General features: G+C 38.3%; 202 protein-coding genes and 2 pseudogenes (1 of these 204 cut by a window edge). 95 read left to right on the forward strand and 109 right to left on the reverse strand.

What is annotated here, in order from left to right:
- Window positions 1-198: 198 nt before the first annotated feature.
- The 3 genes from C7H19_RS01970 to C7H19_RS01980 all read right to left on the reverse strand — a co-directional run bounded on the left by C7H19_RS01970 (window position 199) and on the right by C7H19_RS01980 (window position 1,328).
- Window positions 199-495, reverse strand: coding sequence for a hypothetical protein (locus C7H19_RS01970; protein WP_181280506.1), 297 nt, complete (start codon window positions 493-495; stop codon window positions 199-201).
- A gap of 43 nt (window positions 496-538) precedes the next feature.
- The gene (gene msrB, locus C7H19_RS01975; protein WP_219907566.1) at window positions 539-949 is read right to left on the reverse strand and encodes a peptide-methionine (R)-S-oxide reductase MsrB; all 411 of its coding nucleotides are present in this window, start codon (window positions 947-949) and stop codon (window positions 539-541) included.
- Window positions 950-1,034: 85 nt separating this feature from the next.
- Entirely contained in the window at window positions 1,035-1,328 is a 294-nt protein-coding gene (locus C7H19_RS01980) for a YggT family protein (RefSeq protein WP_106455215.1), read from the reverse strand.
- A gap of 63 nt (window positions 1,329-1,391) precedes the next feature.
- Here C7H19_RS01980 and C7H19_RS01985 point away from each other — a divergent pair, with 63 nt between their 5' ends.
- The 6 genes from C7H19_RS01985 (at window position 1,392) to fmt (ending at window position 7,673) form a co-directional block, all read left to right on the forward strand.
- Window positions 1,392-2,426: a metallophosphoesterase family protein gene (locus C7H19_RS01985; protein ID WP_106455216.1), complete on the forward strand. Its 1,035-nt coding sequence runs from the start codon at window positions 1,392-1,394 to the stop codon at window positions 2,424-2,426.
- Window positions 2,427-2,435: 9 nt separating this feature from the next.
- On the forward strand, window positions 2,436-3,335 hold the full coding sequence (locus tag C7H19_RS01990) for a ParA family protein (protein WP_106455217.1): 900 nt from the start codon (window positions 2,436-2,438) through the stop codon (window positions 3,333-3,335).
- A gap of 12 nt (window positions 3,336-3,347) precedes the next feature.
- Entirely contained in the window at window positions 3,348-3,650 is a 303-nt protein-coding gene (locus tag C7H19_RS01995) for a TIGR03792 family protein (RefSeq protein ID WP_106455218.1), read from the forward strand.
- 218 nt (window positions 3,651-3,868) lie between these two features.
- The gene (locus tag C7H19_RS02000; protein WP_106455219.1) at window positions 3,869-4,420 is read left to right on the forward strand and encodes a phycobiliprotein lyase; all 552 of its coding nucleotides are present in this window, start codon (window positions 3,869-3,871) and stop codon (window positions 4,418-4,420) included.
- 269 nt (window positions 4,421-4,689) lie between these two features.
- Entirely contained in the window at window positions 4,690-6,603 is a 1,914-nt protein-coding gene (dnaK, locus tag C7H19_RS02005; RefSeq protein WP_106455220.1) for a molecular chaperone DnaK, read from the forward strand.
- An 80-nt stretch (window positions 6,604-6,683) separates the two neighbouring features.
- A complete protein-coding gene (gene fmt / locus C7H19_RS02010; RefSeq protein WP_106455221.1) occupies window positions 6,684-7,673 on the forward strand; it encodes a methionyl-tRNA formyltransferase in 990 nt (329 codons plus the stop codon).
- 10 nt (window positions 7,674-7,683) lie between these two features.
- Here fmt and C7H19_RS02015 read toward each other — a convergent pair whose 3' ends face one another.
- Entirely contained in the window at window positions 7,684-8,040 is a 357-nt protein-coding gene (locus C7H19_RS02015; RefSeq protein ID WP_106455222.1) for a DUF6464 family protein, read from the reverse strand.
- A 179-nt stretch (window positions 8,041-8,219) separates the two neighbouring features.
- Entirely contained in the window at window positions 8,220-8,999 is a 780-nt protein-coding gene (locus tag C7H19_RS02020) for a PEP-CTERM sorting domain-containing protein (RefSeq protein ID WP_106455223.1), read from the reverse strand.
- Between the two features lie 273 nt (window positions 9,000-9,272).
- On the opposite strand from C7H19_RS02020, the gene C7H19_RS02025 reads away from it, so the two are divergent.
- Window positions 9,273-9,806, forward strand: coding sequence for an RDD family protein (locus C7H19_RS02025; RefSeq protein ID WP_106455224.1), 534 nt, complete (start codon window positions 9,273-9,275; stop codon window positions 9,804-9,806).
- 173 nt (window positions 9,807-9,979) lie between these two features.
- Here C7H19_RS02025 and C7H19_RS02030 read toward each other — a convergent pair whose 3' ends face one another.
- The 6 genes from C7H19_RS02030 to pruA all read right to left on the reverse strand — a co-directional run bounded on the left by C7H19_RS02030 (window position 9,980) and on the right by pruA (window position 18,602).
- A complete protein-coding gene (locus C7H19_RS02030) occupies window positions 9,980-11,059 on the reverse strand; it encodes a Gfo/Idh/MocA family protein (RefSeq protein WP_106455225.1) in 1,080 nt (359 codons plus the stop codon).
- Window positions 11,060-11,209: 150 nt separating this feature from the next.
- The gene (locus tag C7H19_RS02035) at window positions 11,210-11,749 is read right to left on the reverse strand and encodes a chemotaxis protein CheW (protein WP_106455226.1); all 540 of its coding nucleotides are present in this window, start codon (window positions 11,747-11,749) and stop codon (window positions 11,210-11,212) included.
- Window positions 11,750-11,769: 20 nt separating this feature from the next.
- Window positions 11,770-12,135 carry a response regulator transcription factor gene (locus C7H19_RS02040; protein ID WP_106455227.1) on the reverse strand — a complete coding sequence of 122 codons (366 nt, stop codon included), beginning with the start codon at window positions 12,133-12,135 and terminating at the stop codon, window positions 11,770-11,772.
- A 79-nt stretch (window positions 12,136-12,214) separates the two neighbouring features.
- Window positions 12,215-13,417, reverse strand: a complete 1,203-nt coding sequence (locus C7H19_RS02045) for a response regulator (protein WP_106455471.1) — start codon at window positions 13,415-13,417, stop codon at window positions 12,215-12,217.
- A gap of 224 nt (window positions 13,418-13,641) precedes the next feature.
- Window positions 13,642-15,345 (reverse strand): peroxidase family protein, encoded by a 1,704-nt coding sequence (locus tag C7H19_RS02050; protein ID WP_106455228.1) that lies wholly within the window; start codon window positions 15,343-15,345, stop codon window positions 13,642-13,644.
- A 287-nt stretch (window positions 15,346-15,632) separates the two neighbouring features.
- Window positions 15,633-18,602, reverse strand: coding sequence for an L-glutamate gamma-semialdehyde dehydrogenase (pruA, locus tag C7H19_RS02055; protein WP_106455229.1), 2,970 nt, complete (start codon window positions 18,600-18,602; stop codon window positions 15,633-15,635).
- A 151-nt stretch (window positions 18,603-18,753) separates the two neighbouring features.
- On the opposite strand from pruA, the gene C7H19_RS02060 reads away from it, so the two are divergent.
- A complete protein-coding gene (locus C7H19_RS02060) occupies window positions 18,754-19,329 on the forward strand; it encodes a Uma2 family endonuclease (RefSeq protein ID WP_106455230.1) in 576 nt (191 codons plus the stop codon).
- Window positions 19,330-19,423: 94 nt separating this feature from the next.
- Here C7H19_RS02060 and C7H19_RS02065 read toward each other — a convergent pair whose 3' ends face one another.
- Window positions 19,424-19,771, reverse strand: a complete 348-nt coding sequence (locus C7H19_RS02065) for a type II toxin-antitoxin system PemK/MazF family toxin (protein ID WP_106455231.1) — start codon at window positions 19,769-19,771, stop codon at window positions 19,424-19,426.
- Between the two features lie 3 nt (window positions 19,772-19,774).
- Entirely contained in the window at window positions 19,775-19,960 is a 186-nt protein-coding gene (locus C7H19_RS26645; protein WP_245927262.1) for a hypothetical protein, read from the reverse strand.
- Here C7H19_RS26645 and C7H19_RS26980 point away from each other — a divergent pair.
- On the forward strand, window positions 19,911-20,042 hold the full coding sequence (locus tag C7H19_RS26980; RefSeq protein ID WP_281261713.1) for a hypothetical protein: 132 nt from the start codon (window positions 19,911-19,913) through the stop codon (window positions 20,040-20,042). The two genes, C7H19_RS26645 and C7H19_RS26980, sit on opposite strands and share 50 nt — an antisense overlap.
- A gap of 68 nt (window positions 20,043-20,110) precedes the next feature.
- On the opposite strand, the gene C7H19_RS02075 is transcribed toward C7H19_RS26980, so the two are convergent.
- Both C7H19_RS02075 and C7H19_RS02080 read right to left on the reverse strand, forming a co-directional pair.
- Entirely contained in the window at window positions 20,111-20,512 is a 402-nt protein-coding gene (locus tag C7H19_RS02075; protein ID WP_106455233.1) for a fasciclin domain-containing protein, read from the reverse strand.
- A gap of 65 nt (window positions 20,513-20,577) precedes the next feature.
- Window positions 20,578-22,215 carry an MFS transporter gene (locus tag C7H19_RS02080; protein ID WP_106455234.1) on the reverse strand — a complete coding sequence of 546 codons (1,638 nt, stop codon included), beginning with the start codon at window positions 22,213-22,215 and terminating at the stop codon, window positions 20,578-20,580.
- A gap of 106 nt (window positions 22,216-22,321) precedes the next feature.
- Between C7H19_RS02080 and C7H19_RS02085 the strand changes: the two genes are divergently transcribed.
- On the forward strand, window positions 22,322-22,816 hold the full coding sequence (locus C7H19_RS02085; RefSeq protein WP_106455235.1) for a phosphoribosyltransferase: 495 nt from the start codon (window positions 22,322-22,324) through the stop codon (window positions 22,814-22,816).
- 11 nt (window positions 22,817-22,827) lie between these two features.
- Here the strand turns inward: C7H19_RS02085 and C7H19_RS02090 are convergent, their stop codons facing one another.
- A complete protein-coding gene (locus C7H19_RS02090; protein WP_106455236.1) occupies window positions 22,828-23,010 on the reverse strand; it encodes a hypothetical protein in 183 nt (60 codons plus the stop codon).
- Window positions 23,011-23,160: 150 nt separating this feature from the next.
- Here C7H19_RS02090 and C7H19_RS02095 point away from each other — a divergent pair, with 150 nt between their 5' ends.
- Together C7H19_RS02095 and C7H19_RS02100 are read left to right on the forward strand one after the other, a co-directional pair.
- Complete coding sequence (locus C7H19_RS02095; protein WP_106455472.1) at window positions 23,161-23,727, forward strand: DUF2854 domain-containing protein; 567 nt, start codon at window positions 23,161-23,163, stop codon at window positions 23,725-23,727.
- A 44-nt stretch (window positions 23,728-23,771) separates the two neighbouring features.
- Complete coding sequence (locus tag C7H19_RS02100; RefSeq protein ID WP_106455237.1) at window positions 23,772-23,966, forward strand: hypothetical protein; 195 nt, start codon at window positions 23,772-23,774, stop codon at window positions 23,964-23,966.
- An 11-nt stretch (window positions 23,967-23,977) separates the two neighbouring features.
- Here the strand turns inward: C7H19_RS02100 and C7H19_RS02105 are convergent, their stop codons facing one another.
- A complete protein-coding gene (locus C7H19_RS02105) occupies window positions 23,978-24,235 on the reverse strand; it encodes a CRR7 family NDH-1 assembly protein (protein WP_106455238.1) in 258 nt (85 codons plus the stop codon).
- Window positions 24,236-24,546: 311 nt separating this feature from the next.
- Here C7H19_RS02105 and C7H19_RS02110 point away from each other — a divergent pair, with 311 nt between their 5' ends.
- Together C7H19_RS02110 and C7H19_RS02115 are read left to right on the forward strand one after the other, a co-directional pair.
- Window positions 24,547-24,915, forward strand: a complete 369-nt coding sequence (locus C7H19_RS02110) for a hypothetical protein (protein WP_106455239.1) — start codon at window positions 24,547-24,549, stop codon at window positions 24,913-24,915.
- Between the two features lie 135 nt (window positions 24,916-25,050).
- Window positions 25,051-26,469 (forward strand): protein adenylyltransferase SelO, encoded by a 1,419-nt coding sequence (locus tag C7H19_RS02115; RefSeq protein WP_106455240.1) that lies wholly within the window; start codon window positions 25,051-25,053, stop codon window positions 26,467-26,469.
- A 70-nt stretch (window positions 26,470-26,539) separates the two neighbouring features.
- On the opposite strand, the gene lipA is transcribed toward C7H19_RS02115, so the two are convergent.
- From lipA to C7H19_RS02130, 4 genes and pseudogenes are all read right to left on the reverse strand, one after another.
- Window positions 26,540-27,445: a lipoyl synthase gene (gene lipA / locus C7H19_RS02120; protein ID WP_106455241.1), complete on the reverse strand. Its 906-nt coding sequence runs from the start codon at window positions 27,443-27,445 to the stop codon at window positions 26,540-26,542.
- Between the two features lie 414 nt (window positions 27,446-27,859).
- The gene (locus C7H19_RS02125) at window positions 27,860-29,353 is read right to left on the reverse strand and encodes a glycosyl hydrolase family 57 (protein WP_219907567.1); all 1,494 of its coding nucleotides are present in this window, start codon (window positions 29,351-29,353) and stop codon (window positions 27,860-27,862) included.
- 45 nt (window positions 29,354-29,398) lie between these two features.
- Window positions 29,399-30,073 (reverse strand): annotated as a pseudogene (queC, locus tag C7H19_RS26120) (7-cyano-7-deazaguanine synthase QueC); the annotation flags it as partial.
- Window positions 30,074-30,688 carry a 7-carboxy-7-deazaguanine synthase QueE gene (locus tag C7H19_RS02130; protein WP_106455243.1) on the reverse strand — a complete coding sequence of 205 codons (615 nt, stop codon included), beginning with the start codon at window positions 30,686-30,688 and terminating at the stop codon, window positions 30,074-30,076.
- A gap of 25 nt (window positions 30,689-30,713) precedes the next feature.
- Between C7H19_RS02130 and C7H19_RS02135 the strand changes: the two genes are divergently transcribed.
- The 4 genes from C7H19_RS02135 (at window position 30,714) to C7H19_RS02150 (ending at window position 34,463) form a co-directional block, all read left to right on the forward strand.
- Window positions 30,714-31,238, forward strand: a complete 525-nt coding sequence (locus C7H19_RS02135; RefSeq protein ID WP_106455244.1) for a Ycf51 family protein — start codon at window positions 30,714-30,716, stop codon at window positions 31,236-31,238.
- A gap of 23 nt (window positions 31,239-31,261) precedes the next feature.
- The gene (locus tag C7H19_RS02140) at window positions 31,262-32,407 is read left to right on the forward strand and encodes an iron-containing alcohol dehydrogenase family protein (protein ID WP_106455245.1); all 1,146 of its coding nucleotides are present in this window, start codon (window positions 31,262-31,264) and stop codon (window positions 32,405-32,407) included.
- Between the two features lie 106 nt (window positions 32,408-32,513).
- On the forward strand, window positions 32,514-33,224 hold the full coding sequence (locus C7H19_RS02145) for a lysophospholipid acyltransferase family protein (RefSeq protein ID WP_106455246.1): 711 nt from the start codon (window positions 32,514-32,516) through the stop codon (window positions 33,222-33,224).
- Window positions 33,225-33,539: 315 nt separating this feature from the next.
- Window positions 33,540-34,463, forward strand: coding sequence for a choice-of-anchor L family PEP-CTERM protein (locus C7H19_RS02150; RefSeq protein WP_106455247.1), 924 nt, complete (start codon window positions 33,540-33,542; stop codon window positions 34,461-34,463).
- A gap of 108 nt (window positions 34,464-34,571) precedes the next feature.
- On the opposite strand, the gene C7H19_RS02155 is transcribed toward C7H19_RS02150, so the two are convergent.
- From C7H19_RS02155 to C7H19_RS02175, 5 genes are all read right to left on the reverse strand, one after another.
- On the reverse strand, window positions 34,572-35,510 hold the full coding sequence (locus C7H19_RS02155) for a GDP-L-fucose synthase family protein (protein WP_106455248.1): 939 nt from the start codon (window positions 35,508-35,510) through the stop codon (window positions 34,572-34,574).
- A gap of 43 nt (window positions 35,511-35,553) precedes the next feature.
- Entirely contained in the window at window positions 35,554-36,636 is a 1,083-nt protein-coding gene (gmd, locus tag C7H19_RS02160) for a GDP-mannose 4,6-dehydratase (RefSeq protein WP_106455249.1), read from the reverse strand.
- A 261-nt stretch (window positions 36,637-36,897) separates the two neighbouring features.
- Window positions 36,898-37,629 carry an undecaprenyl-phosphate galactose phosphotransferase family protein gene (locus tag C7H19_RS02165; RefSeq protein WP_106455250.1) on the reverse strand — a complete coding sequence of 244 codons (732 nt, stop codon included), beginning with the start codon at window positions 37,627-37,629 and terminating at the stop codon, window positions 36,898-36,900.
- Between the two features lie 75 nt (window positions 37,630-37,704).
- Window positions 37,705-38,865 carry a glycosyltransferase gene (locus C7H19_RS02170; RefSeq protein WP_106455251.1) on the reverse strand — a complete coding sequence of 387 codons (1,161 nt, stop codon included), beginning with the start codon at window positions 38,863-38,865 and terminating at the stop codon, window positions 37,705-37,707.
- 27 nt (window positions 38,866-38,892) lie between these two features.
- Complete coding sequence (locus C7H19_RS02175; RefSeq protein ID WP_106455252.1) at window positions 38,893-39,255, reverse strand: single-stranded DNA-binding protein; 363 nt, start codon at window positions 39,253-39,255, stop codon at window positions 38,893-38,895.
- 436 nt (window positions 39,256-39,691) lie between these two features.
- Between C7H19_RS02175 and urtA the strand changes: the two genes are divergently transcribed.
- The 5 genes and pseudogenes from urtA to urtE all read left to right on the forward strand — a co-directional run bounded on the left by urtA (window position 39,692) and on the right by urtE (window position 45,356).
- A complete protein-coding gene (urtA, locus tag C7H19_RS02180; RefSeq protein WP_106455253.1) occupies window positions 39,692-41,011 on the forward strand; it encodes an urea ABC transporter substrate-binding protein in 1,320 nt (439 codons plus the stop codon).
- A 166-nt stretch (window positions 41,012-41,177) separates the two neighbouring features.
- Window positions 41,178-42,338: an ABC transporter permease gene (locus C7H19_RS02185; RefSeq protein ID WP_106455254.1), complete on the forward strand. Its 1,161-nt coding sequence runs from the start codon at window positions 41,178-41,180 to the stop codon at window positions 42,336-42,338.
- A gap of 20 nt (window positions 42,339-42,358) precedes the next feature.
- Window positions 42,359-43,510, forward strand: a complete 1,152-nt coding sequence (urtC, locus tag C7H19_RS02190; protein WP_106455473.1) for an urea ABC transporter permease subunit UrtC — start codon at window positions 42,359-42,361, stop codon at window positions 43,508-43,510.
- Window positions 43,507-44,238: pseudogene (gene urtD / locus C7H19_RS27080) on the forward strand (urea ABC transporter ATP-binding protein UrtD); the annotation flags it as partial. The gene urtC and the pseudogene urtD, both read left to right, overlap by 4 nt.
- A gap of 419 nt (window positions 44,239-44,657) precedes the next feature.
- Window positions 44,658-45,356 carry an urea ABC transporter ATP-binding subunit UrtE gene (urtE, locus tag C7H19_RS02200; protein ID WP_106455256.1) on the forward strand — a complete coding sequence of 233 codons (699 nt, stop codon included), beginning with the start codon at window positions 44,658-44,660 and terminating at the stop codon, window positions 45,354-45,356.
- A 9-nt stretch (window positions 45,357-45,365) separates the two neighbouring features.
- Here urtE and C7H19_RS02205 read toward each other — a convergent pair whose 3' ends face one another.
- Window positions 45,366-45,833: a VOC family protein gene (locus C7H19_RS02205; protein ID WP_106455257.1), complete on the reverse strand. Its 468-nt coding sequence runs from the start codon at window positions 45,831-45,833 to the stop codon at window positions 45,366-45,368.
- A gap of 283 nt (window positions 45,834-46,116) precedes the next feature.
- On the opposite strand from C7H19_RS02205, the gene recA reads away from it, so the two are divergent.
- Window positions 46,117-47,193 (forward strand): recombinase RecA, encoded by a 1,077-nt coding sequence (gene recA, locus C7H19_RS02210; protein ID WP_106455258.1) that lies wholly within the window; start codon window positions 46,117-46,119, stop codon window positions 47,191-47,193.
- A gap of 68 nt (window positions 47,194-47,261) precedes the next feature.
- Here recA and C7H19_RS02215 read toward each other — a convergent pair whose 3' ends face one another.
- The 3 genes from C7H19_RS02215 to C7H19_RS02225 form a co-directional block, all read right to left on the reverse strand.
- On the reverse strand, window positions 47,262-47,555 hold the full coding sequence (locus C7H19_RS02215) for a DUF7734 family protein (protein ID WP_219907568.1): 294 nt from the start codon (window positions 47,553-47,555) through the stop codon (window positions 47,262-47,264).
- Complete coding sequence (locus C7H19_RS02220; RefSeq protein WP_106455260.1) at window positions 47,555-48,148, reverse strand: DUF3177 family protein; 594 nt, start codon at window positions 48,146-48,148, stop codon at window positions 47,555-47,557. The genes C7H19_RS02215 and C7H19_RS02220 overlap by 1 nt, the downstream gene beginning before the upstream one ends.
- A 102-nt stretch (window positions 48,149-48,250) precedes the next feature.
- Window positions 48,251-48,475, reverse strand: coding sequence for a Calvin cycle protein CP12 (locus C7H19_RS02225; protein WP_106455261.1), 225 nt, complete (start codon window positions 48,473-48,475; stop codon window positions 48,251-48,253).
- A gap of 761 nt (window positions 48,476-49,236) precedes the next feature.
- Between C7H19_RS02225 and C7H19_RS02230 the strand changes: the two genes are divergently transcribed.
- A complete protein-coding gene (locus C7H19_RS02230) occupies window positions 49,237-49,581 on the forward strand; it encodes a YbaB/EbfC family nucleoid-associated protein (protein WP_106455262.1) in 345 nt (114 codons plus the stop codon).
- A gap of 411 nt (window positions 49,582-49,992) precedes the next feature.
- On the forward strand, window positions 49,993-51,399 hold the full coding sequence (locus C7H19_RS02235) for an ATP-binding protein (RefSeq protein ID WP_106455263.1): 1,407 nt from the start codon (window positions 49,993-49,995) through the stop codon (window positions 51,397-51,399).
- A gap of 2 nt (window positions 51,400-51,401) precedes the next feature.
- On the opposite strand, the gene C7H19_RS02240 is transcribed toward C7H19_RS02235, so the two are convergent.
- Complete coding sequence (locus C7H19_RS02240) at window positions 51,402-52,850, reverse strand: bifunctional orotidine-5'-phosphate decarboxylase/orotate phosphoribosyltransferase (RefSeq protein ID WP_106455264.1); 1,449 nt, start codon at window positions 52,848-52,850, stop codon at window positions 51,402-51,404.
- A gap of 241 nt (window positions 52,851-53,091) precedes the next feature.
- On the opposite strand from C7H19_RS02240, the gene C7H19_RS02245 reads away from it, so the two are divergent.
- From C7H19_RS02245 to C7H19_RS02285, 9 genes are all read left to right on the forward strand, one after another.
- Complete coding sequence (locus tag C7H19_RS02245) at window positions 53,092-54,036, forward strand: S-layer homology domain-containing protein (RefSeq protein ID WP_106455265.1); 945 nt, start codon at window positions 53,092-53,094, stop codon at window positions 54,034-54,036.
- Window positions 54,037-54,078: 42 nt separating this feature from the next.
- Complete coding sequence (locus C7H19_RS02250; RefSeq protein WP_219907563.1) at window positions 54,079-55,785, forward strand: mechanosensitive ion channel; 1,707 nt, start codon at window positions 54,079-54,081, stop codon at window positions 55,783-55,785.
- A gap of 84 nt (window positions 55,786-55,869) precedes the next feature.
- Window positions 55,870-57,126 carry a cation:proton antiporter gene (locus tag C7H19_RS02255; RefSeq protein ID WP_106455266.1) on the forward strand — a complete coding sequence of 419 codons (1,257 nt, stop codon included), beginning with the start codon at window positions 55,870-55,872 and terminating at the stop codon, window positions 57,124-57,126.
- A gap of 168 nt (window positions 57,127-57,294) precedes the next feature.
- Window positions 57,295-58,467: an RNA-guided endonuclease InsQ/TnpB family protein gene (locus tag C7H19_RS02260; protein ID WP_106455267.1), complete on the forward strand. Its 1,173-nt coding sequence runs from the start codon at window positions 57,295-57,297 to the stop codon at window positions 58,465-58,467.
- 150 nt (window positions 58,468-58,617) lie between these two features.
- Window positions 58,618-59,733 (forward strand): cobalt-precorrin-5B (C(1))-methyltransferase CbiD, encoded by a 1,116-nt coding sequence (cbiD, locus tag C7H19_RS02265; protein ID WP_106455268.1) that lies wholly within the window; start codon window positions 58,618-58,620, stop codon window positions 59,731-59,733.
- Window positions 59,734-59,904: 171 nt separating this feature from the next.
- A complete protein-coding gene (guaA, locus tag C7H19_RS02270) occupies window positions 59,905-61,533 on the forward strand; it encodes a glutamine-hydrolyzing GMP synthase (RefSeq protein WP_181280507.1) in 1,629 nt (542 codons plus the stop codon).
- A gap of 124 nt (window positions 61,534-61,657) precedes the next feature.
- Entirely contained in the window at window positions 61,658-62,554 is an 897-nt protein-coding gene (locus C7H19_RS02275; RefSeq protein WP_106455269.1) for an amino acid ABC transporter substrate-binding protein, read from the forward strand.
- Between the two features lie 76 nt (window positions 62,555-62,630).
- Complete coding sequence (locus tag C7H19_RS02280; RefSeq protein WP_106455270.1) at window positions 62,631-64,058, forward strand: LCP family protein; 1,428 nt, start codon at window positions 62,631-62,633, stop codon at window positions 64,056-64,058.
- Window positions 64,059-64,136: 78 nt separating this feature from the next.
- On the forward strand, window positions 64,137-65,093 hold the full coding sequence (locus tag C7H19_RS02285; RefSeq protein ID WP_106455476.1) for a glycosyltransferase family 2 protein: 957 nt from the start codon (window positions 64,137-64,139) through the stop codon (window positions 65,091-65,093).
- 1 nt (window position 65,094) lies between these two features.
- Here the strand turns inward: C7H19_RS02285 and C7H19_RS02290 are convergent, their stop codons facing one another.
- Together C7H19_RS02290 and acsF are read right to left on the reverse strand one after the other, a co-directional pair.
- Window positions 65,095-65,283, reverse strand: coding sequence for a CPXCG motif-containing cysteine-rich protein (locus C7H19_RS02290; protein ID WP_106455271.1), 189 nt, complete (start codon window positions 65,281-65,283; stop codon window positions 65,095-65,097).
- An 85-nt stretch (window positions 65,284-65,368) separates the two neighbouring features.
- On the reverse strand, window positions 65,369-66,445 hold the full coding sequence (acsF, locus tag C7H19_RS02295) for a magnesium-protoporphyrin IX monomethyl ester (oxidative) cyclase (RefSeq protein ID WP_106455477.1): 1,077 nt from the start codon (window positions 66,443-66,445) through the stop codon (window positions 65,369-65,371).
- A 274-nt stretch (window positions 66,446-66,719) separates the two neighbouring features.
- Here acsF and C7H19_RS02300 point away from each other — a divergent pair, with 274 nt between their 5' ends.
- Both C7H19_RS02300 and C7H19_RS02305 read left to right on the forward strand, forming a co-directional pair.
- Window positions 66,720-66,944, forward strand: coding sequence for a ferredoxin family protein (locus C7H19_RS02300; RefSeq protein WP_106455272.1), 225 nt, complete (start codon window positions 66,720-66,722; stop codon window positions 66,942-66,944).
- Window positions 66,945-66,947: 3 nt separating this feature from the next.
- Window positions 66,948-67,691 (forward strand): ABC transporter ATP-binding protein, encoded by a 744-nt coding sequence (locus C7H19_RS02305; RefSeq protein ID WP_106455273.1) that lies wholly within the window; start codon window positions 66,948-66,950, stop codon window positions 67,689-67,691.
- Between the two features lie 113 nt (window positions 67,692-67,804).
- On the opposite strand, the gene C7H19_RS02310 is transcribed toward C7H19_RS02305, so the two are convergent.
- Together C7H19_RS02310 and C7H19_RS02315 are read right to left on the reverse strand one after the other, a co-directional pair.
- Window positions 67,805-68,623: an amino acid ABC transporter substrate-binding protein gene (locus tag C7H19_RS02310; RefSeq protein ID WP_106455274.1), complete on the reverse strand. Its 819-nt coding sequence runs from the start codon at window positions 68,621-68,623 to the stop codon at window positions 67,805-67,807.
- Window positions 68,624-68,658: 35 nt separating this feature from the next.
- Window positions 68,659-69,207, reverse strand: coding sequence for a hypothetical protein (locus C7H19_RS02315; protein ID WP_106455275.1), 549 nt, complete (start codon window positions 69,205-69,207; stop codon window positions 68,659-68,661).
- Window positions 69,208-69,398: 191 nt separating this feature from the next.
- Here C7H19_RS02315 and C7H19_RS02320 point away from each other — a divergent pair, with 191 nt between their 5' ends.
- The gene (locus C7H19_RS02320) at window positions 69,399-70,409 is read left to right on the forward strand and encodes a LysR family transcriptional regulator (protein ID WP_106455276.1); all 1,011 of its coding nucleotides are present in this window, start codon (window positions 69,399-69,401) and stop codon (window positions 70,407-70,409) included.
- Window positions 70,406-71,452: an anthranilate phosphoribosyltransferase family protein gene (locus C7H19_RS02325; RefSeq protein ID WP_106455277.1), complete on the forward strand. Its 1,047-nt coding sequence runs from the start codon at window positions 70,406-70,408 to the stop codon at window positions 71,450-71,452. The genes C7H19_RS02320 and C7H19_RS02325 overlap by 4 nt, the downstream gene beginning before the upstream one ends.
- Here the strand turns inward: C7H19_RS02325 and C7H19_RS02330 are convergent, their stop codons facing one another.
- Both C7H19_RS02330 and C7H19_RS02335 read right to left on the reverse strand, forming a co-directional pair.
- Window positions 71,453-71,962, reverse strand: a complete 510-nt coding sequence (locus C7H19_RS02330; protein ID WP_106455278.1) for a hypothetical protein — start codon at window positions 71,960-71,962, stop codon at window positions 71,453-71,455.
- Between the two features lie 8 nt (window positions 71,963-71,970).
- Window positions 71,971-73,227, reverse strand: a complete 1,257-nt coding sequence (locus C7H19_RS02335) for an AAA family ATPase (RefSeq protein WP_106455279.1) — start codon at window positions 73,225-73,227, stop codon at window positions 71,971-71,973.
- A 199-nt stretch (window positions 73,228-73,426) separates the two neighbouring features.
- On the opposite strand from C7H19_RS02335, the gene C7H19_RS02340 reads away from it, so the two are divergent.
- From C7H19_RS02340 to C7H19_RS02365, 6 genes are all read left to right on the forward strand, one after another.
- Window positions 73,427-73,624 (forward strand): cyclic di-GMP-binding domain-containing protein, MshE-related, encoded by a 198-nt coding sequence (locus tag C7H19_RS02340; protein ID WP_106455280.1) that lies wholly within the window; start codon window positions 73,427-73,429, stop codon window positions 73,622-73,624.
- 156 nt (window positions 73,625-73,780) lie between these two features.
- Window positions 73,781-75,502, forward strand: a complete 1,722-nt coding sequence (locus tag C7H19_RS02345) for a VWA domain-containing protein (protein WP_106455281.1) — start codon at window positions 73,781-73,783, stop codon at window positions 75,500-75,502.
- Between the two features lie 8 nt (window positions 75,503-75,510).
- Window positions 75,511-76,236 (forward strand): hypothetical protein, encoded by a 726-nt coding sequence (locus tag C7H19_RS02350; protein WP_245927245.1) that lies wholly within the window; start codon window positions 75,511-75,513, stop codon window positions 76,234-76,236.
- Between the two features lie 19 nt (window positions 76,237-76,255).
- Window positions 76,256-77,338 (forward strand): substrate-binding domain-containing protein, encoded by a 1,083-nt coding sequence (locus C7H19_RS02355; protein WP_106455282.1) that lies wholly within the window; start codon window positions 76,256-76,258, stop codon window positions 77,336-77,338.
- A 41-nt stretch (window positions 77,339-77,379) separates the two neighbouring features.
- The gene (locus C7H19_RS02360; RefSeq protein WP_106455283.1) at window positions 77,380-77,883 is read left to right on the forward strand and encodes a serine O-acetyltransferase; all 504 of its coding nucleotides are present in this window, start codon (window positions 77,380-77,382) and stop codon (window positions 77,881-77,883) included.
- Between the two features lie 12 nt (window positions 77,884-77,895).
- Window positions 77,896-79,062, forward strand: coding sequence for a pyridoxal phosphate-dependent aminotransferase (locus C7H19_RS02365; protein WP_106455284.1), 1,167 nt, complete (start codon window positions 77,896-77,898; stop codon window positions 79,060-79,062).
- A 42-nt stretch (window positions 79,063-79,104) separates the two neighbouring features.
- Here the strand turns inward: C7H19_RS02365 and murD are convergent, their stop codons facing one another.
- Window positions 79,105-80,457, reverse strand: coding sequence for a UDP-N-acetylmuramoyl-L-alanine--D-glutamate ligase (gene murD / locus C7H19_RS02370; RefSeq protein WP_106455285.1), 1,353 nt, complete (start codon window positions 80,455-80,457; stop codon window positions 79,105-79,107).
- A 131-nt stretch (window positions 80,458-80,588) separates the two neighbouring features.
- Window positions 80,589-81,944 (reverse strand): bifunctional UDP-N-acetylglucosamine diphosphorylase/glucosamine-1-phosphate N-acetyltransferase GlmU, encoded by a 1,356-nt coding sequence (gene glmU / locus C7H19_RS02375; RefSeq protein ID WP_106455286.1) that lies wholly within the window; start codon window positions 81,942-81,944, stop codon window positions 80,589-80,591.
- Window positions 81,945-82,155: 211 nt separating this feature from the next.
- Here glmU and msrA point away from each other — a divergent pair, with 211 nt between their 5' ends.
- A complete protein-coding gene (msrA, locus tag C7H19_RS02380) occupies window positions 82,156-82,791 on the forward strand; it encodes a peptide-methionine (S)-S-oxide reductase MsrA (RefSeq protein ID WP_245927246.1) in 636 nt (211 codons plus the stop codon).
- Window positions 82,792-82,831: 40 nt separating this feature from the next.
- Here msrA and C7H19_RS02385 read toward each other — a convergent pair whose 3' ends face one another.
- From C7H19_RS02385 to C7H19_RS02415, 7 genes are all read right to left on the reverse strand, one after another.
- Window positions 82,832-83,548, reverse strand: a complete 717-nt coding sequence (locus tag C7H19_RS02385; protein WP_106455288.1) for a molybdopterin-dependent oxidoreductase — start codon at window positions 83,546-83,548, stop codon at window positions 82,832-82,834.
- 9 nt (window positions 83,549-83,557) lie between these two features.
- Window positions 83,558-84,154: a cytochrome b/b6 domain-containing protein gene (locus tag C7H19_RS02390; RefSeq protein WP_106455289.1), complete on the reverse strand. Its 597-nt coding sequence runs from the start codon at window positions 84,152-84,154 to the stop codon at window positions 83,558-83,560.
- A 10-nt stretch (window positions 84,155-84,164) separates the two neighbouring features.
- Window positions 84,165-84,857 (reverse strand): cytochrome c biogenesis CcdA family protein, encoded by a 693-nt coding sequence (locus tag C7H19_RS02395; RefSeq protein WP_106455290.1) that lies wholly within the window; start codon window positions 84,855-84,857, stop codon window positions 84,165-84,167.
- Window positions 84,854-85,438 carry a thioredoxin family protein gene (locus C7H19_RS02400; protein WP_106455291.1) on the reverse strand — a complete coding sequence of 195 codons (585 nt, stop codon included), beginning with the start codon at window positions 85,436-85,438 and terminating at the stop codon, window positions 84,854-84,856. Before C7H19_RS02400 ends, C7H19_RS02395 begins: the two co-directional genes overlap by 4 nt.
- A gap of 12 nt (window positions 85,439-85,450) precedes the next feature.
- Window positions 85,451-85,837: a hypothetical protein gene (locus C7H19_RS02405; protein WP_106455292.1), complete on the reverse strand. Its 387-nt coding sequence runs from the start codon at window positions 85,835-85,837 to the stop codon at window positions 85,451-85,453.
- Window positions 85,838-86,074: 237 nt separating this feature from the next.
- A complete protein-coding gene (locus C7H19_RS02410; protein WP_106455293.1) occupies window positions 86,075-87,418 on the reverse strand; it encodes a dolichyl-phosphate-mannose--protein mannosyltransferase in 1,344 nt (447 codons plus the stop codon).
- Window positions 87,419-87,611: 193 nt separating this feature from the next.
- Window positions 87,612-88,904, reverse strand: coding sequence for a D-alanyl-D-alanine carboxypeptidase (locus tag C7H19_RS02415; protein WP_106455294.1), 1,293 nt, complete (start codon window positions 88,902-88,904; stop codon window positions 87,612-87,614).
- Between the two features lie 132 nt (window positions 88,905-89,036).
- Between C7H19_RS02415 and plsX the strand changes: the two genes are divergently transcribed.
- The 3 genes from plsX (at window position 89,037) to fabD (ending at window position 92,107) form a co-directional block, all read left to right on the forward strand.
- Window positions 89,037-90,092 carry a phosphate acyltransferase PlsX gene (gene plsX / locus C7H19_RS02420; RefSeq protein ID WP_106455295.1) on the forward strand — a complete coding sequence of 352 codons (1,056 nt, stop codon included), beginning with the start codon at window positions 89,037-89,039 and terminating at the stop codon, window positions 90,090-90,092.
- A 50-nt stretch (window positions 90,093-90,142) separates the two neighbouring features.
- Window positions 90,143-91,144, forward strand: a complete 1,002-nt coding sequence (locus C7H19_RS02425; protein ID WP_106455296.1) for a beta-ketoacyl-ACP synthase 3 — start codon at window positions 90,143-90,145, stop codon at window positions 91,142-91,144.
- Window positions 91,145-91,225: 81 nt separating this feature from the next.
- Window positions 91,226-92,107 carry an ACP S-malonyltransferase gene (fabD, locus tag C7H19_RS02430; protein ID WP_106455297.1) on the forward strand — a complete coding sequence of 294 codons (882 nt, stop codon included), beginning with the start codon at window positions 91,226-91,228 and terminating at the stop codon, window positions 92,105-92,107.
- A gap of 35 nt (window positions 92,108-92,142) precedes the next feature.
- Here the strand turns inward: fabD and C7H19_RS02435 are convergent, their stop codons facing one another.
- The 4 genes from C7H19_RS02435 to C7H19_RS02450 all read right to left on the reverse strand — a co-directional run bounded on the left by C7H19_RS02435 (window position 92,143) and on the right by C7H19_RS02450 (window position 102,818).
- Window positions 92,143-92,715 carry a hypothetical protein gene (locus C7H19_RS02435; protein WP_106455298.1) on the reverse strand — a complete coding sequence of 191 codons (573 nt, stop codon included), beginning with the start codon at window positions 92,713-92,715 and terminating at the stop codon, window positions 92,143-92,145.
- Window positions 92,716-92,821: 106 nt separating this feature from the next.
- Window positions 92,822-96,028, reverse strand: coding sequence for a glycosyltransferase (locus tag C7H19_RS02440; RefSeq protein ID WP_106455299.1), 3,207 nt, complete (start codon window positions 96,026-96,028; stop codon window positions 92,822-92,824).
- A 17-nt stretch (window positions 96,029-96,045) separates the two neighbouring features.
- Complete coding sequence (locus C7H19_RS02445) at window positions 96,046-101,361, reverse strand: glycosyltransferase (RefSeq protein WP_106455300.1); 5,316 nt, start codon at window positions 101,359-101,361, stop codon at window positions 96,046-96,048.
- A 53-nt stretch (window positions 101,362-101,414) separates the two neighbouring features.
- Entirely contained in the window at window positions 101,415-102,818 is a 1,404-nt protein-coding gene (locus C7H19_RS02450; RefSeq protein ID WP_106455301.1) for an ABC transporter ATP-binding protein, read from the reverse strand.
- Between the two features lie 404 nt (window positions 102,819-103,222).
- Between C7H19_RS02450 and C7H19_RS02455 the strand changes: the two genes are divergently transcribed.
- Complete coding sequence (locus C7H19_RS02455; protein ID WP_106455302.1) at window positions 103,223-103,906, forward strand: class I SAM-dependent methyltransferase; 684 nt, start codon at window positions 103,223-103,225, stop codon at window positions 103,904-103,906.
- Window positions 103,907-104,035: 129 nt separating this feature from the next.
- On the opposite strand, the gene C7H19_RS02460 is transcribed toward C7H19_RS02455, so the two are convergent.
- The 3 genes from C7H19_RS02460 to C7H19_RS02470 are packed head-to-tail and all read right to left on the reverse strand — an operon-like array spanning window position 104,036 to window position 106,892.
- Window positions 104,036-104,887 (reverse strand): ABC transporter permease, encoded by an 852-nt coding sequence (locus tag C7H19_RS02460; RefSeq protein ID WP_106455303.1) that lies wholly within the window; start codon window positions 104,885-104,887, stop codon window positions 104,036-104,038.
- 41 nt (window positions 104,888-104,928) lie between these two features.
- Window positions 104,929-106,125 (reverse strand): 1-deoxy-D-xylulose-5-phosphate reductoisomerase, encoded by a 1,197-nt coding sequence (gene dxr / locus C7H19_RS02465; protein WP_106455479.1) that lies wholly within the window; start codon window positions 106,123-106,125, stop codon window positions 104,929-104,931.
- 50 nt (window positions 106,126-106,175) lie between these two features.
- Window positions 106,176-106,892 carry a polysaccharide deacetylase family protein gene (locus C7H19_RS02470; protein ID WP_181280508.1) on the reverse strand — a complete coding sequence of 239 codons (717 nt, stop codon included), beginning with the start codon at window positions 106,890-106,892 and terminating at the stop codon, window positions 106,176-106,178.
- Between the two features lie 176 nt (window positions 106,893-107,068).
- Between C7H19_RS02470 and argC the strand changes: the two genes are divergently transcribed.
- The 4 genes from argC (at window position 107,069) to rimI (ending at window position 111,997) form a co-directional block, all read left to right on the forward strand.
- Window positions 107,069-108,127 carry an N-acetyl-gamma-glutamyl-phosphate reductase gene (gene argC / locus C7H19_RS02475; RefSeq protein ID WP_106455305.1) on the forward strand — a complete coding sequence of 353 codons (1,059 nt, stop codon included), beginning with the start codon at window positions 107,069-107,071 and terminating at the stop codon, window positions 108,125-108,127.
- A 170-nt stretch (window positions 108,128-108,297) separates the two neighbouring features.
- The gene (pcrA, locus tag C7H19_RS02480; RefSeq protein ID WP_106455306.1) at window positions 108,298-110,625 is read left to right on the forward strand and encodes a DNA helicase PcrA; all 2,328 of its coding nucleotides are present in this window, start codon (window positions 108,298-108,300) and stop codon (window positions 110,623-110,625) included.
- Between the two features lie 280 nt (window positions 110,626-110,905).
- Window positions 110,906-111,337 (forward strand): CAAD domain-containing protein, encoded by a 432-nt coding sequence (locus tag C7H19_RS02485; RefSeq protein ID WP_106455307.1) that lies wholly within the window; start codon window positions 110,906-110,908, stop codon window positions 111,335-111,337.
- A gap of 87 nt (window positions 111,338-111,424) precedes the next feature.
- The gene (gene rimI, locus C7H19_RS02490; protein ID WP_106455308.1) at window positions 111,425-111,997 is read left to right on the forward strand and encodes a ribosomal protein S18-alanine N-acetyltransferase; all 573 of its coding nucleotides are present in this window, start codon (window positions 111,425-111,427) and stop codon (window positions 111,995-111,997) included.
- Here rimI and C7H19_RS02495 read toward each other — a convergent pair.
- Together C7H19_RS02495 and C7H19_RS02500 are read right to left on the reverse strand one after the other, a co-directional pair.
- On the reverse strand, window positions 111,971-112,753 hold the full coding sequence (locus C7H19_RS02495; RefSeq protein WP_106455309.1) for a Uma2 family endonuclease: 783 nt from the start codon (window positions 112,751-112,753) through the stop codon (window positions 111,971-111,973). The two genes, rimI and C7H19_RS02495, sit on opposite strands and share 27 nt — an antisense overlap.
- Window positions 112,754-112,809: 56 nt before the next feature.
- On the reverse strand, window positions 112,810-113,493 hold the full coding sequence (locus C7H19_RS02500) for a Uma2 family endonuclease (protein ID WP_106455310.1): 684 nt from the start codon (window positions 113,491-113,493) through the stop codon (window positions 112,810-112,812).
- 481 nt (window positions 113,494-113,974) lie between these two features.
- On the opposite strand from C7H19_RS02500, the gene C7H19_RS26650 reads away from it, so the two are divergent.
- Both C7H19_RS26650 and C7H19_RS02510 read left to right on the forward strand, forming a co-directional pair.
- Window positions 113,975-126,853, forward strand: coding sequence for a Calx-beta domain-containing protein (locus C7H19_RS26650; RefSeq protein WP_146136485.1), 12,879 nt, complete (start codon window positions 113,975-113,977; stop codon window positions 126,851-126,853).
- Window positions 126,854-127,063: 210 nt separating this feature from the next.
- Window positions 127,064-128,950, forward strand: coding sequence for a coiled-coil domain-containing protein (locus tag C7H19_RS02510; RefSeq protein ID WP_106455312.1), 1,887 nt, complete (start codon window positions 127,064-127,066; stop codon window positions 128,948-128,950).
- 74 nt (window positions 128,951-129,024) lie between these two features.
- On the opposite strand, the gene C7H19_RS02515 is transcribed toward C7H19_RS02510, so the two are convergent.
- On the reverse strand, window positions 129,025-129,429 hold the full coding sequence (locus C7H19_RS02515) for a 4a-hydroxytetrahydrobiopterin dehydratase (RefSeq protein ID WP_106455313.1): 405 nt from the start codon (window positions 129,427-129,429) through the stop codon (window positions 129,025-129,027).
- Window positions 129,430-129,646: 217 nt separating this feature from the next.
- On the opposite strand from C7H19_RS02515, the gene C7H19_RS02520 reads away from it, so the two are divergent.
- The 6 genes from C7H19_RS02520 to C7H19_RS02545 all read left to right on the forward strand — a co-directional run bounded on the left by C7H19_RS02520 (window position 129,647) and on the right by C7H19_RS02545 (window position 135,216).
- Complete coding sequence (locus tag C7H19_RS02520; protein ID WP_106455314.1) at window positions 129,647-131,053, forward strand: PP2C family protein-serine/threonine phosphatase; 1,407 nt, start codon at window positions 129,647-129,649, stop codon at window positions 131,051-131,053.
- Between the two features lie 21 nt (window positions 131,054-131,074).
- On the forward strand, window positions 131,075-131,302 hold the full coding sequence (locus tag C7H19_RS02525) for a hypothetical protein (RefSeq protein WP_245927247.1): 228 nt from the start codon (window positions 131,075-131,077) through the stop codon (window positions 131,300-131,302).
- Window positions 131,303-131,333: 31 nt separating this feature from the next.
- Window positions 131,334-132,740 carry an argininosuccinate lyase gene (gene argH / locus C7H19_RS02530; protein ID WP_106455315.1) on the forward strand — a complete coding sequence of 469 codons (1,407 nt, stop codon included), beginning with the start codon at window positions 131,334-131,336 and terminating at the stop codon, window positions 132,738-132,740.
- Between the two features lie 9 nt (window positions 132,741-132,749).
- A complete protein-coding gene (locus tag C7H19_RS02535; RefSeq protein ID WP_106455316.1) occupies window positions 132,750-133,205 on the forward strand; it encodes an NUDIX domain-containing protein in 456 nt (151 codons plus the stop codon).
- 243 nt (window positions 133,206-133,448) lie between these two features.
- Window positions 133,449-133,958, forward strand: coding sequence for a phosphohistidine phosphatase SixA (gene sixA / locus C7H19_RS02540; RefSeq protein WP_106455317.1), 510 nt, complete (start codon window positions 133,449-133,451; stop codon window positions 133,956-133,958).
- A 94-nt stretch (window positions 133,959-134,052) separates the two neighbouring features.
- Window positions 134,053-135,216: a citrate synthase gene (locus tag C7H19_RS02545; RefSeq protein WP_106455318.1), complete on the forward strand. Its 1,164-nt coding sequence runs from the start codon at window positions 134,053-134,055 to the stop codon at window positions 135,214-135,216.
- Window positions 135,217-135,257: 41 nt separating this feature from the next.
- On the opposite strand, the gene C7H19_RS02550 is transcribed toward C7H19_RS02545, so the two are convergent.
- Window positions 135,258-135,596, reverse strand: a complete 339-nt coding sequence (locus C7H19_RS02550; RefSeq protein WP_106455319.1) for a P-II family nitrogen regulator — start codon at window positions 135,594-135,596, stop codon at window positions 135,258-135,260.
- A 121-nt stretch (window positions 135,597-135,717) separates the two neighbouring features.
- Window positions 135,718-136,119, reverse strand: coding sequence for an acyl-CoA thioesterase (locus C7H19_RS02555; RefSeq protein ID WP_106455320.1), 402 nt, complete (start codon window positions 136,117-136,119; stop codon window positions 135,718-135,720).
- A gap of 82 nt (window positions 136,120-136,201) precedes the next feature.
- Between C7H19_RS02555 and C7H19_RS02560 the strand changes: the two genes are divergently transcribed.
- Window positions 136,202-136,858: a lysophospholipid acyltransferase family protein gene (locus C7H19_RS02560; protein WP_106455321.1), complete on the forward strand. Its 657-nt coding sequence runs from the start codon at window positions 136,202-136,204 to the stop codon at window positions 136,856-136,858.
- On the opposite strand, the gene C7H19_RS02565 is transcribed toward C7H19_RS02560, so the two are convergent.
- The 5 genes from C7H19_RS02565 to C7H19_RS02585 form a co-directional block, all read right to left on the reverse strand.
- On the reverse strand, window positions 136,855-137,196 hold the full coding sequence (locus C7H19_RS02565; RefSeq protein WP_106455322.1) for a thioredoxin family protein: 342 nt from the start codon (window positions 137,194-137,196) through the stop codon (window positions 136,855-136,857). The genes C7H19_RS02560 and C7H19_RS02565 overlap by 4 nt on opposite strands.
- A 170-nt stretch (window positions 137,197-137,366) precedes the next feature.
- Window positions 137,367-138,326, reverse strand: coding sequence for a CAF17-like 4Fe-4S cluster assembly/insertion protein YgfZ (gene ygfZ, locus C7H19_RS02570; protein ID WP_245927248.1), 960 nt, complete (start codon window positions 138,324-138,326; stop codon window positions 137,367-137,369).
- 66 nt (window positions 138,327-138,392) lie between these two features.
- A complete protein-coding gene (locus C7H19_RS02575) occupies window positions 138,393-140,474 on the reverse strand; it encodes a M3 family metallopeptidase (RefSeq protein ID WP_106455324.1) in 2,082 nt (693 codons plus the stop codon).
- A 242-nt stretch (window positions 140,475-140,716) separates the two neighbouring features.
- The gene (locus C7H19_RS02580; protein WP_106455325.1) at window positions 140,717-141,010 is read right to left on the reverse strand and encodes a type II toxin-antitoxin system RelE/ParE family toxin; all 294 of its coding nucleotides are present in this window, start codon (window positions 141,008-141,010) and stop codon (window positions 140,717-140,719) included.
- Entirely contained in the window at window positions 140,995-141,183 is a 189-nt protein-coding gene (locus C7H19_RS02585) for a hypothetical protein (RefSeq protein WP_106455326.1), read from the reverse strand. The genes C7H19_RS02580 and C7H19_RS02585 overlap by 16 nt, the downstream gene beginning before the upstream one ends.
- A gap of 509 nt (window positions 141,184-141,692) precedes the next feature.
- Between C7H19_RS02585 and C7H19_RS02590 the strand changes: the two genes are divergently transcribed.
- A complete protein-coding gene (locus tag C7H19_RS02590; RefSeq protein ID WP_106455327.1) occupies window positions 141,693-142,871 on the forward strand; it encodes an HhoA/HhoB/HtrA family serine endopeptidase in 1,179 nt (392 codons plus the stop codon).
- A 123-nt stretch (window positions 142,872-142,994) separates the two neighbouring features.
- Here the strand turns inward: C7H19_RS02590 and psbU are convergent, their stop codons facing one another.
- On the reverse strand, window positions 142,995-143,372 hold the full coding sequence (gene psbU / locus C7H19_RS02595; protein ID WP_106455328.1) for a photosystem II complex extrinsic protein PsbU: 378 nt from the start codon (window positions 143,370-143,372) through the stop codon (window positions 142,995-142,997).
- Window positions 143,373-143,671: 299 nt separating this feature from the next.
- Here psbU and C7H19_RS02600 point away from each other — a divergent pair, with 299 nt between their 5' ends.
- A complete protein-coding gene (locus C7H19_RS02600) occupies window positions 143,672-144,220 on the forward strand; it encodes a Uma2 family endonuclease (RefSeq protein WP_106455329.1) in 549 nt (182 codons plus the stop codon).
- On the opposite strand, the gene C7H19_RS02605 is transcribed toward C7H19_RS02600, so the two are convergent.
- The 4 genes from C7H19_RS02605 to C7H19_RS02620 all read right to left on the reverse strand — a co-directional run bounded on the left by C7H19_RS02605 (window position 144,217) and on the right by C7H19_RS02620 (window position 146,947).
- A complete protein-coding gene (locus C7H19_RS02605) occupies window positions 144,217-144,861 on the reverse strand; it encodes a histidine phosphatase family protein (protein WP_106455330.1) in 645 nt (214 codons plus the stop codon). The genes C7H19_RS02600 and C7H19_RS02605 overlap by 4 nt on opposite strands.
- A 6-nt stretch (window positions 144,862-144,867) precedes the next feature.
- Complete coding sequence (locus C7H19_RS02610) at window positions 144,868-145,506, reverse strand: histidine phosphatase family protein (protein ID WP_106455331.1); 639 nt, start codon at window positions 145,504-145,506, stop codon at window positions 144,868-144,870.
- Window positions 145,507-145,708: 202 nt separating this feature from the next.
- A complete protein-coding gene (locus tag C7H19_RS02615; protein ID WP_106455332.1) occupies window positions 145,709-146,266 on the reverse strand; it encodes a YqeG family HAD IIIA-type phosphatase in 558 nt (185 codons plus the stop codon).
- 57 nt (window positions 146,267-146,323) lie between these two features.
- On the reverse strand, window positions 146,324-146,947 hold the full coding sequence (locus C7H19_RS02620; RefSeq protein ID WP_106455481.1) for a class I SAM-dependent methyltransferase: 624 nt from the start codon (window positions 146,945-146,947) through the stop codon (window positions 146,324-146,326).
- Window positions 146,948-147,061: 114 nt separating this feature from the next.
- Between C7H19_RS02620 and hemH the strand changes: the two genes are divergently transcribed.
- The gene (gene hemH / locus C7H19_RS02625; protein ID WP_106455482.1) at window positions 147,062-148,225 is read left to right on the forward strand and encodes a ferrochelatase; all 1,164 of its coding nucleotides are present in this window, start codon (window positions 147,062-147,064) and stop codon (window positions 148,223-148,225) included.
- Here hemH and C7H19_RS02630 read toward each other — a convergent pair.
- From C7H19_RS02630 to metH, 7 genes are all read right to left on the reverse strand, one after another.
- Window positions 148,192-150,456 (reverse strand): two-partner secretion domain-containing protein, encoded by a 2,265-nt coding sequence (locus C7H19_RS02630; protein WP_106455333.1) that lies wholly within the window; start codon window positions 150,454-150,456, stop codon window positions 148,192-148,194. The two genes, hemH and C7H19_RS02630, sit on opposite strands and share 34 nt — an antisense overlap.
- 174 nt (window positions 150,457-150,630) lie before the next feature.
- Window positions 150,631-150,843, reverse strand: a complete 213-nt coding sequence (locus C7H19_RS02635) for a hypothetical protein (protein WP_106455334.1) — start codon at window positions 150,841-150,843, stop codon at window positions 150,631-150,633.
- Window positions 150,844-151,384: 541 nt separating this feature from the next.
- Entirely contained in the window at window positions 151,385-152,836 is a 1,452-nt protein-coding gene (locus C7H19_RS02640; protein WP_106455335.1) for a sensor histidine kinase, read from the reverse strand.
- A gap of 111 nt (window positions 152,837-152,947) precedes the next feature.
- Window positions 152,948-154,144 carry a DNA double-strand break repair nuclease NurA gene (locus C7H19_RS02645; RefSeq protein ID WP_106455336.1) on the reverse strand — a complete coding sequence of 399 codons (1,197 nt, stop codon included), beginning with the start codon at window positions 154,142-154,144 and terminating at the stop codon, window positions 152,948-152,950.
- Window positions 154,145-154,154: 10 nt separating this feature from the next.
- Window positions 154,155-154,940, reverse strand: a complete 786-nt coding sequence (locus C7H19_RS02650; protein ID WP_106455337.1) for an HAD family hydrolase — start codon at window positions 154,938-154,940, stop codon at window positions 154,155-154,157.
- Window positions 154,941-154,992: 52 nt separating this feature from the next.
- On the reverse strand, window positions 154,993-155,508 hold the full coding sequence (locus C7H19_RS02655; protein WP_106455338.1) for a Uma2 family endonuclease: 516 nt from the start codon (window positions 155,506-155,508) through the stop codon (window positions 154,993-154,995).
- A gap of 3 nt (window positions 155,509-155,511) precedes the next feature.
- Window positions 155,512-159,090, reverse strand: coding sequence for a methionine synthase (gene metH / locus C7H19_RS02660; RefSeq protein ID WP_106455339.1), 3,579 nt, complete (start codon window positions 159,088-159,090; stop codon window positions 155,512-155,514).
- A gap of 815 nt (window positions 159,091-159,905) precedes the next feature.
- On the opposite strand from metH, the gene C7H19_RS02665 reads away from it, so the two are divergent.
- Window positions 159,906-160,586, forward strand: a complete 681-nt coding sequence (locus C7H19_RS02665) for a Uma2 family endonuclease (RefSeq protein ID WP_106455340.1) — start codon at window positions 159,906-159,908, stop codon at window positions 160,584-160,586.
- Between the two features lie 162 nt (window positions 160,587-160,748).
- Complete coding sequence (locus C7H19_RS02670) at window positions 160,749-161,501, forward strand: Uma2 family endonuclease (protein ID WP_106455341.1); 753 nt, start codon at window positions 160,749-160,751, stop codon at window positions 161,499-161,501.
- Here the strand turns inward: C7H19_RS02670 and C7H19_RS02675 are convergent.
- The gene (locus C7H19_RS02675) at window positions 161,498-162,715 is read right to left on the reverse strand and encodes a DUF790 family protein (RefSeq protein ID WP_106455342.1); all 1,218 of its coding nucleotides are present in this window, start codon (window positions 162,713-162,715) and stop codon (window positions 161,498-161,500) included. The genes C7H19_RS02670 and C7H19_RS02675 overlap by 4 nt on opposite strands.
- A gap of 78 nt (window positions 162,716-162,793) precedes the next feature.
- Between C7H19_RS02675 and C7H19_RS02680 the strand changes: the two genes are divergently transcribed.
- Window positions 162,794-163,672, forward strand: coding sequence for a tetratricopeptide repeat protein (locus tag C7H19_RS02680; protein WP_106455343.1), 879 nt, complete (start codon window positions 162,794-162,796; stop codon window positions 163,670-163,672).
- Here the strand turns inward: C7H19_RS02680 and C7H19_RS02685 are convergent.
- A complete protein-coding gene (locus C7H19_RS02685; RefSeq protein WP_106455344.1) occupies window positions 163,669-164,205 on the reverse strand; it encodes a hypothetical protein in 537 nt (178 codons plus the stop codon). The two genes, C7H19_RS02680 and C7H19_RS02685, sit on opposite strands and share 4 nt — an antisense overlap.
- 48 nt (window positions 164,206-164,253) lie before the next feature.
- Between C7H19_RS02685 and C7H19_RS02690 the strand changes: the two genes are divergently transcribed.
- Together C7H19_RS02690 and C7H19_RS02695 are read left to right on the forward strand one after the other, a co-directional pair.
- Window positions 164,254-164,730, forward strand: coding sequence for a GNAT family N-acetyltransferase (locus C7H19_RS02690; RefSeq protein WP_106455345.1), 477 nt, complete (start codon window positions 164,254-164,256; stop codon window positions 164,728-164,730).
- A gap of 92 nt (window positions 164,731-164,822) precedes the next feature.
- Window positions 164,823-166,436 (forward strand): MFS transporter, encoded by a 1,614-nt coding sequence (locus tag C7H19_RS02695; protein ID WP_106455346.1) that lies wholly within the window; start codon window positions 164,823-164,825, stop codon window positions 166,434-166,436.
- Here C7H19_RS02695 and C7H19_RS02700 read toward each other — a convergent pair.
- The 6 genes from C7H19_RS02700 to C7H19_RS02725 form a co-directional block, all read right to left on the reverse strand.
- Complete coding sequence (locus C7H19_RS02700; RefSeq protein WP_106455347.1) at window positions 166,429-167,022, reverse strand: low-complexity tail membrane protein; 594 nt, start codon at window positions 167,020-167,022, stop codon at window positions 166,429-166,431. The genes C7H19_RS02695 and C7H19_RS02700 overlap by 8 nt on opposite strands.
- A 77-nt stretch (window positions 167,023-167,099) precedes the next feature.
- The gene (infB, locus tag C7H19_RS02705) at window positions 167,100-170,387 is read right to left on the reverse strand and encodes a translation initiation factor IF-2 (protein WP_106455348.1); all 3,288 of its coding nucleotides are present in this window, start codon (window positions 170,385-170,387) and stop codon (window positions 167,100-167,102) included.
- Window positions 170,388-170,559: 172 nt separating this feature from the next.
- The gene (locus C7H19_RS02710) at window positions 170,560-170,808 is read right to left on the reverse strand and encodes a YlxR family protein (protein WP_106455349.1); all 249 of its coding nucleotides are present in this window, start codon (window positions 170,806-170,808) and stop codon (window positions 170,560-170,562) included.
- Window positions 170,809-170,848: 40 nt separating this feature from the next.
- A complete protein-coding gene (gene nusA / locus C7H19_RS02715; protein ID WP_106455350.1) occupies window positions 170,849-172,078 on the reverse strand; it encodes a transcription termination factor NusA in 1,230 nt (409 codons plus the stop codon).
- A gap of 28 nt (window positions 172,079-172,106) precedes the next feature.
- Window positions 172,107-172,568 carry a ribosome maturation factor RimP gene (rimP, locus tag C7H19_RS02720; protein ID WP_106455351.1) on the reverse strand — a complete coding sequence of 154 codons (462 nt, stop codon included), beginning with the start codon at window positions 172,566-172,568 and terminating at the stop codon, window positions 172,107-172,109.
- A gap of 194 nt (window positions 172,569-172,762) precedes the next feature.
- On the reverse strand, window positions 172,763-174,328 hold the full coding sequence (locus tag C7H19_RS02725; protein ID WP_106455352.1) for a hypothetical protein: 1,566 nt from the start codon (window positions 174,326-174,328) through the stop codon (window positions 172,763-172,765).
- 1,028 nt (window positions 174,329-175,356) lie between these two features.
- Here C7H19_RS02725 and gap point away from each other — a divergent pair.
- The 6 genes from gap (at window position 175,357) to C7H19_RS02755 (ending at window position 183,317) form a co-directional block, all read left to right on the forward strand.
- Window positions 175,357-176,379 (forward strand): type I glyceraldehyde-3-phosphate dehydrogenase, encoded by a 1,023-nt coding sequence (gene gap, locus C7H19_RS02730; RefSeq protein WP_106455353.1) that lies wholly within the window; start codon window positions 175,357-175,359, stop codon window positions 176,377-176,379.
- A gap of 94 nt (window positions 176,380-176,473) precedes the next feature.
- Window positions 176,474-177,649, forward strand: coding sequence for a transaldolase (locus tag C7H19_RS02735; RefSeq protein ID WP_106455354.1), 1,176 nt, complete (start codon window positions 176,474-176,476; stop codon window positions 177,647-177,649).
- Between the two features lie 290 nt (window positions 177,650-177,939).
- Window positions 177,940-179,037 carry a glycerol dehydrogenase gene (locus C7H19_RS02740; RefSeq protein WP_106455355.1) on the forward strand — a complete coding sequence of 366 codons (1,098 nt, stop codon included), beginning with the start codon at window positions 177,940-177,942 and terminating at the stop codon, window positions 179,035-179,037.
- Between the two features lie 57 nt (window positions 179,038-179,094).
- Entirely contained in the window at window positions 179,095-180,384 is a 1,290-nt protein-coding gene (gene eno, locus C7H19_RS02745; protein ID WP_106455356.1) for a phosphopyruvate hydratase, read from the forward strand.
- Between the two features lie 123 nt (window positions 180,385-180,507).
- The gene (locus C7H19_RS02750; protein WP_106455357.1) at window positions 180,508-181,533 is read left to right on the forward strand and encodes a 2-hydroxyacid dehydrogenase; all 1,026 of its coding nucleotides are present in this window, start codon (window positions 180,508-180,510) and stop codon (window positions 181,531-181,533) included.
- Window positions 181,534-181,643: 110 nt separating this feature from the next.
- Entirely contained in the window at window positions 181,644-183,317 is a 1,674-nt protein-coding gene (locus C7H19_RS02755; RefSeq protein ID WP_106455358.1) for an L-lactate permease, read from the forward strand.
- A 140-nt stretch (window positions 183,318-183,457) separates the two neighbouring features.
- Here the strand turns inward: C7H19_RS02755 and C7H19_RS02760 are convergent, their stop codons facing one another.
- Entirely contained in the window at window positions 183,458-184,213 is a 756-nt protein-coding gene (locus C7H19_RS02760) for a response regulator transcription factor (protein WP_106455359.1), read from the reverse strand.
- Window positions 184,214-184,274: 61 nt separating this feature from the next.
- On the opposite strand from C7H19_RS02760, the gene C7H19_RS02765 reads away from it, so the two are divergent.
- Genes C7H19_RS02765 through C7H19_RS02775 form a run of 3 tightly spaced genes read left to right on the forward strand, consistent with a single transcriptional unit; the run spans window position 184,275 to window position 186,826 of the window.
- On the forward strand, window positions 184,275-185,009 hold the full coding sequence (locus C7H19_RS02765; RefSeq protein WP_106455360.1) for a creatininase family protein: 735 nt from the start codon (window positions 184,275-184,277) through the stop codon (window positions 185,007-185,009).
- 4 nt (window positions 185,010-185,013) lie between these two features.
- A complete protein-coding gene (locus C7H19_RS02770) occupies window positions 185,014-185,724 on the forward strand; it encodes a response regulator (RefSeq protein WP_106455361.1) in 711 nt (236 codons plus the stop codon).
- A 1-nt stretch (window position 185,725) separates the two neighbouring features.
- The gene (locus C7H19_RS02775; RefSeq protein WP_181280517.1) at window positions 185,726-186,826 is read left to right on the forward strand and encodes a HAMP domain-containing sensor histidine kinase; all 1,101 of its coding nucleotides are present in this window, start codon (window positions 185,726-185,728) and stop codon (window positions 186,824-186,826) included.
- Window positions 186,827-186,993: 167 nt separating this feature from the next.
- On the opposite strand, the gene C7H19_RS02780 is transcribed toward C7H19_RS02775, so the two are convergent.
- Window positions 186,994-187,542, reverse strand: a complete 549-nt coding sequence (locus C7H19_RS02780; protein ID WP_106455362.1) for a pentapeptide repeat-containing protein — start codon at window positions 187,540-187,542, stop codon at window positions 186,994-186,996.
- A 199-nt stretch (window positions 187,543-187,741) separates the two neighbouring features.
- Here C7H19_RS02780 and C7H19_RS02785 point away from each other — a divergent pair, with 199 nt between their 5' ends.
- The 7 genes from C7H19_RS02785 to C7H19_RS02815 all read left to right on the forward strand — a co-directional run bounded on the left by C7H19_RS02785 (window position 187,742) and on the right by C7H19_RS02815 (window position 196,958).
- A complete protein-coding gene (locus tag C7H19_RS02785; RefSeq protein ID WP_245927250.1) occupies window positions 187,742-189,484 on the forward strand; it encodes a ShlB/FhaC/HecB family hemolysin secretion/activation protein in 1,743 nt (580 codons plus the stop codon).
- Between the two features lie 45 nt (window positions 189,485-189,529).
- Window positions 189,530-189,835: a hypothetical protein gene (locus C7H19_RS02790; protein WP_106455364.1), complete on the forward strand. Its 306-nt coding sequence runs from the start codon at window positions 189,530-189,532 to the stop codon at window positions 189,833-189,835.
- Window positions 189,836-189,886: 51 nt separating this feature from the next.
- A complete protein-coding gene (locus tag C7H19_RS02795; RefSeq protein ID WP_181280509.1) occupies window positions 189,887-190,216 on the forward strand; it encodes a hypothetical protein in 330 nt (109 codons plus the stop codon).
- A gap of 626 nt (window positions 190,217-190,842) precedes the next feature.
- Window positions 190,843-191,349, forward strand: a complete 507-nt coding sequence (locus C7H19_RS02800) for a hypothetical protein (RefSeq protein ID WP_106455365.1) — start codon at window positions 190,843-190,845, stop codon at window positions 191,347-191,349.
- 21 nt (window positions 191,350-191,370) lie between these two features.
- The gene (locus C7H19_RS02805) at window positions 191,371-193,455 is read left to right on the forward strand and encodes a filamentous hemagglutinin N-terminal domain-containing protein (protein WP_106455366.1); all 2,085 of its coding nucleotides are present in this window, start codon (window positions 191,371-191,373) and stop codon (window positions 193,453-193,455) included.
- Entirely contained in the window at window positions 193,452-196,115 is a 2,664-nt protein-coding gene (locus C7H19_RS02810; RefSeq protein WP_106455367.1) for a CHAT domain-containing protein, read from the forward strand. The genes C7H19_RS02805 and C7H19_RS02810 overlap by 4 nt, the downstream gene beginning before the upstream one ends.
- Before the next feature lie 84 nt (window positions 196,116-196,199).
- A complete protein-coding gene (locus tag C7H19_RS02815; protein WP_106455368.1) occupies window positions 196,200-196,958 on the forward strand; it encodes a DUF928 domain-containing protein in 759 nt (252 codons plus the stop codon).
- On the opposite strand, the gene C7H19_RS02820 is transcribed toward C7H19_RS02815, so the two are convergent.
- From C7H19_RS02820 to petC, 16 genes are all read right to left on the reverse strand, one after another.
- The gene (locus tag C7H19_RS02820; RefSeq protein ID WP_106455369.1) at window positions 196,938-199,622 is read right to left on the reverse strand and encodes a CHASE2 domain-containing protein; all 2,685 of its coding nucleotides are present in this window, start codon (window positions 199,620-199,622) and stop codon (window positions 196,938-196,940) included. The genes C7H19_RS02815 and C7H19_RS02820 overlap by 21 nt on opposite strands.
- 22 nt (window positions 199,623-199,644) lie before the next feature.
- Entirely contained in the window at window positions 199,645-200,982 is a 1,338-nt protein-coding gene (locus C7H19_RS02825) for an AAA-like domain-containing protein (protein ID WP_106455370.1), read from the reverse strand.
- Window positions 200,983-201,011: 29 nt separating this feature from the next.
- Window positions 201,012-201,749, reverse strand: coding sequence for a Uma2 family endonuclease (locus C7H19_RS02830; RefSeq protein WP_106455371.1), 738 nt, complete (start codon window positions 201,747-201,749; stop codon window positions 201,012-201,014).
- Between the two features lie 172 nt (window positions 201,750-201,921).
- The gene (locus tag C7H19_RS02835) at window positions 201,922-202,407 is read right to left on the reverse strand and encodes a hypothetical protein (RefSeq protein WP_106455372.1); all 486 of its coding nucleotides are present in this window, start codon (window positions 202,405-202,407) and stop codon (window positions 201,922-201,924) included.
- A 207-nt stretch (window positions 202,408-202,614) separates the two neighbouring features.
- Window positions 202,615-202,977, reverse strand: a complete 363-nt coding sequence (locus C7H19_RS02840) for a DUF952 domain-containing protein (RefSeq protein ID WP_106455373.1) — start codon at window positions 202,975-202,977, stop codon at window positions 202,615-202,617.
- A complete protein-coding gene (locus C7H19_RS02845) occupies window positions 202,977-203,513 on the reverse strand; it encodes a DUF4330 domain-containing protein (RefSeq protein ID WP_106455374.1) in 537 nt (178 codons plus the stop codon). The genes C7H19_RS02840 and C7H19_RS02845 overlap by 1 nt, the downstream gene beginning before the upstream one ends.
- Window positions 203,514-203,579: 66 nt before the next feature.
- Window positions 203,580-205,097 carry an anthranilate synthase component I gene (trpE, locus tag C7H19_RS02850; RefSeq protein WP_106455375.1) on the reverse strand — a complete coding sequence of 506 codons (1,518 nt, stop codon included), beginning with the start codon at window positions 205,095-205,097 and terminating at the stop codon, window positions 203,580-203,582.
- A gap of 125 nt (window positions 205,098-205,222) precedes the next feature.
- Window positions 205,223-205,651: a photosystem I reaction center subunit II PsaD gene (gene psaD, locus C7H19_RS02855; protein ID WP_106455376.1), complete on the reverse strand. Its 429-nt coding sequence runs from the start codon at window positions 205,649-205,651 to the stop codon at window positions 205,223-205,225.
- A 166-nt stretch (window positions 205,652-205,817) separates the two neighbouring features.
- A complete protein-coding gene (locus tag C7H19_RS02860) occupies window positions 205,818-206,462 on the reverse strand; it encodes a retron system putative HNH endonuclease (protein ID WP_106455377.1) in 645 nt (214 codons plus the stop codon).
- On the reverse strand, window positions 206,459-207,787 hold the full coding sequence (locus tag C7H19_RS02865) for an AAA family ATPase (RefSeq protein WP_106455378.1): 1,329 nt from the start codon (window positions 207,785-207,787) through the stop codon (window positions 206,459-206,461). Before C7H19_RS02865 ends, C7H19_RS02860 begins: the two co-directional genes overlap by 4 nt.
- A gap of 489 nt (window positions 207,788-208,276) precedes the next feature.
- Complete coding sequence (locus C7H19_RS02870) at window positions 208,277-208,900, reverse strand: class I SAM-dependent methyltransferase (protein ID WP_106455379.1); 624 nt, start codon at window positions 208,898-208,900, stop codon at window positions 208,277-208,279.
- Between the two features lie 12 nt (window positions 208,901-208,912).
- Entirely contained in the window at window positions 208,913-210,328 is a 1,416-nt protein-coding gene (locus tag C7H19_RS02875) for a rhomboid family intramembrane serine protease (RefSeq protein ID WP_181280510.1), read from the reverse strand.
- A 177-nt stretch (window positions 210,329-210,505) separates the two neighbouring features.
- Complete coding sequence (locus C7H19_RS02880) at window positions 210,506-210,712, reverse strand: hypothetical protein (RefSeq protein WP_106455381.1); 207 nt, start codon at window positions 210,710-210,712, stop codon at window positions 210,506-210,508.
- Window positions 210,713-210,783: 71 nt separating this feature from the next.
- Window positions 210,784-212,124 (reverse strand): cytochrome P450, encoded by a 1,341-nt coding sequence (locus C7H19_RS02885; protein WP_106455382.1) that lies wholly within the window; start codon window positions 212,122-212,124, stop codon window positions 210,784-210,786.
- 88 nt (window positions 212,125-212,212) lie between these two features.
- Entirely contained in the window at window positions 212,213-213,175 is a 963-nt protein-coding gene (gene petA / locus C7H19_RS02890; protein ID WP_106455383.1) for a cytochrome f, read from the reverse strand.
- 47 nt (window positions 213,176-213,222) lie between these two features.
- Window positions 213,223-213,762, reverse strand: a complete 540-nt coding sequence (gene petC / locus C7H19_RS02895) for a cytochrome b6-f complex iron-sulfur subunit (RefSeq protein WP_106455384.1) — start codon at window positions 213,760-213,762, stop codon at window positions 213,223-213,225.
- Window positions 213,763-214,066: 304 nt separating this feature from the next.
- Here petC and C7H19_RS02900 point away from each other — a divergent pair, with 304 nt between their 5' ends.
- Window positions 214,067-214,336, forward strand: a complete 270-nt coding sequence (locus tag C7H19_RS02900) for a YggT family protein (RefSeq protein ID WP_106455385.1) — start codon at window positions 214,067-214,069, stop codon at window positions 214,334-214,336.
- Window positions 214,337-214,348: 12 nt separating this feature from the next.
- On the opposite strand, the gene C7H19_RS02905 is transcribed toward C7H19_RS02900, so the two are convergent.
- Window positions 214,349-214,786 (reverse strand): hypothetical protein, encoded by a 438-nt coding sequence (locus C7H19_RS02905; RefSeq protein ID WP_106455386.1) that lies wholly within the window; start codon window positions 214,784-214,786, stop codon window positions 214,349-214,351.
- A gap of 87 nt (window positions 214,787-214,873) precedes the next feature.
- On the opposite strand from C7H19_RS02905, the gene C7H19_RS02910 reads away from it, so the two are divergent.
- The 4 genes from C7H19_RS02910 (at window position 214,874) to C7H19_RS02925 (ending at window position 217,574) form a co-directional block, all read left to right on the forward strand.
- Window positions 214,874-215,479 (forward strand): hypothetical protein, encoded by a 606-nt coding sequence (locus C7H19_RS02910; protein WP_245927252.1) that lies wholly within the window; start codon window positions 214,874-214,876, stop codon window positions 215,477-215,479.
- Between the two features lie 25 nt (window positions 215,480-215,504).
- The gene (locus C7H19_RS02915) at window positions 215,505-216,125 is read left to right on the forward strand and encodes a hypothetical protein (RefSeq protein WP_106455387.1); all 621 of its coding nucleotides are present in this window, start codon (window positions 215,505-215,507) and stop codon (window positions 216,123-216,125) included.
- Window positions 216,126-216,225: 100 nt separating this feature from the next.
- Entirely contained in the window at window positions 216,226-216,645 is a 420-nt protein-coding gene (locus tag C7H19_RS02920; protein ID WP_106455388.1) for a fasciclin domain-containing protein, read from the forward strand.
- 191 nt (window positions 216,646-216,836) lie between these two features.
- On the forward strand, window positions 216,837-217,574 hold the full coding sequence (locus tag C7H19_RS02925; RefSeq protein WP_106455389.1) for a DUF3891 family protein: 738 nt from the start codon (window positions 216,837-216,839) through the stop codon (window positions 217,572-217,574).
- A gap of 88 nt (window positions 217,575-217,662) precedes the next feature.
- Here C7H19_RS02925 and C7H19_RS02930 read toward each other — a convergent pair whose 3' ends face one another.
- Both C7H19_RS02930 and C7H19_RS02935 read right to left on the reverse strand, forming a co-directional pair.
- Entirely contained in the window at window positions 217,663-218,139 is a 477-nt protein-coding gene (locus C7H19_RS02930; RefSeq protein ID WP_106455390.1) for a DUF29 domain-containing protein, read from the reverse strand.
- Between the two features lie 23 nt (window positions 218,140-218,162).
- Window positions 218,163-219,080 carry a PhzF family phenazine biosynthesis protein gene (locus tag C7H19_RS02935; protein WP_106455391.1) on the reverse strand — a complete coding sequence of 306 codons (918 nt, stop codon included), beginning with the start codon at window positions 219,078-219,080 and terminating at the stop codon, window positions 218,163-218,165.
- 266 nt (window positions 219,081-219,346) lie between these two features.
- On the opposite strand from C7H19_RS02935, the gene C7H19_RS02940 reads away from it, so the two are divergent.
- The 3 genes from C7H19_RS02940 (at window position 219,347) to C7H19_RS02950 (ending at window position 227,323) form a co-directional block, all read left to right on the forward strand.
- Window positions 219,347-225,754, forward strand: coding sequence for a translocation/assembly module TamB domain-containing protein (locus C7H19_RS02940; RefSeq protein WP_106455392.1), 6,408 nt, complete (start codon window positions 219,347-219,349; stop codon window positions 225,752-225,754).
- A 138-nt stretch (window positions 225,755-225,892) separates the two neighbouring features.
- Entirely contained in the window at window positions 225,893-227,017 is a 1,125-nt protein-coding gene (locus C7H19_RS02945; protein ID WP_106455393.1) for a HetZ-related protein 2, read from the forward strand.
- Window positions 227,018-227,023: 6 nt separating this feature from the next.
- Entirely contained in the window at window positions 227,024-227,323 is a 300-nt protein-coding gene (locus tag C7H19_RS02950; RefSeq protein WP_106455394.1) for a (2Fe-2S) ferredoxin domain-containing protein, read from the forward strand.
- Between the two features lie 55 nt (window positions 227,324-227,378).
- On the opposite strand, the gene aroQ is transcribed toward C7H19_RS02950, so the two are convergent.
- The 5 genes from aroQ to C7H19_RS02970 form a co-directional block, all read right to left on the reverse strand.
- Entirely contained in the window at window positions 227,379-227,828 is a 450-nt protein-coding gene (aroQ, locus tag C7H19_RS02955; RefSeq protein ID WP_106455395.1) for a type II 3-dehydroquinate dehydratase, read from the reverse strand.
- Between the two features lie 44 nt (window positions 227,829-227,872).
- On the reverse strand, window positions 227,873-228,025 hold the full coding sequence (locus tag C7H19_RS25485; RefSeq protein WP_181280512.1) for a hypothetical protein: 153 nt from the start codon (window positions 228,023-228,025) through the stop codon (window positions 227,873-227,875).
- A 174-nt stretch (window positions 228,026-228,199) separates the two neighbouring features.
- Window positions 228,200-229,486, reverse strand: a complete 1,287-nt coding sequence (locus C7H19_RS02960) for a competence/damage-inducible protein A (protein ID WP_106455396.1) — start codon at window positions 229,484-229,486, stop codon at window positions 228,200-228,202.
- Window positions 229,487-229,536: 50 nt separating this feature from the next.
- Window positions 229,537-230,160 (reverse strand): flavin prenyltransferase UbiX, encoded by a 624-nt coding sequence (locus C7H19_RS02965; RefSeq protein ID WP_106455397.1) that lies wholly within the window; start codon window positions 230,158-230,160, stop codon window positions 229,537-229,539.
- Window positions 230,144-230,686, reverse strand: partial view of a HEAT repeat domain-containing protein gene (locus C7H19_RS02970; protein WP_106455398.1) — the 3' portion only. The gene runs 213 nt beyond the window's last position; the window shows 543 of its 756 coding nt (coding positions 214-756); the start codon falls outside the window, past its right edge; its stop codon occupies window positions 230,144-230,146. Before C7H19_RS02970 ends, C7H19_RS02965 begins: the two co-directional genes overlap by 17 nt.

The raw sequence follows: 230,686 nt of genomic DNA on the forward strand, positions 1-230,686 counted from the left end.
GGCAATCAATTTAACGTGAGACGTTTACATAGTAATTATTCTACCCTTATTTCCTCTGGTTTCTCGTTTAAGTCCCATTAGCTGAATAAAGACAAAAAAACAAGCCAATTTTTATTATGTCTTCAAAAGTAGTCCGAGCGCTTCAGTGATTTCCTCAACCCATGAAGATGTTGGGGGGAAATATAACGATCGCATTTACTATGTTTCGTCTTCTGGTAAATCACCTAATCCAGTTATTGATTCAAGCATGACCTCCATCTTACCTTGTAAACGATTAAATTGATGTTCCATACGCTCAAGACGGTTTTCGATGCGATCAAATCTAGAATCCATCTGGTCGAATCTAGAATCCATATGCTCTTCTAATGCACTGAAAGCTTCACTAATACGACCGTCTGGTTCTAAGTCTAATTCTAGTATTTTAATGCGCTCAACTGCATTGGCTAATTGTCGTCTAAGCTGATTGATATATTTATTTTGTTCTTTTTCATTCATTTTTATGATTTTTCTCTAGGTAGGGGATTTCTCCCCATTCTAACTAAGCTTTCGGAACAAATTTCATCGCTACACCATTCATACAATAACGTTTACCGGTTGGTGCAGGTCCATCATTAAAGACGTGTCCTAAATGTCCCCCGCAACGATGACAATGGACTTCGGTACGTGTCATAAACAAGGTGCGATCGACTGATGTTCCAATTGCTCCGGGGATCGGCTCATAAAAGCTTGGCCAGCCTGTCCCACTATCAAACTTTGTTTTTGAGGTAAACAGGGGTAAATCGCACGCAGCACAGGCAAAAACACCATCTGTATAGACTTTATCGAGGGGGCTGGTACCGGCTCTTTCGGTGCCATGTTTCCGCAAGACGTTAAATTGTTCGGGTGTGAGTGTTTCGCGCCATTCTTGCTCAGTTTTGTTGATTTCAAATTGTTCTTTTGAGGTTGCCATAACGTTTGTTCCTAATAAATAATTGGAAAACCAGCTTGTACCAATGATTACTGTACCCATTTCTAAAAGTCTGCGTCTGTTCATTTTAATGAATCCTAGTCGCCATTGTTAAAAGACCCTGCTGACCGATTAAGATTTCTCTTAATAGGGTACATATTCCCACCCAAATGATTGGGGAAATATCGACACCCCCAATAGGTGATATGACTTTACGAACGGGAATTAATAAGGGTTCGGTGGGGAGCGCAATAATGTTAAAGGGAAAACGATTGAGATCGATTTGAGGATACCAAGTTAAAACGATCCGAAAGATAAAAAATAACGTCATTACGCTTAAAATGATTCCCAGTCCCCAAATTGCGAGCGTCATCAGATCCATAAGCTTAATCTTCCTTAACATTCTTCTTATATTTTAACAAATTCGTTCTATTGCTTGAATATCATGATTTATAGCCGTCGCAATTTATTGATTTTAACGGGGAGTTTGTGCGGGTTGGGTCTTGCTATTGCTTCGCGTCAAACTCAAGCATCACTTGGCTTAAAAGCACCCCCTAGAGGTGATGTCCGCATTGTAGTGATTAGCGATCTCAATAGTCAGTACGGTTCAACGACTTATGAAAGCGAAGTGACTCAAGCGATCGCACTTATCCCCAACTTAAAACCCGATCTCGTTTTGTGCGGTGGCGACATGATTGCAGGACAAAAAAAAAGCTTGACAAAAAAGCAAATTAATGATATGTGGAAGGCTTTTGATCATCATATTGCTGCACCACTGAGAAAAGCTAAGATCCCGTTTGGGTTTACCATTGGAAATCATGACGGTTCGGGTAGTTTATCACAAGGAAAATATATCTTTCAAGCAGAACGAGACTTAGCAGCCATCTACTGGAAAAACCCGACACATGATCCTAAGCTAAATTTTATCGATCGCTCAGGCTTTCCTTTTTACTATACTTTTACACAAAACAAGATTTTTTATCTCGTTTGGGATGCTTCAAGTCATATTATTTCAGAAAATCAAATCGCTTGGGTGAAAAAAAGCCTAGGGAGTCGTGACGCACAACGAGCTAAAATGCGAATAGCGATCGGACATCTTCCCTTATATGGGATATCTATTGGACGCGATAAAGTGGGAGAATTTTTAGATAATGCCGAGCAATTACGTTCACTTTTGGAAAAATATAAAGTGCATACTTATATCAGTGGACATGATCACGCTTATTATCCTGGAAAACGTGGTCAATTAGAATTATTACACGCGGGTGCTTTGGGGAGTGGACCAAGACAACTCTTAAATAGTAACTTACCACCCACTAAAACGCTAACCGTAGTAGATATTCATTTGGGTAAACAGGAGACTATTTATACCACATATGATCTTAAAACGCTGAGTGTAATCAATATTCAAAGCTTACCGCGTTTTATTATGGCTCCAAATGGTAAGATATTCCGTCGAGATCTTCAAGCAGAATCATAGGTTAGTTGTATGGGAACAATTATTAGTACTGTAAATATGAAGGGAGGAGTCGGTAAAACGACTTTAACCGTTAATTTAGCCACTTGTCTCGCTAAATATCACCAAAAAAGAGTTTTAGTTTTAGATTTAGATGCTCAGATCAGTGCTACCCTATCATTAATGTCGCCTCATGATTTTGCTAAGATCCGTCGTAAAAAACGAACATTAAGTTATTTACTAGAATCTGTTATTAGACCCAATCCACATAATAAATTAACCATAGAAGATATTATTTATCCGAGTGTGTGTGAAATTTCTGGTTTAGATATTTTACCCGGAGATATCGAACTTTATGACGAATATATTGTCTCGGAAATGTTGCACAAACAAGCAAAGTTATATGAAACTTCGGAGTTTGAAAAAGTCTGGAATAATTTAGAACGAGATTTAATGTCTAAAATTCTTGCGCCAGTTATGGAGCAGTATGACTATATTATTATGGATTGTGCGCCTGGATATAATTTATTAACTCGCAGTGGAATAGCTGCTAGTCAATTTTATATTATTCCGGCACGTCCTGAACCTTTATCGGTTGTGGGAATGCAACTTTTAGAAAGACGAATTGTTAAACTGAAAGCGAGTCATCAAAATGAAGATGGAATTAATCCTAAACTATTAGGAATTGTTTTTATTTTATCAGGTGGCGGATTATTGAGTCGATATTATAATCAGGTGATGCGACGAGTACAACAAGATTTTCAAGCGCAACAATTATTTGAAAATTCGATCCCAATGGATGTTAATGTAGCTAAAGCAGTGGATATGTTTATGCCTGTAGCTGTCGCTTTACCTAATTCTAGCGGAGCTAAAGCATTTATTAAATTAACTGAGGAATTTTTGGTTAAAATACAAAAAGCAAATCAAGAATAGAAATAAAATATTATGGTTATTGAGTGGCTCAAGTTCAAGATTAATCAAGAGCGAGAAAAATTTATTGAGAAAGATGCTGAGATTTGGACAGCAAGTCTGAGTAAATATCCTGGTTTTTTAGGTAAAGAAATCTGGATTAATCCTAATAATGAATCCGAAATTATTTTTATAATTCGCTGGAAAACACGGGAAGAATGGAAAGCTATTCCACAAAGTATTTTAGACGAAACTGAAAAAAAATTTGCTCAAGCATTGGAAAATAGATCTTATGAAATGCTTGAATCTAAGGAATATCAAGTCAGGAAATTTCCTTAAGATTAATAACGATATTCTTTTCGGGTTTGGATACCTTACCTTATAAAGTCATCAGTGACCAGTCAGTGAATTTCCTTTTCTTTTATTGTGTACTGTGTACTGATTACTATTCACTGTATCAAAGGATTGGGCGATTATTTTCCTTACATTTAATCTGTACTTTATTGAATTGATTTATAATTTTATAATTTGAATAAATCTATCAGAAACCGAACAAAATGAATACATCTGCATTTATTGAATTCTTTGATTGCTGTGTTGGGAGTTGGAAAACTGAACGAACCTATCACTATCTAGCTTATCAAGAAGTTGAACGCTCCCGAACCGAATTTACAGTCAAACCCCTAACACCCGAAATCAAAAATAAAGTTCTTAGTGATAATCAGTATAAATCCTTAGAAAATTTAGATGAATTTCCAGGATTTAACTTAGAATTTTATACGATTTCTGAAAAAGGAGACGAAGTATCACAAAATCTAAATTTATTATTTGTTGCCAAAACCGAAAATAATTTAATCTTAGAAGGTGATTACTTAAGAGATCGAGCTTATGAAGAAGCACGACCTATTATATCTCATTTTCAATTTAATTCTCATTCCAAAGAACTTTTAATGACGACAAATTATACACGGACTGTATCAGTAGATTCTATTATTCTAATCAATCCTAACCTACGGCTCAGACGCATCATTAATTATCAACGTCCCCCAGAAGGTGAACCCCCCCAAAATGTGGTTTTAGTCGGGTTTGGTGTTGAACAAAAACAGTAATCAGTAAACAGTAATCAGTAAACAGTAGAGGAAAAATAACGAACTCTGACTGATTACTAATAACTGAAAATACTGATGACTGATGACTGATAACTGACTAAACCCGTCATTATAGGTTCGGGAAACTACACTATCGCATACATACTGATTCCCGTCACTATAGAGATACATCACTGAACTGAAAGCATAGTTGGTGTTGCCGCTAGACTCCCTTACAGTTCAGATTTTAGTCAAGATTATATAGTTACACTGGAGCAGCACTAAAAAATATGGGAAAAGTTGTTGGAATAGATTTAGGGACGACGAACTCTTGCGTAGCAGTTATGGAAGGTGGTAAACCAACTGTTATTGCTAATGCAGAAGGGTTTAGAACTACACCGTCTGTCGTTGCCTATGCGAAAAATGGCGATCGCTTGGTGGGACAAATTGCCAAGCGTCAGTCAGTCATGAACCCGCAAAACACCTTTTACTCAGTTAAACGTTTTATAGGTCGTAAATTTAACGAAGTTACCAACGAAGCAACGGAAGTTTCTTATAAAGTTTTACAAGATAGCAACGGAAACGTTAAGTTAGACTGTACTGCGGCAGGAAAGCAGTTTGCACCCGAAGAAATTTCCGCACAAGTACTGAGAAAATTAGTCGAAGATGCTAGTAAATACTTAGGTGAAACGGTTACACAAGCAGTGATCACCGTTCCCGCTTACTTTAATGACTCCCAACGTCAAGCTACAAAAGACGCGGGTAAAATTGCAGGTATTGAAGTCTTGCGGATCATTAATGAACCAACTGCTGCTTCTTTAGCTTATGGTTTAGATAAGAAAAGCAATGAAACGATCCTTGTTTTTGACTTAGGTGGTGGTACCTTTGACGTATCGATCCTAGAAGTCGGTGATGGTGTATTTGAAGTTCTCGCTACTTCTGGAGATACTCACCTCGGAGGGGATGACTTCGATAAAAAAATCGTCGACTATCTCGCGGGTGAATTTGAAAAAGTAGAAGGAATTGATCTTCGTAAAGATAAACAAGCTTTACAACGTCTCACAGAAGCCGCCGAAAAAGCTAAAATTGAGCTTTCTAGCGTGACTCAGACTGAGATTAATCTCCCCTTCATTACCGCGACTCAAGATGGGCCAAAACACCTCGATACTACCCTCACACGCGCTAAATTTGAGGAACTCTGTTCAGATCTGATCGATCGTTGTCGCATTCCCGTCGAAAATGCGGTTAGAGATGCCAAAGTTAGCAAAGAGCAAATTGATGAAGTCGTTTTAGTCGGTGGTTCTACCCGTATTCCTGCGGTTCAAGAAGTCGTTAGAAAAGTACTCGGTAAAGAACCCAACCAAGGTGTTAACCCTGATGAAGTTGTTGCTGTAGGTGCAGCTATTCAAGGTGGGGTACTCGCAGGTGAAGTCAAAGACATCTTACTTCTCGACGTGACTCCTCTATCCTTTGGGGTAGAAACTCTCGGTGGTGTGATGACTCGCATTATCACCCGCAATACTACCATTCCGACGAAAAAATCCGAAGTTTTCTCGACTGCTGTTGATGGACAAACGAATGTAGAAATTCATGTTCTCCAAGGGGAACGAGAAATGTCCAAAGACAATAAGAGTCTTGGTAACTTCCGTCTAGATGGTATTCCTCCTGCACCTCGTGGTGTTCCTCAAATTGAAGTGACTTTTGATATTGACGCTAACGGTATTCTTAACGTTACCGCAAAAGATAAAGGAACAGGTAAAGAACAGTCGATCAGCATTACTGGTGCTTCTACTCTACCAAAAGACGAAGTAGAACGCATGGTTAGAGAAGCTGAAAGCAATGCGGGTACTGATAAAGAACGTCGTGAGAAAATCGATCGCAAAAACCAAGCAGACTCTCTTGTGTACCAAGCAGAAAAACAACTTAAAGACTTTGGTGACAAGGTATCCTCTGCCGATAAACTGAAAGCAGAAGGTTTGATTACTGAGCTTAAAGATGCGATCGCACAAGATGACGATAACCGCATCAAAACCCTCATCACTGAGTTACAGCAAACCCTCTATAGCATCGGTACAAGTATGTATCAGCAAGCGGGTACAACGACTGAACCTACGGGGACTGATGACGGTGCAACCGGTGGTAATACTCCTCCTTCGGGTGGTGGTGATGATGTCATCGATGCCGAATTCTCCGAAACCAAATAAGTCATTCTTGAATAAACTTGTAGAGACGCACCATGGTGCGTCTTTACGCTTATATATATTGCGTTTTAATTGAAGCAAACATGAAAATCGTTTTTTTTGGTACGCCATTTTTCGCCGTTCCTACCCTAGAAGCCTTATTAAATTCCCCTAATTTTGAAATCATTGCTGTTGTTACCCAACCCGATAAACGGAGAGGCCGAGGTAATCAATTACTCCCCTCACCCATCAAAAAATTAGCCCTAGAACATCAATTACCAGTCTGGCAACCCAAACGAATAAAAAAAGCCAAAGAAACACTTTCTAGACTAAAAGAAACCCAAGCTGATGTCTTTGTTGTGGTGGCATATGGACAAATCTTATCGCCCGAAATTTTAGCGATGCCTCGTCTGGGCTGTATTAATGTTCATGGCTCCCTTTTACCAAAATATCGCGGGGCGGCTCCCATTCAATGGAGTATCTATCACGGAGAAACTGAAACGGGTATTACGACGATGCTGATGGATGAAGGGATGGATACGGGAGCAATGTTATTGACGGCACGAACTCCCATCGGACTTTTAGATAACGCCGAACAAATTAGCTCTCGTCTGAGTCAACAAGGCGCAAATCTTCTGATTGAAACCCTCTCACAACTCGAACAAGAGGAAATTGAAGCGACTCCCCAAAATTCAACAGAAGCAACCTATGCCCCTCTCATTCAAAAAGAAGATTATCAGATAGACTGGACTAAATCGGCAATAGCGATTCATAATCAAGTTAGAGGATTATATCCCGATTGTTTTGCCTTTTTTCGTGACCAAACCCTCAAAATTACGGCGACTGTTCCCCTCATCTCATTTTACTGGAGTGAACTTTCTTCACTACAAAAAATACCTCAGACTTTACCTACTTTTGCTGAAGGAACTAGAGGACAAATTGTTGGTATCCTCAAAAATATTGGCCCCGTCGTGCAGACAGGAGATGGATTACTGGTGTTACTACAAGTTCAATTAGCGGGGAAACGACCCCAGTCAGGCAAAGATTTTATTAATGGAGTGCGTCTAGCTGCTGGAGTAGACCAATTGAGTTAATTTAGTTTAGTTAATTTCTAGCTTCAAAAGAGCGACAACCCTCACAGGGACCTTCTGGATTGACGGCACAGCGTAAAATTTCCGAATGAGCATTAAAACGACACTCAGCATCACCAACAACCCAGCGCCCATTAATTAAGCTTTGTTCGTCTAGTGATTTAGCGGCTTGCACATAAAGAGAAATTTTTTGTAAACAATAGCCACCAACCTTGTATTGATAGTGGTGGTGGCGTTCTAGTACTGCGTAGAATTTGCCCTCTAGGTCTAAATAGTTACCGGGTTGGGGCATCCAGTCAAGTTGAATTTTGCCAAGGCTCTGACGAGGATAAGTCAGAATAACCTCTGTTGGTAATAAATCTGGCTCCATAACACCTTCATGTATTCTAGGTTACTTCTAAGAGCATAGTAACTAATTCCCCTTACTTCATGCCTAGTTGTTTATATTTTCTCTAGAATCATTCCATTTAAGATAAAACGCCAAAACAACCTAGCAACACAAATGAGACCAATCACCGCTAGGTAGCCTTTACAGGATAAAAGCTTAATCTATTTTTCTTCTGTTTTACGTTTAAGAGAAAACGCTCCTGTACTAAATACAGCCAAAAGACCTAATAAAGTAGAAGGTTCTGGAATTTCATAAGTCCCAATTTGATTGATGGATAAGTCAAAGCCGCGATTGCCTGTTATGATAAGCTTCACGTAGTTAACCATGCTCAAATCAACTGGCCCACCCATCAAGATTTCGTCAAAGCTAAATAAGGCTGAATCATCAGTTGCGACACCACCAGGATTAAAGCTTTTTGTGACGGTCGACGCATTCATTCCATCGAAAACAATAAGCTGTAAGTTGAAAGCGATTCCCTCAGAAGAATAGTCAATTTTAATCCCTTTTTCGTCATTGGCTCCACTAAGAACATTAAAGTTTTGCTGACCCGTGGCCATCATATTATTCCACGTCAGTTCAGCCTTTGAATTTGTTTTACTATTGTTGTCGAGATCAAAAAAACCATCATAATTACCACTACCCGTAAAAACACTGGCATTGGATGATAGACCTGGTGCGAGTGAGGTCGTTTGAGTAAATTTAATCTCACGTTGTCCACCGATGACTTGGTTTGTAGGCCCTGTAAAGGTATTAGTTGCCATTTGCCCAGGCCCATTTAAAAAGATTGGGTTAGTACCAGTATCAGGCAGTGGAAAGCCAGGTGGCGAGCTAATAGGAACATCAAAGGTATCTATTAAAAAGGAGGCGGCTATTGCTTGAGAGGAACCTATTGCCAGGCTACTCGCTGTTAAGCCGATGATTAGTAAGTGTTTGGTTTTCATCTCTTTTGTTATGAGTCCTAGATTTTGAGTTAGTATAAGGGGTCTGTCTGTTAGCTAACTAAATGTGTGATGTCTTAATTTGATTTTATTGTTACTATAGCTATTAGTTTTAAAAATGTCTAGTCTTCATAAAAAAATCATCTTAAAATAGTGGATTCAATAACAAAAAGATCGTAAAATCCATAGAACTTGATGATTAGACTGAGGGAAAACGAATGTATAACAAACAACAATTCCTTTTTAATTTATGAACGGTCATGTATCGAGATCAATATGAATGAAGACTCCCAACCTCTAAAGCTTCCTAAAGTTTCTATTGATCGCCGTGCTTATGCGTTTCTCATCGATTTTGTCACTGTTTGGCTCGTCAGTTCATTTGCGGGCACAGTTTGGCTGTTACAATTTTTAGTATTTATTGTTGCGTGGTTTGCTCTAAGAGTTGTTTTGGTCGAAAAAAATAAAGGACAAAGTTTAGGGCGTTGGGCTTTAGATATGAAAGTTATTGATTTACGCTTTAAAAGGATTCCTGGTTTGGTTGAACTAGCCAAGCGTGAAGGAATCGTTGGGCTGTGTGCGGCTTTGACTATGTTAGGACTTAATTATACTTTTCCCAATCCTATATCGATGATTCTCCTCTCTTCATTTCTTTTAGCCGATTGTGGGATGGCTTTAGGAGATGAACAGTATAATCAAGCTTTTCACGATCGCCTCAGTGGAACAGTAATTATACCGAGTAAGCGGGGCTTTTCTCTCGATCTAAGATTGAAGCGGCTCTGGCGCGAAATTAAGCAAAAAATGAGGAAATGAATTTACCGTAAAAACACTGAATAACAATATATAAAAAGTTTAAAAAACTTTATTTTTAGAAATTTTATTGATTAATATTTTTGGAAAATCTATCAAAAGTTAGATTTTTTCCGCTAGTGTAGGGGTTTGGTCTCCAAACCCGTAATTTGGTCCCCAAACCCTTCTACATTAAACTATCGTGAAACCGTTGATAAAGGTGTATTCAAATACTGGTAATTCCAATCAGACTGTTGCCAAATCTGTCCATCGAGCGCCATTTGTTCGATCAAACTAGCTAAACGCAGAGCTTTTAAGGCTTGTTCGCCACCAACAGACGGTTGATCACCACCTCGTACACAATGCACAAAATGTTCTAATTCTGCGTGTAAAGGTTCAATATTGCTCGTATGCACTTTTTCAATTAAGCCATCTTGACGATACAACACCTGACCATGATCAGTAATATAGTTAGCGGTGGTTTGACGATGGATTAAAATTTCGTTGTTTAAGAAATCAGCTTCGGTGAGGGAGTTCTTACAATGTGCGGCTAAACGGCGGATTTTGCAATGAGTGACTTTACTCGCGGTTAAAGTAGCAACAACACCATTACTAAAACCTAAAGTTGCTGTCACATAATCTAAATAATTAGAGTCGGCTGATGCACGATTACCACTCGCCGTTAATTTAACAACGGGTGCGGCCGCTAATTCTAATAAAAGATCGATATCATGGATCATTAAATCTAGAACAACAGACACATCATTCGCCCGTTGCGAATAGGGACTCATGCGATGTGCATCTAGAGCTAAAATTTCTTCGGTTTTGAGAACTTTACTCAATTCTTGAAATGCAGGGTTAAAGCGTTCAATATGTCCGACTTGCAAAATACAATTGTGTTCGGCTGCTGCATTAACTAGAGATTCGGCTTCAGAAATGGTCGCGGCGATCGGTTTTTCGATCAGTGTATGAATTCCTGCCTGTAAACAATCCATACCTACTTTGTAGTGTAAACGAGTCGGGACTGCTAGACAAATCGCATCAACATAAGGCAATAAATCAAGATAGTTTTCAAAAAACTTAACTCGGTATTTAGCCGCCGTATCAATGCCGCGCTCTACATTAACATCAGATATTCCGACTAACTCAACATCCTTTAGTAAACCGAGGACGCGAGTGTGATGTTGTCCCATATTACCAACGCCAATAACACCCACACGAATTGGGCGACGGAGTTGACATCTGGCTCCTACTGTGCTTTGTTCTTGATTGGTCATGAATATTACTCCTTAACACTCCTCCACCGAGAAATTCCTTTTTAGCTCGGTTTCGCTAATTTAGGAATAATTTCTCCTCAAGATACTAACACAGTTATTTATCCTTTTCCTAAGTTTTGTTAAGACTTTCCTAAACCGTGATTGTTGAGGCTATTTGGGCATTGCAGCAAGAATCGCCGCACCATCAAGGACAATTAATAGATCACCGTCGGAATTTAGCCAATAACCCCGTAAAAAAGGAGCCAAACTTAAAGATATTGCCGAAGCAGGTGGCGACTGAATTTCGTCTGGGTTACACAATTCGATATCTTCAACTTGACTCACCACAAGACCTAGCATTTGATTAAGAGAGCGAGTTTGATTCGACTCGTCTTGAGTATTATTAATGACGATCGCACGATAATTAGAAATAATTCTGGTTTGTTGGTGAGTCGGTGTTAAGCCTAAAAGATGACCTAAATCAACCATCCAGAGAACTTCTCCCCGCCAATTATAGACCCCCATCACCCAAGAGGGCATCTGAGGAATTGGTATAATCTGACCAATGGGAATGGTTAACACTTCGATCAGTTGAGTCACCGGCAACATTACGGTTGTCTCTGGAACGAGATAAAACCGTAAAAATTGTTCTTGAATCCCCGGTTTTTGGAAATTTGAAACGGATGATGGGATAAATCCTTCAAATGACATAGTTTTTCACACAATCATGATTAAGTACGGAGCAAATTTTTAACGGTACGCACCAACAAGTCTTGATCGATGGGTTTAGAAATATAAGCATCTGCGCCTTGTTTCATTCCCCAAAATTTATCCATTTCGCTATCTTTTGTCGAACACATAATAATCGGTATTTTCCGTGTTTTTGCTTCGCCTTTGAGTTCTCGACAAATTTCAAAGCCACTGCGTCCGGGTAAAACAACATCTAAAATAATTAAATCAGGGATTGATAAGGTTAGTTTTTCTAAAGCCTCTTCACCGCTCTTGACGGTTAAAACAGTAACTCCGGCTGATTTTAAATAGTAAGTAATAATTTCTCTTTCTGTTAAAGAATCTTCAATAACTAAAGCGATACTCATAATGATTGCCTAATTAATAAAATGGATAAATTACTAAACTGCTTGATAAAAAATGAGGTAACTAGAGGCAGAAAATACCTTAAGTTGCGACATCTTGTCTAAGATGTTTTCGGATGGTATTTAAAACGATTTCAGGATTAACAGGCTTACTAACAAAGTCCGATGAACCAACCATTTTGGCTCGTACTCTGTCAATAAGGCCATCATTGCCCGTCAAAATCACGATCGGCGTATTCCGGAAAAAAGATAATTTACGCAGTTGAGAACAAATTTCATATCCATTAGCATTAGGCATCACCAAATCAAGGAAAATTAATTCGGGTTTGCGGGCTAAAAGAATGGCGATCGCTCTGAGTGGATCATTAATGCCAATAAATTGATAATTAGCTTCTGTGACAATTTTTTCCATAGTTTGACACATCAAAGGACTATCATCAACACAGGCGATTAAAGCTCCAATTGGTGGCGAAGCGGTATCAAGATGACTCGCAGGTGGGGTAGCAACAGGAGAAGGTAAATCAGCGATCGTCGTCAATTCGACTAACCCCATCTGAATGTAGGGTAACAAGGAACTCGTTACCGCTAAAACATCCCGTCTCATCCGTACTGATAAATCTCTCAGGCTTTGGTGTCCATCGAGTAGTTGTTTGAGGGTACCGTAAACTTGGGGTGAGGTTCGTTGTTGAAGTTGTTCGGGTTGTCGGATGACTGGCGCCCAGTTGGGAGAGCGATCGGCAATTTTCGCGCCTTGCCAAGCATTCCAAAGCTGTTGAGCTTCCGCGACTACTTGTTCGGCATCAATGAGAACTAAACGAGCCGAAAGTAAATCATCTTGTTTGAGTTCGCAGGTAATTTCCATACCTTGGGTAATATCAAAAAGAATTTCTACTACAGTACCCCGAATCATTCGTGCTGCCTGTTCACGGTTGATTTTTTGTTGTTCCACCCACAAACACAGTAACCGATATTCCCAACAGATCTGAGGATCTGATGTACTAATACTTTCTAGATTTAGATCTAAAGAAGATTCTTGAGAGAGCATTTGTGGGAAATAGATGGCAAGACTACGCCGCCATCTTCTGACTGGATGTAGCCCGCCCGTAGCATACATAATTCGTCCTAGGTAGAGATAGAAAATCCATTTCTGTCCCTTGGGTCCAGTCAACACCGCTTGACCACTAAACCTAGGTTGTTTGAGGGCTTCAAAAAAACTAGCTTGTTTCGAGGCTGTGAATTCCCGAATTGAAATTGGATTATATGAAGGATATTTAGCCGGTGTCATTGCAACTTGCATTATGCTTGAGCTAATAAGTGTCTCAGTTATAGCGTTCCCTAATTTTCCCCATAAATACACAACTCTCTAAAAATTGTTAGTTACTGGATATGAAACATCGGCTAAGTGCTAAGATCTGGGCTATCTTAAGCATATTTTTTTGATTTTGTCAATTTTTCAGGAAATAATTTTATGAGGGTTTGATGACCAAACCCAAAAAAGGAAAACATCAATTAATTGACTTGAAAGGCGACTTTGACACTGGGATCTGGTTTGATATTGCGATCAACAAAGTCTTGTAAGGAGATCGTTTCCTTGATCAAATCGTACCCATATTCGGTAAAGGTATTCTCATTAAAAATATTTTGTGACAATAATGGATTGGTTAACGCTTGTGTAAAAGCATCGCTGGCTACCATCGTTTGTAAAAGACTTCCAAATAGTCCATTTCCCGTCGGATCTTCAGCAAATAAACCAATCAAAAACTCTACTCTATCGATGTCGTTGTCATAAAGTCTTTTTAGTTCATTTTGAATTTGCACATTTTTAGTGATTTCGCTAAATTTGCTAAACTTAGGAAGTCCAAATTGAGCGCGATATTCATTGTATGGACGTAATCTAAAATCTCTTGACATTTTGATAGTTTGATATTCCGCACCTAGCAGAAAATCAGGATTATTAAATAAACCAATTTTGCCCGCAGCTTGTTGAGAAGCCGCTTTTAATACTGTTCCGATGCCTACATCTTCTAATATCTGATTGTTTGATCTAAATTCATTACCAGAGTAAACGCGATCGTTGACGACAAAAACATCGGGTACTAAACCATGCCACCGATATAAAAGATTAAATTCAATAGCGATCCAGTTGGTTCGATACCATCTTTTATATTCTACCCAATTGCTGAGATACCATCTTTGTAATGCCGTTGCGCTCCAGTGGGTTATAATCGATTTTTGTAATGTATGTAAGATCGCTTCAAGCCAACTATTTCGATACCATTTATCTCGCTCGGCAAACGATGTATCCATCCGAAATACTTTTGCACCAGAAATATGATTAATATAGTCTTGCAGGATAAACTTTAAAAGCAGTGTTATATTAATCAAGCGAGCCGTTTGGAATAGCCGTTCATCATCCCAATTCGGATTATACTTATACAATTCCTTGCAAATCCGATTATGTTCACGCATGAACAATGTACTAATCGCCACATAGCCGATGCTGGCGTTACCGCGTTCTAACCCTGTTGCGTAGAGCTTTTTCTTACGGTCTTCCCGCGTATTTTCGGGAAATATCTCTAAAATACCATCAATCTTGCTGATAAATGGCAAATCAGTGTAACATTTCTTAACAACTAATTTTCCCTCAGCATCCTGCTCATAAAGATAATCTAAATACTCCTCACCGTCAATTATTTGGCTTCTGAGTTTGCCTCCTTGGTGGGAACGCAAGATATTTGTTGTTGTTTCCTCAAGTCCATAAATCTGACATAAATCAATTTCGTGGTTAGAGGTGTTTTTACGTCGATCATCGGAGTCAACCCGTAAAACGCTATCGGTAAACCATTGTGCAAAAAACATAAATAGCACGCTGGATCGATCTTTAATCATTACCCCGTTTTTTCTTTGAAAAAGTGCTGTAATCTCACCGATTTCTTGTGGTTTATAAGGTTTATCGGGCGGGAGAGAATCTGTATAAGATTGAGGGGCAGGAGGCAGATGACGACCGGAAAAATCTCGATCTGTTAGGGAAGGCCAAGCCGTATAATCGGAGATATCTGGTTTTTCTTTAGCCGACCAAAGGCTGTAGGGGCGAGGTCTTGGTGGATTCGAGTTAGCCAAATTATTGACGGCAATTCGGTTAATTAACTGTCCTAAAAGTGGCACACTCCAAGCATATTCAATTAATTTGTTAAGTCTGTTAATCGTGGTCATATTACTTTTTTAAGAGGTCAATTTGATTTTACGTGTAGTAATCTGTTCAATAGATGTTCAATGAATTCCAGAATTTATCTTAATTCTTAATAAAAAGACTTACTTTAGGATTTATTGTAAAAAAAGCTTAAAAAAATAAACAGGTGTTGAAACCCTCTAAAATTCTTTTTAAAAATCTTTATAAAAATATTTTGAAATCAGTAGTGTTTTGAAAAAGAGAAGATAATGATTAGCTACTTAAATCAGTAAAACAAGGTGGGATTTGAAAACCCACCTCTAAAACTGATCTAGTCTACCCCTTCAATGGGTGCAAACCCTTGTCGCTGAATGTTTTCGCTGATATGACGTGGTTCTAGGAATTGTAATAAATAATCTGGCCCACCTGCTTTTGAACCGACACCCGATAGCTTGAAACCGCCAAAGGGTTGACGAGAGACGATCGCCCCTGTAATTCCTCGATTAATATATAAGTTACCGACTTCAAATTCTGCGTTTGCGCGTTCGATGTGTTCTGGAGTACGGGAATACAAACCCCCAGTTAAAGCATAGTCGGTTCCGTTGGCTACCTGTAATGCTTCATCGAAGTTTTTTACTCGTATTACTGCAACCACAGGGCCAAAGATTTCTTCTTGTGCGATCGTTGCATTAGCTGATACATTTTTAAAGATGGTTGGCCCGACAAAATAGCCATTTTCTGGGGCTTCTCTTTCTAAAGCTACTTCTGACTCTGTTTTCCCTTTGGCGATATACTCTTTAATACGGGCTTGGGCAGTAGCATCAATGACGGGGCCGACTTGGGTACTGGGTAGATCCGTTGGGCCGATATTTAATGATTTCGTTGCTTCGACAAATCTTTCAACAAAAGCATCATGAACAGGATCTAGTACAATGACTCTAGAACAAGCAGAACATTTTTGACCACTGTAACCGAATGCAGAATACACGACACCTGCAACCGCTTGATCTAAGTCTGCACTTTCATCGACAATGATGGCATTTTTTCCGCCCATCTCTGCAATAACTCGTTTTAGGTGTTTTTGTCTTGGTTGTAGAATGGCTGCATCGGCATAAATACGACATCCCACTTCACGAGAACCTGTAAAAGCGATCAGATGTACGTCTGGATGTTTTACCATATATGCACCCACTTCTGATCCTTTCCCCGGAACAAACTGAAAGACACCTTTAGGAATACCTGCATCGATTAAGATTTCGGTGATTTTAGCGGCAATAATAGAGGAGGTTTCAGCAGGTTTTAGTAAGGTACAGTTTCCTGTAACCAATGCTGCGACTGTCATTCCTACTGCGATCGCAAACGGGAAATTCCAAGGCGAAATGACTAAGGCAATACCACGCGGTTGATAGATATAACGGTTGGTTTCTCCTGCTACATCTAAAACATACCCTTGATCTAATCTTTCCATTTCATCGGCATAATATCGACAAAAATCGATCGCTTCTGATACTTCTGCGTCTGCTTGTTGGATCACTTTCCCGACTTCTAAACAGATCCAAGCGTTGAGTTCATGTCGCCGTTTTTCCATGATTTCGGCAGCTTTTCGTAAGATTCCTGCGCGTACTCTAACGGGAGTCTTTTTCCACGCGGTAAATGCTTCTTTAGCTGATTTTAGGGCAATTTCGGCTTGTTCTACGGATAGTAAGCCAAGGAGTCCGATCAGTTCACTGGGGTTAGAAGGATTAACGGAATCTACAGTCTGATTAGTATTAATGTACTCTCCATTAATCAGAGGCTTGTAGGTTTTTCCGAGTTCACCGCGAACTTGTACTAAAGCTTTTTCGGCTTGATTTCTGAGATCTGAATTAGCATAATCGGTATCAGGTGCATTGGGATAACCATTAGATATCGGTTGGGAAGCATTACCGACTTTTGGCGGTGCAATCAGTTCATCTATGGGTCTTTCTTCGAGATTTTGCCGTAAAAAAGAACTATTAGCGGTATTTTCCAATAAACGACGAATTAGATAGGCCATTCCGGGTAAGAGATCCCCATAGGGTGAATATACCCTAACTCGATGTCCCCGTTTGACTAATGCTTTAGCGAGTTGATCTCCCATTCCGTACAAAACCTGCATCTCGAAGCGACGACGAGGAATGTTGAGGGTTTCTGCGATCGCACAAGCTAAGGACTGGGATCTAACGTTATGACTGCCGATAGCTGCATATAGATATTGATGATTTTCTAAGAGTAACCGCGTCATCCGTTCAAAATTTAGATCCGTTTCGGCTTTATCGTTATATACGGGTTGAGGCCAATGATTTTGGAGTGATTTAATCGTTTCTTGATCCCAGTATGCCCCTTTGACTAAACGAATGGTGATCGGATAGCCTCGTTTTTTGGCCCATTCGATCCAGTTTTTTAGGTCTTGTTCTGAGTCTTTGAGATAAGCTTGCAGGGTGACACCAATATTAGTACGTGTGCGAAATTCTTCTTCTAGCAGTAAATCTTGTAAGATGCTGATGGTGAGATCTTTGTATTTGTATTGTTCCATATCGAAGTGTACCGCCGACCCTAATTCTTCGGCCCGACGCAGTAAGATACGGATGCGATCGCAAACTTTGGCTTTACTTCCTTCTGGATCAAATGAATCGAACTGAGAATAAAAGGCTGTTAACTTGACAGAAACTTGGATTTGTGGTAATGGTTCTCCATCTGCTTCATCGATTTCGGGAACCTTTGACCATTTTTTCGCTTGTTGACTTAGATGTTGCATGAGATCTAAGTAAGCTTGTAGATAGTCTTTTGCTTCAGTTTCGGTAATCACTGCTTCACCGAGTAAGTCAATGGTAAAAGCCATTTTTAGAGAGCGGAGACGTTCAACGGTTTTAGTGATTTGCCCAATATCTTCACCCGCGATATATTTGAGGGCTAGGGTTTCAACCGCTTTACTGATTGTTGTTGCAGCCAGTTGCGCGGGAGGTGTATTAGGATCTGTAAAGTTAAGAACTCCTTTTAAGGCTGCGGGAAGTTCTACAGATTCATCTCCTAAATATTGTTGCAGATGATTGGCAATTTCTCCCTTACTCCTTAGTGCAGGTAAACAGTCGATGAAGCGAAACATTTGCACCCGTAAGTTTGGATTACTCATCGTCCAAGCTAATAGTTTATCATCCCAGCGCATCTGATCTTGTAGTTGCGCCCACAGGGATCGTTTTTGACGAGTTTCGGCTAAAAGTTGTTTGGCAATTTCTTGAGTTTTTGCTTCATAGGTTTGGTTAGAATCTATTTGTATAACCACAGCGATCGTTTCTCCCTTTCCTTAAAAAAATTCGGCTAATGTTGCGCTTGTTTATGATGCCCCAGATCTACCATTTTAAACCATTTTGCGGGGTATTATAAAGGAGAAAAAGGGAGCGATCGTTATTCATTAAACCCTAGAATAAATACTTATGACTTACTTTACATTAGACTTAGATTCGATTGAATTAAGCGATGAACAATTTTTCCAACTCTGTGCCAATAATAAAGATTATCGTTTTGAACGCAATGCTAAAGGAGATTTGATTATTATGCCACCCACTGGAGGCGAAACGGGTAATAAAAATGCTAGATTGACTGCACGGTTAGTAACTTGGACGGATGAAGATGGAACGGGTATCGCTTTCGATTCTTCCACTTGTTTTAAACTACCAAATGGTGCAAATCGTTCTCCTGATGCGTCTTGGATACCCCTAGAAAAATGGAACACTTTAACTACTGAACAAAAACAGAAATTTTCTCCGATTTGTCCTGATTTTGTGGTCGAATTGCGTTCTAAAACGGATTCTTTAAAATCTCTACAAGAAAAAATGCAAGAATATATCGCTAATGGAACACGTTTAGCTTGGTTAATCGATCCTTTAACTAAAAAAGTCGAGATTTATCGAACTGGAAAAGAAGTAGAAATTTTAGATTGTCCAATGACGCTATCAGGTGAAGATGTCTTACCCAACTTTACCCTAAATCTGAGCAAGATTTGGTCATAGATTATAAGTTTAATTTGGAAAAAAATCAGGATTGATTGTTTCTTATAGGGTAAAAGGAGGGCATTTGAGAGTAAAGGAACGATGACACTTAAACCTATGGTGTTGCATCATCTAAAGTTGTGAGCGATATTTTTACACAAGCCTTAACACCTTGCCAATCGCGCTCCGATAAGTGTCCAAACACAACTAGATTCGCGGATGGTGGCAGGGTCACGATAAAGCAACGAAACACTGAAGCAGCCCGCAACCCTGCTGATGCCCAGTCCTGAAGTGCATAATCAGTAACTCCTAGTACCTTTGTCTGAGTTGTAATGAGTCCAACTATCACATCTGGTCTAAGTGAATGGTAAATTTCAGATGAAAGGACGACGACTGGACGGCGTTTAACTCCTGTTACACCAGGAAAATCAACTGTGGCTAAATCTCCTGGATAGAACGTCACAAATCAGCCCCCCTCCGTATCAGACAAAGTTGTAGCTGCATACTGTAGTGAAAAATTTATAAGATCAATCTGATCCTCCTCAGTCCAAATATCACTGTAATCCACCGATGGTAGCTGTTGCCCAACAAGATCGTTAAGAATGAGCGTTGCCAATCGCAGCCGCTCAGTTGGTGACAAGACGCGAACCACTTGGGCAAAAATTTCTTGGACAGTAGTTTCCATAACAATTCCTCCTGACCTTGATTTTAGTGCAATTTACCCGACTAACTAACGACTCACTTTTAAATCAGAACCTCTACATGGAAAATCGTTCCCTCATGTTTAACACATAACAATAATTTATCCCATCAAAATAACTGTATCAATGACATGAATCACCCCGTTATCGACTTCGATATCACCTTGTAAAACGGTGGCATTTTTGACCTCAAAACCATCTGAACAATCAATGGGAATAGGTGAACCTTCGATCGATGTAACAACTCCCATTTTTTCTAAATCGGCTTTCATGTATTTTCCTGAAGCAACATGAAAAGTTAAAATACGAGTTAACTGGGGAATATTTTGTAATAAAGTATGAATTGTTCCTGGGGGAAGTTTTGCGAATGCGTCGTCAGTGGGTGCAAAAACGGTAAAAGGGCCAGGACTTTTTAAGGTATCGACTAAGTTAGCAGCGACAACAGCAGCAACGAGGGTTTTAAAACTATCTGAACCGACGGCAACATCTACAATATCTGGCATACAATTCGATTGATGTCATTTAATTTAACCGAAATAATCTTACAATGATCTGTCACTTTTGACAATTACTCTTTTTGCTGTCTTCGTTCTTGTAGCTTGTTTACAATATCTGCATGAACTTCACGAGTAATGGGATAAAAATAAGCTAAAATCATACCACAGATTAGAAATACTGCTGGTAATGGCGCGACTGTCAAGCGAATAGCAAATAAAGCACTTTCAGGCTGTAGAGGAATGGGTTTATCGGGAATTCTTTCAATAAATCCGGCTGCTTCTAAGGCTATTCCAACAATAAATAAACCAAAGGCTAAACCAAACTTTTGTAATAAGACCATGAAAGCATAAAAAATACCTTCTCGACGTTGCCCTGTTTGTAATTCATCTAATTCTATAACATCTGGAATCATTGACCAAGGAATGAGATAAGCAACAGCAACTCCAACACCGGCTAAAATCGCTAAGATATACATTAATGTTACTTGTCCTGGTTGTAGTGTAAAAAGTCCAATTTGAGCGATTAACCAAATGATTGAACCCAAAAAATAAACGACTTTTTTATCTAATTTATGGCTAACCCATTGCCAGAAAAATAACATAATTAGTGCTGTACCTTGAACTGCTAAAGCGACAGTTCCTGATTGTTGTTCGGGTAATCTCATCCAACTAACCACAAAATAAACTAGAATTGAGGCGGTTAATTGAACTGCTAACCAAGAAAAAAGATAAATCCCAATTACATACAAAAAAGGTTTATTAGCAAAAGCTATTTTTAATTGTTCTCGAAAAGGAATAGAAGGTGTATCAATCGCTTGCTGTCTTTCTTCTATTGCTTGAGCATCACATAAATGAGTTTCTATTTTTCCTTTAAGAAAAGTATAAGTAAATAATCCCATCAATGCACCTAAAAGAATATAAAACATTGAGTAAGCATCAAACTTACCAGTTAAAGGAATTTTAAGAACGCCGTAAACAGAAAGTAAAATACCAAAAATTAAAGAAATATAGCCAACTCGTTTTTTATTTCTATTATCAAGTATTGGTTTTGCGCCTCTCTCTTGTAAATTTAGACTACAACCAATTGTCGCAATAACAGAAAGAATTGAACAAAATATGCCTAATATAATAAATGTTTTTAAAAGTTGATTCGGATAAGTATTAGCCACAAAAATATATAAAATGAGAGATAAAATACTTCCCCCAATGGAAAAAGCAAAACGAAAACTATTTAAATTCGTTCTTTCTTGATAATCTAAAGTTAATTCTGGGGTTAATGCTTGATAGGGTAAATTAATCATTGTATAAGCCAGATTAAAGACAATTCCAATAAAAACATAATAAGCAAATAATCCCCAACTATTAATATTTTGATCATCGCTAAAACGAGGAACAAGCCACTGTAAATAATAAATTAAACCAAAAGGAATAGCCCCTAATAACATCCAAGGAAGACGACGACCCCATTTAGATTGTGTACGATCGCTTAAGACACCAATAAACGGATCATTAATTGCATCGGCGATTTTTCCAATCATTAACACTAAACCCGCTCGCCCTGGTGATAATCCTGCAACTTCTGTGAGAAAAAACAGGAGATAAAAAACTAAAATATTAGCCGTAATTGCAGGTCCAAAATCACCCGTACCATAAGCGAGTTTAGTTGTTATTTGTAGTTTTTCTGAATGATTATTATTGGCTTGAGTCATGTTATTTACCAAAATATTTTAGATTTTTTTGGTTTTAAATGGTTAAAGTTGGATTATACTAAGAGTCAGTTTACTTGTTTTTCTACCTGAATCAATCATTGTCAATATGTCAGATTTGTATGTGTCGTGGGATGTTTATAACCAAGAGATAGAAAAGTTAGCGGTTTTAGTTTATCAATCACAATGGGAATTCGATCAAATTGTTTGTATTGCTAAAGGAGGATTAAGAGTTGGAGATATTCTCAGTCGTCTTTTTCGTAAACCTTTAGGAATTTTGTCTACATCTTCTTATACTGGAGAAGAAAACAAAACTCGTGGAGAATTAACCTTTTCAAAATATCTTTCCATGACGACAGAAAAAATGGGAAATAGAATTTTATTGGTAGACGATTTAGCCGATTCTGGAATTACTTTATTAGAAACAATTAATTGGCTAAAAAATAAATTCCCCGATGAAGTACAAGAAGTCCGAACGGCGGTACTCTGGTACAAAGATTCATCGGTAATTAAACCAGATTATTATGTCGAGTATTTACCCGATAATCCTTGGATTCATCAACCGTTTGAGCGTTATGAACAGATTACACCAGCCGAGTTATAATCATCAGTGATTTAAGATAATTTTTCGCCAGGAAAGGTTAAATTAAACTCATCGATTAACTCATCTAATTCTTCAATAGCTTGATTAACATCAATGCGTAATGTTCCTAAATCTGGTTTTTCCAGAAGCTGTGCTAAAAATTCTCGTTTTGAAAGGATTGTTTTGATTTTTTCAGTAAGACTAAGTTTATCCATGATTAAGATTTCTCTTTCATACACTAATTCTTGCTATCTCATCCTATCCTAGAACTTTCATAAGAGCAAACTATCGTAGTATAATTTTGATCTGATAGGCTTAAAAATGAGCCGAAGTTCAATAAGGAAAAACCGCAAAGTGCAATGTTCATTTTAAGAAAAATCCGTTTATCGATTCTTGGTTTAGTTCTGGGTTTAATATTGACTCTTGTTGGCTTTGTGGCGTATGCTCAAGGAAATGCTACCCTCAATTTAGCTGGATTTTTCTACGGGCTGCCGCTACTACTGGGAGGTTTAGCCCTCAAAGCATCGGAAATTAAACCTATTCCCTTCAGTGAACCCACTTCGCCCGAAATTTTGGCTTTACGTGAACAGCAAGCAACCGTCACTCAAAATAAAATCCGTGATGATGTGACTCGTTATCGCTATGGACAAAATGCCCATCTTGATGAAGCATTAGAAAAACTTGGAATTAGTCCATCAGATGAAGAATTACCCGAACTCCAAACGATTCAAGAAACGGCAGTCGATGGAAATTATACCCTAATTCTTAACTTTGATTCTCCCTGCGTTCCCCTTGAAGATTGGCAGAAAAAACATGAGAAAATAGAAAAGTTTTTTGGTCCCGATATTCGCGCTGAATTCACTCAACCTGTAGAAAATCAAGTTACTCTGGCTTTAATTAAAGTTAATAAAGATGGTGTTTTATCTAGCTAAATAAATGGCTTGAATTAATTCTTGACTTCATTAGGAAATTTAATATGAGTAATATCAAGAATATTCCATTTGATAAAATTAGAGATTGGATAAAGACTGAAAACGCGGCAGGACGACCGATGAGCGAAATTGTGGCAGAACTAGCGACTCGTGATGATGTGACTATTCTTTCGGGAAAGGATTCTATAGAAAAAAGACATCAACTTTTGGTTAATGCACTTCTTAAAACCACTTCTTAAAAAAGGTAGTTTTATTTTTCTAAACGAACGACATACCATTGTAGATATTGTCCGTCATCGCCATTTAACTCACAATAATTATCTCTAAGATATTTTGCTTGTTCTTCAAGGGTAGGAAACTTTTCTAAATCGCTTGGTAAATCTAGCTGATGAGATTGAATAACGCCCTTTAACTTGTCTAATAATTCTTCAGGAGTTAAAAATTGTTCAGTTTGTTCGGTTTCCAAGACGACAAAATAGTCCTCTTGATACATAATTGAATCTACCATATTTGTTTGATGATCAATAAAGTGAAGATTAGCTCAATATTACTGAGAGTGTTACGATTTAATATAAACGATGAAAGGTAACCTATTCAAGCGTTTTAACTTTTTAAAGAGCATAACTTTCTCGCATTCTGATTTTGTTAATTACTATTGCTTGCCATTAACTGACTTAAGGCTAGATGATAATGAGAAAAAGAAAATTAACGGCAACGGTAGCATTAGAGAACGATAAATAGCTCATAATATAGTTAATCCCCTAGAGGTCTGAACTCCGGGGGGATGACAAATATTTTCATCTAATAGGAGTGTAGCAAATGTCTACTGTAACAGAAAGCGATTTAAAGCGATTAGAAGATTTGATTAACAATCGGTTTAATGAGTTAGACCGAAAAATAGACGGGACTAGAGATTATCTTGATAAAAAGATAGAGTCTCTTGATAAAAAGATAGATTATCTTGATAAAAAAATAGAGTCTCTTGATAAAAAGATAGATTCTGTTGATAAAAAGCTAGATGTTTACGTTGCAAAAACTGATGAACAATTAAAAGGCATTGAGAAACGGCTTGACAGTATTGATAATCGCATTAATACGGTAACTTTTGGCATTTTTAGCGTTGTTGGTGTTTTTGCTGGAGGAATTCTAGCTATCATGGCTAAAATCGTCTTTTTTCCCAATCCGTAACCGCAGTATCAAACCGTAGTAAAATCGATTAGTACAATACCATTAACTAGATATAGGTGTTCTTAAAACATTTCAAACTCAAACACGGCAAGCAATACGGCAAAAACAGTTAAATCAATAATACAGTAGAGTATCATGAGTGACCGTTTCCTAAATCCGTTTTTCAATCTTGAATATGTTCCCGCGATAGAAGATTTAGGAGATGATTATTACGATCAAGTTAGTGCGGCTGATTTTCCTGAATATATTCTACGCTTTAGAAACGATCGCATTCTTCCGCTTTTGGGATTATCTCGCCAGTCGGTAGAGGATGAATATTTTATCGAAGCGTTTGGACATTTCCCCCACAATAAATGTCTTGCTTTACGCTATCACGGTTATCAGTTTGGCGAATATAACCCCTATTTAGGCGATGGTAGAGGGTTTCTGTATGGACAAGTCAGAGGAATCGACGGAAGATTATATGATTTTGGCACAAAGGGTTCAGGACGTACACCCTATTCTAGAACCGCAGATGGAAGACTAACCCTCAAAGGTGGTGTTAGAGAAGTTTTAGCCGCAGAAGCATTACATTATCTGGGAGTGAATACCTCTCGCTGTCTGAGTCTCATCGAAACGGGAGAGGCGTTATGGCGAGGTGATGAACCGTCTCCGACTCGTTCCTCAGTCATGGTTCGCTTTAGTCAATCTCATATACGTTTTGGTACATTTGAACGCCTACGTTATTTCAAGCGATCGGATTTAATTCAAAAATTACTCGATCATGTCATTGACTATTATTATCCAGAAATCCAAATTGGGGAAAATCGTTACGCCGAATTTTATGCGAGTTTAGTCGAAAGAGTAGCGAAATTAACAGCGCAATGGATGGCTGCGGGTTTTTGTCATGGGGTTTTAAACACAGATAATATGTCAATTACGGGTGAAAGTTTTGATTATGGGCCTTATGGGTTTATCCCAACTTATAACCCCAATTTTATCGCCGCATATTTTGATTATGGGGGACGCTATAGCTATGGAAATCAACCATTAATTTGTCGCTTAAATCTGGAGATGTTACAAGTTCCTCTGTCGATGGTGATTAGTTATTTAGACTTAGATGCAGGTTTAGCGAAATTTGAGGAATATTACGATCGCTATTATATACAACTGATGATGAATAAATTAGGCTTTCATCAAGTCCATTTCCCAGAAACTAAAGAATTTGTCTACAAAACCATTGAATTATTGCAAGAAACCCAACTGGGATATCATGACTTTTTTGCGAGTCTAGGTGAAAACTTTAATGATGGATGGCGCAAAGAAAGTAGCTTAATTTTGGAAAATCTTGAATTACCCTTAGCCAATTGGACAACATGGAAACAACTTTATCATCAAATCTTACAACAATTACCAATAGATGAAATGGAGCAAATTCGATATCGTCTCCAACACTATAACCCCAAAACTGCCCTACTTCGTCCTGTAATTGAATCCGTTTGGGAACCGATAACGAATGAAAATAATTGGGAACCTTTTAATCAATTAGTACAAAAAATTCAAGCAAAGGAATAGATATTTTACAAAAAACTGTTTATCGCTTAATCCATTAAAATTTGTACAGTAACAAATTAGCTTAATATTCCTATTCTCCTGCATGATAGGAACTGCGAACCAAAGGGCCCGATCGCACTCTTAGAAATCCTAAAGTTTTAGCAATTTCACCAAGACGATCAAATTCTTCGGGTGTCCAGTATTTTTGTACTGGTAAATGGTCAAGGGAAGGACGCATATATTGACCGAGTGTAAGACGATCGCATTCTACACCCCTTAAATCTCGCATGGTTTCGATAATTTCGTCTTCGGTTTCCCCATGTCCTAACATTAAACCAGACTTAGTGGGAATAGTGGAATCAAATTCTTTGACCCATCGTAGTACATTGAGAGTGCGATCGTATTTCGCGCCACGTCTAACAGGATCTTGCAGTCGTCGGACGGTTTCGATATTGTGGTTATAACAAGCAGGTTTCGCCGTTGTTACGATTTTTACTCGTTCTTTTTGGGTTATTTCGCCTCCTTTTCCTCCCCAAAAATCAGGGGTTAAAACTTCGATCAAGGTTTCGGGGTTTATTTGACGTATTGCTTGCATGGTTTGGACAAAAACACTCGCCCCCCCATCAGAAAGATCATCCCTAGCAACGGATGTTAAAACCACATATCGCAAACCTAATAACTGTACTGCTTCGGCTACTTTTCGCGGTTCATCGGCATCTAAAGGCATTGGGGCATGGCCTTTATCTACTTGACAAAATGCACAAGATCTGGTACATATTGGCCCCATGAGTAAAAATGTAGCGGTTTGATTAGCGTAACATTCGCCTCGGTTCGGACATCTGCCCTCTTCGCAGATAGTATGAATATTACGTTGTTTGATAATACGTTGAACGGTTGAAATATCACTCGCTTTCCCAATAGAACGTTTTAACCAAGGTGGAAGGGCTGTTATTTCATCTCGCCATTCTTGTTTTGATGCGTTAGAAGTATTAACCATTGAAAATAAGAAGCGTTAATTAATATATTGAATTAGGTAATTGATTAGCTAATAAACGCCAGTGAATAAATTCACTGTCTTATAGCTAAAGTCGGTTGAAACCGACTCCAGTCCATTTTAATGGACTTTAGCTTTAAGCCGTGAAATTCATTTCACGATCAACTATAGAACTAACCGACAATAGTGCAAAATGTTCCTTTCAACCGACTCCAGTCCATTTTAATGGACTTACGCTTTAAGCCGTGAAATTGATTTCACGGTGGACTATGGAACTAACATTATCACCGAATTAATTTTTTATCTTTCATAAACCAACTCCAGTCCATTTTAATGGACTTTAGCTTTAAGCCATGAAATTGATTTCACGGTGGAATCGTTCTAATGGATATGAGAGAAAAACAAATTAGATAATAACTATCGCAATAATACCGCACCGCGATCGTATATTCTCCGAGCGTAGTCTGTCCAGATGCCTTGTCCCCAATAACGAAAACAACTGGTTTGCAAGAGTAAATTGTGTAATAATGCTTGATGATAGTCGGGATGCTTGGTAACTGTAGGATCTTTGGCGACCATCGGATCAAATTTTTGATGGAATAATGCACTAAATTGATTCATTGGGCCTAAAACATTTTCGTATCCTTTGACCCAACTTAGATCATTTGTCCATGATGCACCATCCATGTTAAAACTGTGGTCAGTGGATTTTAGTTCTGCGATCGTATTTTCTACGGCTTCTGGAGTTACTGCATCTAGATTAACGCGCTGCCAGATTTTGTGTTGATGAACTGCTTGACACGTGGGATAATCTTCAGGGTTAACACCCGCAGCCTCAATTAATTCTAGATATTCTGTACCATTGACTGCCACCGTTCCTTGATGATTTCCATTTTGGTCGCGGATTTCGTGATATATTCGGAAAAAATCACGGGGAAACTCATTCATCATCACGCCGCCGTTTTCTCCATCAGCAATTTGTGTTACTAATGAAGGAATAGATTTAGAACCGATCGTCTGTTTACCGCGTCCTTTTGCTTCAAAATAAGGCTGCATTTGGGCAACGAGTTTAGTATCCGAGCCTTGTGTTTTAATTAATGCTGTAATACTAATGGTTTCACCGTGAGAATTTTTTGCCACCAAACGGTTAGGGATATATTTTTGATCTTGTGGTATTCCAGAACCGTCTAGGGTTTCGATAGAATGTTCCTGTACCATTAACCAACGATAGCCACATTCTTTGAGTGCTTTGATATATTCATACAAGGTATCTGGATGGTTAGGTAGGTGCATTTCTGGGGGTGAAAAACCTTTAACCCGTTTCAGGGCATCATAACCAAAGATAGACGCGAAATAATGTTGCCACGCTTGGATATGTAATTTAATGTCTGGAATAGGTGTAGAAGGTATCACCGCATGACTCCACATTGTACCCAACCACTCGACATAAGGCTGATATTGAGGATCACAGGTAATGCGTTTAAGATTATTAATGATATCGTCGCGCCCCATCTGACGCAAACCCCATAATAAATTACCTGAATAATCCAACATAATTCGAGGATTACAGCCATAATTAATCAAATCTGGAATAAAATCACCCATTCTTCCATAACACCACGCAAATACGCCCGCATTATGATTATCGCCTTGCGCTGGATGCTCAAACATATACTGTAAATTACTTATTAAAGCCCCTTCAAACCCCGCAGGGAGCGTCGGTTGGTGCATATGAAGGGCGCACGCAAAACCAGCGTTAATGTCTTCTAAACGTAAATTTGTTGAGTGTAAAAAAACTGGATCGCCTTGCTTGACAATTTCGCTAATTTGTGCTTCAAAACCGCAGATATTCGGTAAGCCAGCGCGGGTGTCTTCTAAAACAGGGAACTTGGCGGACGTGAGAGTAGACATAGTAGGGATAGCTTTTGCGCTAGTATTTTGAGTTAAATATAATTCTTTTCCGACAGATGTAGCGTATTCAGGATAACCCGCTTCAATTAAAGCTTTATCTCGAATGCGACAAGAGTCACACAAACCACAGGGATCATCTTCCCCAAGATAGCATGACCAAGTATCTGTAATGGTAATCCCTAATTCAATAGCTCGATGGACGATATCTACTTTAGTATCATGGATTAAAGGTGCAATGAGTTGCGGGGCTTTTCCTTCGACTCCAACTTTAGAGGATAGATTGGCTAAATTTTGATAGGCTGCTAGATAATCTGGACGACAATCAGGATATCCCGAATAGTCTACCGCATTAATGCCTAAGAAAATCGCGTTACACCCTTTTGCTTCGGCTAATGAAAGCGCAAGGGCAATAAATACCGTATTTCTACCAGGAACATAGGTAATAGGAATAATATCTGATTTTACGCCATCTTCGGGAATAGCGATCGCACTATCGGTTAAAGCGGAACCACCCCACCCAGATAGATTAACATCGATCGTATAGTGTTCTTTTATTCCTAATGCTTGGGCTATTTTGACCGATGCTTGTAACTCTTTATTGTGGCGTTGTCCATAATTAAAAGAAAGAGCCATTACATCATAACCATCTTTGAGGGCTATTGCTGCTGTTGTTGCCGAATCTAAACCACCTGAAAGTAAAACAACCGCTTTTTTACTCATCTAGCGTACTCCCAAAAACTTATGACTTTGTAATGAAATGCGCCATTCGGGATGTTTTAGCACATAATCAAAAATGAGTTGCTGACTACTTGGGGTATTCCATTCGCTTTGAAGATACTTTAACGCATGAGACGGAACTAAAAGTGCTTGTTCTTGCGCCCATCTTAAATCATCTTCATTGGCTATAACCACCTTTAATTCTTGTACCTGCGGATAAATACTCTCATCAGGACTTTTGTATTGTTTTGGCGAAAAAGTCACCCAGTCAAACACCCCACTAAACGGATGACTACCAGAGGTTTCTAAATGCGTTCTTAACCCGTATTCCTTTAGCTGTCGAGTTAGTGGAGTTAGATCATGCAACAAAGGCTCACCCCCTGTAATAATAACAATAGCAGGGTTAGCGTTTTTGGCTTGTTGAACTAAATCATTTACAGACTGTTGCGGATGACGTTTAGCATTCCATGACTCTTTTTGATCACACCAAGGACAATAAACATCACAGCCCCCTAAACGGATAAAATAAGCATTTACACCCGTCCAAAACCCTTCACCTTGCACTGAATGAAAGGTTTCTACAATAGGATAGGTTAGTGTTCGGTTAATTGTTTTCATCGATTTATAGGATTAAAATAAAAGAATGAACTTCCCCACTGATTTTTCACCCTACGTTAAATACTCAGCAATAGCTACCCTTGTTTTCTTGGGTTTGACTCTACTCGCATTTGTCCTAAAATGGGGTATTCGTTTTCGTTTAGTTGGAGTCACTAGCTTTATGGCTGTGATCACCCTTAGCATTTTTGGTTTAGGATTAGGATTACTCACTAAAAACGAAATACCTGGGGCTGTACGATACACCCGTGTCTATGATAACGGAGGAACGCAAGTCGTGATTACAGTTCCTACAGAAATTACCGAAACCGAGTTAGATGCAACCCTACGTCAAGCTGCTAGTAATCTATTTTCCTATGGAAGAGTAGGTATTGGTGGAACAAATGAATTTATGATTCGCGCTAGAACTTTACTACATCCCAAAGAAGGGGTTACTATTCCAGTTTATCTCGGACAAGCGACACGTCCTTTAGGGGAAAGAGACGATAATGCTTTAAAAATCGAGATTTTCCCGAAAGCATTAGCCCAATTACCGAAAAAAGCTTCTGTTTAAAAATTAGGAGTGTTTTAAAACTAATGACTCGTAAAATTGCTCAAGCATCGACTCAACAAGTTAATACTATTGTGCCTCTTTTGATGTCTCCTGCTCAAGTCATCAAAGGGGAAGGAATTTTAAAAAATGCAGGAAATACGATCGCTACTTTAGGCACTCGTCCGCTTATCATTGGAGGAGAACAAACTTTAAAAGTAGTCAAACCTAATCTTGAAGATATTTTTGAGCAATATCATCTAACTGCAAGATTCGGAAACTATCACCCCGACTGTTCGGAATCTTCTCTAACTACCCTAAAAAATATCGTAGCAGAACATCAAGCCGATTTAATTATAGGTGTGGGAGGTGGAAAAGCGTTAGATTTATCTAAACTTATTGCGAAAAAGTGTAACTTACCTGTTGTCACTATACCTACTTCTGCTGCAACTTGTGCCGCATGGACAGCCTTATCGAACATATATACTAATGAAGGTGCGTTTCAGTACGATGTACCTTTAAATAAATGTCCTGATTTACTAATTCTAGATTACGAGTTACTAAAAACCTCACCCCAAAGAATGCTAGTTGCAGGAATTGGGGATGCGATCGCAAAATGGTATGAAGCATCGGTTAGTAGTGGTCATTCTACCGCAACTCTGACAATTGCCGCCGTTCAACAAGCAAGAGTCCTAAGAGATATATTATTCCAAAAATCAGCTACCGCATTACAAAACCCAGGAGGGGAAGACTGGAGAGAAGTCGTCGATGCTACCGTCTTACTAGCGGGTGTCATCGGTGGGTTAGGTGGTGCAAATTGTCGTACAGTGGCCGCCCATGCGGTACATAATGGATTAACTCATATTCTAAAGGCTCATGATGCCCTACACGGCGAAAAAGTGGCATATGGTATCTTAGTACAATTACGTCTTGAGGAATTAATTTTAGGAAATCAATTAGCAGTAACGTCTAGACAACAATTACTGAAATTTTATGATGAAATTGGTTTACCAAAAACCTTGGAAGACTTAGGGTTAAAAGATGTCACTTTAGCTGAGTTGCGTCATGCTGCTGAAATAACTTGTCTTCCTAATTCGGATATTCATCGTTTACCCTTTACAGTAACACCCGAACAATTATTAGCTGCAATGGTTTCCACTACCGTTTCACCCAAAGTGAAAGCAGAAGTATAGCAAACGAATCAAGAGACACCTACTAAACTGTCATGGACAAGTCAGACGATCGCAGTCTATATAGCTAGAGTAGAAATAAGGTAAATTTGTTCCTACATTCTAACCAATGACTCATCTAACGTCTGTGACCCCTAACCTGAGCGAAAAGAAAAATACTGCTATTGATTCTCGTGTTTCACCTTGGTTAACGAATCTAGCTTATCCCCTAGGGTGTCAACTGATTCTTCCTAGCTATTTTGGTAAAATAGATGTCGTAGGACGAGAAAATGTTCCTTTAACTGAGCCTGTAATTGTTGCTCCGATACATCGTTCTCGCTGGGATGCACTTGTAGTTCCCTATGCGGTTGGAAGATGGGTTAGTGGCAGAGATTTGCGCTTCATGGTATCTGCTAACGAAATGAAAGGGCTACAAGGTTGGTTTATTCGCCGTTTGGGTGGCTTTCCAGTAAATACAAATCGTCCTGGTGTCGGTAGTCTAATTCATAGCGTCGAACTTCTTTGTCAAGGGGAAATGGTCGTCATTTTTCCTGAAGGTGGGATTTTTCGTGATGACATTGTTCATCCTCTTAAACCAGGCATAGCACGAATAGCCCTAGAAGTCAAGAAATTAGAACCCAACTCAGGCTTAAAGATTTTACCCCTCAGTATTCATTACAGCGATCCTTATCCTAAATGGGGTAGCGATGTTCGAGTTAAAATTGGCTCTGCGCTTCCTGTAGGAGATTATCTAAAAGGAGACATGAAAGATAATGCAGAACAATTAACCAATGATCTTTATGATAGCCTCAAAGCGATTCATGAAGGGCAGAAACCATAAATATTTATGATAAAATGAGCGATTTAATTTATCAATCACGTTAATTTTTCAAAGAAAAAACCGTTAAAAATCCTAATTTTTTAGGATTATTTTAACTTAAAATAAACAGCCACGATCAGCTAATCCACTTGTTTTCGTCTATACATAATGTGTTTATATCTCTAAACGCTCATAAGAATGAAAAAGTTTCCATTATTTCCGTAAATATACTGAAAATTAGTGAAAATTATTAATTATTATCGATCTCATCTTGTCTATTAAATTTTGTCTTGTTATGATGGCGACAAGTCATCTAACCCAAAATTTAACAAGATTATGTTGCAAAATTTAATGCGTCTAAATACCCTAGCGCGTAGCTTTCCCGTATTGGGAGTAGCTGCTATGCTTTTTGGTGCTGGAGTTGAGGCAGCACAAGCGGTTCAAATTGGCGATCCATTCACCTCAACTTCGATGTCTATTTCACCTTCTGATGATGGAATAGCATTAGCATCATCGATCGTTGGATCTGGTGTATCAATTTCTAATGTTAATTTTGTGGGTGGAAGTGGCCCACTTTTTTCGGCTGGTTTCTTCCAAGATCCCTCAGAAGTGATGGGATTAAATGAAGGGATTATTTTAACCAGTGGTGATGTTAACCTGGCTCTTGGCCCTAACAATTCCGACAGTTCAACAGGATTTATTAACACTCCAGGAGATGCCGATCTAGATGCTTTAATTCCAGGTTTCTCGACTTTAGATTCGACTGTTCTGGAATTTGATATTACCTCAGCAACAGGCGATTTATTCATTCAATACTCTTTTGCTTCAGAAGAATACAATGAATTTGTTAATTCAAATTCTAATGATGTATTTGGTTTCTTCTTTGAAGGAACGAACATTGCTTTAATTCCTGGAACCAGTACACCTGTTGCCATTAACAACGTTAATAAGAATCTAAACTCTGGATTCTACAACAATAATGATCCTAGTGATTTGGGTATTCCGACTCCCTTTCACATTGAGTACGATGGTTTCACGGATGTTTTTACTGCGAAAGCCACTGGTTTAACTCCTGGACAAACTTATAATTTAAAGCTTGCTATTGCTGATGCAGGTGATAGAACTTTAGACTCTGCTGTATTCATCAAAGGAATTAGTAGTGTCGATCCAGAACCCCAAGCCACTCCAGAACCTGCCACTGTAGCTGGTTTAGTGGCTCTCGGTTTATTAGGAACTCGTCTAAAGCGCAAAAAAGCCTAGAAAGATCAAGTTAAAAAGAAGGTAGAAAGATCAAAACCTTACAGATAAACTGTAGAGACGATCGTCCTGCCCCTTGTTATGACCGTCTCTATTTTAGAATAATATGGATTATTGGGGATTTTGGCGATACCAATCGATCGTATTTTTTAAGCCATCTCTAAAACTCATAAGAGCGACAAAACCAAACTTTTCTTGAGCACGGGTAGTATCCAAACAGCGACGGGGTTGTCCATTAGGTTGATCGGTTTCCCAAATAATCTCGCCCTCAAACTCCATCAATTCGCAAATGAGTTCAACTAAATCTTTGATGGAAATTTCGTAGTTTGTTCCCAAATTCACGGGTTCAGACTCATTATAGAACTGAGTAGCCATCACAATTCCTCTAGCTGCATCCGTCGAATACAGAAACTCACGAGTTGGGCTACCATCGCCCCAAACTGCCAGAGATTTTTCACCTTTTTCTTGAGCTTCGTAGACTTTGCGAATTAAAGCGGGAATGACATGAGAACTACGAGGATTAAAATTGTCTTGGGGCCCATACAAATTGACTGGTAAAAGATAAATCCCATCAAATCCATATTGCTGACGATAGGATTGTAGTTGAACGAGTAGAGCTTTTTTTGCAATACCGTAAGGTGCGTTAGTTTCTTCGGGATAACCGTCCCAGAGATCGTCTTCTTTAAAGGGAACGGGCGTAAATTTAGGATAAGCACAAATCGTCCCAACACAGACAAACTTTTCGACACCTGAAAGATAGGCGGAATGAATCAATTGTGTTCCCATCATTAGGTTATCGTAAAAAAGTTCGGCGGGTTTTTCTCGATTCAGTCCGATTCCGCCCACATGTGCTGCAAGATGGATGATAATATCTTGCTGATCGGCGAGTTTTTGGCAATTTTCTAAAACCCGCAAATCATACTCATGAGAGCGAGGAATCGTAATTTTATCCGAATTAGCACCCGCTTTGAGCAGTTGATCAACCACTTGACGGCCTAAAAATCCCGCCCCTCCGGTGACAACAATTTTTTTTTCACTTAAATTGAGCATGGTTTGATCAGCATAAAAGCTTTTGACTGGTTTAGCTGTAAATTTAATCTAGAGCGAGACTCATTCGACTACGAATATAAGCCGTATCTTTGAGTAGTTGGTCACTAAGTTTGCCATTAGCGGGTTTTATTCCAACTGCGGCAAGATCAGCATCAACCATCAAGTGAACGAGTTCTTCAAAAGTAACAGAAGGTTCCCATCCTAATTTTTCTTTTGCTTTGGTGGGATCACCAATCAGTAAATCGACTTCAGCAGGACGGATATAACGTTGATCAAATTCTACATAATCTTGCCAATTCAAATTGACATAGCCAAAAGAAATATCAAGGAATTCTCTGACTGAATAGGTTTCCCCTGTAGCAACAACATAATCATCGGGTGCATCTTCTTGTAACATCAGCCACATAGCACGAACATAATCTTTAGCATAACCCCAATCTCTTTTTGAATCGAGATTGCCCATGTAGAGTTTTTTCTGTTGACCTGCGACAATTCGAGCGATCGCCCTTGTTATTTTGCGAGTTACGAAGGTTTCGCCGCGACGAGGTGATTCATGATTAAACAGAATACCATTACATGCAAAAAGATCATAGGATTCACGATAGTTAACCGTTTGCCAATGTCCATAAACTTTTGCACAAGCGTAGGGGCTACGAGGATAAAAAGGTGTTGATTCTTTTTGGGGAACGTCTTGAACTTTGCCAAACATCTCAGACGAACCCGCTTGATAAAAACGAACTTCAATTCCTGTGCGTTGTTGATAGTCCCGAATCGCTTCTAATAAACGTAATACACCCATACCAACCGCATCGACGGTATATTCGGGAGAATCAAAGCTAACCCGGACATGAGATTGTGCGCCTAAATTATAAATTTCGACGGGTTTAACGTCTTCTAGGATGCGTCGTAGGGTTGTTCCGTCGGTTAAATCTCCATAATGTAAAAATAACTTGGCTTCTGTATTATGGGGGTCTATGTACAAATGATCGATGCGATCGGTATTAAATGTAGAGGTACGGCGTATCACTCCATGAACCTCGTAACCTTTTTCGATTAATAATTCGCTAATATAAGACCCGTCTTGACCCGTAATACCTGTAATTAATGCTCGCTTGGTTTGGCTCATGATGAAAAACCTATATTTTTCGACTGTATATAATTTAGCCCGTCACAGCGATCGGTAAAAAAATTAGAACTTTCACTGATCGTGAAGCTTATATCATACTTTAAGCCATGATTACAAGATGTTGAATCAGAATTTTCTCTTAAATCAAAGATGAAGTCTATTATTTTTTCCTTTCGTTTCATAACAAACAGGAAATCAGAGCAGGTTTTTCTAAATAATTTCTGCTCTTTGAATTTCCCTTATGTCTGCCATCTGCTGTTTTTAGTAAGCCCCATTATTGCGGGGAAAAATCACAACCCCAATGGTTTTAAAAATGACCCAAATATCCAATAACCAATTACGAGTATTAACGTAATAAACATCCATTTGAACTCGTAAAGGATAAGGAATATCATTGCGTCCTGAAACCTGCCATAAACCCGTCAAACCTGGACGAATCGTTAAAATCTTATCGATCCGATGACCATATTTATGTAATTCTTCAGGAACCAAAGGACGCGGCCCAACGACACTCATATCACCAATTAAGACATTCCAGAACTGGGGAAATTCATCTAAACTGGTTAAACGAAGAAAGTTACCAATCCAAGTAATTCTAGGATCGTTTTTTAGTTTAAAAGTGCTTTCAAATTCGGCTCGCAATTGCGGAGAACTCGCCATCAAGTTTTCCAATACTTCATCAGCATTTTGCACCATCGTTCGGAACTTAATACAGCCAAAACGCTTGAAATTTTTTCCGACTCTTTCCTGAACATAGAAAATCGGCCCAGGAGAACTTACAGTGATCAGCAATGCCAATATTAAATAAAGCGGCGACAAGAAAAGCAATACCGACAGGGAAAAGATAATGTCAAAAAAACGTTTAGCAAAATTACCATCAAGGGTTTTTGACCAAACATTCTGATCACCTCTAGATACTCCCCAGGGTTGTCTTCCCTTCCTCATCAAAGCACGTAAGGCTCTGACAGAGATCAACGGGCTGTTAGCAGTCATTGTACTCCTTCACATCACATCACACCACACTGTCCCCATCATAAAACCAGAAGACCAAAAATATGGAAAATCTAGTCACAAAAATGAAATTTTATTAGGGGAACTTTTGCCGACTGAAGACAATCTACAGTCATCCAAAAACGCCAAATATGACGATATAAAAATTTTAGGCGTAAATCTCGTTGCCTGCAATCGACAATTGTCTGGTTTAATCTGATGTCCAATCTCGCAGAAAGTTTCAACGGCTTTCACTAAACTTTCAACGGTTTGTTGCTCAAATAGTATCCCTGTTCCATTTTTCGTAAATTTACGGATATCTTTAACTGTTTCTAATGCACCTCCAGTACCTAATGCAATGACCGGTGTTCCGCATGCTTGCGCTTCGACTGGTGCAATCCCAAAATCTTCACAAGCCGCATAAACAAAGGCTTTTGAGCGCGACATATATTGTTCAACGACTGAGTTGGGTTGGCCTCCTAATATGGTGATGTTTGATTTAGCCATTTGACGCACTAATTCTAATTGTGGCCCATCACCGATTAAAACTAAGGGTAGTCCAAGTTGATTAAAGGCTTCAACAATTAGCGGAATTTTCTTATAACTGACGAGACGAGATACGGTTAAATAAAAATCTTCTTTTTGGGTTTGAAAGGAAAAACGATCAATATCCACTGGAGGATAAATAACTTTTGAGGAGCGTCGATAACATCGCCAAATACGACGCGCTGTATGTTGAGAGTTGGCGATAAAATAATCAACTTGGTTTGATGAAATGACATCCCACTGACGCAAGCGATGGAGTAAATAACGAGTTAAAATGCCTAGAACACCCTGACCCGCCCGACTATCTTGGAGATAATCGAAGGTGAGATCCCACGCATAGCGCATCGGTGTATGACAATAGCAAATATGTAGTTGATGAGGTCGAGTGATTACCCCTTTGGCTACCGCATGAGAAGAAGAGAGAATAATATCGTAATCTCTTAAGTCTAACTGTTCGATCGCTAAGGGTAATAAGGGTAAATATTTTTGTACGCCATTTCTCGCCTTGGGAAAATTCTGTAAAAAAGTTGTCCCAATTTGGCGACCATAAAGATAGCTCTGGGGGTTAGTGGATTCAAAATCAATCAAAGCATAAAGATCCGCATTAATATGCCCCAAAATATCTTTAACGACTAATTCTGAACCCCCTGTGGCTTTTGGGGTTAACCACTCATGAACCAGAGCATATTTCATAGAAAAATCGGAAACAAAACTTGTCGCCTAAATTTCATCATTGTAACTCGGAGTTTGACCCCCATCGTTATCGCGTTTTGAGCCTAATAAATCTAGCTTATCGACTTTAATAATCGGTTTAGAGCGATTTGCACCTGATTGTTTATCTGTCCATGTTTCAATCTTTAATGAGCCTTTAACGCCAATTAAACTGCCTTTGCGGACATAATTTGCGGCTATCTCGGCTGTTTTTCCCCATAGTTCTAGATTAAACCAATCGGGGTCATCATTTTGGCTGGTTTGTCGTTTGACAGCAAGATTGATATTACATTTCATACTACCTGTGACAAAATGTTTAACCTCTGGGTCTGTTCCGACACGTCCGACTAAGTGAATAATGTTTAGACTCATAAACCTTTCTCCAATACTTTAGTACTGATGTATGTCTATCTTAAACGATGCTCAGACCATTTGAAAAGCTTGTTTTTAGATTATTAAACTACACCAATTTTTTAAGCTATAGTAGTGTTGCGATATTTTCTTTGTTGGCTGTTTAATTTTTTGGGAAAAGTTACGTTTCTATATCATTAATTGACAAAAAAACATTAAGTTATACATAAAAATATACATTTCTCAGATTGAAAAAAATAAAGTTTAATCATTAAGAAATTTGTATACATAAATACAATTTATCGACATTTCTCGCTATACTATCTCACACAGTCCATACAACCTAGCCTGTAAAATTCAGGTGAGTGTAAATGTGTCTGGACTAAATATTCTCCTCACAAATTTATCAAATTTATTGTGTTAGTGCTTTTAAAGCGAGGTTAATCAACAAAATAAGATGTCTAATCGATTAGGAAGAAGAAAATTTATTGTTTACGGTTCTGCTACTTTAGGAACAAGCTTACTACTCAAAGCCTGTGGCGGAGATAAAACCCCAACGACGACGACTTCGCCGACGACTTCACCGACGACGGGGGCAAGTCCTGCCGCCAGTGGAGATACAGTTAAAGTAGGGATTTTACACTCACTAAGCGGTACAATGGCGATTAGCGAAACGAGTGTTGTCGATGCCGAATTATTAGCGATCGATGAAATCAACAAAGCGGGCGGCGTTTTAGGCAAACAAATCGAATTTATCAAAGAAGATGGGGCATCAGATTGGCCAACATTTGCCGAAAAAGCCACAAAATTAATTGATCAAGATCAAGTGGCTACAGTCTTTGGCTGTTGGACATCGGCTTCTCGCAAAGCGGTTTTACCCGTTTTCGAGTCCAAAAACCATATGTTGTGGTATCCCGTACAATACGAAGGGCAAGAATGTTCTAAAAATATATTCTATACAGGTGCCGCCCCTAACCAACAAATTGAACCCGCAGTGGATTGGTTAATCCAAAATAAAGGTAAAGAATTTTTCCTCGTGGGTTCTGACTACGTTTTCCCCAGAACCGCAAATACCATTATCAAAGAGCAATTAAAAGCAAAAGGGGCTAAAACAGTCGGTGAAGACTATTTACCTCTAGGAAATACCGAAGTAACTCCCATTATCACCAAAATCAAACAAGCTTTACCCAATGGCGGTATTATTTTTAATAGCTTGAACGGAGATAGTAACGTCGCTTTCTTTAAACAAATTCAAGCGGCAGGATTGACCCCAGATAAATATCCCACAATGTCTGTCAGTATTGCCGAAGAAGAAGTCAAACAAATTGGAATAGAATATCTTAAAGATCACTATGCTGTCTGGAACTATTTCCAAACCGTTGAAACTCCAGCAAATGCAAAGTTTGTCGAAGCCTTTAAAGCAAAATATGGGGCTGATAGAGTGGTTAATGACCCAATGGAAGCCGCCTACATCATGGTCTATCTGTGGAAACAAGCCGTCGAAAAAGCAGGAACCGCCGATGATTTAGATAAAATTCGCCTTGCTGCGGTTGGCCAGGAATTTGACGCACCAGAAGGCCCAGTCAAAATGTTCCCTAACCATCATATTTCTAAAACAGTCCGCATCGGCCAAGTTAGAGATGATGGATTATTTAATATCGTTTGGTCAACTCCAGGGCCTGTTGATCCCCAACCTTGGAACCAGTTTGTACCCGATACCAAAGGTTACTCTTGTGACTGGACTGATCCAGCTAAAGGCGGTAAATTCAAGGCTTAAAAGTCATAGAAGATCGGGTTTGGATACCTACCCCTACAAAAATCTATCTTTGTCCAAACTGTAGGGGCATGGTTTCCACGCCCATAGCCCCTATTTGTGACAAAAAATACATCATTTTTCACTCATTTATAGTAGTCTGTACCCTAATTTTGATAAAACTCGCAACATGTTACCTCTATTTGAAGGCTTATTTAATGGGATCAGTATCGGTTCTGTGTTGCTCATTGCAGCATTAGGACTAGCTGTGGTCTTTGGACTCATGGGTGTGATTAATCTCGCGCATGGGGAATTAATGATGCTAGGGGCTTATACAACTTATGTTGTGCAAAATATATTTAAACCTTTGGGTAGTCCTTGGTTTGATGTCTATATTTTGTTTGCTTTGCCGATGGCTTTCCTTGTCGCGGGGATAGTCGGGTTACTCCTAGAACGAGGGGTCATCAGATTTCTCTATGGTCGTCCACTAGAAACCTTACTAGCCACTTGGGGCGTTAGTCTGATTTTGCAACAGTTTGTCCGTAGTGTTAACACGTTGCTTGCAATTAGTCTGATTGTTTTTAGTGTACTCTTTTTTGGTGGTTTGTGGGTGTTGCGCCGTCGTGTGGATTGGGAGAGAATTAAAAATTGGGCGATCGCAGCCATCCTTTTACTATCTTTAGCGATTTCTACAGTACTCGGCAATCTTTTAAGTAAAAATCCCGTTTTAGCGAGACCTTGGTTTAGTGCGAGAAACGTCGATGTTACCGCCCCTGCATGGTTGCGCGGTGGTTTTCCCATTGGCAGTTTCCAAATTCCCTATACTCGCTTATTTATTATCGTTCTGACGGTACTTTGTGTACTCGCCACCTACTGGTTTTTAAACCGTTCTCACTGGGGTTTACGCATTCGTTCAGTAACCCAAAATCGTCAGATGAGTTCCTGTTTAGGCATTCCCACCGCGACAGTCGATGCTTTAACCTTTGCACTCGGTTCGGGACTTGCTGGAATTGCCGGATGTGCTATTAGTTTACTCGGTTCAGTCGGTCCCAATACTGGACAAAACTACATTATCGATACATTCATGGTCGTTGTTGTGGGCGGTGTCGGCAACTTATTAGGAACGATTTTAGCAGCTTTAGCCATTGGCACGATTAATTATTTAATTGGATCAGGGACATTCGCCCTACTTTTAAGTTCAGTAACCGCCTTACAACCGCTAACAGATTTATTTAACTTCTTTGCAACAACCAGTATGGCCAAAGTACTCGTTTTTGCCTTTATTATCGCCTTTCTACAAGTTAAACCGGCTGGAATTTTTGCACCTAAAGGACGGACGGCAGAAATATGAAAACCACAGAATCTCAAAAAGTGGCTGTTGAAACTATAACTCGACATGATGCCGCCCAACGTTCAAAACGAAAGTTCATGATCGAAGCAGCTAGTATTATAGGCGTTGCTTTGATTTTTGGACTGTTATTACCTTTAATTTTGCCAGCTTTTCGCCTACGGTTATTAGGACGTTTTTTATCCTTAGCCATTGTTGCATTAGGAATTGATTTAATTTGGGGATACACTGGACTACTCAGCTTAGGACATGGCATCTTTTTTGCCCTTGGTGGTTACGGGTTAGCGATGTATCTTAACCTACAACTCCCTCAAGGACAATTACCCGAATTTTTCTCCTTGTATGGCGTGAATGAATTGCCGTTATTGTGGAAGCCGTTTTATTCTCTTCCAGTAACGATTTTAGCCATCATGATCGTACCTGCAATAGTCGCGGCATTACTCGGATATCTGATTTTTAGAAATCGCATTCGTGGCGTTTATTTTTCTATCCTAACCCAAGCCGCATTATTAGTCTTTTTTAACTTCTTCAATGGACAGCAAAAAATAATTAACGGAACCAATGGACTGAAAACCGATACACAAACCATTTTTGGGGCTTTAGCGAGTTCGCCACCTGTACAAAGGGGTTTTTATATCACTACCGTTATCTCATTGGTTTTAGTTTATTTATTATGTCGATGGTTAACCAGTGGTCGTTTAGGTCGTTTGTTGGTCGCCATACGAGATGATGAAGTCAGGGTAAGATTTACGGGTTATAACCCAACTTGGTTTAAGGTTTTGGTTTTTGCGATTTCGGGTGCGATCGCTGGAATTGCGGGGGCATTGTATACGGTGCAAACGGGCATTATTACCCCGAATGCGATGGATGTTGCATTCTCAATTGAAATGGTCATTTGGGTGGCTGTCGGAGGACGTGCAACCCTTGTCGGTGCAATTCTTGGAACTCTTTTGGTACGTCTGGCACAAACCACATTAAGTGAGCAACTTCCAGAAATTTGGTTATTTTTCCAAGGTGCATTATTTTTATCCGTAGTAACTATTCTTCCCAACGGCATTTTAGGAGGAATTAAAGACTTACAAACATTCTTAAAAGGTCGTCGTAAACTATCGACCTATCCCAGTTTAGAAGAAGATCCAGATGTCCAAAAAGAACGCGAAGAGTTAGAATCATGACGGGAAAAATTTTAGAAATTGAAGATGTAACGGTTAGTTTTGGTGGTTTTAAAGCGATTAATCACCTTAACTTTAATTTAGATTATGGTGAATTACGGGTAATTATTGGGCCAAATGGTGCAGGAAAAACAACCTTTTTAGACACTATTACCGGTAAAGTTCAGCCCACTGAAGGACGAGTTTTGTTTAAGGGTCGCAATTTAAGAGATATTCCTGAATATGCGATCGCAAGATTGGGTATTGGTCGCAAATTCCAAACCCCCAGAGTTTATCTCAATCTAACCGTCAAAGAAAATTTAGATTTAGCTTGCAATAAAGACAAAAATGTGCTATCAACACTTTTTCGTCGTCCTGAATCATCAGAATATCGCAAAGTTGGCAGTTTATTAGAAACAATTGGATTAGTATCCAGAGCAGATTTACCCGCCGCTTTATTATCTCACGGCGAAAAGCAACGTTTAGAAATTGGAATGCTAGTCGCCCAATCTCCCGATTTATTATTAGTCGATGAACCCGTTGCGGGTTTAACCGATGAAGAAACCGAAAATGTCGGTAATTTATTGCTTGCTTTAGCCGAAAGTCATGCCATTATCGTCATTGAACACGATATGGAATTTGTGCGACAAATCGCCCGAAAAGTGACCGTTTTACATCAAGGTTCGGTATTATGTGAAGGCACGATGGATCAGATCCAAAATGATCCAAAAGTGATCGAAGTTTATTTAGGACAACAACCCTCTATTTCTTCTCATCAACTAAAAATACTCAGAATTATTGGCGCAATGGCTTTAGCCGATGGAACATTAGAACCAGCCGAAATAGATTTAATGTTATCTCGTTTGAGTCAAGTTTTTGCTCATGATGTAGAAGAACAAAACAAACTTAAAGAAGAATTAAAAATTTATCTTTATCAAGATGTTTCGGTCGAGAGTTTTATTGATGAATTAACCGAAAAAGAGAAAGAATTGGTTTTAAGATTAAGCTATGAAATAATTTCAATCAGTTCTCGCCATCCCAATGAACCGAATCTCAATCAAGATGAAAGAGTCGCTTATCGGGAAATGGTAAATTTATTAGATTTACCATTTGGCAAAGTCCAAGAAATTGAAATTGAAGTTAAAGAAAAATTAAATCAACAAAAATTATGATGTTACAACTTTCTGATATTAATGTCTATTACGGTGAAAGCCACATTCTACGCAATGTTGATTTAAGCATCGAAGAAAGTCAAATGGTTTGTCTAATTGGACGTAATGGAGTCGGCAAAACAACATTATTAAAAACGATTATTGGTCTCCTTAAATCCCGGACTGGTAGTGTTGATTATAATGGTCAAGTGATTAGCCAAAAAACACCCGATCAAAGAGCCAGAATGGGTATTGGCTATGTACCACAAGGTAGAGAAGTTATTCCAAGATTGACGGTAAAAGAAAACCTTTTATTAGGTTTAGAAGCCGTCGTTGACAAACGCAAAAAATTAGAAATACCTGAAGAAATTTTTAATTTATTTCCCGTTCTAAAAAAAATGTTATCTCGTATGGGAGGGGACTTAAGCGGTGGTCAACAACAACAATTAGCGATCGCTCGTGCTTTAATGGGAAGACCGAAACTACTCTTATTAGATGAACCGACCGAAGGAATTCAACCCTCAATTATTTTAGAAATAGAAGCAGCCGTCAGACACATTGTAGAAACAACAGGAATTTCAGTTTTATTAGTTGAACAACATTTACATTTTGTTCGTCAAGCTGATAAATATTATGCTATGCAAAAAGGCGGTATTGTTGCTTCTGGCCCTACACATGAATTGAGCCAAGAAGTGATTCAAAAATTCTTAGCGGTGTAAGGTTTAAAATTATTGTTCTGTAGGATCGCAACGAATTTCGAGTAAAAAGCCATCTGGATCATAAAAATAAATCCCTCGTCCTGTGGGGCGAGTAACTGGGCCATGATCAATCCTCACTTTTTGCTCTTTTAAAACTTTTACTGCTTGCTCAAATAAACTAGGATCGATATCAAATGCTAAATGATTCGCTCGTGTAAACTGTTGTTGTGGATTAGGATCAGGCGGTGATAAATCTGGTTCCCAAAATAAATCAATTACCATGCCATCAGGAGTGACAAAATTAGCCACTTTTCCCTGTTGCACTAACTCTTTTAAAGTGGATGGAATTTCATCGCCTGTCAGTTCATGAAGCCCCAAGATTTGACCATAGAAATGACGGGAAGCATCCATATTTTTTACATTAAAAGCGATGTGATGAACACTTTTTAGATGACCTCGTGTTAAACCAATCGTTTGAAGTGGTAGGCTAACTGTCATGGGATTTACTTTATATTTTATAAAGGTTTTGTTGATATTTTATCTTAATTATTATATAATGTTTTTTGTACGTGAAAATACTGATTGTCGGCTGGCACAGAATTACCGCCAAGTTTGTTACAAACCTTAATGTATCACCAGAGTTAAATCGGTTTGTATAATAGAAAAACAATTGACCGATCGAGATATTTAGTCCCTAGCAAGACAAAAAAAAAGCTACAATAAGTTAAATACTCTTGTACTATTTTATTAGCAACTTCCTAAAGACTGGGTGAGACATTAAATGGCAGCAATTACCACCAATAATCCCGATAAAGACAAAGCTTTAAACTTGGTATTAAATCAGATTGAGCGTAGTTTTGGCAAAGGCTCGATCATGCGTCTCGGAGATGCGACGCGAATGCGGGTGGAAACCATTCCCACTGGTGCGCTAACTTTAGATTTAGCGTTAGGCGGTGGATTACCCAAAGGACGAGTTATCGAAATATATGGGCCAGAAAGTTCGGGTAAAACAACATTAGCCCTTCATGCGATCGCCGAAGTTCAAAAAGCGGGCGGTGTAGCGGCGTTTGTAGATGCAGAACACGCATTAGATCCCACCTATTCTGCTGCATTAGGCGTAGATATCGATAATCTACTCGTTGCCCAACCCGATACAGGAGAAGCTGGGCTAGAAATTGTCGATCAATTAGTGCGTTCTGCGGCCGTCGATATCGTCGTGATTGACTCGGTAGCCGCCTTAGTTCCTAGAGCCGAAATTGAAGGCGAAATGGGTGATAATCAGGTTGGGTTACAAGCCCGATTAATGAGTAAAGCCTTAAGAAAAATTGCTGGAAATATCGGTAAGTCTGGATGTGTAGTGATTTTCCTCAACCAGCTACGACAAAAAATCGGTGTCACTTACGGCAACCCAGAAGTAACCACCGGCGGTAATGCTCTAAAATTCTATGCCTCAGTGCGTTTAGATATTCGTCGGGCGCAAACCCTTAAAAAAGGAAGTGAGGGAGAATATGGAATTCAAGCCAAGGTAAAAGTCGCTAAAAATAAAGTCGCGCCACCTTTCCGTATTGCTGAGTTTGACATCATTTTTGGTTCAGGCATTTCTCAAATGGGTTGTACCTTAGATTTGGCGGAACAAACAGGCGTAGTCGTTCGTAAAGGCTCTTGGTATAACTACAAAGGTGATAATATTTCTCAAGGTCGAGATAATGCCGTGAAATATTTAGAAGAACATCCCGAAATCGCTATAGAAATTGAAAAACTGGTGCGGGAAAAATTAGAAATCGGTTCTGTACCCTTTCCGACTGCGAGTGAAGAGGAGGAAATCGATGATTTTAATGAAGCTGATCTAGAAGATTAGAGGTTTGGCGTTGGGAAATTTGGTTCCCAACAACACATTAATGTTTAGGGGCTTGGCAACCTTTGCCCCTACAACCCCAATTCTTGTAACAAGCTTTCCATTTCTTCATCGTTTAAACCTTGTTGAATATAACTCGGTTGATTGGGATGATAAGGACTTTTAAGGCGATCGATATTTTTAATTATTGCAAGCTCACCAATAAGGGGAATATCGGGATCGGGGTTGGTAGGTCGAATTAAAGAACTGGAAAAACCTTTAAAAATCGCAATTTCATCGATTTCCCCCTCGCTTTCAATCGTAACGAGTAAAACCTCTTGAGGGCGTTTAATTGTGTAGGCTTCAAGCCGTTTAGCAATATTAATCATTGTTCTAACGCGGTTCGTCCTTGTTTACTTAGACGGAAAAGGAGGAAATACCCTAAGTAGAAAATATAAAACAATAGACCGACTAATCCAAAAAAGCCTAAAACACTGGGTGCAAAATTAGGGTGCATCCATGATTTATACTGCCAGGGTGCTTCTGACCAAACCTCGCAAAACGGTTGTTTGATCGCGCCTTCAGTAAATACACAAGAGTAAAAGGGGACTAAAGCTAATGCCCCTAGAAGTGTATAAATTGTAACAGCCCATCGCCAAGCAGTAAAAGCTAGTTTGAGTAAGCTTTTGGGTAAATCTTTGATCTCATCATTGAGATCCACCCAAAACCACAATGCGATCGCTATTAAAATTCTTGCAGCGAAACTGGTGATAAAAGCGATCGGCCAAGATGGTATCATCAAGTAAATACTAATCATCAATAAACTGGCGACACGCCAATAAATGATGAGCAAACGCTGAATTGACTCGACTTTTTGTAATAATGCCCAGAGTAAGAAAATAACTGGCAAAATAACGGTAAATATTAAAGCGAGACGATAGTCTGTCCAGACTAAAGGTCTAAACCAAAGTTGTTGCATTGAATCTTCGATATGAGTTCACAAAAAACAGCAAGCCTCTTAGATCAAGACGACTCACTGTTAATTGTAAGTGATAGAGGTTAGCCAAGGTAAGTGACTGAATTAGTCTTCATAGAGACGACATTCAGCCGCTTCCGGGTTATCATCACAGTATTTTTCAAAAGAGTTTTTTACTGGATGCTCTTGCCGTTGATGGGCTGCTTCAGCCTGTAATTCTTCTACAGCGTCGTAAGCGGCGGCACATTCAGCCGAGTCTGTACCTTCTGTTTTACAGACTGTTCTAGCGTTAACTAATTCCTCTTGAATTTTTTCTTGAATATCGCTCATGATTCCTCAAACTAATGAATTATAATGATCTTATCTTAGCGGCACTCTTTGCAAATTAATTCGGTCGTTTTTTCCACTATCGTCTAGATCAAAGTTTTGACTCTTCGTGCGTGGGAGTGACTTGAAATATTATATCAAATCTAGTTTCTCTTCAATGCTTAAGCTTTGGTATTAAGTTACTTTTCAGATCTGTTACTAATATAACAAATTGTTTGATTTAATTATTATATCAATTTTGTTAATCAGTATAATAATTAATTCTGGCTCTTATTTCTTACTTGGGAAGGATGTATAGATATTGTTGTAAAAAAATATTTTCTATTTAAAAAAGCTGTTTTGAGCAAAATAAATTTTTCTTAAAGAATTAGCAAAAAGCTAGAAATGATCTACCTCTGAAAAATACGCTAAAATGTACTATAAAAAATAATACAAATCAAGATACTCAATTTAGTTTAGCCAACTTGATAAAGTAACCTGAGTTTTCCTTTTATAGCCAAAAAAAAGACAAAAAACTCATTATCGGTAAAACGATGAATTTTTAGGCTGGTTAGCGGGTATTTTGAACTGAAAAAGGGAATAATCCGCGGAAAAAGCCGCTCAAACGGTGATAGGCTTCTATATTGATCTACAATTCTTGGTGAAGGAAAAGTTCAAAACGGTTAAAATGGATGAGAAGGTTATTTTACCAACGATGTAAGATTAAACATCCTTCACTCTTTCTTTTTCGTAAAGTTGTATAAACATCGACCTAAATATTACACATGGCAGAAAAACAAGGTTTTGGATTTGGTTTAAATAAAATAAAAGAATTGCAAGCGGCATTTCAAAAAGCCCAACAAATTCAAGCAGGAGCGCAAGAGCTTCAAAAAGAACTCGAACAAATGAGAATTGTCGGAGAAAGTAGCGACGGTTTGGTTAAAGTCTATATGAGTGGCAACCAAGAACCCGTCGGGGTCGAAATTTCTCCCGATGCTGTAGCACAAGGAACCGAGGCGATACAAGCATCTGTAACCGAAGCCATGAAAGCCGCTTATAGCAAGTCTACCGAAATGATGCGCTCAAAAATGGAAGATTTAACCAGTGGGCTAGAATTACCAGGTTTATAAGCCGCGCCCGTACACCCGTGACTTTAGTCATGGGATGAGAGACGGCGAAACTATGGTACAATTATTAAGTACCGCAGGAAGTGCGGAAACTTACGCCCACGGAAGGCACTCGTTAAGTGGTGGCTACTCAAAAAGTAGTTCATCGAGTGTGAATCAGTTCGGTTGCGAATTGAGTCTGGGAAGCCTTTGACTTTAGTCATAGGTGCTTCACAGGTTCTTAATCAATTCAAAAATCTGGGGGCAATTTTTCAAATTGTCCCTATCCTATTTAACTGAGTCAGTTTAACTGCAAAAATTTTTCATTAAAGCGATATAAATTGACAATGATTTGTAACTTTCTTTTCAAAGTTGCTCTCTTTGTTGAGAAAAATAAGTTAATCTGGCTTATTAAATACTCAAACAATCAAATTAATGAATTTACCATCTTCCGCCAAATCCATTCTTTATCAGCTAACTCAAGAGTTTAACCCGCCTTCTCAATCTCTAACTATTAGCAATACTACTTTTAGAAATGTCACTAAAGCTCTCTTTAATTTTCTGATTGAACAACAAATACTAGCCACAGTTTGGTATAAATTTCCTCATTTTGAAGAGTTAGAACAATATTATCAACAAGGAAAAGCGACTCAAATTTATTATTGTACGACTCGTTTAAAAAAATTAGAAGATTTCGCAGCAGCTTTCGAGTTTAAGAGCAATACTCATCATTGTACGTCGATTACTCCTTTAGTGTTAGAGCCAAGTTCTCAGCTAAAAAAAGAATATTATTTTATTGTCCTTTCTCCTCAATTTTGTTGCTTGCTATTAGCCCATAAACAAACTGAACCAAGTTTGAATAATACTAATGAGCATAAACAGCCAATTTCTTGGACATTTATTTCTAGTTTTGAGCCAGTTTTAATTAATAATATTTTAACGGTTATTAAACAGTCAATTATCGTAACTGATCAAACTCCAGAAGAGGTTTTATCCAGTAATCATAGTCTTTTTACTTTGCCAAATAATCTCAATTCAAAGTTAATAAATAGTTTGTTAATGCAGCAAATTAAACAAAGTGAAATGATGCAGAATGAGGAAAAAATAATTAAGGATTCTAGTCAAAAAATTAAATATATAACAGATGAAGTTCAGTTTAAAACTTCGCTTTTAAAAAACTTATCTCAAGAAATTAGTCTGCCCTTGACGAATATGAAAACAGCTTTACTTTTACTCAATTCAAAACAGGCTAAAAAAGAGCAACGACAACGATATTTAGATTTGTTGCAAAGAGAATGCGATCGACAATCTTTAGTCGTAACAGGTTTATTAGAATTAGTTGCTTTTGAGCAATTAACGGGTGAACTAGGAACAACGCTAAAATTAGAAGATTTGATCCCTGGAATTGTCAGTACCTATCAACCTTTGGCGGAAGAAAAAGGAATTTCAATGGGTTATACTGTTCCTCGAAAGTTGCCTGTTGTGTCTTGTCCTGAGAGTTGGTTACGACAAATTTTACAGAACATATTAAATAATAGTTTAAAATATACTCCCTCTGGCGGTCGCATTTTTGTTAGAGCATTTTTCAAATCTAATTGTGTTGAAATAACAATTACAGATACAGGAATTGGAATTGATTCGGGAGAAATTAATAAAATTTTTAATAGTTTTTATCGAGGAAAAAATAATGATGCTAATAGTAGTGCAGGACTAGGCTTGACAATTGTTAAATATCTTTTAAGTCGTTGTGGTGGAGATATTTTAGTAAGCAGTAAGCTTGAGCAAGGAACAACTTTTACTGTTATTTTACCAATTGTTCATTCTAAGTTAGAAGAAGATTAATTTTAATGTTTTTTTATTAAACATTGATATTGCTCATGACTAATTCGACCTGCACTATAAAGGGTTTCTGTAATTTCGGAAATCCCGACTACTGAATAAGCTTGATAACCTTTTGCTCTAATTTTATCCTTAACTCCTTCTTCGTGGTCAATAAATACTACAATATCTTTGACATTTAAGCCAGAAGATGAAATTTTTTCGGCTCCTTCGATCGCACTTTTTCCAGAAATTAAGACATCATCCACAACAACAACAGTCTCGCCTAGTTCAAAATGTCCCTCAATTAAACGACGAGTGCCATGTGCTTTTACTTCTTTTCGCGGATAGATCATGGGACGATTTAATAATAATGATAAACCCGTAGCCGTGGGTAGCGAACCATAAGGAATTCCCGCAATTCTGTCAAATTCTAATGTTTTAAGGATCTCAACATAAGCATAGAGAACTTGTTGGAAAATCTGAGGATTAGAAATAATTTTTCTTAAATCAATATAATAAGAAAAAGTTGCCCCTGATGCTTGGACATATTCGCCAAATAATAAACAGCCAATATCATAAAGTTGTAGAATTAAATCTTGGTGGGGATGCTTATTTAATAAACATACATTTGAAGTCCAGATTTTACAACTGGAACGTTCTTCCCCCAGTGTATTCTTAATGCTAATCACTTCGTCACGCAGTGCTTGAACATTTTTTCTTAAATCTTGGGTACTTAATTGATCTTGGGGAACTGGTATTAATAAGCCGTCTCTGTTATTATTCAATCCTGCCGTAAGAATATCTCTAAGATTGCCGCTTTTTGCCCAAATACTGCGTAAAAGAAGATATCTTTCAGGTGCGATCGCTCTAATTTTTGATAATACTTCACCGTTTGTTGTACCAACTTCTAAAAATAGTTGTTCAGGGGTTCCCCAAGTTTGAACTTCTCGTACCACTTGAAGATAAAAAGGATTATCTGATGTGGGATATTCTTGTAAATTAATAGCACCAGGATTCGAGGTACGACACAGAATAAAAGTACCTTTGTCGGGATACACTAAAAAAGAAGCGGCGTGATCCTGTCCCACATATGGATTAAGCGTTATTGCATCAACTCCCCAATCCTCAAAAACAGTACGAGCGAAAACCGTGCTAGTGTTGAGATCACCGTGTTTAGCATCTAAAATAACAGGGATATTCTGCGGAACCGTTTTAATGACTTGCAAAAGTAACTCTAAACCTGATGTCCCCAGTGCTTCATAAAATCCCAGAGTAGGTTTATAAGCACAAACTAAATCCGATGTTTCGTTAATGATAAAAGATAGCCAATTCCAAAGTTGTTTAATCAGTGTACGGCGATCGTCTCCCATACCGTATTCTAGAGGCATCATCTCAGGATTAGGATCGAGGGCAACAATGAGTAAACTCTGGTTTTGCTCAATCGCGGTGGTTAGTGAGGTAAAAAAATTCATTATTTTATTTTATTTTGCTGTGAATTTTACCATTAAAACGAACTAAAACTCTTACGATAAATCACATTGCTATTACTTTTGGGTTTTGTTGTGAAAAATTCAAATAATGCGATCTTTTAAGGGTAGGTAGGTCAAATAATCCCTCTTAAGAGGAATTGCAAAAAATTGATCCAGTGTTATATCTTCAAGTTAGAATTTTGGCAATTGTGCGATAAGTGCTAAACCCTATAGGATTTCTTTCATGAGTTATTCACCGCCGCCGAATCCACCTCCTAACCGAAGAGAACCTCTTAAATTCGATGACTTCATCGGAATTCTAGTAGCCTTTAGTAGTATTGGCGCGATTTTTTGGTGGTCATTTAGCCAGTTAGAGCAAGGATTTGATTTATCTTTATTGCCAACGTTGACTCCTTCTCCTTCACCCACAGTCGCACCTACTCCACTAGACAGATCTTTTGAGCGCGTTAGTCCAGAGACAGGTATCATAACCCCTAATCGCTCGCAACCCACGATGACCCCTTTACCTCAACCCACAACCTCACCCACAACCTCAGTTATTCCAGTTCCTATTCAACCAAGGGAAACGACGACTGAGACGAGAGGCTTTTCCGATGTTCCGTCGGATTATTGGGCAAGTCCATTTATTGCCGTGATGGTTGAACGTGGAATTATGTCAGGTTTTCCTGATAATACCTTCAAACCCGAACAGCCCGTGACTCGTGCGGAGTTTGCAGATCTGTTGCAGAGAGCTTTTGATCGCTCAAAAACTGAACCATCGATCAACTTTAAGGATCTTTCAGCAGGAGACGAAGCACAACCCGCAGTCGAGCAAGCTGTGGAGATGGCATTCATGAAAGGGTATCCAGGACAAGTATTTCGACCCGATGAACCCATTTCTAAAGCCGAATCTTTGGTGGCACTGAGCAACGGGTTACGACTCACTAATACTTCATCTCCTGAACAAGTCCTTAGCTTCTATCAAGATGCTGAACAAATTCCGCGCTATGCAATCAATGAAATAGCAGCAGCAACCATAGCCGGTTTAGTAGTAAATCATCCTGAACCAAAGATCCTTGCACCCCAACAAAATATCACTCGTGCCGAGGCTGCCGCTTTAGTTTATCAAGCTTTGGTGAAATCAGGCCAAGGGGAGAAGATTGACTCTCCCTACATCGTACAGCCCTAAAAAACTCACTTTTTTATTCATTTTGAGATCAAATCAATGATCATGAACGACACTCTAATTCGCAATTTATGGCTTGAGCCACTTGTTTTACAAGACTTCATAGCACAAACATCCGCACCCACAACCACAACGACAACCACTGATTCTAATCCTGCTTTATCTCCCATTACTCAATTTTTGGCTGCAATGGGATTAAGCGGCTTAGGTGCAACCGTATTAAACTTGATCGGTGCAATTATCATTTTAATCCTTGGTTGGATTATCGCCTCGATCGTTGCAGGGATCGTCAAAAATCTCTTGAAACGCACTGATATTGATAATCGTATAGCGCGTTCTGTATCTGGTTCACGCACTGGCTCTGAGCCGCAAATTGAGAATTTAATCGGTTCCGTCGTCTTTTGGGTACTGATTATCATGACGGTGGTAGCCTTTTTCAATGTCCTACAACTTACCACCGTTGCGACTCCTCTCAATAATTTCCTCAATCAGATTTTTATCTTTTTACCACGACTCGGTGCAGCCGGTTTATTAATAGCGCTGGCCTGGGTTTTAGCCACATTAGCCAAATCTGTTGTGATTCGCTCGGCACGATCTTTCGGACTCGATGAACGACTTGCCGAGCAAACCGATGGCGTACCAGTTGAAAATCGAATGCTTTTGAGCGAAACTCTGGGAAATGCTTTATACTGGTTTGTTTTTCTGTTTTTCTTACCGCTAATTTTAGGCGTTTTGGACTTACAAGGGCCACTTCAACCAGTACAAAACTTACTCAATGATATTCTGGCAGCTTTACCCAGAATCTTGAAAGCGGTTCTCATTGGTACTGTCGGTTGGTTAATTGCTCGTATTGTACGCGGTATTGTCACGAATCTTTTATCGGCGACAGGTGTCGATCGCATTGGTGCTAAATTTGGTCTAAGACGGACTACAGGGGGACAATCTCTGTCTTGGCTACTCGGTACAATTGTCTATGTTTTGATTTTAATTCCAACGGCGATCGCTGCTCTTGATGCTTTGCAAATTGAGGCGATTTCAGTTCCCGCTATTGCGATGCTCAATCAGATTCTTAGTGCAATTCCCCAAATTTTCACGGCGGTAATTATCCTTATTATTGCTTATGTTGTCGGTCGTTTTGTTGGGGAATTAGTCACCAGTATTTTAACGAGTATTGGTTTTAATAATATTTTCGACTGGTTAGGTTTCCCAACAAATGCCACTCGACCTACTATTGATGTGCCATCATTAGGTGATGAAGTTGGCCGAGTTTCGACACCCGATACTGTGTCAGTGACGCGACGGACTCCATCTGAAATTATTGGAATTGTTGTCGTCGTCGGTGTTATGTTATTTGCCACCGTAGCCGCGACGAATATCTTAAATATTCCCGCATTAACGGCATTAGTTAGCGGTTTATTAATCGTTTTTGGTCGTATTCTAGCGGGTTTAATTGTATTTGCTGTGGGTCTTTATTTAGCGAATTTGGCTTTTAGCTTAATTACCAGTTCAGGTAGCTCTCAAGCCCGAATTCTTGGACAAACCGCCAGAATTGCCATTATTGCTTTAGTATCCGCGATGGCATTGCAACAAATGGGTATTGCCAGCAGTATCGTTAATTTAGCGTTTGGTTTATTATTAGGTGCGATCGCTGTAGCAATTGCTTTAGCTTTTGGTTTGGGTGGACGCGAAGTCGCCGGAAATCAGCTACAAGAATGGCTTTCAAGCTTCAAAAATAATCGCCCTCCTCAATAACATCTACCAAAGGGGGTTTTTAGTCAGAATCTTAGTTTTAGTAGATTAGGGTAGCAATTATATTTTGGGTAGCGTGTATCTTCTGTGGATAACTATATTCTGATTCTGTTGGTCATTGGCTCACTTTTATTGTTTGTTACTCTCGGTTCAGGTTGGATTTCCCGTTTACCGCTTTCTTATGCCCTAATCTACTTAATTATTGGAATTATTCTTGGCCCCTATGGCATTCAATTAATTAAAATTAGACCAGATGCAGACTTTTTAGAGCGATTAACTGAGTTTGTGGTCATTGTTTCTCTTTTTAGCTGTGGTTTAAAGATGAATCGTCCTCTGAATGCCCTAGCTTGGAATTCGACGATACGCTTAATTGGTTTTTTGATGCCGATTTCTATTTTTGCACTGGCATTTCTTGATCAATGGCTACTCGGCTTAGAATTTGGTACTGCTGTATTATTAGGAGCGATTCTTGCACCGACCGATCCTGTACTAGCATCAGAAGTACAAATAAAACACCCTGAAGATGGGGATGAATTACGTTTTGGATTGACTTCCGAAGGGGGTTTAAATGATGCTCTCGCCTTTCCTTTCGTCTATTTTGGGTTATATTGGCTTAAAGATAGTAATTGGCAGAATTGGTTTAAAGATTGGGTATTGGTCGATCTAATTTGGGCTTCTGCTGCGGGTATGATAATGGGTATTTTAGTCGCAAAAGCCGTTGTTTGGCTCGATCAACGACTACACCTATCGAATATTGACTCATTAGATGAACTCATGGAAGATTTCATCGCTCTGAGTATTATTTTTTTAACTTACTCTTTAACAGAATTGGTGAATGGCTATGGATTTTTAGCGGTTTTTGTCGCAGGTATTGTGACACAACGCAGTTACCGTACTCCTGAAAAACCCCATAATCAACTAGAATTTATTGAACGTCTCGAAAAGTTATTAGAAGTTGGTACAATATTACTACTTGGTTCGATACTCCGCTTTGAACCGATTTTATTTTATTTGTCACAATCTTTGATGATTGCTGGATTATTATTTTTCGTGATTCGTCCTTTGGGTGCTTGGATTAGTACAATAGGCGATCGCTTTGTGCTTCGACGCTTTCTCTTCGGTTGGTTTGGGATTAGAGGTGTTGGCTCTCTGTACTATTTATTTTATGCTTTTGGTAAAGGATTAAAAGGGGAATTGGGTGAACAAATAGCTTGGATTACCTTGACAACGATCGCACTTTCTGTAATCATACACGGCATCACTACAACGCCTATTATGAATTGGTATGAGCGACAAATGGAAAAAAGACAAGCAAAACTTGCACCGTATATTAAAATCAAATAATCTTTTTTATTTTTGAAATTGCATCAACCATTGTCCTACTTCACTATGATTGCTTTCTCTAGTGCGTCGTAAGGCTTCATTGAAAAATTGGGTCCTTTACCCCGTCCTGAAGGACGGCTTTACTATCAATAATCAAGTATTCACAAAATAGATGCTATGATGTGAGATATGGAAAAAGCTTTTAGTTACCGATTTTACCCAACACCCGAACAAGAGTCGCTTTTGCGACGTACATTGGGTTGCGTGAGGTTGGTCTATAACAAAGCTCTCCATGAAAGAACTCAGGCTTGGTACGAAAAACAAGAAAGAGTCGGATACAATCAAACGTCTTCGATGTTGACCAACTGGAAAAAACAAGAAGAATTAAGCTTCTTAAATGAAGTTAGCTGTGTCCCTTTGCAACAAGGGTTGAGGCATTTACAAACTGCTTTTACTAATTTCTTTGTTGGTCGTGCTAAGTACCCTAATTTCAAGAAAAAACATACTGGAGGAAGTGCAGAATTTACCAAATCAGCCTTCAAATGGAAAGACAGACAAATCACGATCGCTAAATGCTCAGAACCATTGCCTATTAGATGGTCTAGACAAATGCCTCTTGGTTGTGAACCGAGTACTGTTACTGTTAGGCTACATCCTTCAGGACGTTGGCATATATCAATTAGATTTGATAATTTGACTGTAAAACCGTTACCCGCTACAAACAAAGTGATAGGGATTGACTTAGGGATTAGTAGCTTACTTGTAACCAGTGATGGAAATAAAATTTCTAATCCCAAGCATCTTAAAAAACACTATCGCCGTTTGAGGAGAGCGCAAAAAAGTCTTATCCGAAAACAGAAAGGTTCTAAAAATAGAGATAAAGCGAGAATCAAAGTAGCTAACATTCACGTAAAAATTACCGATACGAGAAAAGACCATTTACATAAACTAACAACTCAACTGGTACGCGAAAACCAAACGATAGTAGTTGAGAATTTAGCGGTGAAAAACATGGTTAAAAACCACAAGTTAGCTCAAGCTATATCTGACGCTAGTTGGGGTGAAATTACTCGTCAATTAAGCTATAAGTGTCGTTGGTACGGGAGAAACTATATCGAAATCGATAGATGGTTTCCTAGTTCAAAGCGGTGTAGTAGTTGTGGTCACATCACACTTACAATGCCGTTAAGAGTCCGAGAGTGGGATTGCCCTAATTGTGGAATTCACCACGACAGAGATATTAACGCAAGTAAAAATATTTTGGCCGCAGGGCTTGCGGTGTCAGTCTGTGGAGCGAGTGTAAGACCCGAACAGAGTAAATCTGTCAAGGCAACTGCTATGAAGCAGAAACCTAAATCGTGAGGTTTGGGAATCTCCGCCGCAAATCGGCGTGAGAGGATGTCAACCCAAGTTGCTTTAACCCAAGTATCACTAAGAATAGGTGTTTTTAGTTGGTTCATATTTAGCTTATTTAAGATAGTAGTTTAAGATAATTATGCCTTTTATTTAATTATGACTGCTCGTTCAGGATATACTTTACCTGTTTTTGCTTGTGCTTCTGCGATCGCTGCTGTACGTCATCTTCATGGAGAAATATTAGGTAATACAGTATTATTTAATTTAATCGAACCTCCTCAAATTGTCGAGATTCCCATTGAACAAGTTGCTAAAATAAGTTCTAATCAAGCTTTAGCAATTACTCGTAGTGATCCTGGTGATAATTTAGACATCACTAAAAATACACCCATTTGGGCATTAGTCGAAATTACGGAAAATACTGAATCTCAGATTATCCTTAAAGGTGGTGAAGGAATTGGAATACAGATCAATAATGAAGGTAAAGCAGCAATATATAGTTATGCCCAACGTCTATTATATGAAAACTTAAGACCGTTTCTCAAAGCCGATGAAAGTATTACCGTAACAATTATTTTACCTGAAGGAAAAAATCTAGCCGAACGAACTTCTAATGCTGCGTTTGGTGTGGTTGAAGGATTATCTTTATTGGGTACTAGAGGAATATCGGAACCTTTGAGCGCACCCGAACAACTTGACGCATATCAAGAAGAATTATCGCAAAAAGCCAGCCAGTTTGAAACATTAGTTTTTTGTGTTGGGGAAAATGGACGAGATTTAGCGCAAAAAATGGGCATTAATCCCGCAAAAATCGTTAAAACGGCGAATTGGATCGGTCCGATGTTGGTGACGGCTGCGCTATCGGGTGTCAAGGAAATATTATTATTTGGTTATCATGGAAAACTCATCAAGCTTGCGGGTGGAATTTTTCATACTCATCATCATTTAGCAGATGGACGGTTAGAAATTCTGACGGCTCACTGTGCTAATGTGGGTTTACCGACTCCAATTCTACAAAAGGTGTTTGAGAGTGCTACAACAGAAATAGCTCTAAAATTATTACGAGAAGCGGGGAATAATTGGGCTGAAAAGGTATATGGTGCGATCGCATCTACGATCGATCTCCGTTGCCAAGATTATATCCGTAAACACGCTCCCTATACTGTTGAAGTCGGTTCAGTTTTATTTGATCGAGATCGTTCAATTCTTATTTCTAGCCAAAAAGGAATGATTTTTCTTTCAAAAGTAAGCCCGAAGACAGATGACAACTAACAAGTATGTTATAATCCTATGAATATTTAATTTTAGCTACATTTTGAGATGGCTTCTTAAGATTTTATTCTGAAAAAAGATAAAAAAATCATTAAAAGCCAAAGTACTTAACAATTATTAATTGTTTTTTGACACTCTCACCGTTTAGCCCTCTAATTTTCGTCTTTAGAAGTGACTACCCAAACACCATCAATACCCCAAAACGCAGAGACTTTGCCGCCAGAGTCGATAGAATCAAAACTAAATCGTCAGATGATCGTGATCCTAGATTTTGGTTCACAATATTCTGAATTAATAGCGCGTCGCATTCGAGAAACGAATGTCTATTCAGAGGTTTTATCTTACCGTACAACAGCCGAACAATTACAACAACTCAATCCCAAAGGTATTATTCTTTCAGGTGGGCCAAATTCGGTTTATGATGAAGGTGCGCCCCATTGTGATCCCAATATTTGGCAACTCGGAGTACCGATCTTAGGTGTCTGCTACGGAATGCAACTGATGGTACAGCAGCTAGGAGGAAAAGTCGAACGGGCAAAACGTGGAGAATACGGAAAAGCGTCTCTACACATTGATGATCCGACAAACCTACTAACAAATGTTGAAAATGGTTCGATCGCATGGATGAGTCATGCAGATTCGTGTAAAGCACTTCCATCGGGATTTGAAATTTTAGCCCATACAGATAATACCGACTGTGCAGCGATCGCCAATCATAGTAAAAAACTATTCGGTGTCCAATTCCATCCCGAAGTCGTTCACTCTGTCGGTGGAATTGCCCTAATCCGTAATTTTGTCTATCATATTTGTGAGTGTGAACCCACATGGACAACAGAAGCCTTTGTTGAAGAATCAATACGAGAAATTCGGGCAAAAATTGGCGATAAACGAGTATTATTAGCCCTTTCAGGCGGTGTAGATTCTTCTACTCTAGCCTTTTTGTTACATCGTGCGATCGGGGATCAATTAACTTGTATGTTTATCGATCAAGGGTTCATGAGAAAAGGTGAACCTGAACGATTAATGGACATCTTCGATCGACAGTTTCATATTCCCGTTGTCTATGTTAATGCGCGAGAACGATTTTTAGAACAAGTTAAAGATGTAACCGATCCCGAAGAAAAACGCAAACGCATCGGACACGAATTTATTCAGGTATTTGAAGAAGAATCAAATCGTCTTGGCCCTTTCGATTATCTAGCCCAAGGTACATTGTATCCTGATGTCATTGAATCGGCTGATAGCAATGTTGACCCAAAAACAGGGGAACGAGTCGCTGTTAAAATCAAAAGTCATCATAACGTCGGGGGTTTACCAAAAAATCTCCGGTTTAAGCTAGTCGAACCCTTAAGAAAACTCTTCAAAGACGAAGTGAGAAAATTAGGTCGATCCATTGGACTACCTGAAGAGATTGTACGTCGTCATCCTTTTCCAGGGCCTGGTTTAGCCATTCGTATTTTAGGAGAAGTTACCAAAGAAAAACTAAATATTCTACGAGATGCCGATTTTATTGTACGAGATGAAATCAGTAAACAAGGAATGTATCACGATTTTTGGCAAGCATTCGCGGTATTACTTCCCGTTCGTAGTGTTGGTGTCATGGGGGATCAACGCACCTATGCTTATCCTATTGTCTTACGTTTGGTCAGTAGTGAGGATGGCATGACCGCAGATTGGTCGAAAGTTCCCTACGATTTATTAGAAGTTCTTTCAAATCGTATTGTTAATGAAGTCAAAGGCGTTAACCGTGTGGTTTATGATATTACCTCAAAACCGCCTGGGACGATCGAATGGGAATAATTAATGTAGGAATTTGGTAGAGACGCGATATATTGCGTCTTTACAAGACCTATCGCGTTTCTATGAAAGAAACCCAGTAGAAATATTATTCGTCTCTATCTCCCGATTATCCTTTGAGAAGACGATGAAAAAGCAAATAACCTTAATCTCAATAACCTTATTATTTTCAATTATTAGTCAATCTCCGAGTTGGGCGGGAAAAGTTTTAGAAAGAATCAAGGAAACGGGAGTCATCACCGCAGGGGCGAGAAAAGATGCGATCCCTTTTGGGTATATTAATGATAAAGGTCAATGGGTAGGTTACTCTCTGGATATGCTAGAACTGATCCGACAACAAACTGAAAAACAACTGGGGAAACCGATTAAACTGCAATTAGTCGAAGTAACTCCGCAAAATCGTTTTGAAAAACTCAAAAATGGCAGTATTGATCTAGAATGTGGTTCAACTACTTTTACTTGGAACCGTGAAAAAGAAATCGATTTTTCAGTAAGTTATTTTGCAAGTGGTACTCAGATTTTAACTAAAAAAGGCAGTGGTTTAAATGAGGTAGAATCTTTAGCTGGTAAACGGATCGGAGTGATTTCCGAAACCACTAACGAAAGAGTGATTAAATCCCAACAAAGCGCCGCACAATTAGTTACAGTTAAAGATCGATTAGATGGGCTAAAAAAATTAGAAGCGGGTGAAATTGATGGTTTTGCGAGTGATGGAATTGTTTTAGAAGGACTTAAAAAAACAACAGCTAATGCTAATAATTTGGAGATTGTACCGAACTATCCTTATCAATATGAGTCCTATGCTTGTACCCTTCCTCATGATGAATCTCAATGGAGAGATTTAGTTAATTATAGTCTTATTAAATTTATGGAAGGAATTGTTACGGATGAGCCAAATACAGTCAGAATTTTTGATAAATGGTTTGGTGAAGATGGAGAAGTTCCTTACTCTCGTGAGACAATCAATTCTTATTTTCAAGGAATTGTCAATACTTATGAATGGATTCCTATCTTAGAGTATTAGCCTATTTTGAGTGACGGTCTTTGTCGCTAAAATGTAGAGCTAATCCCCATTCATCCTCGATAGGATCAGATCATCTGTGTCAGTCAAAAAAAATCCCACCTCTAGCCATTCTAAACAAACAGTAACATTTGTGGCAAAGTCAAAAAACAGCAAATATAAGCTAAAATCACCTTTTAAATGGCTATTCCTAGGTTTAGGGTTAACCAGTTTAGCAGTTCTTTCAGCGACAGCAGGCGCAATTTTAGCCGTTTCTCTATCTTCGACACCCCTGCGACAAGCTAAATTATCACCCGAACAAGAGGCCGTTTTTGGACAAAAAGAAACCATTTCTTATAGCAGTTTGCGCATACCACAATTAAGTCGTTCTGTCAATATATTGGTTTTAGGAACAAAGGTATTGACTTCAGATGTGACCGATGCACCCGAAAAAGCGCAGGATTTGGGATATCATGCCCTGGTGAATTCCTTTGAGGGGCTTTCAGATACGATGCTTTTGCTGCGGTTTGAACCGACTCAAGGTAAATTAACAGTTCTTTCGATCCCCAGAGATACTCAGGCTTATATAGAAGGTCATGGACTCCAAAAAATTAATGAAGCGAATAGTTATGGTGGGCCAGCATTAGCCGCCGAAACCGTCAGTAATCTTTTAGATGGAGTGGCGATCGACCGGTATGTCCGTATTAATGTACAAGGGATTGAAAAACTGATCGATGCTTTGGGTGGTGTAACCGTTTATGTTCCCAAAGACATGAAATACAATGATTTTAGTCAACATCTCTACATCAATCTTAAAGCAGGAAAACAACATCTTAATGGCGAGAAAGCGATTCAGTTTTTACGATTTCGTTACGATGAATACGGCGATATTGGGAGAGTTCAGCGACAACAAACATTAATGAGAGCAGTCATCGAACAAGCTTTAAAACCTCAAACTATTCTAAAAATGCCCGAAATATTAAAAGTAATTCAGGATCATTTAGATACGAATTTAACAGTAGAAGAATTAGCCGCTTTATCGGGTTTTGCCGCTCAGACACAACGCTCAGATGTACAAATGCTGATGTTACCTGGCGAGTTTAGCGGTGATGGTAGACATGGGGTTAGTTATTGGTTGCCCAACTTAGAAAAAATTCAAAATTTGGCGGCGCAATATTTCGCTCAAGGCTATCGTCAAGATAATCAAAAAGAAGCAGCACAGTTAAATATTGCTGTTCAAGATAGTATCGATGATCCAGAAGCAGCCCAAGCAATGGTAAATTATCTTAAAAAAGCTGGTTATCCTAATGTTTATCTGAGTCGTGGCGCACCAGAACCTTTAAAAGTCACCCGCATTGTCATCCAAAAAGGCGATGATACAGGCGCGGCAGAACTTAGAGCAGCCATTGGTTTAGGCGAGGTATTAGTCGAAAGTACAGGGAATTTATCGTCCGATTTTACCATTCAATTAGGGGAAGATTGGCCCCAAAAAGCGGCTACCATGACCGAGAATACTAATAATTTTTAAGACTGATCTCCTAAGTTGTAAAATCTTGGTTGATGCGTCATAAATAGCGAGTTTATAACTGTGAATTCTGTAGCTAAAATTCCTCAATACTCTCTGATTATTCCTATTTATAACGAAGAGGAAAATATTTCTGAGTTATACCGTCGTGTTAGTGAATTGATGGAGCAATTAGATAGTTCAGTTGAATTAATTTTGATTAATGATGGTAGCCGCGATCGCTCTTTATACATGATGCGGGAATTGCATCAAAAAGATCCAAGAGTTTGTTATCTCAGTTTAGCGCGGAACTTTGGTCATCAAGTGGCAGTAACGGCGGGCTTGAATTTTGCCAGAGGAGAGGCCATTATTATTCTAGATGCAGACTTACAAGATCCACCCGAATTAATCCCCCAAATGCTAGATAAATGGCGAGAGGGCTATCATGTCGTCTATGCTCAACGCATCAAACGTAACAAAGAAAGTTGGTTTAAACGGTTCACTGCATATGTTTTCTATCGTATCTTGCGTCGATTAGCTGATGTTGATATTCCAGCAGATACAGGGGATTTTTGTCTTATGGATCGTCAAATCGTGGATATTCTGAATAGGATGCCCGAACGCAGCCGCTACATACGGGGTTTACGGGCTTGGATTGGTTTTAGACAAACGGCGGTCAAATTTGAACGAGATCCCCGTTTTGCTGGAGAGGTTAAATATACCTTTCGTAAATCCTTATCTTTGGCTCTTAATAGTTTAATTGCTTTTTCTCGTGTTCCCTTGCGCTTGTCGATTTATCTTGGTTTATTTTCCGCTTTTTTATCGGCTTGTATGGCCTTACTCGTTCTTTATTGGCGTTTACATCAGCCTAATTCTTCTTTAACGGGTTTAGCAACGATTTTAATTGCGGTGTTCTTTTTTGGCTCAGTTCAGTTAATTAGTATTGGAATTTTGGGCGAATATATTGGGCGAATTTATGAAGAAGTGAAAGGACGACCTATATACACCCTAGCAGAAGTCGCGGGTTTTGAGTCATCCTCTTGCTCAGTAAATTCTTAGCTTATTCTTCATAATCACTATCAATTTCTATATCAAAAGTATCTTCATCCACTCGAACATATAAAATATTTGGACGACAACAAACCTGACAATCTTCGATATAGGATTGCTCGAAACCTGCACTAATATCTACAAAAGTTGTATTCATTTCGCCACAAAACGCACAAGAATAATCGGATGTTGTTTGCATAATATACTAAAAAAGAGGGTTTGGAAACCAAACCCCGAAGCGTAATGAAAAGAATTCTATTTTTACAGATTTGGACTAAAAAACATTAACGAGCTTGTCCATGTAAATGATCCATCCGAATTGGTTTCATGAAATACAAACCGATTAGTTGTACACCATTAGAAATATATAACGGTAACTTGCGGAGGAATTTAAACGGTTTCGGACTATTAGAAGCATCAATAGCGCGTAATTGCTCGTTATTTTTCACACAAATTTCTAGAGAATCGTAAAACTTGGGATTTTTGACATCAAGCATTACTGGGAAAACTCGTGCGGCGGTTTCATTGGTTTTCTCGATGACGTATTTATCATATTCACGCGCATCTAAACCCAAACATTTATAAAAGCCAGAACGCTGTATATCATTGAGATACATTGTCGCAAATACCGATAACAGGAAGAAACGACACCAAAGTCTTGCTTTCCAGTCGTTGAGGATATCGGGTTGTGTTTTCATGATGGCATCAAAGAAATCACCGTGACGGTTTTCATCCTGACACCAGTTTTCAAAGAAACGGAAAATCGGATAAATTCTATCTTCGGGATGTTTTTCTAAATGACGATAGATGGTGATATAACGCCAGTAACCAATCTTTTCAGAAAGATATGTCGCGTAAAAGATAAATTTGGGTTTAAAGAAGGTATATTTACGACTTTTGGTTAAAAATCCCAAATCTAGGGATAAATTGAAGTCTGATAATGCTTTATTTAAAAAACCAGCATGACGCGCTTCATCACGAGACATCAGATTAAAACCCTCAGCCACCAAGGGACTTTTATCCTTTAAGCGCCGTCCTAATTCTTTGTAGAGTAAAAAGCCAGAAAACTCGGCTGTACAGGATCTTTCGAGAAATTCAACAAATAAAGTGCGGGTTTCTCCGTCAATTTGATCCCAAGATTGATTAAATTCCTCAGTTCGGACAAAATGATGACGGTTATAGTCAACGCGAAACTCTTCTATGATGGCGTTTAATTCGTCTTCATTGATCGAAATATCCATCTTTGCCATTGCTTCAAAATCTGTAGTGTAAAAGCGAGGCGTAAGAATCGTTTCTTTAGATGGGACTTTAATACCGGGGCGCAGTTCCTCAAATTCTGGTTTTTTGAGTGTGTTTACCATATTTTTAAAAGAATTTTTAGGTTGATTGTGCGACTTAATCGTATTTTTGGCTAGGTTTCCTAACACCAATCTTTTTACGACAATTAATAAACCCTAACCAATTGGCTAGGGTTATTGTATTATATCTTGGATCGGCGATAAGCTCTGATTTCTTTACACAACATAATTTAGAGGTTTTTAAGATGCTGATAACGATTCACGTCCTCGGAATTCTCATCTTATCTTAAAATAATTTAAGATCTAAACCAGTGCCGATTAGAAAGAGAGGGAACACTTGCCACATACTATAGTTACCGAAACCTGCGAAGGAATTGCCGATTGCGTTGATGCTTGTCCAGTTGCTTGTATTCATCCAGGACCTGGTAAAAACGGGAAAGGGACTGACTGGTACTGGATTGATTTTGCTACCTGTATTGATTGCGGAATTTGTTTTCAAGTTTGTCCCGTAGAAGGAGCAATTGTTCAAGAAGAACGTCCTGACTTACAAAAAACGCCCTAACAAATGACTGATTTACTTGTAGTAGAAGACGTGTATGCAGGTTATGTGCAGGATTTAAACATTCTGCAAGGAATCAATTTTCGTATTGCACCAGGGGAATTAGTCGCGGTAATTGGCCCCAATGGTGCAGGAAAATCGACCCTAGCTAAGACGATTTTTGGTTTATTAAATCCAAATCAAGGGAAAATCCGTTTTAAAGGGCGCGAAATTAACGGTTTAAAGTCAAATCAGATTGTTACTTTAGGAATGGGTTATGTTCCACAGATTACTAATGTTTTTGGAACCCTCACCATCGAAGAAAATCTAGAAATGGGTGCATTTATCCGCACTGGCTCACTTGCTACGTTAAAGGATAAAATTTTTACGATGTTTCCCCGTCTTAAAGAACGTCGTCACCAAAAAGCGGGAACTTTATCGGGTGGAGAACGCCAGATGTTAGCAATGGGACGTGTTCTCATGCTAGATCCTGAGTTACTGATTCTCGATGAACCCTCGGCCGCTTTATCTCCTATCCTTGTAAGTAGCGTGTTTGAACAAATTAAAGCGATTAATCAAACGGGTATTGCAATTATTTTAGTCGAACAAAACGCTAAAAAAGCCCTGATGATGGCAGATCGAGGCTATGTGCTAGAAAGTGGACGCGATCGCTTTTCAGGGCCAGGACAAGATTTATTAAATGATCCTAAAGTCGGAGAATTATACTTAGGTGCTGCTTATCAAAGCACTTCATCAACTGAAAATACATAGCATATAATTTTTTAAATGTCAATAATTCTGTTCTTAAATTAAATTTGGGTTTGGTTGCCAAACCCCTTGTATCGAAAGAAAAGACGAGAAAAAAGTGTCAACTAGAATAAAGATTAAGGAGCGACACGAACGGTATAAGGAAAAGAACCTTGCTCAATATTAAACCATTTTTCTTGTATTTTTTGATTATTACTACTCGTGACAACTTGATCAACAAATTGTTTCCATGCGAGATCGTTTTTGGGCATCATACAGCCATATAATTCTGTTGTCATAGGTTGTCGAGGAGTTAAAGCAAATTGTCTAGGATCATTGCCTTTTCTCACCAGTTCGCCAATTAATAAAATTCCATCACTTGCTACAGCAGACACTTCACCTTTTTTGAGTTTTTCGACCCCTTCTTCACGACTTTTAATGATTTGCCATTTAGCAAAGGGATAAATCTGACGAATAATTAGATCAGTTGTTGTTTTTGGAATATAAGCGATAGGAACTCCTTCTAATGTACCGTCAATATCAAACTTTGGAGCATCTTGTATTCTGACTAAAAACTGTGAGCCTGTCATAAAATAAGGAACAGAAAAGTTAACTCTTTCTAATCTTTCTTGTGTAATCGTTGTCGTGTCACATACTAAATCGACTTTCTTTTGTTCCACTTTTTCAAAACGATCATCAACGGTAATTTCAGATAATTTTAGTTTAACGGGTCGATTAAGTTGTTTTTCTAATTCTTGTCGGATTAGTAAAATTAAATCTAATGAATAGCCCGTCCATTGATTATTATTATCAATGTAAGCAAAAGGAATAGCATCTTGACGAGTTGCCGCGTTTAATTCTCCAGTTCGCTTAACTTTTTCTAAAATAGTTTCAGCATAAGCCTGTAGGGGAAAAAGAAATAAAATCAGAAAAGCTAGTAAAGTTTTTTTGTACATTTTGAACCAAAAATTTTATCTTTACATCAGTATACTTAAAGTTGAGTCGTTGCTGTCCAAATCGTCCAAGCATCAATCAATAATAAAAATAAAGTAAAAATTAATAAAATTAAATACATCCAAGGTTGCGATAAAGGACGAATATCAGTGGTGTCAATGCCTGTTTTTTCTGTAACAATTTTGACCAAACGTGAAAAACCAACAACTCGCATCGGTAAAAGATAAGCGGCATCTTTTTCTTGACTAATAAAATAGTAGACGATGCCTCCTTGTCCAGTGGTTCTAAGCTTTAAATCTTTGATCTCATTCCAAGATAATGACCATCCTGAACGCAAAAAGGAGGGAAACCAATGCGGATAAACGACACTAATTTGCTCGTCATTTAATATAACTTTTTCTCCTAATGCACCCCATAAGGCTATTAAACCGAGTCCAATTCCTAGCCATAAAAAATTCGGCGAAATCGGGGCATCAGTAAATTTAGCTAGAAAAGGCAAAGGTAGAGTTAAGGAAATATAAAGTAAGAGTAAAGTTAGACGAATTAGAGGAGAAATCCGAAACGTTGCGATAGGATCAGAGGACATACCCAAAATTGTTTGATTTGAATTAATAAATTGTATCCAGTTTAGCGGATTTTTATCAAAATATCTGTTTTAAAAAAGATCGAAACATTAACAGCCTGAAATTATTTTACTGGCTGTATCAATTAGTACTAAATCATTTTAAGAAATTCAGTATTGTCATAGATATGATGAAATAATGTAATTTAATCAGAATGCGAATTGAGCAATTACAAGCTTTTTTAGCGGTAGCCGAAACGGGAAATTTTGGACAAGCCGCCCGACAATGTGGGGTAACACAATCTACGATTAGCCGTCAGATCCAATCATTAGAAACCGATTTAGGTTTACCGTTATTCCACCGTACAGCCCAAGCCAAGTTGACGATCGCGGGGGAAAAACTCTTATCACGGGCGAAAAAAATCTGCTTAGAATGGACAACAATTCATAAAGAAATTGAAGATTTACACTTGGGGAAACAACCTGAATTATGCGTCGCGGCCATTCATTCGGTTTGTTCTCATTATTTGCCGCCAGTCTTACAACACTTTTGTCGAGACTATCCAGAAGTACAACTGCGGGTGACAGCATTGGGAAGCGATCGCGCTTTAAAAGTCCTACGAGATGGCTTAGTAGATGTAGCGCTCGTCATGCACAATCGATTTTTAACCGCGAGTCCAGAAATGGTTGTTGAGGTTCTCTACGAAGAACAGATCGAAGTTCTCATGTCAGCTAACCACCCACTGACTCAGTATTCTGAGGTTCCTTGGTCAGAATTAATCAACTATCCCCAAGTCGTTTTTAAAGATGGCTACGGAATGCAACGCCTCGTACAAGAATGGTTTTCTCGTCAGGAAGCCACGATTAAAATGGCAATGGAATTAAACACCCTAGATGCTTTTCGTGGAGTCATCAGACAAGGAAATATGCTCGCTTTATTACCTCAGTCAGCCTTACTCGATGCTTATACTGATGAAACCTTGGCGGTACGTCCGATTTCTAGCCCACCCGAACTCAATGGAAATGCTGCCGCTAATGGTAAACTAAAACTTCGTCCGACACGTCAAGTCGTGATGGTCACAACAAGCGATCGTCTACAAATTCCGCCCATCGCCCATTTTTGCGAATTAGTGCGTAAAGGACGTTCTCAACCTCTCCCCTCTCTGTTTGCTGAGTCTCCCAAATTATATGAAAGCAACTTAACTATCCAACTAAATCGATCATGAGTCAGACCTTTCGTGAGTTATTAAAAACTATTGGCAGTGGCGTTCATACAGGCAAAGATTTAAGCCGTTCTGAAGCCGCCGAAGCAACACGTCAAATGTTATTAAAAGAAGCCACCCCCGCGCAAATTGGAGCATTTTTAATCGCACATCGGATCAAGCGTCCGAGTCCAGAAGAACTCGCGGGAATGTTGGATATTTATGATGAACTGGGGCCACGTTTAGATATTAATCATTTACCCTTTGAAAAACCTGTCGTAATATTCGGTAATCCTTATGACGGAAGAACTCGAACCGTTTCCGTATCACCCATTACGACATTAATGTTAGTTGCTTCTGGGGTTCCTGTTGTCTTACATGGCGGGGATATTATGCCGACTAAATATGGTCTTCCTCTCGTCACTCTTTGGCAAGGTTTAGGTATTGATTTTACCCAAAAAAATTTTACAAAAGCTCAAGAATTTTTAGAAAAAACAGGTCTAACTTTTATTTATTTACCTACTCATTTTCCCCTGGCTTATGATTTAGTTCCTTACCGTGATCAAATCGGTAAACGCCCTCCTATTGCCACAATGGAATTAATGTGGTTGCCTTGTACGGGTAATATTCACCCCATTTCAGGTTATGTTCATCCACCAACTGAAGAACGCTTTCTTAAAACATTTGCTATGAAAGGCATTTCCTATTTTACTTCGATAAAAGGTTTAGAGGGAAGTTGTGATCTCGCTTGTAGTCGTACAGCAATTATTGGTTTTGGTCAAGGGGGTGAATCGCCGTTTTTTGAACGTTTTTTATTAGATCCCCGTGATTATGGATTTTCTCCTACAGATGTTCATTTAGAATCAACAGAACAAGCGATCGCTTTGATGCAAGAATTAATTCAAGGTCAAGATAATGAATTAAAAGATGCAGCTATTCTCAATGGTGGCTTTTATCTCTGGCGATGCGGTGTTTGTGATGATTTAAAAGCAGGTTTTGAACAAGCGGAAGTGATGTTAAAAGAAGGAAAATTAGCCGAAAAGCTTAAAGAGATGGCTAGTTTGTAATTATTTTTTCCGCCTTCTAGGAATAAGAGGAAGTTGTGAAGGTTCATAAGCTTTTAATCCTTCATCACCTGTTAAAATTTCTACTCTATATCCTGAACGTGAGTAATAATCTGCTACTCGTGTAATGGTTGCATCGCCTAAAGATAATTTTTGTTTAGCAAGTTCTGGAAATTCATCTGCTAATTCTTTTAATTTTTCTGCATCCCATAAATGCGATTGTTCTGTAAAAGCTGCCCAAGGAGTTGTATTATCTACTGTCAATTTTATTAATTTAGCAAATTCTTGAGCCGTTTCATAGCGTTTACTAGAAGCTTGTGAGATATGATTTCCAGTTTCTATAATTGCAGCTAAAGGTAAGACAAACGTTGTTTTTTCTGCTTCTTCTTTGTTTAAAATCTCATCCACTTTTTCTTTATTCCATGAATTTTGTTGAGTGCCACAAGTTTCTTTTCCAGAAACTTCCAGTAAAACACATAAAATTGAAGTATCAATAATTAAAACTTTCTTCATATTTAATACTACTTCATTCGGTCAAGACTATCTTCAATGAGTCCTTGAGTAGTAATTTTTCCTAGCGTACCAGATGCCATCAATTTTGGTAAATTTTCAATTTCATCTAGAGGAGTAATAACACTATCTCCTGTTTCTATATCTCGATGCACAACCATAACAAAAGGGATAAAATCTGGATCTAGTTGATCAAGTAAAGCAGGATTATGAGTTGTTACTAAAACATCTATTTTTCTCTCTTGTCCAATTTCTCTCAACATTTTTAAAAGTAAACCTGTACGTGATGGATGTAAACCATTATCAACTTCTTCAATAACAATTTGACTACCTTCAGGGCGAGTTAACATTGCTGTTAAGATAGCTAAAAACCTGAGAGTACCATCTGACATAGCTCTAGCATCTATTATTGTTGATTTTTTATTTTTTTTCCACGATTCCTCACAATACAACATAGCATCACTACCTAATATTCCAACTGGTTCAGCCCATATTCTTTGAATATCTTTCTCTGGAAGCTGTTTAATATATTTGAGAATAATATTATTTATTTCTTGTTGTTTTTCTTTAGGCAATGCTGAGAGAAAACCCGCTATATTAGAAGCATCACTCTCAAGATTTTTCGATAAGGGTGAATAATTCCTCATGTGAGAAGGAATTGGATTAAAAACAAAAATAGTTTTGATAACAGACATACTAAGAAAAGATTTTAACATTTTATGTCGATCATTATCAAATCCAAAAAAATCAATTTCACTGAACTCATTATGTAACTTACTGCATTGATGCGGTGGATCTTCATAAATATAAAATGTTTCTTCTATCTGAGATTCTAAATTATCTTTTTCAGCAGAAATACCAAGACTTATATTGCTATATTTATCAATATAAAGATCTTGCTTCAATAAATTAATATCTGAATTAGGCTTGATTAATGTAATTGATTCCGATAACATATCGTTTAAAGCAGGCCCACAATCAAGGGTATAAAGATAATCTTCTTCAGAATTTTCCCCTGACACTAAAACTTTGAGAATAAAATTTATTAAGTCTTTATCTTTACGGGTTACCCATTTCAAACCACCTCGAATTTCTGGCCAAATTTGCTCAATAGATTGACCACTTGCTAACTTTTGTAAAAAACTCAAAGCATCAACAAGATTAGATTTACCACTTGCATTAGTTCCAATGACTACTGTTAGTGGGTCAAAATATAAAGTTGCTTGATGAAAACTTTTCCAGTCTTGTAAAATTAGTTGTTTAATCATAATAAATTTAATAGTAGATCAAGAGTCAGTATCACTCTACATACATTGATCATAGCTATAACAGGCTTACAGTACAGTAATATAATTTCCAAGCGCGACTAATTGCTTTATCGGAGATTGCCGAAATTTTCCGGAAAACCATCTCGCACTACTGAAGTAATACATAACGTAATATTAAAGGACACAGGAATAAAATTTTATGTTGTTGGGTCAAATTCTACTTAGAAAACAATGGATTTCCCCCAATCAGTTAGAAAGAACGGTGTATCAACAACAAAAAAGCCCACGCAAATTAGGTGAAATAATGCTGCAAGAAGGTTTTATCGCCGAAGACCAGTTAGAACAAGCATTAAAAGAACAATACTGGCGGCGTAATGGATATTGGGTAATTGACTAATAAGCGTCTAAGAAGGGTAGATGATCAAGTTCTACCCTTGAGAATTATTAATTTTTTTGGGCATATTAAGGGTAACTGATTAAATTAACTTAATTTTTTCCATAAAAACGAAAAAAAAAGGTAATGATCCAGTAAGAGCTTAAAAACGCTGAATTTATGAATGCCCATTCAAACAAACGTGTCAACTTTCTTTCTGGTGTAACAGCGATCGGATTTTTCCTCTTAAGTTCTTGTAATCCTAATAACAATCAGTCGAATTCTATCGAGCAAGGATTTGAAGTTAAATTTCTCGTCGGTAGTGCATTAGAACAATTTTGTAATCAAGCAGCGACTCAGTTCAATCAACAGAAACCAAAATTAGATAATGGAAAAGAATTTTATTTAAAATGTGAAGCGAAAGGAAGTGGTGATGTTGTTAATAATATTGTCACTTTAGCTAAACAGTTACAACAAGGAATAATTAAAGCAGATGCGCCCGAATTTCCCAGTTTAATCTCGACGGATGGCGAAATCTATCACGCCCAACTAAAATATCAAATCGAGCAACTTTTCCCAGGACAAAACTATATTCCTGAAATTACAGATTCACCTTTATTAGCTAACAGTCCAATGGTGTTTATGGTAGCGGCTGATGTTGCACCAGCATTACGCAAACAAACCAATATTTTTAAAGAGTTAGAAACAGCAAAAACCTATCAAGATATTGAGGCAAATAGTCCAGCATTACCTATTTATTACGTCCATGCTGCGCCGACTCGTTCTAATTCTGGTTTACAAACATTAATTGCACAATTTGTCGATGTATCGGGGAAACGTCCAGAACAATTAACAGTAGCAGATATTCAGAAATATCAACCCCAAGTACAAAAGATTCAAAGTAAAGTAACACGTTATGGAATTTCGACCAATTCTCTAGCGAAAGATATGGTCAAAAATGGCTCATTTTGGGCATCTATTGGCTCAGTTTATGAGTCTTCTGTAATTGAAGCTAATTCAAGTCAAAACACAACACAAACTCGTTATGAGGCAATTTATCCCCAGGCAACTTTTACCTCAAATATGCGGGCAATTCTTCCAAATGCACCTTGGGTAAATGCTGATGAAAAAGCAGCATCTGAAAAAGTAATTGAGTATTTACGTTCTCCCCAAGGGCAAAAAATAGCCACAGATTTAGGGTTACGTCCAGGTGTACCAGGAATAGAATTAGGGGCGAAGTTTTCCCCACAATTTGGCGTAGATCCTAATGCTAAATATGACTCATTAAGAGCGCCTAAACCAGAGGTAGTCAATGGGATGTTAAAATCATGGCAAGACTACGCGAAAAAACCATCTCAAGTAGTTATAGTTGTTGATTCTTCGGGTTCAATGGAGGGAAATAAATTACCATCCGTTCAAAATACTTTAAATAATTATATCAATAGTTTGGGTCCCAAAGAAAAGGTCGCTTTAATCGATTTTGATAGCGAAATCCGTCAAGCTGTAATCGTTGATGGTACACCCCAAGGAAAAAACACAGGATTACAGTTTATTTCGGGCTTAAAGGCTTATGGAGGGACGCGGTTATATGATGCTACATTAGACGCGAGAAACTGGTTACAGAAGAATTTAAAGCCAAATGCGATTAATGCAGTTATTGTTTTAACAGATGGCGAAGATTCAGGATCAAAGATTTCTTTAGAAACTCTAAATCAAGAATTGCAAAAAAGCGGTTTTAATTCGGATCAAAGAATTGCATTTTTTACCATTGGTTACGGAAATGAAGGGGAATTTAACCCAGATGTTTTAAAGCAAATTGCTAATACTAATGGTGGTTATTATCGAAAAGGTGATCCTGAAACAATATCTACGGTGATGTCAGATTTACAATTAGAATTCTAGAAACTAATATGCTGAAATTTGCTAATCCTTTTGATTATCCATTGGCTATTTTAATTGGTGGTGTTTCTTTAATCATTGGAGTTAGGTTTATAGGAATTCCTAATCTAATTATTTTACCCACTGCTGCGGCTGTAGCCACAGGAAGTGCAGTTTTAATTAAATATAGAGAACCCAATGCAGAAAAAATAGCTAAACAACAACTCGAAAAAGAATTACAACAGATTAAAATCTTAGCACAAGGAATTGTGAGTAAATCGGAAAATTTGCGCCAAGAAGCTAATCAATCTTTGACTTTAGGCGATTTTCAATTAGATTTATTAGTTGCTATTCAAACGGCTTGCGATCGCATTAACGAACTTCCAGAAAAAATCGATATACTGAGTCAAAAAATTTCTCACTCAGACTCTCTTCTTTCTGCAGAAGAATTAGAATTACAGCTACAAGAAATACAGAAAAAAATTCCTTTATCTTCAGGAGTAGCGAAACAAGAGTTAGAACAATTAGCTAATAGTTTAAGACGCAATATACAACTAGCCAAAACAGGAAAAGACACCCGTCAAGCACAAATATTAAATTTACATACGCTAGTGCAAAATTCAGCAGGCATTTTACAAGAGTTACAGAATAAACTCAGAACATCTAATCTAAATAATTCTGATGATCTTAGAGAATTACAAGAGTTAAGTAAAGAACTCAAACAAGTTCAAGATAACGTTAATATTTTAATTCACTAAAACGCCAAAAACTCAATTTATGTCAAACAAAAAAACTAAAAAAATAATTATATCTACTCTCATAGCAGCCACATCATTAGGATTAGCTTATCTCCCCATACCTGGAATCAATCAAACCCTTTATGTGGTTAGTGGTAGCGAATTAACGGAACCATTAAATCAAATAGAAACTCGATTTGAGCAAGAAAATCCGAATATTAAATTAGAACTAAAGTTTCAAGGTTCACAGGATATTGTTAATAAATATATTGACGATAAAAATGATTTTAAACCCACTATTTTAATTCCAGCATCTGCAGAATTTTTAGATGAAATAAAACAACGTTGGCAAAATCAAAATGATCCTTTTTATGAAAAACCCGAAAGTATTGCCAAAACTTTTTTAGTCGGTATCGCATGGCCAGAAAGAGGTAAAATATTATTTCCTGATGGTCAATTTGCATGGAATAAATTAGAAAAAGCAATGATAGCAGGTAACTGGCAAAAAATAGGAGGTCAAAATAATTGGGGTAGTTTTGATTTTTTAATTACTGATCCGACTCGTTCTAATAGTGGTCAAACTACTTTGTTTTTGTGGGTGCAATCTTTAGGAAAACCCCTTAATGATCCACAAATACAAGAATTATTCAGAACCATAAAAAATTCGGTTTATTTGCCACCAAGATCCACTGATATTCTACTACAAGAATTTATTACTCGTGGTTCAAATGATGTAGATGTTGCAACAGTCTATGAAAGTATTGCTTTATATCGTTGGCAACAATCTCAAATAAATCAAGGAAAACCTTATCAAATTTATTATTTATCTCCCACTATAGAAACAGTAGCAACAGCAGCTATTGTTCGTCGAGATGTTGGAGGAAAAGAAGCTAAAGCAGCACAAAAATTTATTGAATTTTTAAGAGAACCTGAACAACAAAAAATATTTATAAAATATGGATTTCGTCCTGTTATAAATGGAATTGATTTACAAACGGTTCCTAATAGTCCTTGGACACAAAATATTCCTGGTTCTGAACTAAATCCCCCAGTTAATACCGTTCAAGTGCCTAATTCTCAAACCATCGGAGAAATACAACGTTTGTGGAATCGAGCAAATTAAGTTAAAATAATAGAAAATAATTTTGTAAAAATCACAATGCCATGACTGAAATATCCGCAACGGAAGCCGATTGGAGTCGAGAAGAATTAACAAAATGGTGGGATTCTTCAAGGCAACTTTTAAAAGCTTTACGACAATATCAAAAATTGCAAAAAAAACAAGGATTTTTTCCTCAAATTATCAAACGATGGTATGTACTGCAACATCGTTTTTGGAGTGTTGTCGCTGGTGCAGATATTCCCATTAATTGTAATATTGAAGGGGGATTATTAATGCCTCATCCAACTGGTATTGTTATTCATCCATCAGCAGTTATTGGTCCTAATTGTTTAATCTTACAGCAAGTAACAATTGTCGGAAATGTACAAATAGGCGGACACGTGGATATTGGTGCAGGTGCTAAAATTATTCGACCTGTTAAAATTGGAAATCATGCCAAAATCGGGGCTAATGCTGTGGTTTTATCTGATGTTCCTGATGGTGCAACGGCTGTTGGAATTCCTGCTAAAATTATTACTAAATCTTCTGAATCAATTTTACTTTAAAATATTTTATTTATGAATTTATTTATCTCGCGTATGGAGGGCGTACAGACTCCAATTATCCCTGTAGTTGGACAGCTAATTAAAGAAAATCCAGGCACAATTTCTTTAGGTCAAGGTATCGTTTCTTATAATCCTCCATCAGAATCAATTGAATTTATTACAGCCTTTTTAGCCGACCCTGATAATCATAAATATAAAGCGGTTCAAGGAATACAACCTCTTTTATCAGCCATTGAAGTCAAACTAAAAGAAGATAATAATATTCATCTGACCTTACAGCAAAGAATTGTCGTTACAGCCGGGGGAAATATGGCTTATATGAATGCCATATTAGCGATTACCTCACCAGGTGATGAAATTATTCTTAATACGCCTTATTATTTTAATCATGAGATGGCGATTATGATGGCTGATTGTCGTCCAGTATTAGTAAAAACTGATGAAAATTATCAGCTTTGTCCTGATGCTATAGAAGCAGCGATTACCGATAAAACAAAAGCAGTTGTTACGATTTCTCCCAATAATCCGACAGGTGTTGTTTATGATGAATCACTTTTAAGAAAAGTTAATGAAATCTGTAAAAGCAAAGGTATTTATCATATCAATGATGAAGTCTACGAGTATTTTACATACGAAGGTAATAAACATTTTTCCCCTGGTTCAATAATGGGGAGTCAAGATTATACAATTTCTCTGTATAGTTTATCTAAAGCCTATGGTTTTGCTAGTTGGCGTATTGGATATATGATTATTCCTGAACATTTATTTGTTGGGATTAATAAAATCCAAGATACAATTATCATTTGTCCCCCAGTTATTTCTCAATATGCAGCATTAGGCGCGTTAAAAGCTGGAAAAAACTACTGTAAAGAACATTTAGAAAAAATTACGGCTGTGCGAAAGATTGTTTTAGAATCCTTACAATCTTTAAAGGATTTATGTACAATTACTCCCGCAAATGGGGCGTTTTATTTTTTCCTGAAAGTTAATTGCGATCTTGATGATTTTATGCTAGTTAAAACCCTCATAGAACACTATAAAGTAGCTGTTTTACCTGGTTCAACTTTTGGGATGAAAGAAGGTTGTTATCTTAGATTAGCTTATGGTGCATTACAACCCGAAACCGCCGCCGAAGGTATGGGAAGATTTGTTAAAGGTTTGCCAGAAATTTTAAGATAATTTGTTCGTTCAATATGCTTGTTTGGTTTGGACTCCCTACGTCTACAACTGTAAACACAACTGCTTAAAATCATCGCCTCGATGTTCAAAACTGCTGTACTGATCGAAACTGGCGCAAGCGGGAGATAATAAAACCACAAGAGCGCCTTTTTCTTTGGCAACTGCTAAACTTCTTGTTACTGCTTGATCCATTGTTTCCACAATTTCATATGCACAAAAATTGATTTCTGTCAAGCGTTTGGCAAAAGTTGTAGCCGCTTCACCGATGAGTAAAACACTAGCGGCTTTTTCTTGAATTTTGTTTAGCCATGCTGTATCGTCTCCCTCCTTTGCTTCGCCACCCGCAATTAAAATAACTGGCGCTTCGACAGACGCTAAACCGACTTCGGCTGCATCGTAGTTTGTCGCTTTGCTATCGTTAATAAAATCAATTCCTTCTACCGTACAAATATACTCAAGGCGATGAGGAACACCTGGAAAAGTCGCCATAGCAGAGACGATCGCACTTTTCTCTACACCTGCTAACCTAGCCACAGCAACCGCCATCAGTAAGTTTTGTCGGTTATGCTCACCAACCATCTTAAAAATATTGACAGGTAAAATCAATTCACCAAAAGCAACCACCCAGTTATCTTGAATATAAACCCCCTTAGCTGGATCACCGAGTAAAGCATCTTTTCCTTTAACCGATGTCCAATAAGTATTCTTCCACTGAGTTAAATCAATATTTCGTAAAACAGGATCATCGCCATTAAAAACTTGATGACGCGATCGCTTTAACAGAGAAGCTTTGATATTGTAATAATTCTCTAAAGTTTTATGACGACTGAGGTGATCTGGAGTAAAAGTCGTCCATAGTCCGATCTGTGGTGCAAGTTCTCTTGATGATTCTATCTGATAACTACTAATTTCAGCAATAATCCAATCGTAGTTAGGTTGATCGACTAAAGCCAATTCACAGGCAGCATAACCAATATTGCCACACGCTGGAGCATTTAAACCCGCCGTTTTAAAAATAGCCGCAATAAGTGAAGTTGTAGTCGTTTTTCCATTAGTTCCCGTAATTCCAACCCAAGGTATAGACTTGAGATATCGCCAAGCTAATTCTATTTCACCGATCGTATCAATTCCTTTTTCTCTAGCTTCTATTAAAATGGGCAGATCCCAAGGTACACCAGGACTAACGACAATAAGACTCGGTAGGTTATCTGGATCGAGGGTAAAAGTATGATTGAGTTGAACAATAATACCTTCAAGATGTAACTCTTGTTGAGTGGCTTCTAGTAAAGGAGAATAAGAACGATCGCTAATTCTAACGAAAAAGCCATCTCGTTTTAAGCATCTTGCTGCTGCTATTCCAGATCGACCCAATCCAATAATATCTGCTGTCGCCATCAATTTACCTTAACCTGCGCTTAAAGCGAAAAGAAATTATATTTTATTGAATTACCACGAAAGTAGAAACACGACTTTTGCTGCGTCGCAAGAAGACTGTGACGCACTCACTGACTAAAAGTGTCATTTTTTTAATCTTTTGTCGCCATCCGCCATCCTTCAATATTGCGCTGTTTTTCTCTAGCAATACCTAAAGCATCATCAGGGACATCTTTTGTAATGACTGATCCAGCAGCAATAGTAACATCTTCACCTAGGGTAACAGGCGCGACTAAAACGCTATTCGCCCCCGTTTTGCTACGACTGCCGATCTGAGTTGGATGCTTTTTCACCCCATCATAGTTAGCTGTAATTGTACCAGCGCCGACATTAACTTGATCTCCTAGTGTCGCATCACCCAAATAGGATAAATGAGCAACATTCGACTTGTCACCGATGGTAGATTTTTTGACTTCGACAAAATTTCCCACTCGACAAGCTGATCCGATTTTAGCCTCACCTCGTAAATGGGCATAGGGGCCAACTCTGGTTTTAGAACCCACCTCGCTATCGGTAATGACAGAATACATCACTGTCACATTTTCCCCGATCTGACTATTTTCGATCAGAGTTCCAGGGCCGATCCGACTTCCCGAACCAATAACACTGTATCCTCTAAGATGGGTTTGTGGTTCAATGACGACATCAGTTCCTAACTGTACCGTGTCATCAATGGTAATACTATCGGGATCGATGAGGGTTACACCTTCTTTCATCCAGTGTTCTTTAATTCTGACTTGTAAGATATCATGGGCGGTGGCGAGTTGCTTGCGATCGTTAATTCCGCTAATTTCGAGATAATCATCGACATCAACTGCCATTACTGGATCAAGAAAATTCACCGCATCCGTCAAATAATATTCTTGTTGATCATTATTTGGCTGAAGATTTGGGAGAATTTCCATTAATTTTGACCAATTAAAGCAATAAATACCCCCATTAATCCGACAATTTTTCCTTTGTGCGTCATTACAGTCTCTTTCTTCGACGATCTGAGTCACTAAATTATGACCATCACAGAAAACTCGTCCATAACCTTTCGGGTTTGGTAAATTTGCCGTTAATAGAGTGGCTGCATTTTGATGGGTTTTGTGAGTGGCTAAAAGTTGTTGAATGGTTTCTTTCCGTAAAAGCGGTACATCACCATTTAAAACAAGAAGATCGCCTTCAAAGTCTTGTAGATAAGGTATAAGCTGCTGTATAGCATGACCTGTTCCTAACTGTTCTTTTTGTTCGACATATTCCAAGTTATCTTTATGCTGTAAGGCTTCTTTGACGCGATCGCCCTGATAACCAATAATAATCATACGCCGTAGCGGGTTAATCATCTGACAACTGTCGATGACCCGTTCAACTAGCGATTGTCCTGCCAAATAGTGTAATACTTTAGGCAGATTAGATTTCATGCGAGTCCCACGACCCGCCGCTAATATTGCTACCGCTACCATTGCTCGTGTGTGTTGTGTTTCGACTTTCTCAAGGACAAAGTATAGCGTGTAATGACACCTTCATGATTCACTTCACCTGTTTAAAATAATGAAAAAACTCTCAGGTAGCCCTCAGAAACTCTTCAGATACAAGGTTTAAGCTAAAAAATAAGCCAAATTAGGATTTACAACAACCATGTCAGTACGCCTGCTTATACACAGTTTAATAATTATGTCTGTATCTTTTATTACTTTTTCTTGTAATGTTTCCCGTGCGTCGTTTCCCGATCCTGTCACTAAGATATCGACTTCGACTAATGGAAATCAAACGGCGGTTTTAGCGGGTGGGTGTTTCTGGGGCATGGAAGCGGTTTTCGAGCATCTTAAAGGCGTTTCTGATGTTGTTTCTGGTTTTTCGGGTGGCAATGCTGAAACGGCGAACTATCAGAGGGTGAGTTCTGGACAAACTGAACACGCTGAGGCTGTAAAAATTACTTACGATCCTTCGCAAATTTCCTATGAACAAATTCTGAAGATTTATTTTTCAGTGGCACATGATCCCACGCAGCTAAACCGTCAGGGGCCTGACTCTGGTACGCAATATCGTTCAGCGATTTTTTACGCTAATGACGAGCAAAAACAAGCAGCACAAGCTTATATCGATCAGCTTAACAAAACTGATACTTTTGGTAAACCGATCGTCACTCAGCTAGTTCCTTTAAATGATTTTTATGCGGCTGAGGAATATCATCAAAATTTTATCGATCGTAACCCGAATTATCCTTACGTGGTAGTGCATGACTTACCGAAGTTAGTTCAACTACAAAAACAGTTTCCTAATCTTTATAGACAGGATAGCGGTTCTTAAATTTATTGGGTTTGGAGACCAAACCCCTACAATTCATCAATTATAACCCTGCAAACCATTCATACCCGCGATCTTCCCAGTAGCCTTTCATCGGTAATAGCTGATCGACTAAAGTAATTTGAGTCACCCATTTACTCTGTTTATAGCCTAGTTTAATAGGAGATGCTAAACGAAGCGGCGCACCATTGGCAACGGGTAAAGGCTGTCCATTTTTTTCATAAACCATCAAAGTTTGTGGATGTAGTGCTGAGGCGATATCCCAACTTTCATAGTAGCCATCAGCCGATTTAAAATAAACATAACGAGCGTTTGATCTCGGTTGAGCTAAACTAATTAAGTCTCGTAAACGTACTCCACTCCACTGAACGATCGCTGCCCAACCTTCTACACAAACATGACGAATAACCATCGAAGTTAAAGGAAAATTCTGGATCTCTGTCATACTGAACTGTTTTGGCTGATCGACTTCCCCATCAATTTTGAGGCGAAACTGTGTAAGATCAATTTTTGGGCTAAAGTCAAAAGTATTAATCAATAACTTATCGGGTTCAATAGCACTCAGGGGAAATTCAGGAATAGGATGTTGAGTTAATAGCAGTTCTTGCAATTTTTGATTAAGTGGTTCAAATGTTCGACCCATCGTCTCTGATAATAAACTCGAACCACAGCTATCGAGTAGCAAACCCATTCCAGTAAGTCCAGATATTTTAAGTAATTGACGGCGGGATAACACGCGCTTGGGAAAAATTAAACTCATAGCCAATTTTTAGACAAACATAGATTTAATTAGTCGAAAACTCCCCACATTCAGAGCAAATAGGGAATGAATGAAGGTAAAAACAACGATCGCAGGAACCGTAAAAAAGTGAACAACTCGTAAAGTCTGCCAGTCGCCAAATAAACCAGAAAGCCAGTAAAACTGTGCTGGTTTATACATTGCAAGACCACTCAAAATAGCCAACAGTAAAACGGGAATAATAGCCGTATAAATTAACCGATGCCATGCGTAGTTTTTGCGCTTTGGGTTTTTGCTCTCAAAAGCTTTTAGATCACGTGTACTAGCAAACCGAATTCGCCAACGACGGGTAACAAACACATAAAATCCATACCAGAGTAAGTTTAGCCCATAGAACCACATTGCCGCAAAATGCCAATTTCTCCCACCTGCCAACCAACCGCCCAACAGAAAAAAGTCTGGAACTTCCCAACCACCACGCCCCCCAAAAACTGGATTAGCATTATAGATCTGTAGTCCGCTAGTGATCATGATCATCAGACTAATAATATTAATCCAATGAAAAGTCTTTGCGAGAAAAGCTTGTTTAGGTGTTCGTGGGCTTTTGCTACTAGAAGATGAAGTCATAATAAATCACTTAAAAAGCTAGAGGGGGAAAAAGCGGTGCTAACCAAAGTTGTAGCCGAACATCCCAACCCATTAGAATAGCCAATGCCGTCATTACCACGATGATACCGCCTAATCGCTGTAATACTATACTGTAAGAACGTAGGTTGAGTAATCGTCTGCCCAGAACACGACTGCTATAAGCGATCGCTAATAAAGGTAAAGCGGCTCCGATCCCATACACAACCAACAATTGAAACGCACTGATTACCTGTTGATTAACGGCTGCTAGTACTAAAATACTAGCCAAGACGGGGCCAGCGCAAGGAGTCCAAAGTAAACCTAATTGGGTTCCGATCCAGAATTCTCCAATAAGTCCGACGGGTGTTGATTTTCCGAACCATTTACCCACCCGAAGCACACTAAATAGACGATAGCTCCAGTTGGGAAAAATAGCCAAAAACCCTAAAACTAAAAGAAGAACGATCGCCCCAGTTCGTAAGCCATTAATTAACCCCGTAAACCAAGTTGCCACTATTCCGAGTAGGCTACCCGCTACGGCAAAACCACCAATTAAACCACCGACTAAGGCAACAGGGCCATACAAATGAGACTGGAGCGATCGCCCTACGACTAGCGGCAAGATGGGTAAAACGCAGGGGGAGAGGACAGTCAGCACCCCTCCAAGAAATGCTAGACCAATGGATAGGGTAGAAGTGGTCATTTTTTCTCGTTTAATAACTGACGGATCGTCTGTTCAGTTTTGTCATAAGCTCCTTCCCCAATATGGTCATAGCGTAGCACCCCCCGACGATCAGCTAAATACAAATGAGGCCAGTATTTATTGTCGTATGCTTGCCAAGTTTTGTAAGCGTTATCCATTGCCACAGGATAGGTAATTTGATTTTGTCGCATTGCCTTTTTGACGTTATTTGTGTCTCGCTCAAAGGCAAATTCTGGGGTATGAATTCCAATGACCTTAAGTCCTTGTGCTGCATACTTTTGGTGCCACTGCGTGATATAGGGTAAAGTCCTTTGACAATTGATACAAGCAAATGTCCAAAACTGCACTAAGATAACATTGCCTTTAAGTCCAGTAGTGGTTAGAGGATCAGAATTGAGCCACTCATTGATCCCTTGAAATTCTGGTAAGGTGTTGCTAGGTGAAGTCATGGCGATCGCACTATAATCATCCGTCAGCAAGGCTTTTTTTAGTCCACCAAAATTAATTGAGGTAGCCCCAACACCCACCATTCCTAAACCAAAAGACATCAACAACTTACGTCGAAGTCGGTGTTTATTCATGATCTTGTCACGTTATTTCTTCATGCGATCGTTACTCATTGTGCCACTCGGTTGAGTCATGCGATCGTTACTCATTGTGCCACTCGGTTGAGTCATGCGATCGTTACCCATTGTGCCACTCGGTTGAGTCATGCGATCGTTACTCATAGCGCCACTTGGATGACTCATGTGATCATTACCCATCGCACCAGTGGGTTGACTCATGTGATCATTACCCATCGCACCAGTGGGTTGACTCATTTGACTACTGTTCGTTGTATTGGCGGGTTTTTTCTGTCCCTTATTAGCGATAGAATAGCCATCAGAGTTAATAGTCTTGCTGCTTACAGGATGAGAGAAACCAGCAGCTAGAGTGAGTACTAAAGGTAGAGCAACAAAGCCAAGTATTTTTGAGTTCATATTTTTTTCTTTATTAGAGTCGTTTGATTTAAGAAATTATTCGGATAGAGTTCTAGGATTTACCTTTTGCCTTTCCTATTAATAGTTGTACCTTGTTATCCTGAACTTTCCCTGACTATTATCTGAGAATTCCCTGAGAATCCTAAAAATTGTCTTTTTTTGAGCAACTGTAGGGGTTTGGTTTCCTTTCCCCAACCAAATACAAACCCAACCAAAAAACAACCTAACCCTAATTAACTAAATCCAATTATTAAATATCATTCTGATGCTATATTGTTTTTCAGTTAAAGGAAGACCTAAATAAATCGGTAGCCAATAAACAAACGCTACAGCAATTAATATTAAAGTTAGCTTTCCTAAAATCTGATAGCTCAATAAATCGCTATATAACCAAGCCTCAATTATCCACGCTAAAGCCAGTATTGCAAAAACATAAGCCCCTAAATAATGATAAATAAATGTACATCTGCTCACCGCTATCCAAGGTAAAAGATTAGCGATAAAGTTAGATAAAATATAAATGAGTAATAAAGGATCAATAGCTAGATTTTTTTTAAATACTTTTAAGATAAAAATCAGGAAAAACATTATAATAGCCAAAGTAGAGAACCACCATAAAAGCGGATTTCCCATCGCATGAACATCATAAATTATTTTTTGATTAGCTACTGTTTTGGTTTCATAAAAATAAGCGATCGGTCGCCACATCAATAACCAACTATACCAAGGGGAACAATAAGGATGAATCTTAGAATCATTTCCTGTAATTTTTTGATGGAAAGATAAAATTTCTTGATGCACTTCCAAAAAGTTGTACTGTGGATTCATTATTAAATGTGGTATCCAAAGTACGGAATAAGTTAATAAAGGTATAATCAATAAATAAAGTGTAATTTTTATCCAGTTTAAATTAATCTTATGATTTTTATTAAGTAAATTAGTTTTAAGTAAAAATATTATTAAAATAATTCCTAATAAAAAAGCTAATCCGTTCCATTTAACGGCAATTGAACAACCCAGAAAAATACCTGAAAGAATTAAATAAATATTTTGATTGCTAGTGCGGAGCGATAATAAAAAGCAAAATTGACCCAATAAACCAAATAAAACCAGATAAATATTATTTAAAGCATACCGAGATTCTACTAAAAATAATCCATCTAAGACCACTAATAAAGTAGTTATTAAACTGTAACTACGTCGTTGGGTTAATTGATATGCGATCGCCCCTACTATAATGGGAATAAATGACCCAATAAACGCATTAATCCAACGATAACTAAAGGTTGAACGCATCGAACCTGTTAAGTCATTTATTGTATCAGGTGAAGCGGGAAAATGAGAACCGAGCCAAATTCCAATCGCAATAATATATTGACTTAAAGGAGGATGGGAATTAAAAAAATCAGTCCCAATTAAATAATAATTAGCATATTTAGCATAATATACCTCATCGAAAACAAAACTATTAAATTGACTTATTTTCCAAAAACGAAGGAATAAAGCTAGGAAAAATAAGCTAATCATTCCTATTTTGTATTTAACTAAAGATACATCTTTTAAAAGGTTAGTAAAAATCATATTTTTTATCTAAAAAGTAGGGGTTTGGTCGACCAACCCATTCATATGTATTTTCTGAATTTGAGAACTGCTAGAAACAGATTTCTAATAGTTCCCTCACATTCAATGGAGAGGTAATAAAGCTTTGGTGACCAAACATATACATTGATTAATTATTTTTCGATTGGGTTTGGATACCAAACCTCTACAATTATCAATTTTGTACATTTATATTTCGATTTGGATCACCTAAAAAAACTTGACTAACTGGCGAAATTGGGGTAAGAGTTGGAGTTAATTCCCAATGATTAGATAATTGTTTTAAAAGCTGATCTTGTTGATGACGAAAACCATCAATATTGCCACCAGAATTAAGAATAGCAAACCAAACTTTACCCCGTTCTTTTGTGGGAATCATCCCCGCTAAAGCACTTACTTGAGCCAAAGTTCCTGTTTTAATTGCTACACCATAGGGAATTTGTCGCTGGTGTATTGTCCCATCTTTATCGCGTCCTCCAACTGGAAATAAATCAGTTACACTCATCTGTTTAGTCCCTAATTTTTGTTCTAAAGCTTGGAAAATTTGACAGACAGCACGGGGAGAAATACGATTATCAACACTTAAACCAGAACCATTTACTAATTGAATTTCATCTGGCGAAACTTTAGCCGTTTTAATCATAATTTGTCTGACGACTTCATGTCCACCCACTAATTCCGCTAACATTTCTGACATCACATTATTACTATAAAGATTCATTTGTTTTAATAATTCAGCTAAGGTTAAAGATTGATGTCGTAATAATAATTTGGCATTTTTTGGAAGTTGAGCCGTTGTTAAAACCTTGCGGGCGATCGCAATCTGTGGCCGTATTGTTCCATTAGGTAATTTTGCGTATTGACTTTCTACCACAGATGACCATTGATTAGAATTGATGCCCTGTTTAAATAATTCACCCGCTATTTGAGGATCAGTCTTAAAATTCATGGCAAACTGACCCGTAATAATTAAATTTCCCTTCACCTGACGAATTCCTGCTTTAGTCAGAGCATGGGCAACAGCGATCGCTTCTTCCCAGACAAACATAGGATCGCCCGTTCCTTCGACAATTAAATCTCCCTCTATCAACCCGTTAACCAGATTTCCTGTATGATAAATCCGTGTTTCAAAGCGATGATCCAAAGGCCAAGTCTCAATAGAGGCGAGAGTCGTGGCAACTTTAGTTAAAGACGCTGCCGAAGTGGGAACCGTTCCCCCTTGATTGGCTAATTCTGCCCATTCGGTTTCGAGCCAAACACGCTGATTTTGAGAACCCAAACCAAGTGCCGATAAGTTTTTTAAATAACTTTTAACCATTGCTTCTACCGTTGGATCGCTTTGAGTCGGTAAATCAAAAATAGTCGAGGTTTCCCAAGACACCAAGGGGATAGGATCGAGTGACTTCGGTGGCTGACCTAAGATATTCATTAAAAAACCAGATAACATTAGATTGAGAATATTCAGCATCTTCTACCTCAAATGACGCATAATTGTGTAAAGTGATATTAATTGTTTAAACATCAATCACTAATCCCTAATCCTTCGGCATCTGTCAAGGGCTTTGGTAAAATCTTTTAAGCTTTTATAACTTTTTGGTCAATGGCATCAACTCGCGTAAAAATTGCAGTAGACGCTATGGGCGGTGATAATGCTCCCAATGAAATCATCGCTGGGGCGATCCGTGCGGCGGCAGAACTCGATATCGATATCTTACTGGTAGGAGATGCTCAACACATCGAATCCTATTTACAACAACACCATCAAAGCCCGAAAAATGTAGAAATTGTCCCATCTGAGGGGGTAGTTTCGATGGAAGAAGAACCCCTCGTGGCATTACGGCGCAAACCCAAAGCCTCAATTAATGTGGCGATGGATCTCGTTAAGCAAAAACGAGCGGATGCTGTCGTATCGGCGGGACATTCTGGGGCGGCAATGGCAGCAGCTTTACTCCGTTTAGGGCGAATTAAAGGCATCGATCGTCCTGCAATTGGTGCTGTTTTACCCACTCTACTCGCGGGAAAATCAGTGATCGTTCTCGATGTTGGGGCAAATGTAGACTGTAAGCCCAAATATCTCGAACAGTTCGCCATTATGGGGACGGTTTATAGTAAATTCGTCATGGATGTTGATATTCCCAAAGTCGGTTTACTCAATATTGGGGAAGAACCCACCAAGGGTAATGATTTGGCGATTAGAACCCATGAACTACTAGAGGCGAATCAAGCGATCGCTTTTGGGGGCAACGCCGAGGGTAGAGATGTCCTAAAAGGGGATTTCGATGTGATTGTTTGTGATGGATTTGTGGGTAATATCTTACTAAAATTCGCTGAGGCAATTGGTGAGGTAATGTTACAAATTCTACGGGAAGAATTACCCCAAGGCATTAACGGACAAATCGGAACCGCCCTATTAAAACCCAACCTACAACGAATTAAACAACGAATGGATCACGCCGAACACGGGGGCGCGTTGTTATTTGGGGTCGATGGTGTGTGTATTATTAGTCATGGAAGCTCTCAAGCTCCCTCGATTTTTAATGCCATTCGTCTAGCATCAGAAGCGATCGATCATCAGGTAATTGAGCGTATTCGTTCATACAATCAGCAGTCTAGCTTTGAGAAGACAGAAAAGTTATCTGTAAGCAATGAATCATAATGCGTGGAAACCGTGCCAAACTGATAACTAAGATTGATTAAGGGAGAAAAATGTTGAAATTTGGGGTAGGAATTGCGATTACCGGAAGTGGATCAGCCACACCAGAACAAGTTCTGAGTAATGATGATCTCGCTATGATGGTTGATACCTCCGACGAATGGATCAAAGCACGGACAGGTATTAGTCGGCGGCATTTAGCACCCTCCTCTGGCTCCCTCAGTCAACTGTCGGCCGAAGCAGGTTTAAAGGCTCTAGCAATGGCTGAACTTGCTCCAAATGACCTCGATTTAATCCTTCTTGCCACCTCTAGCCCCGATGACCTCTTTGGAAGTGCTTGTCAAGTCCAACGCCTTTTAGGAGCTTCTAGAGCCGTTGCCTTTGATTTAACCGCCGCTTGTTCGGGTTTTGTTTTTGGTTTAGTGACCGCCGCTCAGTATATCCGTACGGGAACTTATCGCAATGTTCTAGTAATTGGTGCAGATATACTATCCCGTTGGGTCGATTGGAACGATCGCGGAACCTGTATCTTATTCGGGGATGGTGCAGGGGCTGTGGTTTGTCAAGCATCGGAAACAGGCGATCGCTTATTAGGGTTTGAAATGTGTAGTGATGGCACTCAGAATAGTTCCCTAAATCTCGCCTATCAAGGTCAAGAAAAATTTATTAACACAAAAAGTGAAATTACGCAAGGAAATTATCAATTTATTACGATGAATGGACGAGAAGTTTATCGCTTTGCTGTCGCTAAAGTTCCTGAAGTCATCGAAAAAGCTCTTTATCGTGCTAATCTAAGTGCGGCTGATCTCGATTGGTTATTGTTACACCAAGCAAACCAGCGCATTATTGACGCAGTAGCCGATCGTTTAAAAATAAAGAGTGAAAAAGTTATTAGTAATGTCTGTGAATACGGTAACACTTCGGCGGCATCGATTCCCATTGCTCTAGATGAAGCAATCCGTATTGGAAAAGTAAAAGATGGTGATATTATTGCAACATCTGGCTTTGGAGCGGGTTTATCTTGGGGATCGGCGATTATTCAATGGGGAAAATAAGCTTATTTGTTGTTGACAAAGGTGACCAAAAACTCTTTACTAAATAATCTATTGGTTTAAATTATTATTAACTTTAATCAAATGACTAAAATAGCGTGGATTTTTCCTGGGCAGGGTTCACAAGCTGTAGGAATGGGAGTCGATTTACAAGAAATAAAAAGCGCGATCGCAAAATTGGAACAAGCCGAAAAAATCTTAGGATGGTCAGTTTTAGAAAAATGTCTTGGGGATGAAGAACAATTATCCCAAACTTTGTATACCCAACCTTGTCTCTTTGTAATTGAAAGCATTTTGACCGATATTTTAGTCGAAAATGGTCATTTACCCGATTTAGTCGCAGGACATAGTTTAGGCGAGTATTCTGCTTTGTATGCTGCTAGAGTATTCGATTTTGAAACAGGTTTAAAATTAGTTAAAAAACGATCGGAATTAATGGATCAGGCTGCAGGTGGCAAAATGGCCGCAGTGATGAAATTCGATCGCCAAAAATTAGAAAGCGTCATTGATAATACACCTGATCTAGTCATCGCCAATGACAACAGCAGCGAACAAGTAGTTATTTCTGGGACACCTGAAGCGGTAGAGAAAGCACTAGAGCAAATTACAGCCAAACGAATCGTTACACTCAAAGTTTCTGGCGCATTTCACTCACCATTAATGCAAGACGCAGCCGAACAGTTTCAGCAGATTTTAGATTCTGTCACATTTAATAATGCTAAAGTACCCATCTTATCTAATATCGATCCCACATCAACCACCGACGCGCAAACCATCAAAACACGCTTAATTCAACAGATGACAGGTTCCGTTCGCTGGCGTGAAATTATGCTGCAATTACCGAATGAAAATATTACTCAGGTTATTGAAGTTGGCCCAGGTAAAGTATTGACGGGTTTAGTCAAGCGCACTTGTCCTGAAATTGCCCTAAAAAATGTGGCAACAAGTGCCGATATTACTGGCTAAAAACTAGGGTGAGACTAGCCCACCCAAATTTTAAATTATTTAAGTACAATTTCGTAAGAATTGTTTAAAGGATAAGCTTCTTTCGTTTGGCTATCATAAGACCAAGCTTTGATTTTTGTTGTTTCTGCTGGAAGATTAAGGGTAGCAGGATCAAGGGTAGCTACCCATCCTGATTTTTCAAGCGCTGGATTTTTAAAAGCTTGAGCCACATCTGGACGAGCGACGCTGACTGGAATTGTCGTGGCTACTGTATTATTATCGCCATAGGTAATTAAAACGGTGTCTGCTGGTTTACTTTGATCGGGTGCGATCGCCCATCCTGCTATATAAATCGGTTTATTGGATGCGATCGTCTGAGTTGTTGTTTTCGCGTTATTCAGTGATTCTATATAACCATGAAGTTTATCTTTAACTGCATCTTTAAAAATAATTCCTTCAGTCGTTGATGCAGTCGTTTCCGGTGTCGCTGTGGGAGAAGGTGAAGCGGTTGTTGATTCAGGACTAGCAGGTGGTGTGTCAGTTTGTGTCGTCGTGCTTGTCGGAGTACCACAAGCGGTTAGAGAAATTAAAATGGCAGATGCAATAATAAATTTAATGTTTTTAATCATCTTCTTGTTGAACGTTAGTACTATATTTGAGTTTCGGTAGATTTCCTTAATATCCTATCAAAGTTTTAGAATTTTTTAAGATTCATTTGTTCCCTAAATTTGAGTTTTACAAACTGTCGAATAGTTCTTGCAATTTTTTTTGAACGGAGTCTGGACTATATTGCTGAATCGTTTGTCGAGAGTTCTTTGCAATATTATGCCAAAGTGTGGCATTTTCATAAATAGAGATGATTTGAAGAGCGAAAGAATCGGGTTTATCAGCAATTAAGACATCATAGCCCTCTTTTAGCCCCATTCCTTCAGCCCCGATGGTAGTAGTTACTGTTGGTAAACCATAAGACATACTTTGTCCGATTTTTCCTTTCATTCCTGCACCAAATCTTAGAGGAGCAACAAAAACACGACTTTCTCTAAAATAGGATTCTACATCTTCTACATAACCTTTTACTAACACTTGTTCTGATGCTAAAGCTTTTACTTCATCCTTTAAATTACTCCCTAATAAAGTCACTTTAATTTCTGGGTGAGATTCCCAAACAAGCGGCATAATTTCATTACATAGCCAAATCACCGCATCAATATTAGGAGGATGATTATAACTTCCAATAAACAATAATCCCGAACGTTGTTCAAAAGATTCCCAAAAATGCTCATGAGGATAATGAATATTAGGAATCACCCAGACATTATTAACGTTTAACTCATTAAGCGTTTGTTTCTCCGCTTCAGTTACGACAATCGTTGCGTTTGACTTTTGAGCAAATTTAATTTCTAATTTTTGATAAGTTTCCCAAGACCAGTTTGTATTCTGATAATCTTGTGATAAAAATTCCTGTTGTCTTTTTATGCGGAGGAAATGTAAATCTATGGTGTCATAAATAACAGGAACATGAGAATAATGACGAATTAAATCTAAATACTTTTCGCATAATTCAGGGCGACAAAGCCAAATCAGATTAACTAAAGATAAACGATTAATTAATAACTCATTTAAGTCAGGTTTTTTAGGCGTAAAGTATAAAACTTCTATCCCCATTTGCTGAAGAGTTGAAGTGTAAGGCTCTTCTGGATTACCATTATCGGGAAAGAAAATAATATCATAGTTTAAATTCTGTAAAATTTTTAGGATTTCCAGTAATCTAACACAGCCCGATTCTTTATCATAAAGAGGAACATAAGAATCAATCACTAAAATTGTCTGTTTTCTAGCTAATCTTCTAGCAGCTTGAGGAACTCGACTAGCATCAGGTAAAAAATGTTGTTTTAAGTCTTCTTGCCATTTGGACAAAAATTTAATTTGATTAACTTTTTGATATTGTTTAATTCCACTATTTAAGTCCGTTCCTGATGTTATTCCTTCATAATGAATTACTTGTGATTTTGGTTGATATACAACTTGATAACCTAAATTCCAAATTGCAAAACATAAATCAGTATCTTCATAATAAGCAGGTAGAAAAGTTTCCGAAAAACCTCCAAGTTGATTAAATATTTCTGTTCTGACTAAAAGACTAGCACCTGAACAATAATCTACTGATCTAACATAATTATATTCTGGTTGATCTATATCATCTAAACGACCATAATTCCATCCTGTAGCATCTTGCCAAATAATGCCACCTGCTTCTTGTAATTTTCCATTATTGTAAATTAATTTAGAGCCGACAGCACCAATCAAAGGTGATTTTTCCATCAAATAAAGTAAACTTTCTAAGCAACCTGCTAAAATTTGTGTATCGTTGTTTAAAAAGTATAAATATTTTCCTTTTGCTTGTGAAGCCCCGTAATTACAAGATTTGATAAAACCTTGATTTTGCTGATTTTTTAAAACATGAATTCCTGAAATATTTTTTAATTGTTCTTGAGTTTCATCACTTGAACAATCATCTACAATAATAATTTCAATTTCATTAGCAGTTGAATTGGTTTTTAAGATAGATTCTAAACAGTTAAAAGTATATAAATATTGATTATAAACAGGGATAATAATTGAAATTATAGGAGTCGGACTGGTGGAAATTTGTAAAGGTCTTGGTTGAGATAATTGTGCTATTTTTTTGACCTCTTCTTCAATCAATAAAGTTGTTTTTCCTGTGAGCATTTTGCGTAGTTTTCGATATGTTCTTGCACCAGCAACATTTAAACCCTCTTCTGTTAAACTAAACCAAAATGTTTTAATTAATTTCTGAGTTTTAAAAATGATTAAGGATAAATCAGTTTTTTCCGCTTCTTCTGCTGGCAGAAATAAACTTTTAATTTTTAGCCATCCATCTCGTAATTTCCAGAATTTACTACTTTTCATGGCTTCAATTAAAGCTTCAGATTGCATCAATTGGGCGGCAGTTTGATCTAATTGTTGTTGAGTATTTGCCCATCTGGTTTCTAATTCTTGTTCGTATTGTTCTAACTGTTGAATTCTACCTTTAGAGCGGTTTAATTGCCATCGTAAATCATCTTCTACTGAAATAATACGACGCGAGTAAATCTGATTTTTTAAAGTTTGTGAAAGAAGATTATAAGACTCATTGGTTAATAATTTTTGTGTAAACTTACGATGATCGATCGCGGATTTTTCCATCTGCTCATTTTTTACTGTTTGTTGTTTAAGATGAATCCTAAAAGTAGATAAAGTTTCATCAACAAAACCGATTTTATAGTGAACCATAATTCTAATCCACATTTCTAAATCAACAAGTTGCTGTAACTCTAAATCAAAATATCCAACTTTATTAAAAACATCTTTTTTAATTAAAACTGTACTCGGTTCACCAATTTTATTGATTGGTTCTTCTAAAAAATTCGGGTCATTAAGTAAATCTTGTCCAGATTGAATCGGTTTCAAAACTGACCAAAAACGATGAATATCTTTAGCATTTTCGTATATTTTCTCAGTTTGTTCCTCAAGTTTATTTTCTGCGGACATTAAAACGTTTCGAGGGGCAAAAACCAAACCGATAGATTCCTCTTGTTCCGCTAGTTTAACTAATTCTTCAACACAATTAGGGGTCAATAAATCATCTTGAAAAAGAAACTTAATATACTTTCCTCTAGCATTTTTTAAGCAATAGTTCCAGTTTTGAACCATTCCGGGTTGAGGATTAACAATAATCTCGAACTTGTGGGGTGATTTTTTCTGATATGATTGAGCAATTTTCAGTGTTGCATCAGTTGAGTGATCATCCGATACAATAATTTCTAAGTTAGGATAAGTTTGAGAAATTGCTGATTTTAAGGTTTCTTCTAAAAATTCTTCACCTTGAAATGTAGGAATTAATAAACTAATCAAAGGGAGTATATCGGATGAATCAGACATAATTTTATTGAGCAAATCTAACTTAAGGAAACTTTTTTCAGGGTTTCTAGATGTTTTTTCAAGAGACGTTGAGCATTAAATTTTCGCTGAACGGTTAAATAGCCATTTCTCGCCATTTTAGCGGAATGTTTAGGATTTCGTAAACAGTTATTAATCCCGATCGCTAAAGCTTGATGATTACCCGATTTAACCAGATATCCCTCTACACCATCGCTAATCATTTCGGGAATACCAAATACATCTGTACTAATTATTTGTAATTCAAAAGCCATCGCTTCTAAAATAACTCTTGGGAATGATTCTTCAAGACTAGCACAGACGAAAATATCGCTAAGATGGAAAAAATCATAAACTTCATCAGTTTCCTGATAAATAAAGACATTATCTAAATTAAGTTTTTGGACTCTTTGGGTCAAAAGTTCTAAATATTTTCCTTGTCTTCCTCCTACAATTAAAGCAGTAATTTTAGAAAAATCTTCAGGATTAATTTTCTTTAATTCATTAAGCGCATCTAGAAAAATATGTTGTCCTTTGCGTTCACAAGTTGTGCCAATGATTGAAATAACAATATGATCTTCAGCAATGCCATATTTGCGCCGTAACTCAGATTTTTTATAAATTTGGCGAAAATAATTGATTTCTTGTAAATTAATTCCACCGTGGATAACTTGAAAATTACCTTTTATATCTAAACTATGAAATAATCTACGAGTTGCTTCAGCCACAAAGACAATGCGCTTGGCTGTAGTAAAACAGTTTAATATCACAGACTGAATTGATTTTTCATAGGATTGACAAAATAGATCAATAGATGTACTTTCGTGGATATACCACATACTAGGCACCTTAAATAAATTCGCTAATTCAACGCCCCAAAATCCCCCTAATGTATTAGTAATAACTAAATCATAATCTTTGAGATTAAGCTGATTTCCTAATTGCTCTAACTCTTGTTTAAGAGAATAAATTGTTTTATTAGGACAAGAAATTTGACTAGGATAAAAAGTAACTTGGACTCCTAAATCTTCTAATCTTTGCCGTAAAATACCATCTTGGGGCGAGATAAGATGTACTTGATAGTTTTCGGAATGCACACAATATTTAGCTAACTCATATAGCATTAAAGGTGCGCCTTCTAAATTCAGATTATGAGTAATCAAAAGAATTTTTAGATTTTTAGCTCTTTGAGTATGACAGAAATAATGAGGATCGATTTCCATCAGCATAGAATCAATATTTAAGTTAGGGCTAAAAAATGGATCTCGAAAATCGGGATACAGATTCAAAAAGTTAAGATGTTCTTCAAAATTATAGTCTTGTCCTCGAGATGCACTGGTTTGATGAATGAGGGTTGCTTGAGGCGTATAAACCACTCGTCGTCCAGATTGAATTGCTTTTAAACAGTAATCCACGTCGTTATATTGTACCCCAAACCGTTCTTCATCAAATCCCTGTAGTTCTCGATAAAGCTCAGTGGAGGTGAGTAAACAAGCGCCCGTTACTGCTGAGACATTGCGTGCAGCATGAGGTAAAGCTAGATAACCAACCGCTTCTATGGGTAAGTTATGGAAAAGATGATCGGCTAAACCATCATGAGAACCGATGACGACTCCTCCGTGTTGTATCGCTTGATTGGGATAAAGTAGTCTTGCTCCAACAACTCCCACACCCGCAATACTCATCCAACCAATCATATCTTCTAGCCATCCAGTGAAGATCGCTTCTACATCATTATTGAGATGTAGTATATAAGGAGTATCGACGTAGTTAATGGCTAAATTCATCAAACGGGCATAGTTAAACGGTTCATTTTGCCGATTTGAGGAAACAACTTGACAAGACCAAAATTGCTGTTGTTGTAGCTCATTAAAATAGTCCTGTGTGGCGACTTCTGTTGAAGAATCGTCGATAATTAAAAGCTTAACGGACGCTGGATTAACAGTCTTTTCTAGACTTGTAATACATCGTTTTAAAAGATCGGCTCGATCTTTCGTCGGAATAATAATGGTCACTAAATGTTCTTGTTGCAGTGAGGGCTCCCAGCGCAGTTGATGGAGACACATCGCATATTGTTTAGCGATCGCCGGTAGAAAAGGTTTCGCCTTGAGGCCTCTACGTTCAAGTGCTTCTACAATCGAGCGATAAGCATTATCAAAAACATACTGCTTTTGCCCACCACAAGATGCCGTACTATCTAAATGAGAACGCCAATGATAGCAAACTTGGGCAATATGCTCAATTCGATCGGCTGTTGTCTGTTCGCTGATGCGTAAGAATAAGTCTAGATCTTGCGCTCCTTCATATCCTTCTCTCATACGTCCAACTTGCTCGACTAAAGATCGGCGAAAGACAGCCAAATGATGGGTATAGTTGTGGGTGAGTGCCATTTCTGGACTCCATTGACCTTTCATTTGTGGATCGTAATGATTACCGTCTGGATCAATTTTGTCTTCATCGGTATAGATCCAATCTAAATTAGGGTTTTTGGCAATGCACTCCGCGATATGCTGTAAAGCATCAAGAGAGAGGGTATCGTCATGATCCAGTAATGCAATATAATCACCCGTTGCCAAGTCTAAAGCCGAGTTGGTTGCCTTGACAATATGACCATTTTCTGCGCGAAAGATCACTTTAATCCGAGAATCAGCCGCCATGAATTCTTTAAGCATTGTTTTGACGTGGATGTCTTCAGACGCATCATCAGCGATACACAATTCCCAATTAGAATAGGTCTGTGCTAGAACACTTCGCAACATTTCCAATAGAAATTTTTTGGGAGTGTTATAGACGGGGACAATCAGACTAATTTTTACTCCTTTGTTGAGTTGAAGCCGAATCGCATCGTCTTTCATTTGTAGCAAGAGTTTCGCGGTTAGATGGTTGTTAGATCGCCATCTTTGATAAAAATCTTGCTCTTGCCAGGCATGGACTGTATGAGGATTGCCTATAAAAACGAGGTTTTCGTCGTTCGGTGCCTTTGAGACGGTCTGAGAGCCATTACTTTCGAGGGTAACTTGTCTTTTAAAACAACAAATTTCTTGTTGAGTTTTTTCAAGGATTGCCGAAATGCGAATCTCGATCAAGCCAGTAAAATTATCGCCTAAAGCAATCTGCCACTGAAAGCCAGACATTTGGGCCTCTGAAATCTCTGGATATTGGCTCGATACATCTGGGCGTAATAAGCCATAAGTAATTTGTTCTTTGCTAAGATCCTCTTTTTCGATTAGTAATGTTTGAATCCTGTCATTTTTGCTAAAAACCCAACCTGAAACTAATAAAAGTCCCGTTTGGTTTCTTTCTTTATTTGTGGGTAAGTCTAAGTGTCCTACTAAATCATCTGTTGGGCTAATTTCAGTAAACTTATAATCCTCATCTAATCCCTCATTTTCCTTGACAAATAACGCACTTTCTGGTAAGTATAGCGGGACAATCGGTTCAAGAAAGTCATCTACTTGTTTTTGGCTCATTTGTTCTTCTAATAGACCAAATTTGCCCTTTACTTTCAACCATAAAGAACGCAGTTTCCAGAATTTACTACTCTCCATTGCTGTAATGAGAATTTTCGCCTGTTCTAATTGACCGCAAACTTTCTGGTATGCTTTTTGTAGATCTTGCAGTTGTGTTTGAGATTGGTGTAACTCTAACTGCTTCGGTTTGGATTGTACAGAAATCTGCTCAAACGCAGTTTGTGTTCTTTCAAGCTGTAATTGAGATTTTTGCAACTCAGTTTGCATTTGTTGGAGTTGAGCTTGCGATTTTTGTAATTTAGTCCAAGTCAGTTCGAGTTGAGTTTGCGATCTGTCTAATTCGTCTTGTGTAAATTCGAGTTGGGTTTGCGATCGGACTAATTCGTTTTGTGTAAATTCAAGTTGAGTTTGCGATCGGACTAATTCGTCTTGTGTAAATTCGAGTTGGGTTTGCGATCGGACTAATTCGTCTTGTGTGAATTCGAGTTGAGTTTGCGATCTGTCTAATTCGTCTTGGGTTAATTGATATTGTGCTGATATGTGCCTTAACTCAGCTTGAGTAATATGAAGTTGTGTCTGAGATTCTTGAGTTTCTAGTTGTGCTTGATACAGTTTGAGGTGAGATTCATTTAATTCCGATTGGGTCTGATGTAATTTAATATAAGATTGATTTAATTCTTTATGAGTATGCTGTAGCTCAAAATGGAATTGATTTAATTCAGTTTGAATCTGTTGTAAATTGACATGAGATTGATTTAATTCGGTTTGAGTTTCTTGTAGTTGTATATAAGATTGATTTAATTCGGCTTGAGTTTCTTGTAGTTGTATATAAGATTGATTTAACTCAATTTGAGTTTCTTGTAGTTGTACATGAGATTGATTTAATTCAATTTGAGTTTCTTGTAATTTAATACAAGATTGATTTAATTCTACTTGAGTCTGCTGGAGTTGAGTTCGGGCTTGCTCTAACTCAGTTTGTGTTTGCTGGAGTTGGGATTGTAACTGTTTAACAATCTTCTCTGATTTACGAATGTTTAACCAATCTTGAAGTACCCATGCTTTTTGATTGAGATAACTATCAATTTTTGCTGATAATAAAGCGTCTAGTTGTTCATCTTGATAGTACAGATCAGCACTTTGATTAAGAGTCAAGTAGAGCTCGATCGCTTGAGGAAAATAACGCTTTAATAATACTAATCTATGAAAATCCACTGCACGATTTAAGTAAGATTGTTCAAATAAATAAGCACAATTACCTAATTTCATTTGAAATTTTTGCTCAATAATCTGAGTTAATATTTTGGGATTTTCGGTGATCGTATTAAGATGAAGTAAAACACATTTTTCTGGATAATTATTATAAAAATCTAAAGCAATTTGGTTATAACTTTGCCAAAGTTCAAGAGCTAAATTAGGATTATGAGTAAAAATTTCATCCCCAGAATTGCCTCGTCTAAATAAAGAATCAACAACTTCCCAAGGAGAACGAAAAATAAAAATATATTTAGCATCAGGAAGCCATTTCGACCAAAAAGATAAAAAAAGCGTTGTTCGAGGATCTTTCCAGCCCCAAACTGAGTCATTTTGATTGTTTTGAATGAGTTGTCTAGCTTTTTCTAAATAGTTTTCAGGAACCGTAATATCTTTATTTAAAGTCCATCCTTCTTTAGCAAAACCCTGAGCAATTAAAACCTGTTCGTGAAAATCGACAAAATCTAAATTTTCAAAATAACCTTTTGCATTTCCTTGAGAAGCACTCATTAATTCTTGACCAATATTTACTCCTGCACTTTGTAATAAAGAAGCTGTCAGAGAAGTTCCTGAACGGTGCATCCCTGTAATAATAAGAGTTGATGAATTATTCATTACTATTTATCCTTATCTATCCTTATCTAATTTTTTTTGTGTCACTATTTTTCTTAGGCGATAATCTTACATTGCTCTAAACATAAAGAAACATTTGGTTCAATCAGAAAATCGACTGTTTGAGTTGCGATGAGTTCCTCTTCTGACTGAACTCTAAACATTAAAATATCTACACATCTATGTAAATAACATTCTTCACCATCAATCAGACCTAACACCCCGTTATTAAGAAAGTAAACCCCTGGAAGTAACAGACAAGTAAACTTAAATTCTACTTTAGCCGTTGTATTTGCTGGAATAAATTCGATCATTTTATTGATAGGATGTGAGGCGGCACCTCCTAGGAAAAAACCACTGATCGTTTTAATTAACATACCAAATCTGACTTGATAGGCATCTTCAGAAAAATTAACAGTGTAGTGATAAATGTATTCCTCGCCGCGAACTAAATGATTAACTTTGTCCCCTTCCAGTGTAGTTAAATAGGGGTCACTAATTTCGGCTCCTCTGGTAATATAAAAAACGCTACTTTCAGGCTTTAAATGAGGATCGTAAAACGGCTCTAATTTTTTGACTATTTTGCTTTCCTTAGCCTGATGATTGTTTAATAACTGCAAAGATGGAGCCTCAGAATCGCCCATTAAAGTCGCATTGGCTAAAGAATTTTCTTCTGAGCGATTTAATTGTTTTATTTCTTCTCTAAAAGTATCAATTTGGTCATTAGGACAGTAGAGAAGTTTATGATATTTAGCAATGATCAGTTTTGGTGAACCTGAGAGGATAATTTCACCCCGATCAACTAAAATAGAACGACTGCATAATTCAATTATTGAAGAAGCGGCATGAGAAACAAATAAAATAGTTTTTCCCTGTTCTCTAAAACCTCGAATTCGAGAGAAACATTTTCGTTGAAAAGCTTCGTCACCCACAGCTAGAGCTTCATCTACAATCAGAATATCTGGATCGACATTAATTGCAACAGCAAAAGCAAGACGGACAAACATCCCACTAGAATAAGTTTTAACGGGCTGATCAATAAAATGACCAATATCAGCAAACGCAGCAATTTCATCGAATCTTTTTTCGATTTCGTCTTGTTCTAAACCTAATAGCCGGCCATTGAAAAAAACGTTTTGACGGCCTGTAAACTCTATGTTAAAGCCACTCCCTAATTCTAATAGAGCCGAGATTCTGCCCTTTACTTGTAATTGACCTGATGTAGGCGTTAAAGTTCCGACGATAATTTGCAGTAATGTGCTTTTTCCAGAGCCATTGCGCCCGATAATTCCAAGTGTTTCTCCTTGGTTAATACTTAAATCAACATTTCTCAACGCCCAAAATTCTGTAGCTCTCGAATGTGTTGGGAGTATGAGTTCTTTTAGTCTATCTATTGGATGAGCATACTGTTTATAACACTTAGATATACCTTCTAGAGATATAACTTCCTCTTGACTCATGGGGGGTTAGACGCTCCTCACTCTTACTCTAATCTAAGCTAACTTAAGAAAATCACACACTTGACTTACTCAGCTAAGTTACAGGCAATGATGACAAAAGTCAAGTCGCTGCATTCAAGAAGCGATATTTTCTATACAGGAAAAAAAATCGCTCTCAGGGTGGCAAAAGGTTACAAGAAAAGGGTTTTAGAGAAAGTTATCACACGCCCTATTTGGTATGGCATGGCACACGACTCAACTTTGTAGATTTTTTTGTTCTGTACGATCGCCCTCCCAAAAGAAGTTCGATTAGTCTGCTTCCCCACACCATTATTATCTTAAAAAAATATTTAGCTTTTGTAACATAATTAATCTATGATGTAAAATTTTCATTAATCTTGGTATTTATTGAGTAATCAAAGTTTATGGAAACATCTTTTGCCGTTTGGTCAGATAATTTACCCGAAGAAATTTCATTTTGGAAAGAATGGTTGAATGATCAATCAATCAACAAAGAGCGAATAGAAATGATTAATAAACCTTTTCCTTTCTCGGCTCTTTTTAATCAGTTATCAGATACAACTATCAAAGTTTTAGATGTCGGTTCAGGTCCTGTAACCACTGTAGGTACATTATTGCCAAGCGCTACTATTGAACTAACAGCTTGTGATCCTCTAGCAGAAGAATATAATAGTATGCTGCGAGCAATTGGATTAGCAGAAAGAGCCAACATTCAAAAAGTAGCTGGTGAAGATTTAAGTAAAGTTTTTGAAAAAAATAGTTTTGATCTTGTTCATTCTGCTAATGCCCTTGATCATGCTTATGATCCACTTCTTTGCATTCAAAATATGTTAGAAGTCTGTAAACCAGGAGGATGGGTTGTCGTTATTGTTATTGAAAACGAAGGCGAAAGAGAAAATTATCATGGTTTGCATCAATGGAATTTTTATTTGTCAAAGCCAGATCAAGTAAGTCTTTGTTCCAAAAATAAAAATGATAGTATTATTATAAATAATCAACTGAAAGGAGTACAACAGTTTAAAGCATACTCTGTTGATCATGGTAGTAATTTACCAATTATTCAAATAGACATTCAGAAATCAGCTTAAAGTGTTTGAGTTCGAGATTCAAAAAATCACTTTCTTGCTTTCTTAAAGAAAGGTTGTAAAAGATTACAAAAAAGGGTTTCAAAGAAAGTTATTACACGTTCAATGAAACCCCGCCGCAAAAATGATTATTTATAAAACATCAGCAAAAGCCGGACGTAATTTTCGATAAATTGTAAAACCAATTATAAAAACAACAAGAGAAACAATCCAAAGTACCCCCCACTCTCCCCAATGTTGAATTTTACCTACTAAAATTAAGTCTCGATAAACTTCGGATAATGCTGTCATCGGATTTAGCCAATTTACAATAAAACGGAATTTCGGAGGAATTGATGTAATAGGATAAATAATCGGTGTTAAATAAAACCAAAAGTTGAGAATAACAGTTAATGTTTGAGGGATATCTCGTAAAAAAACCGTTAAACCTGCAAAAATATAACCTAATCCAGCAGTTAATAATAATTGAGGCATCCAAATTAAAGGCAAAAGAGCTAAAGTAACGGGTAGCTGATGAATCATTAGAGCAACTGCAACAATTAAAGCAGCTAGACCAAAAGACGTTTCAATAAAGATTGATAAAATAGGAACAAGAGGTAATAAAGCAAGAGGAAAAACAACTTTTTTTACAAAATTATTTTGATTAACGACAGAAGTAGCCGACTGAGCTAGTCCCCCAGAAAAAGCCAACCAAGGCAAGATTCCCGCAAATAACCACAACCCAAAAGTTAGATGACTATCTCCTGCTATACCATGTAAGCTCAATTTAACTTTGAGAACAACGGAAAAAACATAAATATAAATAAATAATTGAGATAATTGATTCAACAATGGCCAAAGATTGCCAATAACCGATCCTTTATAACGAGCATCTAAATCTCGTCTGACTAACACTCTTAACAGATCATATTTAGTCCACCAATGCTCATCAATTGGCAACCGTCGCCGAAAACTGCTTGCTTTATCTTTAATTGTTCCTAACAAAACTCACTCCTCTATTGTCCTATTAATTTACGTTTAGTCGCTTATCGAATCGCCACAAATTTAGGGTCTTTCTTCAACTGTTCCTTCATGTTAAGGACTTCTTTTCTCGCCCACCCGTCTGCTTCTAAAATATCCTCTAATGTTGGTGTTGTTGTATTTTGACTCGTAAAACGATCGCAGACTTTCTCAATTAATTTTGGAATATCTAAAAAGCCGATTTGTTCCTCTAAAAATAAGGCCACTGCTTGTTCATTGGCTGCATTTAAAACCGCCGGCATTGCACCGCCTTCTCTTCCGGCTGCATAAGCTAACTGCATACAAGGATATTTTTGATGATCAGGTTCAGAGAATGTTAAACTACCTGCTTTTACCAAATCTAACCTCTCCCAATCGGTATAAATTCGCTCTGGCCAAGACAAAGCATATAAAAGGGGTAAGCGCATATCTGGCCAACCCAATTGAGCTAGTACCGATGTATCCTGTAATTCAATCAACGAGTGAATAATACTTTGGGGATGAATAACAATATCGATCGCCTCATAATCCATGCCAAACAAATAATGAGCCTCAATGACCTCTAAACCCTTATTCATCAGTGTTGCCGAATCGATGGTGATTTTGCGTCCCATCGACCAATTAGGGTGTTTAAGGGCATCCTGTACCGTAACAGACGCTAATTTCTCGGTGGGTAGATCCCGAAAAGAACCGCCCGAAGCCGTTAAAATAATTCGTCTGAGTCCACCATCTCGAACCCCTTCTAAACATTGGAAAATCGCGGAATGTTCCGAGTCTGCGGGTAAAAGTTTCACTTGATGTTTTTCGACTAAAGGTAGTACAACTGGTCCACCTGCAATTAAGGTTTCTTTGTTGGCTAAAGCAATATCTTTACCCGCTTCAATGGCTGCTATTGTGGGTAATAATCCTGCACATCCGACAATTCCTGTCACCACACTTTGGGAGTCGCCATATCGCGCTACTTCAATAATTCCCTCATCACCTGTAAGAATAATCGGAGAATAATCAATGTCTGCAATTAGAGTTTTTAGAGTAGATAAATGAGACTCATTACAAATAGCGACAATTTGGGGACGAAAAGTCCGAATCTGTTGTGCCAGTAACTCTACATTATTACCTGTGGCTAATCCAATCACCTGAAATTGCTCAGGATATTGAGAGACAATATCAAGGGTTTGGGTTCCAATTGAACCTGTAGAACCTAAAATAGAAATTTTTTTCACGGCGAATTTATTATAATTTTGAACTACAGGATACACTATTTAGGGGTACTCTACCGATGACTATCCCATAATTCACTCAGGGTCACAACACGATAGTTTTGTTCAGTGAGAGTTTTTAAGATAGTTTTCAAGGCAATGGCTGTATTTTCAGAACGAGTCACTGTACCACCGTGTAAAACAAGGATTGAACCTGGGAAAATAAACTGTGAGGTATACCAAGCGGTAAACTGAGGATGTTCTGACCAAGAATTTGTATCTAGGGGAATCATCGAACCAAGGGCAAAGCGAGGCTCATAATCGGGTGTTTCTCTTAAAATTTCTAGCATTTTTGGGTTATAAAAAGCTCGTCCAGGGCGATACCAACGCAAAGGTTTACCACACAACCCAGAAATACAATGATGTGCTTGTTCTAAGTGATGCTGAAATTGTTCGGGATAAAGTTCCGCGACAAGAATATCTTCTAAACCATGATTGCCGATTTCATGACCTTGGTCCAAAATGGTTTGTAAAAGCTCGGTTTCTTGGCATAGATGATTACTAATCACGAAAAAAGTAGCTCTTGCTTGTTGATTCGGATTAGTAATCGATTGATTATGCTCGGCGATCGCATCTAAAATAAGATGAGTCGATTGATCATCAGGTTCATTGGGAGTGGGGATATCATCGATCGTAAGAGCCACTAGGCGTTGTGTTGTCTTTTTATAAAAAACAGCATCAGGAAAAGTCTTAGCAACTTGAGTTAATAAAGCTTGTTGAAGAATAGTCAAGGTTAATAGAGTAGGATTAATGACAAATCTAACTTAATTTCTAAAACAGTCTACCTAACCACTTTAGCCAATATCAATAAAAAATTTTGATCCAAATTCCAGATTTAGTAATAGAATGCAGCCAAAGTGAGACTTTTAAGTAAACAAGAGCGTATAACACGAAACACAAGAGAGATATGGGCAACCCAAAACGAGTACCAGTAGGCATTGTCGGGGCTTCCGGATATGGTGGAGTCCAGTTAATCCGTCTATTGATGGAACATCCAGAAGTAGAAATCGTATATTTAGGCGGTGATAGTAGTGCGGGAAAGCCCTACACTGATCTTTATCCTCATTTATTCCACAAAGTCAGTTTAAACGTTGAACCGATTGATATAGATGTTATTGCCTCGCGGTGTGAAGTAGTATTCTTAGGTTTACCCAATGGTATTGCTTGTGATCTTGCGCCAATTTTAGTCGAAAAAGGTTGTAAAGTTTTAGACCTATCGGCGGATTATCGTTTCAAAGATTTAGAAACTTATACGACTTGGTACAAAAAAGACCGAACCGACCAAAAAACAGCCCAAAAAGCCGTTTATGGACTTCCTGAACTCTATCGAGAAGAAATTAAAGCCTCTCCTCTCATTGGTTGTCCTGGTTGCTATCCGACTGCTAGTATACTTGCATTATCTCCTTTACTTAAACAAGGTTTAATTGTTCCAGAAACCGCAATTATTGACGCAAAATCAGGGACATCGGGTGGAGGTCGTCAGGCAAAAGTTAATATGCTACTCGCAGAAGCCGATAACTCATTAGGGGCGTATGGCGTAGCAAAACATCGTCATACTCCCGAAATCGAGCAAATTTGTAGTGATTTAGCGGGACACGAAGTTAGAGTACAATTTACTCCTCATCTTATTCCGATGGTTCGAGGGATTTTAGCAACCGTCTACGCGACTCTGCGCGATCCTGGTCTCGTCAGAGAGGATTTAATCACGATTTACGGGGCTTTTTATCGTTCCTCTAGTTTTGTCAAAATTCTGCCAACTGGGGTTTATCCGCAAACTAAATGGGCTTGTGGGACGAATTTATGTTACATCGGTATTGAAGTCGATCCGAGGACCGATCGCATTATTGTCATGTCTGCGATCGATAACTTAATCAAAGGTCAAGCCGGTCAAGCGGTACAATGTTTAAATCTCATGATGGGTTGGGATGAAGCATTAGGTTTACCTCAAATGAGTTTTTATCCATAACTAATGTAGGGGTAGGGAGTCCAAACCCTTTAGATGTCTAATTGTTGTGGGCTTAGAAATCAAGCCCCTACGGGTGAACATATATTATGTAGGGGTTTGGTTGCCAAACCCTTCTTTAATACCAAAGCTCGTTAAAATGAGATTAGAAAAGACGCAACACTTTTATATTTATGACCACTCAAACAAGTTATTTAGATCAGTTAAACCCTTCGCAACGACGGGCTGTCAAGCATTTTTGTGGGCCATTATTAGTGGTTGCGGGCGCAGGTTCAGGAAAAACAAGAGCGTTGACCTACCGAATTGCTCATTTAATTTTATATCATAAAGTCGATCCAGAAAATATTTTAGCAGTTACTTTTACTAATAAAGCGGCGCGTGAAATGAAAGAACGGATCGAAAAAACTTTTGCTCAAGAGTTGGCTATCGAAAAATATGAGCAACGCTTAGAATTATTAAAGGAATATCAGCAAAAACAATTATTTTCTCAAATTTATAAAAATATCACTAAAAAGCTTTGGATCGGGACATTTCATAGTTTGTGTTCTCGTATTTTACGCTACGATATCAATAAATATCGTGATGAAAAAGGTCGGACTTGGCAACGCAATTTTTCTATAATGGATGATTCTGATGTCCAAAGTTTGATTAAAAATATTATTACTAAACAATTAAAATTAGATGAGAAAAAATTTGAGGCTCGTTCCGTACGCTATGAAATTAGTAAGGCAAAAAATTTAGGTTTATCTCCGGCTCAATATTTGCGGGAAAATCCCGAATATAAAGGAAAAATTATTACCGAAATATACGAAGAATATCAAGCACAATTAGCCGCTAATAATGCTTTAGATTTTGATGATTTGATTTTAATTCCTGTACGATTATTTGAGCAAAACGAATCTATTTTAGGTTATTGGCATAATCAGTTTAAACATATTTTAGTCGATGAATATCAAGATACAAACCGTATTCAATATGAATTAATTCGACTCCTTTCGACCAATGACGAACCGAATAAAAAAGAATGGAACTGGAAAGATCGATCGATTTTTGTCGTCGGAGATGCGGATCAATCGATTTATAGTTTTCGGATGGCAGATTTTACCATTCTGTTAAATTTTCAATCCGATTTTGGCGACGGATTACCAGATGATGATACTCGTACAATGATTAAGCTAGAAGAAAATTATCGCTCTAGAGAGAATATTTTACAAGCTGCTAATAAATTAATTGAAAATAATACTCAAAGAATTGATAAAATTCTCAAAGCGACTAGAGGAATCGGTGATACTATATTTTGTTATCGTGCAGATAATGAAGAAATAGAAGCTGAATTTGTGATTAATAAAATTAAAGAATTTAGACGAAATAATCCAGAATTAAACTGGGGAAGTTTTGCAATTTTATATAGAATGAACGCTCATTCTCGACCTTTTGAGGATCGGCTGGTTAATAGTAATATTCCTTATCAGATTGTGGGAGGTTTTAAATTCTATGATCGTCAAGAAATTAAAGACGCGATCGCATATCTAAAAGTCATATCTAACCCATCCGATACCGTTAGCTTACTCAGAATATTAAATACTCCGCGTCGTGGAATTGGAAAAACAACCATCGAAAGTTTAGTCACTGCATCTCAAGAATTAGGTGTCCCTTTATGGGAAATTCTTAGTGATGAAACATCGGTTAGTACAATAGCTGGACGTGCGGTAAAATCGATTAATCAATTTGTCAAATTATTACAAACCTTTCAAGCTCAAATTGAAACCTTGCCCGTAGCCGAGATCTTACTACAATTAATGGAACAATCGGGTTATATTGCCGAATTGAAAAACAAAGGAACAGAAGAAGCAGATAACCGTTTAGCCAACGTTTTTGAGTTGTATAATGCTGTTTTAAAGTTTACTGAAGACACCGAAAGTAACAGCATACAAGACTATTTAGCAACTGCTTCTCTATCATCTGATTTAGATGACTTGCGTGAAGGACAAGAAAAAGTATCATTAATGACATTACACTCAGCAAAAGGGTTAGAATTTCCCGTCGTCTTTCTCGTCGGTTTAGAACAAGGAACATTACCTCATATGAGAAGTCTAGGTGATCCTTTATCCATCGAGGAAGAACGCCGTTTATGTTATGTTGGAGTGACTCGCGCCCAAGAACAACTTTTTTTAACCCATACTAAAGAACGGTTTGTATGGGGTAATAGAGAGGGCAAAATTCCGTCACAATTTTTAGAAGAAATTCCCCAAGAATTAGTTACCACTAACGTAAAAACGAAAACACGTCAAAATTCTTCCGTTAGTTCAACGAAACGCTCACATCAAACCACAAAAGATATATCTTGGGAAGTAGGCGATCGCATATACCATTCAATTTTTGGTGAAGGAGAAGTAACCCACATTCTAGCGGGTGGTAAACGAACAAACCTAGCGGTTAAGTTTTCGGGACTTGGTCAAAAAATCCTCGATCCTACAGTAGCCCCAATGGAAAGAATTTAGTACTCATTGAACAAGGAAAGTTGAATAGATGAGAATTACATCGTAAGTTAGATCTATTCTCTTTATGGACAAAAAGTGTCATAGAATGTAAGCTTGCAGCAACATTAACCTAAAATGAGAAGTCATTTGAGTTAATTCTTAATAGTTGTTGAGAAATATTGAGTAAGCTATCAAAACTGTCTGATAATATGAGCAAAGATAGGTAGAGTCTGACTTTTTAGACGACTGTCTGCTCTGTACAAGAGAGTCAAACCTAACATTAAGGATCGGTCAAATATATATGGAATCATTTAAACCCACGGAAACCAAGCCCACAATTAGACCAGACGCGCCAGGATCGCTGACTAAACCCAATACCACAGACCAAATTATGCAAGAGTATGTTATCCCAATTTGGGAGTCAGTACGAAACTATCTTGCTAAAGTTCCTGACTACATTGGCGAATGGTTTGCTTATCCTAGCAATAAAAAATTTCTCACGACCCTCGGTTTGATCGTTGGTAGTGTGATTACCGTTAAAGTTATTCTAGCGGTTCTTGATGCCATCAATGATCTTCCTCTCATTTCGCCTCTGATGCAACTGATCGGACTCATTTACTCTGCTTGGTTTATTTATCGCTATCTTTGGAAAGCCTCTAACCGTCAAGAGTTATTGACTGAAATTGAAGCTTTAAGAACTCAAATTTTTGGCGAAGAATCCCGCAATATTTAAGACCTAGCTTTTCTATAAAAGTCAAGTCCTCTGTCCTCATCTGCTGTTAGAGTAGGTGAGGACTCTTATTAACAAAACGTTGCATCGATGTCCCTCACTACATTACATCTTCAACCCTCTAGTCTTGAACATCTCCCCCAAATTGTTGAACTCGATCGAATTTGTTTGGGTGGTATTTGGACTATAGATGGCTACAAAAGAGAGCTAGAAAGCCCTAATAGTTGTCTTTTAAGCCTGTCTGTCCCCATTAACCCCAAATATGATAAAATTATCGGTTGTGGCTGTTTCTGGGCTATTTTAGAAGAAGCTCACATTACCCTCATTTCCATTCATCCCGACTATCAAGGTCGCGGTAATGGTCAATTATTACTGTATGCTTTACTTAAAGATGCGGTTGAACGTCAGTTAGAACGCGCCACACTAGAAGTTAGAGTATCGAACGATGTGGCATTATCTTTATATCAAAAATTTGGCTTCTCTGTGGCAGGACGACGCAAAGGTTATTATCATCAAACTGGGGAAGATGCTTTAATTTTATGGCGCGGTGATTTACATAAAGCTGAGTTTAAAGAACAATTGCTGGTATGGGAACAAGAAATATGCGATCGACTTCTTCGTGAGCAGTTTGTTTTATCACAGTTCATCAAGATCAATCCCTAATCTTCTCAATCTTTCTTCTAGTAATTCTGTTCGTCGTTGCGCTTCTAAAGCTTGTTGTTGTGCTTCCTGAGTTTGTCGTTGCGCTGCTTGAGTTTGTCGTTGTGCTTCTTGAGCTTGTTGTTGTGCAATTTGAGCTTGTTGTTGAGCGTCTTTAATTTGCTCTTCCGGGGTTAAATAACGATTTCCCTGCTCATCCATCCAGTATAACCATTCTCGTACAACTCCTTGATAAGTTCCCCTTTCTCTTTTTATTCCGATACCTATTTCGGTAAACCACACTGCTTCACCATTAAGTAATTCATATTTTCCGTTGATTAATTTATACACTTCTAATTTTTGTTTTCTTTTTCGTAATGGGTTATGTATCACATAATATAATATGCCCATCTCTTGATAAAAATCTTTTTTTGTCGTGTATTCTTCTCGTCTGGTTTGTGATACTACTTCTAAGACTAAAATTGGGAGTTTTTCTTCTTCCCACAACAAATAAGATAAACGTAAGTCTTCATCGATGATACGAGGTACTCCGATACTTAAAAAACCATCTGGAACGATCGCGGGTTGATCTGGATCATAATATATTCCCATATCCACACCAAAAAACCAATCCATTCTTGAAGCCCATATTAACGCAAGCATCGCTCTTAGTAAGTTGGGAAGATCATTTTGTAATTCATTATCCACAGGTGTTTCGTCGTCTGATGGTAAGTCTTTTGCTGTGGGTAATTTTCGGTTGCGATCGTAGGAGAGGAGCATAGGGAAGTTACCCGTTTTTTCGTCATCGGTTAGTCTGATTTTAACGATTTTCTTGCTTAATCATAGAGTTCATTAGGATTAATTCCGATACTTCTTAATCTTTCCTCTAGTAATTGTATTCGTTGTTGAGCGTCTTTAATTTGCTCTTCTGGGGTTAAATAACGATTTCCATGCTCATCCATCCAGTATAACCATTCTCGCATTACCCCTTGATAAGTTCCCCTTTCTCTTTTTATTCCGATACCTATTTCGGTAAACCACACTGCTTCACCATTAAGTAATTCATATTTCCCATTGATTAATTTATACACTTCTAATTTTTGTTTTCTTTTCCGTAATGGGTTATGTATCACATAATATAATATGCCCATCTCTTGATAAAAATCTTTTTTTGTCGTGTATTCTCCTCGTCTGGTTTGTGATACTACTTCTAAGACTAAAATTGGCAGTTTTTCTTCTTCCCACAACAGATAGGATAAACGTAAGTCTTCATCGATGATACGAGGTACTCCAATACTTAAAAAACCATCTGGAACGATCGCGGGTTGATCTGGATCATAATATATTCCCATATCCACACCAAAAAACCAATCCATTCTTGAGGGCCATATTAACGCAAGCATCGCTCTTAGTAAGTTGGGAAGATCATTTTGTAATTCATTATCCACAGGTGTTTCGTCGTCTGATGGTAAGTCTTTTGCTGTGGGTAATTTTCGGTTGCGATCGTAGGAGAGGAGCATAGGGAAGTTACCCGTTTTTTCGTGATGGTCTAATTGTATTTTAACCCTTTTTCTGACTTTCGCTTTTTGATAAGATATACTCTCTAGTGCTTGGTTTTTAATCCTTATTTTTGAATAAATTTGAGCTTACATTAAAATTTATCAAGAAATATTACAATCATCAAACGTATTAATCGTTTAAACAGGTATAAAAATCATAAATACTTGGTTAATTCTTAATTACGTTACACAATTGAATCTTTTATTTTTGGTGTTACAAATATTCATTAACAAATATGTTGCTCAACTTGACATACATTTATGATTTTAGTATTGTGGCAACAAGCAAAAATAAAAAGCAGATTGAGAATAAAAAAAGAATTTTTAGCGTTATGCCGCCAATTGTAAATTAGTTTGCTTGCTTAGTTTTGTCCAGTTCAACCATTTGTCTGACTTTCTAAACGATAAATTATTATCAAAATTTTTTAGATATTTAATTATTATGACTAAACCTAATCAAAACAGTATTAATAATCATTTATTCGATATAATGGCTTCTGATATTATTATTCAATCTGTGCCGACAAGTGGAGATGATAATTTAACTGGCACGAGTGGCAATGATATTATTGATGGATTAGCGGGTAATGATACGATCAATGGTGGTGCAGGTAATGACAGTCTCATCGGTGGTACAGGAAATGATTCTTTAGTTGGTGGAGAGGGAAATAATACCCTTAATGGAGGTGATGGGGATGATGTTTTAATTAATAGTTTTGGTACAGTCGATGGTGGTGCAGGTAATGATATTTTAGTTTTAGATTTTACCGGATATGGAACAGGGGTTTACAATGTTGGTCTAGGCGATCGTTTTCGTCGTACTAATGATAACGGTGATTTAATTTATTATGCAGGTATTGACCACTTTAATATAACAGGTACAGCAAATACAGATTATTTAAGAGGCACGGCAGGTGATACTCTAGATGGTGCTCTTGGAATAGATTATCTAACCCTAGACTTTTCAAATCAAACAAGTTCTGTCAATATTGATTATACAAACACGACTAATCAAGTTAACTTTGCTAATACCAGTGTTAAAAACTTTGAAGCTCTTGGGATAATCACGACAGGAACTGGGAATGATAGTATCAAACTTAGTTTAACAGCATCAACATCACAAGGAACTGTCAACGGGAAAGAGGGCGATGATACTCTCATTCTCAATTTTACAGGATATGGAGCAGGAGTTTATAATACGAATCTAGGCGATCGTTTTCGTCGTACTGGGGATGGTGCTGATTTAATTTATTATTCAGGTATTGACCACTTTAATATAACAGGTACAGCAAATACAGATTATCTAAGAGGCACTATTGGTGATACTCTAAATGGTGCAGGTGGCATAGATTATCTTTATCTTGATGTAAATGGTGCAACGAGTGATGTTACGGTTGATCTAACTCAAAGCACTAACTTATCAGGTGTCGCTAATACTAGCATTAAAAACTTTGAAAACATTGGTACGATTACGACTGGCTCTGGCAATGATAGTATCAAACTTAGTTTAACAGCATCAACATCACAAGGAACTGTCAACGGGAAAGAGGGCGATGATACGCTCATTCTCGATTTTACCGGATATGGAGCAGGAGTTTATAATACGAATCTAGGCGATCGTTTTCGTCGTACTGGGGATGGTGCTGATTTAATTTATTATTCAGGTATTGACCACTTTAATATAACAGGTACAGATAATAACGATTTCTTTCAAGGATTTGCAGGGAATGACACCATAATAGGCGGTGCAGGAAACGATATTATTAATGGTAATGCAGGGAATGACATTATTATCGGTGTTAATCCTTATAGTATAAACTCTGGAATTAATGAAATCGATACCCTTGCTGGTGGATTAGGAAGCGATATCATTATTCTTGGGAATAATGCCCAATCCTTTTACGATGATAACAATATCACGACGACGGGAACGGCTGACTATGCCCGTATTCAGAATTTTAATAAAGCTGAAGATATTATTCAACTATTCGGTACTAAAAGTAATTATCGTCTCGATGTTTCACCAATTACGGGTATTACAGGTACAGCAATTTATCGTGATAAACCTAACACAGAACCCGATGAACTGATTGCGATCGTTGAAGGAATAGCGGTTGCCGATTTAAACTTAAATGAAAGTTATTTTGTCACAACAAAAGACGAAATTGCTTTAAATGCTGCTAACTATCGTATTGCTGAAGATGGTACGACTCAAGCTATTATTTACCTGACGCGAACTCTAGGCAACGGAGGGGAAGTACAAGTTACTCTCAACCTCAGCAACGGGACAGCCACCGCAGGACAAGATTATATTAGCACACCCATTACAATTATTTTTGCTAATGGAGAATATTTCAAAGCCGTTAATATTCCCCTTACCGATGACAATATTTTTGAAGGAAACGAAACCATTAACCTAAGTCTTTCCACTCCCACCAATGGCGCAATATTAGGAACACAAAACACAGCGATTTTAACAATTGTAGAAGAACCAGTTATCAATTTCAGTGCAGCAACTTACACTGTTAATGAAGAGGGAACACGTCAAATAACTCTAACTCGTACGGGTAGTGTCGATGGTGTAGTTAGCGCGAAAATTTCTTTAACTAATGGTACAGCGATCGCACCCAATGACTATAATAACGCCCAAATTACGGTTAATTTTGCAAAAGGAGAAACGAGTAAAACGATTTCTCTTCCTATTCAAAATGACTTACTCAGAGAAGGAAATGAAACGTTTAATATCACCCTGAGTAACCCCACAGGCGGCGCAATCATCGGTACTCAAAATACAGCCGTTGTGACAATTAGTGATAATGATATTGGGTTAGATGGTGAATATTTTGATGGCTATTTTGCGGATGATTTAAGCTTCTTTGAGCAAAATCAGCCCATATTAGAACGGACAGATCAAACGATTAATTTTGTTGATAGTGTAGCGTCTTGGAATCTAAATAATATTCCTCAATTGGCAGATTTAGAAACATATAGTGTGCGCTGGCAGGGTTATATTAATATTCCTACAACTGGTAACTATACTTTTTATCTTAATAGTGATGATGCGAGTTACTTATTCTTAGATGATGCTATTCAATCTCCCAATATAACAAATGCGACGATTAATAATGGTGGACTTCATGGATCACAAGAAATCAGTAGCGAGGTATTTTTAACAGCCGGCTTTCATCCGATTTTGCTATTTTATGGCGAATCTGGCAGTAACAATAATATTTCTTTTTCTTGGGCGAGTACCGATGTTGGTATTACTAAACAAATTGTACCCGATAGCGTTCTGTTTACTTTAAATAATGTCGATGTACCTGCTTTTTTATCCTTCGATGCAGCTAACTATACAGTCAATGAACAAAACGGCACAATTAATGTAACGGTTACTCGTACAGGTAGAATTACTGGAGAAGTTACTGCTAAAGTTAGTCTAACAAATGGCACAGCGACTTATCCTGCTGATTACAATCAAAATTTTTTTAATATCACGTTTGCCAATGGGGAAACGAGTAAAACGATCGCTATTCCTATTGTTAATGATACTCAGTTTGAACCCAACGAAACCGTAAATCTATCTCTTACTAATCTAACAGGTGGAGCAACATTAGGATCTCAAAGTACAGCTATTTTAACCATTATTAGTGATGATCCTAAAGTACCAGGTACGATCGCTTTTAGCAATGCAACTTACAGCGTTGGCGAAAATGGTACACCCATCAATCAAGTTACTTTAATTCGTACTGGGGGAAGTGATGGAATTGTTAAAGTTACTTTAAATCCTAGTAATGGTACAGCAACAACAGACGATTACACAAATACGCCGATTATTGTCACGTTTGCCAATGGAGAAACGAGTAAAACCGTCAATATTCCAATTGTAAATGATACCCTCAATGAAGGGAACGAAACGATTAATTTAACCTTGACAAATCCGCAAAATGGTGCAACACTCGGCACACAAAAAACCGCAGTTTTAACCATTATTGATAATGATACAGTTCCTGGTATTATCGCCTTTAATTCCGCCACTTACAGCATTAATGAAAATGGAACATCTGTAGCCGCAATTACTTTAAATCGTACTGGTGGAAGTGATGGAATTGTTAGCGTAACAGTCTATCTAAGTGATGGCACAGCAACCGCAGGAAGTGATTATATTGCTACTCCTATTGTTGTGACTTTTGGCGATAAAGAAACAAGTAAAACTATTGCTATTCCTATCATTAATGATATCCTGACGGAAAATAATGAAAATCTAACTTTAACCCTAAATAATCCCACAGATGGCGCAACACTCGGTACACAAAAAACCGCCACACTCAGAATTATTGATAATGATACTCAACCGAAATTAACCGTTAATATTACTCCTGAACAAATCACCGAAGGAAGTAACGCCATTACGGGAAAAGTTACCCGAAATGGTAATACTAATACTGCTTTAGTTGTTAATTTATTTAGTGAAGATGAAAGTCAAATTACTGTACCACAAACTGTTACAATACCAGTTGGACAAACGTCGGCTAATTTTACGATTACAGTCATCAATGATACCATAATTGAAAATGCCACAACCTTTGATATTATAGCCGCTTCAGCAGGTTTTAACAGTGGTTTAGATAGTATTTTAGTGACCGATAATGATGCAGTTCAACTGACTTTAACACTTAATAAAAATAAAATACTAGAAAATGCAGGAAATGGAGCCGCGATTGGAACAATTACCCGTAATGTTGTTACAAATCGGGATTTAGTGATTGTTTTATCTAGTAGTAATACCAGTGAAATCACACTACCACAAACCGTTACTATTACTGCAAATCAAGCCTCTGCTACTTTTGCGATTAATGCCGTCAATGATAATATTTTGGATGGCACACAAACCGTTACTATTACTGCTCAACAAACTGAACAAATTAATAATACTCCTATTGAGCAAAATTCAACCACAAAAACGATTCAAGTTACTGATGATGAAAGTGCAACACTCAGCCTTTCTTTTAATCAAAATCTACTCAAAGAAGGTACAACAACCACTGGCACAATTACCCGAAATGTGGTAACAAATCAAGCATTAACAATTACTTTAACTTCTAGCGATACCACAGAAGCAACCGTACCACAAACCGTTACTATTCCTGCAAATCAAGCATCAGCAACCTTTACAATTACAGGTGTCAATGATGGAATTAATGATGGTAATAAACCTGTTACCATTACAGCACAAGCAAACGGTTTTAATAATGGTGTTGAAAGCTTAGAAGTTACTAACGGAAATCTGCCAGATCTTCAAGTTACCAGTTTAACAGGTACAGCAAATATTCTAACAGGAACATTATCTAATTTCAGCTATCGAGTCGAAAATAAAGGCTCATCAGGAATTACAGGAACATGGAACGATAAAGTATATCTTTCTATCGATAATCAGTTAGATAATACTGATATTCTACTAGCTGATAATCCTTTTACTCCTGCGATTCCTTTTACCTCTTTTTATGAAAGAAACATTCCTTATTTTACTCCTAACACCTTCGGACAATATTATTTAATCGCCGTCACTGATACAAATAATACCGTTAATGAAGGTACAGGATTAGGGGAAAGCAATAATACAACGATTACACCGATTAATATTAAACCCGCTTATCGTGCTACAGTTTCTACAGATATCACGACGGCTGTTACTGGAAATACTGTTATATTAAAAGGTCAAGCGATTAGTAATGATGATAATTCTCCCGTTCCTTTTGAATTTGTTACTGTCAAAATTGATAATAATGGAGCTATTCGAGAATTAAACGCTTTTACTGATAGTAATGGACAATTTACCTTACAATTTAAACCTCTTCCTAATGAAGGCGGTAACTATAAAATTAATGCTTATTTCCCGAATAATCCAAGTGAAGATAATGCAGTCGAAGATACTTTTAAAATCTTAGGAATGCGCTTTGCTTCTACATCTATCACCCAAAAAGTAATTGCTAATACTCCTTTTACAGGAACAGTTAGTTTAGAGAATTTAACCGATATTTCTTTAACTGGATTAACCGCAACCTTAGAAAGTGTAGTACCAGGTTGGACAGTTCAAGTCAATACTTCACCAACTTTAGGCGGTTCTGCAACCAAGCAAATTAGTTATACCATCACTGCACCGAATAATACAACCATCACTCAGGATACATTTAATCTAAAGCTAACCAGTGCCGAGGGTGCTACAGCCATTTTACCTGTAACAGTGAATGTAGAGCGTATTGTTCCTCGTTTGGTGACTAATACAAATTTACTAAGTACAGGAATGTTGCGGGGTGATCAGACTGTTGTAGAATTTGAAATCACGAACGAGGGTGGTGCAGTAGCCGAAAATATTCAAGTACAGTTACCCTCAACCCCTTGGTTATCTCTTGCTACTCCTGTTACGATTAATTCCCTCGCACCCGGAGAGTCGAGTAAAATCAGTTTATTACTGACTCCAGCGACAGATTTACCTCTCACTGAATACACAGGAAATCTCTTTTTAGATGTAGCGGGAAATGATGGAGATTTATCGCTTCCCTTTAACTTTCGTGCGGTGAGTAGTGCGATCGGACAAGTTAAAATCAGTGTAGTCGATGAACTATTTTACTTTACCGAAGAAGCACCAAGACTAGAGGGTGCAACAGTAACAGTACGAGATTATTTTACTAATGAAATCGTAGCGACGACAATAACGAATCAGTCTGGACTCATCACATTATCGAATATTAATGAAGGTTACTATAAAATCGAGATCACAGCAGAAGACCACGATACCTATCGTCAAACCATACAACTCGATGCAGGAGAAACGGAAAATATTAATGCTTTCTTGTCTAAGCAGACGGTTAAGTATATTTGGAATGTAACACCGACAGAGATCGAGGATAAATATAATATTGTCGTTGAAAGTGTTTTTGAAACAGATGTACCAATTCCCACAGTTGTAGTTGAACCAGGGGCGATCGACTTAGAAGATTTACAAGTGATTGGACAAGTCATGCAAGTAGATATGACTTTAACCAATTACGGGTTAATTGCTGCTAATGATGTGAAATTGAACTTTGGCGAACATCCGTTCTATAAAATTGAGCCACTGATTGAAGATATTGGAACATTAAGCGCGAAGAGTTCGATTACTGTTCCTGTTAGAATTACCAGAATTGCTGATTTTGATACGATACAAAGCAGTGCTGGAACAGTATCCCTTGCTGCTACTCCTCAAGTTCCCTGTAATATTTCAGCTTGTGTAATCTATGACTATATCTGCGGCATAATTCCAATCTTTAAATGTACTTCGGTTGCTGTTACAGGTGTGGAAGGAAACTGCCAAGGAGGTTTACCTGGTGGTCCTGGTGGTCCTGGTGGTCCTGGTGGTGGTGGTGGTCCTGGTGGTGGTGGCGGTATTGTTCCAGTCATTGTTAATATTTCAGCATTAAATTGCGATCCGTGTGTTGAGAAACTCAGTAAAGCCGTTCTAAAATGTGTTGAAAAATTTCTTCCATTCCCTGATTGGGTTAAATGTCTTAAGAGTGAGTATAAATGTGTTACTGATCTATCTGATGGATTAGGATGGAGCGATGCTTATAATTGTTTTAAAACTGTAATCAGTTGTGCTAAAGCTTTTGGAAAAACGATTCCTGGACCTTGGAAATGGTTAAAATATCTTGAGTGTGGTTATGAGATTATCACAGCGTGTTTAGAGTTTTCCATTAGTTCTTCAGGTGGTGGCAGCAATTCTCCTAATCTTTTGGCTGCATTAGGACTTGAATCAATTCAAACCAGTTCTATTCCTGATTCTGCTTTAGAGTTAATACGCACTAATCTTAAATATCTTCAAGACTTTGTTGATGCTCAAACATTTTTATTTGGCGATTTTGTTTGGTGGCAAGCTGCCGAAAAAGATGACGTAACTTTTACGAATTGGCTAGAAGCTTTTGACGCAAGAATTGAAGGTACAACAACTACCGAAGTCAAAATTTCTGAATTAGAACGCAACCAACTCTTAAACTTTGTATTACCAGTAGGAATTACTGGAACAGATGTTAACAAATTTCTTGATCGCTGGAATCGTACTATAGACTATTGGGAATCTGGTATTTTTAATATATCGAATGTACCAGCAGGACAAAATCAAGACTTTTTAGCCGTCGATGTTTGGCAAGAAGCATTAGCTAAAGCTAACGATGCTGTTGAAATTAGTGAAGCACAAGGATTTAATGATGTTGGTGAGCTATTTTACGATAGCGTACAAGAACTACGACAAGCTTTAGAAGGCAATAGTGGTGGAGTCTGCGCTACAGTTCGCATTCGTATCGACCAAGAAGCGGTAATGACCCGTGCTGCATTCCTCGGTGAACTCGAAATCGAAAACGGGAACGATACAGTAAATCTTGAAAACCTCTCCGTTAGTCTCCAAGTCAAAGACGCACAAGGTAACGTCGTTAATAACCTTTTCGGTATTACTAATCCCATACTAAATGGTATTACAGCAGTAGACGGCACAGGTCAACTACTTGCGAATACAACGGGTTCGGCCGAATGGACTTTAATACCTGTATCTAATGCTGCACCTAATGAACCCACTCAATACAGTATCGGTGGAACACTTTCTTACACCGAAAACGGAACAGTCGTCACCGTTCCCCTGCTTTCCACTCCTGTTACTGTCTATCCCCAAGCGGAACTTTATCTCGACTATTTCCACGAAAGAAATGTCTACGCCGATGATCCTTTTACCGATGATAAAGTAGAAGTCTCTGTACCCTATTCTCTTGCTGTATTAGTCCGCAATGAAGGAAAAGGCGATGCAAAAAACCTCAAAATCTCCTCAGCACAACCGAAAATCATCGAAAATGAGAAAGGATTACTGATTAACTTTGAAATAATTGGCTCACAGGTCAATAATCAACCGATTACGCCCTCATTAACTGCCGATTTCGGGAACATTGCAGCAGGAGATACAGCCGTTGCCGACTGGTTACTTAAATCCTCCCTACAAGGCAAATTCATCGAATATAATGCCACATTTGAACACGTCAACGATTTAGGTATTCCTGAACTCTCCCTCATCAAAGAAGTTACCATCCACGAACTCATTCATAAAGTCCAAGCAGATAGTGACGGACTACCCGACTTTTTGGTTAATGGAACCTTTGACGCAAACTTTTACCCCGATATCCTCTATTTTAGCGATGGCACAACCGCACCCGTACAAGTCGTCACCAACGCTACATCTGACGCACCTGCTACCCCAACTGATTTACAGGTTCAAGTCACCGCAACGGTAGAAAATGGCTGGACATATATCCGTCTTGCTGATCCCGGTGATGGCAAATACGATATCACTAAGATACAACGCGCCGATAATACGGAAATTAGCTTAGAAAATGTCTGGACAACTGACCGCACTTTCCCCGCTACAGGTCGCCCAACTTATGAAAATATATTACATTTCCTTGACAATAACGCCACTGCGGGTAATAAAAACTACACCATTACCTATGTGACAGGTGACCCGACGATTACCGATATTGTCGATGTTACCCCAGATCCCACATCTTCCGCCGTTAATGCTATTACTGTCGAATTCTCCGAAGCCATTAACCAGAGTTCTTTTGATCTGAGTGATCTTGCTTTAACTCTTAATGGTGGTGCTAATCTGATTACATCTAGTATAACGATCGCATCACTCACCCCCAACCGTTATCAAATTTCTGGACTTAGTACAATAACTACCACCAATGGCACTTATCAGCTTACGGTTAATGCTACAGGAATCGAAAATTTAGCGGGAAAAACAGGGACAGGTTTAGTAAATGAATCTTGGGTAAAAAACAGTACAGGGGGAGGTGATACCACTGCACCCACTGTAACCGATATTGTTGATGTATCCGTTGACCCTCGTAATACTCCCATTTCCTCACTCGATGTTACTTTCTCTGAAACGATCGATCTAACTACCTTCACCTTCTCTGACATCACTCTCACTCTTAACGGTGGAACGAATCTAATCAATAATGCAGTAACCGTCACTTTTGTCAACAATAATACTTATCGAATTAATGGACTGAGTAACTTAACTTCAACCGCAGGAACTTACAATCTTACTGTTACAGGTAGTGGTATTAAAGACATTGCAGGAAATACAGGTACAGGCACTCAATCTGAAACTTGGATATTAGATACCACTGCACCAACGACACCCACTAATATTTTAGTCAATAATATTTCTTTAGCGAATCCCACTCTCATCAATACGCTTACCCCAACCATTAGCGGTATTTTAGGCGAAAATAACTTAAAAGTATTCTTTTTTGACCCTATTACTAGCCAAATCCTCGGACAAGCTACCGTTAGCGGGACTAATTTTAGTGGTACTATTCAACTTCCTTCTACAGGTTCGCGTTCCGTTGAACTTCGGGTACAAGATAGCGCAGGAAATACCACATCATCCACTTTAAATCTATTTGCGGATCTAACTCAACCTTCGATCGTAGAATTCCTCAACATTCCCCAAAACCCAACAACTACCCCAGTTAATTCTATTGATGTTCGTTTCTCTGAAGAAATTAAACTATCTACCTTTAATTTCAATGACCTGATTTTAACCCGTGATGGCGGTACTAATCTAATTACGAATGCAGTAACAATACAATATATTTCTGGAACAACCTATCGTATTAGTAATTTAGCAAACCTCACCCAAACCCCTGGAACCTACACACTACAAGTAAATGCAGCTACCATACGAGATGATGCAGGAAATAACGGTGATACAGCTAAAACGGCCACTTTCTCAATTATTCCCCCCATTTCTCCAGGTATTACCCTAACACAAACGAATGGAAATACCAGCGTTACTGAAGATGGTACGACGGATACCTATTCTCTCATCTTAAAAACTCAACCTACTGCTAATGTTACAGTAACGATCGCTCCCAATTCCCAACTCACGACAAACCAGCAAACTCTCACTTTCACCCCTGCTAACTGGAATGTCCCACAAACGGTTACTATCTCAGCAGTCAATGATACTCTTATCGAAAATAATCATACTGGAACCATTAATCATACCGTCTCTAGTACCGACACCAATTACAACAATAGTATTATTCCACCTTTAACCGTTGATATTACCGATAATGATCAACTTCCTGTAATCACTTTAGCAGTTGCCCCCGGAAGTGTTTTAGAAAACGGAACCAATAACCTAGTTTATACCTTCACTCGCACAGGTAATTTATCCAACTCTCTAACCGTTAATTTTACCGTAGCAGGAAGTGCCACATTTAACACCGACTATACCCAAACAGGGGCAAACACTTTTAACGGAACAAGCGGTACAATTAAATTCGCCGCTAATTCTAGTACTAAAACTATTACCCTCGATCCTACACCCGATAGTATTACAGATCCTAATGAAACGATTTCTCTTACCCTGACTACAGCAACAGGATACACCCTAGGAACCACCATACCCATTATCGGAACTATTACAGAAAGCACCACCAATAATAATGGTATTTTAGCCTTTAGTGCTGCTCAATTTAGCCAATCCGAAGACGGAACAATCATCGCTGCAGTTACTGTAACTCGCACGGGAGGAAATAGCGGTGCAGTCAGTGCAACAATTAATCTAAGCAATGGAACCGCAACAGCACCCAACGATTATACTAATACTGCGATCGTTGTCAACTTCGCCAATGCAGTAACCAGTCAAATTGTCAATATACCCATCATCAATGACAGCCTTTTAGAAAATACGGAAACAGTCAATCTAAGTTTATCTAACCCGACGGGTGGCGCAATCATCGGCAATCAAAACAATGCTATTCTCAATATTCTTGATGATGATGTACAGCTTAACTTTAATGCGGCTAACTACACCGTCAATGAAGATGGAACCACCGTTACTCAAATTATCATCACTCGTACTGGTTCCGCAACAAAAGCCGTTGGGGGAACAATTACCTTTACCGATGGAACCGCGATAGGATGCGGTTGTGGTGCAACTTCCACGAGTAACGATTTCTACAACGGAGCCTTAAACTTTACTTTAGCAGTCAATGAACTGAGTAAAATTATTCCTGTAGAACCCGCAACCTTAAATAATTCTAATGCGATTCGGATTCGAGATGATGGAACAATAGAAGGCAATGAAAACTTTACGATAAATTTAACAAATCCAAGCAACGGCGCAACCATTGGGAATCAAAATACTGCAACGGTAATTATTATAGACAATGATGCACCAATTATTACTTTAACCGCAAATGCAAACCGAGCTACCGAAAATGGCTCAGATCTAATCTATACTTTCACTCGTACTGGCAATTTTACAAACCCATTAACCGTTAACTATACCGTTGGAGGAACCGCTATTCCTGGTACAGATTACACGCCAGAAGGTGCTATCAATTTTACCAATAAAACGATTACCTTTGCGGCAAATCAAGCCACAGCGAATCTGAATATAGACTCCCTTGGAGATAGTATCGTTGAACCAAATAAAACTTTTACTCTTGCTCTTGCATCAGGGACAAATTATACCATCGGAACAACACAAACATTGACTGCTACTTTAGCTAACGATGATGGGACAAATAGTAATGATAAACTCAACGGTAGTCCCCTTAGTGATTTCCTCAATGGAAACGCCGGTAATGATACCCTAATTGGAGGACTCGGCAATGATGTCTATTTTATTGATAGTACAGGTGATGTGATTACAGAAAAACTCGATGAGGGAACCGATACGGTAAAATCATATATCACTTATACTCTGACGAACTCCAATCTAGAAAACTTAACCCTCACAGGAGATAGTACCATCAATGGAACTGGCAATGCAGGAAATAATATTCTCACTGGCAATAACAAAAATAATATCCTGACTGGGAAAGCGGGTAATGATACGTTTAGAGGTAATAATGGCAATGATACCCTCATCGGTGGGCTTGGGCTAGATAGCCTATCTGGTGGCAGTGGAAAAGACTACTTTACCTTTAATGCACCCAACGAAGGAATCGATAAAATTAATGATTTTAACTTGACAGATGACACAATATATGTATCGGTAGCAGGTTTTGGGGCGGGTTTAATAGCAGGTGCTTCTTTAAAAGCAAATCAGTTTACGATCGGTACTACGGCTACAACTTCAACACATCGCTTTATCTACGATTCGAGTACAGGTGCATTATTTTTTGATGCCAATGGTAATGTTAGTGGTGGCGTAACTCAAATTGCTACACTCAGTACAGGTTTAGCCATGACAAATCAGGATATTTTTGTCACGGTTTGATGAGATCCGAGCCGTCATCACGTTTGAGGGAAAATCTAAAAATATTCTGTAGAATACCAAGTTAGAGAACCCATCGGCGTAGATATTAAAAAGATGATCAGGATTACACCCTGATTTTTCGCTCTAATTTTAGCTTCTCAAGGTTTTTGATAATTGATGAGACTATATTGGGCATATTAAAAGTAAATTTCTGATTGGAGTCATTCAAATATGAGTATAGGAGAAATTTTATTAGGCTTCGTTGTAGGCGGTGGCGTGGGCGGTGGCGCATCTTACTTCTTACAAAAAGGCAGAATCTCGGAAATCGCTGGGCGATATGAGCAAAAATCCTCACAGGTTCGCCAAGCTCTTGAAGCCGCAGAAGCTGAGTTAGAGGAGAAAAAAACACAATTATTTGCTGTAAGTCAATCTGAAGCACGGGTTAAAAACGAACTTCAGAATTTAGAAATCAACTACCAAAACCACTTAGAGCAGATCGAACGTTCAAAAGAAGCTCAGTTAGCGAATCATTCCTCTGTTGGTGTTTCGCCCGAACTAGAAATCGAACTAGAACAAGCCAAAGCTCAGATCCGCGACTATCAAACTCAGATATTAGAGTTACAACAAGCTGTAACACCCCTAGATGATCACTCTCGTATTCAAGAAATCGAGCAACAATATCAAACCTACATCGATGAATTACAACAAACTTACTCTGCTCAACTCCAAGAAATCGAAGGTTATAAAACTCAGATATTAGAGTTACAGCAAGCAGCGACACCCACAGCCGATCTTGAAGCGACTCACACACGCATTCAAGAAATTGAACAACATCATCAAACCTATATTGAGGAATTACAACAAATTTACTCAACTCAACTTCAAGAAATTGAATCAGCCCATCAAACTGAAAAGCAAGAGCAACAACAAACTTACTCTACTCAATTTCAAGAAATCGAGCAAGCTTACCAAAACCAAATTGTAGAATTAGAGAAAACCCATCAAAATCAAATACGGGAACTTGAGCAAGCTTATCAAGCTCAAATGCTCGAATTACAGCAACTTGATTCGGAAATTGAGCAACCAAGCACTCAAATGTCAGAAAACCCTGACGAATTTGTCCCGCCTTCTCAGTTTACAGAACCTTGGGACGAAGATTTTTCTAAAGCAACACTTTTAGAAATGTCTTTCACTCAACCAGAAGAAGAAATCGCCGAGATCTCTAATTTAGAAGAATTAGTCGATTTAACCAGCGAGATTTCAGAAGAACCCTTCCAAATGCCGGTTAATGCTCGTGAACAAGATGAATTCTTCGCCAGTCAAACCCTCATTGGTGATATTGACTTTTTAAAATCGGAGCAAAACGACGAACCCGCCCAAATACCGGTTAATGCTCGTGAACAAGCTGAATTCTTCGCCAGTCAAACCCTCATTGGTGATATTGACTTTTTAGAGTCGGAGCAAAACAACGAATCTAATTTAATCGTTTCTGAAAATGCGTTGATTCAAGACGAGCTATTTCAAAATGCTAACATAGAAGTCGCTAATGCCGATTTAGAAGATTTATCTCAACCTGAATCATTTTTTAATCAAACTTTAGTTGATGAAATGGACTTTTTAGAGTCCTTAGAATTTGAACCGCAAGACAAGGATATTCGTTTTGAAGATGAAGATCTAGCCAGTATTTCTGATGAATTCTTCATTAATGAGCGCACGGCAACTGAGGAAGACTTTTCAAACCTTGTGTTAACCCCAGAGGAAATGAAAGCCGATCTCAATGAACCATTTAGCCTAGAATTAAAAAATCCTTTTGAATTAGTCGATGAGCAATCAATTGATTTAGATTTATTTGATTCCTTTGAACCCTCAAAATCTAACGAACTAGATCTTAATGACGAAAAACTCGAAGAATTCCAAGCCAACGGAAATAAAAATGTTGTTAAAACAGAATTGGACGATGAACCATCCGATCCAGATCTTGACTTTTTCAATATGTTAGAAAAAGAAAACCCGAAAAATTCAGAATCTTTAGACATTGATGACAAAGATGTCAATCTTGAAGATCTCTTTAGCGAAGATCTGTTTCGCTCTGACTGGAAATCTAGCTCAAAAAACTAACCCAGATGAACCTAGGATCTGAAACGTAGCAAACAGTAGATAAAGGGTTATTAATTTAACCCCATCTTCTATTGTTATTTTTCTATCCTGGTTTCGGCAATTTTTGAGATAATTTTTGCTAAATCAAAGTCTTTTTGCGTAAGACCATTTGCATCGTGAGTTGATAGAGTAATCGTCACGCGGTTATAAAGAATTAAAAGATCGGGATGATGTTGTAGTTTTTCGGTGGGTTCGACCAACTGATTAACAAAAGCAATAGCTTCAACAAAATTTTTAAACATAAAAGTTCGTTGTAATTGTTGATTTTTTCTAGTCCATCCAGGTAACTCCCTTAACTGTTGTTGAATTTCGCTCTCAGTTAGAGGATTAACTGGAATAGCATATAAAAAAGACGCGATCGTTAACTCTAATCCACAAAAGATTATTGCTATAATCAGAGATTGCCAAGGTTTTCTCAATAAAAGCCGTACCGATTTCATAAAATTTAAAAGTTATTGGTGAATATGGTAAAACAACGTGCTATAGTCTATTTTCACCTGAATCAATCAATCAACAATTAATCATTTAACAAAATAATGTGCTTCTAAAGTCAAAGCGTTCAACGAATCCACTATACTGTTATGTCTAACTAGGCTATTTGTCAAGATCTTTAATATAATCTATTTACTTTCATTAACTGTTAAACCCCTAATCTCAATGACTGCCCTTCCCTTTCCTCACCAGCCATCATCCGCCAGACAGATAACTCCTGATACAGCTTCAGTTTTAGCACTTAAGGAACTGGTGGCTAGTGTATATCGGGAACAAACCAAAGTGCAAAACCTCTTAAGTTCTCTAGGATTTGCCCTACGCAGTTTTAATAACTTAAATCAGTTTTTAGAATTAACCCCCCTAATGGCGGCTAGAGTGACCGATGCTGATGGAGGTGCGTTAATTTTATATAAACCCCATGAACAACTTTCTTTAGCCCATCTTCACTTCCAGGACGCTCAAATTAGTCAAGAAATCCGACAACAACTCGAAAGTGTCATCACACAAGTTAATACATCGGGTTTAACACGGCAACCTCTCCAAGCAACCGTTTCTCTTCCAGACTATTTAGATTATCACATTAGACAAGTCTTAAATCCGTCCCTCCAATCTTATTGCACTCCCGTTTTAGTCAAAAATATCGAACGAGGTAGACTTTATGTTTTTAGTCGCCCTCCCGAATACGAATGGACATCAACACGGCGAAAATTATTACAATTAGTAGCAGATCAAACAGCAGTAGCGATCGCCAATAATGAATTAACCCTAGAACTTCGCTCCAAAGAACGTCAAGATCGAGAATTAGAAATCGCTTCGGATATACAATCACGTCTTCTACCGAGAAAATGCCCGAAAATTCAAGGCGTTGAACTTGCTGCTAAATGTCGTACCGCAAATCGAGTCGGTGGGGATTATTATGATTTTATTCCGACTAATTATGATCAGCTACGCTCAAATCAGTCAACCGAAACCGTTCCCACTTCCGTACCTTGGAGTATCGTTATTGGTGATGTGATGGGTAAAGGTGTTCCTGCTGGCTTAATTATGACCATGACTAGAGGAATGTTACGGGCAGAAGTCTTAAACCGTCATACTCCTTCTCATATTTTGCAGCATCTTAACCGAGTCATGTATGCAGATTTAGATAATTCTCATCGTTTCGTGACATTGTTTTATGCTGAATATAATCCCATGTCTCGCATCTTATCTTATAGTAATGCAGCCCATAACCCACCGATCATCTGGCAAGCCGCTAATCGTCAAATATTTGTTTTAGATACAAAAGGAATGTTGATCGGTTTAGATCCAGACTCAGAATATGAAGATGCTCAGATTCAACTACAATCCCATGATACGATCGTCTACTACACCGATGGCTTTACCGATGCGATGAACCAAAATGGCGAACGTTTTGGCGAGGAACGCTGGCGCGACATAGTACATCAGTCCTGCCAAAAATGTCAGAGTCCACAAGAAATTTTAGATTATTTGTTCTTTGAAGTTCAACAATTTATCGGAGTGGGGAATAATAACAGTGATGATATGACTTTGGTCGTTATGAAGATCGCATAAGTCACAAGGAGTTACTAAATTATGATCAACTTTGCCGAACAATCTCTAGAGCGTTTAATGACTTTAACTGGAACTTTTCTATACCATCCCACGACAATAAATATTGTAGCAGCGATTACCGATAAAGATGTTGATATCATTGGGAATGTACAAGCGGCTTTTAATAAATTTGTTGCCACTGGACAAGTTTGGGCGTTAATTATTGGTATTGTGGTGGGATATATGTTTAAAGGCTTTACATCCTACTAACTTGTTGTTGACTACCCAAAGATAAAAAGCTGTGACTGAAAAAAAAACGTGGAGCGATCGCTTTGAAGGTACACTACATCCATCAATTGTTCAATTCAACGCGAGTATCGGCTTTGATATAGAACTAATTGAATACGATCTTACGGGATCGATTGCCCATGCCAAAATGTTAGCCCATACCGGCATAATTTCCCCCGAAGAAGGACAACAGATCGTAACGGGTTTAGAACAAATTCGCTCTGAATATAGAGACGGAAAATTCAATCCAGGGATCGACCAAGAAGATGTTCATTTTGCCGTAGAAAGACGACTAACTGAATTATTGGGAGATGTAGGTAAAAAACTTCATACCGCCCGTTCTCGTAATGATCAAGTAGGAACCGATATCCGTCTGTATTTGCGCGATCAAATCGATCAAATTCGTTCTCTTTTACGAGAGTTTCAAAAAGTCCTTTTGTCTAAAGCAGAAGAACACATCGAAACGATGATCCCAGGTTATACCCACCTACAACGCGCTCAACCCATTAGTTTAGCTCATCATCTGATGGCCTATTTTCACATGGCACAACGCGACTGGGAACGCCTAGGAGAAATAAGGGGACGCACAAATATTTCGCCTCTCGGTTCAGGAGCATTAGCGGGAACGACTTTTCCCATTGATCGCCACTACAGCGCAGCTTTACTTCATTTCGATAAACCTTATGATAATAGTCTTGATGGGGTGAGCGATCGAGATTTTGCCATTGAGTTTCTCGGCGCATCTAGTCTAATTATGGTGCATCTGAGCCGACTCAGTGAAGAAGTGATTCTTTGGGCATCTCATGAATTTAGTTTTATCACACTCACCGATCGCTGTGCCACTGGTTCCTCGATCATGCCCCAAAAGAAAAACCCCGATGTACCCGAATTAATTCGAGGGAAAACTGGGCGAGTTTTTGGGCATTTACAAGGTTTACTGACACTGATGAAAGGCTTACCACTCGCTTACAATAAGGACTTACAAGAAGATAAAGAAGCCATTTTTGATAGTGTCAAAACCGTTAAAGTTTGTCTAGAAGCAGCCACCATTTTATTAAGTGAGGGATTAGTTTTTCGGACACAACGACTCATGCAAGCGGTAGCCGAAGATTTTTCTAATGCGACGGATGTAGCCGACTATTTGGCAACAAAAGGAGTTCCGTTTCGGGAAGCTTATAACTTAGTGGGTAAAGTGGTTAAAACCAGTCTCGCATCGGGTAAGTTACTCAAAGACTTAACCTTAGAGGAGTGGCAAGAACTTCATCCTGCTTTTGAGGCTGATATTTATCATGCGATCGCACCGCAACAAGTTGTATCCGCCCGAAATAGTTACGGAGGTACTGGCTTTGAACAGGTAAAATATGCTATCGAATTAGGCAAAACTCTGCTAAACTCCGATCGCAATAAATTAAAAATCTAAAAGTTTTTTATGGGTCGTCTTTGGCAAATTTTTCAAACGGTACTAGGAATTATTTTTCGTCATCCAATTACCGGGACGACCATTATTCCTATCCTACCCAATGGTCAAATTGTTTTAGTACGTCGCTTTGATACGGGACAATGGGGCTTACCTGGTGGGATTATTGACTGGGGCGAAGATGTTTCAACTGCCGCACATCGAGAACTAAAAGAAGAAACGGGATTAACACTGATTAAAATTCGTCGTTTGGTTGGGGTTTATTCTGCACCTGATCGAGATCCGCGAATTCATTCGATTTCGATCTTAATTGAAGCCGATGTTGAGGGACGTTTTGAGGTTCAAGATACTTTAGAAGTGACGGAAATAAAAGCCTTTTCTCTCGATGAATTACCCCTCGGAAATCTCAGTCATGATCATGAACAACAATTAACCGATTATTTACAAGGAACGACCGTTTTAGCTTAATTGAGCAAATTAATTTTTGTTAAGTTTAAAACGATTAAAATAATTATTCCTTAAGAATAATTGTTGATTTCATAAAATTATCTAGAATAATCTTAGACTAATTAATGATCATTCATAAATAGCCAACATCAACATTTTATAAGGTTTTAATAACCAAAATTATACAGTTGAGGGGTTACTTTAATTAATGAAAATAATCTTAGTGGAAAAATATAAAACGCGATTGGTATAATCATCAAATCTATGAAACTGTATATTATTCGTCATGGTATTGCAGCCGAAAAGACAGAATACAAAAATGATGAAGAACGTCCGTTAATCGAAAAAGGTCGTCAAAAAACGGAACAAGTAGCGCAATGTTTAAAAGACATTGGGATTCACTTTGATCTAATTTTAACCAGTCCTTTAGTTAGAGCCAAGCAAACCGCCGAAATTCTGCAAAAAAACGGCTTGAGTGACCAATTAGAAAACTTTTCCGCCCTTGCCCCCGATGGAGATATTCAAGAATGGGTGAACTGGTGGCTAGAATCTCGCTACAATTTAGATAAGTCTTGTCTTGCCCTTGTTGGTCATGAACCCGATTTGGGACATTGGACAGAAATATTAATTTGGGGACAACCACAAGACAAACTCATTTTAAAAAAATCTGGTGTCATCGGATTAGAATTACCCGTTGGTATAAATCCGATCAGCAAAAGTCATTTATTTTTGCTAACCTCGCCTAAATGGTTAATCAACGAAAAGCTTGAGTAAATAAGAGCTTCTTTTGTAGAATAAAAGGCATCGAATGGGGTGTTAAAAGCCAAAAAAATATATATTTAATAGCAACGTTACAGGTAAATAAACTATGACAGTATGCGAATATAAGCCAGGCTTAGAGGGAATTCCTGCGGCACAATCGAGTATAAGCTATGTGAATGGACTTGAAGGTATTCTAGAATATCGTGGAATTCCGATCCAAGAATTAGCTACTCATAGTAGCTTTATTGAAGTTGCTTACTTACTCATTTGGGGCGAACTTCCCACACAAGAAGAATTAGAATCATTTGAAACAGAGATTCGCTATCATCGACGGATGAAATACCAAATTGGGGATATGCTGAAACTTTTTCCCAATGATGGACATCCGATGGATGCTTTACAAACTTCGGCGGCAGCATTAGGTCTATTTTACGCCCGTCGCGCTCTAGACGATCCCGCTTATATTCGACAAGCTGTTGTACGACTACTGGCGAAAATTCCCACGATGGTAGCCGCTTTTCAGATGGTACGCAAGGGAAATTATGCAATCATGCCCAAAGATGAGCTAGACTATGCGACAAATTTCCTTTATATGCTAACTGAAAAAATACCTACGCCCTATGCAGCCAAAGTATTTGATGTTTGTCTGACGCTTCATGCCGAACATACAATTAATGCGTCAACGTTTTCCGCTTTGGTGACGGCTTCTACTCTAACCGATCCTTATGCTGTAGTGGCTTCGGCTGTTGGAACTTTAGCCGGTCCCCTACATGGTGGCGCAAATGAAGAAGTATTAATCATGTTAGAGGAGATTGGTTCGGTTGAGAATGTCCGTTCTTATATTGAAACGCGGATCGAAAAGAAAGAAAAAATTATGGGCTTTGGACATCGAGTTTATAAGGTTAAAGATCCTCGCGCTATTATTTTACAGAGTATGGCTGAACAGTTATTCTCTGAGTTAGGGTCGGATAAATATTACGATATCGCTCTAGAGGTCGAAAAAGTCGTCGAAGAAAAATTAGGAGCAAAAGGAATTTATCCAAATGTTGACTTTTATTCAGGTTTAGTGTATAGAAAGCTCGGCATACCTGATGATTTATTTACGCCGATTTTTGCGATCGCACGAGTCGCCGGCTGGTTAGCTCACTGGAAAGAACAGCTATCGGTAAACCGCATTTTTCGTCCCACACAAGTTTATACAGGGCTTCATGATATGCCCTATATACCCATCTCCGAACGAATGGCTAAAGCCGATTCTAACGGGCATTGATTTAAGATTAGGGGTGGGGTGAATGTCCCACCCTTCTTGTCCTAAATAGCTTCTAAGTCTTTTTCTCCCGTGCGAATCCGAATAATTTGCTCTACAGGAGAGATAAAGATCTTACCATCTCCAATTTCCCCAGTACGGGCGGCCGAGATCAGTTTATCAACAACCATATCAACTTGGTTATCTTCAACAACAATCTCAACTTTCAGTTTTTGGAGAAATTCAACGGTATACTCAGAACCTCGATAACGTTCAGTTTGACCTTTTTGACGACCGAAACCTCGTACCTCTGAAACTGTCATACCAACAATTCCGGCATTAACGAGAGCAATTTTCACCTCGTCTAGTTTAAAGGGTCGGATAATCGCTTCTACTTTTTTCAATTCCTTAACTCCTCAATAAATGCTAGTCTACGTCTATTTATTTATAAATCTAGCCTGACACTTTCTACCATTTAAGAAATGGAAATTTTTGTAAACATTCCTACAGTTTATTGATTTTTTATCAATTCTTTGTATCTAGCCAAGCCATGATAGAAGTGGGTAAAGGCATTCTGCGTCTTTTCTGGGGGTCAATACAGACATGACGTGTTTTGGCTAAAGCGAATGTTTCGGGTTCGGAAATTTTTGTAATCAGATATTCGCTCTCGAATTCGGTTTCGCTTAAAAATTGAGGTGTAACGGTAATTCTAATTTGGTCGCCATAATAGATAGGTCGCTGAAAATCAATCTCAGCATGAACGATAGGAATAGCACAAGAGGCATCTTTGAGAAAGGGTTGTAAACTAATTCCCGTTTTTTCTAGGCAAGCTTCGTAAGCTTCATGACAGATAGAGAGCAGAGAAGCAAAATAAATGACCCCTGCTGCATCAGTATCGGCTAAACGAATCGTTCTATCGTAGAACATAAGATCACTTTTGCGTTAGTGTTTGGGAACATATTAGTATGTACTATGGTGAATCTGTGCGTTATTTGAAGAAAAAATCCTAATGAAGTCTGAAATAACACCTTATCAAGAACGTGAACCATTAAACAGTTTAGTTTTGTATCACCTTTTGAAATGGTCGCTCATCACTCCTTTGTTTAATGCCTATTTTCGAGGAAAAATTTACGGAGCGCAAAACGTACCCCTAAAAGGGTCTTTAATTATTGTTAGCAACCACGCTAGTTATTTTGATCCGCCGTTTTTGTCTTGTGCGATGCGTCGTCCTGTAGCTTATATGGCCAAAGAAGAACTCTTTAAAATACCACTCCTGAGCCAAGGAATTAGCCTTTATGGAGCTTATCCAGTCAAACGAGGTACGAGCGATCGCAATGCCATTCGAGCCGCTTTAAACACCTTACAACAGGGTTGGGCGGCAGGAATTTTCTTAGATGGAACCCGTACCTTGGATGGGCGAATTACTGAGCCTAAATTGGGGGCAGCCCTCATCGCTGCCAAAGCCAATGTGCCCCTGTTGCCCGTTAGTTTATGGGGAACTGAGAAAATCTTGCTCAAAGGTTCACCTTTACCTCGTCCAGTTCCCATAACAATTCGGATTGGAGAATTAATCAGCCCACCTAGTTCGACGAAACGGGAAGATTTAGAACAAGTTACAGAACAATGTGTAACAGTGATTAATCAACTCCACAGTTTAGGACGTTAAGCCGACCTGACAACCGAATTAATGGCAAAATTGTTTAAAAGCTTTTGTAATTCATCACGACTGGTCATTCCTTCAATGCGTTGAACGGGTACACCACCATCAAAAAGAATTAGCGTGGGTAAATTGTGTAAACGATAGGTATTAGCGAGACGGAAATTGTCATCGGCATTGACTCCGACTATATGCACTTGTCCTTCCCATTGTGCTTGAAACTTTAAGAGATTGGGTTGAATCAGCCGGCAAAGTCCACACCAAGGAGCCCAAAAATGAACTAATACAGGATATGGCGATTCTAAAACAAGCTTTTTAAAGTTGTTTTCATTGATTGAAAGCATTATTACCTAGACTGTTATTAAAATTTTTATCACTTGTCGATTATGCTACAACAATTAGGCTCAAAAAGGAAAGGAGATTTGCAAAATTATCATCAGAATAATTCAACTAGGGATCAAGGCGGTCATAATTGAAACGATGAATCAAAAATAAAGCCTAATTGTCTTTATTTCGTTTAAGATGAAGGATCATAATAGTCATGACTTAAAAAAGGAACAGCGATGACTTTTGCTGTCACATCACCCAGATTAACAGTCATTCCTTCCCCACCTGCTTTCGTCCGAATATACCCTAAACCGATCGCACCTTGTAATGTTTCGATACAGCTAGTGACGATCCCTATTTTCTCTCCTTCTAAAAAGATTGGGGTTAAGGGTTCGACGCTTTGACTGAGTTGTAACCCCCACAATCTTTGTTTAACGCCTTTATAAGTATTTAAACGAGCAATAGTTTCTTGACCAATATAACAGCCTTTATTAAAGGAAATTGCCCGCCATAAACCGGCTTCTAATGGATTATAATCCTCTGTAAGTTCTTGGTCTGGCATTGGTCGTCCTTGGGAAATGCGTAATTGTTCCCAAGTTTGATCGCTCATCGGACTTGCACCTTTTTCGGTGAGTTTTCGCCACAAAGAAGACGCTTTAGCAATGGGAAGTATTAAGGTATAACCCGTTAGTCCTAAACCGGTTCCTACAGCTATTCTCGTTTGAATTCCCTCTAACTCGACTAATTCGTGACTCGCTTCCGGTTGATCTAAAATATTGCTGATGCCGAATTGTTCTAAAAACTCACGACATCCAGAACCCAATAGAGTAAAAATCGCTAATTCAGGCGATCGATCTGTTACAGTAACTTTATCCATTGGGAAAATATAACGATCCATCCAGTCCATTAAAAATTTATGACGGTTTGGAGACACTAATATTAAAATGCTTTCTTCAGTGATATAGGCTGTCGCTAAATCTAAAGTTCGTCCAGTAGAGTTGACAAAAACGACATCACACCCTTGTCCTGGTTTTAAGAAATTAATTTGATTTGTTGTTTGATTGTGCAGAAAAAGCGATCGATCATTTCCATTGAGTTCGAGTATACCCCAATAAGAGCGATCGTAAATCTTAACAGCAGATATATTCAAGATTCCTCTCTGATAATTTCCTAAACAAATATAAAGACGCGCTGATCGCACGTCTCTACAATTATCCTATACAGCTTGTAACAAACCATTGTGTCTGAGTAACGGTTCTGTAGACGGTTCACGTCCTCGGAATTCTTTGAAAACTTCCATCGGATGTTGACTGCCGCCTAATGCTAAAACCGTATCACGAAAACGATGACCAACGGTTAAAACTGCTTTCTCATCGTCTAAGCCTGCTTCTTCAAATGCAGAAAACGCATCGGCACTTAAAACCTCAGCCCATTTATAGCTATAGTATCCCGAAGCATAACCGCCCGCGAAAATATGGGAGAAAGAACACAAGAAAGCGTCTTCGGGTAAAGGAGGTATTACGGTTGTTGTTTTTGCGATGCGTTGCCGAACTTGGTTAGGGGTTTCGTTGCCACCTGGTTGATAGCGAGAATGCAATTCTAAATCGACTAGACTAAAATGTAACTGACGAAGCATCGCCGTACCACTCATATAGTTTCGTGCAGCGAGTAGCTTTAGGTAATAATGTTCGGGTAAAGTTTCGCCAGTTTCGTAGTGTTTGGCCATATTAAACAGGGTAGGGCGATCGTAACACCAGTTTTCCATAAATTGACTGGGCAACTCAACCGCATCCCATTCGACATTATTAATTCCTGCAGCCCCAGGATAATCGACTTTTGTTAACATATGTTGTAATCCGTGACCGAATTCATGATAAAGAGTATTCACTTCATCAAAAGTCATCAGACTCGGTTTTCCGTCTACGGGTGGGGTTTGATTACAGATTAAATACGCTACCGGTAAACGTGTCACTACTCGATTATCTACTTTTATTTTGGCACGTCCGATGCAATCATTCATCCATGCGCCGCCGCGTTTTTCCGCAGGACGACTATAGGAGTCGAGATAGAAATGGGCGATAACTTCCCCAGTTTCATCGGCTATCTGAAAATATCTTACATCTTCTTGCCAGATGGGGGCTTCTCCATCAGCAGAAGTAATAGTTACGCCGAAAATTCGTTTAGCCAAGCCAAATAACCCATCTAAAACGCGGGGTAACGGGAAATAGGGGCGTAATTCTTCGGCAGTAAAGTTAAACTTAGCTTCTCTTTGTTTTTCGGCATAATATGCTATATCCCAAGGGGCTAAATCATCGGTTTTTGCAAAAGTTTTTAAGTTTGCTAAGTCTTGTTTGGCTGACTCATAGCTAACTTTACGAAGTTCTTCTAAAAGTTTTTCGATGTCTTCAACACTAGCGGCCATTTTTCGGACTAGACTAACTTCAGCATAGTTCTCATAACCGAGAAGTTGCGCTTGTTCTTTTCTGAGTTCGAGAATACGAATAATCAGAGGATTATTATCTAATTCCCCACTCGATGCCCGACTAATGGATGCTTTATAGATTTTTTCGCGTAATTCCCGATTTTCACTATATTTCATGAAGGGAATATAACTAGGATAATCTAGGGTAATAACCCAAGGTCCTTCTTGTGGTGTGGCATTTTCTTCGCCAAGAGTGCGTGCTGTTTGTGCTGCTAAAGATAGTAAACTTTCGGGTAAACCGGCTATTTCTTCTTTTTGGGTGAGTTTGAGTTTATACGCTTTGGTTGCATCCAAAACATGATTAGAAAAATTGGTCGTCAGTTCGGCCATTTCTAGTTGTATCGCGTTAAACCGTTCTTTTTTTTCGCCTTCTAGTCCAACACCCGATAATTCTGCATCCCGAATAGATGCTTCAACAATGCGTTGTTGTGCAGGTTCTAAGCTAGACCAAGTATCGCTTTCTTTTAGGGTTTTAAATGCTTGATAAAGGGCTTGGCTTTGACTTAGTTTAGTATAAAATTGAACGACTTGCGGTTGAATTGTTTCGTAAGCTTGTCGAAGTTCTGGGCTATTTTTGACACTCATTAAATGGGCGACAATTCCCCAACTCCAGTTTAAACGTTCTTCTAGACGGGTTAGGGGTTCAACTAAACCTGTCCAAGTTGGCGTTATGTTATTTTCTAAATTTGTTAATTCCTTATCGAGTTCGCTAAGGAGTTCCGTCATCGCTGAGATAACGTGTTCTGATTTAATTTTTTCAAAAGGGGGTAGTCCTTGACCAATGAGGAGAGGGTTATCAATTACCGTTGCAGTCATATTGCTCTTTCCGTTTGCGGACTTATATTTATTTTCTAGATTAACCCAAGGAGTAGACCCGATAAAAGGTTGGCTGATGGTGAGATAACCGAAAAAGTTAATTATTAAGTTGCCTTAAGAATTTCTCTGACCCATGTTCTAAACTCTTTCATTCTGGCATTTTCTCCTTTATTTCGTTATTCAGCATTAACTAAAGATAAAAGGGAAACAGTTTGCATTTTTCATCTTAAATAAATAATATTTTAAACTTCCATAACAATTAATGCTTTGGTATGAACGATCGCCGCTACAATTACTCTTTCATCTTGGATCTGGTAGATGATACGATAGGTGTAAGCATTTTTTTCTCTAACGCTTTCTTCTGTAAATTCTGGTGGAACTTTGCCCGTCATCGGATCTTCTTTAAGTTGATGAGTCGTATCTAGTATACGTCGTACCACAGCCGCCGCATAGGAAGGCGAATCACGAGCAATATAAGTCGCAATTGCATCAACATCTTCTACTGCTTTTGATGACCAAATTACTCGATAAGCCATTTACTGAGAATCCCCTCAACATCCTCCTGTTTTATTGTGTTTTCGAGTCCCGATATATTCAAACTTTGACGCACTTTTTCTAAAACGTACAAATGATATTGTATATCTTCGACTGAACAATCATCTGGTAACTGATGTAATATTGATTCGATTTTTTGTTTGATACTATTCATATATTTTATAATTATAAATGTTATAAATTTAGTTTAATCTTTCAAACTATTCCCGATTATATCCTGTTATTCAAAAGATAAAACCTTTTAAGTCAGTCTTTTTTTTCGGTAGTTCCACGTATAAGCTTTATTTTTCTTATCTTATGATGATATAACATCTTTTTCAAAAGGCAAAATATCTAAAAAATAATTTTTAATAAAAAATTTAATTATTTCTTTAGATTTATCTTTGTTCAATTTGCGAAAAATTTGCTAGTCTCTTGAAGGCGGTATAACTAGAGTGAGATCAAGCATCGTCATAAGGCTTTGCAAATGATCCGATAGTAAGAATTGGGTTTTCTTCCCGTTCTGTAATAGAAATTTAATACCTTTGTCAAGTAAACGTCACATCAGTTACCTATATTAGAAATTGTCAGCTATCATGCCGTTTTCCCGAACGCTCCTTACACCGATTAGCTGACTTTCATTATTTACTACAATAGAAAAAAAGACGAGATAAAATACGGGATATGACTACTTCCCCCTTAAATAAATTAATTGGTTACGGTGCGCTTCTTCTAACGGGCGCAGGAATGGGAATTGGCGGGACTTATATATTAAAACATCCAGAGATTATCAATCAAACCGCAGTCGCTCAAGCACAAAATAATCCATCAACTGCACCGATACCCTCTATAGCAGTACCAACAAATTATGTAACTCAAGTCGTCAAACAAGTTGGACCGGCTGTCGTTCAGATTAACTCATCTCGAACCGTTTCTGCTAAACAACCTGAGATGTTTAACGATCCTTTTTTCCGGCGCTTTTTTGGTTCTCAAATGCCTGCGACACCAGATAAAGAAGTTCAGCGCGGCACGGGTTCAGGATTTATTATTAGTACCGATGGAAAGATTCTAACAAATGCTCATGTGATCGATGGAGCCGATGAAGTTTCGGTTATTTTAAAAGATGGTCGAACCTTTAAAGGAAGAGTTTTAGGAACTGATCCCCTAACCGATGTCGCTGTCGTTAAAATCGAAGCAGAGAACTTACCCATTGCGAAACTAGGTAACTCGGATGGTCTAGAAGTAGGTGAATGGGCGATCGCTATTGGCAACCCATTAGGATTAGATAATACTGTAACAACAGGAATTATTAGTGCAACGGGTAGAAGTGGGGCACAAATTGGAGTAGCTGACAAACGAGTTGATTTTATTCAAACTGATGCAGCTATTAACCCCGGAAATTCTGGCGGGCCCTTACTCAATGCTCGTGGTGAAGTTGTCGGAATTAATACAGCAATTATTCGTAATGCACAAGGGTTAGGTTTTGCCATTCCCATTACAAAAGCTCAAGTGATAGCCGATCAACTCATTACTAATGGTAAAGTCGATCATCCCTATTTAGGGGTGCAGATGGTACAGTTAACCCCAGAAATCAAAGATCAATTACAAGCGAGTCAAGAATACGCCGTTAGTAAAAATGAAGGGGTTTTGATTGTTCGAGTTATGCCTAATTCTCCTGCTGCTAATGGAGGATTGAAACCAGGAGATGTGATCACTCGTATTGATGGCGAAACAGTCATTCAACCGAGTAGTGTGCAAGATATTGTCGAAAAAACACCAATTGGCAAAAATCTTTCATTACAATTGGATCGACAAGGCAGAACCCTTAATTTAGAAATACCCGTCGGTATACTAGAAAAGTAGAATGAATATCAGGAAAGATGCGATCGTTTCGGGTCTTTCCTTTTCTTTTTGTTTGCTTAAAAAATAACCCATAACTAATTATTTAGCAATGGGTTAAAACAATTATTTATTTTTATTTAGGACTTAATACACACCTGGATTAATGCGATCGTCACCTTCGATCAACTCTTTAGAAGGTTCAGTCACGGTAAATTTATCAAGATTAGCTTGTAAACGTTCTTTTTGTGTTTCAGTCAAGCCAGCAATTTTGAGAACGTCATTAACATCATCATAAGGGGCGTTTTTAATGATGACACCAGCTAAAGTCGGATAAAACCCGCGCAATTCGCGGAATTCTCGAATATGGCTATTATTTAAGTCGATTTTTTGACCATACTCAGTAGCTAATTTAGCATCAGCCTCATTCATACGACTGGTGATCGCAGCATATGAAGGAGAACTAAACCAAAGTCCCCCTAACAAAACTAGCAGAATAGCACAAACACGAAATAGATTTTTCATTTTTTTGTTGATTCCTCCTGACAGAACCATGCAACAGCAATATATAGTAATGAATCACGCACCGAGCGCAGATCGGATTAAAAAATGTTATATCATGCCAAATGTATTTTTATCGATCGAACTTAGAGAAAATTCTTGATTGTCTTTAAATCTAGTCTTTAAATCTATAAGACACAAGTATTTTCTTAAAAGTCGCTTTGAGCGTGATCTGCTGCATAATACATCATATCTTAGCTTGAGGGATATGACTGCAATTTTTTCCGATAAAATAGACTTAAATCGATTGGAGGTTAAAGCTGATGTCTCTAACGGCCGAAGACTTAGAAAGATTCATAAGCAAGATCCCTAACTATCCGATGGAGTTGATCAACGGAGAAATTATTATTATGAGTCCATCTGGTCTAGAATCTGAAGAAGTAGCGTTAGAAATTGCACGACTGTTAAGCAATTGGGTTAGATTACGGAAATTAGGGCGAGTTTTAGGCTCAAGTGCTGGCTTTATTCTACCGAATGAAACAGAAGATGTTCGATCGCCGGATGTTTCTTTTATTCGGGCTGATCGCCTCAAACGCACCACACCTGATTATGCTAGAGTTGTACCCGATTTAATCTTTGAGGTCAAATCGAAGACAGATTCAATTGAAAAATTACGTCAGAAAATACAAGTTTTTTTGGAACTCGGTACACAAGTTGGGGTTTTAGTCGATCCACGCACTCACACGATGGAGGTGTATCGAAATGGACAAGAAACAATATTTTTACGAGATGGGGATATTTTAACGGTTCCTGATGTTTTACCAGGATGGGAACTGACAATATCAGAAATTTGGGCCCCTGAATTTGATTAAGTAGAAGGCAAAGATTTTAGATATTCATCGAGATGGGTTCGATCTGCGATCGCATGAAATAAAGGGCCACGATCTCCTAATTCGACAAGACTAACCCCCGCAACAGGCATTAAAAACCGATCTCGATAGCGTCCGATATCAATTCCCATTAAACTACACAACATAATCCGAATCGTAGCTTTATGGGAAACTAAAAGAATATTTCCCTCACTGTATCGTTGTTCAATTTCTGCAATCACTTCAGAAGAACGTCGTGAGATATCAATTCCTCTTTCACCACCGGGGGGAGAAGTCCACGCGGGATCGGTTAACCACCGCACATATAAGTCATGAAATTCTCGATCGACATCTATTGGGTGCATTCCTTCCCATTTTCCATAAGCAATTTCTTTGAGCCCTTCCCGAATTTGCATTTTTAGCCCTAACTTTCGACATAGCGGTTCTGCTGTCTGTTTAGCGCGTTTTAGGGGACTTACAAACACAGCTTGCCAGGGGATATCTTGATACATTTCGGCAAAGGATTCAGCCATTTTCAAGCCTTCTGGAGTCAATCCAGGGTCGTTCTCCAGTGTCCCGCAGTAACCGCCGGTTTTACTGTAGGCTGTTTGTCCATGACGCAGAAAATAGAGTTTTAAACTCATATAAAATCACGTTCCGAGTCGTTTACGAAGGTCTTGTCTGAGATGAGAACGATCGCCCATTACATGAATTAATGGCCCATGTCTTGCGAGTTCGACAACACTCACTGAAGCTACGGGCATTCCAATGCGATCGCGGAAGCGTCCGACATCAATTCCCAGTAAATAACATAAAATGATGCGGATTGTCGCTTTATGAGAAACGATTAAAATATTACCACTGCTGTGAGTATGTTCAATTTCTTCTAATACTTCTGAACTACGGCGAGAAATATCGATCCCTTTTTCGCCATCTGTGGGCGCATTCCATCCAGGATCGGCTAACCAGCGTACATAATCATCATGATATTCTTGGTTAACTTCTTCGGGGCTTTTGCCTTCCCATTGACCATAATAAATTTCTTTTAAGCCATCTCGAAGATTAATGTCTAGTCCAAGGAGTTCGCATATAGGTTTAGCGGTGGCTAGAGTTCGTTTTAGAGGGCTACAATAAACGGCAGTCCAAGGTAAATCTTGATAAAATTTGGCAAAATCTTTCGCCATTTCCGCGCCTGATGGCGTTAGTTCTAAATCCAATCTACCGCAGTAAGAACCCGTCAGACTGGCGGTTGTTTCTCCATGTCGCAACAAATACAACTTTAGACTCATCGACAAATTGGGTCCTTTTCTAAATGACTCTTTAAAAACTAAGAGTGTAAGCTAAGTCCTGAAAAGTTGGTCTAGCTTACACACTACTGCATAGGAGGCTTTTTATGTTTAAGGTCTTTATATTAGCTGACCTCATTTGAATCTATATATAGAATTCACCATATTTCTTACAAATCCCAATTCCTTAATTATTTCTTTATATTTAGTTTGATGATGTTTTGTCAGTATTGGTTAAGTTTTGTTGCACATAAGCCAGAGAAACGCCCAGTTTTTTAGAGATCCAGACTTCTAAATTACGGACGGGGTAGGAACGAGCGGCAAGAGCAGGATCGATCATCGGTTCAACGAGAATCGTAAATAAGCCCAAACGATTACCAGCTAAGACATCGGTAAATAAGCGATCGCCAACCATTGCCACTTGATTTGAGGGTAAATTCATAGCTTCTATAGCGAGACGAAGTTTACGACGTGATGGTTTAATCGCGCCCAAAAGATAGGGTACATCAATAGAACGGGCGATCTTGCCGATGCGAACTTCACTGACATTGTTACTAACTAACCATATTGTAGCGATCGGGCGAATTTGTTCAACCCACTGTTGTAACGCTTGAGAAACCTCGGCCGAGCGAATTGGTACAAGTGTTTCATCAACATCTAAAATCAGTCCTTTAATGTTGTTGTCTTGTAAAATATTCGGAGTCAGACTGAGGATGGTATCTCCTAAAATCAAGTCAGGTTGTAACAGTTTCGATTTAGTCATAGCAAATTATTAATAAAATCAGAATAGGTTAACTTAAAAGCACGTCATACAAAGAGCCTACTTCATTCCTTGAACCACTTGTAAGCTCCCTCCAGCATAAAGAGTTTGTCGAGTGTTTTTAAATCCAGCTTCTTGCAATAATTGAATTAAATCCGTTTTCAGAAGTTGCCAAGCGGTATCAGTTTCAAAAAGCCACATAAAAGTCGCTACAGGTGGCCAAAATAAAAGATTAGTCGGACGATGTAAATCAATCGCCGTAAACACTCCATCAGGTTTTAAAACGCGATAAACTTCAGCCAAAATTTGCTTAAGTTGTTCGGTTTCCATTTCGTGAAGAGCAACGCTACTATGAACAATATCAAACTGTTGATCCTTGCAGGGCATTTGTTCGGCTAATCCTTGAACATATTTAGCTTGAGGAACGGCTAAAGAGGCTCGTTGTAAGGCTACAGGAGAAGCATCTAAACCCGTAACTTGATCGGAAAATTGGACGAGAAAACGGGTCGTTTGTCCTGCTCCACAACACAGATCGAGGATGGGAGTATTAGAATCAATTGTTAAGCCTTGTAAGGCCAGACGACGGAATTTTGTTTCTCCACCGACGCTTAAAGTGGCTAGACTGGAGATCCCATCATAGAGCCATTGATATTTATAGCTGAGTGTTCTTAGAATGGTAGCCATCTGTAATATCCGTCCATTAAAATCGATGTATTCAATAATTTGTGTTAACCATAAAACCAATATATTGTTAAACTTGGTAAAGAATATTAAAAAAACAATTCATTGATGAATGCTATGGGTCGTGTTGGGGTTCTGTTGCTAAATCTAGGTGGGCCAGATCAGATCGAGGATGTTCGTCCTTTTCTATTTAACCTTTTTTCTGACCCAGAAATCATTCGGTTGCCGATCAAAGGTTTACAAAAGCCTTTAGCTTGGTTAATCTCGACACTAAGAGCCAAAAAATCGCAAGCTAATTATCTGCAAATTGGCGGAGGCTCACCTTTAAGAAAAATTACAGAAGCGCAGGCCGAAGCGTTAGAAAATCGTTTGACCGAGATTGGCAAACAAGTACAAGTATATATTGGGATGCGTTATTGGCACCCTTTTACGGAAGAAGCGATCGCCAAGATCAAACAAGATAACATCAGACAACTGGTTATCTTACCGCTATATCCTCAATTTTCCATCAGTACCAGTGGTTCAAGTTTTCGGATCATCGAAGAGATGTGGAAAGAAGATCCGACTCTTAGACAAATTGAATATACCCTCATTCCCTCTTGGTATAATGATCCAGGCTATCTACAGTCGATGGCGGATTTAATTGCCCAAGAATTAGACCAGTGTTCAAATCCTGATCAGGCTCATATTTTCTTCAGCGCTCATGGTGTTCCTCAAAGCTATGTTGAAGAAGCCGGCGATCCTTATCAAAGAGAAATTGAAGAATGTACTCGTCTGGTGATGAAAACACTAAATCGCCCAAATCAATATACTCTTGCTTATCAAAGTCGGGTCGGCCCTGTCGAATGGCTTAAACCTTATACCGAAGATGCTCTAGAAGAACTTGGCTCACAAGGTGTTAAAGATATTGTCGTCGTGCCGATTAGTTTTGTTTCAGAACATATCGAAACTTTACAAGAAATTGATATCGAGTACCGCGAAATCGCCGAAGAAGCAGGAATCGCCAATTTTCATCGAGTTCCCGCTTTAAATACTCACCCTGTTTTCATTAATTCTTTAGCGCAGATGGTGGCTAAGTCTCTTGAAGAAGAACCGACTACCTTTGATCAAGTCACCCATCCTGTTAAGAATATGAAAATGTATCCCCAAGAAAGTTGGGAATGGGGAATGACGACGGCGGCTGAGGTATGGAATGGCAGATTAGCTATGTTAGGCTTTATTGGTCTAATCATTGAGCTTGTTAGTGGTCAAGGCCCACTACATTTTGTTGGGTTATTATAAGCCTGGGGTGTCACGGCTGTTGCTCTGGCGGTAAGGATGATTTGTCCTTGCTCATTTCTCATCCAGCCTTGGGCTTCAATAATTGGCTCAAGAGTGGATTTAGAGCTATCTATGGGAGGAGACACATTAAAATGACGAGTTTCTGGAGTTGAAGGACTTCCTAAGTCGGCTAATCCTTGATTATGACTAATGGTTTGATTGGGGTCAACGGGTAAACCCCCTCTTCCTTTAATAGAAAATTCCCCGGCTGTTTCAATTCGAGTTCGGCAACCAGAGACGATTAAGTTATCGGTATTGATGACTGTCGTGGGAAGTATGACTAAATTACTTTGAGAGTCTGCACTAAGACGATTAATGCTCACAATACCCGATAAACCCGTTCTAGAGCTTGCGTTGATCTCACTGAGTGGAATTCGTTGACCTTGTTGAACTTGAATACCAAAAAGACCTAAAGCAGTAATATTAATATTACCCCCATTGCCTTGACCTGCATCCGCTACAATGTCACTATCTTCTCTGGGTACAGCAAAAATAAAAGGTGTTTCGATTGAAATATTACCGCCGTTGCCTGAACTACCTTGGAAATTTACTTCAGCAGTAATTGAACTATTGTTGCGTAATTCTAAGCTATCTTTAGCATTTATGCGAATTTCTCCCCCATTTCCGTCATTATTCTCCGCAATAGCTGTGATTTTAGCTTGCTGATCTAAAACAATAGAGTTTGCATTAACCGTTAGAGTTCCCGCCGCACCACTCAAAAAACTTTCAACGGTAATTTGTCCACCGTCTTTAATGATGAGTTGATCGGTTTTAAGATCAATACTACCACCTTGACCATTCCCTGTACTTCCAACAGTTCGATCGCCAGATGAAGCAGCAATGAGACTGGGTGAAACTCTTCCATCAGAAGTGGTGATCCCTTGACCGATAATTTCAAGGGTTTGAGCGACATTAATCGAAATAGTACCCCCTTTTCCTTCACCTAGGGTATTAGCGGTAATTTGACCACCATCTTTAATGATTAAAGAACCCGTATTAATCGTAATATTTCCGCCATCGCCTTTGTCTAATGCACCTGTAAATAATACTGTAGACTCAAGAAATCCAGTCCCCATTATTTCTGTTATTTGAGAGGCATTAATCGTTAAGTTACCGCCTTTTCCTTGCCCAAATGTTTCGATATTTATTATCGCTCCATCCGAGATGGAAAATCTTTGAGTGTTGATAATAACATTGCCACCATCTATATCAACACCAAAAACATATAAACCCGTACTGGATGCACGTTGAGTTTGATTTTTTTCACCAATTAATACAACAGACTCAGACCCATTAATAATTAGGTTTCCCGTGGGTTGATCATTAAGAGGAATCAAACCAATTTGTGTTCCTTCTTTAAGTGTAATGTTGCGTCCCTGAATCTTGACTGAACCACCATTATCACTGGCATCAATAATCGATTCTTGCAACATAAAAATATCTAAAAAGTTTTGAACGCTCTCATAACCTAATTCTAATCCTTTAGAGATGGGAGTCAAACTAACGTAACTATTTTCAGCGACGCTACCTACTTCAATTCTTCCGGCTAAAGCGGTGAGATTGCCATTTTCTAATGTAATTGTTCCGCCAATCAAAGCGATCGTTTTTTCCGATTTGACTTTAAGACCACTAGGTGTATCATTAGAACTGACGGGAAGACTTTGAGAACGATTGATAATTGCTCCAGGAGTCGTCTGACCAAATTGTAAGCCAATTGGAACAGCTACCGTTAATAAAGAAGTTTCTGGATGATTAACCCCAAATTCACGACCATCAGCAAACTTGATACTACTAGCACTTGAGGCAATAAAAGAACCTCCTAAATCAATTGTCGCATTGGGTCCAAAAATAAAACCCATTGGATTAATGATATATAAATTGGCTGTACCGTTGGCTTGAATTAAACCATTGATCAAAGAAACCTTACCGCCTGTCACTCGACTAATAATATTATCGATGGTGAGGGAATTATCAAAAGAAACCGAATGATCGATAGGTACGGAAAATTCATTAAAACTGTGAAATAAGTTTTTTCCTGCTTGTTGACCGCCTGTAATTACAATTTTTTGCTGATTAACTTCAACTTGTGTCGGTAAAGTACCATCTGGAATGATTTGTCCCAATACTGCACGATTGAATAAACAAGAACTTAGACTAATTATTTTTAACCATCGGTAAAAATCAGGTTTCATGATGAATAAGCCTATATTACTTTACTTCATCTAGAGCCATCGGTAATGTTTTATTACCTTTTAGTTTAGATGAGGATTAGTAACGCGATAAAAAATATACAAATAGCAGACAATTGCTATTAATTATATCTTTAAACGAATCTAGCCTTTCATTAAAAACACAACTTATGTCAATTAGCAACGCTTGACACCGCATCCCCATTTTGAGTGGGTTGTTTCTTGAGGTGGATTGTTTGTATTTTGTGAAGCCTGAGTTTTTGTTAATTCCTGTGCTTTAACGTCTTTTGCCATAGCTACTGAATTCAAACCGATTAAACTTGCTACGACTACTCCAGATAGCATCAGACATGGGATAGATTGATTTGAAATGATTTTGAATGAAGACATAATCGATTCCTTTTTCTTTATTGTTTGCTAATGTTTTTTGTTTTCTACAGCTTTAATGTAACTTGGCTCCCATAAAAGTTGGAACGTTAAAAACACGGCTTCTATAATTTTTTTCTAGTTTTTTTTTAGATGGATTTACTTAAAATCACTTTGATCGCCATACCAGACAAAAATCAGCTTGAACCCTTCAAAAAAAACAGATTATAAAGAATTACAATATTCAACCGTAACAAAAATTACAAAGTATGATTACAATCGCTCAATACTTTATTTATTCTCTCACAATTCCTTTACAAAAGCTTCAATAAATAAAGTTTTTGTATTTATACGAGGAATATACTAAGTTTTATTAAGTGTTGTAATGCCAAATTAACTGGCTGAACGGACGCTCTGGTATTTGCTTTTCAGGTGGCTTTCTCCGCGTCTTCCACTCGGATATTACTTACAAAATTAGGTTAAATTTAGTATAAATTACGATACTGGTTTGTAATGATATTCACCAACACCGCATCGATGTACTTTTTATTCAGGTATAACTAATTTATTTACCTTTGCCAAGAGGTAAAAAGATGGTTAAGACTTCCCCTTCTTGCTGACGCTGACGAACAACGAATTTACCACCCAAAGCATGAAATATATTTTTAGTAACATCCATATTAAGACTTAAGCTACCAGTTTCGGGCTGAAACATCAATAATTGACCAATAGCTTTAAGAGGGTTTGTTTTTGGGCAAGATTGGCTTAAAAATTGTAGTTTGAGTTGATGTCCTGCGGTTGATACTTGAACTTGAATCTGTCCATTAGGGGGAACGGTACGGGTACATTTTTCGATTAAACCCGTGAGCATTTGTTCTAGCATCCCAGGATCGCTGACGACTTGAGGTAATTTTTTGGGAAGAATAACATCTAAAGTGATGTTACGCCGTTCGGCTTGTTTTTGCCAGCGCGGTATATTTTGTTGAAAGATTTGTTCTAATGATAAGGGAATCAGATGAACAGGCTTTTCTGTTGTCGAAGTCATACCCATTTCGGCGGCACGGAAAATGAGTTCCATCCGATTAATCTGTTCTGTACATTCAAGATCAATGACATCTAAATACTTTAATATATCTGGTGCCGATTTATTACGTTTTTGTAATAAACGTACCATTGTCCGAATGGTTGTTAAGGGCGTGCGGATTTCATGAGTTAAAGCCTGTAAAAGCTCCATTTCAGAAGGTTGACAGCTATTTAAGGCTTGATCCTCTGTATAATTACTAATTTTTTCGAGATTAATCCGTGTTTTTCTCGCTTCTATTGCGGATATTTCGGGTAAATTTTGTAGCAGTTGCCGACTAAACTCCATGACGATACGATAGTCGGGTGTTGGTGGGGTAAATTGGGTAATGAAAGATTTAAGTTGCTGTCTTTGTAAGGGAAGAATACGAGATTGTAGAATGTCCCAACTTTCTTCGATGATATGGGGTTCAAAAGTAAAATGAAAAGCCGGAAGACCCCAGTCATCCTCACCCAAAACCATTATTAGGCTAAACTGATTGGTAAAAACAAGACAAAATTGTTCGGTTGCGAGAGGATCATAAGGAAGTAACGGCAGTTCAATTATATTACCGTTGAACTGAAATGGGGGTTGAGTATTAGAAGATGCGGGGAGTTGAAATCTGGCTATATCCCATTCTTTAAGCGGTTTTGGGGCAAAAAGACCAAATTGATACATCGAGACTAATTCAGGATGACTTAATACAGAACAGGGACCCGATAGAATTACACCTTGTGGTGTTGGCTCGGTTGTTGCTGGAGCATGGTTTAATAATAATGATTCAAGTGTGGCGATCGCCGAAAACCATTCACCTTGTGCCTTATTAGTTTTACTTCTTACCCATTCACTGGTATTACATTCGTGTGAATTGTAACCCTTATTTTCGGTTTCTTTGGAGGGTTTAGCTAAAGAGAAAAGATCACTGAGTTTTGACCTTAACCCATTTTGTACGATCATTTCTATTACATCCTGTGGCAGTTATTCTCATCTCTTCCTCATAGTATCTAGATTAGTCCACTTCCTTTAGACGTAGAACCGTACCAATAAGATCGCAATAACCGCAAAACATTAAGCAATACTTCCCCGTTTCCGTGCTTCTTTGTAGGAAGTTCCCACATTGCGTAACCCGGCTTTAAGCATTTGTCCTTCGAGTAAAGCAAAAAATCTCGCCCTGTCACCCCCTCTAATTACGGCTTGATTGTGGGCTTCTGCGAGAGCAACGGGATAACCATACCCTTTACTGACTTGGGTTAACATGAGACTCAAGGACTGAGAAAACAATTCTGTATCTTCAGCAACCCAGGCAGGAACTTCGATCCGAGCAATTTCAGTACCTACGTTAACATAACAAAAGTAGACCCATTGGGCTTCTTCATATAAGTTCAAAATCCTTAGAGAACTACGCCATAAAGGGCCCCGTTGCCCAGGTTCGAGTAAATAACCCCATAAGGCGGCATCTCGTAGGGGATGAATGACATGACAGGGTGTTTTTTCGTCCATTAGCTCCCCACAATTCATCACACAGTTAGGGGTATCATGGGGACAAGCTTGTAAACGGAGAAAGTTGACTGCTTCATTACTCCGAGACGCGCTGACATAGCCCATCAAAGGTATGTTTGCTTTGCGTAATTCTTCCCAAGCGTTTTGAATGGGAGGGAGAATTAATTCTTTTGCTTCGTTGGGTAAACTATCAAAAAACCAGTAGATTAATGAGCCATCAATCATTGCTAAATTAGGTTCATAGTGCGCCCCCGGTGGTTTAACCCAGCGACACGCCATTTCTGATAATAATTGTGCTTCTAAGACGGTGCGACGATAGCCCATCCATTCTTCGACTTTGATACCCCATTGTTTAGAAAGATAAATGTCTTCTGGTTTGTAATAAACTTCGGGAATACTATCGAGTAAAGGATATAAATTTTGCCCATAATGTAGCATGATTCGACCGATATTAATTAGATAACAATAGGCTATTTCATGGTGTGAGGGGGCGATTTGTGAGCCATCGGTGGCAAAAACACTATGACGGTAGGGCGCGGCAGAAAGAGTAATACGGGTGTCTAAGGGTTCAACGGGAATACCAGCAGAGAAAATAAAACGATTGTGCCAATTTTGATGAATTTCGATTAATTCTTGTTGTTTTGCTTGGGTTTGTTTTAATAAAAATTCGGCTCGTTCAACCCGTTGACGACTCGCTGTGACTTCGTTTTTGAAGTGTTGGCTAATGCTTGGTATTTGTTCAGCAAGTTTGGCTAAGTCTAGCATAGTTGATGAGTTACCGCCAGTTAGAAAAGGGTTGGGTAAATTGTGCGAGAGTTAACAGGTTAATGGAGGGATCACCTGCGATCGATTCTCTAGTTTGTTGTGTATTATAGCCCCAATCTGCTAAAAATAATCCTGTTTCTGCTAAATCGGGTTGTTGTTTGACTTTTTGTAAAGTTTTTAAAAGATCTTCCACAAACCATAGATGGGAGGATGTTTCTGAATGTTTTTTGAGGATTGTTCGGATAATCTCATATTTAGGCTGTTTGGTTTCTTTGCCAAATAAAGTATTATTGGGAATTTTTACGCCTTTTTCTTGAAAGAGTTGTTGAATGAAGCGTCCTTCTTTGGTGCTAATAATATAAAGTTGCGTTGGAGAATGAAGAATTTTATCGAGATTTTCTACAACACCAGGATAAAAACGATGTAATGCTAACCACTCATCTAAATTTGATTCTATCCATTGATCTCGTGTTGCGTCGAGTTCATAAGAAAGGAATTTCGGATCAAGTTTTTCTGTAGTAACAATTTTGGCGGCGACTCTTGGCCAATTTTGACTAATTTCTTGGGAAGATATGCCTAAAACTAATGCTCTTAATAATACTGGCATTTCCCACCCTGTTTCAATCACAGGACGTAAGGGATAAAATAACTCAGCAAATTGATCGAGTGATTCAATATTATCTAAATCCCAAATTTTGCAATATGTGCGTTTAGTGGTTTGGAAATATTCGAGGATTCCATCACAGATTACACCATCGAAGTCTAGGGCGAGAATAGTCGGTATAGATGAAGACATATGAATAAGCTCAGAAACTAAACTAAGTGTACATTAAGTTTCTTATCTTGATTCACGATAATAATTCATCGACAGCAATACTAAACCCTAAAAGAATTTTTTGAGTACTGACAACATCACTACCAGCAAAAATAGTTTTAGTTTCTTGAGTTAGAACAATAATCCAATAACTTTCAGGATATACTAACCAAACTTCTTCACTTCCTGAAAGTAAATATTCTTGTGATTTTAAGATAACTTCTTCTGCTAAATCAGTTGGTGAAACGATTTCCACACACAAGGGGAAGCTTTGGGGTAATACTTTTTCATTTCCGTATTGTGCGACTAATTCTGGTGTTAAATAAGCAACATCGGGTGAACGTCCCTGTTTAATTGTACGACAAGGAACATTAGTGTAAACTTCTCCCCCTTGTCCACTTAATTCTACATAGTTTCCCCAAAGATAAGCAAATTCTGCTTGAATCTTACTATGTTTTAAAGTTTTTCCGTTTTTCTCGATTATTTCTCCATCAACCCATTCAGTAGAAGGAAAAGGATTTTGTAACCATTCTTCTATAGAAGTGATCATAATTTATGCACTAAAGTATTTAGCAGTTGGATGATAGGCAATAATCGCAGTGGTTGATTGTTCGGGATAAAGTTGCTCACTTTCATCCATATACATTTTAATACGATCGCATCCTAATAATTCCAGTTGTTTATATTGGTCTGGAATATTCGGACAAGCGGGATAACCAAAACTATAACGCGAACCTTGATAACGTTGTTGTAAAATATCTCGAATATTATCAGGTTCTAAGTTAGCAAATCCCAATTCTTTTCTAACTCTTGCGTGTGTCCATTCGGCAAGAGCTTCGGCTGTTTGAACCGCCATTCCATGATAATATAGATAATCGGTATATTGATTTGCTTCAAAGAGTTTTTTTGCGTATTCTGTCGCAATTTCACCAACGGTTACTGCTTGCATTGGAAAAACATCAATTATTCCTGATTCTTTTGGGGCAAAAAAGTCAGCGATACACAGACGGCGACCTGATTTTTGACGCGGGAATTCAAATACTGTAATCGGTTCTAGATTTTCTGGTATTTTATCACCTGAATTCTGAATGATTTCTGGATCATAAATTAACAGAGAATTTTCGACTGATTGACAGGGAAAATAACCATAAAGTATCGTTGGACACAGTAATTTATCATTAATTACTTTTTGTTTCCATTCTTCTAAAATTGGATAAACTTTCTCTTGGATAAACTGATCATATTCTTCTCTAGATTGTTCTTTGGGTTTGCGATATTGCCACTGTCCCACAAACAAAGCTTGTAAGTCTAAATACTTAAATATTTCCTCTAAAGAAAGTTCATCCGCTTGTAATAATTTAGTTCCCCAGAAAGGCGGTTTTGGTCGCTCAATGTTAACATCTATAAATTCAGAACGTCGGGTATCAATCACTTTTTCTTCTTTTGCTTTCTCATCAGAATCGACAAAAATAGTATCTGGATTAACTTCTAATTCATTATCTAATGAAATATCTATAATTTCTTCTAAACTTATTTCGCTTAAAAATCCCTTCAGATCATCCCATTTTCCTGCTGATTTTGCGGGCATTAGTTGATCCATAAAATTGAGGTCAGCAAAGGCATCTTTTCCATATATTACTTGACCTTTATAAGTTTTCTGACAGTCATCGTTAACGAATTTAGGGGTTAAAGCTGCGCCACCCAAAATCACAGGAACGGTAATACCTTCTTCATTAAAAGTTGCTAAATTCTCCTTCATAAATGCTGTAGATTTAACTAATAATCCACTCATTGCAATACAATCGGCGTTATGTTCTCGGTAAGCTTGAATAATATTTTCGACAGGCTGTTTAATGCCTAAATTAATCACTTTATAGCCATTATTAGTCAGAATAATATCAACTAAATTCTTACCAATATCGTGAACATCGCCCTTTACGGTTGCAATAATAAAAGTTCCTTTCCCACTACTATTAGAGTCTTCTTTTTCCATGAATGGTTCTAAATAAGCTACCGCAGATTTCATGGTTTGTGCGGATTGTAAAACAAAAGGTAATTGCATTTGTCCCGAACCAAATAACTCTCCTACAACTTTCATACCATCCAGTAAGAAAGTATTAATAATTTCTAGTGGGGGATGATTTTTTAAAGCTTCTGCTAGACTATCTTCTAAACCAATTCTTTCGCCATCAATGATATGCTGTTTTAGTCTTTCTTCTACGGGTAAACTAGCATTTTTAGAAGCATCTTTTTTCGTGGTTTTTCCTGTAAAAATCTCGGTTAGTTTAGTCAGTGGATCATATATACAAATATCACCATCAAAACGTCTGCGATCGTAAATCAAATCTCGACAAACTTCTTGATATTCTAGCTCAATTTTGGCCATCGGTAATATCTTATTTGCACTAACAATCGCTGCATCCATTCCGACAGCGATTGCTTCATGCAAAAAGACTGAGTTTAAGACTTGTCTTGCTGCGGGATTTAACCCAAAAGAAATATTAGAAACACCCAAAAGAACATGACAACCTGGTAATTCTTCTCGAATGCGTTTAATTGATTCAATAGTAGCTTTACCATTTTCTCTATCTTCTTCAATTCCTGTAGAAATGGGTAAAGCGAGAGTATCAAAAAAGATTTCTGATGCTGGAATTCCATACTCTACAACAGCATTGTAAGCGCGTTTAGCTATTTCAAATTTTTTATCAGCAGTACGCGCCATTCCTTCTTCATCAATAGTCCCAATAACAATACCTGCACCATATTGTTTAGCTAATTCTAATACTTTATAAAAACGCGGTTCGCCATCTTCATAGTTAGTAGAATTAAGAATACATTTTCCACCTGCTACCTTTAATCCTGACTCCATTTTTTCCCATTCTGTCGAGTCTAGCATCAAAGGTAACGTCACATTATTAACTAAACGAGAGGCTAATTCTTTCATATCTTTTACGCCATCTCTTCCGACATAATCGACGTTAACATCTAAAATGTGCGCCCCTTCTTTGAGTTGAGATTTTGCCATCGATACGAGACTATCCCAATCTTCTGAATTCAGTAATTCTCGGCATTTTTTGGATCCACTGGCGTTTAATTTTTCCCCAACGATGAGAAAAGAATTATCTTGTATATAAGGTTGTGTTGAATAAATCGAAGCGGCTGAGGGTTCGTATTCGGGATGACGTTCTTTTGGTTTTAATGTGCTTGAAATTTCGGCTAATGCTTTAATATGATCAGGACGAGTCCCACAACAACCCCCGATAATTTGTACTCCTAAATCTTCGATAAAGTGCATCAAAGACATTCTTAATTCTATAGGAGTCAGTCGATAATGTGCTTGTCCGCCAACGTTTTCGGGTAAACCAGCATTGGGAATACAAGAAACAATAAAGGGAGAATGTTCAGCTAAATATTTAATATGGGGTTTCATTAAATCAGGCCCAGTTGCACAATTTAGCCCCAAAATATCAATATTGTAGGGTTCTAAAATCGAGACTACTGCGTTAATTTCAGTTCCGACTAACATGGTTCCCATAGTTTCCATTGTTACTGAAACCATAATCGGAATACGATTACCTTTTTTAGTGAAAACTTCTTCAATACCGTTTAATGCTGCTTTAATTTGTAGAACATCCTGACAGGTTTCAACAATTAATAAATCTGCGCCACCATCATATAATCCTTCTGCTTGTTCAACATAGGCATTTTTGAGAGTATCAAAGTCAATATGTCCTAATGTCGGTAATTTGGTTCCAGGACCCATAGAACCAGCTACAAAACGCGGTTTTTCTGGTGTAGAGTATTCATTGGCGGCTTTTTTCGCAATTTCGGCGGCTCGTTTGTTGAGATAATAAGCTTTGTCGGCTAGATCGTATTCGGCCAAAACGATCGAAGTACTACCAAAACTATCGGTTTCAATAACATCTGCACCCACTTCTAAAAAGCCTCTGTGTACCTTCTCTACGGCTTCTGGTTTGGTGTGTACCAGATACTCATTACATCCTTCATATTCTGCCCCGCCGAAGTCCTCTGCGGTCAAATTTTGGGTCTGTAATGAGGTTCCCATCGCACCATCAAAAACGAGTACGGGGCGTTCTGGACTTTTGAGACGGTTTAAAAAAGGACTATTCATAGTTGAGGCTGACAACAGTAGGGATTTTTTAAAGTCAGTTTAGGTAGGTTTGAATCATTATTGTAATAGTTACTAATTCTATACGCAAATATTGCATTGAGTCCTAGAATTAGCTTTATAGTTACTAATTTTATAGTCAAATATTACACCGACTATTGATTAGCTTTGCAGTATTTTAACTCTGCTGGCTGAACTACACAACCTCTACCGAGTCCCTAACTTACGTTAGCCTTCCCGACTACTTTGATTGTTTCAGCAATTGTTCTAGTGAGCTAAAGTTTTTACGTCAACAGCTTATAATGTTAAGAGTTCAAGTTAACTTTTCCTTGTTGACAACCTGATAACTTTAAGGACTATTAAGTTTTTCAGGTGCTATAGCTAATATTTAACTATATTTGCTTAGATTTAGCTATAGTTTCGTTAAAACTTTACAATACGCTTTTAACCGTAATGGGTTAACTACGAACCTCTCTACCGAGTCCCAATCTAGTTACTAGAATTAGATTGCCTTCCCGACTACTTTTTTAAGCGTACCTAAGATTAAAGCTAAAACTTTTATGTTAGCAGCTTATTAGTTAAGGTTAATTTAACGTTATCTTTGCTAACAACCCTCTAGTTTTAAAGTTAATTATTCTTTTGTTAAGGTGCTGCTCAGATTTTAGTAGATTTGCAATCCGTTGCGTACTTTCTTGTCAAATCTTTACAGAATCGAGTTCTATCATAGCGCCATATCTCTTGTCCCCAAAGACGATCCCTTAAAAAGGTTTCATGTTGCTAAAATTAGGGTTAACTAGCGTTACGCATCCTCATTTACGATGGTTACAACTGAGCAATCTATCCATTATCCAGACTCTGACGGTCAACCAATGGCAGACAATACGAAGCAGTTTGAAGTAATTGTTTATATTAAAAAAGGCTGTGATTGGTTATTTGTCAATGATTCTAATGTATTTGTGGCAGGTGATTTACTCTGGTATCCTGTCGAAGGAAACAACAAATTACGGCAAGCACCCGATACAATGGTCGTATTCGGTAGACCCAAGGGCGATCGAGGCAGTTATCAGCAGTGGAAAGAAGATAACATTTGTCCTCAAGTGGTGTTTGAAGTTATTTCTCCAGGAAACACCATCCCAGAAATGAGTCGCAAATTTCAATTTTACGATCGTTATGGAGTAGAAGAATATTATATTTATGACCCTGACCGTCAAAGTTTGGGAGGTTTTCGTCGTCAAAATGACTGGTTAGAACCCATTGAAGACATAGAAGGTTGGGTGAGTCCACGCTTGGGAATTCGCTTTAGTCTGAGTCAAGACGGACAACTTCTTTTATTTCGTCCCGATGGTCAACCCTTTGAAACCTACGAGGAAATGGCACAACGAGCCGAAAGAGAGCAAGCTAGAGCCGAACGCGAACAAGCTAGGGCTTCTGCAGCCGAACAAGAAATAGAAAGACTAAAGGCACAACTAAGAGCATTAGGACATCCAATAGATGATTAGTCACGCGGTACACCGCATTTCAAAGACGAGGCCTGTGCGATCTGCCTTTCTTCCACGGGTTAATTATTATGCTCATTATCGGCTAAAATTTAGATAGATATTGTCCAAAGTCTTTTTTAAATTAGTATAGTTTTTTTTTGAACCAAAGCATCCTCATTTACGATGGTTACAACTGAGCAATCTATCCATTATCCAGACTCTGACGGCCAACCAATGGCAGACAATACGAAGCAGTTTGAAGCGATCGTTTATCTGAAAAAAGGTTTTGACTTATTATTTGTCGATGACCCCAATGTATTTGTAGCGGGGGATCTGCTTTGGTATCCTGTAGAAGGCAATAATAAGCTACGATTAGCCCCTGATGCAATGGTGGTTTTTGGTAGACCAAAAGGCGATCGAGGTAGCTATCAACAATGGAAAGAAGACAATATCGCCCCCCAAGTCGTGTTTGAGGTGTTGTCTCCAGGTAATACGATTTCAGAAATGAGTCGGAAATTTCAATTTTACGATCGTTATGGAGTAGAAGAATATTATATTTATGATCCCGATCGTCAAAGTTTAGATGGCTATATCCGTCGAGATGGTTTTTTAGATACAATTGAAGAGATGGAAGAATGGGTCAGTCCTCGTCTCATGGTTCGCTTTCGCCTCACTCAGAATGGACAATTAATTCTATACCGTCTGGATGGTCAACCCTTGGAAACATACGAGGAAATGGCACAACGAGTCCAACAAGAACAAGCCAAAGCCCAACAGGAACGAGCCAAAGCCCAACAAGAACAAGCTAGAGCCGAAAGAGAACAAGCTAGAGCCGAAAGAGAACAAGCTAGAGCCGAAGCAGCAGAACAAGAAATCGAACGATTGAAAGCGCAAATTAAGGCTTTAGAACAACAATCGGATGATGAAGCTAATTAAGATTCTATAGCTTGTAATACGGCTTGCGGAGATAATTTATCTTTAAACCATATTACCTTCGCTGGTAAATCGGTAATTTTTACGCCAGCTTTTTCTAAATTTAATCGTTCGGAAACGGCTAAAATTAAATTACTAACCTCGGCGCGTCGTACTTGAGAAAACTTTTTCTGTAAATATTCAGGTCGCCAATATCCAACAATTTCTAATAAATAATCGCGTCCATCTGGATGAATTAAGCGAAAATCTGGTATCATGACACTTCCGGGTATTGGAATTAAATCAACTTCTCTTTCTAGTTGCCATTGGGTTTTTAGTTGTTCCCAACGTGTCGCAAAGGACATTTCTAACATACTATCGTAGGGTTTTTGGGGCGGATAATGTGAAATTAAATTACATTGATCGTCTAAATTAAAACTTTCTTGACGAATGACTTTTGTATAAGTATCTTTGTATTGCAAGTTAGCTTTGAGACTCCATTTACTCACATGGAGTAATGCAGGAATCATTTTAGCGATCGCTAACCCATAACGAGTACTCGCTTGAAATAAACTGGTAGGCCCATCTATTGTAATTGTAAATCCTGTATCCGAATCTCCTTCAATATAAGCCATGAGTTGAAAGAGTTTTAGATATTTGAATAAGAGTTTATATTCTCCTGGATCATTGCGATGGGCGTTAATAATAATATGGCTTGCTCGATAAAATATACCTTGAACTTGTGACAAATTGTAGCGATGAATTAAGGCTTCTGGTGTGGGGGCTTCAAATTGGGTTAGGATACGATTATCGTTAATGTCTGCATAAAGTCCTTTTTCAATCTCGATGGAAAATACTTCTCTATTTAAGTCTTGACTAAGTTGAAGGGCAAGTTTTTCTAAGATTTGTTGACGGTTTTGGGGAATGGGAATAACAGTCGCAGAGAAAGCAAAAACTTTTTGTCTAAGTTCTTCGGGTTCGAGTGGACTAATTATCTCGAAGGTGGAAAAATGACTCTTGAGTAGATGTGCAAAACCTCGTTTAATTTTATAATCTGGGCTATCTCCTTCTAAGGCGAGTAATTTTTCATCTAGTCCACCTTGAGTACCGTTTACACAACTTTGAAAACAATTAATTTGTTCTGCCGCGAGTGAAAGGGTATCTGGATTGACTAAAAGCCTTTTGGGAATAAGTGTATCACCGTTGCGTCGAGAAATTAGTAAATCGGTTGGCAGCATTTGTAACAGTAAAGTATAACAATATCTTGTAGGATTGATTACAATTCTAAAACTAAAGATTCACTCATTCACAGACCAATGATCACGACTCAGCTTTTTACTACTTATCGTACTCTAGAATCGCGTCCTGATAGTTATTTAGACTGGTATCAACAGGCTAATCTTTTGCGATACCAAAAAGATTATCAAGAGGCTTTATTGAGCTATGAGAAAGCCTTAGAATATTATCCTAGCGATTATTGGGCATGGTATAAACGAGGCATGACTTTAGAGCAACTGGAACGTTATGAGGAGGCGGCTATTAGTTATTGTTATGCTTCACAGATGCGACCAAATAATTATTGGGCTTGGTATGATTGTGGTTGTATTTATCTAGAAAATCTCACTGAATATGAACAAGCAATTATTTGTTTTGAACAAGCTTTAGTTAATTATCCTGATGATTATTGGTCATTTTATCGTAAAGGTGAAGCCTTACGTTTGTTGGGTCGTTTTGATGAGGCGATCGCGTGTTATGATCAAGCTTTAGAACTTAGACCTGGTGATTATTGGTCTTGGTATCGACGAGGTGATGTCTTCAAAGCTTGGAATAAACTAGAAGAAGCTTTAAATAATTATCAAAAAGCTCAAGAATCTAAAAAGAGTGATTATTGGGTTTGGTATCAAAAAGGTATTATTTTACAAGAATTAGGACGTTTTCAAGAAGCAATTGATTGTTATTCTTATCTTCTTGAAATGGAAATAGATGATGATTATACTTGGTATAATCAAGCCTGTTGTTATGCTTGTTTAGGACAAAATGAGCAAGCTCTAAAAAGTCTTGAAGAAGCGATTTATTATGAGCCTAATATTTATCTACAATTAGCCCAATCTAATTCTATCTTTGATGGTTTACGTCAAGAGCCAAGTTTTCATTATTTATTAAATATGTATCAAAATGAAGAGATAGAATATTAGTTTTCAGGTTCTAAGGTAAAAAGAATTATTTTATTATCTTGAACTTCCGAAAATCTTAGAATAGTTAAATCAGCCGCATTTAAAATAATTCGATAGCGGAAAATTTGATAGATAGATAAAAGTCCAGGATAACTCATTGAGTTTTGCTGCTCAATTTCTTCCTCGATAAAAATTAATTCTTTTTCTAAAGTTAATCCTATTTCTTCTTGTAAAGCTCTACGGGCTGCGGTTTCTGGCATTTCATCACCAATAATTTTTTCAGCAATATAACCTAAATTACGTTCTCTTACTTTCCCAAAGTTTAAAAAAATTTGTTTATCTTCAATCAGACGAAAAAGGTGATCACCTAACTGTACATTAACAATAATATTAACAACTTTAACGCTCCGAGTTAACTGATTATCAAGCAATTCTAACTTAGTTTCTTGACACAGGATTTCTTGTTCTAACTCAGCAACTGTTTTTGTTTTTTTGTTATGATCCCATTCATGAATTGGTATTCCGTTTTCTAAAAGAATTTTTTGTATATTCATGACATTAGATATAATATTAGTCTGATTATATATTAATTAAAATTAAGCATGAATCCCTCTTTTTCAATTCGTAACGCTACACCTGATGATGTCCCTCAACTTTTTGAACTGATTAAAGCTTTAGCAGAATACGAAAAACTCTCCCATCTGGTTACAGGAACAACAAAAGCACTACAAGAACATTTATTCGGAGAACATCCCTATATTGAAGCGATTATAGCAGAATGTGAAAATAAAACGGTAGGATTTGCCCTATTTTTCTGGAATTACTCAACTTTTCTGACTCAACCTGGTATTTATTTAGAGGATATTTTTGTTTTGCCTGAATATCGTCGTTTAGGAATTGGTAAAGCTTTATTAACTCGTGTGGCGACTCTTGCGGCTGAACGCAAAGCAGGACGGTTAGAATGGAGTGTCTTAGATTGGAATGAAAGTGCGATCGCATTTTATCAGCGTTTTGGTGCGACGGTTTTACCCGAATGGCGTATCTGTCGGATCACCGAGGAAAAATTACGTGAGTTTTAAAGACTAATATTCCGACGAGGAAATATCAGCCTGATTAGAGTAGCAATTACTTTTCTAGCTAGTCTATATTACTTTATAAATTCTAAAAGTTCATGAGCAAAGTAACTGCTAAGTCCTCAACATGGCTCCCTTTGCGCCATTCATTATTCCGCGATCGCCTTATTGCTTTAATTATTTCCAGTGTTGGCACTTGGATGCAAGATACGGCGGGAACTTGGTTAATGACTTCTCTGACGACTTCGCCACTTTTAATTGCTTTAATGCAGACTGCCGCTACTTTACCGATCCTCCTTTTAGGGCTTCCCGCAGGAGCAACAGCCGATATTTTTGATCGCCGCAAGTTACTGATTTTCTGGCAAAGTTGGATGTTAGTCACAGCGTTGATTCTCAGCGTCTTGACTTTCATGGGTTGGATGAATCCCTGGTTACTCCTAACGCTGACGTTTTGTTTGAGTTTGGGGGCGGCGATGAATAATCCAGCATGGCAAGCTATTGTACCTGAATTGGTTCCTCGTTCAGAATTACCGGCGGCGATCGCTCTAAATAGTGTTGGCTTTAATCTTGCCCGCGCTCTGGGGCCTGCTTTGGGTGGTTTGGTGGTTGCGGGGTTCAGTCAAGCGAATCAAGGTGCAGGGTTTGTTTTTGCCCTCAATTCTCTTTCGTTTATCGCTGTCATTTTTGTCTTGTATCAGTGGCATCGTCAGCCGATTTTGAGGAGTGCATTACCGACAGAACGTCTGTTTAGCTCGATTCGTGCTGGACTTAGATATGTGAACCATACACCCGCGATTAAAGCCATTTTTATTCGATCGTTTGCTCAAATGAGTTGTCTTAGTGCAATGTGGGCGTTACTAGCAGTGGTGGCGCAACAATATCTTAAACAAGGGGCGATGGGTTACGGTGTACTCAATGGCTGTATTGGTTTGGGTGCGATTATTGGTGCGGTGTTTCTACCCAAAATCCGTCAACGGTTATCCGCCGATGGGCTGTTGATGGTTTCGGCTCTTTTCTGTAGTACAACGCTCTTGATCATGGCTTATGTCCATTACCTGCCTATTGTAATGGCTTTTTTATTTGTTGCGGGGATCGCTTGGATTAGTACAACTTCTACTTTAAATATTGCGATTCAACTTTCGGTAGCTCCTTGGGTACAAGCACGAACCCTAGGAGTTTATCAAATGGTCTTTCAAGGCGGTTTAGCGGTTGGGAGTATTGTTTGGGGCATCGTTGCTGAACAATTTGGAACAACGACGGCTTTAGTCTGTGCTGCTGTTGGTTTGATTGGGAGTTTACCTTTAGCTTGGCGTTATCGTTTGATGACAGAAATAAAATCTGATTTAACTCCTTCGCTACATTGGACTGAACCTCAAGTCGTGATTGAATTAAATCCCTCTGAGGGTCCTGTTTTAGTTACGATTGAATATCGTATTAATCCCGCAGATGAAAAGGCGTTTATTAAAGCGATTCACAAATTAAGATTGATTCGGCTACGCGATGGAGCCATTCGCTGGGGGATTTTTCATGATATTACGGATGCGTCTCGTTTTGTTGAAACATTTGTTGTTGAGTCTTGGCTAGAGCATCTTCGTCAACACGAAAGGTTTACAAAAAGCGATCGCCTAATTCAACAACAAGTGCGATCGTTTCATCAAGGTGAAAAGCCCCCCTTGACTTCTCACATGATTTATGCTCATCTTCCTAACTAACGAGAGTCGGTAGAATTTTGCGGACGCGAATGCCCAGTAAGGTAAAAGATTGGGCAATATTAGAAACAGGGATTGGCTCAGTTTTTTCCCATTGTTCATTTTTTGTGAAAAGAACACCCAAAACACTCAAAGGCACTTGTAAAAATAGATGACTGGCTAAAAAGGCTAAACTCGCGATCAGTAAACCAATGATTCGCCACTGGGGTAGAAAAGCAGCAGCAGGAGTAGCAATTGGAGCAATTTGATAAATTTTCCATAACCCCGCGATCATCAACACAGTACCTAAGACGGTAATGAAGCGATGTTTTGGTCTTTTAAACAGACTGAGTATTTTTAACTGTTCTGGGGTGAGGAGTTCGGGTCTTTGAGCAACAAATAATAAGCTAAAGATATCAAATGGTTTGTACCACTGCATCCAAGAGATGGGAGCGATCGCAATAACTAATAAAAAGATTAGCTCTAGCCAATATCCGGGTAAAGGATCGCCAACGGCAAGACCGATCCAAGCGATTTGTAATAAGATGGGTAAAGCCGCTATACCCGCTAAATGTATCCACAAGAAGGGTTCAGAACGAAAAGAAGACATGAAAAATACAATAATAAATGCTAATAATCCCTAGTCCTCTTTATTTTATCGGAAGACTAGGGATCAACAAATTAAGATTAAACGGATAAAGTTCGACGCTTCATCACCATTTCATAAGCTTCTATTTGATCGCCTTCAAGCCAAGTATTGAATTTGGGCAAACCGACACCACATTCGTAACCTGCATTTACTTCTCTAGTATCTTCTTTCATCCGTTTCAATGAATCTAGGTTCCCCTCATGGACAACCTCACCCTTGCGACGGACTCTAATAAAGCGGTTACGAACCAGTTTACCCGATAAGACATAGCAACCGGCAACGGTTCCGCGTCCAACTGGGAAAACTGCGCGTACTTCGGCAAATCCAAGATGTTCTTCAACTTGTTCAGGTTCGAGTAATCCTTCCATCGCGCCTTGAATTTCATCAAGGAGTTTGTAAATGATGTTGTACTCTCGAATATCAACGCCTTCTCGATCAGCCGCCGCCCTTGAACCAGTGGCTAAGGTGGTGTTAAACCCGACGATTACAGCACCACTAGCCGCCGCTAAATCGACATCCGTTTCGGTTACTTCACCAGGTGCGGCCAATAGTACCCGAATTTGGACTTCTTTCTGGGGCAGTTGGTTCATGGCGGTTAGAATTGCTTCTACGGAGCCTTGTACGTCTGTTTTTAAGATCAAGTTAAGTTCTTTAAGCTTGCCTTCTTGTGCTTGTGCGGAAATGGTGCTTAAGGTGACGCGTCGTGTTGACAAGGCTTGTTGTAAGCGTGTTTGACGTTGAGCGTCGGATCTTCCTTCTGCTGTTATTCTGGCTTCTTTTTCGTTGATAAAGACATCGAACTCATCCCCTGCGGCGGGAACATCACCGAGTCCTAGAACTTCAACGGCAAAGGATGGAGTAGCGGCATCAACTTTGTCACCTCGATCGTCGATCATGGCGCGGATTTTACCGAAAACGGAGCCAGCCACCACAGTATCGCCGACTCTAAGGGTTCCATTTTGAACAATTAGAGTAGCTACAGGTCCTTTGTTTCGATCTAAGTGAGCTTCGATAACGGTTCCTTTTGCGGGACGATTCGGGTTAGCGGAGAGTTCTTCAACTTCAGATACGAGAAGAATCATTTCGAGGAGAGTATCTAAGTTTTCTCCTTTTAAGGCACTAACTGGAACCATAATTGTATCGCCGCCCCATGCTTCAGGAACTAAGCCGAGTTCGGATAGTTCTTGTTTAATGCGATCGGGGTTAGAGTCTAGTTTATCGACTTTATTTATGGCGACAATGATTGGAACACCTGCTGCTTTAGCATGGCTGACGGCTTCACGGGTTTGAGGTTGTACTCCGTCGTCTGCTGCGACAACGAGAATGGCAATATCGGTAACTCTGGCTCCTCTGGCTCGCATTGCGGTAAATGCTTCGTGTCCTGGTGTGTCTAAGAATACGATCTGCTGAGGTTTGCCGTTGTGTTCTACGTCAACGTGATAGGCTCCGATATGCTGGGTAATTCCTCCAGCTTCTCCTTGTGCTACTTTGGTTTTACGAATGGAGTCTAGAAGCGTAGTTTTACCGTGATCAACGTGTCCCATAATGGTTACTACGGGCGGACGGGTTTGAAGATTATCGAGATCGGCTACGTCGATCATTTCTGTTGTCTTCGTTGCTGCTGCTTTGATTTGTCCAGTTTCGACTTTAATTTCAAAGTCAGCCGCGATCATCTCGATGGTTTCTTGATCGAGTGTTTGGGTAATATTGACTGGAACGCCTTTAAAGAAAAGATTTTTAATGATCTCGGTTTCAGGAACTTTCATAAGTTCTGATAGTCCTCGAATGGTCAGTGAACCATTTAAGGTGATTGACTCAGGGCGTTTATTTTCTTCTTTGTTGTCTTGACGATCGTTTTTTGAGCGTGAATTACTGCTTTCTGATTTAGATGAGGGTTTTTTGGGTTTATTTGCCGTAGTATTAACGGCGGCCGCTATAGGCATTCTAGAATTACTAGAATTCGGTTTGGGCGGGCGAGCCATTGATAGACTAATACTAGCGGATGCTTGGTTTGCTAATAGTTCTGCGTCCAAATCGTCGTCTTCCTCATCAAAGAGGACTTGCGAGCGCCGTTTATTTTTGCCTGTTTTGGCAAGTTTGCCGCTTTTTGATTTATCTTCTTTGTCGTCTTCGCCGTCTTCCCATTCTTGACGTTTGCTTTGACGAATCGGTATGCTTTTCTTGGGTTTTTGCTTGGGTTTCCCTGCCACATCGGTTAAGAGATCATCTGCTTCATCAATGGGGCTATCAATTTCTTCTGGTTCGTCTGTTGCTAAGTCGTCGATGACGCTGGTTTGAAGTTTTTGGGGTGCAATGGGTCGTGTTGGTCGCTTCAGTTCTACTGTAGCTTTGGGGATTTCGGCGACTTTTTTCTCTCTTTCCTTATCTTTATCTTTTTCTCTAAGCCTGTCCCGGTCTCTATCTTTCGGTTTGATCAGTGCTTCAACAGTTCCTGTTGTAGGATTTTTCCTCGTTAGTGAGTTCCCCACTTTGTTACTCACTTCTGAAGCTCTGCCTGGTCGGTCAGTTTGAGGTTTTGGATTTCTGTCGAGCTTAATTTCTGGTCTTGGTGTGCCTGAGCGATCTTGTGGCTGAATCAGTTTTTGATTTACGGGAGTTCGTTCCCCGACTTTTGGAGTCGAGGGGCTGTCGGGGCTATTTGTCGGGCTTTGTAGATTACCAGCTTCTAAGTCCAGAATTTCTGGCTCTTGTGATGGCATTTTGGCTGTTCTTTGGGGGGCTGATGGCTGAATAGGTTTTTTTTCAGCTTGAATCACAGGCTTATTATTATTGGGGGCTAATTTTTCTCTTTTTGTTTGATTTAAATCTGTTTGATTTAAATTGATTGGATCGACACCTGTTGGTGTTTCTGATGGCTCTTCAGAAGTTTGAGATTCATAAGTTTGAGATTCAGAAGATGGTGCCGATGAATGATCTAATGGGGGATTTGCTAAAGTAGAATTACTATTGCTATGACTGGGACGACGAGAAGGGGCTACTAATGCTGGTGCCACATCCTGTCCATTATTTGGCGAGTTCGGGCGGTTATTTTTGTAGTGAACGGCTAGGATCTGCTGTTTTTTTTCTCCAGATGAGCTATGCGACCCTTCATTTGAAGGGTTTCCTTGAGCCTTGTGATGGTGAGTTGGGTTTTGTGCTTGTTTTGCTGCCACTGATTTAATGCGATCGGCTTCCGATTCAGTAATGGTACTACTATGACTTTTCACAGATATGTTTAACTGTTCGCAAATATCTAAAATATCTTTGTTCTCCAAGTTCAACTCTTTTGATAGCTCGTAAATTCTAACTTTTGACGAATTATTCATCCAATATCCCCCTACTCAAGTATAAATGATTTTAACTCCTGTGAATAACTTTTGCAGTCATTTTTCTAGAATTTTGTTAACGAAGAGTGATTAAGTTGATGATTAAAATTGTTTTCTATTTCTATCCTAACGATTTTGGGGTCGATTATGGGACTAACCACGGATCAACTTGTTAATTGATTAGACGCTCCCGTAGAGTTTGAACCAAATCTTGGGGAATAGGAGATCTTAACGCTCGTCCTAAGCGATTTTTAGAAAGTGCATTTTTCAGACAACTGTCTGTTGGACACAAATAAGCTGATCGCCCCATTCCCTGATCTAATTGTACTTGTCCTGATGGATAAACCCGAACAATTCGCCAAAATGACGTTTTTGGAGCTATTTTATGGCAACTAATACATCGACGGATGTTAATCGGCATTTCCCTTGTCTATTGCGGAAGTATTTTTAGTTTTTCTGATTCATTCGTCAGCGTCGTCGTCATCCGATGAATCAAGAACAGGTGAAGCACTGGCGGCAATGCCTTCATTGGCGATCGCTGATTTTTGTTGAGCTTCGGCTTTGTGGATAGCGACATCTTTAATATCTATCTTCCAACCGGTTAAACGGGCAGCGAGGCGGACGTTTTGTCCTTCTTTGCCAATGGCTAAACTAAGTTGATCAAATGCGACCAAAACTAAGGCGTGACGCTCATCGGGGTTAATCAAAACAACTTGATCGACTCTAGCCGGACTAAGGGCGTTAGCGATATAAGTCGAGGGATCGGGCGACCACCGTATCACGTCAATTTTTTCGCCACGTAATTCGTTGACGACGGCTTGAATTCGTGATCCCCTAGCTCCAATACAAGCACCTACCGGATCGACATCTCTTTCTAAAGTATCTACGGCGATTTTGGTTCTTGAGCCGACGGCACGAGATGGCGGGTTAGCTTCTCTTGCCACTGCCACGATCCGAACGACTTCTTCTTCTATTTCTGGAACTTCGTTAGCAAAAAGATAGACGACTAATCCTGCTGCTGCACGAGAAATAATTAATTGAGGTCCGCGATGAGATCCTTCTCGAACTTTTTTCAGTAAGACTCTAAAGGTGGCGTTAGCTCGATAATTATCGTTGGGGATTTGTTCGCGTTTGGGGAGTTCGGCTTCGACTTCGGGTTGACCGTAAGTACTTTGAACGGACATAATCACGCAGGAGCGTTCAAAGCGTAAAACTCTAGCTTGCAGAACGGTTCCTTCTAAGTCTTGAAATTCTTCTTGAATTATTTTTCGTTGTTGATCTCGTAGTTTTTGTAACAGAACTTGTTTAGTTTGAATGGCTGCCATTCTACCAAATTCTTTTTGATCTGGAGTGACATCAAGAACGACTTCATCTCCTAGTTGTGCTTCGGCGACGTATTCTTGAACTTCTTTGAGGGAAATATGGTGATCGCCATCGCTGACACTTTCAACAATTTTTTTGGTGGAAAGAATGCGGAAGCTTTCGTCGTCCACATCGAGTTCTACATCAAAGTTATCGAAGTATTCATCTGAAAATTGTCCCTTCTCCATATTTTGCGCCCGGCGATAGCGCTCATAACCTTTGAGGAGGGCTTCTCTAAGGGATTCTTGAACAGCCGAACGCGGGAGGTTATGCCGTTGGCTAATTTCTTCGATCATGTCCTTCAGGCCGGGTAAGCTAAAGCTAGGCATCGGCAAATTCTCCTTAATTAAATTTCAATTAACGGTTTGCATCTAAATTCACTTTGGTGACTGCAAGGCGCGGAATAGCGATCGCTCGTCCTTTTTGGTGGATATAAATTGCTGTTTCATCTTGAGTATGAAGATTTCCCCGCCATTCTTTTTGTCCTTCATATGGGGGGTCTGTGGTGACTATGACGGCAAATCCTTTAAAAGCGATAAACTCGCGCTCGCTGGTTAGTTGTCGAGATGTCCCTGGACTAGAAATCTCTAGTGAGTAAGACCCTGGAATAATTTCCAATGTGTCTAATGTTTGTTCTAAATGGCGACTCATCCGTTCACAGTCATCTAAACCTGTGTCACTGTTCAGGTTCCGAATATCTAACCTCAGTACGGGGGGTCGCTTATTGGTCTGGAAAACCACATCGACTATTTCTAAACCCAATTCTTCAGCGATCGGTGATGCTACGTCTATAATTTGTGGAATTAAAGGATGAGTCATGGACGCAATGCAATAAAAAAAGCAGCAATAAAAAAAGCGGGCTAATCCCACTTCCCTTGTAGTTTTGGTGATTTGGGCAAGCAATCTAAATGATTACTCCTTCTCTAGAATAGCAAATTTTCTCGCTGACAGGACAATAATTCTCATTTCTATTTAAAACGGGACTAAAGCAATTTTTGTTAACTTTTTTGAATTTAGCGGACACGACGAATGAGTGTGGGTTCAACCAAAGTCAAATCTTTTGCTTGTCTTAAAATACGAGTTTGCTCTAAGATAATCTCTAAATCTTCGGCGGATAATGGTTTTACATAGTTTATCTTAAATTCTTCTAAAAACTCAGTGACTAAGGTCTCTAGTTGATTAATGCTTTTTTGTCCTTGTAGTTCTATCTCCATTGTTTGATTAAATGTCTGTAACAATTGCTCCAATAATTGATTAAATTTCGGGTCATCTTTAGCCATTTCTATTAGAGTTTCAGAAAAAGCCTGATATAGCTGTGTTGAAAATTGCTCACCGATTTGATTTTCTAGATTTTTCATTCCTGGCAAAAGTTGAAGGTGTTGATACATCGAACTTTGGGCTAAAGCTTTTTCAAAGTTATACTTTAACAGTGCTTCGGCATCAGGTTTAATTTTAGGAATAATCTTGTGTACGGTTATTTGAAAGAATAATTTAAATATTTCGGCAATTTCGTTATAATCATTAATCTGATGCTCTTGATGACGACGTTGTCTCAAAAACTTTTGAATCTCCCCTTGGCTAATTGAGGCTTGAATTTGATTAATCACTCGAATTACTACAATTGGGATCAGATCTTCGGCTAAAATTGCGACAAAACCTCGACTTGCTTGGCGTTTTAGTTGTTGTAAATTAATCAATTTAGCTTGATTCAGTCGAATGGTTAAAGGAATAATTCTTAAAGGTTGTAGAATCGGCAGAAATAAAAAGATGTCATACCATCGCCATAACATAGCCTCAAACCAAGTTACTCCTTGATAATGACGGGAAATAATCCAACTCCGCATTAAAAATTCTAAGAAAAAGATTGTTATAAAAGGTAAATCTAAAAGCCAAAAATGATTGAGCGGTTTACCATTTTCTCCTAGAGGACGAAAATAGTTTGTTTGTATTAAAGGACGAATCTCTTGCTCAAAAAAATCTAATTCTTTGCGAAACCCTTCATTAATAAAATGATCCCGACTCCAAAAGATTTGAAATGCTGTATCTGCTGAACTTTGGGTCGTCTCATAAATATGTTGACGCATCCGATTTTTGATTCTTTCTAATGTACCAGTTTTATTGGCTACTTCAAAAGGATTTTGTTTAATCATTTCCTCACTCAACGTTCTTAAATCAGCAAAAATATACTCACTTTCTTCCGTTAATTTTTTCAGGTTTTGAGAATCTGCTGAATAAACATCCATTTGTTGATTAAGAATATTATTTAATTCATCAACTTTGGCAAGATATTGGACGCTTTCTCGATGGGGAGCGATTCCTTTAACCCAGTCATATTGATTCGTTATATTAAAAGGTAAAACTTGAATAGGCTGCTCAGGAACATTAATGTTTAAAAAGGGAGTTTGAAAAACTACTTGTAATTTTCCTTGTTGCCAAAAATCATGATAGGGAACATAACTTAAATCGAATAAAACTAATAAATAGTTTAATAAAATCAGAATAACCATTATTTGTTCAAACCAAAGATTAAGACGGCTTTTCCGCTTAGGTGTTGGTTGATAATTTAGTGTTACAGTCATAGATTAAGTTTATAGTTGACTTGATTAGTCGCAAGTTATACTTGTCTTTAGCATAGTTTTAATAGTAGCTTAATCATATCCATCTAAAGTTTGTTTTTAAAGTTGATGTTGCTCAAATCGAAGCACAACAAAATAGTTACTTTTATTCGAGCCAACAAAAAGTAACTATATACTGAATAAATAATTGGTTTTTGATGATGGGTCAGGTGAAGGGTGAACTTATGTCCTTGGGCTTATGAGTCATCGTAGTGGTTTTAATGCTACGCAACACCCTAACATTGTAATATTAGGGTGAGAGACTGGCTCTACAGGTAAAAAAAGTCTATGTCCTTCGACTTCGCTCAATTCTACATATTCACAACTTAGTAACGATTTCCATGTTTAGGGGCTTTTATGTTTGTCAATTTTAAGAATCATGTCAGAAGTAAATCAAGCAAAAAACAAGATACTATAACGTAATCCTATTGACCAAACTTGAAGACTTATAATCTATGTGTTCTACTATACAGTAATTTGTCAATGTTTACTTAATATAAATTATACAAATATATGTTAATTTAAGAATTAGCTTATAACCAACATTAAAAAAAATCAATATTTGATAAAGACTAAGCTTTATAATAAATTAAGAATTTTGTTAAATGACTAGACTTACAATTTAGGTAACCTTTATTTGAAATAGATGTACTAAATTAAGTTTTTTTTTTGAAAAACATTAATACAGCTAAAAAAACGATCTCTCAACGTTCATTTAAAATTTAGGGAACTAATAAAAACAGCAGTAAGTCTTACTATGGTTAGCATGACAGCCAACAAGATTCAGATTGAAGATGAGCGCACTCGAATAAGTGTCGAAAGTTTAAAGCGAGCAATTTTAGCTCACCTGTTTTACATTCAGACAAAGATTTCTAAAATTTATCTAAAGAATGGCAATGACGATCGCATTTAGTGATTATCGTCAGAACATCAGCATAGCTAATCAAACAGCAACTTAAACTTAGCTTAATAATAGTAACAGGAGACTGGCCATGACACTTAAAATTGGTATTAACGGCTTTGGTCGCATCGGACGTTTAGTCGCTCGGATTGCGATGGATCATCCAGAAGTTGAAATCGTCGGTGTAAATGATCTAGTACCTGCGGATAATCTCGCCTACTTGTTTAAACATGACTCCACTCACGGCACCTATAAAGGCACAGTAGAGGCTAAAGAGGATGGAATTGAAATTAATGGGCATTTCGTTCATTGTATGGCGATTAGAAATCCAGCAGAACTCCCCTGGGGCGAACTGGGGGCCGATTATGTGGTGGAATCTACGGGACTTTTTACCACCTTTGAAGGAGCCGAAAATCACATCAAAGCTGGAGCAAAACGAGTCATTATCTCTGCTCCAACTAAAGATCCTGAGCAAGTTCGTACCTTTGTATTGGGAGTAAATCACCAAGAATTCGATCCCGCTAAAGATACGATCGTCTCTAATGCAAGCTGTACGACTAACTGTTTAGCACCAATAGTCAAAGTAATACATGACAACTTTGGTCTTGCCGAAGGCTTAATGACCACCGTTCACGCCATGACTGCAACTCAGCCAACCGTAGACGGTCCTAGTAAAAAAGACTGGCGAGGTGGGCGAGGTGCGAGCCAAAACATTATCCCATCCTCCACAGGAGCCGCCAAAGCGTTAGCTCTGGTGATGCCCGAACTCAAAGGCAAACTGACGGGTATGGCGTTTCGAGTAGGAACCCCTAATGTTTCAGTGGTGGACTTAACCTTTAAGACGACACAAGCAACCACTTACGATGACATCTGTGTGGCAATGAAAGCAGCAGCAGAAGGAGAACTAAAAGGAATTCTTGGCTACACTGACGAGGAAGTGGTTTCTACAGATTTCAACAACGATCCCCATTCCAGTATCTTCGATGCCTTAGCGGGAATTGCTTTAAATTCCAACTTTTATAAAGTAGTGGCGTGGTACGACAACGAATGGGGCTACTCGGCAAGAGTAATAGATTTGATGCTGTTTATGGCCAAAAAAGAAGGTTTGTTCTAAAACCATTACTTCACTACACGAAAAATGACGATCATGTCTTAGCTGTAACGGCTCCGTGTACAAAAAATAGAAAATTCAAACCAAGGACACAAATATGCCCAATAACTTACTCGATCAACTAAAAAAATATACCGTTGTGGTTGCTGATACTGGGGATTTGCAAGCCATTCAAAAATTTATGCCTCAAGATGCCACAACCAATCCTTCTTTGATTGCGACGGCGGCTCAAATGCCAGAATATCGAGAAATCGTCGATGAAACACTGCTTCAAGCGAAAAAAGATGCGGGCTCTGGTGCAACTGAAAAAGAAGTCGCTGCTTTGGCTTTTGCTCGCCTTGCGGTTTCCTTTGGCAAAAGGATTCTAGACATTGTGCCGCAGCGTGTTTCAGTTCAAGCAGATCCGCGATTTTCCTATAACACCGAAGCCACCGTCAGACAAAGTCGTTTTCTGCTCTCTGAATTTGAAAAAGCAGGCACACCTCGTGAGCGCGTCATGATCAAGATCGCCGCAACCTGGGAAGGTGTTCGTGCTGGCGAAATCTTAGAAAAAGAAGGCATTCAGGCTAATATGACACTGTTATTCGGCATTCATCAAGCGATCGCCTGTGCCGAAGCAGGAGTCACGCTCATTTCACCCTACGTCGGACGGATCACCGATTGGTACACTAAAAACACAGGTCAGCAATACGAAGGAGCCGACGATCCAGGAGTCCAATCCGTTACCCGCATCTACAACTACTACAAAAAATTTGACTACCCTACCGAGGTTATGGGAGCCAGTTTCCGCAAAATTAGTCAGATCACTGAATTAGCCGGCTGTGACTTGCTGACGATAGGCCCCAAACAACTGATCCAATTACAGGAAACGACTGAAGAATTAACCCGTAAACTCGACCCAACGAAAGCGGCAACAATGGATATTGAAAAAATGTCGATTGACCAAGCCACTTTTGAAAAAATGCACGCCGATAATCCGATGGCAACCGAAAAACTTGCCGAAGGAATTAAAGGGTTTAGCAAAGCTCTAGAATCTCTGGAAACGTTTCTCGCAAACCGTTTGACCCAACTCGAAAGCGGTGCTAAAGTCGGCGTTGCAGCAACAAATATCTTTGCTGCATACGATTTTGATGAGGATGGTTTTATCACCCGCGAAGAGTGGCTAGGATTGGATGCTATCTTTGATGCGCTCGATCTGGATAGTGATGGCAGAATTACTCCAGATGAAATGATGGCAGCATTGGGAGCAACCTTCCAAATGACAGCCGTTTAAAATCTTAGATTAAATAATTACCTTGTAGGTTGAGTTTTGTCATCTCAAACCAACCTACAACAATCGGTGTTATTTAATTCTAATTTCATCGAGATCGCCTAGAAATGCGAGTGGGTTCAGTTAGTGTGGTGAAATTTAGTACATATGGGCTATTACTGCAACGACTTGGCGATCGCGCTCATCTAAGTCAAGAATTACAGGCTCTTTTGGAAGCTTGATGAACTGGTGTATCTTCCCTTTATTAAAAGCGTTACATGAATATTTCAAAAACGATCGCAGGAGGTTAAACCATGCTCAGTACCACTATCTTTCCTGGACGCTATGTTCAAGGTAGGGACGCTAGAAAGAGACTCGGCCAAGAGTTATCACGATATGGAAAAAAAGGAATTGTGATCTGCGATTCTTTTGTATATGAGAAACTCATCTGGGATTTTGAACCTTACATGAAAGATGGAGTCGATGTATTTATTGAAAAATTCGGCGGTGAGTGTTCAGATGAAGAAATTAATCGCTTACTTAATATCATTCAAGAAGCAAAATTCCATTTTGTCGTAGGATTAGGCGGTGGTAAAACGATGGATACGGCCAAAGCCGTAGCCTATGAAGCATCGCTACCCGTTGCGATCGTCCCCACTCTGGCCGCAAGTGATGCCCCATGTAGTGCCGTGTCTGTAATTTACACACCAGAAGGCGAGTTCAAACGCTACTTATTTCTACCCCACAGTCCGAACCTTGTGTTAATGGATACACATATTATCAGTAATGCGCCTGTACGCTTTCTGATTGCTGGAATGGGAGATGCTCTTGCTACATGGTTTGAAGCAGAATCCTGTATGAAAAAATACGCCCCTAACATGACTGGGGATCTAGGCTCTAGAACAGCCTATTCATTGGCTAAACTTTGCTACGAAACTCTTTTAGAATATGGGTTGACAGCAAAGACAGCTTGTGAATATCACATCGTAACACCTGCTCTGGATCACATTGTCGAAGCAAATACACTCCTTAGTGGTTTGGGCTTCGAGAGTGCTGGACTAGCAGCCGCACACGCCATCCACAATGGACTTACTGTACTAGATCAGACTCATCATTACTATCATGGTGAAAAGGTGGCTTTTGGCACACTCGCTTCACTATTTTTAACAGACAAGCCGATCAAAATCATCGATGAGGTTTACAGTTTTTGCGAATCAATTGGTCTGCCAACAACATTAGCCGACATCGGATTAACTGAAATAAGCGACGAAAAGCTAATGAAAGTGGCTCAAGCATCCTGCCTAGAAGGTGAGACCATTCACAATGAACCCACTCCTGTAAATCCAGATATGGTATTCTCCGCGCTCAAGGCAGCAGATGCAGAGGGAAAAAGACGTAAATCATCTTATTAAATAGAGTGCCATTTTGTTTTCAATCTTGATTGTTTTAATTAAAATTAGGTAAAAATCATGAACACAAACATTAAATCCATTCATGCTAGAGAAATCTTAGATTCTCGCGGTTATCCGACTGTTGAAGTTGATGTGATTTTGCAAGATGGCAGCCTAGGACGTTCTGCCGTTCCTTCTGGTGCATCGACAGGAAGCCGCGAAGCCTTAGAATTGCGCGATGGTGATCCAAAAAGACACAGTGGTAAAGGTGTACTAAAAGCTGTGGCCAACGTTAATACTACCCTTGCATCGGCTTTGATTGGAATGGATGCAGCCGATCAAACTAATATTGACAATAAAATGCTGGCTTTAGATGGCACTGAATACAAAAAAAATCTGGGGGCTAATGCCATTCTAGGAATATCAATGGCGATCGCTCGTGCAGCAGCTTCATCCAAAAAAATTCCCCTGTATCGTCATTTGGGCGGAGATGGGGCGTATCTGTTGCCTGCGCCTTGCTTCAATGTGATTAATGGCGGCGCTCATGCAGATAATAATATCGACTTCCAAGAATTTATGGTCGTTCCAGTTGGTGCGTCTACTTTTTCAATCGCCCTCGAATGGGGTGCAGAAATTTTTCATGCCCTGAAATCAGTTCTACAAAAAAAAGGATATAGTACATCAGTTGGTGATGAAGGGGGATTCGCACCGCATTTGTCAAACAATGTAGAAGCGATCGAAGTCATTTTACAAGGGATAGAAAAAGCAGGGCTAAAAGCGGGTAGTGATGTTTGTCTTGCGCTTGATCCCGCAGTCAGTGAACTGCATCAAGAAGATGGTAGCTATCTGTTTTATAAGTCTGATCAAAGCAAGAAAAGTACTGAGGATATTATTCAATTATGGGAAAGTTGGGTCAATCAGTATCCGATCATTTCGATTGAGGATGGATTGGGCGAGCAGGATTGGAAGGGCTGGCAACTGTTAACCGAGCGTTTAGGCGATCGCATCCAAATCGTGGGTGATGATATCTTTGTTACCAATCCTAAAATTATTCAAAAGGCGATCGCTGATAAAGTAGGCAATTCTTCCCTAATAAAAGTTAACCAAATTGGCTCAATTACCGAAACTCTCAACGCCATCAAAGACTCGTTTTCAGGTGGTTACACTTGTATGATCAGCCATCGCTCAGGCGAGACAACCGATGACTTTATTGCGGATCTAGCCGTAGCTACTAATGCAGGTCAAATTAAAACGGGTGCGCCTTGTCGGGGTGAGCGTCTAGCCAAATATAATCAGCTACTACGAATTGAGGAGGAATTGGGCAGCAAAGCTCATTACGCGGGAATGGCAGCCTTTAAACGTAAGTAAACCTATCCATTATCTACTAGAGACAGTTTGAGGGTTTAGCACTGTCTCTAATTCGCTCAATTATTTTAATATTAAAGGCGATCGCACCAAACCTTCTAGCCTATTTTATTTAGAGATTACCTTATGAAAGTTGCTTTTTTTAGTAGTAAATCTTACGATCGCCAGTCTTTTGAAGCGGCGAATGCTGACTATCATCACGATTTGACATTTTTCGATGCCCAACTTAATTCTAATACCGCCGCACTAGCAGCAGGATTTCCCGCCGTTTGTAAGTTCGTCAATGACATTGCCGATGCAGCAACACTGGAGATTCTAGCTTCTAATGGAACACGCCTTCTAGCCCTGCGATCTGCTGGATTTGATCAAGTTGATCTCAAGCGAGCCGCAGAGTTAGGAATTAAAGTTGTGCGGGTTCCGGCATATTCTCCTTATTCCGTTGCTGAACTTGCAGTGGGCTTAGTGCTAATGCTAAACCGTAAACTCTATAGAGCTTACAATCGTGTTCGAGATGACAACTTTTCCCTAGAAGGGTTGCTAGGATTTGATCTAAATGGTCGTACCGTTGGTGTAGTGGGGACGGGTAAGATCGGTATGATCTTTGCTCAAATCATGCAGGGCTTTGGTTGTTCTTTGCTGGGTTATGATGCTTACCCTAATTCTCAATTTGAAGCGATCCCTAATGCCCGTTATGTTAGTTTACCCGAATTGCTGGCAAGCTCAGACATTATTTCCTTGCATTGTCCGTTGATGAGCGAAACCCATTATTTAATCAATCCAAATACTATTGAGCAAATGAAGCCTGGTGTAATGGTGATTAATACCAGTCGTGGTGGCTTAATTGATACTGCCGCAGCAATTGAAGGAATTAAATCGGGCAAAATTGGTCATCTTGGTATTGATGTATATGAAGAAGAAGAAGCTCTATTTTTCCAAGATCTGTCTAACACGATCATTCAAGATGATACCTTCCAATTATTACAGTCATTTCCCAATGTTGTAATTACGGCTCATCAAGGATTTTTTACTCAAGAAGCTCTTTGTAGTATCGCTACTACTACCTTAACTAATATTACTGATTTTGAACAAGGGCAACCTTTAAAAAATGAAGTTGTCTATCAGCCCTCTCCCTCTACAAAAGCATTAGTCTAATAACAAGCTTTTGTCAAGAGTGCAAATGTTCTAATCTGATGTTTTTCTACCACAATTAATCATCAAAAAGATATGGTCAAGATTGTTCTTAATCCTATTTAGATTCCACTATGCAACTAGCCCTCTACTCGCTACTCGCCTTTACGCCGATTCTAACCGCTTTTTTGCTCTTAGTAGTTGCTAATCGTCCAGCTACTCAGGCAATGCCGGTTACTTATTTGGTAACAGCAATAATAGCACTGCTGATCTGGAAAGTGCCGGTTGTCCAAGTCGCTGCGTCAACGGTGGTGGGATTGATCGTTACTTTGGAAATTCTTTACATTGTTTTTGGCGCTATTTTATTGCTGAATACTTTACAAGAGTCAGGGGCGATTAGTAAGATTCGTCAAGGGTTATTGGGCATTTCCAGCGATCGCAGAATTCAAGTGATCCTAATTGCTTGGTTATTTGGCAATTTTATTGAGGGGGCTTCGGGTTTTGGTACTCCGGCCGTGATTTGTGTACCGCTTTTGGTGGCGATCGGGTTTCCGCCGATGGCAGCCGTACTAGCCCTGTTATTGACTCAAGGTACGGCTTCTCCCTTTGGAGCGGTGGGAACTCCTATTGTTATTGGGATTAATAGCGGTTTGGAAGGTGCGGAGGCGGTTGAGCAGGAAGTTGCCCGCTTAGGGTTAAATTTCTCCGATTATCTAAATCTGATTGGTGCTAAAACGGCAATTATTCAGGGTGTGATCGGGATCTTTATTCCCCTGATATTAGTTATCACCCTAAACGCCTATTTCGGTGAGCGCAAATCTTGGAAAGATAGCTTGCCAGTGGCCAAGTTTGCCCTATTTGCTGGTCTCGCTTTTGTTATTCCCTACGCGCTTACTGCCCTCTTGCTTGGCCCCGCATTTCCCTCTTTATTTGGGGGTTTAGTGGGACTAGCGATCGTTATTCCTGCTGCCAAGCGAGGATTTTTGGCCCCGAAAGACAACTGGGATTTTCCCGATCGCACTCAATGGCCGACTACTTGGATGGGAACCACCAGTTATGAAATTTCAGATACGCCAGTGAAAATGACGGCGTTACAAGCTTGGCTACCCTATGTATTGCTAGGACTATTTCTGGTACTTTCCCGTACCCGATATTTACCTTTGAGTGAGTGGCTTCAATCTATTGAGATTCGCTATTCTAATATTTTTGGCACAGATGTCACCGTAGCAACAAAGCCGCTTTTTCTTCCTGCCACCGTTTTTATCCTTGTGGTGTGCATCACTTACTTTATACATCACATGAAGAGTGAGCAAATTAAACGAGCGATCGTTGGTGCCGGGCAGAAACTTCTAGGAACAGCCTTAGCGATTGGTGCTTCTGTACCAATGGCTCAAGTTTTTATTAACTCTGGCGTAAATACTTCAGGACTGGCTAGTATGCCCCTTACCCTCGCTGATGGTGCTTCTAGTTTGGTGGGTCAAGTTTGGCCGTTCTTTGCGCCTGTCATTGGTTTGATAGGTTCTTTTGTTGCTGGAAGTACGACCGTCAGCAATATGATGTTCTCTTTGTTTCAGTTTGGGGTTGCCAAACAAATTGATGAGTCAACATCGGTTATTCTGGCATTGCAAGGAGTAGGAGCCGCCGCAGGAAACATGATTGCTGTCTCTAACATTGTTGCTGCGGTTGCCACGGTCGGATTAATGGGTCGGGAGGGCATCTTGCTCCGTCAGTTGTTACTTCCAGTGATTTTATATTTAATTTTTGCGGGTTTGCTTGGTGTTTTGGCTGTATTTGTTTTTCAGATTTGAGATATTTTTGTTACTTTGTTGTTTAGGGAAGTGACCAGAGAGGGATACATAATCACAAAAACAAACAAAATAATTAAGCGAGTTTCAAAATTTATTCTAATTTTTTAGCGAATAAAAACTTATCAACCCGCTTTTAAACGTTAACCAAATCGATAGCCAAAACCCCGAACAGTAATTAAATATTCTGGTTGACTGGGATCTAATTCTAACTTTTCGCGTAACCAACGAATATGAACATCAACGGTTTTAGTATCTCCTAAAAAATCGGGTCCCCAAATTTGTTCGATGAGTTGTTCTCGTGACCAAACACGTTTAGGATAGCTCATAAACAACTCTAATAAACGAAATTCCTTGGGTGAAAGATTAATTTCATCCCCACGAACTAAAACACGACATTCTTGGGTATTTAGGGTAATATCCCGAAAACGACGCATGGGTGCAGCAGTTTGGGTAGTGAAACCTTGACGACGAATTAAAGCACGACAACGAGCAACTAATTCTCGCATACTAAAAGGTTTAGTCAAGTAATCATCGGCACCAACTTCTAAACCGAGTACGCGATCGGTTTCACTCGCTTTGGCACTTAAAATTAAAATGGGAATAATATTATTTTGGTAACGCAACAAACGACAAATATCTAAACCGTTAATTTGCGGTAACATCAGATCAAGCACGAGTAAGTCAAATCCTACTACATTTTGTGTCCCTGATTCGGAATTTTGGAGCAACTCAATAGCCGATCGTCCGTCACTGACACTAATGACCTCGTATCCTTCCTCTTTTAAAGCAAGAACAATCATGTCTCGAATGACATCTTCATCCTCAACGACTAAAATCCTAGAATTTTGTACTAGGTCACGATTAGGGGAGAATTGAGGAACTTCTAGAGATAGCATAAAAAAATTTGGCTAATCTGTATCTATCCCAACTTATACATCAAAAAGGTCATTATCAGCAATGTTATTACATTTAAGCACTTGGACAGAAGTTGAAACTTATTTAGGACACTCTAAAGGAATTATCTTACCCATCGGGTCAACCGAACAACATGGACCTACTGGTTTAATTGGAACGGATGCTATTTGTGCTGAAGCAGTCGCTAAAGGTGTGGGAGAAGCGACTCAAGCACTGGTCGGACCGACAATTAATGTGGGTATGGCTCTCCATCATACCGCATTTCCAGGCTCAATGAGTTTGCGTCCTAGTACCCTAATTCTCGTTATTACTGAATATATTACCTGTTTGGCCAAAGCTGGATTTCAGCGATTTTTCTTTATTAATGGTCATGGGGGAAATATGGCAACTTTAAAAGCTGCTTTTTCCCAAACCTATGATTATTTAGCGAACTTCAATTTAGAAGTGCGTTGTCAGACAGCTAACTGGTTTATGTGTCGTTCGGTGTATCAACTTGCAAAAGAACTATACGGGGACGGGGAGGGATCTCATGCTACTCCTAGTGAGGTTGCACTGACTCAGTATATCTATCCAGAAGCGATTAAACATTATCCTTTATCAGAGACGGTGGCTTCGGGTTATCCTATTTATAGTGCGGCTAATTTTCGTCGTGATTATCCAGATGGTAGAATGGGTTCTAATCCAGCTTTGGCAACACCTGAACACGGACAACAATTCTATGAATTAGCGGTAAAGGAACTAAGTAACGCTTATCTAGAATTTATCAACGCTCAGTAAAAAGATGAATGTTTTGATCGTAGAAGATGAACCCGCGATCGCGCAATTACTTCGAGAAACCTTAGAACGAGAAAACTTTTCCTGTATTGTTGCTCAAACGGGTTTACAAGCGTTAGATTTATTCGCACAACATAAACCCGATGTTGTTATTCTTGATCTCATGCTTCCTGAACTTGATGGGTTAGAAGTTTGTACCCGCATTCGGCAAAAATCTGGAATTAAAGATCCTTATATTCTCATGCTTACGGCTAAAGGGGAAGAAATCGATCGTATTATTGGTTTATCAACAGGTGCTGATGATTACCTTGTTAAACCTTTTAGTCCTAGAGAATTAGTCGCTAGAGTTAGAGCTTTACTCCGTCGTAGTTTGCGACATGGTGGACAAACCAATCAAGTTTATCGTACTCGTCATTTTACCATCGATTTAGATCAACATACTGCAATCCGTCATTTAGATGATAATACCTCCGAACTCCTCGAATTGACTACGTTAGAATTTAAGTTATTAGTCACTTTTGTTAGTTATCCAAGTCGGGTTTGGAGTCGTACACAACTGATTGATCAACTTTGGGGTAATGACTTTTTTGGTGACGATCGAGTTGTTGATACTCATATCCGACGTTTACGCAAAAAAATCGAACCTGATGCGTCTCATCCGTCCTATATTAAAACGGTAGTCGGCATAGGTTATAAATTTGAAGATGAAATTCTCTAATATTTCTATGCCAAAACTTAGTTTAGGTACTCGCTTTTTTTTATCACATTTGTTAGTGATGATGGTGGGTTTAAGTAGTTTTATTGCAATGGCTAAACTCTCATCACCAAAGATGTTTGTTTTGCGTTTAGAACAATTAGAAAGACAAGGTTTTTTTACGGTTCGTTCGGCGAGAACGTATCTCATTAGAGGTTTTGAAACTGCTTGGGATAGTAGCGCGATTTCTGCTTGTATTGTAGGAGGAACAACTGCTGGTTTTTTGAGTTATTTTGCTTCTCGTCAAGCAATGAAACAATTTAAAGCAATGAAAGAAATTACTCAAGAATTCGCCGCAGGAAATTTACATCGCCGCATGACGAGTAGTGATGTTCCTGAATTTAATCAATTAGCCAATAGTTTTAATTACATGGCAAAAAGTTTAGAAAACGTTGAAAAAAAACGACGCGAATTAATTGGCGACTTAACTCATGAGTTAAGAACACCTTTAACAGTAGTTAGAGGTTATTTAGAAGAATTAGCCGATGGTTCAATTGATGCTTCTCCTGAATTATATGCACGTTTAGTACAAGAAACCAGACGTTTAGAAAGATTGACTTATGATTTACAAGAGTTATCAAAATCTGAAGCGGGCTATTTAACGATTAATTTACAGCCGATACATCTCGAACCAATTCTGAATTCTTTAGTCGAAAAATTTGCCGATCAACTTTTAGAAGATGGGCCAGTTTTACAGTTAGATTGTCCGATAGAATTACCACTTGTTTTAGCGGATGCCGATCGCACTGAGCAAATTTTAGTAAATCTATTGGGAAATGCTTTAAGATATACCGAAAAAGGAACAATTACTCTTAAAGCTTGGCGCGAAAAACAAGTCGTTTGGATTGCCGTAATTGATACAGGAATTGGCATCGCTCAAGACGATTTATCCTATGTATTTGAAAAGTTTTGGCGTGCAGATCGATCGCGTTCTCGCTATTCGGGTGGTAGTGGAATTGGACTAGCGATCGCTCGTCGTTTAGTGGAGTTACAAAATGGTCAGATTGAAGTCGAAAGTCAGTTAGGACTCGGTAGTACATTTCGGTTTTCTTTACCCGTTTCTTAAAGAAAAATTAGCAAAATCTTTCGATTTAGGAGAAATAGAAGATGAAACGAACAGAAATTAGAAAAAAAGATTCATGTGTCTAAATAAAAAAATAAACGTTTATTATTCTCAAGATACTGTTTTATGAGGATTGACGGCCGTTAAGTTGACAATACCCTTCAAATGGCCTATTGCAGTGGGACGAGTTTCTCGGTGAATTCAATTTCTTCTCCGTTGGGCAGAATGAGCCTATATCCACAAACCTCTCTGGGGTCAAAACCAACAGCACCAGTGAGGTCGCTTTCGCTCAGACTACTCTCATCGTTCCAAATAACTCCTTCTAGACAAGTATTTCTCAGGTTGCATCCGCTAAAGAAAGCAAATCTTAAGTCGGCTCCTCGGAAATTTGCTCCTTCAAAGTCGGAATCGTAGACGGTTCTCTTATAGAAGGAAGCACCTTTCAAATTGGCTCGGCGGCAGTTGACATTATTGAGAACAGCACCCTCCAAATAGGCTCCAGTCAAATTAGCTCCCTCCAAGTTAACCTCACCTATTCCAGTATCGCAAAAGATGACTCCAGCCAAATTAGCCCCACTGAGATCAACTGTACCAAGTCCAGAATCTTGGAAATTAATCCCCCGCAGGTCAACCCCACTGAGGTTAAATCCTTGCAAAGAAACTCTGGAGAAAAATCTCTCGCCAGCAGCGTAGCGTCTCAGAAACTCTTCACCATCCATAACACAACTCCTGAAACAATTTCTACGATCAAGAATAGCGCGATCGGTCCGGCTTATTCTCCGCTCTCGTCGAGAGTTACCTTATCCCAAACTGACGTTAATTTCCCAAACCTCATCGTAACAAATCATTCTAATTGGCCAAAAAAAGCATAGAGATATCGGTATGATTGAAGTCAGTTGTCTCACCTAACCAATGAGCGTGAATATTTTAAGGCAAAATTTCGCCCTACTCAGCCTAGGGATCAAAGTTTTATGTTTTTTTGTAATCCTTTATACAGACATAATATTAGCTCAGAATGTACAAAACAGTGGACAGACTGCTCAAGTTCGTCCTAGGGTAATTCCCCCAAGACAACCACCAGCACTCCCGACACCGCAACCTTTACCCGAAATTCCCCTAGAAACGACTCCAACACCGCCAATCACTCCAGAATTGCCGAATATTCCAGGAAACATTACAGTAACTCAGTTTATTTTTGCAGGAAATACCGCCTTTAGTAACGAAGAACTCGCCCAAGTAACTGCCCCATTTACCAATCGTCCGATTACTTTTGCGGAACTTCTACAAGTTGAAACGGCAGTAACTAAACTATATACCAATGCGGGTTATTTAAATTCTGGTGCGATGATCCCTGCTAATCAAACTTTAAACCCAACTGCGGCGATCGTCAAAATCCAGATTATCGAAGGAGGAATAGAAGACATTCGTGTTACAGTAGATGGGCGACTCAAACCCGAATATATCCAGAGTCGTTTGGCGATCGCAACCACAAAACCCCTCAATCAAAATCGTCTTTTAGAAGCCCTACAATTACTACAACTGAATCCTCTTATTGAAACTATATCAGCAGAATTGTCTACGGGTACAAGGCCTGAATTAAGTTTATTAACCGTTAGAGTCAAAGAAGCAGATACATTTAATATTGAATTAGTCGCCGATAATGGCAGAAACCCCAGTGTAGGTAGTTTTCAACGAGGAATGCTCCTCAATCATGGTAATCTACTCGGCTATGGCGATCGCTTTTCTTTAGAGTACATAAATACTGATGGAAGTAATAGCCTTGATCTAGATTATACAATTCCCGTTAACCCGCGTAATGGTGAAATTACGATCGCTGGTGGTTTAAACTATTCAAGAGTGATTGAAGAGCCTTTCGATGAACTCGATATTACTGGTAATTCTCCCTATTTCGAGCTAACTTTTAGACAACCCGTCATTCAAACCCCAACACAAGAACTTGCACTAGGAGTTATCGCGTCTCACCAAGTCAGTAGCAACGAAATTTTAGGGTTTAATTTTCCCCTCTCACCTGGTGCTGATGAAAACGGACAAACTCGAATTTCTGCGGTTCGTTTATTTCAAGAATGGATAAAACGCAGCCCACAAGATGTATTAGCCCTTCGCTCTCAATTTAACATCGGCCTCAGTTTTGGTGCTACGATCAACGAAGCTCCCCCCGATAGTCGTTTTTTCGATTGGCGTTTCCAAGGACAATATGTACGCTCCTTAGCCCCCGATACATTGCTGGTACTGCGTTCTGATGTACAGCTTGCGGATCGACCTTTAGTACCTTTAGAACAATTTGCCCTTGGTGGTTTGTATAGTGTGCAGGGTTATCGACAAGATTTGCTCTTAACCGATAATGGCTTTTTTACCTCAGCAGAAGTGCGCGTACCGATTTTGCGTGTTGCTAGTGTGCAAGGATTATTACAAGTTGTGCCATTTGTCGGTTTTGGGATTGGTTGGAATAATTCGGATAATCCTATACCAACTCCAGATACTAATACTTTAGTCGGTGTGGGTGTCGGTTTGCAATGGCAAATGAGCGATCGTTTGAGGGCGCGTTTTGATTGGGCGATTCCTTTGACTAATGTGGATTCTAGTAATAATACCTTGCAAGAGCAGGGGTTGTATTTCTCGATTAATCTCAGTTTGTTTTAGATTTAGAATATATTTATAAGCAATCTTTAATAATAAAATAAATTTATGACCGATGATGAAATTAAACAACTAATCGCGTCTAATGCTAAATCGATCAAAGCTCTCTCATCTTCCTTAGCTCAAGAAAGACAGGAAAGACAGAGAGCCTATCAAGAGTGGGAAAAAGATAGAAATCAGCTTTATCAATATCTAAGTCGCCTTGCTTCTGCTCAATCTTCATTTTATGAGGTACAGGCTGATTATTATCATCAGTTATCTATCTTAGGAGAACGTCAGACAAAGTTAGACGAAAAGCTGGTTAGACTCTTTGAAAGGTTTGGAATACCTGATGATGACACAGATGAAACGTAAACTTTTAACTTTAATGGTAGCTAGTTAAGAAAAAATTAGAAAGGAAAAATTATGACCGACGATGAAATTAAACAACTAATAGCGTCTAATGCTAAATCGATCGAAGCGTTATCTAATGCTTTAACTAACGATCAAAAAGAAAGACGGAGAGAACAAACAAATCTGTATCAATATTTAAGCCGACTTGCCTCTGCTCAATCTTCTTTCTATGAAGTACAGGCGGACTATTATCATCAACTAGCGACTCTCCAAGAACGTCAGACGAGAATAGAGGAGCGTCAAACGAAGATAGAAGAGCGTCAGTCGAAGACAGAAGAGAGACTGGTTAAACTCTTTGAACGTTTAGGAATACCAGATGATGATGACACGGATGAAACGTAATACCAAATCTGTATAAATCGTACAGACGTGCCATATTTGTAGGGGTGCAGTTTGGTCTCCAAACCCAATCTTGACTAAAATAAAATAATCAAATTTTAAGAAAAAACCAAATTTTTTGATGTTATTATTCAAGATTGCCAGTACATTTATACCGCCAGAGAATAAATTCTCTGTCTGATAGCTAAAGTCCTACGGGACTTACAGGTGGCGCGGACAGTCCCTCATTTTAATGGACTATAAGCCTTGTCTGGAGTCGGTTTCAACCACGGGGCTTACAAGAGGGCGACGCAGGTTCGCCCTACAGCCCCTCGACTTAAGCTTTGAGACGAGGACACGGATTTTCGACAAGTCGAAAATGCCAGAGTGTCCGTTAGTGAATTCATTTACTGGTGTACTCAGGTTACAATAATCAAATTTTAAGAAAAAACCAACTTATTTAATAAAACTTATTGAAAAAACCAAATTTTTTGATGTTATTATTCAGACAGTTTAATTACACGCGACGTTCCCTAACCAGTTCACGGCAATAGACTAACACTTTTTTAGAGTAATCTAAAAACGGAAAAGTTTATTAAAATTAATCACTTTGTTTGATTAGAACAAAAGACTAAAAAAGGACTGAAAAAATGACTAAGTTAGAAACATTCCCCTTAAGTGATGAATGCTTAGAAGGATTTGCTAAAACTATGGCTAAATTTTTTGCGCCATATGAAGATAAGGAACCGTCAGCGAAAACACCTCGAAGAATATCACCAGAAATAGCCGAACGTCTTGAGATTGAAATAAAAGTTATAGACCCTCTCTACACAACAGATCAAAAAGCTTCTTGTAATGACTCATGTATAAAAGAAATGCAAGATCTGATGGATAAATATTTTGAGGAACATAAAATACCACCCGAAACAATTGCAGCTTTTCCCAGTGACAAATGTCTAGAAGAATTAGTTGGTGTTATTTCTGACTTTTTCATGGAATATAAAATAGAACCCGAAACGGTTGACTCACTGGAAATTGTACTAAAATATCAGTCAGAAACACAAGAAGGAATTATGGCAGTTAGAACGGGTTGTATTCCAGGTGGCCCGCCTTATTCCCCTTGTCCCCAATTTAAGACAATTGGGCTTATACGGTAAACTTTCTGGCAAGTTAAGAGAATGCTTCGACCAATGTGTAATCAGGTTAAACATGATTTTGTTACTCTAAAGCAATTTAATTTAGGGTTAGTTAGTTCTGTAGTGACGACTGCAATACTAGCTTTTTCGGTTGAGTGTGCTTGGGGGCAACAAAGTAATATTAAGCCTGATCGCACATTAGGAGTAGAAAGCTCAGTTATTAAACCAAATGTTGAAATTAAAGGTCATTCAAGCGATCTCATTGAAGGGGGAGCCAATCGGGTAGTAAACTTATTTCATAGTTTTGAAGAATTTAACGTTGGTGAAGGAAACCGCGTTTATTTCAATAATCCTTCTGGAATTGAACGGATTTTTAGTCGAGTAACAGGACATCATCAGTCAGCGATTTTGGGAACACTAGGAGTATTAGGCAATGCTGATTTATTTTTAATCAATCCTAGTGGTATTATTTTTGGACATAATGCAGCACTAGATCTCAAAGGCTCTTTTTTCGCCACCACTGCTAGTAGTGTAGTATTTGAAGATGGGACGCAGTTTAGTGCAGTAAACCCCTCATCAGAAGCGTTACTCAGCGTCAGAATTCCAATCGGTTTACAGTTTAGAGAGACACTAGGGGCGATCGTCAATCAATCTCAATCGGTCTTTAAAATTTCAGGCTTCCTTGACATCGGTGGTCTTAAAGTGGAACCTAAGAAAACTCTAGCTCTCGTCGGCGGTGATGTTACACTACAAGGAGGCTTTATCAGTGCCGATAGTGGTCGTGTAGAGATTGGCAGTGTCGCTAGTCCAAGTCAAGTCAGTCTAAAACCCATTTCTAAAGGCTGGATGTTAGGTTATGAGGGTGTACAAAACTTTAGAGATATTAAACTTATTGAATCTCCTACAATATCTCCTGAAGTTATTAAAATATTTCCATTCCTTAAATCTTTTCCACTATATTCTCAAATCAATGCTAATGGTAATACAATTGTTCTAGAAGGTGGCGATATTCAGTTACAAGGTCGTCGAGTTATCGTAGCAGATGGTTCAAGAATTTTTGCAGCCGCCAATCAAGGAGCGCAGCCCGGAGGATTTTTGACAATCAATGCCTCCGAATCTGTAGAGATGAAGGGAAATGATTTATTAAATAGACCTGCATTCATCTCAACCTCAGTTTTATATGAAGGAAATGGAGGAAATCTCGTCATCAATACGAAAAAGTTAATATTACGGAGTCTAGCGGCAATAACATCCGATGCTTTTGAGGAAACAACAGGAGGGGCGGGAGACATCATTCTAAATGCGGCTGAATCAGTAGAAATCAGTAATTTTAGTTTGGTAACTTCTAAAACGTCTGGTTTTGGCTCTGCAGGAAATTTAAGTATCAATACTAGCTCGCTTTATTTAAGTAATGGCTCTACTCTAAATGCAGATACCATTCAAGGCCAAGGCGGCAACATTAATTTAAACATACAAGATACCTTAAAACTACGCAACAACAGCAACATCAAAACCAATGCTAACGGTATGGGCGATGGTGGTAATATTACGATTAATAGCCGATATCTTTTTGGAGCCGAAAACAGCAACATTACGGCTAATTCTCGTGGTGGGCGTGGTGGCGCGATTAATATTACTGCCGATGCGGTTATTGGTTTTTATGTTCAAGACAAACGCTTAACATCTGGTAACGATATTACTGCCTTTTCTGAACAGGGAACCGCCCTCAGTGGTACAGTAACCCTAAACACCACAGAATTTGACCCAAATCAAGGATTAATTAACTTACCAGAAAATATCGTTGATCCGACGGCTCTTATTGCCCAAAATCCCTGCAAAAAAGGCTCTTTTAGTGAATTAACGATTACGGGACGCGGTGGCTTACCTCCTAGCATAACTGATGATCTCAGTCGTGATGCCGTGAGTGTTGATTTAGTCGAACCCGTACCCCCACAAAATCAGCCCACATCAATTATCGCACCGCCGACACAGTCATCTACGCCCCTTGAACCTGTACAAGGTTGGATATTTAATGATAAAAATGAGGTGGTTTTGACCGCTTATAATCCGACTGTAACTCAGTCGCCACGAAAAAAAGAACAATCGGTTAGTTGTCCATCACCATGAAACTAGCACAATTACGATCGCTTATTCTCATTATCTTATTTTTTCTATCCTTACAAATTGCTCTACTATTTCCCGTCAATTCATCGGAGCTTATCGAACAAGGAAAAAGACTGATGACGGCGGAACAATTCCAAGAAGCGGCGCAAACATGGCAAGAGGTTGCTAATGATTTTGCCACAAAAGGCGATCATCTTAATCAAGCAATGGCTTTAAGCAATCTTTCATTAAGTGAGCAAAAACTAGGAAAATGGAAGCAAGCCCAAGAAAATCTAAATTTAAGTCTGAAAATTATCCAAGAACAGCAAAAAACACCAGAACAGCAAAAAATACTCGCTTCAACACTAGATATCCAAGGACAATTACAATTAACCCTCGGACAACCTAGCATCGCCCTAGAAACGTGGCAACAAGCAGCAAATATTTATCGAGAAATAGGTGCATCAAACAACTTAACCCAGAATCAAATTAATCAAGCCCAAGCAATGCAAGATTTAGGGCTACATCCCTTGGCCTGTGAAACTTTATTAACGGCTTTAGAAATTGAGCATCAAAACTGTAGCATAACTCCTCAACAACTTGAAAAAATTACGACACAGGCAACCAAATCGCAAATACTCGCTTTACGCAGTCTGGGTAATGTTTTGCGAGTCGTCGGCAAACTCGAACAATCTCAACAAGTATTATTACTCAGTGGGCAACTCGCGCAGCAAATCGGCGATCGGCAAAATCTGGCGGCAATTTATCTGAGTATGGGTAATACAGCAGGTGCATTAGCTAGAAAAAAACCACAGGAAACAACAATAAATGAGCCTGTAGAGTGTCTAAAAGATGATTTAGATTATTTTAATCAAAAAGCAATAGATTGCTACCGTAAAGCGGAAAATTACCCAAATACTCAGCTTCAAGCGCAACTCAATTTACTTAGTTTGTCCCTACAAACTCAGGAATTAGCCGAAGTGCCGACATTAATTGCAAACATTCAAACCAATCTTGCTACATTGCCAGCGAGTCAGAGCAATATTTCGGCTCATCTCAAACTTGCTCAGAATCTCATCTGTCTTCAATCGGAGCTAAATTCTCAACAACCCGTATCACCGATTGTACAACAATGTCCGATCGTCAAACCTAAGATCGCACAAGTTCCCTCTAAACCAGAAATAGAACGCATTATCACGGTTGCCCTAGATAAATCCCAACAAATAGAAAATCAGCAATTATTCGCTAACGCCCTTGGTTATTTAGGGGAAATTAAACGACAAATGGGGGATATCAAAAAAGCCCAACAGTTAACCGAACAAGCTTTGCAGGTGCTATCCTTATCTAAAAATGCTCATTTAACCTATTTGTGGCAATGGCAATTAGGATATTTGTATCAAATTCAAGGGAAAACCCAAGAAGCAATTCAGATTTATACTCTAGCCTTTGAAAACCTACAATCATTGCGAGGAGACTTAGTAACCTCTAATCCAGATCTTCAGTTTACCTTTAGAGACAGTGTAGAACCAGTTTATCGAGAGCTAGTCGCCTTACTATTACAAGAAGATACGCCCAGTCAGGAAAACCTCAATCAAGCTCGTAATATTATTGAAGCACTACAACTAGCCGAACTCAACAACTTTTTTCAAGAAGCTTGTCTAGATGCGAAACCCCAATTAATTGAACAACTCGATCCTCATGCGGCGATTATTTATCCAATCATCTTACCGAAGCGTCTTACCGTAATCCTATCCTTGCCTCAACAACCGTTACATTACTACACAACAGAATTAAAAGACCCTGAAGATCTCAACCGCACCTATGATGATTTGTTTGCGAACTTAAACCCATTTATTTCGAGTCCCGATCCTTTGCGTCCCCATCAACAATTTTACGATTGGTTAATCCGTCCGGCTAAAACAGAACTCGAAAAAAATGGCATTAAAACCCTCGTTTTTGTCTTAGACGGTGTACTGCGTAACGTACCACTCTCCGCCCTACACGATGGTCAACAGTATCTCATTGAGCAGTATAATGTCGTTATAACACCAGGATTACAGCTACTCAAAGCCCGATCGCTCTCTCCTCAAGATTTTAAAACCCTCGCCGGGGGATTAGCCCAAGCTCGTCAAGGGTTTCCATCCCTACCAGGAGTCAAAAAAGAAGTTCAAGAAATAGCTCAAATAGTCCCAACAGAAGTACTTTTAGATGATGCGTTTACCAGCGATCGCTTAAAATCAGCAAATAAGACAACCCCTTTCCCAGTCGTTCATTTAGCCACACATGGTCAGTTTTCTTCCCAAGCTGAAAATACATTTCTTTTAACATGGAATGAGCGCGTTAACGTCAAAGATATTGATCAACTCCTACAAGAACGAGTTGCAAATCCTATTGAACTATTAATTTTAAGTGCCTGTCAAACCGCAGTCGGTGATCAAAGAGCCGCATTAGGACTCGCGGGGGTTGCCGTGCGTTCAGGCGCTCGTAGTACCCTGGCGACACTTTGGTCAGTACAAGATCAATCAACTGCCGATCTGATGACTCGTTTCTATGTATTGTTTAATCAAGGGGATTTAAGCAAAGCCGAAGCCGTCCGTCAAGCACAACTGTACTTATTGCGATCGTCTCAATATCATCATCCTTATTATTGGGCTCCTTTTGTTCTGATCGGTAATTGGTTGTAGGAGAACCGAGCTAAAATTATCCGTAAAATACTATAAATCCCATGAAGTAATATAGGGTATCTCTAAACCATTGAGATCAAAAAAATGTTAAATCCTAAAAGCTTGCTTCACCTGTTATCGATCGCCTTGTTGCTCATCGGGACTAAACTGATTATGGCTCAACCGATCACCCATTCAACAAATCTTAATGACTCAATAACTCACATATCTTTTAAACCCCCACCAGATGAGTCACAACCCGATCAAACTATTCCTGCTGGATCTCGCCAACCCAGTCGATGTGGCCAAGATATAACCGGTGTCTCAACCGCTAATTCATATTATTTGATGGCGCTCGTTCCCTCATCTAACTATGGTTTGACAATAGCAGAACGTCCGACATTTTTTATTGCTTTACCGAAAACATCGGCGAAACAAGTCGTATTAAGTATCAAAGAAGAGGGAAAACAGCACCATTCTCAAACCCTTTTATCAATTAAAGATTCACCGGGGATCATCAGTATTCAACCTTCGGAAAAATCACCACCTTTAGCAGTCGGAAAAAAATATCAATGGTCTGTAGTGTTGGTATGTGGCACAAAACCAGGTCCAAACGATCCGGCGATCATGTCTTGGGTGCGTCGTGTTGATCTGCCCCAAACCGCGCCCTCTGGACTACAAAAAGAAAATGCTCTTGCTCAAGCACTTTGGTATGGTGAACAAGGACTCTGGTACGATACGCTAAATGCTCTAGTCAAAGCCAAGCGATCGCAACCCGAAAGCCAAGTCATGTCAGATATTTGGACTAACTTTCTTACATCAGTTGGTCTTTCTGACATCTCATCACAGTCCCTTCGTCCTTAACTGACTTTCGATCAACGCTTGATGCTCTTTGGTTTCAGACTGCTTCAGATATTCAATAGCAATTCGTCCCGCCGTTGGATAATTAGAGCAAGTTTTTAATAAATAGACTAGAGTACGAGAGAATAAAAGTCGGTTAATTTGCCGACTTGTCACAAACGGTAAAATCAGTCCTGCGCCCAAAAAAGCGAAAAGCGACGGAACAACTGGCAACCACCAACCCAGTAAAAAAGCCAGATAGCAACCTAAAAAAAGCCCACCACTGCCGATCAGCAGACTAAAAATAAGCACGTTTTGAGACTTCAACAACCAACTTATTGAAGCCCCAAAAATACTCCAAGCAAAAATCCACAGCCATTCTAAACCTTTAGGCCAAACCTGTAACAATGGTCGTTTATCTAATGTTGCCGAAAGAATTTGGCTAATAATATTCGCATGAATAAATACCCCTGACATCCGTTCGGGAGAGTGAAACAAACCAGAACTATAGGGCGTATAAAAAAAATCATTAATACTTTCTGCTGTTGTTCCGATCAAAACAAGACGAGAGCGGAAAATATTTGACGGAATTTGGTTATTTAGGACTTGTTGCAAAGAAACCGTTAAAAAACTTTCTTGAGAACCGCGAAAATTCAGTAATATTTGATAACCGCCAGAGTCAGAGCGCACATATCCCCCATCATTCCGCTCAAACCGTTTAAAGATCGCTTGTCCTAAATATATTTTCTGTGGATCTCGTTCATCGGTTTTCGGAGTGATGTTCTGAAGGGATAAATAGTTTAAGGCTAACTTTAGGGCTAAACTATCATATTCCTGCTCGTCAGAACTAACAGACAACAAAGCGCGACGGATCTTACCATCTGTATCGACGACTTGATCAGAAAATCCTATTTGTCCAAGTGTTTTGAGACTTGGTGGCGGTGCGATCTTAGGTTTGACTACTTTTTCAATACCAAATAAATTAGGCGTTGATTGAAACACTTGTACTAAATCTGCGTGACCAGGTTCTACAGGTAAATCACGATAAAGATCTAAACCGATCGCGGCGGGTTTTTGTGTTTTAATCTGAGTAATGGCTTGAGCAAGTATCTGATCAGATATTGGCCACCGACCCATTTTAGTAATATCTGATTCATCAATTTTTACAACAACAATTCGTTTATCTGGAGCTTCAAAAGATCGCCAGCGAAAAAACTGATCAAGTGCATTCCACTCTAAATTCTGTAATAAACCACTAAAACGTACTAACAAAATTGGGATAGTAATTCCTAAAGCAATTATTGGTATCCAAACCCGACTAATTCGCATTTGACGGACTTCAAACAAAGCGTTTTGTTTTGCTGTTGCTAAAAGTTTATTAGCTTGTTCAACGAATAATAAAGCGTTTTGGGCTTCTTGTTTAGCGAGTTCCTGACTAGCAGCTAAATACTGATAATCTGCATCACTGAGACTTTTTCCCATAGCCCAAGTCAAAGCATCTTGTAAAGAATTACCTTGGAGTAAAAGGGATTGATCTTGTCCTGATGAAGCTAACCAAGCTGTGAGATTTTCAGCATAGGGACGCAACTGAGCTAATTTATTTTCGACCCAACTTAGATTAAAAACAGTCTGATAAATACGGTTATAAACTTTTAGCTTACCTTGACGCTCGACAACTAACCCTGATAATCGTAACTCCAGTTGTTCGGGACTGCCATTATAATCAAGTGAACCTTCTTTTAAGATTGTTTCATACATTCCCAAAAGACGACCCGCTTTAGATACATCTCGATAACAAATGCGATCGCGGATTGTTCTTAAATGTTCTGGCTCATCTTGAAATTCCCAATTATTAATAATACGTTCTTTGACCACTTGCTCAACCGATAAATCCTGAGCCAAATTTGATTGCAGGGCCATCAGTTTACAAAGCTTTTGTGTTAGAAAAGGTTGTCCCCCCGTCCAGTCTAAAATTTCTTGAATCATCACATCTGGAGCATCAACCTTTCCCCTTAAACCATCGATGAGCGGCGGAATTTCCGTAAGACTAAAACCGTTTAATTCAATAGCTTTACCAATATTAAAAGGAGTTTGGGACTTGTCTTGAATCAAATCACTCGGAGTCGCCACCCCAAGGAGAGCAAAAGTCAAACGTTGATATTTTGACTCAGTATCTCGCTGGTTTTGCATAAAACGAATCAGTACCCAAAAATCATCTAAAGAAAATTTTTGACTTAAAACCCGATCAATTTCATCAACAAAAATAATAATATTTTGCTGTATCTCAACTAATAAAATCTCTTCAATAAATAAACTCAAACGTTGCACAGGAGAAAATAAATCACGTCGATCGCGCCACCAAGTTCGCCACTGCACGTGTTCTGTTAATTCACAACTACTGACCAAAGATTGCACAAAACCAGCGTACCATTGTTCAAGCGTAATATCCGTTCCAATTCCTGTCAAGTCAACAAAAGCACAGACATACCCTTCTGATTGTAATCTTTGCATGACACGGACTCGTAAGCTAGATTTCCCCATTTGACGAGAGTTGAGAACATAACATAACTCACCCCCTTTCAACGCTCGATAAAACACCTCATCCGCTTGACGTGTCACATAGCTAGGAGCATTACTAGCAAGACTTCCGCCGACTTGATATTCAAAATTGGACTGAGCTTGACTCATAGACATTACTATTAACTTTTCTTTACAAAACCCGACGAAAATACTCCCGATACAAATTACATCGAGGAATCACATGATTATCTTGTCGTCGCACAATACCCATACTATGTAACTTATAAATCTGCATTGAATCTAATTCCACAGGTTCGGGTGAAGTAACCACTTTTTTTAAAGCTTCTTTTAACCCTTGAGTTTCCTTAACACTTTGTTGTAGCGTTTCTAAATGTTTACGCAAATGATTACTATAAATTCCTGCTTCTGTGGGAGCTTCTTGTAAAAGTTGTAAAAGGGTTATTTTAGAAGAACTAACCTCATACATTGCTCGTCTGACTAAATAAGGATGTCCTCCAACGATTTGCATCAAATTCTCAACTTGATTATCATTCCAATCTAAATGATGTAGATACGCTAGGTTTTTCACCTGTTTTTGATCAAACTCAATCAATTCTACTGGAACCCCGGCATTAAATGGAGATTGATTCATATCTAACGGAATATAAACCTCAGTAGAATGAGCGATTACTAAATGAAATTGTTTCCATTTTTGAGAAATTTTTCCTTTTTCGTGCCAACTTCGCAGCATTCCAAAAAAGTCGTCAATAATTTCGGTATAGGGAAAAATCCGATCCACTTCATCCAAGCCTAACACTAAAGATCCTTGAATGGTTGATAATAAATAGTCTTCAAAATAGACGGTGCAGTTATCATTACTGCCTAATATCTCTGTATCCCAATAGTCATTTAATTTATTATCGACTTTCAATTGACGACTCACCATTAAACAAAGCCAGCGTAAAAATTTATCTAATTGTGTCAAAATGGAACGTTCTACACTGCTTAAGTCTAAATACACAGTATGATAATGATGTGTCTGAGCATAGGCTAAAATTCTTGACATTAGGGATGTTTTACCCATTTGTGAAGGTGCTTTAATCCGAATCAAAGAACCTGATTTCACAACGGTATCATAACAGAGGGATTCTATTCCTTCTCGCTCCATATAAAAAGAAGAATTTAAAGGGACTGCTCCTTCAGGAAAAGGAAACTCTACAACAGGAATAGACGAATCAAAATACTGTTTTTCCCTTGCTCTTTCTAAAGCACCTTTGAAATTATTTTTGGTTACTTCTTCTGCTAAAGCGATCGATAATTTTTGCCATAATTTAGGACCCACATCACCTCGAAGATAGTTTACAGAGTGGTGATGAATTTGGGCGATTTTTTCGTAAGTTAGTCCTTCCCATGCTCCTTGAAGCAATTGTATTTCAAGATCTTTTAGGTGTTCTTGAAAATGTTTGAAGATGATTAAGTCGGCTACTTCTTTAGCATCTTCCCAAGTAAAAGCAACTTTTAAGTTCATTAGTGAGTAACAAAGGATTCATGATCCAATCATAAATTACCAAATCGTCTCTGATATTCTTTTAATAAGTTTTCTAATTCTTCGCGTTTTTGGCTTTCTTCTGCTGCTAGTTGTTGTTGTTCCTGTAACTGTTGTTGTAAGTTTTCAATCATTTCTTCTGGAATTTCATAACGAATACCTGCTTGATTATACCAATACAACCAATTACGTTCCCAACCCTCATAAATTCCTCTTTCTACACCAATTCCGAGTTCAATTTCATCAATCCAGACAGGATTACCTAAAATACGTTGATAAACCCCATTGTCTAGCCGATAAACTTCAAAAGGATCACGTTTACGTCTTTTCCAGTGATGGGAATTATAAATAACATAATACAAAACGCCCATTGTAGCATATATTTGCATTTTTTTATCGTATTCTCCACCGTATTTTTGAGAAACGACTTCTAATACTAAAAAAGGTACAACATTATTTTCTTCTCTTATTACATAACTAAGTCTTCCTCTTTCTCCCGTCAGACGCGGAACTCCTAAACTCAAAAAACCATCAGGAATAATGGGGGTTCTGGTGCGTTGGCCTTCTAAATCATAGATTCCCATATCTACCCCAAAAAAATAATCATAACGGTCTGGCCACAAAAAACCGAGAACCATTTTCAACAAGTTAGGAATCAAGTTTTGTATTTCGTTATCCACAGGGGTATCGTCTGAGTCTGGGAGTTCCTCAGATGAGGGAAGATATTCTAAATCGTTGGTATCTAGCATGAGACTAGAGCAAAGAAAAGCAGTGCTTAACAGTTATGATAATTATAACTTTAAAGGGAATTGGGCGTGTTCTAACCGCGTTAAATCTATATATTATGAGTGATATTGACTTGGGTTTTTGTTTTTGATATCTATTTGCTTAACCCGAACTCAGGTTAGGTAATAATATTGTTTACTGTTGAGCTTTTAAAATAGTTAAAAAATCATCAAGCTTTTGGCGGACTGATTCATGAGTATAATCATCATCTGGATGGGGCGGTTGTCCAGGTGATTGAAAATGAGGACGTTTTCCATAAATTTGCCCCCATTTTATATCAACTCGCTTCACAAATTCATAAAATAGGTTAGTATTATTAATTAATGATTCTAGCATTTCCACTAAAGCCATCAAAGGCTTATCTAAGTTTTTAGCAATCTGTAATTCATTCTCTTCTACTAGGTCTTGTAAGGTAGCTTTTAAGGCTCCTAGAGAGTCGGAAACATTTTCTTTAATTAATAAATTAAGTTCTGTTTTGACTTGTAACAATTTTGGTACTGGAGATTCCCCCTTTAGAAAATCTCCTCCTTCTTTAGCGATAAAATCCGCAAGTGTAAAGGTACGACCTGCTAAAACATCTTTGAGTAGTTCACCATCTTTGTCGTCTTGTTCTGAGTTCATAAAGAGCGCAGTGAGCAAAAAATTATTAATTTAAAATCTAGCATTTTTTTAAGGAATTGATTTAAGCTTGTCATATTAATTTAAATCATGTAGAGACTCGTCATGGCGCGTCTTTACTTTTTATCTCTTGCATGAATGTAAAATGACTTTATATTGAGCGCACGTTAAATTAATTTAAGTCAAGGGTTTGAAGCAAAAACCTACATTTTATATATTACGAGTCCAAGTAAACCCATTTTCTGATGCAATAAGAGGAATAATTTGAGTAACAGCTTTTAAATTAATCGCACCATAAATATGAGGAAATATTTCTTGAGAAGTTATGACAGGTGGGTTATCGCTTATTTGATGTGCGGGTTCTTCCCATTTTACAGAATTGATTAATTTATCCTCATCAATACACAATACAATTAAATCAGAATGACCTAAATAAAAAGCATTGGCAACTTTAATCACTTGTTCTTGGGTTGAACAATGAATAAAACCCTCATTTTTTAGAGAAACAGTTGTGTATTCTCCTTGTTTCTGGGCTTGTTGCCATGCTTGGTTTGATGTAATGTGAAATATCATTACTGTTTAGCCATGCGTCTAACTTCAATAACGCTGGAATTAAAATTATAATTCTCGCCTTCTAATTCAATTAAAGTCCCAATTTTTACTTTTTGACCGCCGACGACTGCACCCGTTTCGCTAATTTCAGCTTTTGCGCCAAGTGTTATGATCATATCTTGGGAATAAGCAGACTCAGGACGTGGGTCAGGTTGTACTTTTACGGTACCATCGGGTTGAGGAACTAAAATATTACGGGGTAATTCTTTGACTCTCACAACTTCTAAGTCTCCGGCGGGTTGGTTCCGAATGACGATACTCGTTTGTTTCTCGGTTTGAAATTGTTTAACTAAAGCATCTGGGCTTAGTACACTTAATCCTTTTACAATAACATCAACTTCTATCGGTTCGGAGGGAACTTGAGCAATAGTGCCTTTTCCTGATGTTCCTGGAAAAATAAAAATACCGGTAATAACTCCAAGAATGACTAATGCTGCTGCTAAGTCCAAAATATTGAACCTACCGAATAATCTACCTTTAGAATCTAAGAATCTCATAAAAAAATCAAATACAAATAACTATATACATATGCACCATGCGCGTTACTACTGTATCACGATCGCTTAACTTAAACGACGGATTGCTTCTAATAGACCCCTAGCTTTATTTAAAGTTTCCTCGTATTCTTTCTCGGGGTCAGAGTCTGCTACTAAACCCGCTCCCGCTTGCACTGTAACCAGATGTTGGTTATTACTTTGGGGTCGTACTATCATTGTCCGAATTGTAATTGCACTATTTAACTGTCCTTCAAAATCATAATAGCCGTATACTCCAGAATAGGGGCCACGTCTTGAGGGTTCGAGTTCATGGATAATTTCCATAGCGCGAATTTTGGGCGCACCGCTTACGGTTCCAGCAGGGAAACACGCTTTTAGTAAGTCCCAGGCGGTCTTATTTGGGTCTAATTTCCCAATAACATTACTGACGATGTGCATAACATGGGAATAGCGTTCAATAACCATTAATTCATCGACATGAACGGTTCCTTTAACACAAACTCGTCCTAAGTCGTTTCGCCCCAAGTCTACTAGCATGACGTGTTCTGCTATTTCTTTGGGGTCTTGTAATAAATCTTCGGCTAACGCATTATCTTCTAGTAAAGTTTTGCCCCGGCGACGCGTTCCTGCAATGGGTCTTAGAGTGGCTTTCATGGTATTGGTTTCGCTACGTTCGGCTTTAACCATGACTTCTGGACTTGAGCCAATAATCTGCCAATCTCCGAAATTATAATACGCCATGTAGGGTGATGGGTTAATTAGACGTAACGAGCGATAGAGTTCAAAGGGATGACCCCAATAAGATGCGCTCAAACGTTGGGACAACACGACTTGAAAGATATCACCCGCTTTGATATATTCTTTGGCTTTAAGAACATTGTCACAGAATTGCTGATGGGGTGTGTTACTTTCGTAGTTTAGTGAATTGGAGGGAGAGGGGTTGAGTTCTAAGGTTTTTGCGGCGACAGGAAGAGGTAAGGTTAATTTTAAGACCAGTTTCGTAATACGATCGCAGGTTGATTGATACAATTGTTCTAGATTAAGATTATTACCTCTTAAATCAGCATAAGCGATCGCCCAGATTTTGCGTTGTACTTGGTCAAAAATAATTAAGTTATCGACTTGCATCCACACACCATCAGGCAAGTCATTTTCAGTAGCCGGATAAACAGGGACACGGGGTTCTATCCACTGAATTAACTCATAGCCCCAAAAGCCGAATAAACCGCCAATACCTGGGGGAAGTTGTGGAAGTTGTACGGGATGAATCGGCTTTAGACAACGAGATAGAATATCGAATGGGTTCCCTTCAAAATTTTCTACAGTGCCATCTCGATGAATGCGAGTTGTCTTATTTCCTTTGGCTTGAAGTACCCAAACTGGGTCACATCCTAAAAAGCTGTAGCGTCCGAGATTTTCGCCCCCTTCGACTGACTCTAACAAAAAACTATAGGGTTGTCCGGCACAAACTTTATACCAAGCCGAGACGGGGGTTTCTAAGTCAGCGACCCATTCTTGATACACCGGAATAAAGTTACCTTGTGATGCCAGTTCTTGAAACTGCTCGAAGGATGGAAAAATCATAACGGAAAAATCATAATTGAGTGAAGAATGACAGTTATCAGCAATCAGCCATCAATAAACATTATCTGCTTTTTTTGTCTAATGTTGACTGTTCACCGATAACTGAAATCACTCAATTTTTTTAGTTATACATCGTAGGGAGCGTTACCCGAAAACTTAAGCGTTGCTGGCTCTGGGTTTTTGCCGATACTTCTGTCTTTTTTGCCGACATAAGGACGACCTTCATTGACTTTTTCAGGGAAAACACCATCAGCAGGATGGATATAGTCAACTTCGCCGTTGGGGAAAATACGATAGATTTTGTAATTTTCCATTTTGGGCTTAAATTTTGTCCGTAGTTGACTACCCATCGCAATACAATACTCTTTGCGGGCTAAATAAAGGATGTTGTCTCCTTCATTCATGATAGCTGCTCCACCTGTGGGCATTTCAAAGACTTGCTCTTTGGGGCTTGTCCAAGTGATGGCGTACTTTTCTTCGACATCGGCTTTAGTCAGTAAGCCGCCTGTGCTTCCACCAAATTTAGGCAGTTGTCCGGTAAGCTCTTCTGTCATAGGTTTCTCATCTCAAGATAAGTGTTTTAGGGAATCCTATCACTCTCTTAGCCACTCTCTAGTAGGTTTGTCAAGAACTGTTACAAAAACGGGGACTTAGGGGTCAAAACGATTCATATTTTTTAACTATTGTTGATTATGAATAATGTATAGAAATTAATTTCAGCTATAGATACTCTTTTAAGACATCAACTATCACAAAACAAAATTCTGTATATTGTCCTTCAGAGTCTATAGTTTCAAATCCAGTTATTAACTTTTTGATTTCATTTGATGTAACATTATCTAAAATTGGCAAAATAGCTTCGATAGCTGCTCTACGGCGTTTGCGGAGTTTTGGGATATTTAGTCTTAATTTACCTATAGTTGTTTGGGCCGCTTTTTTATTTTTAATCTTATCACTAGAAAGAATTTGGCCATCTTCTGCATATCTAAAAAAATCTACACAATTTTTCAGTAACGGAGAAACTAACAATTTTTCATCAAACCATTCATCCTTCTGATGACCACAGTGTATAGCAGGTGGGGATTCTTCGGTATCTTTTTCACAAGATACAATTAAATTACTGTACTCAAAAGTTAGCTGAGGATAAAGTCTTTTAGGCTTAAAATGTTCGATATGGCTTTGTTCTATAATAATTTTTCTGCCACAATAGCAACAGATATAGCCTTGTTCTTTTAACAGTGTTTGATGAAGCTGCTTTTTTTCTGGATTTTGAAACTCCTTCCAAGTTGGTTGCCAATCATCATTAATTTTAGATTTAAAATTTTTTAGTTCTTCTGGTTCCTGATTTTTAGGAATATATTTCAACGTCCTATAAGCTCCTTTCTTTTGATAGCAACTACAGCTTTAATCAATTCAGGCTCATCCTCTCCTATTTGTTCAGCAATTGTATCATGAAGTTTTATGGCTTCTTCTAATTTATTATCAGCAATCAGAAGAAAAAGATCACTCAGTTGCTCTTGTATTTCCTGTGGACGTGAAGGAGTATCCATTAAATCTTCTAAAATTTGATTGCTATCTCTCCCAAAAGATGCTTCAGGTTTATAAGCTTTAATGCCTTCTGGTGTAGATTTTAATATATAAATATTTTCAGGTTGAACATGACTAACAACTTGGGGTGAATGAGTTGTAATAATAAATTGACAATTTGGAAAAGTTCGAGTTAAAGCTGGAATAATTTTTCGTTGCCATTGCGGATGTAAATGAAGTTCAATTTCATCAATTAAAATAACTCCTTCTCCCTGTAAAGGATCTTCTAAAATAGGGTTGGCTATTGCTAATCTTCGTGCAATATCACCCACCATTGCAAGTAAAGACTTTTCGCCTTCCGAAAGTTGCTCAATACTTAATTCTTTTGTTGTTTTTCCAACAGTTTTATTAACAGCCATTCTAAGAGGTGAGCGTCTAATACGCAGATTAGAAAATTCAGGAATTAAAGAATAAATTGCTGTTCTAATTGCTTCTAATTTTTTATCTCTATATTTAGAATTATCTCTAATCTTTTCATTTTCTAAATCTTCTGTTAATCTAAACCATGCAAAAAAATATGAAAAATCTAAACCGCCCACAAGATTTCTATAAACATATATTTGAGGAATATATATATCGTCGTCGCTATTCAATTGAGTTAAATCTGGTAATACTTCTCTTTTAACAGAATAACATTTTAAGATAAATAGATTAGTTTTTTCAATAATTTTACTATAAATCTGCTCTTGAACAGATTCTTTTAAATTACCTAAAATTATTCGATTTATAGTTTCTTTCTTATAAAGTTCGATTTGCCAATTCAAAATTTCATCTTTTCTCCGAAAATTAGATTTTATTTGAATCAAACTTGACTGATTTCCAGCTTTGATATCTATTGAGGGAATTATTACTCTTTTTAACATTAAATTTTTTTCTAAATTATTGATTATTTTGCTAATATCTTTATGAGAATTATAAAAGTTTTTATGAATTTCTAAAATTTCATAGACAAAATCGATAAAAAATTCTGATAAACAATCTAAAATACTTGACTTTCCAACGCCATTAACACCCAAAATTACCGTAGGTTTTTTCGGATTAAATTTTAAAGTTAAATCATCAATCCCGCGAAATGAATTGATTTTTAATTCTGTAATATTCATAATGCTTTAGTTGAAAAAATAACTAATAATCTTCTCTATTATACTCAATGTCTTACTAATTGTGTTACAAATTTGCCCACCACACTTTCCCAACTAAAACTAACCCCAAAAATGACTTTATATACTAATGTGTGGAACAAAATAATCAAAAGCCCAATCGTCATTATAATAAGTTGTATTCGCTTTGCTGTAATTAGATATTTAGTTTGAAGCGATAAAATAGGATAAATAATCCTGGGTCTGATGCCGCTAAAAAGATAAATATATATCTAAAAAAGCCAATAATCTTTTCAAAAAAACGCCCTAAAACATATTGTTAGCAAATGGAGCAAGCCAAAATGAATAAAATTAGCGGTAATAACTTTCAGGAAATAAAGCCCATAATTGATATAATGTTTGTAGATTTTCACTGCCTTCTGTTTCTATTTAGTTGCAAAAAATTGCTTTTTTAAAAATAAAATTTTTTTCGGTAACTATGGCAGAATAATTTTAGTTTTTACGGGATGTAACGGCCATTAATCCCCACACAAGACCAAAACGAACTTTAGTCGAACGATAAATCACAAAATTAGCTTTTTTTAGAAAGTTATGTAATTCTTGTTCGGTATAACACTGCTCATGTGCATCATCAAAAAACTTGAGAAAAATATCCAAAATCTGACAAAATAAAAAATCTTTACACCAATCTAAAATAATCACTTTTCCTTCTGGTTTAAGAACACGTCTCATTTCTGCTAATACAACAAGTGGCTCATCAAAATAATGAAATGAACTTGCCGAAACAATTACATCAAAACTATTATCAGCAAAAGGTAAAGCTTTGGCACTAGCAAGCTGAAACGATACTTGAGGAAAAGAACTACATTTATCTTGAGCGATAGCCAGCATATTCTCGGAAATATCGACCCCAATAATTTGTAGATTTGAATGTTGACTTAGTAATAATCTTTCAAACTCTCCTGTACCACAAGCCACATCTAATACCGTTTCATTCGGTGATATTTCGGCACAAGTTTGCAAAAAAGTTAATGTGTCATTAATGTACTTTTTCCAACGTGAATCATAAATCTTAGCCAATTGATTATATTGTTGACTAACTTTGTTTTCAATCATATTATTTTAAACTTACCTCCCTACTTTACCAACCAAAAATATACTACTAACCAAACCCAAAACTAACCCCCAAAAATGACTTGAGATACTAATGTGTGGAACAAAATAATCAAATGTAAACTGAAGACCGATAGTAAATAAAATTAGTTGTATTCGCTTGGCTGTAATCCTAGATTTGGTTTGAAACCATTCTTTAACAAAAATAATAAATAAAGCACCTAATAAACCCATAATAGCCGCCGATGCTCCCATTAGAATATAGTTTTGCTGTTTAGCTTGAAGCGATAAAGCCGTATAAATACTCATGGAACCAATGCCGCTAAAAAGATAAATGAATATATATCTAAAAAAGCCAATAATCTTTTCAACAAAACGCCCTAAAACATATAAACTAAACATATTTGTTAGCAAATGGAGCAAGCCAAAATGAAGAAAATTAGCGGTTATCACTCGCCACCATTGCCCAGCTAATACAGCTTCAGGAACTAAAGCCCCTAACTGATATAATCTTTGCAAATTTTCACTGCCTCCTGTTTCTATTTGAATGCCGAAAAAGGCTAGATTAATTCCAATTAGAAGATAAGTTGCATAGGCTTTTCTGTGTTTTTGAAAGCTAAAAATACGAGGATAAAATTCTTGATCTACTTCGAGTTTAATTCGGTTAATAATTCGATATGATTCTTGTTCTAATATTTTTTCTGGTTCAATCTGGGGATGGTCTAAACGCCAGTCTATGGCTTTTTTTAAAATCAAATTTTTTTCGGTAAATATTTCTGATAAATTCTGGTAACTATAAGCTTTTTTGCCAGCTACCATTTGCGCGGTTACTAACCAAAATTGTTGTACAGAATTTGGTAATTTTTTTAATGGAACTTGTAATAATTGTCTGACTTGTAAGACTTGTCCACAAAAAGCTAGGGCATACATTCGGACTAAATAAACTTGTAAATAACTTCCATTTCTTTCTAAAAATAGTTCTGTTTTTTCGAGAAGCTTGAGCAGTTTATTTAAGTTTCCTGTTTCACCTAATGCTCGTAAATAGTAAATTAATAAATCTGGCTCATTAAATAAAATATGCGCTGGAATATGACTCGTCATCCAATTTAAACCATTTTTCCAATCTCCTTGAACATAAAAAGTTAAAATTTTGGCATAATAATGCTCTTTTTTAGAAGTTTTTAGTATTTTCAAAGATTGTTCTAATTTTCCATCTTTTGCTAGGGCTAAACTATAGGTTAATTTCGATTTTTCTAACCAACTATCAAAAGGATGTAACCAACTTAACACAGAAATTAAATTTGTAGCAGTATGATATCGCTGTTGATAGAATAATTTTTGAAAAATAGAAAATCCGATTTTAGGAATTATCAAGAATAAAATCACTAAAATCATTCCAATAATTCCTGCTGCTAAAGCGTCTACATACATGAGTCCGAACGTTAGCAGCAAAATCAAACTACAAACAAAAAACCAACTAAGATTTTTAGAGAAAGAAGAACGCCAAGACTGAAAAAGATAAAGAATACAAAAAAAGTAAACAGTGAGAAGCAAAAAATCGGATATTATCATTATTGAGTTATCACGGCTAATAAAATTAGGCTTTATTTAAAAAACTTTATCTTCTTGACCTTTCCACCATTCCCCTAAGTTCATTAAGTCTTCATGGAGTTCTGTTAATGCGGCCATGTATTCAGTATCAGAAAGTGTAGAACGGCGTTCCTGTAACTTCAGAATGCGTAATTGAACTAACATCCAAGGTTTAGATATACTATCAGTTTCTTCGATATATCTAGCTAATTCGTAACTATCCATATTGGCTGTGATTGAAGTGAAATATAAAGTACTTTATATTTTGAGCTATTTTTTGAGTTTGTGCAGGAGTCTTAAGCGTTAAATTTTGCTTTGACTTTTAGTTTAAAATTTCCAGGAGGTGCAAGAGTTAACCCCCGACGAACTGGTTTAAGCGGACGATGAGTAGTTAAAGCTAGATCAAAACGAGAGACGATCGCAGCTAAAATTAATTTCATCTCTAGCATAGCCAAACTCAGGCCGATACAGCGACGGTTTCCCCCACCAAAAGGGAAATACTCATAGGGTGAGTACTGACGTTCTAAAAAACGTTCGGGTTTAAATTTCTTGGGTTCGGGGTACAAGTCTTCTCGTTGATGCACTAAATAAATACAGGGAGTGAGAACCGTTCCAGGATTAAAATGATATCCCATCACATCAAAAGGTTTTTTGAGAATACGGGGAAAAGGAGTTAAAGCAACGGGATAAATTCTTAAAGTTTCTGAACACACCGCACCCAAATAGGGTAGTTTTGCAATATCAGAAGGCGAAGGATTTTTACCTAAACCCGATAATTCAAAGCGCAATTTATCTTTAATAATCGGCTGCGAATACACCCAGTATAACGCCCAAGTTAGAGCCGATGCTGTAGTTTCATGCCCTGCTACCAACATCGTCATTAACTCATCACGTATTTCTTCATCCGTCATCGGTTTGCCGTCTTCATATGAAGTCGCCAGCAGCAATGATAGAATATCTTCTTTATCTAAATTATTTTCTTGACGACGTTCTTGTATTTCCCGTCTTAATAATTCATCGACTTGTTGTTTACAACGCAAAAAACGACCCCAGGGGCTAAAATTACCCCAGTCTTGGCGTAATTGGGGAAAAAATAGAAGTGTTGAACTCAAAGGCGTACTTAAAGCTTCTAGTAATGTCGTCAATAAGTCTCTAAGTTGATCATAGCGTTGACCTTGTTCTAATCCGAAAACGACTTGAAGAATTACTTGTAACGTTATATCTTGAATATGGGTTCTGACGCGAATAATTTGGCCTTCTTGCCATTTATTAGTTACTTCTTGAGCAATATTATCGATAATTTGATGATAAGCGCGGAGACGTTCCGCATAAAACGGCGGTATGAGTAATTTACGCTGTCGTTGATGGGGTTCACCATCGAGTAATGTTATTGAATTCGCACCGAGTAAAAATTTTAAAACTGCATTTCCTTTACCAGAGTCAAAAATTTCTTTATCTGCGGTGAAAATTTCTTGTATCGCTTTGGGATGATTTACATAAACAAAGGGGTAATCTTCACTTCCTACAGCAAACATATCGCCAAACTGTTGACCGTAGTCATCTAAATATTCTACAGGACGGAAAATAAGTTTAAGCGTTCGTAAAAATCGTGGTGTTGTGGGGCGAGGTAGTATCATCGTTCTATCGATAGAGAACACTAACTCTTACTATACAAATAAAGACAGGCGGTTGGCCTGTCTCGATTAACCTGATAAAAAATTCGGTTTAGAAATTCATTTCGGCTGCTTGAACTCTTTCGACTTGTTTTTTCTTAATCACAAGTAAAATTTGAGCCAGCATAATACCTGCTAAGAAAACCATTAACCAAGTGATACGCTGTGGACTTTGTAAAACAACTTCAGTGTCTTTTTGTCCAAAACCACCGACGTTGGGGTTATTGGTGAGGGCTTCCCCTGCTTCAACGGTTTGACCTTCAGAAATAATTAACTCTGGACCAACGGGAACTTTATCAACGACTTGACCATTTTTGGTATCGAGGGTGACTTCGTAGCTACCGTCTTCTTGTTTGGTAATTTCAGTTACAGTACCCGCAGCCGAAGCTTTATACACGGTATTATTGCTAGGTTCTCCAGTGGGATAAACTTGACCGCGACCTCGGTTTGCACCTAGATGAACGGCATATTTACCAAAGTGAATATTTTTATTTTGAGAAGGGTCTGGAGATAAAACGGGGAAAACAATTTCTTGATATTGGTCGCCTGGTAAGGGGCCAACAATGACCACGTTTTCCATATCCTCTCTATAGGGTTGGAAATAAAGACCGCCCAATTTTTCTTGTAATTCTTCGGGAATACGGTCAGGAGGAGCAATTTTAAAGCCTTCGGGTAGCATTAAAACCGCACCGACGTTTAGGCCACCTTTTGAACCATCGCCTAAAACCTGTTGACTACTGAGGTCATAGGGGACTTTAACCACCGCTTCAAATACGGTATCGGGTAAAACAGATTGAGGTATTTCGACCTCTGCGGGTTTTTGGGCGAGGTGACAGTTCGCACAGACAATACGTCCAGTGGCTTCTCGTGGGGTTAATGGGGCTGTTTGTTGCGCCCAAAATGGATAAGCTGATGCAGACTGGGGAAAGGTAAAATCGCTGATGAATAGAAAAGTAATTGTAGCAATGACCAGCAGTAGTCTTTTGCGAATTGTGTCGAGTATAGGTGTTCTCATCTGGATATGATTCAATGAATTGACTTCACAACGTTATGTAACAATTATTAAGCCCACCAGGGGTCTTCGTTGGTGCGGAAATCGGTTTCTGTCCAATTGGTGAAGATAATTTTGTCATCACTTTGGTCAGCGTGTACTAACGCCAAGGACAAGGGCGCAGGACCTCTAACGACTTTTCCTTGTGCGTTGTACTGAGAACCATGACAAGGACACATGAATTTATCTTCGCTGGCATTCCAAGGAACAACACAACCTAAGTGTGTACAAACGGCGTTGATTCCATAATTAGCGATCGTTTTATCGCCTTCTACTACAATATAAGTAGGATCGCCTTTTAATCCTTGGGCTAAAGTACGATCGCCTGCATTGTGATTCGCTAAAAATTCACTAACTTTAATATCGTTGCCTAGTGCGTCTTTAGCCGTTAGTCCACCTCCTGTACCGCCCGAAGATGGTGGAATGAAGTATTTAACAACAGGATATAATGCCCCAGCAGCGACACCCGCAATGGTGCCGAAGGTGAGCAGATTCATAAATTGACGACGACCTAAATCAGGAACGTCGGGTGTACCAGAAGCTTGTGCCATAACTGATCAGTATAATTGTTAACTTTTGTAAACCTTGAGAAATCAATTTCAGAATTATTGCACTTCTCTTATGATTTACGGGAGTTGTTGTTAAAAAGCTTTACAACTACTGTTTTAAATTATTACAGAAAAGGGACAGTAGAGAGACTTCGGCGTTAAGAAAGCTTGTTCGTCTTGACACATCGTTTATCCCCAATCTTGTATAAGAGTGCGTTATCGTGTCTATAGGTATTTCATTTTTCATCAAACCTTGCTAGGCTAAATGTGACAACTAATGACAATTCGCCAAGGATAGATTTAACTCATGGATGTTCCCATCTCTAATTTAATTGTTCAGACTCTCGTTAATTTCCTCAATATTTACTTGATTCTTCTTACAGTAAGGATTTTACTCTCGTGGTTTCAGACAGCAGAATGGGCGGCTCAAGTAATCGCTTTTTTAAGCCCAATCACCGACCCTTATCTTAATATTTTTCGCTCGATTATTCCCCCTCTCGGTGGGATAGATATTTCGCCGATTCTGGCTTTTCTAGTATTACAACTATTGCAAGGTCTTTTAGCTCCCTTAGCCTAAGAGCAATGTTTTTTAGATGGACGGACTCACATTACCCGCAAAACCAGACGCTTTAAATTTTTCTAATTTTAAAGGTGTAGGTTGATTAGCTGGAACTGAAATCCTGATTTCAAAATCACTAATACCTGGGGGAAGTTCGGGAATTGCACCAAGACGAGAACGGTTTTGTAAAGCAGGTTCTCCATTCGCGTCTAGAATACGTCCATATACATCGGCATCATAAACCATTTTCCCTGAAGGATTTTTAGCTTTTCCTGTAACCATAAAACAGTTAGCAGGTGCGCTCCCACCACTGGTAACATTCCCCTCGGCTAATTCAGGTGGACAATCTTTATAAGAAATGTTCGTTAGTTCAATGGGAGTTATAGCAAAAGCAGGGGAAATAATGAACCAACTGCCAAGCCATAGTACGATAGAAAACAGCCAAGCGGCTACAATACGATTGATCATGGTTTTGTTGCTCGATTAATAACTGACCCGTCTTTCAGCTTAACTTGATTTGCTCCCATATGTTAAGTCACAAATTGATGATGTCCTATGTCGATAAATCAAGCGGAGATTAAAGCAATTCTTGAAGCGGCAATTCTGCGATGCTCTCAGGTAGGTTATCCTTTAAATGAGCAGCAAAAAGAAATTTTATTAGAAACAGTTTTAGATAGTTTTAATCCTATAGGACAAAATCCTTTAGATGAATTATCTATGGAAGAACGTCAAATCCTTTTAGATTTTATCTTTGAGCAAGAACAAAAAAATCTTTCATGGAAAGCTAGTTTACTGAATGATTGGCTCAATAATAAAGATTCGGGTAATGTACAATTTATTCGAGAATCTTATGGGATTGGTTGGTTAAATCGCGTTCAACCCATACACTGGAAAGAATATCTTGAACAAATATCAATTACAAGAGAAAAGTTACAAATAGGCGATCGTATTGAAGTCTCTAACCGTCTTTGGGAATGGGTACAAGAAAATAATTTATTAACACAAGAATGGTATGTTTGTCAAGTGGTTGGCTTAAAAGATATTGAAGATGGAGAATCGAGTTATACTAATTGTCTAATTCGCTTTGAAAATGGGGCTGAGTTTGAGATTGAAGGTATTTATCAATGGAATAAAGTAAACTGGCGTTTTTTTAAGCCTTAGAATTGATTAAGCTTTTTTAAAGACAATGAAGATCTTTCGACGAGATGAACAAGCTTTCATCCGTATTAATTTCCTATTTTTATCTTTCGTTGCGGGAGCTATTCTACTCGCTTATTCGCAGCGCATCCCGATACAGATCCTTTTCTGGCCTCCCCCAACTCCTTTTCCACTCAGTCGGTGGCTATTTACCCATACTTTTCAAATTTTATGTAGTGTTCCGCCTTTAGTTTGTGCTTTTACTTTCTTTTTGTTAAATACGATCGCTCCTAATCATAAAAAAAATAGCTTTTTCTTCGTTTCTGCTGTAATGATGGGTTTGTTCTGGTTGAATGAAATCTATCGGATACATATAATTTTTCTCTCCTTTGGATTAGCCAAAATCATAACCATTATGGTTTATGGAGTTGGGTTTATATTTTATATATTACTTTTTTGGCGACAGTTCAAAACTACAAATTATTGGATTTTTGCGCTAGGAATCATTTTTCTATCTGTAGCAATTTTGATCGATACCCTACATTTAAAAAATTCTCAATTAGCGAGTATTTTAGAAGGAATACCCAAATTACTGAGCGGAGTTAATCTCGTACTGTATTTCTGGGACACTTGTCGGAAAGAGCTTCTGAATATTTTTATGTTGAGATAAATAACTATACGGGATAGCCAATAGTCTATCTATTGAAAGAGGCAAACTGCTTATAGACATCAACTAAAATGTAAGAAAATTATTGCACAACAGAAAAACTATGGGCGACATTCTAGAAACAGTGGCGAATACAGCAAATCTAACCAATCTAGCGCGGACTCTCCAAACGACCGAATTAGTGGATATGCTGAAAACACCTGGCCCTTTTACTGTCTTTGCTCCCACTGATGAAGCATTCGCCCAACTTACCGAAAGAAAGCTAGATTTTTTACTTGAGGATCAAGAAAAACTTAAAAGAATTATTGCTTATCACCTCGCGTTTGGAGATGTGAGAACCGAAGATTTACGACAAATTGACGAGGTTATGACCGTAGAAGGTTCTATTATTGCAGTTGAAATCGATGATCAACAAATTAAACTTAATGATGCTAATGTGATTACTTCCGAGAAGGTTGTCGATAATGGCGTGATTTATCTTGTCGATCGTGTTTTAACCCCAGCTTTAGTGATTAGCGAATAAATTTAGGATTTGTTGGCTCGGTTCAATATTAACACCAAATTTTAATACATATTGGGTTTGGAGACTAAACCCTACAATGGCAATAAAAGGATCGCATCTTTCTTAAGATAGTTTAAATTTTCAAGACAGTAGCCGTAAACTGGTTTCGTGTTCTGTTCACTTAAACTGCCCAAAAATTAACAGGAGAAATTGTGATTGTTAACCCGACTATGACTGGATGGGACATTATCTATCATCGCGCTCATGCCTTACTTGCTGCTCAACTTGGCGGACAGTGGCGCAAAAAAGATTCACCCCCTCGATTGTACGAAACAATTGCCACTATTTCCCATCACGACGATTTAGAACGAGAGTGGGAAGAAAATATATTAACTGATGCTGGGGCCCCAATGGATTTTACCCTCGACCAAAATCCAGCTTTTGATCGTTTGTACCTCCATATAGAACGGGCTTTGTATCGGGGACGTTGGGTAGCGTTATTAACATCTATGCACCTCTCTCGCCTCAATAAAGATCTTAAAGGGAAGAATAAGGAAGCCGATCGCTTTTTAGAGACTCAATTAGCCCAACAAAAGCAATGGCTAAAAGAATTGTCGATTACTCAACAAGATGCGGATTCAGCTTATGATTTTCTTCAGTGGTGCGATCGTCTTTCTTTGATTTTGTGTCAGCAGGAACTACCCGAAGATGAACGCGCTTTAGAAATTAGTAAGGCGCACGATGGTCAACGTTATGATATTAAACAATTGAAAAACGGACTAATCAGTGTTACGCCTTGGTGTTTTGAAAATGAACGTTTTACGGTCAATGTTGAGTATTCTTCTCTCAATGAAGTCAAATTTAAGGATAATAAGACTTTAATTGAAGCCCTCAAAAAAGCTCCTCGTAATATCCTAGAATGGACATTTGTCAAAGCAGAAAACTCTTAATCTACACACATTTTATGTAATTTGTCAAGTAGGGGTTTGGTCTTTCTACCCAATTAATTACAGGATTTGGAAATCCAATCCCTACAAACTAATTATTTTCCAAACCATAAAAATCTTCATCTAAAATTTGCTCAACCGAAAAAGGACAAGTTTGGGGATATTCATCAGCTTTAGGAATACTCACACCCAAAATAGCATTCTGACTATCTTTGATGGCTAATTTTCTAGCATTTGGGTAAGCTGATTGAATAGCTGTATCAAAGGAAGATTTGAAAGAGGGTGAATTTTGTAAATTTTTCTCAATATGTAAACGATGTTCGTTGATTGATTCATACCATTTACTTTTCATCGTATGAGGTACGTTTTGTTGTACTTTTAATTTGAGGAGATGTGCTAATAAAATAATTAGATTACTTTCTAAAGAGATTTTTTCTGATTGACCTAAGTCGGCTAATTCCTCAATAAGATGATCAATATCTAACGCATCAAAATCACGGTTTTTTAATGATGCGATCGTTTGTTCAATCCAGAGTTGAAAATCTTGCTCGTATAGTGTTTGAGACATCTTACCATAACTCCTATGTGTAACTATAATTCAGGAATATTCATCGTTCCATTGCTGACTAAAACCGAAGAACCTCCCACCCGAACCGCTATAATTTGACCATCAATGAGATCAGTTTCTATTTTTAAAATACTCGGTCTTCCCATCTCGAAACCTTGCTCAATAACCCATTTTAACGTTATATTCGGTGAAGGATGACGCATAGCTAAATATCCGGCGAATGCTGCTGCTGCTGAACCTGTTGCGGGATCTTCTACTATACCCATATTAGGTGCAAACATCCGCGATCGCAAATCTGATTCTTCTAATTCGGGTTCAAAACAAAAAACATAAACGGCACTTGCCCAAGCATTAGATAATAAAGTTTGCCATCGTTCTATATTTAGTTTAACTCTAGCAATTGCATCTCGGTTTCGTAGAGGAATAAACAAAAACGGAACACCACAGGAAACCCCTTGAGGAAAATAATCATTACACAAAAGATCATTAGGCTCTAAAGATAACATAGCCGCGAGATCTGAGATAGCATAAGTTTCGGAACCGAATAAAGGAAGTTGTGACGCGGTTAACTCAGTGTAGAAAGGAACTCCGTCTTGTGTGAGAATTTTCACAGGTACTAAACCGATTTTTTCCTCTAAATAGATTATCGTTTCATTACAGTCTAGAACTAATTCACCGATCGCCGCTAAGATATAAGCAGTTCCGATCGTCGGATGTCCAGCAAAAGGTAATTCAGTTTGCGGGGTAAAAATGCGAATTCGTCGGGTTCCTTGAGAGGTTTCGGGAGGAAAAACAAAAACGGTTTCTGAATAATTAAACTCTGCTGCTATTTTTTGCATGAGTTGAGGGGTTATACCTTCAGAGTGAGGAAATACCGCTAATTGATTACCTCCAAAGAGTCTATCAGTAAAAACATCCGCCGTGTAAAATTGATACTGCATTCTCACACCAAATCTACTATATTCTACTAAAATTGTAGTACGATTTACTTTTCTCTCCTCATATCGCTCTCATTGGTCAATTTTTGGGTATAGCAAAATTACTCAAATATAAGTTAACTTAAATTTGCTTCGGATCGGGAACAAGATACAGGTAACTTTCAACAGTTAACTGTAAGCAGTGCGTTTAGTGTCTGGTAGTTCCATCCTATGGAGATACGTCTTTAAAAATTCACTGTATTTTCAGTGGTTGAGAACGAGGAAAAAAGATGACTAACCCAAACACTCCCCCAGAACCTCCTAATCGTCCAGATTTTCTGTTACGCTTAAGGCAATTCGCTAGACGACCTTCTACTCTCATTATTGGGGTAACTGTTGCTGCTTTTGGTGTCGTTGGTGTGATTGGTTTACAGTATTTTGTTTATGAAAAATTATCCCCACTTTTAGAAACCGAACTTAGTAAAACTCTGAAGCGAGAAGTTAATATCGGTGAAGTCGAAAACTTTTATTTATTAGGGGTTCGCGTTGGTGAAACTTCTATCCCCGCAACAGCAAAAAATAAAGATAGTTTAAAAGTACAAAATATTGATTTAGGGATTAATTTACTCCCTTTATTAATTGGTCGTCCCGTAGCAATTAATGTATCATTAGTTGACCCAAATCTATATCTAGAACAAGATATAACAGGAAATTGGCAGCCATTCGGTTTAGAATTACAACCTCAACAAAGACAAATTCCGCTACGTTTCGCGGTGAATGTAAATATAGAGGATGGTGATATTGCACTCAAAACCAAAGCTTTTAAAAATCCTTTAACTATCGAGGTCGATGGACAAGGAAAATATATCAAAACTCAGAATCAGCAATTAGAATATGATTTAGAAGCTAGAGTTTTAAATAGTCAGGTAAACGCCAAAGGAACAACCGTTATTGAAACTGGTAAAAATCAAGTACAACTTGCTATTCAACAGTTAGATTTAGGCAAGTTGGCGACGATTATACCCGATAGAAAAGATTCATTTAAACTCAACAAAGGTCAAGTCAATGCCGATCTATCTCTTAATTTACCTTCTTTTCAAAAAATCCGAGAAACCGAAGGAAATGGAGAAATTAACCTAAGAGAAGTCGTAGCTAAACTCCCACCATTGAAGGGTTTAATTAGTCTTGATGCGAATTTTAAGCTAGATGGTCAAACTTTAGTTATTAATCGTGGACAAGTTGGAATCGGAAAATTAAAAACACAGATTAAAGGAAATTTAGACTGGGAAAAAGGATATGATTTAGACTTAATTGCAAATTCTTTTGATGTTCCTCAACTTTTAGCAGATTTAGCGATTGATTTTCCCATTAAATTAACAGGAAAAGCCGATGCAAACCTCAAAGTATCTGGTTTAGTAGAGCGTCCTATTATTACAGGTATTGTCAATGCAGATCAAGCGGTAAGTTTTGATAGAATTCCTCTCAAAAATGTAATTGTTAGTTTACAAACTGATTTAGATAATATTACTTTTCGTGGCATTTCAATTCAACCTAAAGCAGGGGGGAATATTACAGGAAGTGGTGTAATTGGATTAGGAATTATTAAATCTTTATCGAATCGTCAATCAATTGATTGGAAAAAGATGCCAATAAATATTAATTTTAAAGCTAATTTACCCTCTCAAAAAGTTTTAACCCCTTATGTTAGTCTTCCCTCTAGAACAACAATTGGTCAACTTGATGCAGTAGGAAAAGTTGGCGGAAAACTGGGCGCGTTAGATGTTAATTTAAAATGGAAAATACCTGATAATAATATTGCTGATAAAGTTGATATTTGGGGTTCAGGAGAAATACAATTCGTTCAAGAAGATCTAAAAGTTAGAAATACGGTTTTAAAAACAGAAGATGGTAGTTTAAACTTAGATGGTAATAGTAATTTTAAAACAAAACTATGGCAAGCAAATATACTAGCAAATCAGTTTTTATTAGATCCTTTTTTACCGATTTTATGTCAGAAAGTTCCATCAACTTGTGCTTATGTTGCAGAGATTAATACTCTGCGCGTCGAGAAAGCAAATATTAAAGCAGATGGCAATTTAAGAGTAATTAATGCTAAAACGGTTAATGGTTCAGGAACGGCTAATTTAAAGATAAATAATGGCACATTAGCACTCAATAGTCAACTGAATAAAGGCGTATTAAGAACCTCTGCGATCGCAAGTAATTTAGACGTTAATCCTTTTGTTCCTAATCTTACTATTCCTGTTAGTTTAAAACAAAGTCGCTTGAATTTTACAGGGGAAATTGATGAAGTTTTACAGGGAAAAATACAAGGTTTAAATCGTTGGCAAGGAAACGGAGAATTTTTATTATTAATAAATCAACGTCCAGTAACAGCAACAACCCGAATTAATCAAGGTATAATTCAAGCTTCAGCAACCGCTAAGACAGGATTTGATGTATCTCCTTTTCTTCCAGACAATATTACAATTCCAGTCAGTTTAAGAAGAACACAAGTTAATGTAACGGGTTCTTTATCAGAAATATTAGAACCCCAGAAATTTAATCCGAGAAATTGGCAAGGAAACGGACAAATTAATTTATTAGTCGATAATCGTTCTGTCCAGTCCAATTATACTTTAAATCAAGGAATACTGAATACATTTGTTACCACCGAATCAGGAATTAATTTATCTTCTTTCTTGCCAAATACAACAATTCCTGTAAAATTAGGTAGAAGTAATATTAACTTTTATGGCTCAATTGAACCCTTATTAAAAGGGTCTTATGAATCCTTAAAACAATGGCAAGGAAAAGGAGATGTACAACTCTTAGTTAATAATCGTTCAGTGGATATAAATGCTAACGTTCGTCAGGGAATTGTACAAGCAGTAGCTAATACTTCCAGTTTTCCGCTAAATCCTTTTTTACCGTCTAATATAACCATTCCCGTTAGTTTAGCATCATCACAAGTCAATATAACCAGTTCCCTAAATTCTTTACTTGCAGGGAATATACCTAACTTAAACACCTTGAATGGAACAGCAAATATTAATCTTTTAGTCGATAATAATTTAGTTAGAACCAATGCGAATCTAAGAAACGGTATTATCGAATCAGTAACCAGAAGTGGACAATTATCCTTAGTAAAATTTATTCCTAAATTACCACTTCCTGTAAATGTTAACCAAACGATCATTAATGTTACAGGAAATGCACAAGAAATTTTAACCTCTATCCTGAATAAAAAGCCAGATTTTAGTAGTTTAAATGTTCTAGCTAATTCGGATCTTTCCGTTGCTCAAGGTAAAATTGTAGCAGTAGCAAGATTAAACAATAATATCTGGACAAGTAACTTTAATGCGATTAATCTAAATACAACTTATCTCATCAATCAATTTAGCAATATCAAAAAACAAGTCGCGCTTCCGGCATTAAATGCTAATCTAAATTTATCGGGAAATCTTAATGCTTTACTCAAAGGTGATTCGAGTATTCCAATTCAAGCAGAAAAAGTATTTGTCAAACTCGGTGAAAGCTTTTTAGATGCGAAAGGTAACTTAACTTTAGAGAATTTAACACAACGTCCTGATATCGCTAACTTAAGATTAGATATTAATGCAAGTTCTAATCTAAGTCGTTTACCCGTCGAACAGATTTTAGCCTTACTTCCCGTTAATTCGCAATTTCTCCCCAGTGAATTAAAACTTGCAGGTATTGGACAATTTCAAGGAAGACTCATCGGAAGAAATATTCTCACAACATTGAATCAACCCGGAAGTTTACAACTCAATGGCAATATTAGTTTAGCCGATTTTAAGATAAACGATCGCCTTTTTGAATCTTATTTAAGTGGAACCGTCAAAGCAGGTATCCGTCAAGAAATAGCACTCAACTTGAGAGGAAGACAGGATATTATTGCAGCAAAACTCGATCCTTGTACTCGTACTCAGTGTTTAGCTCCTTATTTACCCTTATCCTTTGAATTCCAACAAATTGCCAACACTAATCAACCGATTATAGCAAAAGGAAGACGAGAAGGCGATCGTCTCATTGCCACCATTCAAGAATTTCCCTTAGACATCCTCCGAATATCCCCAGGGAAAAATTATAACGTTTTAGGATATTTGGGTGGAACCGTTAACGCTAACCTTGCTGTAAACTTATTTACCTTAGAAGGTGAAGGAAATTTATTTATCGATCAACCCAATATCGGTAACATAAAATTTAATACTTTGCAAGCGAATGTAATATATCGTAATAATATTGCACAACTCAGAGATGCAAGTGTCACACTTGGTAGAAGCGTATATCAAATTGCGGGTGCATTCAACACGAAAACCCAAGAAATACAAGGACAACTGAACATCGCACAAGGACACGTAGAAGATTTATTCGCTGCTCTGAGTGTATCCGATATCGAAGGATTATTGAGAATCTTACAAGTGCAACGAACCGAATATGCGTCATCAGCAAAAATCCAGACTGAAGTAGTCGGAGATCCCAACGCAACGATCGCATCCCAAGTCAACCTACTTTCTATAATAGAAGAAAAAATTCGTCAACTAGCCAATCAAAGAGAAAAAGGAAGTGTACCGACTGAACTCAATATTAGAGGTCGTTATAATGCTAACTTTACCATCGCAGGAACCTTAAAAAATCCTCAAGCTAATCTATCATTACAAGGGGAAGGGTGGGAATGGTATCCACAAGCGCCCTATCCTGATATTGTAAAACCATTAGGATTAGTCATCGTCGATCGTCAATTTATTCCCATCAATGAAGTCACCTTACAAGCGAGTTTAAATAACGGAACATTAGACATCAAACCCGCAAGACTACAAATTCGGGATACACTTTTTGTACTAGAAGGAAGTTTTTCAACACGTCAAATCATTAGTCGTTTCAAAGTCGATAACCTGTCATTAGATACAATAAGTGCTTTTGTCGAAATTCCTGGGGAAATATCAGGATCATTAAATATCGATGGTTCAATTAAAGGCAATCTTTTTAATCCAACAGTACAAGGAAACTTTGCTTTAACCGATAGTGCAATTAGAGGACGAACATTAGCGCAAAATATCAAAGGATTTTTTGATTATACCAATGCTCGTTTTACCGTTCAGAGTGAGGGAACCGACTCATTAGCATTTTACGCTAGTCTTCCTTTTCCTGTCATTCCCAACTACAATGACAAAATCGAAGTAAAAGCCAGATTAGGGACAGATGCACTACAATTAATTGATATCCTGACCCAAGATCAGATTAGTTGGTTAGGGGGTGAAGGAGAAGTTGTTTTAAATGCGACAGGAAGACTGGATCTCACCAAAGGATTTACCCTCAAAGATTTAGTAGCAAATGGCAATATTTTACTCAATAACGCAGTTCTTAGAAGTGCTGCTTTTCCTGAAGTTTTAACCGTTAATGGACTGATTAACCTTACACCCGAACGCTTAGAAGTCAGACAGTTATCAGGTACTTTTGCTGAAAGTGAGATCATTGTTGCTGGAATCTTACCATTTTTTGAACCTACAGCCGCCGGAAATAACCCCCTAACTCTTTTAATCGAACAAGGAAGAATTAAGCTAGAGAACCTTTATGAGGGGGGTGTAGATGGTCGAGTTACCGTAACAGGAACCGCATTTAACCCCATTATTGGAGGACAAGTTCAACTAAATAATGGTGAAATTTATGTCCCACAACAGAGAAACCGAGAAGAAAATCGATCGCGTCCCGTTGCTAACCAATGGATACAAACCACTAATCGACAAGCTAATCGATTTCCAGCGCGATTTAAGAATTTACAGGTTTCCTTTGTTAACTTAATGGTCGAACAAGATCTATTGTACCAATTTAATTTTGGTGGAGGATTGACTTTAAATGGCCCTGTCAATGATTTAAAAAATCTTCGTGCAAATGGAGAAATATTATTAGATAGAGGTCGCTTTAACTTCTTTGATACCCGCTTTTTATTAAATCGTCGTCACCCTAACCGCATTGTTTTTACTCCCACTCAAGGACTTCTTAACCCAGAATTAGATATCCAAATGAGAACCATTCTCACAGAATTTGCCGAAGCAAGAAGCGGTTTTGCTAAACTGCGACGAAATGAAAACAGCAACGAAATTCCAGATAATAGCTTAAACAGAGTACAACGGATTGACGTTACCCTCAGTCTCAATGGTCGATTAAGTCAACTTTTTCCAGATTTTGGTCGAGATATCAACCAAGTTTGTCAAATTCGTTCAGCAAATCCCCCAATACCCGAACAAATCAACTATTCAGAAGAGAAATTACAAAAATTAGTCACTTGTATTCAAGTATTAGCTTTTTCTTCGGGACAAAACACCCAATTACTGGGTAATCCTTTAGTAAGATTAACCAGTAGTCCTCCTCGTAGTGAAGGGGAAATTGTTCGACTTTTGGGGGATCAACTTCTCGGTTTAGTTGAATCCCTACAAGGAAAAAATACCGAACAACTAATCGAAACTGGTGTGGTTCAGTTAGTGATTCCGCTACTCTTGCAAGGTTATGTCTATGATATTGAAAATGCTGTGAGTAACCGCATTAAAGCAACAGACTTTAATATCCTACCCTACTTACAAGCAGTCTATCGCGTAGGTGATGAATCTTTTGTACGGTTTTCCTACGACTATAACTTTAATGAATTTTCTGTTAGATACGAAACAAGATTCTAAAAAAAACGTAACGATTTTGTATCGATAGTAATTTATTATTTCTCATCAAACCATTTCAGGATTATCCTTAATAATTAAGGTATTTCTGATTATAACCCTATGCGATCGTTCGTCCAATTGAAAGCGGAAGACAAATTAATGAATAAGGTTGCTGAGGAAATCGAAACAGCATTGCTTTCTCGTTTAGAAGAAGATAAATTAGAGCAGAAAGCACAGACGACTATTATCCAATGGTTACTTGGAGAAGATAAAGAATATTGGTCTACACTTCCTCAAGAACAACGAAAAATGGCGATTCAAGGATTAAATTACCGCTATCAAATCTTAAAAGAGCGATATTTGAATATTACACCGACTCAAGCTTATCGTAATTTACTCAATCGCTTAAGTTCAATTGTATCCCTACGCCAAAAAATCAAAACTTGGGTGTCTTTGAGTCGAGATCGACAACGCGCTGTCGTTGATGTTGTGCAAGAAGTGATTCAAGAAATGTTGAACAGCGATCGCTATTTACAAGGTCAAATGAACTGGATAGCGAAATGTACCACCGATGAAAAAATGCGGAATTATCTTCTATTTGCCAGTATAGAAGAATATTGTTTGCGATCAATTCGCAATCAACCTTTACTCGTGTATCGTTTTGTTAACTATTTACGTCGTCACTCTTGCAGTGGTTTAACTAAACTACCGCAAAATGAAAACATCCGTATACTATCAGAACAAGTGATCTTAGACGAGCTAGAAAATTCCATCAGTCTATTAGATCATCAAGCAGTGAGTGATTATGAAGATCAGCAATACTGGGAAGAAATTGAAACACACAGGAGTAAGGTACAAAAAAGCTTTGAAGCTTATTTAGCAGAAAATCTGGGCAATGAAGCCGTAGAATGGCTAAGATTATATTTAGCAGGACAATCTCAAGAAGCGATCGCACAATCTTTGAATCTACCCATTAAACAAATCTATCGTCTTCGAGAAAAAATTACTTATCATGCGATTCGTGTTTTTGCCCTTAAAGAAGAATCTAAACTCGTCTTTGAATGGTTAGAAATTTCCCCCCAACATAATTTAGGATTAACACCTACACAATGGGAAAGCTACTGGGAAAAATTAACCCCCTCTCAACAGCAAATTTTTAATCATTTAAAAGAAGGAGAAACTATAGCGGCGATCGCACAACACATGAATTGGAAACGCAGTCAAGTCATCAAAGAATGGACGGAATTATATCTAGTCGCACAAGAGTTACGAACTTCTACCTAAAACTTTATGGACTTAGAAACGAATCAACGATGTGTCTACGTTTGTCAACATTCATCTTGTTTAAGACAAGGATCAGCGATCATCTTACAAGAATTTAAAAAAGCCGATCTACCCAACAATACAACAATTTTACCATGTGAATGTCAAGGACAATGTAGCTCAAGTCCCACTGTAATTGTGACACCTGATACAACTTGGTATTATCGAGTGACACCCGAAGATGTGACTAAAATTGTTGAACAACATCTAAAAGAAGGAAAACCCGTCAAAGAAAAACTACATCCTCGTTTTCATCCACGAGTTTAACCTAAAATATTGACCATTTTTATTAATATTCAAGATCGGCAATAATTACAAAAAGCTATGATAATTTGTGTAAATAATTTATGATCGCCATTAATCCCAATTTATAACTATCTGCACCAAAACCGCTAATTTGTCCAATCACAACTGGTGCAATATAAGAATGATGTCGAAAACTTTCGCGCTGATAAATATTACTTAAATGGACTTCTACGGTGGGAATTTTGACCCCTAATAAAGCATCTCGAATCGCTACACTGGTATGAGTATAGGCTCCTGCATTAATAATAATTCCTTGATGGATTCCCCAAGCTTTATGAATGGCATCGACTAACACCCCTTCATGATTTGATTGTAGCGTTGCTAGGGTTACTCCTAAAGAACTAGCCTCCTCAATCAAGAGAAGGTTAATTTCATCCAGCGTTAGATTACCGTATAAATTCGGCTCTCGCTTTCCCAACAAATTTAGGTTAGGTCCGTGCAGAACCAATATACTATACTGTTGCAAGATTTTTTATCGTTATTATTTTATTTTATCTATGTTTGGGAATTTTAACGGGGACGCTGGGTTTGGGGACGTTGGGGATCTCTCACAGGAATTGGAATTAATTCGGGTTCGGGTTCTCCTTCAGGTCCAAAGAGAGTTTCAACGATTCTACGGGCCCATTCTCTAATTTTTTCTAACAGTTGGTCTATGTAGTCCATCGGTCAGAATGCTCCTCTACTAGAGTTAAGAGTGATTTTTTTTAGCTTGTCTAAAGTCAACACAAATAGTTAGATTAAATTAGATTAGTTAAAATCAACGATAAGTGTTCAACCTCTCAAGGCGACAGGCTAGGTTATTTTGAGTGTTACTTCTACATAAAGATTAACATAGGTTTATAGTAGAAGGGTAGAATTAATCACATTTTTTTCTAATTTCTCAATTAGTAAACGGCGTAACCCATCAAGAGCAAGACAAGCACTAATATAGCGAATAGTTTCACGTTCTCTATTTTGCCCTAAACGATATTCTGAAGCAAATGTTGTACTTTCAGGAGTCGCCCAACCAATATAAACTAATCCGACGGGTTTTTCCTCACTTCCGCCACCAGGTCCGGCTATTCCTGTTATACTAATTCCCCAATCGGTTTTAAGCTTGTTTTTCACTCCTAGTGCCATTTGTTGAGCGACGGTATGACTAACAGCCCCAAATTGTTCTAAATCCTGCTGATTTACGTCTAATAAAGCTACTTTGACGCGATTATCGTAGGAAATCACCCCACCATAAAAGTAATCGGAACTACCCGAAATCGTTGTTATCATTTCGCCTAAACCCCCACCGGTACAAGATTCAGCGACACTAAGGGTTTGTTTTGCCTCTCGTAAAAGTTGCCCTACCACCGAAGCAAGGGTATCTTTGTCTGAACCAAAATAATCTAATCCGGCAATTTCTTGTATTTTAAGCGCTATGGGTTCAATTAAGGCTAATGCTGCGGTTTCATCAGGGGCTTTTGCTGATACTCTCAGTTTTACTTCTCCTAATGAGGCGTAAGGGGCTACAGTAGGATTAGATAAATTGAGTAAATCTCCGACTTTTTCCGCTAAAGCTGATTCACCAATACCGCGAAATTTCATCAAACGACTATAAATGATTTCTTGGCCCCATCCAAGTTGTTTAAGAAATGTAACGGCGGTTTCTTGCCACATTCGTTTCATTTCTGAAGGGACACCGGGAAAAGTCAGAATGGTAAGATTAGAACGCGGTTGCCAAATCATCCCCGGCGCTGTTCCCGATGGATTAGGTAGTACACTTGCACCTTGAGGAATTAAGGCTTGTTTGCAGTTACTGGGGGACATGACCCGTCCCATTGCGTTAAATTTATCTTTGATATCTTGTAAAACGTCTGGATCTTCGATTAATGGCGCGTTAAAATAAGAGGCGATCGCTTCTGTTGTCAGATCATCGGGAGTTGGGCCCAAACCACCAGTAAAAACTAGAATAGAGGATCTCTGGCAAGCTTGATCAATCACTTGATGAACACGACCAATATTATCGCCTACAACACTTTGATAGTAGTGGGGAATGCCGAGTATAGCGAACTCCTGCGCTAAATACTGAGCATTACTATTTAAAATATCCCCTAAAAGTAATTCTGTCCCAACGCAAATCAGTTCTGCACTCATGATGAATTTTTTACCGAAAATTAGCCCATCATCTATTGTCGCTTAAAAGATTAATGACCTTCCCAACGAGTTAAGGGAACACAATCTATATTTAACTGATCCAAACTACGAGCAATGACAAAATCAACTAAATCTTCAATCGTTTGGGGTTTATGATACCAAGCGGGAATCGCTGGCACAATTCTAACCCCAGTTTCGGCTAAAGTGGTTAAATTTCTTAGATGGATTAAACTAAACGGTGTTTCTCGTGGAACAATCACTAAAGGACGACCTTCTTTAATTTGAACATCGGCAGCGCGTTCGAGTAAATCTGAACTCAATCCGTTTGCGAGTTTAGCGACAGTACTCATACTACAGGGAATAATCAACATTCCTTGAGTTCTAAAAGAACCACTAGCAATAGTCGCCCCAACATCACCCCAACGATGACAGCGTAATTTTCCGAGTGTTGATACTTCTGCTTGTTCACGCCAGAATTGTTCTTGTAAATCAGGTTCAGCAGGCATTCTAATATTATTTTCAGCTTGCCAAACCATATAGGACGCTTTAGAAGCAACGACATCGATGGTAAAATCTGCTTCTAGAAGGAATTTTAGGGTACGAACGGCATAAATTAACCCTGATGCGCCACTAATTCCCACAATAAGCGGTTTTTCGTTAGATAATTCCTTCAAGTTCCAATTCCTCTATCATTTGAAGACCACGAGGATCACCTACTTTTAGTAAAGCTCCTTTTGCGTCTTCTTTCACCCCTAAATCTTCATCTTCAACTAATGCTTCAATGAGAGCATCAATAGCCGTAGCATACACTACATTAAATGGTAATTCTTTACACAATTGCCCAACCGCCCATGCACAATTACTTCTAACGGCGGCGACTTCATCTCGTCTGAGACTGCCAATTAAACGAGGAATGGCGGTAATTACGTCTTCATACTCAATTTTAGCGATTTGGGCTAAACTACTAGCCGCCCACAGTCTAACCGCAGAAATATCGGTTTTAAGAGCATGAATCAAGGGCTGGAGGGCGCGGCGATCGGTACAATTTCCCAAAGCCCAAACGACACCTTTTCTCACATAACCATTCCAGTCGTCACTCAGCCGATGGATCAAGGGTTCTACTGCGTCTGTACTAGGATTTCTGCCCAAAGCATAAGCAGCGCTGACTCGCACCAAGGGACAGTTATCAGCGAGTAAATG

The sequence above is a fragment of the Aphanothece hegewaldii CCALA 016 genome, from assembly GCF_003007785.1.
GTDB classification, from domain to species: Bacteria; Cyanobacteriota; Cyanobacteriia; order Cyanobacteriales; family Microcystaceae; genus Chroococcus; species Chroococcus hegewaldii.

Coding starts and splice junctions, on each gene's coding strand:
- C7H19_RS01970 (WP_181280506.1), bottom strand. CDS start 495: ATGAATGAAAAAGAACAAAATAAATATATCAATCAGCTTAGACGACAA.
- msrB (WP_219907566.1), bottom strand. CDS start 949: ATGGCAACCTCAAAAGAACAATTTGAAATCAACAAAACTGAGCAAGAA.
- C7H19_RS01980 (WP_106455215.1), bottom strand. CDS start 1,328: ATGGATCTGATGACGCTCGCAATTTGGGGACTGGGAATCATTTTAAGC.
- C7H19_RS01985 (WP_106455216.1), top strand. CDS start 1,392: ATGATTTATAGCCGTCGCAATTTATTGATTTTAACGGGGAGTTTGTGC.
- C7H19_RS01990 (WP_106455217.1), top strand. CDS start 2,436: ATGGGAACAATTATTAGTACTGTAAATATGAAGGGAGGAGTCGGTAAA.
- C7H19_RS01995 (WP_106455218.1), top strand. CDS start 3,348: ATGGTTATTGAGTGGCTCAAGTTCAAGATTAATCAAGAGCGAGAAAAA.
- C7H19_RS02000 (WP_106455219.1), top strand. CDS start 3,869: ATGAATACATCTGCATTTATTGAATTCTTTGATTGCTGTGTTGGGAGT.
- dnaK (WP_106455220.1), top strand. CDS start 4,690: ATGGGAAAAGTTGTTGGAATAGATTTAGGGACGACGAACTCTTGCGTA.
- fmt (WP_106455221.1), top strand. CDS start 6,684: ATGAAAATCGTTTTTTTTGGTACGCCATTTTTCGCCGTTCCTACCCTA.
- C7H19_RS02015 (WP_106455222.1), bottom strand. CDS start 8,040: ATGGAGCCAGATTTATTACCAACAGAGGTTATTCTGACTTATCCTCGT.
- C7H19_RS02020 (WP_106455223.1), bottom strand. CDS start 8,999: ATGAAAACCAAACACTTACTAATCATCGGCTTAACAGCGAGTAGCCTG.
- C7H19_RS02025 (WP_106455224.1), top strand. CDS start 9,273: ATGAATGAAGACTCCCAACCTCTAAAGCTTCCTAAAGTTTCTATTGAT.
- C7H19_RS02030 (WP_106455225.1), bottom strand. CDS start 11,059: ATGACCAATCAAGAACAAAGCACAGTAGGAGCCAGATGTCAACTCCGT.
- C7H19_RS02035 (WP_106455226.1), bottom strand. CDS start 11,749: ATGTCATTTGAAGGATTTATCCCATCATCCGTTTCAAATTTCCAAAAA.
- C7H19_RS02040 (WP_106455227.1), bottom strand. CDS start 12,135: ATGAGTATCGCTTTAGTTATTGAAGATTCTTTAACAGAAAGAGAAATT.
- C7H19_RS02045 (WP_106455471.1), bottom strand. CDS start 13,417: ATGACACCGGCTAAATATCCTTCATATAATCCAATTTCAATTCGGGAA.
- C7H19_RS02050 (WP_106455228.1), bottom strand. CDS start 15,345: ATGACCACGATTAACAGACTTAACAAATTAATTGAATATGCTTGGAGT.
- C7H19_RS02060 (WP_106455230.1), top strand. CDS start 18,754: ATGACTTACTTTACATTAGACTTAGATTCGATTGAATTAAGCGATGAA.
- C7H19_RS26980 (WP_281261713.1), top strand. CDS start 19,911: ATGAGCGTTGCCAATCGCAGCCGCTCAGTTGGTGACAAGACGCGAACC.
- C7H19_RS02075 (WP_106455233.1), bottom strand. CDS start 20,512: ATGCCAGATATTGTAGATGTTGCCGTCGGTTCAGATAGTTTTAAAACC.
- C7H19_RS02080 (WP_106455234.1), bottom strand. CDS start 22,215: ATGACTCAAGCCAATAATAATCATTCAGAAAAACTACAAATAACAACT.
- C7H19_RS02085 (WP_106455235.1), top strand. CDS start 22,322: ATGTCAGATTTGTATGTGTCGTGGGATGTTTATAACCAAGAGATAGAA.
- C7H19_RS02090 (WP_106455236.1), bottom strand. CDS start 23,010: ATGGATAAACTTAGTCTTACTGAAAAAATCAAAACAATCCTTTCAAAA.
- C7H19_RS02100 (WP_106455237.1), top strand. CDS start 23,772: ATGAGTAATATCAAGAATATTCCATTTGATAAAATTAGAGATTGGATA.
- C7H19_RS02105 (WP_106455238.1), bottom strand. CDS start 24,235: ATGGTAGATTCAATTATGTATCAAGAGGACTATTTTGTCGTCTTGGAA.
- C7H19_RS02110 (WP_106455239.1), top strand. CDS start 24,547: ATGTCTACTGTAACAGAAAGCGATTTAAAGCGATTAGAAGATTTGATT.
- C7H19_RS02115 (WP_106455240.1), top strand. CDS start 25,051: ATGAGTGACCGTTTCCTAAATCCGTTTTTCAATCTTGAATATGTTCCC.
- lipA (WP_106455241.1), bottom strand. CDS start 27,445: ATGGTTAATACTTCTAACGCATCAAAACAAGAATGGCGAGATGAAATA.
- C7H19_RS02125 (WP_219907567.1), bottom strand. CDS start 29,353: ATGTCTACTCTCACGTCCGCCAAGTTCCCTGTTTTAGAAGACACCCGC.
- C7H19_RS02130 (WP_106455243.1), bottom strand. CDS start 30,688: ATGAAAACAATTAACCGAACACTAACCTATCCTATTGTAGAAACCTTT.
- C7H19_RS02135 (WP_106455244.1), top strand. CDS start 30,714: ATGAACTTCCCCACTGATTTTTCACCCTACGTTAAATACTCAGCAATA.
- C7H19_RS02140 (WP_106455245.1), top strand. CDS start 31,262: ATGACTCGTAAAATTGCTCAAGCATCGACTCAACAAGTTAATACTATT.
- C7H19_RS02145 (WP_106455246.1), top strand. CDS start 32,514: ATGACTCATCTAACGTCTGTGACCCCTAACCTGAGCGAAAAGAAAAAT.
- C7H19_RS02150 (WP_106455247.1), top strand. CDS start 33,540: ATGTTGCAAAATTTAATGCGTCTAAATACCCTAGCGCGTAGCTTTCCC.
- C7H19_RS02155 (WP_106455248.1), bottom strand. CDS start 35,510: ATGCTCAATTTAAGTGAAAAAAAAATTGTTGTCACCGGAGGGGCGGGA.
- gmd (WP_106455249.1), bottom strand. CDS start 36,636: ATGAGCCAAACCAAGCGAGCATTAATTACAGGTATTACGGGTCAAGAC.
- C7H19_RS02165 (WP_106455250.1), bottom strand. CDS start 37,629: ATGACTGCTAACAGCCCGTTGATCTCTGTCAGAGCCTTACGTGCTTTG.
- C7H19_RS02170 (WP_106455251.1), bottom strand. CDS start 38,865: ATGAAATATGCTCTGGTTCATGAGTGGTTAACCCCAAAAGCCACAGGG.
- C7H19_RS02175 (WP_106455252.1), bottom strand. CDS start 39,255: ATGAGTCTAAACATTATTCACTTAGTCGGACGTGTCGGAACAGACCCA.
- urtA (WP_106455253.1), top strand. CDS start 39,692: ATGTCTAATCGATTAGGAAGAAGAAAATTTATTGTTTACGGTTCTGCT.
- C7H19_RS02185 (WP_106455254.1), top strand. CDS start 41,178: ATGTTACCTCTATTTGAAGGCTTATTTAATGGGATCAGTATCGGTTCT.
- urtE (WP_106455256.1), top strand. CDS start 44,658: ATGTTACAACTTTCTGATATTAATGTCTATTACGGTGAAAGCCACATT.
- C7H19_RS02205 (WP_106455257.1), bottom strand. CDS start 45,833: ATGACAGTTAGCCTACCACTTCAAACGATTGGTTTAACACGAGGTCAT.
- recA (WP_106455258.1), top strand. CDS start 46,117: ATGGCAGCAATTACCACCAATAATCCCGATAAAGACAAAGCTTTAAAC.
- C7H19_RS02220 (WP_106455260.1), bottom strand. CDS start 48,148: ATGCAACAACTTTGGTTTAGACCTTTAGTCTGGACAGACTATCGTCTC.
- C7H19_RS02225 (WP_106455261.1), bottom strand. CDS start 48,475: ATGAGCGATATTCAAGAAAAAATTCAAGAGGAATTAGTTAACGCTAGA.
- C7H19_RS02230 (WP_106455262.1), top strand. CDS start 49,237: ATGGCAGAAAAACAAGGTTTTGGATTTGGTTTAAATAAAATAAAAGAA.
- C7H19_RS02235 (WP_106455263.1), top strand. CDS start 49,993: ATGAATTTACCATCTTCCGCCAAATCCATTCTTTATCAGCTAACTCAA.
- C7H19_RS02240 (WP_106455264.1), bottom strand. CDS start 52,850: ATGAATTTTTTTACCTCACTAACCACCGCGATTGAGCAAAACCAGAGT.
- C7H19_RS02245 (WP_106455265.1), top strand. CDS start 53,092: ATGAGTTATTCACCGCCGCCGAATCCACCTCCTAACCGAAGAGAACCT.
- C7H19_RS02250 (WP_219907563.1), top strand. CDS start 54,079: ATGAACGACACTCTAATTCGCAATTTATGGCTTGAGCCACTTGTTTTA.
- C7H19_RS02260 (WP_106455267.1), top strand. CDS start 57,295: ATGGAAAAAGCTTTTAGTTACCGATTTTACCCAACACCCGAACAAGAG.
- cbiD (WP_106455268.1), top strand. CDS start 58,618: ATGACTGCTCGTTCAGGATATACTTTACCTGTTTTTGCTTGTGCTTCT.
- C7H19_RS02275 (WP_106455269.1), top strand. CDS start 61,658: ATGAAAAAGCAAATAACCTTAATCTCAATAACCTTATTATTTTCAATT.
- C7H19_RS02290 (WP_106455271.1), bottom strand. CDS start 65,283: ATGCAAACAACATCCGATTATTCTTGTGCGTTTTGTGGCGAAATGAAT.
- acsF (WP_106455477.1), bottom strand. CDS start 66,445: ATGGTAAACACACTCAAAAAACCAGAATTTGAGGAACTGCGCCCCGGT.
- C7H19_RS02305 (WP_106455273.1), top strand. CDS start 66,948: ATGACTGATTTACTTGTAGTAGAAGACGTGTATGCAGGTTATGTGCAG.
- C7H19_RS02310 (WP_106455274.1), bottom strand. CDS start 68,623: ATGTACAAAAAAACTTTACTAGCTTTTCTGATTTTATTTCTTTTTCCC.
- C7H19_RS02315 (WP_106455275.1), bottom strand. CDS start 69,207: ATGTCCTCTGATCCTATCGCAACGTTTCGGATTTCTCCTCTAATTCGT.
- C7H19_RS02320 (WP_106455276.1), top strand. CDS start 69,399: ATGCGAATTGAGCAATTACAAGCTTTTTTAGCGGTAGCCGAAACGGGA.
- C7H19_RS02325 (WP_106455277.1), top strand. CDS start 70,406: ATGAGTCAGACCTTTCGTGAGTTATTAAAAACTATTGGCAGTGGCGTT.
- C7H19_RS02330 (WP_106455278.1), bottom strand. CDS start 71,962: ATGAAGAAAGTTTTAATTATTGATACTTCAATTTTATGTGTTTTACTG.
- C7H19_RS02335 (WP_106455279.1), bottom strand. CDS start 73,227: ATGATTAAACAACTAATTTTACAAGACTGGAAAAGTTTTCATCAAGCA.
- C7H19_RS02340 (WP_106455280.1), top strand. CDS start 73,427: ATGTTGTTGGGTCAAATTCTACTTAGAAAACAATGGATTTCCCCCAAT.
- C7H19_RS02345 (WP_106455281.1), top strand. CDS start 73,781: ATGAATGCCCATTCAAACAAACGTGTCAACTTTCTTTCTGGTGTAACA.
- C7H19_RS02350 (WP_245927245.1), top strand. CDS start 75,511: ATGCTGAAATTTGCTAATCCTTTTGATTATCCATTGGCTATTTTAATT.
- C7H19_RS02355 (WP_106455282.1), top strand. CDS start 76,256: ATGTCAAACAAAAAAACTAAAAAAATAATTATATCTACTCTCATAGCA.
- C7H19_RS02360 (WP_106455283.1), top strand. CDS start 77,380: ATGACTGAAATATCCGCAACGGAAGCCGATTGGAGTCGAGAAGAATTA.
- C7H19_RS02365 (WP_106455284.1), top strand. CDS start 77,896: ATGAATTTATTTATCTCGCGTATGGAGGGCGTACAGACTCCAATTATC.
- murD (WP_106455285.1), bottom strand. CDS start 80,457: ATGGCGACAGCAGATATTATTGGATTGGGTCGATCTGGAATAGCAGCA.
- glmU (WP_106455286.1), bottom strand. CDS start 81,944: ATGGTAGCGGTAGCAATATTAGCGGCGGGTCGTGGGACTCGCATGAAA.
- msrA (WP_245927246.1), top strand. CDS start 82,156: ATGTCTGTATCTTTTATTACTTTTTCTTGTAATGTTTCCCGTGCGTCG.
- C7H19_RS02385 (WP_106455288.1), bottom strand. CDS start 83,548: ATGAGTTTAATTTTTCCCAAGCGCGTGTTATCCCGCCGTCAATTACTT.
- C7H19_RS02390 (WP_106455289.1), bottom strand. CDS start 84,154: ATGACTTCATCTTCTAGTAGCAAAAGCCCACGAACACCTAAACAAGCT.
- C7H19_RS02395 (WP_106455290.1), bottom strand. CDS start 84,857: ATGACCACTTCTACCCTATCCATTGGTCTAGCATTTCTTGGAGGGGTG.
- C7H19_RS02400 (WP_106455291.1), bottom strand. CDS start 85,438: ATGAATAAACACCGACTTCGACGTAAGTTGTTGATGTCTTTTGGTTTA.
- C7H19_RS02405 (WP_106455292.1), bottom strand. CDS start 85,837: ATGAACTCAAAAATACTTGGCTTTGTTGCTCTACCTTTAGTACTCACT.
- C7H19_RS02410 (WP_106455293.1), bottom strand. CDS start 87,418: ATGATTTTTACTAACCTTTTAAAAGATGTATCTTTAGTTAAATACAAA.
- C7H19_RS02415 (WP_106455294.1), bottom strand. CDS start 88,904: ATGCTGAATATTCTCAATCTAATGTTATCTGGTTTTTTAATGAATATC.
- plsX (WP_106455295.1), top strand. CDS start 89,037: ATGGCATCAACTCGCGTAAAAATTGCAGTAGACGCTATGGGCGGTGAT.
- C7H19_RS02425 (WP_106455296.1), top strand. CDS start 90,143: ATGTTGAAATTTGGGGTAGGAATTGCGATTACCGGAAGTGGATCAGCC.
- fabD (WP_106455297.1), top strand. CDS start 91,226: ATGACTAAAATAGCGTGGATTTTTCCTGGGCAGGGTTCACAAGCTGTA.
- C7H19_RS02435 (WP_106455298.1), bottom strand. CDS start 92,715: ATGATTAAAAACATTAAATTTATTATTGCATCTGCCATTTTAATTTCT.
- C7H19_RS02440 (WP_106455299.1), bottom strand. CDS start 96,028: ATGTCTGATTCATCCGATATACTCCCTTTGATTAGTTTATTAATTCCT.
- C7H19_RS02445 (WP_106455300.1), bottom strand. CDS start 101,361: ATGAATAATTCATCAACTCTTATTATTACAGGGATGCACCGTTCAGGA.
- C7H19_RS02450 (WP_106455301.1), bottom strand. CDS start 102,818: ATGAGTCAAGAGGAAGTTATATCTCTAGAAGGTATATCTAAGTGTTAT.
- C7H19_RS02455 (WP_106455302.1), top strand. CDS start 103,223: ATGGAAACATCTTTTGCCGTTTGGTCAGATAATTTACCCGAAGAAATT.
- argC (WP_106455305.1), top strand. CDS start 107,069: ATGGGCAACCCAAAACGAGTACCAGTAGGCATTGTCGGGGCTTCCGGA.
- pcrA (WP_106455306.1), top strand. CDS start 108,298: ATGACCACTCAAACAAGTTATTTAGATCAGTTAAACCCTTCGCAACGA.
- C7H19_RS02485 (WP_106455307.1), top strand. CDS start 110,906: ATGGAATCATTTAAACCCACGGAAACCAAGCCCACAATTAGACCAGAC.
- rimI (WP_106455308.1), top strand. CDS start 111,425: ATGTCCCTCACTACATTACATCTTCAACCCTCTAGTCTTGAACATCTC.
- C7H19_RS02495 (WP_106455309.1), bottom strand. CDS start 112,753: ATGCTCCTCTCCTACGATCGCAACCGAAAATTACCCACAGCAAAAGAC.
- C7H19_RS02500 (WP_106455310.1), bottom strand. CDS start 113,493: ATGCTCCTCTCCTACGATCGCAACCGAAAATTACCCACAGCAAAAGAC.
- C7H19_RS26650 (WP_146136485.1), top strand. CDS start 113,975: ATGACTAAACCTAATCAAAACAGTATTAATAATCATTTATTCGATATA.
- C7H19_RS02510 (WP_106455312.1), top strand. CDS start 127,064: ATGAGTATAGGAGAAATTTTATTAGGCTTCGTTGTAGGCGGTGGCGTG.
- C7H19_RS02515 (WP_106455313.1), bottom strand. CDS start 129,429: ATGAAATCGGTACGGCTTTTATTGAGAAAACCTTGGCAATCTCTGATT.
- C7H19_RS02520 (WP_106455314.1), top strand. CDS start 129,647: ATGACTGCCCTTCCCTTTCCTCACCAGCCATCATCCGCCAGACAGATA.
- C7H19_RS02525 (WP_245927247.1), top strand. CDS start 131,075: ATGATCAACTTTGCCGAACAATCTCTAGAGCGTTTAATGACTTTAACT.
- C7H19_RS02535 (WP_106455316.1), top strand. CDS start 132,750: ATGGGTCGTCTTTGGCAAATTTTTCAAACGGTACTAGGAATTATTTTT.
- sixA (WP_106455317.1), top strand. CDS start 133,449: ATGAAACTGTATATTATTCGTCATGGTATTGCAGCCGAAAAGACAGAA.
- C7H19_RS02545 (WP_106455318.1), top strand. CDS start 134,053: ATGACAGTATGCGAATATAAGCCAGGCTTAGAGGGAATTCCTGCGGCA.
- C7H19_RS02555 (WP_106455320.1), bottom strand. CDS start 136,119: ATGTTCTACGATAGAACGATTCGTTTAGCCGATACTGATGCAGCAGGG.
- C7H19_RS02560 (WP_106455321.1), top strand. CDS start 136,202: ATGAAGTCTGAAATAACACCTTATCAAGAACGTGAACCATTAAACAGT.
- C7H19_RS02575 (WP_106455324.1), bottom strand. CDS start 140,474: ATGACTGCAACGGTAATTGATAACCCTCTCCTCATTGGTCAAGGACTA.
- C7H19_RS02580 (WP_106455325.1), bottom strand. CDS start 141,010: ATGGCTTATCGAGTAATTTGGTCATCAAAAGCAGTAGAAGATGTTGAT.
- C7H19_RS02585 (WP_106455326.1), bottom strand. CDS start 141,183: ATGAATAGTATCAAACAAAAAATCGAATCAATATTACATCAGTTACCA.
- C7H19_RS02590 (WP_106455327.1), top strand. CDS start 141,693: ATGACTACTTCCCCCTTAAATAAATTAATTGGTTACGGTGCGCTTCTT.
- psbU (WP_106455328.1), bottom strand. CDS start 143,372: ATGAAAAATCTATTTCGTGTTTGTGCTATTCTGCTAGTTTTGTTAGGG.
- C7H19_RS02600 (WP_106455329.1), top strand. CDS start 143,672: ATGTCTCTAACGGCCGAAGACTTAGAAAGATTCATAAGCAAGATCCCT.
- C7H19_RS02605 (WP_106455330.1), bottom strand. CDS start 144,861: ATGAGTTTAAAACTCTATTTTCTGCGTCATGGACAAACAGCCTACAGT.
- C7H19_RS02610 (WP_106455331.1), bottom strand. CDS start 145,506: ATGAGTCTAAAGTTGTATTTGTTGCGACATGGAGAAACAACCGCCAGT.
- C7H19_RS02615 (WP_106455332.1), bottom strand. CDS start 146,266: ATGACTAAATCGAAACTGTTACAACCTGACTTGATTTTAGGAGATACC.
- C7H19_RS02620 (WP_106455481.1), bottom strand. CDS start 146,947: ATGGCTACCATTCTAAGAACACTCAGCTATAAATATCAATGGCTCTAT.
- hemH (WP_106455482.1), top strand. CDS start 147,062: ATGGGTCGTGTTGGGGTTCTGTTGCTAAATCTAGGTGGGCCAGATCAG.
- C7H19_RS02630 (WP_106455333.1), bottom strand. CDS start 150,456: ATGAAACCTGATTTTTACCGATGGTTAAAAATAATTAGTCTAAGTTCT.
- C7H19_RS02635 (WP_106455334.1), bottom strand. CDS start 150,843: ATGTCTTCATTCAAAATCATTTCAAATCAATCTATCCCATGTCTGATG.
- C7H19_RS02640 (WP_106455335.1), bottom strand. CDS start 152,836: ATGATCGTACAAAATGGGTTAAGGTCAAAACTCAGTGATCTTTTCTCT.
- C7H19_RS02645 (WP_106455336.1), bottom strand. CDS start 154,144: ATGCTAGACTTAGCCAAACTTGCTGAACAAATACCAAGCATTAGCCAA.
- C7H19_RS02650 (WP_106455337.1), bottom strand. CDS start 154,940: ATGTCTTCATCTATACCGACTATTCTCGCCCTAGACTTCGATGGTGTA.
- C7H19_RS02655 (WP_106455338.1), bottom strand. CDS start 155,508: ATGATCACTTCTATAGAAGAATGGTTACAAAATCCTTTTCCTTCTACT.
- metH (WP_106455339.1), bottom strand. CDS start 159,090: ATGAATAGTCCTTTTTTAAACCGTCTCAAAAGTCCAGAACGCCCCGTA.
- C7H19_RS02665 (WP_106455340.1), top strand. CDS start 159,906: ATGGTTACAACTGAGCAATCTATCCATTATCCAGACTCTGACGGTCAA.
- C7H19_RS02670 (WP_106455341.1), top strand. CDS start 160,749: ATGGTTACAACTGAGCAATCTATCCATTATCCAGACTCTGACGGCCAA.
- C7H19_RS02675 (WP_106455342.1), bottom strand. CDS start 162,715: ATGCTGCCAACCGATTTACTAATTTCTCGACGCAACGGTGATACACTT.
- C7H19_RS02680 (WP_106455343.1), top strand. CDS start 162,794: ATGATCACGACTCAGCTTTTTACTACTTATCGTACTCTAGAATCGCGT.
- C7H19_RS02685 (WP_106455344.1), bottom strand. CDS start 164,205: ATGAATATACAAAAAATTCTTTTAGAAAACGGAATACCAATTCATGAA.
- C7H19_RS02690 (WP_106455345.1), top strand. CDS start 164,254: ATGAATCCCTCTTTTTCAATTCGTAACGCTACACCTGATGATGTCCCT.
- C7H19_RS02695 (WP_106455346.1), top strand. CDS start 164,823: ATGAGCAAAGTAACTGCTAAGTCCTCAACATGGCTCCCTTTGCGCCAT.
- C7H19_RS02700 (WP_106455347.1), bottom strand. CDS start 167,022: ATGTCTTCTTTTCGTTCTGAACCCTTCTTGTGGATACATTTAGCGGGT.
- infB (WP_106455348.1), bottom strand. CDS start 170,387: ATGAATAATTCGTCAAAAGTTAGAATTTACGAGCTATCAAAAGAGTTG.
- C7H19_RS02710 (WP_106455349.1), bottom strand. CDS start 170,808: ATGCCGATTAACATCCGTCGATGTATTAGTTGCCATAAAATAGCTCCA.
- nusA (WP_106455350.1), bottom strand. CDS start 172,078: ATGCCTAGCTTTAGCTTACCCGGCCTGAAGGACATGATCGAAGAAATT.
- rimP (WP_106455351.1), bottom strand. CDS start 172,568: ATGACTCATCCTTTAATTCCACAAATTATAGACGTAGCATCACCGATC.
- C7H19_RS02725 (WP_106455352.1), bottom strand. CDS start 174,328: ATGACTGTAACACTAAATTATCAACCAACACCTAAGCGGAAAAGCCGT.
- gap (WP_106455353.1), top strand. CDS start 175,357: ATGACACTTAAAATTGGTATTAACGGCTTTGGTCGCATCGGACGTTTA.
- C7H19_RS02735 (WP_106455354.1), top strand. CDS start 176,474: ATGCCCAATAACTTACTCGATCAACTAAAAAAATATACCGTTGTGGTT.
- C7H19_RS02740 (WP_106455355.1), top strand. CDS start 177,940: ATGCTCAGTACCACTATCTTTCCTGGACGCTATGTTCAAGGTAGGGAC.
- eno (WP_106455356.1), top strand. CDS start 179,095: ATGAACACAAACATTAAATCCATTCATGCTAGAGAAATCTTAGATTCT.
- C7H19_RS02750 (WP_106455357.1), top strand. CDS start 180,508: ATGAAAGTTGCTTTTTTTAGTAGTAAATCTTACGATCGCCAGTCTTTT.
- C7H19_RS02755 (WP_106455358.1), top strand. CDS start 181,644: ATGCAACTAGCCCTCTACTCGCTACTCGCCTTTACGCCGATTCTAACC.
- C7H19_RS02760 (WP_106455359.1), bottom strand. CDS start 184,213: ATGCTATCTCTAGAAGTTCCTCAATTCTCCCCTAATCGTGACCTAGTA.
- C7H19_RS02765 (WP_106455360.1), top strand. CDS start 184,275: ATGTTATTACATTTAAGCACTTGGACAGAAGTTGAAACTTATTTAGGA.
- C7H19_RS02770 (WP_106455361.1), top strand. CDS start 185,014: ATGAATGTTTTGATCGTAGAAGATGAACCCGCGATCGCGCAATTACTT.
- C7H19_RS02780 (WP_106455362.1), bottom strand. CDS start 187,542: ATGGATGGTGAAGAGTTTCTGAGACGCTACGCTGCTGGCGAGAGATTT.
- C7H19_RS02790 (WP_106455364.1), top strand. CDS start 189,530: ATGACCGATGATGAAATTAAACAACTAATCGCGTCTAATGCTAAATCG.
- C7H19_RS02795 (WP_181280509.1), top strand. CDS start 189,887: ATGACCGACGATGAAATTAAACAACTAATAGCGTCTAATGCTAAATCG.
- C7H19_RS02800 (WP_106455365.1), top strand. CDS start 190,843: ATGACTAAGTTAGAAACATTCCCCTTAAGTGATGAATGCTTAGAAGGA.
- C7H19_RS02805 (WP_106455366.1), top strand. CDS start 191,371: ATGCTTCGACCAATGTGTAATCAGGTTAAACATGATTTTGTTACTCTA.
- C7H19_RS02810 (WP_106455367.1), top strand. CDS start 193,452: ATGAAACTAGCACAATTACGATCGCTTATTCTCATTATCTTATTTTTT.
- C7H19_RS02815 (WP_106455368.1), top strand. CDS start 196,200: ATGTTAAATCCTAAAAGCTTGCTTCACCTGTTATCGATCGCCTTGTTG.
- C7H19_RS02820 (WP_106455369.1), bottom strand. CDS start 199,622: ATGAGTCAAGCTCAGTCCAATTTTGAATATCAAGTCGGCGGAAGTCTT.
- C7H19_RS02825 (WP_106455370.1), bottom strand. CDS start 200,982: ATGAACTTAAAAGTTGCTTTTACTTGGGAAGATGCTAAAGAAGTAGCC.
- C7H19_RS02830 (WP_106455371.1), bottom strand. CDS start 201,749: ATGCTAGATACCAACGATTTAGAATATCTTCCCTCATCTGAGGAACTC.
- C7H19_RS02835 (WP_106455372.1), bottom strand. CDS start 202,407: ATGAACTCAGAACAAGACGACAAAGATGGTGAACTACTCAAAGATGTT.
- C7H19_RS02840 (WP_106455373.1), bottom strand. CDS start 202,977: ATGATATTTCACATTACATCAAACCAAGCATGGCAACAAGCCCAGAAA.
- C7H19_RS02845 (WP_106455374.1), bottom strand. CDS start 203,513: ATGAGATTCTTAGATTCTAAAGGTAGATTATTCGGTAGGTTCAATATT.
- trpE (WP_106455375.1), bottom strand. CDS start 205,097: ATGATTTTTCCATCCTTCGAGCAGTTTCAAGAACTGGCATCACAAGGT.
- psaD (WP_106455376.1), bottom strand. CDS start 205,651: ATGACAGAAGAGCTTACCGGACAACTGCCTAAATTTGGTGGAAGCACA.
- C7H19_RS02865 (WP_106455378.1), bottom strand. CDS start 207,787: ATGAATATTACAGAATTAAAAATCAATTCATTTCGCGGGATTGATGAT.
- C7H19_RS02870 (WP_106455379.1), bottom strand. CDS start 208,900: ATGATTGAAAACAAAGTTAGTCAACAATATAATCAATTGGCTAAGATT.
- C7H19_RS02875 (WP_181280510.1), bottom strand. CDS start 210,328: ATGTATGTAGACGCTTTAGCAGCAGGAATTATTGGAATGATTTTAGTG.
- C7H19_RS02880 (WP_106455381.1), bottom strand. CDS start 210,712: ATGGATAGTTACGAATTAGCTAGATATATCGAAGAAACTGATAGTATA.
- C7H19_RS02885 (WP_106455382.1), bottom strand. CDS start 212,124: ATGATACTACCTCGCCCCACAACACCACGATTTTTACGAACGCTTAAA.
- petA (WP_106455383.1), bottom strand. CDS start 213,175: ATGAGAACACCTATACTCGACACAATTCGCAAAAGACTACTGCTGGTC.
- petC (WP_106455384.1), bottom strand. CDS start 213,762: ATGGCACAAGCTTCTGGTACACCCGACGTTCCTGATTTAGGTCGTCGT.
- C7H19_RS02900 (WP_106455385.1), top strand. CDS start 214,067: ATGGATGTTCCCATCTCTAATTTAATTGTTCAGACTCTCGTTAATTTC.
- C7H19_RS02905 (WP_106455386.1), bottom strand. CDS start 214,786: ATGATCAATCGTATTGTAGCCGCTTGGCTGTTTTCTATCGTACTATGG.
- C7H19_RS02910 (WP_245927252.1), top strand. CDS start 214,874: ATGTCGATAAATCAAGCGGAGATTAAAGCAATTCTTGAAGCGGCAATT.
- C7H19_RS02915 (WP_106455387.1), top strand. CDS start 215,505: ATGAAGATCTTTCGACGAGATGAACAAGCTTTCATCCGTATTAATTTC.
- C7H19_RS02920 (WP_106455388.1), top strand. CDS start 216,226: ATGGGCGACATTCTAGAAACAGTGGCGAATACAGCAAATCTAACCAAT.
- C7H19_RS02930 (WP_106455390.1), bottom strand. CDS start 218,139: ATGTCTCAAACACTATACGAGCAAGATTTTCAACTCTGGATTGAACAA.
- C7H19_RS02935 (WP_106455391.1), bottom strand. CDS start 219,080: ATGCAGTATCAATTTTACACGGCGGATGTTTTTACTGATAGACTCTTT.
- C7H19_RS02940 (WP_106455392.1), top strand. CDS start 219,347: ATGACTAACCCAAACACTCCCCCAGAACCTCCTAATCGTCCAGATTTT.
- C7H19_RS02945 (WP_106455393.1), top strand. CDS start 225,893: ATGAATAAGGTTGCTGAGGAAATCGAAACAGCATTGCTTTCTCGTTTA.
- C7H19_RS02950 (WP_106455394.1), top strand. CDS start 227,024: ATGGACTTAGAAACGAATCAACGATGTGTCTACGTTTGTCAACATTCA.
- C7H19_RS25485 (WP_181280512.1), bottom strand. CDS start 228,025: ATGGACTACATAGACCAACTGTTAGAAAAAATTAGAGAATGGGCCCGT.
- C7H19_RS02960 (WP_106455396.1), bottom strand. CDS start 229,486: ATGAGTGCAGAACTGATTTGCGTTGGGACAGAATTACTTTTAGGGGAT.